This window comes from Cryobacterium arcticum, assembly GCF_001679725.1.
GTDB classification, from domain to species: domain Bacteria; phylum Actinomycetota; class Actinomycetes; order Actinomycetales; family Microbacteriaceae; genus Cryobacterium; species Cryobacterium arcticum_A.
In genome coordinates this window covers 1,093,128-1,323,813 of record NZ_CP016282.1, presented here as the reverse complement: position 1 = coordinate 1,323,813, position 230,686 = coordinate 1,093,128, and the positions used below count along the sequence as shown (strand labels likewise).

Annotated in this window: 197 protein-coding genes, 1 tRNA gene and 1 riboswitch (1 of these 199 running past the window's edge); of the genes, 78 read left to right on the top strand and 120 right to left on the bottom strand. The window is 69.8% G+C overall.

The features are described 5' to 3' along the window. Positions 1–74 precede the first annotated feature (74 nt). The 3 genes from metE to hflX form a co-directional block, all read right to left on the bottom strand. The gene (gene metE, locus PA27867_RS05860) at positions 75–2,396 is read right to left on the bottom strand and encodes a 5-methyltetrahydropteroyltriglutamate--homocysteine S-methyltransferase (protein ID WP_066594370.1); all 2,322 of its coding nucleotides are present in this window, start codon (positions 2,394–2,396) and stop codon (positions 75–77) included. Next, positions 2,396–3,457, bottom strand: a complete 1,062-nt coding sequence (locus PA27867_RS05855; RefSeq protein ID WP_084020751.1) for a methylenetetrahydrofolate reductase — start codon at positions 3,455–3,457, stop codon at positions 2,396–2,398. Before PA27867_RS05855 ends, metE begins: the two co-directional genes overlap by 1 nt. Before the next feature lie 289 nt (positions 3,458–3,746). Next, the gene (hflX, locus tag PA27867_RS05850) at positions 3,747–5,288 is read right to left on the bottom strand and encodes a GTPase HflX (protein WP_066594369.1); all 1,542 of its coding nucleotides are present in this window, start codon (positions 5,286–5,288) and stop codon (positions 3,747–3,749) included. Between the two features lie 41 nt (positions 5,289–5,329). Here hflX and PA27867_RS05845 point away from each other — a divergent pair, with 41 nt between their 5' ends. Beyond that, the gene (locus tag PA27867_RS05845) at positions 5,330–5,941 is read left to right on the top strand and encodes a class I SAM-dependent methyltransferase (RefSeq protein ID WP_066594367.1); all 612 of its coding nucleotides are present in this window, start codon (positions 5,330–5,332) and stop codon (positions 5,939–5,941) included. A 361-nt stretch (positions 5,942–6,302) separates the two neighbouring features. Here the strand turns inward: PA27867_RS05845 and dapF are convergent, their stop codons facing one another. The 15 genes from dapF to dapA form a co-directional block, all read right to left on the bottom strand. Beyond that, positions 6,303–7,184: a diaminopimelate epimerase gene (gene dapF, locus PA27867_RS05840; protein ID WP_066594364.1), complete on the bottom strand. Its 882-nt coding sequence runs from the start codon at positions 7,182–7,184 to the stop codon at positions 6,303–6,305. A 34-nt stretch (positions 7,185–7,218) separates the two neighbouring features. After that, a complete protein-coding gene (miaA, locus tag PA27867_RS05835; protein ID WP_066594362.1) occupies positions 7,219–8,142 on the bottom strand; it encodes a tRNA (adenosine(37)-N6)-dimethylallyltransferase MiaA in 924 nt (307 codons plus the stop codon). After that, positions 8,139–9,812, bottom strand: coding sequence for a tRNA (N6-isopentenyl adenosine(37)-C2)-methylthiotransferase MiaB (gene miaB, locus PA27867_RS05830; protein ID WP_084020749.1), 1,674 nt, complete (start codon positions 9,810–9,812; stop codon positions 8,139–8,141). Before miaB ends, miaA begins: the two co-directional genes overlap by 4 nt. A 37-nt stretch (positions 9,813–9,849) precedes the next feature. Continuing rightward, entirely contained in the window at positions 9,850–10,476 is a 627-nt protein-coding gene (locus tag PA27867_RS05825) for a regulatory protein RecX (protein ID WP_084020747.1), read from the bottom strand. A 5-nt stretch (positions 10,477–10,481) separates the two neighbouring features. Continuing rightward, positions 10,482–11,624, bottom strand: coding sequence for a recombinase RecA (gene recA / locus PA27867_RS05820; RefSeq protein WP_066594360.1), 1,143 nt, complete (start codon positions 11,622–11,624; stop codon positions 10,482–10,484). Positions 11,625–12,008: 384 nt separating this feature from the next. Beyond that, on the bottom strand, positions 12,009–12,230 hold the full coding sequence (locus tag PA27867_RS05815) for a DUF3046 domain-containing protein (RefSeq protein ID WP_066594358.1): 222 nt from the start codon (positions 12,228–12,230) through the stop codon (positions 12,009–12,011). Between the two features lie 59 nt (positions 12,231–12,289). Next, entirely contained in the window at positions 12,290–12,598 is a 309-nt protein-coding gene (locus tag PA27867_RS05810; protein WP_066594354.1) for a helix-turn-helix domain-containing protein, read from the bottom strand. A 166-nt stretch (positions 12,599–12,764) separates the two neighbouring features. Continuing rightward, positions 12,765–13,349, bottom strand: a complete 585-nt coding sequence (locus PA27867_RS05805; RefSeq protein WP_084020745.1) for a CinA family protein — start codon at positions 13,347–13,349, stop codon at positions 12,765–12,767. 6 nt (positions 13,350–13,355) lie between these two features. Then, complete coding sequence (gene pgsA, locus PA27867_RS05800) at positions 13,356–13,949, bottom strand: CDP-diacylglycerol--glycerol-3-phosphate 3-phosphatidyltransferase (RefSeq protein WP_066594353.1); 594 nt, start codon at positions 13,947–13,949, stop codon at positions 13,356–13,358. A gap of 2 nt (positions 13,950–13,951) precedes the next feature. After that, complete coding sequence (locus PA27867_RS05795; protein WP_066599216.1) at positions 13,952–16,855, bottom strand: FtsK/SpoIIIE family DNA translocase; 2,904 nt, start codon at positions 16,853–16,855, stop codon at positions 13,952–13,954. Between the two features lie 87 nt (positions 16,856–16,942). Then, entirely contained in the window at positions 16,943–18,169 is a 1,227-nt protein-coding gene (locus PA27867_RS05790; RefSeq protein WP_084020743.1) for an ABC transporter permease, read from the bottom strand. Beyond that, a complete protein-coding gene (locus tag PA27867_RS05785) occupies positions 18,166–18,915 on the bottom strand; it encodes an ABC transporter ATP-binding protein (RefSeq protein ID WP_066594352.1) in 750 nt (249 codons plus the stop codon). Before PA27867_RS05785 ends, PA27867_RS05790 begins: the two co-directional genes overlap by 4 nt. After that, entirely contained in the window at positions 18,912–19,985 is a 1,074-nt protein-coding gene (locus PA27867_RS05780; protein WP_157109136.1) for an efflux RND transporter periplasmic adaptor subunit, read from the bottom strand. Before PA27867_RS05780 ends, PA27867_RS05785 begins: the two co-directional genes overlap by 4 nt. 190 nt (positions 19,986–20,175) lie before the next feature. After that, on the bottom strand, positions 20,176–21,852 hold the full coding sequence (locus PA27867_RS05775; RefSeq protein WP_066594351.1) for a ribonuclease J: 1,677 nt from the start codon (positions 21,850–21,852) through the stop codon (positions 20,176–20,178). 58 nt (positions 21,853–21,910) lie between these two features. Then, positions 21,911–22,888 (bottom strand): 4-hydroxy-tetrahydrodipicolinate synthase, encoded by a 978-nt coding sequence (gene dapA, locus PA27867_RS05770; RefSeq protein ID WP_066594348.1) that lies wholly within the window; start codon positions 22,886–22,888, stop codon positions 21,911–21,913. Positions 22,889–23,069: 181 nt separating this feature from the next. Between dapA and PA27867_RS05765 the strand changes: the two genes are divergently transcribed. From PA27867_RS05765 to PA27867_RS05745, 5 genes are all read left to right on the top strand, one after another. Further along, a complete protein-coding gene (locus PA27867_RS05765) occupies positions 23,070–23,534 on the top strand; it encodes a TlpA family protein disulfide reductase (RefSeq protein WP_066594346.1) in 465 nt (154 codons plus the stop codon). 148 nt (positions 23,535–23,682) lie between these two features. Then, positions 23,683–24,183: a DUF4395 domain-containing protein gene (locus PA27867_RS05760; protein ID WP_066594343.1), complete on the top strand. Its 501-nt coding sequence runs from the start codon at positions 23,683–23,685 to the stop codon at positions 24,181–24,183. 129 nt (positions 24,184–24,312) lie between these two features. Beyond that, entirely contained in the window at positions 24,313–24,738 is a 426-nt protein-coding gene (locus PA27867_RS05755) for an OsmC family peroxiredoxin (RefSeq protein WP_066594342.1), read from the top strand. A gap of 19 nt (positions 24,739–24,757) precedes the next feature. Continuing rightward, positions 24,758–25,642 carry a TIGR01777 family oxidoreductase gene (locus tag PA27867_RS05750; protein ID WP_066594340.1) on the top strand — a complete coding sequence of 295 codons (885 nt, stop codon included), beginning with the start codon at positions 24,758–24,760 and terminating at the stop codon, positions 25,640–25,642. A gap of 562 nt (positions 25,643–26,204) precedes the next feature. Continuing rightward, a complete protein-coding gene (locus tag PA27867_RS05745; protein ID WP_066594339.1) occupies positions 26,205–27,185 on the top strand; it encodes a hypothetical protein in 981 nt (326 codons plus the stop codon). A gap of 228 nt (positions 27,186–27,413) precedes the next feature. Here the strand turns inward: PA27867_RS05745 and PA27867_RS05740 are convergent, their stop codons facing one another. Beyond that, on the bottom strand, positions 27,414–27,857 hold the full coding sequence (locus tag PA27867_RS05740; RefSeq protein WP_066594338.1) for a hypothetical protein: 444 nt from the start codon (positions 27,855–27,857) through the stop codon (positions 27,414–27,416). After that, positions 27,854–28,669: a 4-hydroxy-tetrahydrodipicolinate reductase gene (dapB, locus tag PA27867_RS05735; RefSeq protein WP_066594336.1), complete on the bottom strand. Its 816-nt coding sequence runs from the start codon at positions 28,667–28,669 to the stop codon at positions 27,854–27,856. The genes PA27867_RS05740 and dapB overlap by 4 nt, the downstream gene beginning before the upstream one ends. A gap of 59 nt (positions 28,670–28,728) precedes the next feature. Between dapB and PA27867_RS05730 the strand changes: the two genes are divergently transcribed. Both PA27867_RS05730 and PA27867_RS05725 read left to right on the top strand, forming a co-directional pair. Continuing rightward, positions 28,729–29,211 carry a GNAT family N-acetyltransferase gene (locus PA27867_RS05730; protein ID WP_066594334.1) on the top strand — a complete coding sequence of 161 codons (483 nt, stop codon included), beginning with the start codon at positions 28,729–28,731 and terminating at the stop codon, positions 29,209–29,211. Between the two features lie 262 nt (positions 29,212–29,473). Further along, entirely contained in the window at positions 29,474–29,770 is a 297-nt protein-coding gene (locus PA27867_RS05725) for a hypothetical protein (RefSeq protein ID WP_157109135.1), read from the top strand. Positions 29,771–29,782: 12 nt separating this feature from the next. On the opposite strand, the gene PA27867_RS05720 is transcribed toward PA27867_RS05725, so the two are convergent. The 3 genes from PA27867_RS05720 to PA27867_RS05710 form a co-directional block, all read right to left on the bottom strand. Next, positions 29,783–30,385: a histidine phosphatase family protein gene (locus PA27867_RS05720; RefSeq protein ID WP_066599206.1), complete on the bottom strand. Its 603-nt coding sequence runs from the start codon at positions 30,383–30,385 to the stop codon at positions 29,783–29,785. A gap of 79 nt (positions 30,386–30,464) precedes the next feature. After that, positions 30,465–31,832: a M16 family metallopeptidase gene (locus PA27867_RS05715; protein WP_066594330.1), complete on the bottom strand. Its 1,368-nt coding sequence runs from the start codon at positions 31,830–31,832 to the stop codon at positions 30,465–30,467. A 107-nt stretch (positions 31,833–31,939) separates the two neighbouring features. Continuing rightward, on the bottom strand, positions 31,940–33,013 hold the full coding sequence (locus tag PA27867_RS05710; RefSeq protein ID WP_066594329.1) for an aldo/keto reductase: 1,074 nt from the start codon (positions 33,011–33,013) through the stop codon (positions 31,940–31,942). A 223-nt stretch (positions 33,014–33,236) separates the two neighbouring features. Between PA27867_RS05710 and PA27867_RS05705 the strand changes: the two genes are divergently transcribed. Then, on the top strand, positions 33,237–33,740 hold the full coding sequence (locus PA27867_RS05705; protein WP_066594327.1) for a glutathione peroxidase: 504 nt from the start codon (positions 33,237–33,239) through the stop codon (positions 33,738–33,740). A 4-nt stretch (positions 33,741–33,744) separates the two neighbouring features. Here PA27867_RS05705 and PA27867_RS05700 read toward each other — a convergent pair whose 3' ends face one another. Next, positions 33,745–34,407 carry a VOC family protein gene (locus PA27867_RS05700; RefSeq protein WP_066594324.1) on the bottom strand — a complete coding sequence of 221 codons (663 nt, stop codon included), beginning with the start codon at positions 34,405–34,407 and terminating at the stop codon, positions 33,745–33,747. Between the two features lie 156 nt (positions 34,408–34,563). Between PA27867_RS05700 and PA27867_RS05695 the strand changes: the two genes are divergently transcribed. Then, positions 34,564–35,043 (top strand): Lrp/AsnC family transcriptional regulator, encoded by a 480-nt coding sequence (locus PA27867_RS05695; RefSeq protein ID WP_066594321.1) that lies wholly within the window; start codon positions 34,564–34,566, stop codon positions 35,041–35,043. Between the two features lie 131 nt (positions 35,044–35,174). On the opposite strand, the gene PA27867_RS05690 is transcribed toward PA27867_RS05695, so the two are convergent. The 6 genes from PA27867_RS05690 to PA27867_RS05665 form a co-directional block, all read right to left on the bottom strand. Next, complete coding sequence (locus PA27867_RS05690) at positions 35,175–37,463, bottom strand: polyribonucleotide nucleotidyltransferase (RefSeq protein ID WP_066594316.1); 2,289 nt, start codon at positions 37,461–37,463, stop codon at positions 35,175–35,177. Positions 37,464–37,739: 276 nt separating this feature from the next. Next, complete coding sequence (locus tag PA27867_RS05685) at positions 37,740–38,792, bottom strand: hypothetical protein (RefSeq protein ID WP_208857304.1); 1,053 nt, start codon at positions 38,790–38,792, stop codon at positions 37,740–37,742. Further along, positions 38,789–39,772: a dihydroorotate dehydrogenase gene (locus PA27867_RS05680; protein ID WP_066594314.1), complete on the bottom strand. Its 984-nt coding sequence runs from the start codon at positions 39,770–39,772 to the stop codon at positions 38,789–38,791. The genes PA27867_RS05685 and PA27867_RS05680 overlap by 4 nt, the downstream gene beginning before the upstream one ends. Positions 39,773–40,364: 592 nt before the next feature. After that, positions 40,365–41,006, bottom strand: coding sequence for an FMN reductase (locus PA27867_RS05675; protein WP_066594313.1), 642 nt, complete (start codon positions 41,004–41,006; stop codon positions 40,365–40,367). Between the two features lie 2 nt (positions 41,007–41,008). Continuing rightward, positions 41,009–42,211 carry an LLM class flavin-dependent oxidoreductase gene (locus tag PA27867_RS05670; RefSeq protein ID WP_084020741.1) on the bottom strand — a complete coding sequence of 401 codons (1,203 nt, stop codon included), beginning with the start codon at positions 42,209–42,211 and terminating at the stop codon, positions 41,009–41,011. A 61-nt stretch (positions 42,212–42,272) separates the two neighbouring features. Further along, on the bottom strand, positions 42,273–43,481 hold the full coding sequence (locus PA27867_RS05665; protein WP_066594312.1) for an ROK family protein: 1,209 nt from the start codon (positions 43,479–43,481) through the stop codon (positions 42,273–42,275). Positions 43,482–43,731: 250 nt separating this feature from the next. On the opposite strand from PA27867_RS05665, the gene PA27867_RS05660 reads away from it, so the two are divergent. Beyond that, a complete protein-coding gene (locus PA27867_RS05660; protein ID WP_084020739.1) occupies positions 43,732–45,492 on the top strand; it encodes a glycoside hydrolase family 13 protein in 1,761 nt (586 codons plus the stop codon). 99 nt (positions 45,493–45,591) lie between these two features. On the opposite strand, the gene PA27867_RS05655 is transcribed toward PA27867_RS05660, so the two are convergent. Then, on the bottom strand, positions 45,592–47,130 hold the full coding sequence (locus PA27867_RS05655) for an amino acid permease (RefSeq protein WP_066594311.1): 1,539 nt from the start codon (positions 47,128–47,130) through the stop codon (positions 45,592–45,594). Positions 47,131–47,319: 189 nt separating this feature from the next. Here PA27867_RS05655 and PA27867_RS05650 point away from each other — a divergent pair, with 189 nt between their 5' ends. Then, positions 47,320–48,081, top strand: a complete 762-nt coding sequence (locus PA27867_RS05650; RefSeq protein WP_066594309.1) for an SDR family NAD(P)-dependent oxidoreductase — start codon at positions 47,320–47,322, stop codon at positions 48,079–48,081. 187 nt (positions 48,082–48,268) lie between these two features. Then, complete coding sequence (locus PA27867_RS05645) at positions 48,269–48,823, top strand: type 1 glutamine amidotransferase domain-containing protein (RefSeq protein WP_066594308.1); 555 nt, start codon at positions 48,269–48,271, stop codon at positions 48,821–48,823. Positions 48,824–48,833: 10 nt separating this feature from the next. On the opposite strand, the gene PA27867_RS05640 is transcribed toward PA27867_RS05645, so the two are convergent. From PA27867_RS05640 to PA27867_RS05620, 5 genes are all read right to left on the bottom strand, one after another. Continuing rightward, positions 48,834–49,637 carry a fructosamine kinase family protein gene (locus PA27867_RS05640; RefSeq protein ID WP_066594307.1) on the bottom strand — a complete coding sequence of 268 codons (804 nt, stop codon included), beginning with the start codon at positions 49,635–49,637 and terminating at the stop codon, positions 48,834–48,836. A gap of 103 nt (positions 49,638–49,740) precedes the next feature. Beyond that, complete coding sequence (locus tag PA27867_RS05635) at positions 49,741–50,004, bottom strand: ferredoxin (RefSeq protein WP_236900846.1); 264 nt, start codon at positions 50,002–50,004, stop codon at positions 49,741–49,743. After that, positions 50,001–51,380, bottom strand: coding sequence for an NADH-ubiquinone oxidoreductase-F iron-sulfur binding region domain-containing protein (locus PA27867_RS05630; protein ID WP_066594306.1), 1,380 nt, complete (start codon positions 51,378–51,380; stop codon positions 50,001–50,003). The genes PA27867_RS05635 and PA27867_RS05630 overlap by 4 nt, the downstream gene beginning before the upstream one ends. After that, positions 51,377–52,054: a ferric reductase-like transmembrane domain-containing protein gene (locus PA27867_RS05625; RefSeq protein ID WP_066594304.1), complete on the bottom strand. Its 678-nt coding sequence runs from the start codon at positions 52,052–52,054 to the stop codon at positions 51,377–51,379. Before PA27867_RS05625 ends, PA27867_RS05630 begins: the two co-directional genes overlap by 4 nt. Beyond that, on the bottom strand, positions 52,054–53,160 hold the full coding sequence (locus PA27867_RS05620; protein ID WP_066594302.1) for an FAD:protein FMN transferase: 1,107 nt from the start codon (positions 53,158–53,160) through the stop codon (positions 52,054–52,056). Before PA27867_RS05620 ends, PA27867_RS05625 begins: the two co-directional genes overlap by 1 nt. Positions 53,161–53,198: 38 nt before the next feature. On the opposite strand from PA27867_RS05620, the gene PA27867_RS05615 reads away from it, so the two are divergent. The 3 genes from PA27867_RS05615 to PA27867_RS05605 all read left to right on the top strand — a co-directional run bounded on the left by PA27867_RS05615 (position 53,199) and on the right by PA27867_RS05605 (position 54,709). Beyond that, positions 53,199–53,687 (top strand): hypothetical protein, encoded by a 489-nt coding sequence (locus PA27867_RS05615; protein WP_157109134.1) that lies wholly within the window; start codon positions 53,199–53,201, stop codon positions 53,685–53,687. Positions 53,688–53,801: 114 nt separating this feature from the next. Then, on the top strand, positions 53,802–54,101 hold the full coding sequence (locus PA27867_RS05610) for a hypothetical protein (protein ID WP_066594296.1): 300 nt from the start codon (positions 53,802–53,804) through the stop codon (positions 54,099–54,101). Further along, the gene (locus PA27867_RS05605) at positions 54,098–54,709 is read left to right on the top strand and encodes a hypothetical protein (RefSeq protein WP_157109133.1); all 612 of its coding nucleotides are present in this window, start codon (positions 54,098–54,100) and stop codon (positions 54,707–54,709) included. The genes PA27867_RS05610 and PA27867_RS05605 overlap by 4 nt, the downstream gene beginning before the upstream one ends. 111 nt (positions 54,710–54,820) lie before the next feature. On the opposite strand, the gene rpsO is transcribed toward PA27867_RS05605, so the two are convergent. Then, positions 54,821–55,090 carry a 30S ribosomal protein S15 gene (gene rpsO, locus PA27867_RS05600; protein WP_066594293.1) on the bottom strand — a complete coding sequence of 90 codons (270 nt, stop codon included), beginning with the start codon at positions 55,088–55,090 and terminating at the stop codon, positions 54,821–54,823. Between the two features lie 211 nt (positions 55,091–55,301). On the opposite strand from rpsO, the gene PA27867_RS05595 reads away from it, so the two are divergent. After that, positions 55,302–60,818, top strand: a complete 5,517-nt coding sequence (locus PA27867_RS05595; protein ID WP_066594290.1) for a DUF4011 domain-containing protein — start codon at positions 55,302–55,304, stop codon at positions 60,816–60,818. Between the two features lie 119 nt (positions 60,819–60,937). On the opposite strand, the gene PA27867_RS05590 is transcribed toward PA27867_RS05595, so the two are convergent. From PA27867_RS05590 to PA27867_RS05570, 5 genes are all read right to left on the bottom strand, one after another. Beyond that, the gene (locus PA27867_RS05590) at positions 60,938–61,615 is read right to left on the bottom strand and encodes a maleylpyruvate isomerase N-terminal domain-containing protein (protein ID WP_066594288.1); all 678 of its coding nucleotides are present in this window, start codon (positions 61,613–61,615) and stop codon (positions 60,938–60,940) included. A 33-nt stretch (positions 61,616–61,648) separates the two neighbouring features. After that, entirely contained in the window at positions 61,649–62,644 is a 996-nt protein-coding gene (gene dhaK, locus PA27867_RS05585; protein WP_066594285.1) for a dihydroxyacetone kinase subunit DhaK, read from the bottom strand. Positions 62,645–62,798: 154 nt separating this feature from the next. Beyond that, positions 62,799–63,512, bottom strand: coding sequence for a dihydroxyacetone kinase subunit DhaL (gene dhaL / locus PA27867_RS05580; protein ID WP_066594283.1), 714 nt, complete (start codon positions 63,510–63,512; stop codon positions 62,799–62,801). Then, the gene (locus PA27867_RS05575) at positions 63,509–64,327 is read right to left on the bottom strand and encodes an HAD-IA family hydrolase (RefSeq protein WP_066594280.1); all 819 of its coding nucleotides are present in this window, start codon (positions 64,325–64,327) and stop codon (positions 63,509–63,511) included. Before PA27867_RS05575 ends, dhaL begins: the two co-directional genes overlap by 4 nt. 1 nt (position 64,328) lies before the next feature. Then, entirely contained in the window at positions 64,329–65,186 is an 858-nt protein-coding gene (locus PA27867_RS05570; protein ID WP_066594278.1) for a class II fructose-bisphosphate aldolase, read from the bottom strand. A gap of 121 nt (positions 65,187–65,307) precedes the next feature. Between PA27867_RS05570 and PA27867_RS05565 the strand changes: the two genes are divergently transcribed. Beyond that, entirely contained in the window at positions 65,308–66,888 is a 1,581-nt protein-coding gene (locus PA27867_RS05565; protein ID WP_236900845.1) for a Na+/H+ antiporter, read from the top strand. Between the two features lie 176 nt (positions 66,889–67,064). Here PA27867_RS05565 and PA27867_RS05560 read toward each other — a convergent pair whose 3' ends face one another. After that, entirely contained in the window at positions 67,065–68,189 is a 1,125-nt protein-coding gene (locus PA27867_RS05560) for an AI-2E family transporter (protein ID WP_066594276.1), read from the bottom strand. A 278-nt stretch (positions 68,190–68,467) separates the two neighbouring features. On the opposite strand from PA27867_RS05560, the gene fdhA reads away from it, so the two are divergent. The 3 genes from fdhA to PA27867_RS05545 all read left to right on the top strand — a co-directional run bounded on the left by fdhA (position 68,468) and on the right by PA27867_RS05545 (position 72,006). Beyond that, on the top strand, positions 68,468–69,685 hold the full coding sequence (fdhA, locus tag PA27867_RS05555) for a formaldehyde dehydrogenase, glutathione-independent (RefSeq protein WP_066594272.1): 1,218 nt from the start codon (positions 68,468–68,470) through the stop codon (positions 69,683–69,685). A 288-nt stretch (positions 69,686–69,973) separates the two neighbouring features. Then, positions 69,974–70,663, top strand: a complete 690-nt coding sequence (gene mobA / locus PA27867_RS05550) for a molybdenum cofactor guanylyltransferase (protein WP_066594271.1) — start codon at positions 69,974–69,976, stop codon at positions 70,661–70,663. Positions 70,664–70,815: 152 nt separating this feature from the next. Beyond that, positions 70,816–72,006, top strand: coding sequence for a molybdopterin molybdotransferase MoeA (locus tag PA27867_RS05545; protein ID WP_066594265.1), 1,191 nt, complete (start codon positions 70,816–70,818; stop codon positions 72,004–72,006). A gap of 67 nt (positions 72,007–72,073) precedes the next feature. On the opposite strand, the gene PA27867_RS05540 is transcribed toward PA27867_RS05545, so the two are convergent. Beyond that, positions 72,074–72,622 carry a 2'-5' RNA ligase family protein gene (locus PA27867_RS05540; protein WP_066599192.1) on the bottom strand — a complete coding sequence of 183 codons (549 nt, stop codon included), beginning with the start codon at positions 72,620–72,622 and terminating at the stop codon, positions 72,074–72,076. Positions 72,623–72,835: 213 nt separating this feature from the next. Between PA27867_RS05540 and PA27867_RS05535 the strand changes: the two genes are divergently transcribed. Continuing rightward, positions 72,836–73,150 carry a DUF6457 domain-containing protein gene (locus PA27867_RS05535; protein WP_066594262.1) on the top strand — a complete coding sequence of 105 codons (315 nt, stop codon included), beginning with the start codon at positions 72,836–72,838 and terminating at the stop codon, positions 73,148–73,150. A 41-nt stretch (positions 73,151–73,191) separates the two neighbouring features. Here PA27867_RS05535 and PA27867_RS05530 read toward each other — a convergent pair whose 3' ends face one another. From PA27867_RS05530 to nirD, 6 genes are all read right to left on the bottom strand, one after another. After that, positions 73,192–75,549, bottom strand: a complete 2,358-nt coding sequence (locus PA27867_RS05530) for an FdhF/YdeP family oxidoreductase (protein ID WP_066594258.1) — start codon at positions 75,547–75,549, stop codon at positions 73,192–73,194. 271 nt (positions 75,550–75,820) lie between these two features. Next, a complete protein-coding gene (locus PA27867_RS05525) occupies positions 75,821–77,587 on the bottom strand; it encodes an FAD-dependent oxidoreductase (RefSeq protein WP_084020733.1) in 1,767 nt (588 codons plus the stop codon). Next, positions 77,580–79,736 (bottom strand): molybdopterin oxidoreductase family protein, encoded by a 2,157-nt coding sequence (locus PA27867_RS05520; RefSeq protein WP_084020731.1) that lies wholly within the window; start codon positions 79,734–79,736, stop codon positions 77,580–77,582. The genes PA27867_RS05525 and PA27867_RS05520 overlap by 8 nt, the downstream gene beginning before the upstream one ends. Positions 79,737–79,860: 124 nt before the next feature. After that, positions 79,861–81,279, bottom strand: a complete 1,419-nt coding sequence (locus PA27867_RS05515) for an MFS transporter (protein WP_066594254.1) — start codon at positions 81,277–81,279, stop codon at positions 79,861–79,863. Between the two features lie 363 nt (positions 81,280–81,642). After that, complete coding sequence (locus PA27867_RS05510) at positions 81,643–82,491, bottom strand: sirohydrochlorin chelatase (RefSeq protein WP_335582782.1); 849 nt, start codon at positions 82,489–82,491, stop codon at positions 81,643–81,645. After that, the gene (nirD, locus tag PA27867_RS05505; RefSeq protein ID WP_066594253.1) at positions 82,488–82,910 is read right to left on the bottom strand and encodes a nitrite reductase small subunit NirD; all 423 of its coding nucleotides are present in this window, start codon (positions 82,908–82,910) and stop codon (positions 82,488–82,490) included. The genes PA27867_RS05510 and nirD overlap by 4 nt, the downstream gene beginning before the upstream one ends. A 246-nt stretch (positions 82,911–83,156) precedes the next feature. Between nirD and nirB the strand changes: the two genes are divergently transcribed. From nirB to PA27867_RS05490, 3 genes are read left to right on the top strand one after another with little or no spacing between them, the layout of a single operon-like run. Next, the gene (gene nirB, locus PA27867_RS05500) at positions 83,157–85,928 is read left to right on the top strand and encodes a nitrite reductase large subunit NirB (protein WP_066594250.1); all 2,772 of its coding nucleotides are present in this window, start codon (positions 83,157–83,159) and stop codon (positions 85,926–85,928) included. Between the two features lie 19 nt (positions 85,929–85,947). Then, positions 85,948–87,033, top strand: a complete 1,086-nt coding sequence (gene cobA / locus PA27867_RS05495) for a uroporphyrinogen-III C-methyltransferase (protein ID WP_066599183.1) — start codon at positions 85,948–85,950, stop codon at positions 87,031–87,033. A gap of 39 nt (positions 87,034–87,072) precedes the next feature. Continuing rightward, positions 87,073–88,197, top strand: coding sequence for a uroporphyrinogen-III synthase (locus PA27867_RS05490; protein ID WP_335582792.1), 1,125 nt, complete (start codon positions 87,073–87,075; stop codon positions 88,195–88,197). A gap of 40 nt (positions 88,198–88,237) precedes the next feature. Here PA27867_RS05490 and PA27867_RS05485 read toward each other — a convergent pair whose 3' ends face one another. After that, complete coding sequence (locus tag PA27867_RS05485; RefSeq protein ID WP_066594244.1) at positions 88,238–89,116, bottom strand: LLM class flavin-dependent oxidoreductase; 879 nt, start codon at positions 89,114–89,116, stop codon at positions 88,238–88,240. A 162-nt stretch (positions 89,117–89,278) separates the two neighbouring features. On the opposite strand from PA27867_RS05485, the gene PA27867_RS05480 reads away from it, so the two are divergent. The 5 genes from PA27867_RS05480 (at position 89,279) to PA27867_RS05460 (ending at position 93,371) form a co-directional block, all read left to right on the top strand. Then, the gene (locus tag PA27867_RS05480; RefSeq protein ID WP_066594243.1) at positions 89,279–90,040 is read left to right on the top strand and encodes an SDR family NAD(P)-dependent oxidoreductase; all 762 of its coding nucleotides are present in this window, start codon (positions 89,279–89,281) and stop codon (positions 90,038–90,040) included. A 55-nt stretch (positions 90,041–90,095) separates the two neighbouring features. Further along, positions 90,096–91,214: a M4 family metallopeptidase gene (locus PA27867_RS05475; protein WP_066594240.1), complete on the top strand. Its 1,119-nt coding sequence runs from the start codon at positions 90,096–90,098 to the stop codon at positions 91,212–91,214. Between the two features lie 99 nt (positions 91,215–91,313). After that, entirely contained in the window at positions 91,314–91,580 is a 267-nt protein-coding gene (locus PA27867_RS05470; RefSeq protein WP_066594237.1) for a protealysin inhibitor emfourin, read from the top strand. 197 nt (positions 91,581–91,777) lie between these two features. Next, positions 91,778–92,881 (top strand): hypothetical protein, encoded by a 1,104-nt coding sequence (locus PA27867_RS05465; RefSeq protein ID WP_066594236.1) that lies wholly within the window; start codon positions 91,778–91,780, stop codon positions 92,879–92,881. A 64-nt stretch (positions 92,882–92,945) separates the two neighbouring features. Beyond that, positions 92,946–93,371 carry a pyridoxamine 5'-phosphate oxidase family protein gene (locus PA27867_RS05460; protein ID WP_066594234.1) on the top strand — a complete coding sequence of 142 codons (426 nt, stop codon included), beginning with the start codon at positions 92,946–92,948 and terminating at the stop codon, positions 93,369–93,371. Between the two features lie 55 nt (positions 93,372–93,426). Here the strand turns inward: PA27867_RS05460 and PA27867_RS05455 are convergent, their stop codons facing one another. Beyond that, the gene (locus tag PA27867_RS05455) at positions 93,427–93,885 is read right to left on the bottom strand and encodes a hypothetical protein (RefSeq protein WP_066594233.1); all 459 of its coding nucleotides are present in this window, start codon (positions 93,883–93,885) and stop codon (positions 93,427–93,429) included. A gap of 88 nt (positions 93,886–93,973) precedes the next feature. Here PA27867_RS05455 and PA27867_RS05450 point away from each other — a divergent pair, with 88 nt between their 5' ends. Continuing rightward, complete coding sequence (locus PA27867_RS05450) at positions 93,974–94,222, top strand: DUF167 domain-containing protein (RefSeq protein WP_066594232.1); 249 nt, start codon at positions 93,974–93,976, stop codon at positions 94,220–94,222. Here the strand turns inward: PA27867_RS05450 and PA27867_RS05445 are convergent. Together PA27867_RS05445 and PA27867_RS05440 are read right to left on the bottom strand one after the other, a co-directional pair. After that, the gene (locus PA27867_RS05445; RefSeq protein WP_066594231.1) at positions 94,219–94,590 is read right to left on the bottom strand and encodes an FKBP-type peptidyl-prolyl cis-trans isomerase; all 372 of its coding nucleotides are present in this window, start codon (positions 94,588–94,590) and stop codon (positions 94,219–94,221) included. The genes PA27867_RS05450 and PA27867_RS05445 overlap by 4 nt on opposite strands. 173 nt (positions 94,591–94,763) lie before the next feature. Beyond that, positions 94,764–96,023 carry a PrsW family intramembrane metalloprotease gene (locus tag PA27867_RS05440; RefSeq protein WP_066594229.1) on the bottom strand — a complete coding sequence of 420 codons (1,260 nt, stop codon included), beginning with the start codon at positions 96,021–96,023 and terminating at the stop codon, positions 94,764–94,766. Between the two features lie 142 nt (positions 96,024–96,165). Between PA27867_RS05440 and PA27867_RS05435 the strand changes: the two genes are divergently transcribed. Genes PA27867_RS05435 through PA27867_RS05425 form a run of 3 tightly spaced genes read left to right on the top strand, consistent with a single transcriptional unit; the run spans position 96,166 to position 99,611 of the window. After that, a complete protein-coding gene (locus PA27867_RS05435) occupies positions 96,166–97,941 on the top strand; it encodes a DNA-3-methyladenine glycosylase 2 family protein (RefSeq protein ID WP_066594227.1) in 1,776 nt (591 codons plus the stop codon). A gap of 4 nt (positions 97,942–97,945) precedes the next feature. Beyond that, the gene (locus PA27867_RS05430) at positions 97,946–98,821 is read left to right on the top strand and encodes a fumarylacetoacetate hydrolase family protein (RefSeq protein ID WP_066594222.1); all 876 of its coding nucleotides are present in this window, start codon (positions 97,946–97,948) and stop codon (positions 98,819–98,821) included. After that, entirely contained in the window at positions 98,811–99,611 is an 801-nt protein-coding gene (locus PA27867_RS05425; protein ID WP_236900844.1) for a glycosyltransferase family 2 protein, read from the top strand. The genes PA27867_RS05430 and PA27867_RS05425 overlap by 11 nt, the downstream gene beginning before the upstream one ends. Here the strand turns inward: PA27867_RS05425 and PA27867_RS05420 are convergent. The 4 genes from PA27867_RS05420 to PA27867_RS05405 form a co-directional block, all read right to left on the bottom strand. After that, positions 99,593–100,507 (bottom strand): alpha/beta fold hydrolase, encoded by a 915-nt coding sequence (locus PA27867_RS05420; RefSeq protein ID WP_236900843.1) that lies wholly within the window; start codon positions 100,505–100,507, stop codon positions 99,593–99,595. The two genes, PA27867_RS05425 and PA27867_RS05420, sit on opposite strands and share 19 nt — an antisense overlap. Before the next feature lie 55 nt (positions 100,508–100,562). Further along, entirely contained in the window at positions 100,563–102,215 is a 1,653-nt protein-coding gene (locus PA27867_RS05415) for an aspartate ammonia-lyase (protein ID WP_084020727.1), read from the bottom strand. Positions 102,216–102,341: 126 nt separating this feature from the next. Then, positions 102,342–103,769, bottom strand: a complete 1,428-nt coding sequence (locus PA27867_RS05410; protein ID WP_167550821.1) for an NCS2 family permease — start codon at positions 103,767–103,769, stop codon at positions 102,342–102,344. Between the two features lie 241 nt (positions 103,770–104,010). Beyond that, positions 104,011–105,645, bottom strand: coding sequence for a carboxylesterase/lipase family protein (locus PA27867_RS05405; protein WP_066594221.1), 1,635 nt, complete (start codon positions 105,643–105,645; stop codon positions 104,011–104,013). Positions 105,646–105,767: 122 nt separating this feature from the next. Between PA27867_RS05405 and PA27867_RS05400 the strand changes: the two genes are divergently transcribed. Next, the gene (locus tag PA27867_RS05400) at positions 105,768–107,042 is read left to right on the top strand and encodes a uracil-xanthine permease family protein (RefSeq protein WP_066594219.1); all 1,275 of its coding nucleotides are present in this window, start codon (positions 105,768–105,770) and stop codon (positions 107,040–107,042) included. A 251-nt stretch (positions 107,043–107,293) separates the two neighbouring features. On the opposite strand, the gene PA27867_RS05395 is transcribed toward PA27867_RS05400, so the two are convergent. From PA27867_RS05395 to PA27867_RS05385, 3 genes are all read right to left on the bottom strand, one after another. Continuing rightward, on the bottom strand, positions 107,294–107,626 hold the full coding sequence (locus tag PA27867_RS05395; protein ID WP_066594217.1) for a peptidase: 333 nt from the start codon (positions 107,624–107,626) through the stop codon (positions 107,294–107,296). Further along, a complete protein-coding gene (locus PA27867_RS05390) occupies positions 107,623–108,813 on the bottom strand; it encodes an inorganic phosphate transporter (RefSeq protein WP_066594215.1) in 1,191 nt (396 codons plus the stop codon). Before PA27867_RS05390 ends, PA27867_RS05395 begins: the two co-directional genes overlap by 4 nt. Positions 108,814–108,979: 166 nt before the next feature. Beyond that, entirely contained in the window at positions 108,980–109,456 is a 477-nt protein-coding gene (locus PA27867_RS05385) for an 8-oxo-dGTP diphosphatase (protein WP_066594213.1), read from the bottom strand. A 75-nt stretch (positions 109,457–109,531) separates the two neighbouring features. Here PA27867_RS05385 and PA27867_RS05380 point away from each other — a divergent pair, with 75 nt between their 5' ends. Continuing rightward, on the top strand, positions 109,532–109,795 hold the full coding sequence (locus PA27867_RS05380; RefSeq protein WP_066594211.1) for a mycoredoxin: 264 nt from the start codon (positions 109,532–109,534) through the stop codon (positions 109,793–109,795). Between the two features lie 104 nt (positions 109,796–109,899). On the opposite strand, the gene PA27867_RS05375 is transcribed toward PA27867_RS05380, so the two are convergent. From PA27867_RS05375 to PA27867_RS05340, 7 genes are all read right to left on the bottom strand, one after another. Further along, on the bottom strand, positions 109,900–110,928 hold the full coding sequence (locus PA27867_RS05375) for a 6-phosphofructokinase (protein ID WP_066594209.1): 1,029 nt from the start codon (positions 110,926–110,928) through the stop codon (positions 109,900–109,902). Positions 110,929–111,058: 130 nt separating this feature from the next. Next, positions 111,059–113,233, bottom strand: coding sequence for a DEAD/DEAH box helicase (locus tag PA27867_RS05370; protein ID WP_066594207.1), 2,175 nt, complete (start codon positions 113,231–113,233; stop codon positions 111,059–111,061). A gap of 210 nt (positions 113,234–113,443) precedes the next feature. Further along, positions 113,444–113,782 carry a DUF6804 family protein gene (locus PA27867_RS05365; RefSeq protein WP_066594205.1) on the bottom strand — a complete coding sequence of 113 codons (339 nt, stop codon included), beginning with the start codon at positions 113,780–113,782 and terminating at the stop codon, positions 113,444–113,446. Continuing rightward, positions 113,782–115,719 (bottom strand): DUF2207 domain-containing protein, encoded by a 1,938-nt coding sequence (locus tag PA27867_RS05360; RefSeq protein ID WP_066594203.1) that lies wholly within the window; start codon positions 115,717–115,719, stop codon positions 113,782–113,784. The genes PA27867_RS05365 and PA27867_RS05360 overlap by 1 nt, the downstream gene beginning before the upstream one ends. Before the next feature lie 64 nt (positions 115,720–115,783). Beyond that, positions 115,784–116,341, bottom strand: coding sequence for a GDSL-type esterase/lipase family protein (locus PA27867_RS05355; RefSeq protein ID WP_066594200.1), 558 nt, complete (start codon positions 116,339–116,341; stop codon positions 115,784–115,786). Between the two features lie 1,136 nt (positions 116,342–117,477). After that, complete coding sequence (locus tag PA27867_RS05345; protein ID WP_066594196.1) at positions 117,478–119,532, bottom strand: DUF222 domain-containing protein; 2,055 nt, start codon at positions 119,530–119,532, stop codon at positions 117,478–117,480. A 296-nt stretch (positions 119,533–119,828) separates the two neighbouring features. After that, positions 119,829–121,415: an SDR family oxidoreductase gene (locus PA27867_RS05340; RefSeq protein WP_084020725.1), complete on the bottom strand. Its 1,587-nt coding sequence runs from the start codon at positions 121,413–121,415 to the stop codon at positions 119,829–119,831. A 175-nt stretch (positions 121,416–121,590) separates the two neighbouring features. Between PA27867_RS05340 and PA27867_RS20550 the strand changes: the two genes are divergently transcribed. Next, a complete protein-coding gene (locus tag PA27867_RS20550; RefSeq protein ID WP_157109131.1) occupies positions 121,591–122,637 on the top strand; it encodes a TOMM precursor leader peptide-binding protein in 1,047 nt (348 codons plus the stop codon). Here PA27867_RS20550 and PA27867_RS05335 read toward each other — a convergent pair. Both PA27867_RS05335 and nudC read right to left on the bottom strand, forming a co-directional pair. Then, entirely contained in the window at positions 122,528–124,249 is a 1,722-nt protein-coding gene (locus tag PA27867_RS05335) for an ATP-dependent helicase (protein ID WP_066594194.1), read from the bottom strand. The two genes, PA27867_RS20550 and PA27867_RS05335, sit on opposite strands and share 110 nt — an antisense overlap. Continuing rightward, positions 124,242–125,228 carry an NAD(+) diphosphatase gene (nudC, locus tag PA27867_RS05330; RefSeq protein ID WP_066594192.1) on the bottom strand — a complete coding sequence of 329 codons (987 nt, stop codon included), beginning with the start codon at positions 125,226–125,228 and terminating at the stop codon, positions 124,242–124,244. The genes PA27867_RS05335 and nudC overlap by 8 nt, the downstream gene beginning before the upstream one ends. A gap of 95 nt (positions 125,229–125,323) precedes the next feature. Between nudC and PA27867_RS05325 the strand changes: the two genes are divergently transcribed. After that, positions 125,324–126,541: a phosphotransferase gene (locus PA27867_RS05325; RefSeq protein WP_084020724.1), complete on the top strand. Its 1,218-nt coding sequence runs from the start codon at positions 125,324–125,326 to the stop codon at positions 126,539–126,541. Here PA27867_RS05325 and PA27867_RS05320 read toward each other — a convergent pair. Both PA27867_RS05320 and PA27867_RS05315 read right to left on the bottom strand, forming a co-directional pair. Then, on the bottom strand, positions 126,451–129,915 hold the full coding sequence (locus PA27867_RS05320; protein WP_236900842.1) for an ATP-dependent DNA helicase: 3,465 nt from the start codon (positions 129,913–129,915) through the stop codon (positions 126,451–126,453). The two genes, PA27867_RS05325 and PA27867_RS05320, sit on opposite strands and share 91 nt — an antisense overlap. After that, a complete protein-coding gene (locus tag PA27867_RS05315) occupies positions 129,912–133,316 on the bottom strand; it encodes an ATP-dependent helicase (protein WP_084021375.1) in 3,405 nt (1,134 codons plus the stop codon). The genes PA27867_RS05320 and PA27867_RS05315 overlap by 4 nt, the downstream gene beginning before the upstream one ends. Positions 133,317–133,415: 99 nt before the next feature. Between PA27867_RS05315 and PA27867_RS05310 the strand changes: the two genes are divergently transcribed. Continuing rightward, the gene (locus tag PA27867_RS05310) at positions 133,416–133,640 is read left to right on the top strand and encodes a DUF3107 domain-containing protein (RefSeq protein ID WP_066594181.1); all 225 of its coding nucleotides are present in this window, start codon (positions 133,416–133,418) and stop codon (positions 133,638–133,640) included. Between the two features lie 6 nt (positions 133,641–133,646). Then, positions 133,647–133,949 carry a hypothetical protein gene (locus PA27867_RS05305; RefSeq protein WP_066594179.1) on the top strand — a complete coding sequence of 101 codons (303 nt, stop codon included), beginning with the start codon at positions 133,647–133,649 and terminating at the stop codon, positions 133,947–133,949. A gap of 82 nt (positions 133,950–134,031) precedes the next feature. Here PA27867_RS05305 and PA27867_RS05300 read toward each other — a convergent pair whose 3' ends face one another. Then, the gene (locus PA27867_RS05300; RefSeq protein ID WP_066594177.1) at positions 134,032–134,733 is read right to left on the bottom strand and encodes a ferritin-like fold-containing protein; all 702 of its coding nucleotides are present in this window, start codon (positions 134,731–134,733) and stop codon (positions 134,032–134,034) included. A gap of 274 nt (positions 134,734–135,007) precedes the next feature. Between PA27867_RS05300 and PA27867_RS05295 the strand changes: the two genes are divergently transcribed. The 11 genes from PA27867_RS05295 to PA27867_RS05245 all read left to right on the top strand — a co-directional run bounded on the left by PA27867_RS05295 (position 135,008) and on the right by PA27867_RS05245 (position 148,388). Further along, on the top strand, positions 135,008–136,156 hold the full coding sequence (locus PA27867_RS05295) for a sugar ABC transporter substrate-binding protein (RefSeq protein WP_084020722.1): 1,149 nt from the start codon (positions 135,008–135,010) through the stop codon (positions 136,154–136,156). A 120-nt stretch (positions 136,157–136,276) separates the two neighbouring features. Next, a complete protein-coding gene (locus PA27867_RS05290) occupies positions 136,277–137,305 on the top strand; it encodes an ABC transporter permease (protein ID WP_066594174.1) in 1,029 nt (342 codons plus the stop codon). Further along, complete coding sequence (locus PA27867_RS05285; RefSeq protein ID WP_066594172.1) at positions 137,302–138,861, top strand: sugar ABC transporter ATP-binding protein; 1,560 nt, start codon at positions 137,302–137,304, stop codon at positions 138,859–138,861. The genes PA27867_RS05290 and PA27867_RS05285 overlap by 4 nt, the downstream gene beginning before the upstream one ends. Before the next feature lie 56 nt (positions 138,862–138,917). Next, positions 138,918–140,228: an NtaA/DmoA family FMN-dependent monooxygenase gene (locus tag PA27867_RS05280; RefSeq protein WP_066594169.1), complete on the top strand. Its 1,311-nt coding sequence runs from the start codon at positions 138,918–138,920 to the stop codon at positions 140,226–140,228. Continuing rightward, positions 140,228–141,103, top strand: a complete 876-nt coding sequence (locus PA27867_RS05275) for an alpha/beta fold hydrolase (RefSeq protein ID WP_066594167.1) — start codon at positions 140,228–140,230, stop codon at positions 141,101–141,103. Before PA27867_RS05280 ends, PA27867_RS05275 begins: the two co-directional genes overlap by 1 nt. Continuing rightward, complete coding sequence (locus PA27867_RS05270; RefSeq protein ID WP_066594164.1) at positions 141,090–142,088, top strand: LLM class flavin-dependent oxidoreductase; 999 nt, start codon at positions 141,090–141,092, stop codon at positions 142,086–142,088. Before PA27867_RS05275 ends, PA27867_RS05270 begins: the two co-directional genes overlap by 14 nt. Continuing rightward, positions 142,085–143,377 (top strand): LLM class flavin-dependent oxidoreductase, encoded by a 1,293-nt coding sequence (locus tag PA27867_RS05265; RefSeq protein ID WP_066594162.1) that lies wholly within the window; start codon positions 142,085–142,087, stop codon positions 143,375–143,377. Before PA27867_RS05270 ends, PA27867_RS05265 begins: the two co-directional genes overlap by 4 nt. 49 nt (positions 143,378–143,426) lie before the next feature. Continuing rightward, on the top strand, positions 143,427–144,761 hold the full coding sequence (locus PA27867_RS05260) for an NtaA/DmoA family FMN-dependent monooxygenase (RefSeq protein ID WP_066594160.1): 1,335 nt from the start codon (positions 143,427–143,429) through the stop codon (positions 144,759–144,761). Between the two features lies 1 nt (position 144,762). Further along, positions 144,763–145,869, top strand: a complete 1,107-nt coding sequence (locus PA27867_RS05255) for an LLM class flavin-dependent oxidoreductase (protein ID WP_066594158.1) — start codon at positions 144,763–144,765, stop codon at positions 145,867–145,869. A 119-nt stretch (positions 145,870–145,988) separates the two neighbouring features. Continuing rightward, a complete protein-coding gene (locus tag PA27867_RS05250) occupies positions 145,989–146,747 on the top strand; it encodes a GntR family transcriptional regulator (RefSeq protein WP_084020720.1) in 759 nt (252 codons plus the stop codon). A gap of 150 nt (positions 146,748–146,897) precedes the next feature. Then, the gene (locus PA27867_RS05245; RefSeq protein ID WP_066594156.1) at positions 146,898–148,388 is read left to right on the top strand and encodes a DEAD/DEAH box helicase; all 1,491 of its coding nucleotides are present in this window, start codon (positions 146,898–146,900) and stop codon (positions 148,386–148,388) included. 183 nt (positions 148,389–148,571) lie between these two features. On the opposite strand, the gene PA27867_RS05240 is transcribed toward PA27867_RS05245, so the two are convergent. Continuing rightward, a complete protein-coding gene (locus PA27867_RS05240) occupies positions 148,572–149,030 on the bottom strand; it encodes a GNAT family N-acetyltransferase (RefSeq protein ID WP_066594154.1) in 459 nt (152 codons plus the stop codon). Positions 149,031–149,204: 174 nt separating this feature from the next. Continuing rightward, on the bottom strand, positions 149,205–150,077 hold the full coding sequence (locus PA27867_RS05235) for a PHP domain-containing protein (RefSeq protein WP_066594152.1): 873 nt from the start codon (positions 150,075–150,077) through the stop codon (positions 149,205–149,207). Positions 150,078–150,132: 55 nt separating this feature from the next. Here PA27867_RS05235 and PA27867_RS05230 point away from each other — a divergent pair, with 55 nt between their 5' ends. Both PA27867_RS05230 and PA27867_RS05225 read left to right on the top strand, forming a co-directional pair. Beyond that, positions 150,133–151,221, top strand: coding sequence for an endonuclease/exonuclease/phosphatase family protein (locus tag PA27867_RS05230; protein ID WP_066594149.1), 1,089 nt, complete (start codon positions 150,133–150,135; stop codon positions 151,219–151,221). Between the two features lie 56 nt (positions 151,222–151,277). Further along, entirely contained in the window at positions 151,278–152,819 is a 1,542-nt protein-coding gene (locus PA27867_RS05225) for an aminopeptidase P family protein (protein WP_066594147.1), read from the top strand. A gap of 100 nt (positions 152,820–152,919) precedes the next feature. Here the strand turns inward: PA27867_RS05225 and PA27867_RS05220 are convergent, their stop codons facing one another. Beyond that, the gene (locus PA27867_RS05220) at positions 152,920–153,663 is read right to left on the bottom strand and encodes a general stress protein (protein ID WP_066594144.1); all 744 of its coding nucleotides are present in this window, start codon (positions 153,661–153,663) and stop codon (positions 152,920–152,922) included. 181 nt (positions 153,664–153,844) lie between these two features. Here PA27867_RS05220 and PA27867_RS05215 point away from each other — a divergent pair, with 181 nt between their 5' ends. The 4 genes from PA27867_RS05215 (at position 153,845) to PA27867_RS05200 (ending at position 158,562) form a co-directional block, all read left to right on the top strand. Beyond that, positions 153,845–155,176 (top strand): magnesium transporter MgtE N-terminal domain-containing protein, encoded by a 1,332-nt coding sequence (locus tag PA27867_RS05215; protein WP_066594140.1) that lies wholly within the window; start codon positions 153,845–153,847, stop codon positions 155,174–155,176. Continuing rightward, positions 155,163–155,798, top strand: coding sequence for a DUF1003 domain-containing protein (locus PA27867_RS05210; protein ID WP_084020718.1), 636 nt, complete (start codon positions 155,163–155,165; stop codon positions 155,796–155,798). Before PA27867_RS05215 ends, PA27867_RS05210 begins: the two co-directional genes overlap by 14 nt. Then, positions 155,791–156,945, top strand: coding sequence for a P-loop NTPase (locus PA27867_RS05205; protein WP_236900841.1), 1,155 nt, complete (start codon positions 155,791–155,793; stop codon positions 156,943–156,945). The genes PA27867_RS05210 and PA27867_RS05205 overlap by 8 nt, the downstream gene beginning before the upstream one ends. Before the next feature lie 66 nt (positions 156,946–157,011). Further along, positions 157,012–158,562, top strand: a complete 1,551-nt coding sequence (locus tag PA27867_RS05200; protein ID WP_084020716.1) for a succinic semialdehyde dehydrogenase — start codon at positions 157,012–157,014, stop codon at positions 158,560–158,562. 611 nt (positions 158,563–159,173) lie between these two features. Here PA27867_RS05200 and PA27867_RS05195 read toward each other — a convergent pair. Both PA27867_RS05195 and PA27867_RS05190 read right to left on the bottom strand, forming a co-directional pair. Continuing rightward, positions 159,174–159,785, bottom strand: coding sequence for a hypothetical protein (locus tag PA27867_RS05195; protein ID WP_066594132.1), 612 nt, complete (start codon positions 159,783–159,785; stop codon positions 159,174–159,176). Between the two features lie 131 nt (positions 159,786–159,916). Continuing rightward, positions 159,917–160,300 (bottom strand): sec-independent translocase, encoded by a 384-nt coding sequence (locus PA27867_RS05190; protein ID WP_066594130.1) that lies wholly within the window; start codon positions 160,298–160,300, stop codon positions 159,917–159,919. Between the two features lie 88 nt (positions 160,301–160,388). On the opposite strand from PA27867_RS05190, the gene PA27867_RS05185 reads away from it, so the two are divergent. After that, complete coding sequence (locus PA27867_RS05185) at positions 160,389–161,021, top strand: O-methyltransferase (RefSeq protein ID WP_066594128.1); 633 nt, start codon at positions 160,389–160,391, stop codon at positions 161,019–161,021. An 82-nt stretch (positions 161,022–161,103) separates the two neighbouring features. On the opposite strand, the gene PA27867_RS20180 is transcribed toward PA27867_RS05185, so the two are convergent. The 3 genes from PA27867_RS20180 to dapE all read right to left on the bottom strand — a co-directional run bounded on the left by PA27867_RS20180 (position 161,104) and on the right by dapE (position 163,701). Next, positions 161,104–161,280 carry a DUF3117 domain-containing protein gene (locus PA27867_RS20180; RefSeq protein WP_084021373.1) on the bottom strand — a complete coding sequence of 59 codons (177 nt, stop codon included), beginning with the start codon at positions 161,278–161,280 and terminating at the stop codon, positions 161,104–161,106. A 61-nt stretch (positions 161,281–161,341) separates the two neighbouring features. Further along, entirely contained in the window at positions 161,342–162,583 is a 1,242-nt protein-coding gene (locus PA27867_RS05175; RefSeq protein WP_066594126.1) for a hypothetical protein, read from the bottom strand. A gap of 2 nt (positions 162,584–162,585) precedes the next feature. Continuing rightward, positions 162,586–163,701 carry a succinyl-diaminopimelate desuccinylase gene (dapE, locus tag PA27867_RS05170; protein ID WP_066594125.1) on the bottom strand — a complete coding sequence of 372 codons (1,116 nt, stop codon included), beginning with the start codon at positions 163,699–163,701 and terminating at the stop codon, positions 162,586–162,588. A 17-nt stretch (positions 163,702–163,718) separates the two neighbouring features. Between dapE and dapD the strand changes: the two genes are divergently transcribed. After that, the gene (gene dapD, locus PA27867_RS05165; RefSeq protein WP_066594124.1) at positions 163,719–164,717 is read left to right on the top strand and encodes a 2,3,4,5-tetrahydropyridine-2,6-dicarboxylate N-succinyltransferase; all 999 of its coding nucleotides are present in this window, start codon (positions 163,719–163,721) and stop codon (positions 164,715–164,717) included. Positions 164,718–164,793: 76 nt separating this feature from the next. On the opposite strand, the gene PA27867_RS05160 is transcribed toward dapD, so the two are convergent. The 5 genes from PA27867_RS05160 to PA27867_RS20175 form a co-directional block, all read right to left on the bottom strand. Next, complete coding sequence (locus PA27867_RS05160; protein WP_084021372.1) at positions 164,794–166,062, bottom strand: citrate synthase; 1,269 nt, start codon at positions 166,060–166,062, stop codon at positions 164,794–164,796. A 363-nt stretch (positions 166,063–166,425) separates the two neighbouring features. Continuing rightward, the gene (locus PA27867_RS05155) at positions 166,426–166,800 is read right to left on the bottom strand and encodes a hypothetical protein (RefSeq protein WP_066594118.1); all 375 of its coding nucleotides are present in this window, start codon (positions 166,798–166,800) and stop codon (positions 166,426–166,428) included. A 115-nt stretch (positions 166,801–166,915) separates the two neighbouring features. Beyond that, entirely contained in the window at positions 166,916–168,025 is a 1,110-nt protein-coding gene (dapC, locus tag PA27867_RS05150; RefSeq protein ID WP_257784143.1) for a succinyldiaminopimelate transaminase, read from the bottom strand. 2 nt (positions 168,026–168,027) lie between these two features. Then, positions 168,028–168,351 carry a ferredoxin gene (gene fdxA, locus PA27867_RS21055; RefSeq protein WP_066594116.1) on the bottom strand — a complete coding sequence of 108 codons (324 nt, stop codon included), beginning with the start codon at positions 168,349–168,351 and terminating at the stop codon, positions 168,028–168,030. A gap of 36 nt (positions 168,352–168,387) precedes the next feature. Continuing rightward, positions 168,388–169,353 (bottom strand): DUF6113 family protein, encoded by a 966-nt coding sequence (locus PA27867_RS20175; protein WP_084020714.1) that lies wholly within the window; start codon positions 169,351–169,353, stop codon positions 168,388–168,390. Between the two features lie 190 nt (positions 169,354–169,543). On the opposite strand from PA27867_RS20175, the gene efeU reads away from it, so the two are divergent. Genes efeU through efeB form a run of 3 tightly spaced genes read left to right on the top strand, consistent with a single transcriptional unit; the run spans position 169,544 to position 172,933 of the window. After that, positions 169,544–170,401 (top strand): iron uptake transporter permease EfeU, encoded by an 858-nt coding sequence (gene efeU / locus PA27867_RS05135; RefSeq protein ID WP_066594115.1) that lies wholly within the window; start codon positions 169,544–169,546, stop codon positions 170,399–170,401. Between the two features lie 32 nt (positions 170,402–170,433). Next, the gene (gene efeO, locus PA27867_RS05130) at positions 170,434–171,603 is read left to right on the top strand and encodes an iron uptake system protein EfeO (protein ID WP_066594114.1); all 1,170 of its coding nucleotides are present in this window, start codon (positions 170,434–170,436) and stop codon (positions 171,601–171,603) included. Between the two features lie 13 nt (positions 171,604–171,616). Then, positions 171,617–172,933 (top strand): iron uptake transporter deferrochelatase/peroxidase subunit, encoded by a 1,317-nt coding sequence (efeB, locus tag PA27867_RS05125; protein ID WP_066594113.1) that lies wholly within the window; start codon positions 171,617–171,619, stop codon positions 172,931–172,933. A 7-nt stretch (positions 172,934–172,940) separates the two neighbouring features. Here efeB and PA27867_RS05120 read toward each other — a convergent pair whose 3' ends face one another. From PA27867_RS05120 to PA27867_RS05070, 11 genes are all read right to left on the bottom strand, one after another. Beyond that, complete coding sequence (locus PA27867_RS05120) at positions 172,941–173,399, bottom strand: hypothetical protein (protein ID WP_157109129.1); 459 nt, start codon at positions 173,397–173,399, stop codon at positions 172,941–172,943. A 115-nt stretch (positions 173,400–173,514) separates the two neighbouring features. Next, entirely contained in the window at positions 173,515–175,425 is a 1,911-nt protein-coding gene (gene typA / locus PA27867_RS05115; RefSeq protein WP_066594109.1) for a translational GTPase TypA, read from the bottom strand. 1,058 nt (positions 175,426–176,483) lie between these two features. Then, a complete protein-coding gene (locus PA27867_RS05110) occupies positions 176,484–178,178 on the bottom strand; it encodes an ABC transporter family substrate-binding protein (RefSeq protein WP_066594107.1) in 1,695 nt (564 codons plus the stop codon). Positions 178,179–178,267: 89 nt separating this feature from the next. Continuing rightward, a complete protein-coding gene (locus PA27867_RS05105) occupies positions 178,268–180,460 on the bottom strand; it encodes a dipeptide ABC transporter ATP-binding protein (protein ID WP_066599153.1) in 2,193 nt (730 codons plus the stop codon). 34 nt (positions 180,461–180,494) lie between these two features. Beyond that, a complete protein-coding gene (locus PA27867_RS05100) occupies positions 180,495–181,430 on the bottom strand; it encodes an ABC transporter permease (protein ID WP_066594105.1) in 936 nt (311 codons plus the stop codon). 1 nt (position 181,431) lies between these two features. Then, positions 181,432–182,415: an ABC transporter permease gene (locus PA27867_RS05095; RefSeq protein ID WP_066594103.1), complete on the bottom strand. Its 984-nt coding sequence runs from the start codon at positions 182,413–182,415 to the stop codon at positions 181,432–181,434. Positions 182,416–182,678: 263 nt separating this feature from the next. Beyond that, entirely contained in the window at positions 182,679–183,290 is a 612-nt protein-coding gene (locus PA27867_RS20545) for a PH domain-containing protein (RefSeq protein ID WP_157109128.1), read from the bottom strand. A 68-nt stretch (positions 183,291–183,358) separates the two neighbouring features. Next, complete coding sequence (locus tag PA27867_RS05085; protein WP_066594095.1) at positions 183,359–185,107, bottom strand: dipeptide ABC transporter ATP-binding protein; 1,749 nt, start codon at positions 185,105–185,107, stop codon at positions 183,359–183,361. Further along, complete coding sequence (locus tag PA27867_RS05080; protein WP_066594094.1) at positions 185,104–186,045, bottom strand: ABC transporter permease; 942 nt, start codon at positions 186,043–186,045, stop codon at positions 185,104–185,106. Before PA27867_RS05080 ends, PA27867_RS05085 begins: the two co-directional genes overlap by 4 nt. Continuing rightward, on the bottom strand, positions 186,035–186,964 hold the full coding sequence (locus PA27867_RS05075) for an ABC transporter permease (RefSeq protein ID WP_066594093.1): 930 nt from the start codon (positions 186,962–186,964) through the stop codon (positions 186,035–186,037). The genes PA27867_RS05080 and PA27867_RS05075 overlap by 11 nt, the downstream gene beginning before the upstream one ends. Before the next feature lie 115 nt (positions 186,965–187,079). Continuing rightward, complete coding sequence (locus PA27867_RS05070; RefSeq protein ID WP_084020708.1) at positions 187,080–188,699, bottom strand: peptide ABC transporter substrate-binding protein; 1,620 nt, start codon at positions 188,697–188,699, stop codon at positions 187,080–187,082. 310 nt (positions 188,700–189,009) lie between these two features. On the opposite strand from PA27867_RS05070, the gene PA27867_RS05065 reads away from it, so the two are divergent. Together PA27867_RS05065 and PA27867_RS05060 are read left to right on the top strand one after the other, a co-directional pair. Beyond that, positions 189,010–189,402, top strand: a complete 393-nt coding sequence (locus PA27867_RS05065) for a thiol-disulfide oxidoreductase DCC family protein (RefSeq protein ID WP_066594089.1) — start codon at positions 189,010–189,012, stop codon at positions 189,400–189,402. A gap of 26 nt (positions 189,403–189,428) precedes the next feature. After that, entirely contained in the window at positions 189,429–190,256 is an 828-nt protein-coding gene (locus tag PA27867_RS05060; protein ID WP_157109328.1) for a CPBP family intramembrane glutamic endopeptidase, read from the top strand. An 879-nt stretch (positions 190,257–191,135) separates the two neighbouring features. On the opposite strand, the gene gcvP is transcribed toward PA27867_RS05060, so the two are convergent. The 4 genes from gcvP to PA27867_RS05040 all read right to left on the bottom strand — a co-directional run bounded on the left by gcvP (position 191,136) and on the right by PA27867_RS05040 (position 196,758). Then, positions 191,136–194,033, bottom strand: coding sequence for an aminomethyl-transferring glycine dehydrogenase (gene gcvP, locus PA27867_RS05055; RefSeq protein ID WP_066594087.1), 2,898 nt, complete (start codon positions 194,031–194,033; stop codon positions 191,136–191,138). 73 nt (positions 194,034–194,106) lie between these two features. Then, positions 194,107–194,478, bottom strand: a complete 372-nt coding sequence (gene gcvH / locus PA27867_RS05050; protein ID WP_066594085.1) for a glycine cleavage system protein GcvH — start codon at positions 194,476–194,478, stop codon at positions 194,107–194,109. A 130-nt stretch (positions 194,479–194,608) separates the two neighbouring features. Beyond that, positions 194,609–195,787, bottom strand: coding sequence for a glycine cleavage system aminomethyltransferase GcvT (gene gcvT / locus PA27867_RS05045; protein WP_066594083.1), 1,179 nt, complete (start codon positions 195,785–195,787; stop codon positions 194,609–194,611). Between the two features lie 215 nt (positions 195,788–196,002). Beyond that, a riboswitch (glycine riboswitch) is annotated at positions 196,003–196,100 on the bottom strand. Between the two features lie 175 nt (positions 196,101–196,275). After that, on the bottom strand, positions 196,276–196,758 hold the full coding sequence (locus PA27867_RS05040; protein WP_066594081.1) for a GNAT family N-acetyltransferase: 483 nt from the start codon (positions 196,756–196,758) through the stop codon (positions 196,276–196,278). A gap of 116 nt (positions 196,759–196,874) precedes the next feature. On the opposite strand from PA27867_RS05040, the gene PA27867_RS05035 reads away from it, so the two are divergent. From PA27867_RS05035 to PA27867_RS05025, 3 genes are all read left to right on the top strand, one after another. Beyond that, the gene (locus PA27867_RS05035; RefSeq protein ID WP_066594074.1) at positions 196,875–197,345 is read left to right on the top strand and encodes a GNAT family N-acetyltransferase; all 471 of its coding nucleotides are present in this window, start codon (positions 196,875–196,877) and stop codon (positions 197,343–197,345) included. A 14-nt stretch (positions 197,346–197,359) separates the two neighbouring features. Continuing rightward, a complete protein-coding gene (locus tag PA27867_RS05030; protein WP_066594072.1) occupies positions 197,360–198,778 on the top strand; it encodes an amidase in 1,419 nt (472 codons plus the stop codon). Between the two features lie 90 nt (positions 198,779–198,868). Further along, positions 198,869–199,621: an LON peptidase substrate-binding domain-containing protein gene (locus PA27867_RS05025; RefSeq protein WP_066594070.1), complete on the top strand. Its 753-nt coding sequence runs from the start codon at positions 198,869–198,871 to the stop codon at positions 199,619–199,621. A 42-nt stretch (positions 199,622–199,663) separates the two neighbouring features. Here the strand turns inward: PA27867_RS05025 and PA27867_RS05020 are convergent, their stop codons facing one another. Beyond that, complete coding sequence (locus PA27867_RS05020; RefSeq protein WP_157109127.1) at positions 199,664–202,186, bottom strand: ABC transporter permease; 2,523 nt, start codon at positions 202,184–202,186, stop codon at positions 199,664–199,666. After that, entirely contained in the window at positions 202,183–202,983 is an 801-nt protein-coding gene (locus PA27867_RS05015; protein WP_066594065.1) for an ABC transporter ATP-binding protein, read from the bottom strand. The genes PA27867_RS05020 and PA27867_RS05015 overlap by 4 nt, the downstream gene beginning before the upstream one ends. A 364-nt stretch (positions 202,984–203,347) precedes the next feature. On the opposite strand from PA27867_RS05015, the gene PA27867_RS21050 reads away from it, so the two are divergent. Further along, positions 203,348–203,677: a toxin-antitoxin system YwqK family antitoxin gene (locus PA27867_RS21050; protein WP_208857303.1), complete on the top strand. Its 330-nt coding sequence runs from the start codon at positions 203,348–203,350 to the stop codon at positions 203,675–203,677. Positions 203,678–203,750: 73 nt separating this feature from the next. On the opposite strand, the gene PA27867_RS05005 is transcribed toward PA27867_RS21050, so the two are convergent. The 5 genes from PA27867_RS05005 to PA27867_RS04985 all read right to left on the bottom strand — a co-directional run bounded on the left by PA27867_RS05005 (position 203,751) and on the right by PA27867_RS04985 (position 207,340). After that, complete coding sequence (locus PA27867_RS05005) at positions 203,751–204,176, bottom strand: DUF1761 domain-containing protein (protein WP_066594063.1); 426 nt, start codon at positions 204,174–204,176, stop codon at positions 203,751–203,753. A 111-nt stretch (positions 204,177–204,287) separates the two neighbouring features. Next, positions 204,288–205,244 (bottom strand): hypothetical protein, encoded by a 957-nt coding sequence (locus PA27867_RS05000; protein WP_066594061.1) that lies wholly within the window; start codon positions 205,242–205,244, stop codon positions 204,288–204,290. Between the two features lie 174 nt (positions 205,245–205,418). Beyond that, positions 205,419–205,727 (bottom strand): hypothetical protein, encoded by a 309-nt coding sequence (locus PA27867_RS04995; RefSeq protein WP_157109126.1) that lies wholly within the window; start codon positions 205,725–205,727, stop codon positions 205,419–205,421. Between the two features lie 133 nt (positions 205,728–205,860). Next, positions 205,861–206,595 (bottom strand): DUF2461 domain-containing protein, encoded by a 735-nt coding sequence (locus PA27867_RS04990; RefSeq protein WP_208857302.1) that lies wholly within the window; start codon positions 206,593–206,595, stop codon positions 205,861–205,863. 151 nt (positions 206,596–206,746) lie between these two features. Continuing rightward, entirely contained in the window at positions 206,747–207,340 is a 594-nt protein-coding gene (locus PA27867_RS04985; RefSeq protein ID WP_066594055.1) for an HhH-GPD-type base excision DNA repair protein, read from the bottom strand. Between the two features lie 165 nt (positions 207,341–207,505). Between PA27867_RS04985 and PA27867_RS04980 the strand changes: the two genes are divergently transcribed. From PA27867_RS04980 to PA27867_RS04965, 4 genes are all read left to right on the top strand, one after another. Next, the gene (locus PA27867_RS04980; RefSeq protein WP_236900840.1) at positions 207,506–207,826 is read left to right on the top strand and encodes a hypothetical protein; all 321 of its coding nucleotides are present in this window, start codon (positions 207,506–207,508) and stop codon (positions 207,824–207,826) included. A gap of 50 nt (positions 207,827–207,876) precedes the next feature. Beyond that, positions 207,877–208,896, top strand: coding sequence for a PHP domain-containing protein (locus tag PA27867_RS04975; RefSeq protein ID WP_066594052.1), 1,020 nt, complete (start codon positions 207,877–207,879; stop codon positions 208,894–208,896). A gap of 107 nt (positions 208,897–209,003) precedes the next feature. Then, entirely contained in the window at positions 209,004–210,098 is a 1,095-nt protein-coding gene (locus PA27867_RS04970; RefSeq protein ID WP_066594050.1) for an S-(hydroxymethyl)mycothiol dehydrogenase, read from the top strand. Next, positions 210,098–210,727: an MBL fold metallo-hydrolase gene (locus tag PA27867_RS04965; RefSeq protein WP_066594048.1), complete on the top strand. Its 630-nt coding sequence runs from the start codon at positions 210,098–210,100 to the stop codon at positions 210,725–210,727. Before PA27867_RS04970 ends, PA27867_RS04965 begins: the two co-directional genes overlap by 1 nt. Before the next feature lie 103 nt (positions 210,728–210,830). Here PA27867_RS04965 and PA27867_RS04960 read toward each other — a convergent pair whose 3' ends face one another. The 8 genes from PA27867_RS04960 to PA27867_RS04925 form a co-directional block, all read right to left on the bottom strand. Next, positions 210,831–211,313: a DUF1801 domain-containing protein gene (locus tag PA27867_RS04960; RefSeq protein WP_066594043.1), complete on the bottom strand. Its 483-nt coding sequence runs from the start codon at positions 211,311–211,313 to the stop codon at positions 210,831–210,833. Positions 211,314–211,331: 18 nt separating this feature from the next. Continuing rightward, a complete protein-coding gene (locus tag PA27867_RS04955) occupies positions 211,332–211,796 on the bottom strand; it encodes a winged helix-turn-helix domain-containing protein (protein ID WP_066594037.1) in 465 nt (154 codons plus the stop codon). Positions 211,797–211,866: 70 nt separating this feature from the next. Continuing rightward, positions 211,867–213,279, bottom strand: a complete 1,413-nt coding sequence (locus PA27867_RS04950; protein ID WP_066594035.1) for an NtaA/DmoA family FMN-dependent monooxygenase — start codon at positions 213,277–213,279, stop codon at positions 211,867–211,869. Further along, positions 213,276–214,676 (bottom strand): NtaA/DmoA family FMN-dependent monooxygenase, encoded by a 1,401-nt coding sequence (locus PA27867_RS04945; RefSeq protein ID WP_066594033.1) that lies wholly within the window; start codon positions 214,674–214,676, stop codon positions 213,276–213,278. The genes PA27867_RS04950 and PA27867_RS04945 overlap by 4 nt, the downstream gene beginning before the upstream one ends. Further along, a complete protein-coding gene (locus PA27867_RS04940) occupies positions 214,673–216,391 on the bottom strand; it encodes a dipeptide ABC transporter ATP-binding protein (RefSeq protein WP_066594031.1) in 1,719 nt (572 codons plus the stop codon). The genes PA27867_RS04945 and PA27867_RS04940 overlap by 4 nt, the downstream gene beginning before the upstream one ends. Then, positions 216,388–217,260 carry an ABC transporter permease gene (locus tag PA27867_RS21045; RefSeq protein WP_066594028.1) on the bottom strand — a complete coding sequence of 291 codons (873 nt, stop codon included), beginning with the start codon at positions 217,258–217,260 and terminating at the stop codon, positions 216,388–216,390. The genes PA27867_RS04940 and PA27867_RS21045 overlap by 4 nt, the downstream gene beginning before the upstream one ends. Continuing rightward, positions 217,257–218,288 (bottom strand): ABC transporter permease, encoded by a 1,032-nt coding sequence (locus PA27867_RS04930; protein ID WP_066594026.1) that lies wholly within the window; start codon positions 218,286–218,288, stop codon positions 217,257–217,259. The genes PA27867_RS21045 and PA27867_RS04930 overlap by 4 nt, the downstream gene beginning before the upstream one ends. Then, entirely contained in the window at positions 218,266–219,900 is a 1,635-nt protein-coding gene (locus tag PA27867_RS04925; protein WP_066594024.1) for an ABC transporter substrate-binding protein, read from the bottom strand. Before PA27867_RS04925 ends, PA27867_RS04930 begins: the two co-directional genes overlap by 23 nt. A gap of 270 nt (positions 219,901–220,170) precedes the next feature. Here PA27867_RS04925 and PA27867_RS04920 point away from each other — a divergent pair. From PA27867_RS04920 to PA27867_RS04910, 3 genes are all read left to right on the top strand, one after another. After that, positions 220,171–220,241 (top strand) — tRNA-Cys (locus PA27867_RS04920). A 123-nt stretch (positions 220,242–220,364) separates the two neighbouring features. After that, a complete protein-coding gene (locus PA27867_RS04915) occupies positions 220,365–222,137 on the top strand; it encodes a CocE/NonD family hydrolase (RefSeq protein ID WP_066594022.1) in 1,773 nt (590 codons plus the stop codon). Between the two features lie 261 nt (positions 222,138–222,398). After that, a complete protein-coding gene (locus tag PA27867_RS04910) occupies positions 222,399–222,758 on the top strand; it encodes a VOC family protein (protein WP_066594020.1) in 360 nt (119 codons plus the stop codon). 289 nt (positions 222,759–223,047) lie between these two features. On the opposite strand, the gene budA is transcribed toward PA27867_RS04910, so the two are convergent. Then, entirely contained in the window at positions 223,048–223,794 is a 747-nt protein-coding gene (budA, locus tag PA27867_RS04905; RefSeq protein WP_066594017.1) for an acetolactate decarboxylase, read from the bottom strand. After that, a complete protein-coding gene (alsS, locus tag PA27867_RS04900; RefSeq protein ID WP_084020704.1) occupies positions 223,791–225,515 on the bottom strand; it encodes an acetolactate synthase AlsS in 1,725 nt (574 codons plus the stop codon). The genes budA and alsS overlap by 4 nt, the downstream gene beginning before the upstream one ends. A gap of 141 nt (positions 225,516–225,656) precedes the next feature. Here alsS and PA27867_RS04895 point away from each other — a divergent pair, with 141 nt between their 5' ends. The 3 genes from PA27867_RS04895 to PA27867_RS04885 all read left to right on the top strand — a co-directional run bounded on the left by PA27867_RS04895 (position 225,657) and on the right by PA27867_RS04885 (position 228,641). Then, on the top strand, positions 225,657–226,535 hold the full coding sequence (locus PA27867_RS04895; protein WP_066594015.1) for a LysR family transcriptional regulator: 879 nt from the start codon (positions 225,657–225,659) through the stop codon (positions 226,533–226,535). A gap of 169 nt (positions 226,536–226,704) precedes the next feature. Next, positions 226,705–227,310 carry a GNAT family N-acetyltransferase gene (locus tag PA27867_RS04890; RefSeq protein WP_066594013.1) on the top strand — a complete coding sequence of 202 codons (606 nt, stop codon included), beginning with the start codon at positions 226,705–226,707 and terminating at the stop codon, positions 227,308–227,310. 215 nt (positions 227,311–227,525) lie between these two features. Next, positions 227,526–228,641, top strand: a complete 1,116-nt coding sequence (locus PA27867_RS04885) for a hypothetical protein (protein WP_066594010.1) — start codon at positions 227,526–227,528, stop codon at positions 228,639–228,641. Between the two features lie 38 nt (positions 228,642–228,679). Here the strand turns inward: PA27867_RS04885 and PA27867_RS04880 are convergent, their stop codons facing one another. Together PA27867_RS04880 and PA27867_RS04875 are read right to left on the bottom strand one after the other, a co-directional pair. Then, positions 228,680–229,336, bottom strand: coding sequence for a hypothetical protein (locus PA27867_RS04880; protein ID WP_066594008.1), 657 nt, complete (start codon positions 229,334–229,336; stop codon positions 228,680–228,682). An 83-nt stretch (positions 229,337–229,419) separates the two neighbouring features. Continuing rightward, on the bottom strand, positions 229,420–230,686 hold the 3' portion of the coding sequence (locus PA27867_RS04875) for a cryptochrome/photolyase family protein (protein WP_066594004.1). It continues 296 nt past the right edge of the window; the window shows 1,267 of its 1,563 coding nt (coding positions 297–1,563); its start codon lies beyond the right edge, outside the window; its stop codon occupies positions 229,420–229,422.

The window sequence follows — 230,686 nt, the reverse complement described above, 5'->3', positions numbered from 1 at the left end:
TGGACGAAACAGGCCGGCTCCACCACGGGGAGCCGGGCCTTTTCGTGTTCGGTGCGCTGGGTGCGCTGCCGGGATCAGACCAGCGTCGCCCGCACGGCGCGGGTGGCGTCCACGATGTTGCGGAGCGACTCGACGGTCTCCGCGTACCCGCGGGTCTTCAACCCGCAGTCGGGGTTCACCCAGACCTGGCGGGCGGGGATCGATTCGAGGGCCCGCTCGAGCAGCTCGGTGATCTCGGCCACGCCGGGTACCCGCGGCGAGTGGATGTCGTAGACGCCCGGGCCGATGCCGTGGTCGAAGCCGCTGGTCTGGATGTCCGCCACGACCTCCATCTTCGATCGCGCCGCCTCGATGCTGGTCACGTCGGCATCCAGGTTGCGGATGGCATCGATGACGACGCCGAATTCGGAGTAGCAGAGGTGGGTGTGGATCTGCGTCGCGTCGGCCACACCGGCCGTGGCCAGCCGGAACGACCCCACCGACCAGTCCAGGTAGTCCGCGTGGTCCTTCTTCTTCAGCGGCAGCAGTTCCCGGAGGGCGGGCTCGTCGACCTGCACGACCTGGATGCCCGCGGCCTCCAGGTCGCCGATCTCGTCGCGCAACGCCAGCGCCACCTGGCGGGCGGTCTCCCCCAGCGGCTGGTCGTCACGCACGAACGACCAGGCCAGGATGGTGACCGGCCCGGTGAGCATCCCCTTCACGGGCTTCTCGGTGAGGCTCTGGGTGTAGCTGGACCACTCCACCGTGATCGGCGCCGGGCGGGACACGTCGCCCCAGAGGATCGACGGGCGGGTGCACCGGCTGCCATAGGACTGCACCCATCCGTTCTCGGTGACGGTGAAGCCGTCGAGGTTCTCGGCGAAATACTGCACCATGTCGTTGCGTTCGGGTTCTCCGTGCACGAGCACGTCCAGGCCGAGGTCCTCCTGCAGCTGCACGACCCGGCCGATCTCGGCGCGCATGAGCTCCTGGTAGTCGGCGGGGGCGAGTTCACCGGAGACCAGGCGGGCGCGGGCACGGCGGATCTCCCCGGTCTGCGGGAACGACCCGATCGTCGTGGTCGGCAGCGGTGGCAGGTCGAGCACGGCCTCCTGTGCGGCGACCCGGGTCTCGTAGTCGCCGCGGCTGAAGTCGGCCGGGGTGAGCGACTCGAGCCGGGCGCGCACGGCACCGTCGCGTACCCCCGGTGACACCCGGCGTGCGGCGAGAGAAGCCGTGGCCGCGTCGAGGTCGGCCTGGATGGCCGCCCGGCCCTCGGTGAGGCCGCGGGCGAGGGTGGCGACCTGGCCGATCTTCTGGTCGGCGAAGGCGAGCCAACCGGGAAGGTCCGCGCCGAGCTTGCTCTCGTCGGTCACGTCGTGCGGCAGGTGCAGCAGGGAGGTCGAGCTGGAGACGGCGATCTTGTCGCTCAGTGCGCTGAGCCGGCCGACGGTTTCGAAGGCCGCCGCGAGGTCGCCGCGCCAGATGTTGTGGCCGTCGATCACGCCGGCGACGAGGACGGTTTCGCCCAGCCCGGCCGCGCTGGTGGGAACCGTGCCGCGCACAAGATCGAGCCCGATGGCCTCGACCGCGGAGCCGGCCAGCACGGGCAGCGCGTCATCCAGGCTGCCGTACGGTGCCGCCACGAACAGGGCTGGCCGGTTTTGGACCGCGCCGAGCACCGCGTACGCCCGTGCGAGGGCCGCCAGGGCGGCGTCCCGCGGGATGTCGATGCTCTCGCTGACGAGTCCGGGTTCGTCCAGCTGCACCCACTCGGCGCCCGCAGCGGCGAGGCGTTCGATCAGGGTGGCGTAGACGGGCAGCAGGTCGTCCAGGCGGTCGAGTGGGTGGAACCCGGCCGGAGCGTCGCTCGACGGTTTGGCGAGGAGCAGGAAGGTGACCGGGCCGACGATGACCGGGCGGGTGAGGAATCCGGCGGCCACGGCTTCGTCGAACTCGCGCACGATGCGGTCGCTGGCGAGGGAGAAGGTGGTCTCCGGGCCGATCTCCGGCACCAGGTAGTGGTAGTTGGAGTCGAACCACTTGGTCATCTCCAGCGGCAGGTTCTCTCCGGCGCCGCGCGCGAGGGTGAAGTAGCCGGCCAGGTCGAGGTGGCCGGCGGCGTCGACGAGGTCAGCGAACCGGGCGGGGATGGCGCCGACGGTCACCGCCGCATCCAGCACCTGGTCGTAGTAGGAGAAGCTCTCCGGGATCGACGAGTCGGTGCGGCCCAGGCCCAGGCTCACGAGTCGTTCCCGGGTGGTGTTGCGGAGGGCCGCGGCGGCGGCCTCGAGCTCCTCGGCGTCGATCCGGCCGGCCCAGAACGCTTCGACGGCCTTTTTGAGTTCTCGGCGGCGCCCGATTCGCGGGTAGCCGAGGATCGTTCCGGTGGGGAAGGCGGAAGCGGTGGTGGTCATCAGGAGTCCTTCGTGGGGTGGGTACCGGCAGGGGTGCCGGCAGCGGGGCTGGTGGGGGCAATGGTCGGGGGCGGGAGCTGGGATGTGGCGAGCGGTGCGGCGGGCGCGAGCGCCCCCGCCCGGTCGAGTACGGCGAGCACGGTTTCGTGCTGGTTGAAGGCGTAGAGGTGCAGGCCGGGAGCGCCGCCCGCGATGAGCTTCTTGGCCAGCGCGGCGGCATGGCTGATGCCGATCTCCCGCTGGCCTTGGGCGGTGGGCTCCACCTCGAGCTGGATGGAGAGCTCGGCGGGCAGCTCCTCGCCGGAGAGCTCGAGGATGCGCCGCAGCCGGCCCGGGCTGGTGACCGGCATGATGCCGGGCAGGATCGGGAATTCGACGCCGGCCTCCCTGGCCCGCTGGATGAAGCTCAGGTAGTGGTCGGCGTGGAAGAACAGCTGGGTGATGGCCAGGTTCGCGCCGGCGGCCTGCTTGGCCAGCAGGGTGTCGATGTCCTGGGCCGTGGAGCGCGAGCGTGGGTGCCCGTTCGGGAACGCGGCGACGGCGATACGCACATGCTCGCGTTCGGTCTTGACCGCGCGGGCCTGAGGCAGGCCGGGGATCGGGGTCTCCTGGTAGGGCACCCGTTCGGCCTGCACCCGATGGATCAGCTGCACGAGCTCGCCGGCGCTGTGCAGGTCGCCGAGGAACGCGTCACCCTCGGTCGATCCCGCCGGCGGGTCCCCGCGCAGGGCGAGGAAGCTGCGCACGCCGGCGTCGAGGAACTCGCGGATCAGGCTGCTGGCCTGGGCATGTGACGACCCCACGCAGGTCAGGTGCGCCATCGGGTCCACCCGGGTTGCCGTGCGGATGTAGCGCAGTACGTCGAGGGACGAGGTGCGGGAGGAGCCGCTGGCGCCGTAGGTCACCGAGATGAACTCGGGGCCGGCCGCGGCCAGGGTGTCGATGGTGGAGTGCAGGGCCGTCGTGGCGGCATCCGTCTTGGGCGGGTACAACTCGAACGAGAACGGGGTGGAGGGCGGACAGGCAGGGTCTGCACCTGTGGACGCAACGGCTGCGCTCATGGTTCCTCATTCGGCATGGTCGGTACAACTCGAAGGGCCGGGCGGCCGCGGACCGCCGGCGTGACAAACAGGCGGTCGATCGCGGGCGGGTGCCGGGCTCGGCTGTCGCTCCATGCCGGGCGGATGGTGCTCCCGGCAACGAATGAGATGACTCTAACAACGGGTCTCAGCGGCGCGCATCCGCATAGCCGAATGTTACGTTCGCGGCCATAATGGGGCCATTAAACGCCGAGAGGCGGCCCTCGCGTCTCCGGGGAGACACGGGGCCGCCTGGCGGGCGGAACGGGTACTAGGCGGTGACGGCCGGTGCCACCACGAAGGGCGTGAACTGGGCCTCGATGCCGGGCGAGACGAGCGCCGTCACGAGCGTGCCGGTCTCGGCGTAGTCCAGCGCGAGCACCTTGCCCTGGCCGTGCAGGATCGGGATGAGGTCACCTCGGTCATAGGGAATGAGCAGGTCGAGCCGGATTTCCGGGCGGGGAAGCATGGTCTCGACGGCCGTGAGCACAGCGTCGATACCCTCGCCGGAGCGCGCCGAGACGAAGATCGCCTGTGGGGAGAGTCCGCGCAGCACGAGGCGGTCGTCGTCGCTGACCAGGTCGCTCTTGTTGAACACGACCAGCTCGGGGATGGCGCTGGCGCCGACCTCACCGATGACCTCGCGCACCGTGGCCAGCTGGCTGGCCGGGTCGGGGTGTGAAGCGTCGACGACGTGGATGATGACGTCGGAGTCCGCGACCTCCTCGAGGGTGGAGCGGAATGCCTCCACCAACTGGTGCGGCAGGTTGCGCACGAAACCGACGGTGTCGGTGAAGGTGTACAGCCGGCCGTCCGCGGTGCTGGACTTGCGCACCGTGGCGTCCAGGGTGGCGAACAAGGAGTTCTCGACGAGCACCCCGGCCTTGGTGATGCGGTTGAGCAGGCTGGACTTGCCGGCGTTGGTGTACCCGACGATGGCCACGGAGGGCACCGCGTTGCGCTTGCGGTTGGCCCGCTTGGCCTCGCGGGCGGGCTTCATCTCGATCATCTGCTTGCGCAGCCGGGACATCCTCGTGTGGATGCGGCGACGGTCGAGTTCGATCTTCGTCTCACCGGGTCCGCGCGAGCCCATGCCGGCTCCGGTGCCACCGACCTGGCCACCGGCCTGGCGGGACATCGAGTCGCCCCAACCGCGGAGGCGGGGAAGCAGGTAGGCGAGCTGGGCGAGTTCGACCTGCGCCTTGCCCTCCCGGCTCTTGGCGTGCTGGCTGAAGATGTCGAGGATCACGGCGGTGCGGTCGATGACCTTCACCTTGACCACGTCTTCGAGGGCACGCCGCTGGCTGGGCGCGAGTTCGGAGTCGGCGATCACGGTGTCGGCGCCGAGCGCGGCCACGATGGATGCCAGTTCGAGCGCCTTGCCCTTACCGAGATACGTGCTGGGGTCGGGGGTGGCACGGCGCTGCAACAGGCCGTCGAGCACGGTGGCGCCGGCGGTCTCGGCCAGGGCGGCGAGTTCGCGCATGGAATTCTCGGCGTCGAGCAGGCTGCGGGCGGAGTAGACGCCGATCAGCACCACGTTTTCGAGGCGCAGCTGGCGGTATTCGACCTCGGTGACATCCTGGAGTTCGGTGGAGAGCCCACCGACACGGCGCAGGGCGTTGCGGTCTTCACGCTCGGTCTGTTCGCCGTCGTGGTCGCCGCCGTCGAAGCCGCCGTCGGCCGGGCGGGCCTGCAGGGCCTGCGCCGATCCGCTGGCGAAGAGGGAGTAGCCGGACGAACGGCTCTCGGCGCTGGCCAGCACGCGCGCAACTACATCGTCATCGTCGTGTGGAGCGGTTGATTCAGTCATTGCTTTAACTCTAGTTCCTCTTCTTTCGATAAGTTCGTTGTATGGCTTCCGAACACTATTTCTCGTCGGCTCCGGGCAGCGACCTGAAATTGCGGCAGATCACCGTGAAGATCGCCGGTGCAATCCGCGAGGTCACGACCGCGAACGCGATCTTCTCCCCCGAACACATCGACACCGGCACCAAGGTGCTGATGCGTGAGGCTCCCGAACCTTCCGGCGGCGGCGACATCCTGGACCTCGGCTGCGGCTGGGGCCCGATCAGCCTGCACCTGGCCCTCGCCGATCCCTCGGCCACGGTCTGGGCCGTGGACGTCAACGAGCGAGCCCTCGAACTGGTGCGGTTGAACGCCACCAACTTGGGGCTCACCAACATCAACGCCGTGTTGCCCGCGGATGTTCCCGAGTCGGTGTCGTTCGCCGGCATCTGGTCGAATCCGCCCATCCGGGTGGGCAAGGCCGAGCTGCACGCCATGCTCAGCCACTGGCTGCCCCGCCTGACCCCGGGTACGGATGCCTGGCTCGTCGTGCAGCGCAACCTGGGCTCGGACTCGCTGCAGCGCTGGCTCGCCGACGAGTTCCCCGACACCCTCGAGGTCTCCCGCTACGCGATGGACAAGGGCTTCCGCATCCTGCGCACCCACAAGCCCGCGTGACTCCCCCGCGAGCCCGCCCCGCGAGGTCGAGCCCTCGTGACGTGCCTGCACGTCGCGCCCCCGTCGCCGGTCGAGCCTGTCGACTTGTGCTGAGCTTGTCGAAGTAAACCACTCGACGTGCCTCGAGATCCGCGCACCAGGTCTCGACAAGCTCGACCAACGCAATGGGTGCGTTCCGCAGGTCAGCCCGCCGAATCTCCTCAGGCAGTGCACTTCCGCCGACCACCCGAGCGCGAAGCGCCACCGGGTCTCGACAAGCTCGACCAACGTCCGACAAGCTCGACCAACGTCCGACAAGCTCGACCAACGTCCGACAAGCTCGACCGACGGAATGGGTGCGTTCCGCAAGCCGGGCCGCGGGTTAACCGAGGTGCAGGGTGCCGTCGAAGACGAGTTCGGCGGGGCCGGAGAGCGAGACGTGCTCGCCGTCCTCGGTGGGGAACATGCGCACGCCCAGCACACCGCCGGGGACCTCAACACGCCACTGGTTGGGGGCGCCGGCGCCGGCCCAGTGCCGGGTGGCCAGCGCGGCCGCGACGGCGCCGGTTCCGCAGGAGAGGGTTTCGCCGCTGCCGCGTTCGTGCACTCGCATCCGGATGCGGCCCACGCCGTCGACCACGAGCGGGTCGTGCGGCAGGACGAACTCCACATTGGCACCGTCGGCAGGCTCGGGGTCGAGCTGCGGAATGAAGGTGAGGTCGGCGCTCTCGAGCTCGTCGGCGTCGGCGAGAGCCACGACGACGTGCGGGTTGCCCACGTTGATGCCGAGGCCCGGCCGGGCCACCGCGAGGTTCTTGGCCCGCACGAGGGTCTCCCCCGGCTCCAGCCGCCAGCGGCCCAGGTCCACCTGGTAGCCCGTGGCGTTGCGCTGCAGGTCACGCACGCCGCTGCGCGTGCCGATGGGCAGGGTCTCCCCGGGTCCCAGCTCGACGAGGCCCTGCTCGAGCAGGAAGCGGGTGTAGACGCGGATGCCGTTGCCGCACATCTCCGAGACTGTGCCGTCGGCGTTCCAGTAGTCCATGAACCACTCGGCGGTGTCGTCCTCGGCCAGCGCCGCGGCGCCCGCCGCGAGGTTGGCCGAGCGCACGGCGCGGATGATGCCGTCGGCTCCCACGCCGAAGCGGCGGTCACAGATGCCCTGGATCTGTTCCGGCGTGAGGTCGAGGGTTCCGTCCGGATCCGCGATGAGCACGAAGTCGTTGCCGGTGCCGTGGCCCTTGGTGAAGTGGAGATCGATGCTCATCTGATCAGTTTAGGGACTCGGGCGGGCGGGGCCGTCAGAGCACGGGCAGGTGGCGCGCGGCCTGGTCGACCCGGTCGGCGTCGTCGGCGTCGATCCAGTGCGTGTGCGGGTCGCGCTTGAACCAGCTCACCTGGCGCCGGGCGTAGCGCCGGGTGAGCTGCTGGGTGGCTTCCACGGCCTCGGGTTGGCTGAGGGTGCCGCCCAGCTGGCCGAGGGCCTGGGCGTAGCCGATGGCTCGGCTGGCCGTTATGCCGGTTTCCAGCCCGGCGGGCAGCAAGCCGCGCACCTCGTCGACGAGGCCGGCGGCCCACATCCGCTCGACCCGGGCGTCCAGTCGGGGTGTGAGCACTTCCCGGGGCAGGCGGAGGCCGAGGGTGACGGCCGGCATCCAGTAGGCCGGGTCGCCGGGCAGCACGGCCGCCTGCGGTGCACCGGTGAGTTCGACGACCTCGAGGGCGCGCACCAGCCGGCGGCCATTGCTGGCGCCGATGCGGGCGGCCGAGCCGGGGTCCACGGCCTTCAATCGTTCGTACATCATGCCGGGGCCCTGGGCGGTGAGTTCTGCCTCCAGACGGGCACGCAGTGCGGCATCGGTGCCGGGGAACTGGAAGTCGTAGACCACCGAGGACACGTAGAGGCCGGAGCCACCGACGAGGATGGGTACGGCGCCGCGCTCGACGATGCCGGTGATCGCTGCCCGGGCCTCGACCTGATAGCGGGCCACGGTCGCCTCGTCCGACACCTCGAGCACGTCGAGCAGGTGGTGCGGCACCCCGCGCCGTTCGGCGACGGGAAGCTTGGCGGTGCCGATGTCCATGCCCCGGTAGAGCTGCATCGCGTCGGCGTTGACGATCTCGGCCGGTCGACCGGCGTTCTGCAGCCGTTCGGCAAGGTCGAGGGACAGGTCGGACTTGCCGGTACCCGTTGGGCCGACGATGACGACGAGCACGCGGCTCAGCGTTCCGCGTCGTCGACCGGGTAGATCGGGATGGTCGTGGCGCCGCCGTGCTGGTTGAGGTTGCTGAGGTTGAGGCCGGTGCCGGCCGGGCCGCCGACCCGCAGGGTGGGCAGGCCGAGGGACACGGCACCGCCCGTGGAGCCGGCCGGGGTGGGCACTCCGCAGGACTCGGCCTGCTCGCGGTCCCAGGCATCCCCGGCGATGGTGCGGCGGATGCGCAGCGGCGCGCCGTCGAGGGGGTCAGCGATGAGGTGGAACGGCGCGGCCTGCGTGACCGTGACGGTGACCATGTCGCCGGGGCGGGGCAGGTCGGAGCCGGCGGGCACATCGAAGTGCACCAGGCGGCTGTCGGGTGCGCGCCCGCTCAGCCGGTGGGTGTCGGAGTCCTTGCGGCCCTCACCGTTGGCGACGAGCAGTTCGACCTCACGGCCGACCACCTTGCTGTTCTCCTCCCAGGAGATGCGTTCCTGCAGGGCGATCAGCCGCTCGTAGCGGTCCTGCACCACGGCCTTGGGCACCTGGTCGGCCATGGTGGCGGCCGGCGTGCCCGGGCGGATCGAGTACTGGAAGGTGAAGGCTGTGGCGAACCGGGATTCTTCGACGACCCGCATGGTCTCGAGGAAGTCCTCCTCGGTTTCGCCGGGGAAGCCGACGATGATGTCGGTGCTGATCGCCGCGTCCGGCATCTGAGCGCGCACGCGCTCGAGGATGCCGAGGAACTTGGTGGAGCGGTAGGAGCGGCGCATGGCCTTGAGCACCCGGTCGGAGCCCGACTGCAGCGGCATGTGCAGCTGCGGCATCACGGCGGGGGTGTCGGCCATGGCGTCGATGACGTCGTCGGTGAACGCGGCAGGGTGCGGACTGGTGAAACGGATGCGCTCCAACCCCTGGATCTGGCCGGCCGCGCGCAGCAGCTTGCCGAAGGCCAGACGGTCGCCGAACTCGACGCCGTAGGAGTTCACGTTCTGGCCGAGCAGGGTCACCTCGATGGCGCCGTCGTCGACCAGTGCCTGGATTTCGGCGAGGATCTCGCCGGGGCGGCGGTCCTTCTCCTTGCCGCGGAGGGCCGGGACGATGCAGAAGGTGCAGGTGTTGTTGCAGCCGACCGAGATGGACACCCAGCCGCTGTAGCTGGAGTCGCGCTTGGTGGGCAGGGTAGACGGGAAGGTCTCCAGGGACTCGAGGATCTCGAGCTGCGCCTCGCCGTTGTGCCGGGCCCGTTCGAGCAGGCTGGGCAGCGACCCCATGTTGTGGGTTCCGAACACCACGTCGACCCAGGGGGCCTTGGCCAGGATGGTGGCCTTGTCTTTCTGGGCCAGGCAGCCACCGACGGCGATCTGCATGCCCGCGTGCTTGCGCTTGACCGAGGCGAGGTAGCCGAGGTTGCCGTAGAGCTTGTTGTCGGCGTTCTCCCGCACGGCGCAGGTGTTGATCACCACGATGTCGGCCTCGGCGCCGGCCGCGGACACGTACCCGGCGGCCTCGAGCGAGCCGCTCAGCCGTTCGGAGTCATGCACGTTCATCTGGCAGCCGAAGGTACGCACCTCGTAGGTGCGCGCCCGGCCGGCGTCGTCCCTCGCCGCCGACGACGGAGCGATGACTGTCGTCGTGTGCGGCGACGGGTCGAGGGACGACGGGGTGGCCAGGGATGGTGCGGTGACGCTGCTCATAGTTCCCTCAGCTTACGCTTGCGCGCGGCCGGCCGAATCAGCGGAAGCGCACCGTTGAGGCCCGGCCGGAACCACGCCGGGACGCCAGGGCGGCCTTGACGGCGTCGCGCACGACGGACGAGGCGTAGCCCTTGCGCATCAGGAAGCCGGTGAGCCTGCGATCGATGGTGGCGTCGTCGAAGCGGTCCAGCTGCGTCACGCGCTTGAGCGCGAGCTCAGTGGCACGTTCCGCCTCGTCATCGGGCATCTCCTCGAGCTTCTCGGCGATCAGCTCGGCGCCCAGCCCACGCTGGCGCATTTCGGCCGAGACGCCGCTGCGCCCCAGCCCCTTGCGCTCGTGGTGGCTGTGCATGATCTGGTCGGCGAGCTTCTCGTCATCGAGGTAGTGCAGTTCGGTGAACCGCTCCAGCATCTCCTGCACGGCCTCTTCGTCGATGTCGGTGGAGCGCAGCAGCTTCTCCGCCTCGACGACCGACAATGACCGTCCGCGCAGCCGCTGCAGGAGCAGCTTTTCGGCGTGGTCGCGCTCGTCGGCCGCATCGTCCGCGGCGGCATCCGCCTCATCGTTGGGGCTGGCGCCCGGCAGGTACGTCACCGGGGCCAGGCCGTCACGATCGGAGGCGCGACCCGCGGAGCGCTCAGGTGAGGCTTCGAAGTGCACCATGGTGGCTAGGCGCCCTTCCGCGCGCCGGCCTTGGGTGCGATCGAGGCGACCTTGGCACCGTCGGTGCCGGTGGCCAGGCCGCTGGCCGCGGCCTCGGCGGCCGCCGCGGCGGTGGCAGCGTCGTCGGTGGCCTTCTTGGCAGCCTTGCCCTCGGCGCCCACACCCAACTTGTTGAGGATCTTGGTCTCGATCTCGTTGGCCATGTCGGGGTTGCGCAGCAGGAAGTTGCGCGAGTTCTCCTTGCCCTGGCCGAGCTGGTCGCCGTCGTAGGTGTACCAGGCGCCGGACTTCTTGACGATGCCCTGGTCGACACCGAAGTCGATCAGGCTGCCCTCGCGGGAGATGCCGACGCCGTAGATGATGTCGAATTCGGCCTGCTTGAAGGGCGGTGCCATCTTGTTCTTGACGACCTTGACCCTCGTACGGTTACCGACGGCCTCTGTGCCGTCCTTGAGGGTCTCGATGCGACGGATGTCCAGACGCACGGACGCGTAGAACTTCAGCGCCTTTCCACCCGCGGTGGTCTCCGGGCTGCCGAACATCACGCCGATCTTCTCACGCAGCTGGTTGATGAAGATCATGGTGGTGTTGGTCTGGCTGAGGCCACCGGTGAGCTTGCGGAGGGCCTGCGACATCAGGCGGGCCTGGAGACCCACGTGGGAGTCGCCCATCTCGCCCTCGATCTCGGCGCGGGGCACCAGGGCGGCCACGGAGTCGATCACGATGAGGTCGATCGAGCCGCTTCGCACGAGCATGTCGGCGATTTCGAGCGCTTGCTCACCGGTGTCGGGCTGGGAGACGAGGAGGGCGTCGATGTCGACGCCGAGCTTCTTGGCGTATTCGGGGTCGAGGGCGTGCTCGGCGTCGATGAACGCGGCGATCCCGCCGTTCTTCTGCGCGTTGGCGATGGCGTGCAGGGTGAGGGTGGTCTTACCCGAGGACTCCGGGCCGTAGATCTCCACGATGCGGCCACGGGGCAGCCCGCCTATGCCGAGAGCGACGTCCAGTGCGATCGACCCGGTGGAGATGGTCTCGACGGGTGCGCGCTCGTCGCTGCCGAGGCGCATGACCGAGCCCTTGCCGAACTGGCGGTCAATCTGGGCGAGGGCGGTGTCGAGTGCCTTCTCGCGGTCTGCTGCTGATGCCATGGTGTGCTCCTTTGGGTCGTGCGCGTGGCGCCTATAGGCTGTCGTTTCGCTCACCGGGAGGAACCCGGCGACCGTCCTCGACAAGGCAGGTGCGCAGGTCGTTGACGAGCCCGACTGTACGCGGCGCCTCCGACACTGGCCGGGCTACACCGCGACGGTGGATAACCCGTCCTCGACTTCTACTGTGGAGGAGCCTACCAATAACCGAACACGTATTCGACGCTCGCGGGGCGTGTCGGATACCCGGTGTTCGAATCCCTGGTGTCCGCGCCTGGCCGCCCGCCGAAACGACGAACGGCCCGGGTGGAGGTCCGGGCCGTTCGAGATTCATGATGTCGCTGCCGTGGGTGGGTGCCGCTGCCGGAGGGCAGTGCGTCGCGCCGCTCAGCTACGGGCCGGCGGCAGACCGGCACCGTGGCGCCGGGCGGGCGGCACATCCGTCTCATCGCAGAGGGCCAACCAGACGTCCCGGGCGGGGACACCGCCCGCGAGAGCCTGGTCGGCCGTGCGGCCGAGCGGACCGAGCACCAGGTCCCTGGTGAGGACCCGGCCATAACTCTCGCCGAACTCGTCTTTCAGGGCTTGGCGGAATTCGCTCAATCGCATGGCGCGCTCTGCTGTTCTGGGTTAATACGCTCTAGATGGGTCAACCGATGGTGGCCGATTCAGCGCACCATCATGCTGGCGTCGAACTTGGCGACCAGCTCGTCGGGCACGGTGTCGGGGAACCTGTCGATTCCTTCGATCACGGCCAAACGGTCGCCGACTTCACGCATGATGACCGAGATCGGGGTCTCCAACGCCTCTGCAACGGAGGCCAGAATCTCAGATGAGGCTTCTTTCTGACCGCGCTCCACTTCGGACAGGTAGCCCAGGGCCACACTGGCTTTGCTCGCAACCTGACGCAGCGTGCGCCCCTTCTGCAGGCGGAAGTCCCTGAGCACATCGCCGATTTCCTGACGAACAAGAATCATCGGAACCTCCTTCTTCGTGCTGTCTGAACTGCTGGGGCCCACTCAACCGGTCAGTTTCGTGTGGCGGATGGCCAACAGTACCTTATCCATCCGACACCTCGAGATTACCGAGGATGACTGGACTTTTCTTGTGAATATGTGTTCTGTAACCCACCGGTAACACTAACTATTCCGTGAATTCCAGCTTTCCAGATTCCATCAGCTGACACACAGCTTCAAGTGCGCGATACACGGTCTGCGCGCGGATCTGACCCCGGTCCCCCGTGAGGTGGAGCGGTATGGCCCGCACCTTATCCCCGATCGCGATTCCCAGATAGACCGTGCCGACGGGGCGGCCATCCTGCTCGTCGGGGCCGGCGACCCCCGTGGTGGCCAGTCCGATGTCGGCCGCGCGGCCGTCGACCGCCAGGGCGTCTCTCACGCCGGTGGCCATCTGCCGGGCGACTTCGGGGTGCACAGCGCCCTCGCCGGCCAGCAGCTCGTCGTCGACTCCCAGCAGGGTGTGCTTGAGGGCGGTTTGGTAGGCGACCACTCCCCCGAGCACGACGGCGGATGCGCCCGGGATGCGCACAAGCTCGGCCACGAGCAGGCCGCCGGTGAGGGACTCCGCGACAGCGATGGTGAGGTGGCGGGAGGTCAGGAGGGCGACCAGGGCGGCCGCGGCGTCGGTCTGCACGGACTCAGCGGACTCGGCGACGTCGGCGTCACCGGCGGGCCGGGTGCGCGAGGACGACTCGGGCGAGGGCGACATGAGTGCTCAGGCCTGGGCGGAGGGCTTGGGCTGCCGGTTCTCCCGGCGGGCGGCGACCAGGTACTCGACGCCCGTGTAGACGGTGAGGACCACGGCGATGGTCATGGCGATTCCGTTGACCCAGTGGATCCAGTCGCCGAAGAGCAGCCACAGCGGCAGCAAGGCCAGTGATATGGCCACGGATTGCATGATGGTCTTGAGCTTGCCGCCCCGGGAGGCGGGGATGACGCGGTCGCTGAGCATGACGAATCGGAACACCGTGATCCCGATCTCACGCACGAGGATGATGATGGTGACCCACCAGGGCAGCTCGGCCAGGATCGAGAGGCCGATCAGGGCCGCGCCCGTGAGGATCTTGTCGGCGATCGGGTCGAGCAGCTTGCCCAGGTCGGTGACCAGGTTGTACCGGCGGGCGATCGCGCCGTCAACGCCGTCGGTGGCGATCGCCACAATGAAGAGCACGGCGGCCCACCAGCGGAGGGCGCCGTCCGCGCCGTTGTCGGCCAGCAGCATCCAGAAGAACACGGGTGCCAGCAGGATGCGCACGATGGTGATGAGGTTGGGCAGGTTCCAGTTGCTTCCACCGGTGGTGTTCGCCATGATCAGTCCCTGTCGGTGAGTTGCCAGGCGTCCTCGTCCGAGTGGCCTTCTTCCTCAGCGTACCCTTCACTCATCTTCGCCACCGGGTCGTCGGCGTAGCGAGGGTCGGGCTCGGGCTGCTCGTGCGCCTGCGCCCGCTGGGACTCCTCGAACTGGGTGCGTGCGGTGGCGGCGTGGTGCTCGGCATCCGAGCCGCGCAGCTTGGCCAGCACGGCCGGCAGCTGTTCTGCCGTGACGAGCACATCGCGGGCCTTGGAGCCCTCGGACGGGCCGACGATCTCCCGGGACTCGAGCAGGTCCATCAGGCGGCCGGCCTTGGCGAAGCCCACCCGGAGCTTCCGCTGCAGCATGGAGGTGGAGCCGAACTGGGTGGACACCACGAGTTCCGCGGCGGCGAGCAGAACCTCGAGGTCGTCGCCGATGTCGGAGTCGATCTCCTTGCGGGGCGCTTCGGCCGAGACGTCGGGCCGGTAGTCGGGCCGGGCCTGCTGGGTGACGTGCTTGACGACCTTCTCGATCTCGGCTTCGTTGACCCAGGCGCCCTGCACGCGCAGGGCCTTGGAGGCGCCCATGGGCAGGAAGAGCGCGTCGCCCTGGCCGATCAACTTGTCGGCGCCGGGCTGGTCGAGGATGACCCGGGAGTCGGTGACGCTCGTGACGGCGAACGCCAGCCGGGAGGGCACGTTGGCCTTGATCAGGCCCGTGACGACGTCGACGCTGGGGCGCTGGGTGGCCAGCACCAGGTGGATGCCGGACGCGCGGGCCAGCTGGGTGATGCGCACGATGGAGTCTTCGACGTCGCGCGGGGCCACCATCATGAGGTCGGCGAGCTCGTCGACCACCACCAGCAGGTACGGGTAGGGCTTGAGCTTGCGGGCGCTGCCGGCCGGCAGCACGATCTCGTTGTTGACCACGGCCTTGTTGAAGTCGTCGATGTGCCGGAAGCCGAAGCTGGCCAGGTCGTCGTAGCGCATGTCCATCTCCTTCACGACCCACTGCAGCGCTTCGGCGGCTTTCTTGGGGTTGGTGATGATGGGCGTGATCAAGTGCGGGACGCCGGCGTAGGCTGCCAGCTCGACGCGCTTGGGGTCGATGAGTACCATGCGCACGTCGCTGGGCTTGGCCCGCATGAGCAGGCTTGTGATCATCGAGTTGACGAAGCTGGACTTACCCGAGCCTGTGGAGCCGGCCACGAGCAGGTGGGGCATCTTGGCGAGGTTGGCGATGACGAACCCGCCGCCGACGTCCTTGCCCACGCCGATGGTCATCGGGTGGGTGCTGTTGGTGGCGGTCGTGGAGCGCAGCACGTCACCGAGGGTGACGATCTCGCGGTCGGTGTTGGGGATCTCGATGCCGATGGCGCTCTTGCCCGGGATGGGCGAGAGGATGCGCACCTCGTTGGAGGCGACGGCGTAGGACAGGTTCTTGCTCAGCGCCGTGACGCGTTCGACCTTGACGCCCGGGCCGAGTTCGATCTCGTACTGGGTGACCGTGGGTCCGCGGGAGAACCCGGTGACGCGGGCATCCACCGAGAACTGGCTGAGCACCTCGGTGATGGACTTGACGATCTCGTCGTTCGCGGCCGAGCGGGCCTTGGCAGGCGGGCCGGCGGTGAGCGTGGTGGCGGACGGCAGCACGTAGGGCAGCGCCGGCTGCTCGCCGAATTCGTACTCATCGACGCTGCGGTCCACGGCGGTGGCGGCCTGGTCGAGCTCGTCCAGGGCCGGGATCACCTCGGTGAGGCCCGCGGGGTCGTCCGAGGCCAGGCCGGTGGCGTGTGGGAGAGCGTCGACCTCCCCGGTGTAGCGCTTGATGGCTTCCTCGGCCTTGAGCAGGTCCTCCAGCACCTCGGTGCCGTAGTGGTCCTGCTGCACGGGTTCCCGCGGGGACTCGAGGGCGCTGTCGAAGCCGCCCTTCGCCGCATCCGCACCATGGTTGAGCAGGGTGCTGAGCGGGTCGGCGGCCGGCGGTGTGGGGTCGTCGGAGTCGGACGACATGGCGCTGGAGAAGTCGGGGTCTTCCTCCCGCTTGCTGGTGTTGCGCCGCCACCAGGGCAGCGCGGCCTCGTCGGTCTCGTCGTCGTTCTCGGCCTCGAGGCCGTCGAGTTCGATCTGCTTGGTCTTGAGGGCCTGGATGCGCTCGTGGCGCGCCTCCTTGGCGGCCGCACGTTCCTCGGGGGCCGGCAGCGGGGCGCCGAAGAGCCAGGCGTAGAGTTCCCGGCTGCGTTCGCCGATCTTGTTCGGCGGGGTCTTGGTGATGATGAAGAGACTGAGGATCAGCAACAGGATGACGACGATGGCCGCCCCGATCGTGGTGATCAGGAAGATCAGCGGCGCCGCGATCATCCAGCCGATGACACCGCCGGAGAGGGCGAGCACCTCCACGCCCTGACTGGGTGTCGGCTGGCCGCCGAAGATGTGGCACAGGCCTGACACCGTGACCAGCAGCAAAGACAGGCCGATGCCGATGCGACCGTTGTCATGCACCGAACTCGGGTTGCGGAACAGCCAGATCGAGAAGAGCATCAGGATCACCGGCAGGGCGAAGGCGACCCGGCCGAACAGGCCGCCGAAGGTCCAGGCGTCCAGGGTTTGTGCCACCGGGTCGTTGATCAGGAACCACTCGATCACCGCTCCGGCGATGGCGAGGAGAACGAGGAAGAAGGGCAGACCGTCGCGGCGCTCTTCCTTGGAGAGCTGCTCGGGGCCGAGAGCGCGTGCGGCGCCGCCGGCGACGTGGGCCAGGCCCATCCACATGCGAACGAAGACGCTCGGTTTGGTTTCCGTCGGGGCGAACTTGACGGTCTTCTGGGTCGCGGTGCTGCCGGCCTTGCCGCGCGGGGTCGTTCCGGTGCCGCGCGCAGGGGTGCTGCGGGCACGCCCGGTCGACTTAGTGCTCGTAGCCATGTGTTCCACGGTACCGCCGAGCGCCGACATCGGCGTGAGCCCACGCCCAATTACCTGGGCGTGAGCGCTCCCCGACCCCGCGAGCGATCAATAGCGGATCGCGTCGATCACCTTGACGCGCACCGCCACGAGGGCCGGCAGCAGGCCTGCCAGCGCACCGACGACCGTGGCACAGGCCAAGCCCAACAGGGCCGCCTCCACCGGGAAGGGCGGGAAGTCGGTGACCGAGCCCTGGGCGATGAAACCCTGAACAGCGGGGTTGGTGACGATGAGCACCGCACCGATCACGCCGACCACGCCGGCCACGAGGGTGGCCACGATGCTCTCCATCATCACCGAGAAGAACACCCGGCCGGCGGTGGCGCCGAAGCTGCGCCGCACACCGATCTCCCGGATGCGCTGCTTGAGCGTGACCAGGGCGATGTTCACCAGACCGAGGGCACCGAGCAGCAGCACCAGGACCGCCACTCCCCCGACCAGCAGCTTGATCGAGGCGAAGGGATCATCCCCGTACGCCCCGTAGTCCTGCCGGTTGACCGACACCTGAGTGCCGGCGCCGAGTGCCGCGGTCAGGTCCCGCTGAACGGCGGACATGATGTCGTCGCTGACCTCCGGTGGCACCCACAGCTCATAGTTCGGGTTGAGCGCGCCCGACGCGATCTCGTCCGGCGAGGACATCGCGGTGAGGGTGTCCGCCAGCAGGTACATGGCCGGTTCGGTCTCCCACGTCGCCACCGGGTACACGCCGGTGATGACCGCGGTGACAGGCGTGGCGCCGAGCAGGGTGGTCGTCGGATGCGTCGCCAGGTCGGGCCGTCCGATGCGGTCGTAGAAGATCTCACTGACGAGCACCGCCGGGGCGAGCCGCTCGGCGTCATCGGGCGCGAACCAGGCGCCCTCGGACATCTTCACCCGGTGCATGGTGCCGTACGGCTGGTCGATGCCGATGGCCTGCACGGGCACCGCGCCATCCGTGAACTGCACGTTCTTCGTGGAGTAGATCACCCGGCTGGCGTAGTCGATTCCGTAGCGCTGGAGTTCCGTGGTCCACAGTTCCTGCATGACGTCGGCGTCGATCGGCGTGCCGTCGGCGGCGGAGACGTACAGCGACAGGGTGGCGGAGCGGCCGCCGCTGCGTTCGTTCTGTTCCACGATGGACTGCTGCGCCACGGCACCGAGGCCGACCACAGTGGTGATCGCGCACACGGCCACGGCCACGCCGATGAGCGAGAGCATCACCCGGGTCTTGTGGATGCGCAGTTCCTGCCAGGCCTCGACGAAGGAGCCGACCACGTTGCTGATCATCCGGTTCATGCCGAGACCACCTCGAGGGCGTCGTCGTCGGATGCCGCGAGTGCGCGGGCCGCGGTCTCGCTCGTGCCGGCCGTGGTGAGGATGCCGTGGTCCAGGCGCAGGTGCCTGGTCGCCAGCGCGGCGATGGCGGGGTCGTGGGTGATGGTGATCAGGGCGGCGCCGGAGCCCGTGGCGACCTCGTCGAGCAGCGCCATGACGTCGGCGCCGGTTTCGAGGTCGAGCGCCCCGGTGGGTTCGTCGGCCAGGATCAGGCGCGGGCCGCGCACGAGCGAGCGGGCGATCGCCACCCGCTGCTGTTCACCGCCGGAGAGCTTGTCGGGCATGGCGCCCAGCCGGTGGCCGAGGCCCACCCGGTCGAGCATCTCGGTGGCGATGCGGGCGCGCTGCCAGAACTGCTTGCCCCGCGCGTAGAGCAGCGGGGTCATCACGTTCTCGAGCGCGGTGCGGCCCTGCAACAGGTTGAACTGCTGGAAGATGAAGCCCACGTCGCGCCCACGCACCCGGTCGCGTTCGGCGGAGGAGAACGAGCGCACCGGCCGGCCGTCGAACTCGAGCTCACCCGAGGTGGGGTTATCGAGCAGGCCGAGCAGGTTGAGCAGGGTGGACTTGCCGGAGCCGCTGCGACCGACGATGGAGACCCGGTCCCCCACCGCCACGTCCAGGTCCACGCCGGACAGGATCGTCAGCGGCGGAGCGTCGATGAGCTGGACGGTGCGCGTGACACCGGCCAGGTGCAGGAGAGTCAATGGGCTGTCATTCCCGTGCCGGCGCAGATCTCTCCGGGGTTCGAGCAGTCGGACGGCGCGACGGCCCCGGGCACGAACTGGTTGATCAGGTCGCCCTCGGCGAGCCCGGAGACGACCTCGACCGAGGTGCCGTCGTTCATGCCCAGGGTCACCGGGCGCTCCTCGGTGCTGCCGTCGGGCAGTGCGAACCAGACGACGCCGGTTTCGGCGGAGCCCTTCACGGCGGTCGTGGGCACGACGAGCACGTTCTCGGCCTTGCCGCCGGCGATGGTGATCTGGGCCGCCAGCCCCGGGAACACCGTGACCTCGGCGGGGATGGCGCAGCTCACGGTGGTGCCGGAGGCGCCGGTCGTGCCGGTGGAGGTGCCCGCACCTGGGGTGCCGCCGGTTCCGCCGGTGCCGCCGGCATCCGCCCCGGCGAGCGGGGTGCTGATGCGCAGGCCCGTGCAGGTGAACGGCGCCGGCCCGTTGGTGATGGCGATGGAGGCTTCGGTGGGCTGGGTGACCAGCCGGTACTGCTGCTCCGGGCTGAGCGAACCGCTCACGGAGTAGGTGGGCGGGGCCACCTGGCCGGTGATGTCGCCGATCGCGACGGCCTGGCCGTGGATGACGGTGAGCGCGCTGAGTACGCCGTCCGCGGGCGCGAAGACCTTCTCGTAGGTGATCGCGGGCTTGGGCTGGTTGATGGTGACGAGCCCGGTGGCGGCATCCGTCGTCTCGACCGGGTCGCGCACGGTTTCGACCTTGATGTCGTAGATCTTGTCGCCCGCGGTGACGGTCTGCCCGGCGGTGAAGAAGATCTCGTCGACGGTGCCGATGGCCACGGCCTTCACCGGAACGGCGGCGTCGGCCGCCACGGTGCCTGGCAGGGTCACATCATTGGTGATGGTGCCCAGGGCCACCGGAACCTGCGGTTCGACGATCTGGCCGGTCGGCTGGGCCGGGTCGAGAGCCTCGGCGGTGTCGGCGAAGAACGCCAGCTTCACCAGGGCCACGGCGATGGCCGCAATCACCAGGAGTCGGAGGATCGGAAAGACCCATTTGCGCATCACGTTCACTGATTCCCCCATACCTGGTCGCACCTCAACGGTGTCGGCTGGCTCGAGCCTAGGGGAATCGCATGCCCGGCCGACGGGCTTCCGGCCAATATCCTCCTGGAGGATGACACCCGTTTACTGGGGGTGTAGCCGGGCTGAAAACGCCGTCAACCCCCGGCGCCGAGGCGGCCGGGGGTTGACGGATGGTGCGCTGTGGCGGGTGTTACGCCTCGATGATCATCGGAACGATCATGGGGCGACGGCGGAACGACGCCTGCACCCAGCGGCCGACAGTGCGGCGCACGACCTGCGTGAGCGCGTAGGTGTCGTGGCTGCCGCTCTGGGCGGCTTCGGCCAGTGCGGCCTCGATCTTGGGCCGCACGGAGTCGAAGACCGAATCGTCTTCGGCGAAGCCCTTGGCGTGGATCTCCGGACCGGTGATGATCTTGCCGGTGGACTTGTCGACCACGACGATGATCGAGATGAAGCCCTCCTCGGCCAGGGTGCGGCGGTCGGTGAGGTCGGCTTCGGTGATCTCGCCCACGGTGGAACCGTCGACGTAGACGTAGCCGAGGTCGAGCTGGCCGACCTTCTTGACCACGCCGTTGCGGAGGTCGAGCACGGTGCCGTCTTCGGCGAGGATCGCGTTCTCGACGGGCACCCCGCTCTGCACGGCGAGCTTGGCGTTGGCCACCAGGTGGCGGTATTCGCCGTGCACGGGCAGCACGTTCTTGGGTCGCAGCACGTTGTACACGTAGAGCAGCTCGCCGGCGGCAGCGTGTCCGGAGACGTGCACCTTGGCGTTGCCCTTGTGCACGACGTTGGCGCCGAGCTTGGTGAGGCCGTCGATGATGCGGTAGACCGCGTTCTCGTTTCCGGGGATCAGGCTGGAGGCCAGGATGACGGTGTCGCCGGGGCCGACCTCGATCTGGTGCTCGTTGTTGACGATGCGGCTGAGCACGGCCATCGGCTCGCCCTGCGAACCGGTGGACATGTAGACGATCTTGTTGTCCGGGATGTTCCCGGCCTTCTTGAAGTCGATGAGCACACCGTCGGGCACCTTGAGGTAGCCGAGGTCGGCGGCGATGGTCATGTTGCGCACCATCGAGCGGCCGAGCAGCGCCACGCGGCGTCCGTTGGCGTGGGCGGCGTCGAGCACCTGCTGAACGCGGTGCACGTGGCTGGAGAAGCTGGCGATGACCACCCGGCGCGGGGCGCGGGCGATGACGTCTTCGAGCACCGGGCCGATGGCGCGCTCGCTGGGGGTGAACCCGGGAACGTCGGCGTTGGTGGAGTCGACGAGGAACAGGTCGATGCCTTCGACGCCGAGGCGGGCGAAGTCGCGCAGGTCGGTGATGCGGTTGTCCAGCGGCAGCTGGTCCATCTTGAAGTCACCGGTGTGCAGCACGCTGCCACCCTCGGTCTTGATGGCCACGGCGAGGGCGTCGGGGATGGAGTGGTTGACCGCGACGAACTCGAGGTTGAACGGGCCGAGACGCTCCTTCTGGCCCTCCTTCACCTGCAGGGTGTAGGGGGTGATGCGGTGTTCCTTGAGCTTGGCTTCGATGAACGCCAGCGTCAGGCCGGAGCCGATCAGCGGGATGTCCTGGCGCAGCTTGAGCAGGTAGGGAACGGCGCCGATGTGGTCTTCGTGGCCGTGCGTGAGCACGACACCGACGATGTCCTTGAGGCGGTCCTTGATAGGGGTGAAGTCCGGCAGGATCAGGTCGACACCGGGCTGGTGCTCTTCGGGGAACAGCACGCCGCAGTCGACGATCAGGATCTTGCCGTTGATCTCGAAGGTGGTCATGTTCCGGCCGATTTCGCCGAGTCCGCCGATGGGCGTGACGCGGAGAGTTCCCTTGGGGAGCGCGGGCGGTGCGTATACGTCGTTGGGCATAAGCCCTCCTATATGTGGAGTTGGTGGTGCTGGAGTTTGTGGTGCGTTGGTGTTTCTTTTAGCGTGTGGTTCCGGCGACCTTCGGCAGCGCGCCACCGGCGGCGGCGTTGCGGTCGGGACGGAAGTTGGTGAAGTCGACACCCGGGATGTTGCGGACCAGGTCGATCTCGTCTTCGATCATGGCGGCCTCGGATTCCTCCGGGCCGACGAGGGGCAGACGCACGCGGGGGCTGCCGATGCGGCCCAGCCCGTGCAGGATGTACTTGGCCGCGACGGTGCCGGGCACGTGGGTCATCACGGCGCGCACGAGCGGTTCGAGCTGCTGGTGCGCCAGAGTGGCGGCCTTGAGGTCGCCGGCGTTGACCGCATCCACCATCTGGCGGTACGGGGTGGTGGCGATGTTCGCGGTGACGCCGATCAGGCCGGTGGCGCCGATCGACAGGTGCGGCAGCACGTTGGGGTCGTCGCCGGAGAAGTAGAGCAGGTCGGTCTGGTTGAGCACCCGGCTGACCTGGGCGAGGTCGCCCTTGGCGTCTTTCACGGCGAGGATGTTGGGGTGCTTCGCGGCGCGCAGGATCGTCTCGTAGGTGATCGGGATGCCCGTGCGGCCGGGGATGTCGTACAGGATGACCGGCAGGTCGGTGGCATCCGCGATCATGCGGAAGTGCGTGAGTACGCCGGCCTGGGTGGGCTTGTTGTAGTACGGCGTGACGATCATGTTGCCGTCGGCGCCGGCCTTCTCGCTCTGCTTGGCGAGCTGCATGGCGTGCGCGGTCTCGTTCGAGCCGCCGCCGGTGATGATCTTGGCGCGGCCGGAGGCGACATCCTTGCCCACCTCGACGAGCCGGATCTTCTCCGGGTCGGTGAGGGTGGAGGTCTCCCCGGTGGTTCCGGTGACCACGATGCCGTCTGCTCCCGCGGTGATGACGTCGTCGATGTGCTTCTCGACGCCGGCCCAGTCGACCTCTCCGTCTGCGGTGAACGGAGTCACCAGGGCGACAAGGACCTGCCCGAAAGGGTTGAAAGGAGTAGACACGTTTTACAGGTTATCGTCTAGCGCGCCCTCTCGCGCCGCCGTGGGCCCTCTCGCGCGCGTTAAAGGGCTGGCCGATGGCGCCGGCCGACGCCGTCAGGCGCCTCGGAAGACCTGCGGAGCGCCGCCGTAATCTGCCGTCACACGAGCGACCGGGCGCGGGGCGCGGCGTAATCTCGCCTGCATGACCCCGGCCGCCGCTCTCCTCGTGTTGCTGCTACTGGTCGCGCTGTCGACCGGGTTGGGCCTGCTCTGGCGGCATCGGCAGGGCACCGTGTCGGTGGGCGGCACCGGCGCCGGGCGTTCCGGCGACGTCACCGTCACGGCCGCCGAGCTGGCCCTCACCCCGGCGGATGCCCCGGCGGAGTTCGGCCGGGACGCAACGCTGCTGCAGTTCTCCACCGAGTTCTGCTCCCGCTGCCCGGGCACGAGGGTGCTGCTCGCCCAGGTGGCGGCCGACCGCCCCGGTGTGACGCACGTCGACGTGGACCTGACCCACCGGGCCGACCTGGCCCGGCGGTTCAACATCCTGCAGACGCCCACCACCCTCGTGCTGGATGCGGCCGGCGCCGTGCGTGCCCGAGTGGGCGGGGTGCCCGATCGGGCCGCGCTGCACGCCCGGCTCGACGACCTCGTCCGCACCGGCTGAGGGCGCGCACCGGGGCCGGGCCCACTCCCCCACACCGTCAGCACTGCAGCACCGCCAGCACCGCCAACACCGCCAACACCGCCAACACCGCCAACACCGCCAACACTGTCAGTACTGCCGCCCAACCCTCAACGCCATGGAGTCCCAGATGCCCCCGTCCGATACCCCCACCTCCCCGCGGCCCGGTGCGCGACCGGGCATCGACCCGCGCGGCCCCCGGTTCGGCGCGGGAATCACGGCCGTCGTACTGCTTGTGGTGATCTTCCTGGCGCTGGTCGGCGCATCCGGCCCCGCCCTTGCCCTGCTCGGCCTGCAGACGGCCGTCTTCGCCTGGGGTGCCTTCGCCGGCGTGGCCCGGCACCCCTACGGGCTGATTTACAAGGCGCTGCTGCGCCCGCGGCTCGGCCCGCCGGCCGCCCTCGAAGACCCGGCACCGCCCACGTTCGCGCAGGGGGTGGGCCTGCTGGTCGCCGTCGTCGGCGTCGTTCTGGGCCTGGCCGGGGTTCCCGTGGGCGTTCCGATCGCCGCGGCTGCCGCGTTCGTCGCCGCGTTCCTCAACGCCGTGTTCGACTACTGCCTGGGCTGCCAGCTCTACCTCCTGCTGGTGCGCGCCCGTCTCCTTGGGCGGGGCCCGGCGACCACCTCCTGAGGCGGATGAGCCGTCGACGTTCCCGGTTGTGGGCAACCTGGGCGTTCTCTGGAGATTTCCCGCCCGATTCCCTGGGAACGGTCCAGGCGCCGTGAGTAGGCTGGTGATCCACTTCCAGGAGGTAACACCATGGCCCTGACCAGCGAAGCAACCACCGTATGGACCGGCGACCTGATGACCGGATCAGGCACCGTCACGCTCGACTCCTCCCACGCCGGATCATTCCCGGTGAACTGGAAGGCGCGCGCGGAGGGCACGGCGAACACGACCAACCCCGAGGAACTGCTCGGCGCCGCCCATGCGGCCTGCTTCTCGATGGCTCTGTCCAACATCCTCGCCACCGCCGGCCACCCGCCGACCAACATCCAGACCACCGCTGCGGTCACCTTCGTTCCGGGAACCGGCGTGACGGGCAGTCATCTGCTCGTGAGCGCGAATGTGCCCGGGGTCACCGAAGCCGAATTCGAAGCGTTCGCGCAGGATGCCAAGGTGAACTGCCCGATTTCGCAGGCGCTCGCGGGAATCGCGATCACCATCGAAGCCGAGCTGGCCTGATCGGGCCGGGGTAGACCTCATGCGCGTTCTCATCTCCGGGGCCTCCGGGCTCATCGGCACCGAACTCTCCCGCCAGCTGGAGGCCGCCGGTCACACCGTGCTGCGCCTGGTGCGCCGTCCCACCCGCAGCAGTTCGGAATTCCGCTGGGATCCGGCGACGCTGAGCCTGGACCCCACCGTGCTCGACGACGTCGACGCCGTGGTCAACCTGTCCGGCGCCTCGATCGGGCGCCTGCCCTGGACCCCGTCGTACAAGCGCGAGATCGTCGAATCCCGCGTGCAGGCCACCCGTACCCTCACCGACGCAATGCGCCGCAGCAGCACGCCGCCCGCGGTGCTCGTGAACGCATCCGCTGTGGGCATCTACGGCAACCGGCCCGGCGAGGAACTCACCGAGGACTCCCTGCCGGGAACCGATTTTCTCGCTGCCGTGGTGTCGACGTGGGAAGAGGAGGCCAATCTCGCGCCGGCGGTCACCCGCGTGGTGCTCGCCCGCACCGGGCTGGTGCTGGCCAAGGGCGGCGCCCTCAAGCCGCTCATGCCGATCGTGCGGCTGGGCCTGGGCGGGCCGTTGGGCCGCGGCACCCAGAACTGGCCGTGGGTGAGTCTGCACGACGAAGCCGCCGCCATCGTGCACCTGCTGGGCTCCGAGCTCAGCGGACCGGTCAACATCACCGGCCCCACGCCGGCCACAGCGAACGACATCATCCGGGCCGTGGCTACGGCGCTGCGCCGGCCGTTTTTCGTCCCCGTGCCCGAGAAGGTGCTCACCCTGGCGCTGCAGGATGCCGCCCGCCAGCTCCTGCTCGCCGACCAGCGGGTGAGTTCGGCCAAGCTGCAGGCCGACGGGTTCCGCTTCACCCACCAGACCGCGGCCGAGGCCGTGACCTGGATGCTGCGCTGACCCCGGCCACGGAGGGGCCCGGTAGGGCTCCGGCTCGAGCGGCCTGAGCAAGAGGGGCGCGCGGCCACGGCCGCCGCCCCTCCTTGCTCGCGCTCGCGCTCGTGCGAGTCGCGCGGGCCCCGCGCCACTTCGCACCCGGCACGCCACCCGCGGAGCGGCGCCTCCCCCGCGCACCCCCACACGCCGGCGAATCCCAGCCCGTCGCGCGGGCCGCACGCAGTTCTGCGGGCCCCGCGCCGCTCCGCGGGACCTCTCCACCACCCTTGAGCCACTCTTGAGCCCCGCGCGGGCCCCGCGCCACTTCGCCCCCGGCACGCCACCCGCGGAGCGGCGCCTCCCCCGCGCACCCCCACACGCCGGCGAATCCCAGCCCGTCGCGCGGGCCACACGCCGCTCCGCGGGAGCCACGCCGCTCCGCGGGACCCTGACGTCGCACTCGGGGCGCCCTGTCCTCGGTCCGGGCCTCCAACGGGCGCTCCTCCACAGGTTCCTCGAGATCGAATATGTCACCCAGTGCAGGCGACAGCAGGGACCCTGGGTCGGTCGGATGCATCCTCGACCTATGACGGAACCTCACGACGAACCAGCCATACCGCCCGAGATCTTGCTCGCCGCCGACTTCCGACGTGCCTTCGGCGCCGACCTCCGACTTCGTCGGAGCGCCGAACGTGGTCAACTGCACCGCATCGGCTGGGGTCGATACTGCCGCGCAGCAACATGGGCAGCCCTGAACCGCGACGAGCGGTACGCGCTCGTGGTGCGGGCGGCGGCCCTCGCCCGCGCAGAGCAACTGCCGCTGTCGCATCACTCGGCCGCCGTGCTCTGGCAACTCCCCTTGTTGGTGCCTTGGCCGACCGACGTGCACTTCCTGCAGGCCCGGGCCAGTGGAGGTCGATCGGATCCCGGCATCCGAAAACACGCCGTGGGCTTCGATGAGGCGGATGTGGTTGTGCGGGACGGAGTGCTCGTCACGTCGGTGGCGCGCACCGTGATCGACCTCGCCACGGTGGTCGACCTCAGGTCGGCGGTAGCCGCAGCCGACCGGGCCCTTGCATGGGACCGCTCTGGTCGTGTCCCGCCCCTGACCGACCGCCAGACCCTCCTGGACACGTGGCACCGAATGCTGCCGTTTCGCGGATCTGTCCGAGCACGCACCGTGATCGACTTCGCTACCCCGTTGTCCGGTTCGCCGGGCGAGTCGGGAAGCCGGGTGAGTATTGCGTTGGCGGGCTTTCCGGAGCCCGAGCTCCAGCATCCGTTCGTGATCAACGGCCGCACGGTCTTCAGCGACTTTTTCTTTCCGCGCGAGCAGGGTGTTGGCGAGAGCGACGGGCGGGTCAAGTATTTCGACCCCGTGATGCGTGATGGTCGCACGGCGGAACAGGTGGTGTACGACGAGAAGGTGCGAGAGGACATGATCCGCCTGCAAGTACGTGGCTTCGTTCGATGGGATCAGGCCACGGGGATGAGCGTGCCCCGGCTGGCCGATCGGCTGGCGAACCTGGGGTTGATCCCTGGGCATCCCCGTCTGTTCGACCGATGAGCCAGGAGCCCCCTCCGAAACGCTTCGCGGGTCAGGCGCCGGTACGCGGCGGGCGCGCCACCGGCGAAACGGCGCGTTGCCCGCGGAACGCCGCACCTAGCGCGGAGACGAGCCCGAGCGCGGGTCAGGCGCCGCTCCGCGGGGAACTCGCCCGGGCGGGACCGCACGCGCGGCGCGGCGCGGCGCTGCGCGGCGCGGGAAGGGGAATACGGCGGCCGGAGCAACCGGTCAGGCGGCGGACTTCTCCAGCGACATCGCGGTGCGGAGAGCTGCTCGGGCGCGGCGGCGGTCGCCGGAGGCGTCGTAGGCCAGACCGAGCCGGAACCAGGCACGCCAGTCCTTGGGCGCGGCATCCACTGCCTCACGGTACTGCGGGAACTGGGCGTCGGCGGCCTCGCGGTAGGGGCGGCCGCTCGGACGGCTGGGCAGGTCGTTGACCGGGAGTTCTCCCTCGGCCTCGAGCTGCTTGACCAGGCGTTCGCAGCGGGCTCCGAAGAGGATCTCGCGCACCAGGGCCCACGCGCCGATGATGGGCAGCACGATGAGGGCCACGCCGATGAGGATGCCGACGGGGTCGCCACTCTGGATGAACAGCACCGCACGCCAGCCGACCAGCACCAGGTAGAAGACCAGCAGCGCGGCCATCACGACAACGGCGATGCGTCCCTTCATTCGCCGGGCTCCATCTCGGCCTCTTCCGGCCCGGCCGGCGGGATTGCGGCAGCGGCGGGCTCGTCGGCCGCCGGGCCGGACAGACCCAGGTCGATGAGCTGGTCGAGTCCCACGGTCACGCCCACGCACTCGCGGGTGGCGGCCAGGGCCACCAGGATGCCGCGCTCGTAGGCTTCGGCGGAGAGCGTGTTGTGCGTGATGGTGAGGGACTCGCCCGACCCGCCGAAGATGACGTCCTGGCGGGCCAGCACGCCGGCCATGCGCAGGCTGTGCACGGGCACTGTGGCGATCTGCTGTCCCCGGGCACGCTGGTCGATGTGCGGCGCGGCGACGGGCACCAGGCCGGCGCGGGCGGCGGCCATCAGCTCCGCGGTGCGCACGGCGGTTCCCGACGGGGAGTCGACCTTGCTGGACTGGTGCGCCTCGACGATCTCGATGGAGTCGAAGAACCGCGCGGCGAGGGCCGACAGGGCCGTGCCCAGCACCGAGCCGAGGGAGAAATTGGGGATGATGACGACACCCACGGTGTCGCGACCCTTGATGCGGTGGCGCAGCGAGTCGATCCGGGACTGGGACCAACCTGACGTGCCCACCAGCACGCGGATGCCGTTGTCCAGCGCGTAATCGACGATGCCCTGGCTGACCGCCGGCACGGTGAGGTCGATCGCCACATCGGCGCCGAGCATCTCGGAGAGGGCGCTGGAGGAGTCGAGCCGGGCCACCAGCTCGTAGTCGGAATCGTTGTCGACCAGGTCGCAGACCAGGCGCCCCATCTTGCCCGTTGCGCCGATGACGGCCACCCGTGTTGTCATGCTGCCAATCTACCAAGCGCGGGCGTTGCCACCGGCGCGACGGCACGTAGCCTAGGGGCATGCCTGAATTCACCGAGGTCTCCGTCACGGATGCGGGATCCATCGCCCTGCTCACCCAGTACTTCAGTGACCGGGCGTCCACCTTTCCGCACGCCGGCGGCTACCGCACCACCTTCCCCACCCCGGAGCAGTTCGTGCCGCCCCGCGGGCAGTTCCTGCTCGTGAGCGAGCAGCCCGAGTCGCGCACCTTTGTGGGCTGTGGCGGCATTCGTCGCATCGACGATGGCGCGGATGGCGCGGTGCGGTACGAGGCGAAGCATCTGTGGCTGCAACCGCACGTGCGCGGACGCGGCTGGGGCGGCCTGCTGCTCGCGGAGCTCGAGAGGCGGGCCAGGGACTTCGGCGCCGCCGAGCTGGTGCTCGACACCAATGCCAGCCTGGAGGCCGCCGGCCGGCTCTACCAGCGCGCCGGGTACGCGGACGTGCCGCCCTACAACGACAACCCGAACGCCACGAACTGGTACCGCAAGGTCCTCGTCTGATCCCGCTCCCGCGCTGGGTGGATGAATCCGGCCCGGAGGCCCCGTTTCCCCGGTGAGCTGCTAGATTTCGGCCACGGACAACGGACGTGAAGCGGGGGCTCTCATGACAGGTCGACGAACACGGGGCACGGCATGGACCGCAGCGGCGGTGGTGGTGGCGGTGTGCTGTCTCGGACTGACAGGCTGTGCGGCGGACGCCACCTCGCGAGTGCGGGAGTTCCTGGCGAGCGAGCGTGAGCCGGATGATGCGTTGCCACCGTCGGTGAACTCGGAGGGGGGCATAGACGCTGACTCGAGCAGGCTCGCGGGCAGCCTCGGCGGCACTACTTACTACCTGGCCGATTTCGTGAATCCAGACACCGGCGTCCCCGGCATCTGCCTCATCCTCGTCGCGGCCGACACCGAGTTCTCCAACTCGGCCTGCGGGAACGCCCCTGGGCTCGCGACCGTCGGCAGTGAGACCGGAGGGGCCACCATCGTGGAAGCGTCCGATTCGGTCTCGGCCGACTGGACGCGGCTGACCGACTTCCTCATCGTCAACCCCGACGCCCGGCCCTGACTGGCGAGCCGTCTAGAACAGCAGGGGGTCGGGCAGGCCGGTGCGCAGTTCGACCGGCAGGTGGCCGAGGTCGTTGTGGGTGACCAGGGACCAGGGCCGGCCGGGCTTCTGCTGCAACACGGTGAGGCCGCAGTTGGCCTGGTTGATGCTGATCCAGCGCCAGTCCGGGGCGCCCAGCACCTCACGCACGAACCAGGCGATCACGAAGTTGTGGGTGATGAGCAGGTCGTGCCGGGGACCGCGGTGCGGGTGCAGGAACTCCGCGACGGCGTCCTCCATCTGTGCCCGGCCGGCCTCGATCTCCTCGTCGGAGATCGCGTTGAAGAACGGCGCATAGGAGCTGGGCATCTCGGGCGCTCGACCCGACGGAACACAGTCGAACAACAGCGGTGACGCCTCCGGGGTGAGCGAGGGCAACCGGTCGGCGATGATCGCGGCGGTCTCCGCGGCCCGCTGCAACGGTGAATGCCAGGCTCCCGTGAACGGCACCCCGCCCAGACGCTCGGCGATGAGGTGCGCCTGTCGCTTGCCTCGCGGTGACAGTGGCCCGTCCGGGAGGCCGTATTCGGCGTCCTGTTGCTCGCCGTGTCGCACGAGGTAGAGATATTGGGGCATCATCGCCCTTTCGGTTGAGCTGGTGCAGGCGTCCGGCCGGGTCTGCGGCCGAGGGTGGAGCGGCGGGTCCTTCAGGCAGTCAGTTCACGGGCATCGATACGGGGTCGTGCGGGAAGATCCCGTCGAAGGCGTCATCGGCGAGGGCGCCGACGGCGGAGATGGAGAACGGCCGGGAGACCATCTCCGCGGCCAGCTGCTGCACGTCGTCGGCCGTCACGAGGGCCAGGCGGCGCAGCGCCTCGTCGAGGTCGACGAACTCGCCCATGGTGATCTCGGACCGGCCGAGCCGGGACATCCGCGTGTCGGAGTCTTCGAGGGCCAGGGCGGATGCGCCGGAGAGCTGCCCGGAGGCCCGCTTCATCTCGTCGGCGGTGACGCCGTGGTCGGCGAGCCGGTGCAGCTCGGCCAACATGATCTCGGCGACCTGCCCCGCCTTGGCCGGAGTGCAGCCGGCGTACATGCCGAAGAGGCCGGCATCCGAGTAGCCGGGGGCGAAGGAGTACACGGAATAGGCCAGGCCGCGCTTCTCGCGCACCTCCTGGAACAGCCGGGAGGACATGCCGCCGCCGAAGATCGAGGTGAGCACGTTCATCGCCACCCGGCGGTCGTCGTTGGCGACGAGGCCCGGCACGCCGAGCAGCAGGTTGGCCTGTTCGAGCGGGCGGTGCACGACCGTGACGGGCCGGCCCTGCTCGATCACGGCGGCCGCGCCGGAGCGCCGGCCGACGGGCGCGGCGGGCACGCTGAGGTCCCAGCCGGCCTGCAGCAGCGCGCGGGTGACAGCGGCCACGAGAACGTCATGGTCGACGGCGCCGGCCACGGTGACCACGAGGTCCTGCGGGCGGTAGTTGGCGCGGTAGTGCTCCCACACCGCGTCGCGGGTGGCGGCACGGATCGTGTCCGGGCTGCCGCCGATCGGGCGGCCCAACGGGTGCCGGCCCATCACGGCTTCGAAGAACCGCTCGTTGGCGACGTCGGCCGGGTCGTCGTCGGCCATCGCGAGCTCTTCGAGGATCACGCCGCGCTCGGTCTCGAACTCGGCCGGGTCGAGCACCGAGGAGCTGATCATGTCGGTGAGCACCTCGACGGCCATGGCCAGGTCGCGGTCCTGCACCTTGGCGTAGTAGCAGGTGTATTCCTTCGCCGTCATGGCGTTGTGCTCGCCGCCCACGGCGTCGAACGCGATGGCGATGTCCAGGGCGGTGCGCTGCTTGGTGCCCTTGAAGAGCAGGTGCTCGAGGAAGTGTGTCGACCCGAAGTGGCCGGGCTGCTCGTCGCGGGATCCCACCGCCACCCAGTAGCCGATCGTGAGGCTGCGGCTGCCCGGCACTTGTTCGGAGACGATGCGCACACCGCTGGGGAGCACGGTCCTTCGCACCAGGGAATCACCGGCGGCCCGAAACGAGAGTTCGGTTAGGTCAAGGGGAAATTCAACGGCGCCGTTCATATCGCTTCAACCTTACGACACCCCTGCGCACGGGCCGGCCTGACGGCCGGGATCTCCTCCGGCCGCACACCGGATTCGCAGCGGGCCGACAACCGTGCTCAGACCGCTCAGGCGGACACCCGGTCGAGATCGACCATGTCGGCACGGCCCAGCCGCACCGAACCCGCCGCGACGAGCGCGTCCACCTGGTCGGGGCGGCTCGCGCTGGCCACCGGGGCCGCCACGCCTTCCCTGGCCAGCAGCCAGGCCAGGGCGATCGACGACGGTGCCACGCCGTGGTCCTCGGCGATGCGCTCGACGGTGCCCAGCACCTTGAGCCCCGTGCGGTTGAGGTACGCGGATGCGCGCCCGGCCCGGATGGTGTCGGTGAGGTCGGCCTTGGAGTGGTACTTGCCCGTGAGGAAACCGTGTGCCAGAGCGAAGTACGGCATGACCGCCAGGCCCTGCGCGCGGGTGACCAGCGCCAGGGAGGATTCGAAGGAGACCCGGTTCATCAGGTTGTACGGGGTCTCGACGGCGGCGAACCTGGGCAGCCCGTTCGCGGCGAGGACCCGGGCCTCCATCAATCGCTCCGCGGTGAAGTTCGATGCGGCGATGTACCGCACAGTGCCCGAGTTGATCAGGGTCTCCATGGCGCCAAGGCTCTCCTCGAGGGGAACGTCGAGGTCGTCGTAGTGGAAGTGCAGCAGGTCGATCCGGTCGGTGCCCAGACGCTCGAGCGACGCGTGCACAGCGCCGACGATGCTGCGCGGCGAGAGCCCGGGGTTGTCCCGGTTGCGGCCGATCTTGGTGGAGATGACAATATCGTCCCGCACCCCGCGGGTGCGCATCCAGGAGCCGATCAGCACTTCGCTGCGGCCGGCAGCGTAGCTGTCGGCCGTGTCGAGGAAGTTGCCGCCGAGTTCGAAGTGCCGGTCCAGGATCGCCATGGCGGTGTCGCCGTCGGTGGTCCAGCCGAATACGCTGCAGCCCAGCGCGAGCGGGTGCACCTGCAGATCCGTGTCGCCGATGGTGCGCCTCACGGCTGGAGCGGTGCCGGACGAGCGCGTGGGAAGGTGGACGGGGCCGGTGTGCTGCACCTGCACCGGACGGGTCTGCAGGATCAGGGCCTCCAGCGCGGCGGCCGTGCGACCGTCAGCATCGGCGGTCTCCGTGCGGGATTCACCGGCGCCGCGAGCCATCCGAACGCTGTCTGTCCCCGCGCTGCCACTCATACAATCACCACCCTCGAACGGGCGACGCACGTGGCGCGCCGACCCCTGTACAGCCGAGAATAACCCGATCCTGGATTTCCGCTGGGGGCGCGCGGCAAGCGTTACCGAAACGTTCGGGATTACCCCCCGATCGGCCGGAAATCGTCCCGGGCCGGGCTCGTTCCGAGGTGCCGGGAGTAATCTGTTGGCCATGTCCGACTCCCCGCTCTACGACATCCCGCTCACCCTCATCGACGGCACACCCACCACTTTCGGTCGCTTCGCCGGCAAGACGGTGCTCGTGGTCAACGTGGCCTCCAAATGCGGTTTCACACCCCAGTACGCGGGGTTGGAGGCGCTCTACAAGCGTTACGCCGACAGCGGCCTGGTGGTGCTCGGCCTCCCGTGCAACCAGTTCATGGGCGAGGAACCAGGCACCGAAGAGGACATCCAGCAGTTCTGCGAGCTCAACTTCGGCGTCACCTTCCCGCTCACCGCCAAGGTAGACGTGCGCGGCAAGCACCAGCACCCGCTCTACGCGGAGCTGACGAAGTTCAAGAAGGGCGTGTTGCCCGGCCTGATCAAGTGGAACTTCGAGAAGTTCCTGGTGAACTCCGACGGCGTGATCGTGGACAGGTTCGCGTCAACGGTGGAGCCGGAGTCCGCCCAGCTCGTCGCGGCGATCGAGCAGTCCCTGGCCCGCACCGCGGCCTGAGAGCTCAGGCGTCCCAGCTGCACACGCAGAGCTCGTTGCCCTCCGGGTCGGCCAGCACCCACCAATCCGGCGCGTGTTCGTCGGTGAGCAGCACTCCCCCGACGTCGATGATGTCCTGCACGCGCTCCTCGCAGTCGGCGACGGGCACGTAGACATCCAGGTGGATGCGGTTGCGTTCCACCCTGGGCAGCTCCATGTGCTGGAACCAGACCCTGGGGCCCAGGCCGCGCGGGTCGGTCAGTTCGGTCTCACCGGGCTCGCCCGACTCCACGTAGCCCAGCCCCACCCGCCAGAACGGGCGCACGGCATCCGCGTCGGCGCAGTCGATGGCAACATCGATGCGGGTCGGCAGCAGGTGGGTGGCGCGGGCCTCCTGCTCCCCGGCGAGTTCCTGGATGCGCAGCGCGAGCCGCAGGTCCCGCTCGGTGACCCCGGCCACGTCGTGGGAGCTGAGCTGGAACTCCACCGTTCCCCACGCCAGGGTGACGTCGGGGTGGTGGTTCAACGCCTCGGCGTCGGCGGCCACCGCGTCGACCAGGCGCACCGCGGCCGCGAAGTCCGCGGTGCGGTATGTCGCGTAGAGGGCGCCCTCCAGATGGATGAAGTCTCCCCCGGCGAGCACCGTGTGGGTTTGGGCGGGCGTCAGGGTCTCTCGGGTGTCAGCCATGCGCCCACTCTTCCGCGCCGGGCTGACCCGGTCAACCCGCAGTCGATGATCGCGAGCCCGGTGCGGCCCCGGCCGTGCGCGGCGCTCGGCTCGATTCGGTCACGGTGCGCAATGTGCCCTGTTCAGGGGGTAGGACGCATGCTACGGTCTGGCAGTATGCACCATCTGGACCGAGTCGACCTCGAGCTGCTCACAGCCCTCTGCGCGAACCCCGACAGCACCTATGTGGGCCTGGCCCATACGCTCGGGCTATCCCGCAATACAGTGCAGGCCCGGATGACCCGGCTCGAGGAGTCGAAGGTGTTCCTCGAATTCGACCGGCGGATCAGCGCCGCCGTGCTCGGCTATCCGCTGACGGCATTCATCGAGGTGTACATCGCGCAGAAGCGGGCCGCGGAGATCATCGCCGAGCTGGTCCTGATTCCCGAGATCGTGCAGGCGCACGGGATGAGCGGAGCGGCCGACCTGCTCGTGCGGGTGGCCTGCGCCGACGCCGAGGACCTGTTCCGGATCGACCGCACCATCCTCGCCTGTGATGGTGTCGAACGCACCGAGACGTCCCTGGCGATGGGCGAGCTCATTCCCTACCGGGTCACGCCGCTGCTCGAGCGCGGCACCCAGCCCAAACCAGCCTGACGACGGACGCCGCCGGCACACGCTGCCGGCGGACGCCGAGGACGGACGCGAAAAGGCCCGCCCTGCCGAAGCAGGACGGGCCTTCCGTCTGACCGGCACACCTGGCGAGAGGTGACCGGCAGAACTAGTGACTAACCTTCGGCCGGAGCTTCGGGTCCCTCGGATGCGGCGTCGCGACCTTGCGTGTCGGCCTCATCGGCGAGGACCGGGGCGAGCGAAAGCTTGCCACGGTCGTCAATCTTGGTGATCTCAACGAGGACCTTCTGGCCCACGCCGAGGACGTCTTCGACGTTCTCCACGCGCTTGCCGCCGGCGAGCTTGCGCACCTCAGAGATGTGCAGCAGGCCGTCCTTGCCCGGGAGGAGCGAGACGAAGGCGCCGAAAGCGGCGATCTTCACGACAGTTCCGAGGAACTGCTCGCCGACCTCGGGGTTGGTGGGGTTCGCGACGGAGTTGACCATGATGCGCGCGGCCTCGGCCGAGGGACCATCGACAGCGCCGATGTACACGGTGCCGTCTTCCTCGATCGAGATGTCGGCGCCGGTCTCGTCCTGGATCGAGTTGATCATCTTGCCCTTCGGGCCGATGAGCTCGCCGATCTTGTCGACGGGGATCTGCACGCTGATCACGCGGGGCGCGGTCGGTGCCATCTCGTCGGGCTTGTCGATGGCGGCGTTCAGCACAGCGAGGATCGTCGTGCGGGCATCCTTCGCCTGCGTCAGCGCGCCGGCCAGGACCGACGCGGGAATGCCGTCGAGCTTGGTGTCGAGCTGGATCGCGGTGACGAATTCGCTCGTGCCGGCAACCTTGAAGTCCATGTCGCCGAGGGCGTCTTCGGCACCGAGGATGTCGGTCAGGGCCGCATAGCGGGTCTGGCCGTCGACGGTGTCGGAGATGAGGCCCATCGCGATACCGGCGACGGGGGCGCGCAGCGGCACTCCGGCGTTCAGCATCGACAGGGTGGAGGCGCAGACGGAACCCATCGAGGTGGATCCGTTGGAGCTGAGCGCCTCGGAGACCTGACGGATGGCGTACGGGAATTCCTCACGCGTGGGCAGCACGGGAACCAGGGCACGCTCAGCGAGCGCTCCGTGGCCGATCTCGCGACGCTTCGGCGTTCCGACCCGACCGGTTTCACCGGTGGAGTAGGGCGGGAAGTTGTAGTTGTGCATGTAACGCTTCTTGGTGACCGGGCTCAGGGAGTCGATCGTCTGCTCGAGCTTGAGCATGTTCAGCGTGGTGACACCCAGGATCTGGGTCTCGCCGCGCTGGAAGATAGCGGAACCGTGCACGCGCGGGATGACCGCGACCTCGGCGTCGAGCGGGCGGATGTCGGCCAGGCCGCGTCCGTCCATACGAACACCCTCGTTGAGCACGCGCGAGCGCACGACGAGCTTGGTGACGGACTTGTACGCCGCGCCGACCTGGTTGTTGGCGGTTGCGGGCAGTTCGCCGGCTTCGACCTTGGCCGCGATGGCGGTCTTGACGGATGCCTTGAGCACGTCGTCGGCATCCTGACGCGCGATCTTGTCGGCGATGACGTAGACGTCCTTGAGGCCGTCGTACGCCAGGGCTGCGACAGCGTCGTAGACCTCGGTGGTGTACGGCGGGAACAGCGGGTAGTTGCCGGTGGGCTTGGATGCCGCGGAGGCAACCTGCTGCTGGGCGACGATGAGCTGCTTGATGAACGGCTTGGACGCCTCGATACCCTCGGCGATGACCTCTTCGTTCGGCTTGATGGCGCCGCCCTGGATCAAAGTCCAGGCGTTGTCGGTCGCTTCGGCCTCGATCATCATGATCGCGACGTCTTCGCTGCCATCGGCATCCGTCACAACGCGGCCGGCGACGACCATGCTGAACACGGCCTCTTCGACCTGCGAGTGCTTCGGGAAGGCGACCCACTGGCCGGAGCCGTTGGTGTCGGGGATGAGGGCGACGCGGACGCCACCGATCGGGCCGGAGAACGGCAGGCCGGCGATCTGGGTCGACATGGACGCGGCGTTGATGGCCAGCACGTCGTAGTACTCGTCGGGCGCGATGGCCAGAACGGTCACGACAACCTGGATCTCGTTGCGGAGTCCGTCGACGAACGACGGGCGCAGCGGCCGGTCGATCAGACGGCAGGTGAGGATCGCCTCGGTCGACGGGCGACCTTCGCGGCGGAAGAAGCTGCCCGGGATGCGGCCAGCGGCGTACATGCGCTCTTCGACATCGATGGTCAGCGGGAAGAAGTCGAAGTTGTCCTTCGGCTGCTTGCTGGCGCTCGTGGCGGAGAGAAGCATGGTCTCTTCGTCGATGTAGGCGGCGGCTGAGCCCTGCGCCTGCTGGGCGAGACGCCCGGTTTCGAAACGGATGGTGCGCTTGCCGTACTTGCCGTTGTCGATAACGGTCTCGGCGAACGTGATTTCTGGACCCTCCATATGGGGGTTCTCTCCTTTGTTTAGACTCGTTTGCCCGTGTGGCGCGCGAGTGGGACATCGGAGCAGGATCAGGCAGAACATGGCTGCCGAACATGTGTTGGGCGCCGACGTTGCTGGCCACCAGTAGAAATTCACCAACGTCGTGTGCCTGGCACTGTGTTTGGGAAACACTGTCGCGTTGGGAAACCACCACCGAGGACCAGCGTCCTGCCGGTCTGCTCCGGGTAAAGCGGGTAGATCCGAAGAACTACCTGACTAAGCCTAGCAGAACAGGGGTTAACCGATAGGGATGCGGGCGTCGAAGACCGGTCCGTCGGCGCAGACCAGCGGGCCCTCCACGCTCGGGTCGGTGCGCACCGGGGCGGCGCAGCCGTGGCAGTAGCCGAGCCCGCACGCCATGTGCGCCTCGAGTGAGGCCTGCACGGGCACGTTCCAGAGCGCCCCGAGCTCGGCGGCGAGCCGGGCGAGCACGCCGGCGCCGCAGACCATGACCACGTCGGGTGGGGTGGCCCCGGGTGTGGCTCCGTCGTATTCGGCGCGCAGCCGGTTTTTGAGAGTGGGGAGATCGCTCGAGCCGTCGTCATCGGTGGCCTCGATCACACGCACGTCCAGTTCGGCGCAGTCGCTGCGGCCGAGCAGCTGGTCGGGGCGTTGGCCGCTGAGCACCATGGTGGTGCGGATGCCCAGGGTCGCCGCGTCCTCCGCGGCGCCCATGACGCCGCAGATGCCCACCCCGCGGCCGATGAGCAGCGCCGACCGGCTGCCGGGAGGGAATTCGAAGCCGCGGCCGAGCGGACCGGTGAGCTGCAGGCTCGCGCCGACCGGAACGGTCGCCAGGGCGCGGGTGCCCCGACCGACGACGCCGTAGATCAGCTCCACGGTGCCGGGCATCGCCGCGGTCGCCGGATGGTCCGTGGTGGCGGGGCGCGCCGGCATCGCGGGACGGCGCCGGTGGATGGCCATCGGCCGGGGCAGCAGGATGGTGTCTCCGTCGCTGGGCGGCACCGTGATCATGAGGAACTGACCGGCCTGCGCGGTGGCGGCGATGGTGTCGCTGGCCAGGACCAAGCGCCGGTAGCGCTCCCCCACCGGCTCGTGCACGAGCACCTCGGCGTCGTCCCAGACCGGCTGCGGGCGTTGCACGGTCGAACGCGGCCGCACCGAGATGAGCCCGTCGAGGGCCGCCGCATCCGCGTCGGCAAACGCGCGCTGACGCGCTGCGGCCGCCCGCCGGGCGGCGTCAGCCTCCCTCCGCTGGTCGAGCCCCTCACGCTGGTCGAGCTTGTCGACCAACGACGGGTTGCGTTCCGAGAAAGGGTTCGGGTTCACAGTGCGGACTCCAGCTCGAGCAGCTCACGGATGCTGCCGACCTCGGCATCCACACACCGTTGCCGCAGCCCCCGGGCAATCTCCACCGCGGCGAACGGCCGGCCGAAGCTCGCGGTACCCACCTGCACGGCGCTGGCCCCTACCGCGAAGTAGTCGAGCGCGCCGTCGACGGAGCCGACTCCGCCGCAGGCGATCACCGGGATCTGCACGGCGCGCGAGGCGAGCCAGACCAGCCGCAGCACGATCGGTGTGATCGACGGTCCGGACAGGCCGCCGATGATGTTGCCGAGAATCGGCCGGCGGGTGCCGGCATCCAGCGGCATCGCGGGGATCGAATTGGCCACGCAGACGGCGTCGGCGCCGGCCTCCTCGGCGGCTCGCGCACAGTCGGCGATGGAGGCGACCAGCACCGGCAGCTTCACGATGACGGGTTTGTCGGTGACCCGCCGCACGGCTGCGACCACGGCGCGGATGGCCGCGGGGTCGGAGCCGATGTCGGTGCCGTCCCGGTCGAGGTTGGGGCAGGACACATTGAGTTCGAACGCGCTGCCGTGCTCGCGCAGCGCCTCGACAACGGGGGCGTATTCGCTCGGCCGGTGCCCGCCGACGCTGATGATCGTGGGCACGCCCAGGGCGGCGTAGCGCGGGTGCAGCTCGGCCAGGTAGCCGGCCGGGCCCCGGCTGGGGATGCCAACGCTGTTCACCATGCCCGCGGGGGTCTCGGTGAGCCGGTGCACCGGGTTGCCGCCGCGGGCGGAGCCGAACACGGTCTTGGTGACGGTCGCGCCGAGCTCGGTGACGGGGATCAGGGTGCCCAGTTCCGGGCCGAAACAGCCGGACGCCGGCATCACCGGGTTGTGCAGCGTGAGGGTGCCGATGCGCGTTGAGAGGTCAACCGCCAGATCGAGCGGGTCGGGGCCGGCGGCGAAGAACGCGGCGCGGGCATCCGAAAATACGGGTCCCTCGCGAAGGGCGACCATGAAAGACCTGTCTGTCTGCGCGGTTGTCACGGCTTCCGTCTCTGCGGAAGCACTCTCTCCAGCGCACCTTGTTCAGTCTGCCGCCCGGCCCGCGGGCCGGGCAGAGCCGAAGGTCCCGGCGCAAACGCGGGCTTCCGCGCGAGACGCGACAGTCCCGCTGGCCGAGCTTTTCGAGACCTAGTGAGACAACCCGCGTCACACACGGATGTCACGGGGTCTCGACAGGCTCGACCAGCGTGCGGGGGCACGACACACACGCAGGCCTCCGCGCGGAACGCGACAACCCCGTTGGTCGAGCTTGTCGAGACCTGGTGGGAGTCGCTCGCCAACGCGACCCACGATGGGCGCGACACACACGCACGTTGCGGGGTCTCGACAGGCTCGACCGACGGAATGGGCACTTCACGCACGCACGTCACGGGGTCTCGACACGCTCGACCAACGGACGGGGTGCGACACACACGCACGTTGCGGGATCTCGACCCGGTTGACCAGGGGATGGGGGCACCGGGTGAGGACGCGAAAGCGGCCGTGCGGTTGCCTCAGCGAGATGAGGCGACCAGACGACCGCTTTCGTGGAACTGGACCGGGGCTAGCGGGGCGGGAACAGGCCGGCGGGGTTGAAGCCGGCGGGGAGCTCGAAGGGGTCGCGGATGCGGGCGGACCGGTCGGACCGGGCGACAAGGGCCGCCAGCTCCCCTGCGGCACGCTCGATGCGTGCCGGCAGGGTCTGCACCCGGCTGTCGATCCGGCCGCCGTCGCCGGTGCCCCAGTCCTCCGACGCGGCGAACACCGACGTGGGCACCACCACGGCGTGCAGGTAGGTGAACATCGGCCGCAGCGCGTAGTCCAGGGCCAGTGAGTGCCGCGGCGTTCCCGCCGTCGCGCCGATCAGCACCGGCTGGTCGGTGAGACTGCGGTTGTCGATCACGTCGAAGAAGGTCTTGAACAGTCCGCTGTAGCTGGTGGTGAAGATCGGGGTGACGGCGATCAGGCCGTCGGCCGAGGTGACGGCCTCGATCATCTCTTCCAGCCGCGGGTTGGCGAACCCGGTGAGCATGTTGTTCATGATGTCCTGCGCGTAGTCGCGCAGTTCATACGTCACGACCGTGGTGGTGACACCCTCGTCGGCCAAGCGCGCCACGGTGGCCGTGGCGAGCTTGTCGGCGAGCAGCCGGGTTGACGAGGGCTGGCTGAGCCCGGCGGAGACGATCGCCAGGGTGCGCTCGGTCATCTCTAGGCTCCGGTCTTGCCGGCGCCGGCCAGGCCGAACGCGGCTCCCGACGCGCGGCGGTGCGGTGCGATCGCGGCGGCCGTGTCGAGGTCGTCACGGTGAGCGGATGCGACCGCGGTCGGCGCCTGCGCGGCCTCGGCGGCGATCACCAGGGACTCGTGGGTGGGCCCATCCGGCACGTCGGCCGGGCGGTTCTTCGCGAATTCCTTGCGGAGCACGGGTACGACCTCCTCGCCGAGGATGTCGAGCTGCTCGAGAACGGTCTTCAGCGGCAGTCCGGCGTGGTCCATCAGCCAGAGCTGACGCTGGTAGTCGCCCACGTAGTCACGGAAACCGAGAGTGCGGTCGATGACTTCCTGCGGGCTGCCGACGGTGAGCGGCGTCTGCGAGGTGAAGTCCTCCATGCTCGGGCCGTTGCCGTAGACCGGCGCGTTGTCGAAGTACGGCCGGAATTCGCTCTTGGCGTCCTGCGAGTTCTTGCGCATGAACACCTGGCCGCCGAGTCCGACGATCGCCTGAGCGGCGGTGCCGTGACCGTAGTGCTCGAAGCGGTTGCGGTAGTACTTGACCATCTTGGCGGTGTGCGAGGCGGGCCAGAAGATGTGGTTGGAGAAGAAGCCGTCGCCGTAGTACGCGGCCTGCTCGGCGATCTCGGGGCTGCGGATGCTGCCGTGCCAGACGAACGGCGGCACGCCGTCGAGCGGGCGCGGGGTGGACTGGAAGCCCTGCAGCGGGGTGCGGAACTGGCCTTCCCAGTCGACGAAGTCCTCGCGCCAGAGCCGGCGCAGCAGCGCGTAGTTCTCCAGGGCGAGCGGGATGCCCTGGCGGATGTCCTGGCCGAACCAGGGGTAGACGGGTCCGGTGTTGCCCCGGCCCAGGGTGAGGTCCACCCGGCCGTCGGCGATGTGCTGCAGCATGGCGAAGTCCTCGGCGATCTTGACCGGGTCGCTCGTGGTGATCAGCGTGGTCGCCGTCGAGAGGATGATCCGCTCGGTCTTGGCCGCGATGTAACCGAGCATGGTGGTCGGCGACGAGGGCACGAAGGGCGGGTTGTGGTGCTCGCCCGCGGCGAAGACGTCGAGGCCGACTTCCTCGGCCTTCTGGGCGATGGTGAGCATGGCTTTGATGCGCTCATGCTCGGTGGGGGTCTGCCCCGTGGTGGGATCGGTGGTGAGATCGCCGACAGTGAAGATTCCGAACTGCATTTTCAGCCTCCAAGACTCAATGCGTTTGCATGTACCAGTGTCAACGGCAGCGGGGTCGATCCTATTCCCGAACCATTATGGGCGCGGTAGCACTGGTTTCGCTGGGATGCTCCGGCACGGTGAGCCGGGCCAGGGTGTGCTGGATCGCGACAGCGGCCGCTCCCCGGGCCCAGGAGGAGACGCCGGTGTCGTCGATGCTGATCTGCAGCGGCGTGGCCTCGGGGTCGCGGCCCGCGCGGGCCGCACCGATGACCTCATCGGAGACGATCGCCCACAGCCCGATTCCCTCGCCGGCGAGCACCACGGTGTCGAGCATGGCGATGTTCGCGATGAGGGCCACCAGGCGCCCGAGTGCCCGCCCCGACGCCCGCAGCACCTCGAGGGCGGCGCTCTCGCCCGCCGCGGCGAGCGCGAGCACCTCGTCGTAGCCGACCTCCCGGCCGAGCAGCCGGCCCACCGACGCCCGGATGGACGATTCGGTGAGCATGGCGTCCGAGCATCCGCGGTGCCCGGCATCGCAGAGCGGCCCGTTCTCGTCGAGCGGAACGTGGCCACCGAGGCCGAGGCCGCTGTCGCTCGTGGTGATGACCTGGTCGTTGACCACGAGGCCGTAGCCCACCCCGGTGCCGATGGTGAGCACGGCGAAGGTCGACGTTCCGCGGCCGGCGCCGAACCACTGCTCGGCGGCGGCCAGCCCGGCCACGTCGTTCTCCACGAAGACCGGAACCCCCAGGACTTTCTCCAGCGCCGTCGCGAGGTACACGTCCCGCCAGCCGAGGAACGGTGCCCGGGTGACGACGCGGGAGCGCGCGACCTTGCCGCCCACCGAGACTCCGACGGCGGCCAGGGATGCGGCGGCCTCCTCGCCGCCGGCGAGCTCCCGCACGAGATCGACGAGGTGTGCCACGACCGTGCTCTCCTCGCGAGAGCTGAGCGACCGCTGACCCGCTTCGAGCTCCTTGGCCCGTAAGTCGGTCAGCACGCCGAAGGCATCGTCGGCGGTGAGCTTCACGCCGACGAACCGGCGGCCGTCGACCCGCACGTCGAGCGGACGGGTCGGGCGGCCGACGCCGCCGCTGTGGTCATCGTTGAGTTCCACAAAAAGACCGCGGTCGAAGAACGGCTTGCCCAACCGGGTCAGGCTCGCCGGCGACAGGCCGAGACGCCGGCCCAGTTCGGCCCGGGAGATCGGCCCGTGCATGAGTACGGCTCGCGCCAGGCTGAACGCCGACTCACCCAGTGGTGGCAGGGCGTCGTGGCTCCCGTGCATGGCGTGCGCCTTTCTGTCCCCCATAAACGGGTTGGCACTCATCTTGACATAGAGATAGGCGCGCGCGCGTCGCCGGCGGGCCGGGCCCCGCGACCCCTGGCCACGACAGGCGGGCACCCCACCCGACCAGCCCTCCCGCGCGTATCCACGGCGCCGAGGCTCGTCCCCCGGAGTGGTGCCACCGTGAGGGCGGACGCTACATTGGACGGACGATTTATTTCTATCGGTAAACCAATTCGTTCAGCACCGGATGCCCAGCGCCTGTCCGCTGGATCCCCGGCCAGGGAGGACCCCCGTGACCGCAGTCGAGCCCCGAACCCCAGCAGACCCCGCCACCACCACCGAGCTCGCGCCCGCCGCGGCCCCGTGGTGGACCACGGCCGTGGTCTACCAGGTCTATCCGCGCAGCTTCGCCGATTCCGACGGCGACGGCATCGGTGACCTCGGCGGGGTGCGCGCCAAGCTCGACCACCTCGCCGAACTGGGAGTCGACGCCATCTGGCTGTCGCCGGTCTACCCGTCCCCGCAGCACGACAACGGGTACGACATCCGCGACTACCAGGACATCGACCCCGTGTTCGGCAGCCTGGAGGAGTTCGACGCCCTGCTGGCGGAGGCCCACGAGCGCGGCATCAAGATCGTGATGGACCTGGTGGTGAACCACACGAGCGACGAGCATCCGTGGTTCGTCGAGTCGCGGTCGTCGACCGACAACCCCAAGCGCGACTGGTACTGGTGGCGTCAGCCCGGTGCGGCCGGCGCCGAACCGAACGGGTGGGGCAGCGCGTTCAGCGGCCCGGCCTGGACCCTGGACGAGACGACAGGCGAGTACTACCTGCACCTGTTCGCCAAGCAGCAGCCCGACCTCAACTGGGAGAACCCCGAGGTGCGCCAGGCCGTCTACTCGATGATGAACTGGTGGCTGGACCGCGGCGTCGACGGGTTCCGGATGGACGTGATCAACTTCATCGCCAAGCAGCTCGACCTGGTCAGCGGGCCGGCCGCTGCCTCCGACGAAGGCTCCCCGATGGGTGCGCAGATCCACGACTACCTGCAGGAGATGCATCGCGAGGTCTTCGCCGGGCGCACCGGCGCGCACCTCACCGTGGGCGAGATGCCGGGGGTGAGCATCGACGACGCCGTGCTCTTCACGGATGCCGCACGCGCGGAGGTCGACATGATCTTCCAGTTCGAGCACGTCTCGCTCGACCAGGGCGTGCACAAGTTCGATCCGCTGCCGCGCAACCTGGTCGCACTCAAGCGCAGCCTGGCGCGCTGGCAGGAGGGCCTGGCCGAGACGGGCTGGAACAGCCTGTACCTGAACAACCACGACCAGCCGCGCCTGGTGTCCCGGTTCGGCAACGACACCGAGTTCCGGTACGAGTCGGCCACGCTCTGGGCCCTGGTGCTGCACCTGCACCGCGGCACGCCCTACATCTACCAGGGCGAAGAGATCGGCATGACGAACGTGCGGTTCGAGGGCATCGAGGACTACCGCGACATCGAGTCGCTCAACCACTACCGCGAGGCCGTGGAGCAGTTCGACCAGTCCCCGGCGAGCGTGCTGGCCGGGGTGCACGCGATGGGCCGCGACAACGCGCGCACGCCCATGCAGTGGGATGCGTCCGCCCACGCCGGTTTCACGACCGGCACCCCCTGGATCGCCGCGAACCCGAACTTCCCCGAGATCAACGTGGCGGCCGACCGTGCGGCCGAGCGGAGCGTGTTCCGGTTCTACCAGCAGCTCATCGCGCTACGGCACGACGACCCGGTGGTGGCGCTGGGCGACTTCGAGCTGCTCGAACCCGAGCACGAGAAGTTGTACGCGTTCACCCGCACCCTCGACGACCGGGTGCTCCTGGTGCTCGCGAACGCGTCGGACACCCCGTTGACCCTGCAGGGCGAGTGGGTGCCCGACGACATCTCGGGCGCCGAGCTCCTGCTCGGCAACTACGCCGGCGACGGCGCCGCGGCACTCCGCCCGTGGGAGGCCCGGCTCTACCGGCTCTAGCCGCTCCAGCCGGCATCCGCCCGCGGCTTCTGTGCCCGAAACGGAGATCTGCGCCCGGCGTACCGGGCGCAGATCTCCGTGTCGGCAACGTTGGCGGGGTTACTCGCCGCGGACGGCGCGCTCTTCGCGTTCAATCTCCTCGCGCCGGGTGGCGTCGACGAGGAGCTTGGCGTTGATGCCCACAAGCGAGTGGCGACGGCCGTAGGCGAAGTACACGATGAAGCCGAGCACCAGCCACACCAGGAACCGCACCCAGGTGAGCGTGGTGAGGTTGAGCATCAGCCAGAGGCAGAGCGCGGCCGAGAGGATCGGCAGGTACGGCGACAGCGGCACCTTGAACGAGCGCTTGAGGTCGGGGCGCTTCTTGCGCAGCACCACGACGGCGATGCTCACGAGCACGAACGCCGAGAGCGTGCCGATGTTGATCATCTCTTCGAGCACACCCACGTCGGTGAGCCCCGCGATGAGCGCGACGGCGGCGCCGGTGATGATCTGGATGCGCACGGGCGTGCGGCGCTTCTCCGAGGTGACGCTGAGCCAGCGCGGCAGCAGGCCGTCGCGGCTCATGGCGAAGAGCACCCGGGAGAGCCCGAGCAGCAGCACCATGATCACCGTGGTGAGGCCGGCCAGGATGCCGATGGAGATCACCTGGGCGGCCCATCCGGCGCCGACGGCGATGAACGCCGTGGCCAGGGAGGCGTTGGGGTCGTCGGCGAGAACGGTGTACGGCACCATGCCGGTGAGCACCAGGCTCACACCCACGTAGAGCACCGTGACGATGGCGAGGCCCGCGAAGATGCCGCGCGGCAGAGTCTTCTGCGGGTTCTTGACCTCTTCGGCGCTCGTGGCCACCACGTCGAAGCCGATGAACGCGAAGAACACCAGTGAGGCACCGGCGAGCAGGCCGAAGATGCCGTACTGGGCGGGGGCGGCACCGGTCATGAAGGAGAACAGCGACTGGGTCCACACGTCGCTGCCGACACCATCCGTGGTGGGCACGGACTCGGGGATGAACGGCGAGTAGTTGGCCGGGTTGATGAAGAACGCGCCCACGACGATGACGAAGAGCACGATCGCCACCTTGACGATGGTGAACACGCTGGCGACCCGGGCGGAGAGCTGGGTGCCCAGCACCAGCAGAGTGGTGAAGATCGCGACGATCACGAACGCGCCCCAGCTCACCTGCAGGCCGAGCACGTCGATGGTGGACGGGATATCCCAGTTCCAGAGCGCGAACACGTTACTGAGGTAGATGCCCCAGTACTTGGCGATCACGGCGGCGGCGGTGAGCATCTCCAGGATCAGGTCCCACCCGATGATCCAGGCGAGCAGCTCACCCAGCGTGGCGTAGGTGAAGGTGTACGCGGAGCCGGCCACGGGTACCGCGGAGGCGAACTCGGCGTAACACATGATCGCCAGGGCGCAGGTGACGGCGGCGAGCACAAACGCGAGGGTGACCGACGGGCCGGCGTAACTGCCGGCGGCCTTGGCGCCCACGGAGAAGATGCCGGCGCCGACGGCGACGGCCACGCCCATGACCATCAGGTCCCACGTGCCGAGGGTGCGTTTGAGACTGTGCCCCTTCTCCAGGGAATCAGCCATCGACGATTCGATGCTCTTGGTGCGCCAGAGACTCATGGTGTATCCGATCGTGTAAAGCTCAAGTTTATGGGTGGCGAGCAGTCAGCGGCAGACCGAAGGTCCCTCCCGACATACCCGCCCTTCCTGTGAGGTGCGTGATAAACCCCCGAACAGGGAATTCGGTCCTCGAGGAACCGTGTTTGCTTTCGTGTATCCCCACCGGATCAGGACACAGAAAGCGTGCATATGAACTCCCGCAGATTCCAGGACCAGGTCGTCTTCATCACCGGAGGAGCCTCAGGGCTCGGGCTGGCCGCGGCTCGCCGGTTCGCCAGCGAGGGTGCCACCATCGCCATCGCCGACCTGAACACCGAGGCCGCCGAGACGGCCGCCGCCGAATTCCCCGGCGCGATCGCCATCACGGTCGACGTGTCCAAGCCCGAACAGGTCGAGGCCGCGTTCGAGACGGCCATGGACAAGCTCGGCAAGGTCAACGTGATCTTCAACAACGCCGGCATCGACGGCAAGCAGCAGCGCCTGCACGAGATGGACGTGAAGAACTGGGACCTCGTCTCCCGCATCAACGGTGACGGTGCCTTCTTCGTGCTCAAGTACGGCATCACCGCGCTCCTGGCCTCCGGCGGCGGCAACGTCGTGAGCACCGCCTCCACCGTCGGCCTCGCCGCGCAGGAGAACATCTCGCCGTATTCCTTCACCAAGGGCGGACTGGTGAACCTCACCCGCTCGGCCGCCGTGGAGTACGCCAAGGACAACATCCGCATCAACGCCGTCGCCCCCACCGCGGTGCGCACCCCGCTCGTGGAGCACTTCATCGACAGTGCCGACGACCCGACCGCCATGCGTGAGCTGATGGAGAACTTCAACCCGATCCCGGGCATGCCCACTCCCGACGATGTCGCCGATGCCGTGCTGTTCCTCGCCTCGTCGGAGGCCGCGTGGATCACCGGCCACACCCTGCCCGTCGACGGCGGCTATCTCGCCCGCTAGGCACGTCACCGCCCGGCTGATCACAACCTCAGCGTTTGGTGAGTATGGGCGCACTCGCGCCGCGGCGTGACTAGCGTGGAATCCGGGGAGGTCGGCTGTGTGGCGGCCTGCCCGGAGCCATCCGCTTCACCGTGCCTCTCGTCACGTGGACGAGACAATTCGACAGCACAAATGGACAAGGAGAACCATGACGACCACCGAACTTTCCGGCAAGCGCATCGCCTTCCTGCTCACCGACGGCTACGAAGACAGCGAGCTGAGCAGCCCGTGGCAGGCCGTGACCGAGGCCGGCGCCACCGCCGTGCTGGTGTCCCCCGCCACCGAGAGCATCACCGGCAAGAAGGGCCACTCGCAGTATGTCGACCTGGCCGTCGCCGACGCCCGCGCCGACGACTTCGACGCGCTGGTGCTGCCGGGCGGCGTCGTGAACGCCGACCACCTGCGGATGGACCAGGACGCGATCGCCTTCACCCGCGACTTCTTCAGCGCGCACAAGCCCGTGTCGGCCATCTGCCACGCCGCCTGGATCCTCATCGAGGCCGGCGTGATCGAGGGCCGCACCCTCACCTCCTACCCCAGCCTGAAGACCGACCTGCAGAACGCCGGAGCCACCTGGGTCGACGAGGAGGTCGTGGTGGACAACGGGCTCGTGTCCAGCCGCACCCCCGACGACCTGCCGGCGTTCAACGCCAAGGTCATCGAAGAGGTGGCCGAGGGCGCGCACGCCGGGCAGACCACCTGACCGGTCGCGGTTACCGGGTGCTGGGCAGCTCAAGCACGGCCTCAGCGGCCTGCTCGAGCGCCCGACCGTAGGCGGCACCGTGACCGGCCGCGTGCACGGCGAGCGGATGCAGCTGGTGCAGCGGCGTCCGCGCCCGCCAGCCCGCCCGTAGGGGCGACGCCGACTCGTAGCCGGCGGTGATCTCCTCCAGGTAGGGGCAGCCGAACAGGGCCAGCATCGCCAGGTCCGTCTCGCGGTGTCCGCCGTGCGCGGCCGGATCGATGAGCACCACCCCGTCGGCCGACCAGAGCACGTTGCCGGTCCAGAGGTCGCCGTGCAGCCGGGCGGGCGGCGCGCCGTCGTCGAAGTCGCCGGCCTCGATGCGGGCGCAGGCCGCGTGCACGGCCTCCGATTGGCGTGCGGTGATGCCGCCAACGTCAAGGGCGATGTCGAGGTAGGGCAGCACCCGGTACCGGGCGTAGAAGGCACCCCAGGTGTCTTCGTAGGCGGCGGGCAGGCTGCGGTTGCCGATGAACAGCGAGCCACTCCAGTTGTCGGGCGGTGCGCCGAACGCCGCCGCACCGGCCGAGTGCGTCACCGAGAGCTGGGCGCCGAACGCCCGGGCCGCAGCAGTGGTGGGCGGCACCTCGTCGATGGTCTCGAGCACGATATGGCCGGGCTCCAGGTCGATCACCTGCGCGGTGCGCACTCCCCCGGGCACCGCGAGCCAGACCAGCCCGGCCGCCTCGGCCTCGAAGAACCCGGACGGCGCGTCGTGCCGCCTCTTGTCGAACCCCCGAGGGTCGCCGCCGGGTGAATTGACGAAGTCGCTCATCCCTCCACTCTGACCGTTTGCGGGGCTGGGCGCTACGGGACGCGCGGCAACTCCCGCGACCGGTGAGAAAAGCACGCGTCCGGGCCCGAAAGTGGGGTGTGACTCACGGTTTGCGGGAGAGGGCGAGGGCTTGGCGGGGGCAGAGGGACACCGCGTCGGCGGCTGCGGCGAGCAGCTGGCCGGGCACCGGAACATCCGAGCCGTAGCCGAGCGCCAGCGGGTAGCCCCAGTCGTCGCGCTGCAACAGCTCCGGCAGCAGTTCGGTGCAGAGGCCCCGGCCGTCGCAGGCCGTCCAGTCGATGTGCAGCACCGCGCGGGCGTCGGCGGCTGCCGGCCGGCCGGTGGGGGCGAGCATCCGGGCGCTCATGCGTGCACCTTGACGCAGGTACCGTGCAGGTGGGCGTCGACGTCGGCCGCGAACACCGTGAGCGTGCTCAGCACAACCCGGGCGGTGCCGTCGGGATGGTGGCAGGAGCCGCGTCCGGTGACCAGGGCGGCCAGACGCGCCACCTCGGCGGGCAGACCCGGGTGGCGCTCCCCCGCGGCGAGGCGTCCGAGCACGGCGGCCATGGCTGGGAGGCCGTTGACACACGGCCCGCACTGGCGGGCGCTCTGACCGGCCAGGTAGTCGGCGATCGACGCGGCGAGCGTGAGCGGGCAGCGGCCGGTCTCCAGGGCCAGCAGGATGCCCGCGCCCGGGCCGGTGCCGAAGGGCGCCAGGCTCACCCGGTCCAGGCCGGTGTGCAGGGCTGAGGCCGGCAGCCAGGCGCCGTGATACCCGCCGACGAGCACGGCCTGCACCGCGGCCGGGTCGATCCCGCCGAAGCGCAGGAGTTCGTCGATACGGCTGCCGCCGATGACCTCGAGCACGGTCGCGGTGGCCCGGCCGGGCGCAGCACCTGACGCACCGGCAGGCACGCGGCCGGTGGCGCCGGCGGAGACCCCGGCTGAGACCCCGGCGGCCCAGAGGCCCCGGCTCACCGTCACGAGGCGGGTGCCCGGATCGGTCTCCGTGCCGAGCGAGCGGAACCAGTCCGCGCCGAACCGCACAATGAGGGCGATGTGCGCCAGGGTTTCGATGTTGTGCAGCAGGGTGGGCCGTCTGCCCAGCCCCGAGGTGGTGAGGCGGATGCTGCGGTCAGCGGGCAGCGCCGGACGCCCGGCCAGGGCGTTGACCACGGCGGAGGCCTCACCGGAGATGAAGCTCTCCGGTGAGGCTCGTACGGCCACGCCGCCGGCATCCCTGCGTTCGGCCAGGGCGTACGTCACGGTCGGCAGCAGCGCGGCCGGGGCGTAGAGGTAGACCTCGGCCGCGTTGACGGCGGCAGCCACCGTGAGGAGCCCGTCGATCACCAGATGCGGGGCCGTGCCGAGCAGGGTGGCGTCCTTGACCGACAGCGGTTCACCCTCGGCGGCGTTGCCGATCACGACGGGTCGGCGACGTCCGGGCCTGCCGGTCGCGGATCTCTCCGGGATCGCGGCGAGCTTGCGCCAGGCCGGGAAGCCGGCACCGCCGCGGCCCTCGAGGCCGGCGTCACGCAGGGTGGCCAGTAAGGCACCCGATGCGGGTGCGGACGGCAGGACCCCGAATTCGGTCAGGTGCCCGGCGTGGTCGGGCCCGGGCGCCCGGGTGAGCCTGGCGGTGCCGAGCGGGGCCGGAACGTGGGCCGCCGCACGAGGACGTCGGGCGGAGTAGGCCGGGTCGCCGACCGCCTGGGCGGCCGCGCTGCTGGCGGTGGTCATGGTCGTCTCCCAACCGGGGAACTCAGGTGGTGCGGGGAGCGGTGTGGGTCGAGCGCGATGGTCGGCCCCACGGGCCCCGGCTGGCCGCTGCGGGCGGCGAGGGCCGGCAGCTCGCCGACGAACCGCTCGGCGCGACGCACACCGCGGTATTCGACGAACCCGGCGGTGATGCGCCAGACCACCGCGGCGAGCACTGCGGCGGTGCAGGCCACCGCGAGCGTGAGGAACCAGCCCTCGCCCGCATCCGTGCCGGTGCCCAGGGAGTGTGCGAGGGCGATGGGCCACATCAGGTAGGTCGACCAGTGCACCAGGCGGAAGACCCGGTGGCCGACGTGCCGGCGGAGCAGGCTGGTGGCCACGACGGCGAGGAGCAGGTCGACCGCGAGGGTGCCCAGGCCCAGCCAGAACGGCCGGTAGGCGCCGAGGAACGGGAAAACGAGGTCCACCAGGTTGAGCTGGGCGTAGGAGTCGGCCAGCAGCGAGAGCATGTGGATGACGATGAACACCGTCGCCAACAGCGACACGTTGCGGTGGATGAGCGTGATGGAGAAGCGGGGCAGGGTGAACAGCGGCCGGCCGCTGCGGGTGAGGATGCCCAGCAGCACCGACAGCGTGAACAGGACGAGGGCCACGACGCCGGTGCCGCGCCCGAGCGCCCAGAATGCCTCGTCCATCAGGCCACGACCCGTCTGCGTTCGTGCCCGACGGGGGTGCCGTCCTGGTAGCGCGCCGGCCGGTCACTGGGCCGGCGCACCTCGAGGGTGTGGGCGGATGCCCGCTCGCTGCGGGCCGGCACCGGCTCCGGGTCGGCCGGCCAGCCGCCGAGCACCGTGACGGAGCCGTTGGCGTCGACGAGCCTGGCGGCCGCCCCGAGTTGGCGCAGCCACGGCAGCGCGGCCGTGCCGCGCACGATCGCGGCCGTGCTCAGGGTGTTGGCCCGGTGGCAGCTCGACGCCGCCACGGTGACGCTGCGCCAGACCGGCTCGGCGGAGCGCCCGGTGCGCGGGTTCAGGATGTGGTGCTGCGCCTGACCGGCCATGGTCCACCGCCGGTGTTGGGTACTCGAGGTGGCCAGGGCCATGCCCGGCACGAGGGTGACTGTCGCGGCCGGGTCGGCCGGAGCATCCTGCACCCGCACCTGCCAGCCGCCCGCAGGCGCCGGGCCGGCGGTGGCGATGTCGCCGCCGAGGCTGAGGAGAACGCCGCAGCCGAGCGCGGCGCTGATCACGGTGGCGGTCCAATCGGCCGCGACGGCCTTGGCGGTGGCGCCGAGGTCGAGCGCCAAGTGTGCCGGCACACGCAGCCGGTTGCCGACCAGCGACACGCTCTTCCAGCCCGGACGGCGGGACACGACGGCCCGCACAGGCACGCCGTGGTCTTCGACGAGGCGGATGTCGCGGTCGTAGCCGACGGCGTCGAGCGCGTACCCGAGGGTGGGGTCGACGTCACCATCGGTGAGCGCCGCCGAAGCGAGGGCCCGGCGCACGAGGTCGGCCAGGGTGTTGCTGACCTCGACGCCCGCGTGCAACCGGCCCGCGGCCAGCTGGAGTTCGGAATCGGCCCGGAACCGGCTCGCGGCGCGGTCGACGTCGGCAAGCAGGGCGTCGGCCAGGGTAGCGGCCAACCCGATCTGGTCGGGGTCGGTCACGACCAGGCGGGCGCTGGTGCTCCAGAGCGTCCATTCCCGCGACGCCGTGCGGGCCGCGGCGGTCGGCACCGGGACGGGAGTGAGCTCGGACACCGAGGTCAGTGGGGTGCCGGGGGTCGGTGTGTGCGTCATGTCAGGATCCGCTCGAGGTCGCGTCGGAGGTGGTGCCGGTGGCGGGGCTGACCGCCGAGCTGGAGCCGGTGCTCGACGAATCCGTGCTGGACGAATCCGTGCTGGACGAATCCGTGCCGGAAAAGCCGCTGCCCGTGCTGGACGAGTCAGTACTACCCGAATCGGTGCTGCTCGTGGCACTGTCCGAGGAATCTGTGTCGGACGAATCGGTGTTGGTCGAATCGGTGCCGGACGAATCCGAGGAGTCGGCGCCCTCGGCATCCGTCGTCGTGGTGGTTGTGCTCGAGGTGGTTCCCGACACGCTGGTGGCTTCGGTGTCCGCCCACTCGTGCAGGCCGAGCGCCGACGCGGCGATCACGGCCGCCAGGCCCACCGTGCTCGTGACGATGGTCGCCAGTCTCTTGCCTCGCTCGTGCAGGTTCATCTTCCGTGCCGCCTTCCGCAGGTCAGGGTGGGCGACGATCCGGGTGTCGGCCGCCGCTCTCGATGACTCCACTCTGCGACCGGAAACCATGCGCTTGCTATGAGCAGGCTGTGCGGGTACCGCCGGTATCGGGTGTGCAACCTGTAGACGACACGGGCGACATCGAAGCCGTCAAGATTTTCTTGACAACCGCTCACCGTCAAGACATCCTTGACACATGAACACCACAACGCGCAGCACCGCCGCTCCGACCCGACCCCGTTGGTACGCTCCAGCCATCGGGGCCGCTGTCCTGTGCATCGCCGCCCTGTCCGCGGCCGCCCTCGTCGTCGACGACGATGCCACGGACTCCGTTCTGGGTTTCTTCACGGGCGCCTTAGCCATGCTCCTGGTCGCCCTGGTGGCCTGGACCGAGGTCGTCCGACACATCGTGGCGAGAAAGCGCGATGCGGCGGCGCTCGACGATCTCGAACCATTGCGGGCCGCCACCGAATCCGACCGCGGCGACGAACGATGATGGCCGGCGCCGGTGATCGCCTGCGGGATGCCCTCACCCCTGCCGAAGCGAACGCCGTTCGGGATGGGGTGGCCGAGGCCGTGCTCGGCTCCCCGGACGGTCTGCGGGTCGACCTGGAGACCGACCCGGATGCCTACCTCCGACTGGTCAGCGCCAGCCGAACCGCCGCCGAGGAGACCAGCCGCCTGCTGCGCGATTCCATCAACGGAGCTCGAGCCGCCGGGCACAGCTGGGACACGCTCGGCCGGCTCCTCGGCGTGAGCCGGCAGGCCGCTCAACAGCGCTTCTCAGCGCCGGCTCAGGTGCCGGGCGCGGGAGCCGAGCCCGGGCATCCGCCCCGCAAGGTGATCAGCCCGGTCACCGCGTTCGATGAAATGGCCATTCTCGCCGACGAGGGCCGCCGAGGCTGGCATGTCGTGGACTACGGCACGCTGTCCCATGTGCTGGAGGCCTCCGACCGGCAGTGGGAACACCGCCGGATGCCGTGGACACCGGGGAACGCGGCCAGGCGCCACCTCGAGGCCGATGGCTGGCGACTGGTGCGCGAGACCACCTTCCCCTGGGGGTATTACACCCGGGAGCTCGATATCCCGGCCGACCCCGCCTGACCCCGGCCGCGGCGCCGCCCGGTATCCGGGTACACAAAACGGGCCGCCACCCAAGGGTGACGGCCCGTTTCGAAGAGGATCGCGTTATCAGCGAACCTTTTCGGCTACTACCTAGCGGCGCAGGCCGAGACGCTCGATGAGCGAGCGGTAACGGTTGATGTCCACGTCGGACAGGTAGCCGAGCAGACGGCGACGCTGACCAACCAGGAGGAGCAGGCCACGACGCGAGTGGTGGTCGTGCTTGTGCTCTTTGAGGTGCTCCGTGAGGTCGAGAATGCGCTGCGTGAGCATGGCAATCTGGACTTCGGGGGAACCCGTGTCGCCCGGGTGGGTAGCGTACTTTTCGATGATCGCCTTCTTAGCATTAGCTTCGAGTGCCATAGATGGGATCCCCTTTCTCTCACTGCGCGGTGCTCGGGGCAGAATGCCTGAGCTCTCTTTATCCGCGGCCGTTGAACGGCAACCTCAAGAGACTAGCAGAGTTCGCTCGCCCCTGGCGGGTCGAGAGGGTTCCTCTCGTCACCGATGATTGACTGGATGCCCCTCTGAGAGGGTCACGCACAGCAACATCAGGCACGACGAGGAGAATCACGTGGAATCGACCGAACAGGACTCGAGCATCCCCCAGCCCGTCGTCCGCACTGCCCACGACCTCACCATTGCCCTCTCCGTGACGCCCATACTCAGCTACGCCCTGGCCCACAACCGCATCAACGTCGTGGGCCGGGTCGAGGTCGACAACCGCGGCGCGGCCGTGCGCGAAGCCGTGCTGCGGCTCGAGGTGGTCAGCGCCGGCGACACCCTCGGCAGCGCGCGCGACCTGCTCGTCGACCTCGCCGCCGCCCGCACCGCGACCTTCACGGATGTCTCCCTCACCGTCGATCCCGCCGCGATGCTGCTCGTGGAGGAGCAGCGGCCCGCCACGATCCGGGCCAGCCTGCTGATCGACGGCGCCGTCGCCGCGCAGGCCGACGAGCCGATCCAGCTGCTGGCCGCCCAGCAGTGGGTCGCCCGGCCGGTGGATCTGGCCCTGGAGATGCTCTCGGCGCACGTGCTGCCCAACCACCCCGCCGTCGCGACCCTGCTCGGTGAAGCCGCCGTGCTGCTCGAGGACCGCACCGGATCTGCCTCGATGCCGGGCTACCAGGCCGGACCGGAGCGGGTCGACCAGGTGGTGGAAGCGGTCTTCGAGGCCATGCGCGCCCGCGGCATCCGCTACGCCACACCGCCGGCCAGCTGGGCCGACGACGGCCAGAAGGTGCGCACCCCCGGCGAGGTGCTCGGCTCCGGCGGGATCGGCGCCGAGGGCGCTGCCGGCGCGACCGGCTCGATCAGCGCGACGGGCGGGGTGGGCACCTGCCTGGACACCGTCGTGGTGATGGCCGCGGCCCTCGAACAGGCCGGCCTGCACCCGCTGCTCTGGATCGTCACCGGGCACGCGTTCCTGGGCTACTGGCGCGAGGAGGAAACCCTGGGGGCTCCGGCCCTCACCGATGTGGCCGAGGTGATCAACCTCATCGACCTCGACCTGATCCGGCTCGTGGAGACCACCCAGGTCACCGACCAGGGCGCCGGCCGCCCGGCCAGCTTCGCCGAGGCGCAGCGCTCCCCCTACCTGGAACGCCTCACCGACCTGAGCAGTGTGATCGGCGTCGTCGACGTTGTGCAGGCGCGGCGCACACACATCCTGCCGTTGCCCGCCCGCACCGTGGCCGGCGACGGTACGGTGCTCGTCACCGAGTACCGGCCGGGTTCGCCGGGGTCCGGGGTGCCTGCTGCAATCGTGACGGATGCGCCGTCCGCCGACGCGGCGGCCGCGGACTCGGGCGTCGTGGACTCGGGCGCACCCACCCGCCTCGCCCCGCCCCGCATCACGCAGTGGAAGAACGCCCTGCTCGACCTCAGCCTGCGCAACCGGCTGATCAATTTCACCGAGCGAGGCGCCCTGGCCCTCACGGTGCCCGACCGGCACCTCGCCGACCTTGAGGACCTCGTCACCGGCGGAACCGGGCTGACCCTGCTGCCGGCGGACCGGATGTCCTCGACCGACAAGGAGCGCGGCATCCGTTTCGGTCGCGACCTGCCCACCGACCAGCTTGCCGCCCTGCTGGCCGGCAAGAAGGCCGTCTACGCCGACGTCACCGACGCCGCCTACGCCACGAAGCTGCGCGCGCTGGCGTACAAGGCACGCACCGTGGTGCAGGAGACCGGCGCCAACAACCTCTACCTGGCCTTCGGGTCACTGGTCTGGACCGCGAACGACCGGGAGCTGCGGAGCCCCCTGGTGCTCGTGCCCGTGGTGCTCGAACCGGCCGGCCGGGGCGGCGACTACCGGGTGCGGCTCGACGAGGCCGGCGCCTCCACGCCCAACTACTGCCTGCTCGAGAAGCTGCGCCAGCTGCACGGGCTCAGCATCCCCGGGCTGGAGAACCCGCAGGACGACGCGGCCCGCACCGACACCTCCGGCATCGACCTGGCCGGTGCCTTCCGCGCCACCCGCGAGGCCCTCCTGGCGGCCGGGCTGCCGTTCCGGGTCGAGGAAACCCTGGACCTGTCGATCCTGCAGTTCGCGAAGTTCCGGCTGTGGAAGGACCTCGACGAGAACTGGGAGACCCTGGCGCAGAACTCGCTCGTGAACCATCTCGTGCACACGCCCACCCAGCCGTTCGTCGACCCGGTGCCGCTGCCGGAGCCGGCCGATCTGGACGCTCTCGGCGCCGAATGCCCGGTTCCGGGCGACTCGTCGCAGCTCGCCGCCGTGGCCGAGGCGATCGCCGAGCGCACATTCGTGCTCGAGGGTCCTCCCGGAACGGGGAAGTCGCAGACCATCACCAACCTGCTCACCCGTGCCGTGTACGAGGGCAAGAAGGTGCTCTTCGTGGCCGAGAAGCGCGCGGCCTTGCAGGTGGTGCAGGCCCGGCTGAACGAGGTGGGCATGGGGCCGTTCGCGCTCGACCTGCACGCCTTGGCCACCAAACCGGCCGCCGTGCGGGCGCAGATCCGGCAGGCCCTCGAGCACGCGGTGACCGTGGACGGGCAGGGGCTGAAGAACGACCTCGACGTGCTCGGCACCGCCCGGCGCAGCCTGGCCCGGTACACCGACCGGCTGCACGAGCAGAACAACGCGGGGCTGTCGTTCTACTCCGCCCGCACCGCGCAGCTCACCGCCGACGACGACGTTCGGGCCCTGCCGGTGCCGGCCGATCTGCCCGCGCGCATCACCGCCGACGAGCTGGACCAGCTGCGCCGGATGCTGCGCGACCTGCCCGACGTGACCGATCCGGTACGGCCGCGGCCGCAGCATCCGTGGGCGTTCGTGACCGCGCCGCCGTCCGCGCCGCTGGACCTGCCGGCCGTGGCCCGGGCCGCCGCCGCGCTCGACGAGGCGTTGGCGGCGCTGCCTGTCGCCGGGTCCACCGTTCCGGCCACGGCCGGGTCCACGGACGCTGCCGCCGACCTCGCCGTGGCCGGTCACCGGGCCGCCGCCGCCGTGTCCAGTGCGGCCAGCCCCACCGAGTTCGTCACCCTGAGCAGCCTCGCCGCCGCCGAGCGGGTGTCGCTGGCCACCCTCGACGGCACCCGCTCCCCCGCCTGGGTGGCCGCCGCCGCCGACGCCGAAGCGGCCACCGTCGCGTTCGCGCAGGCGACGCATCCGGCGCTGGCCGTTCTCAAGCCGGACGCCCTGCGGCTCGATGCCGCCGCCCTGCACCGTGACGCGCAAGCAGCGGATGCCTCGGGCTTCCTCGGCCGCCGCGGCCGGCGGAAGGCCGTGCTCGCGCGCCTGTCCGCGGAGCTCATCCCCGGCAACACCGTGCCCCTCAAGACCCTCTCCACCGTCACCGGCCAGCTGGCCGACAGCCAGGCGCAGCTGCAGGCCCTGCGCGCGCGGGTGCGCCTGCTGGACGGCGTCACCATCGCCGACGACTGGAATCCGCTGGTCGGCTCCGCCGGGCACACCGGCCGTGACGAGCTCAGCGCCCGACTGGCCTGGCTGCGCTGGGCCGGTGGTGCCGTCGCGCCGGGCCACCGGGAGCTCGGCGCCGACTTCGTGGCCGCCCTGCGCGACTACCTCGAGAGCACCCCGGCACCGGATGCCGACCTGGCCGCGGCGCTGAACCGGGCCCTGCAGGCCCTGCAGTCGGTGATGACGGCGACGGGCGCCGGCCCGGCCGCCGTCGCCGCCTGGGCCGCGGGCGGCGGACTCGTGGCCGTCTGGTCCCGCGGCGCCGAGGAGCGGGACGCGCAGGCCCCCGGGCTGCCCTCCCTCACCCGGTGGGTCGCCCTGCTCGAGCACCTCGAGCCGCTCCGCGCCCTGGGACTCACGGCGGCGCACGCGGCGGTCCTCCGCGGCGAGGTCGACGCCGACGACGCCGGGCTGGCGTTCGAGAAGGGGCTCGCCGCCGCATCCGTGACCGAACGCGGCCAGGCCACCACCCTGGACCAGTTCGACGCCGCCGCCCAGAACCGTTCGATCACCCGGTTCACCACCGCCTCCGGCGCCGTGCGCCGGCACCTGCCCACGTTCATCCCCTACAGCGTGCTGCGGCGGCGCAGCATCGGCGGGGCGGGCTCGCCCGCCGAGGCCGCCGACACGGCCGCGTCGGCGTCGGCCGCCGACTCCGCCGCGAGGCTGGGCCTGCTCAAGCGTCAGCTCGACCGCCAGCGCGGCGGCATGGGCGTGCGTGAGCTCATGCACGAGTTCGGCGACCTGATCACCGACATCCTGCCGTGCATGCTGATGAGCCCGGAGTCGGTGGCCCGGTTCTTCCCCGCTCAGGCCGGCCTCTTCGACATCGTCGTCTTCGACGAGGCCTCGCAGGTACGGGTGTCCGATGCGGTCGGCGCCATGGGCCGAGCGCGCTCGGTGGTGGTCGTGGGCGACAGCAAGCAGATGCCACCCACCTCGTTCGCCGAGTCCGCGATCGGCTCGGGCGATCAGGACAGCGAGACCCTGGAGTTCGTGCGCGACGAGGAGTCGATCCTCTCGGAGTGCGTGCAGGCCCAGGTGCCCGGCAAGTGGTTGTCCTGGCACTACCGCAGCCAGGACGAATCGCTCATCGCCTTCAGCAACCGGGCGTACTACCGCGACCGGTTGTCGTCGTTCCCGGCGCCGCACCACGGCGCGGGCCCGGTGGCCGCTGCCCCTGACACCGCAACCGAGCCGGTCCCCGGCGTGGCCGGCTACGGCGTGAGCCTCCGTCGGGTCGACGGAACCTTCCTCCGCAGCGGCAAGGGCAAGGACCTCCGCACCAACCCCGTGGAGGCGCAGGCCATCGTGGCCGAGATCCTGGCCCGGTTCGCCGCCGAGCCCGACAGCATCCCGTCGATCGGCGTGATCACGTTCAACGTTCAGCAGCGTGCGCTCATCGAGGGGAGCCTGCGCGACAGCGGCGACGACCGCATCGTGCACGCGCTCGAGAGCGAGACCGACGGCCTGTTCGTGAAGAACCTCGAGAATGTGCAGGGCGACGAACGCGACACCATCCTGTTCTCCACCGCATTCAGCGCGGATGCGTCCGGCCGGCTGCCGCTGAACTTCGGCCCGCTCAACCTGCCCGGTGGCGAGCGCCGGCTGAACGTGGCGATCACCCGGGCCCGCCGTCAGGTGATCGTGTTCAGCAGCTTCGACCCCCAGGACCTGCGCGCCGAGGAGACCATCTCGGCCGGGGTGAAGGACCTGCGCGCCTACCTCGACCTGGCCGCGGGCGGCTCCGACGGGCTCGCGAGCCCGCTGCGCCAGTCGGGCGTGCTGGACCGGCACCGGGAGCAGATCGCCGAGGCGCTGCGCGAGCGCGGCTTTGCCGTGCAGACGGATGTGGGCCTGTCCGACTTCCGGGTGGACCTCAGCGTGGCCACGGCCGGGGCGCCCGGGCATCCGGTGATGGCCGTGCTGCTCGACGGCCCCACCTGGGCCGCCCGCCGCACGGTCTCGGACCGCGACGGCCTGCCCGTCGAGGTGCTCTCCCGGCTGATGGGCTGGCCCGCGGTGGAACGGGTGTGGATGCCCGAATGGCTCGGCGAGCAGGGCGCGGTACTCGACCGCCTCGACGAGAAGCTGACCGCCCTTGATGCGGCCCGCCAGGCGCGGGAAGCTGCCGCCCTTCCCTGACCACGCACCCCCGCGCCGCTCCCCCAGACTGGCCCACTTTTGTTAGTCCGACGGCCCGCCCACTAGCAAAAGTGAGCCAGTCATGTCAGGCGGCGGAGAGTGGAAGCGGAGGACGCGGGTCAGAGCACGGTGAAGCCGGCGGGGAGCGGCGCGCGGCCGGTGGCGGCACGCAGCAGTGGCGCGGCGACACCCTTCTGGGCGGCGAGGTCGGCGAGCACGTGCAGGGTCGCTGCGGCGGCGGGCGCCGGCACGGTCTGCTCGGCCGCCGGCACCCCCTGGCTCTGCAGCAGGTCGCTGGTGTGCACTGTGAGCTCCACCGTGCGGGACGGCAGGTACTCGGCGATTCGGATGCGTCCGGCCGGGGTGTCGGCCGGCTCGGCTCCGGTGAGCGTGCCGACCCGCGCCAGCACCCGGGCGGCGAGCGCCGCCACCGCCTCCGCCGGCCGCGCGCCGAGGGTGGCGGCGGTCTCGCGGCCGCGCTGCGCGATCACCTCGGGGGTGCCGGCCGCGAGGGCGCGCTCGTAGTAGGCGGCCGGGGACGTGACCGTGATGCTTCCGGCCACGCCCGCGGCATCCTCTTCTGCGGCGATGTCGAGGTAGGTCTCGATGGTGGACAGCGCCCGGCTGGTGTGCCCGACGAGGTCGCGCACGCTCCACTCACCCAGGCCGACCTCCGCCCAGACCCCCTCCTCGCCGTCCGCGCGTTCGGCGATGCCGGCGGTCACCGCCACGAACCACCTTGTGGCGGCGTCGAAGGCGAAAAGCGTCTCTGACCAGTCCGTGCGTGTCTCACTCATGGCCACAGAGTAACGTCATGCCGGTGCCGGTGGTCAGAAAATACGGGCCGCGATCTCGGCGGGCGCCTCCAGCAGGGCCTCGATCTCGTCGTCGAGCCGCACCAGGGTGAGCGACGCACCGGCCATGTCCAGCGAGGTGCAGTACTCCCCCACATAGCTGCGCCCCACCGTGATACCCAGCTCGGTGAGCCGTTCGTGCGCGTGCCCGTACAGGATGTACAGCTCGCTGATGGGAGTGCCACCCAGTCCGTTGATCATCAGGGCCACCCGGTCGCCCGCCACGTACGGCAGGTCGTTGACCACCGCATCCAGCAGCTCGTCGGTCATCTCGTCGGCCGTGGTGAGCTTGGCGCGGCGCCGGCCGGGCTCGCCGTGGATGCCCACGCCCACCTCGATCTCGTCGTCGCCGATCTCGAACAGCGGTGAGCCCTTGGCGGGCGGGGTGCAGGAGGTGAGGGCGATGCCCATGGTGCGGGTGACGCTGTCGACCTTCTCGCCGATGCGCACGAGTTCGTCGAGGTCCGCGCCCTGCTCGGCGGCGGCGCCGACGGCCTTCATCACGAAGAAGTTGCCGGCCACCCCGCGCCGGCCCACGGTGTAGGTGGAGTCCTGCACGGCGACGTCGTCGTCGATGAACAGGGTCTTCACGTTCACGCCGTCGGCGGCGCTGAGTTCCTGGGCCATCTCGAAGGCCATCCGGTCGCCGGTGTAGTTGTTCACCAGCAGCAGCACGCCCTTGGGCGAGGCCAGCAGCTTGGTGGTCTCGTAGACGTAGTCCATCGGCGGGGCCGAGAACACGTCGCCGGGACACGCGGCGTCGAGCATGCCGCGGCCCACCGTCATCACGTGGGCCGGCTCGTGTCCTGAGCCTGAGCCCTGGATGATCGAGACCCGGTCCGGGCTGGGGCTGTCGGAGCGCATGATCAGGTTGTACGCGGGCACGTACTTCAGCGTGTCCGGGTTGGCCAGGGCGATGCCCTTGAGCATCTCCGGGACGTACTGCTTCGGGTCGTTGACGAATTTCTTCATGGCTCCCTCTCGTGACAGGCGGTGCTCGGTCGGATGCGGTGCTCGGTCTGTGGCGGTGCGAAGTCGGTCGGACAGCGAAACGGATGTGGTCGGTCGGTGTGGCTCGGTCGGTGCGGCTCAGTCGGTGCGGCTCCGCCGGCTCAGTCGGTGTGGCTCAGTCGGTGTGGCTGGACGGCCGGTCGGTGCCGGCTGGGGTGCTGCTCGATGCGCCCGTCGACGTGCCGGCACCCGGCTCCGCCCGGGCGTCCCACTCGGTGCTGAGCCGCTCCAGGATCACGGCGATGGCCACGGCCCCCGGGTCGGGCGAACCGATGCTGCGCTCCCCCGTGTAGCTGGCCCGGCCGCGCCGGGCCTGCATCATCGAGGTGGCATCCGAACTCTGCCGGGCGACGTCGGCCAGACGGTGCAGCGTGGCGGGCGCCGGGCTGCCGGTCCGCACCTCCTCCTCGAGCGCATCCGTCACCGGAACCAGCGCGTCGAGCAGGGTCTTGTCGCCCACATCCGAATTGCCGCGCGCCTTGATGCCGTCGATCGCCGACCGCAGCATCGTGACCACGTCATGACCGCTCACCTGGTCTGTGCCCTTGACGGCCATCGACGCCCGCAGGAACGCCGTGCCCCAGAGCGGCCCCGAGGTGCCGCCGATACGCCCGGAGATGACCATGCCGACCTTCTGCAGGAACGCGCTGGGACTGGAGCGGTCGAAGCTGTCCCAGTCCGCCAGCACGATCTCGAAGCCGCGGGCGAGTGAGTAGCCGAAGTCCCCGTCACCGACGACCGCGTCGAGGTCGCCGAACTCCTTCTCGTTGTCGACCGCGGTCTGCGCGATGCTGCGCACCACAAATTCGGTGTCGGCCAGGCTGGTCATGGCGTCTCGCTTTCTGTGTCGGCTGCGGCAGCGGATGCGCCCGGGGCCGCCTGCAGGATCGCGGCCAGGTGCTCGAGCCGCACGTACGGTTGGGGCCGGATGCCCGCCGGGTCGCTCAGCACCTCGGTGGCCGGGCCGCCCGGGTCGCCGAGCGATGAGACCACGAGCGCGGCCCCGGCGAAGTCCTCGTTCACCGTGTAACTGCTCACGGTGACCACGGTGGTCAGGCCGGCGGCGAGCGCGGCCTGCAGCCCGTTCGCGCTGTCTTCGATCACGAGGGCCTCGGCCGGGTTCACGCCCAGCTCGCGGAGGGCGTGCAGGTAGATGTCGGGGGCAGGCTTCTTGGCCGGCACGATGTCCCCGGCGAAGACCGCGAATCGGCCGGCCAGTTCCTCCCCCACGGCGTGCTCGAGGACCGCCCGCACCGACGCTTCAGCCGAGGTGGATGCCACGGCGAGGGTCCAGCCGGCGGCCACCGCCTCCTCGGTGATCCGGCGCACCCCCGGCCGGGCCGGCAGCACGCCGGCGGCCACCCGTTCGGTGTAGATGGCGGTCTTCCGCAGGTGCCAGGACTGCACGGTCTCGGCCCAGGCGGCGGGGTCGTCCGGCAGGCCGAGCCGGCGGGCGAGGTCGGGGGTGAGGATGCTCCGCATGCGTTCCTTACCGCCGCCGATCTTCACCTTCTCGGCGTAGTCGGCGTCGCTCCAGTGCACGGGCACACCGAACTCCTCGAAGGTCTGGTTGAACGCCGGCAGGTGGCCGTCCCGTTCGGTGTCGGCGAGCACCCCGTCGCAGTCGAAGATCAACGCCGGCATCTCAAGCCTTTCCCGCGCTGCCGAACTGCTCGGCCAGCCCGCGGGTGAGGTCCACGACGTCGGTGCGCACCTTGGCGAACAGCGACGGCGGGTCCCATTTGTCGCGCGCCTGCGCATCCGTGAGGTAGGACAGGCTCGACTTCATGAAGGTGATCTTGAGCGCCGTGGAGATGTTCACCTTGGCGCAGCCCCTGGCGATGAGGTCGGTGAACTGCGCATCCGTCATGCCGCTGCCGCCGTGCAGCGCGATGGGGATGGGGTGGGCGGCGACGAGGTCACTGACCCGTTGGAAATCGAGCACCGGCTCGCGCTTGTAGACCCCGTGGGCGTTGCCGATCGCGGGCGCGAACACGTCCACGCCGGTCTCCTCGAGAAACATCAGCGACACGGCGAGGCTCTGCCGTGCCGACTCGGTGTCGCTGCCCACGCCGTCTTCGACGCCGGTGATCGACTCGATCTCGCCCTCCACATGGGCGCCGAACGTGCGGGCTTCCGCGACCACCTCGATGGTCTGCCGTTGGTTCTCCTCCACCGGCAGGGTGGATGCGTCGAACAATACCGAGTTCCAGCCGCGGCGCAGGCACTCGGTGATCACGGCCCGGTCGGGGCAGTGGTCCAGGTGCAGGGCCACGGGCACCTCGATACCGGAGGTCATGGCCGACCACATGGCGAACAACACCTCGGAGCCGATCGACTTGACCGTCTTCACCGAGGTCTGCACGATCACGGGCGAGCGGGCCTCCACCGCACCGGCCAGGACCGCCTCCATCGTGAGGTCGTTCACGACGTTGATCGCCGGAACACCGTACCGTTCGGCGAAGGCGCGATCGACGATCTCCTTGAGAGTGCTCACGGCCATGTGATGCGCCTCGCTTCCTTGCGTGTTCCTGGGGCGTGTTGCTGGGGATGGTAGGCGCGAACGACGTAACCGGCAATGGCGGCATGCCAGGCGGCCGCCCACCATGCGCATAATTGTGGCTATGGATCCCGTGAGCACCATTGAGTGGATTGTCGCCTTCGTCGTGGTCACGGTCACCGTGACCGGCTTCTCCCGGCGCATCGGCTGGTCGGCGCCGTTCGTGCTCGTCGTCGTCGGCGCGCTGGCCTCCTTCCTGCCGTCGGTGCCCCGCATCGAGATCGACCCCGAGCTTGTGCTCTACGGGCTGTTGCCTCCGCTGCTGTTCGCGGCGGCCATTCGCACGTCGATCGTCGATGTGCGGGCCCGGCGTGACGGCATCCTGTTGCTCTCGGTGGGGCTGGTCGCCTTCACCGTGGTGGCAGTGGGGCTCACAGCCTGGCTGGTGGTGCCCGCGATCACGCTGGCGGCGGCCTTCGCGTTCGGGGCGGTCGTGGCGCCGACGGATGCGGTGGCCATCACCGCGATCTCCGGGCGGCTCGGCCTGCCGCGGCGGGTGGTGACCGTGCTCGAGGGCGAAAGCCTGTTGAACGACGCCACCGCCCTGGTCGCCCTCAACGCGGCGATCGCGGCGATTCTGAGCACCGTGAACCCGTGGTCGGTGACGGGCGACTTCATGGTCGCCGTGGTCGGCGGCGTGGGCGTGGGGTTGGCCGTCGGCTGGCTGCTGTCGGTGATCCGCAAGCAACTGCACGCGCCCGTTCTGGACACCAGCCTGTCGCTCATCACCCCGTACCTGGCGTTCATCCTGGGTGAGCTCGTGCACGGGTCCGGGGTGCTGGCCGTGGTCGTCGCCGGACTGTTCCTGGGTTACCGGGCCCCGGTGATCCAGTCGGCGGAGGCCAGGATCGCCGAGTCGATCAACTGGCGCACCATCCAGTTCCTGCTCGAGAACGCCGTGTTTCTCTTCATCGGGCTGAACCTGGAGGCGGTTCTCGAGGGCGCCATCACGAACGGACCCGGGTTCTGGGCCACCGTGGGAATCTCGCTGGCGATCCTGGCGTCACTGCTGGTCTCCCGCTTCGCGTGGATGGCGGTCACCACGTGGCTCTATCGGCACGGTCCGCGCCGGTTGCGGGAGCGCGGCTGGAGTTGGCGCACCGGGATCGCGGTCTCGTTCGCGGGGATGCGCGGGGTGGTGACCCTCGCGGCGGTTTTCCTGCTGCCGCCGGAGACCCCGCAGCGGGAGTTCCTGCAGCTCTTGGCGTTCATCGTGGTGGTCGGCACACTGCTGGAGGGCCTGGCGCTGCCGTGGATCATCCGCCGGTTGCGGCTGCCGCCACCCGACCGGTCGCAGGAGCGGATCGAGGCGCAGATGCTGCTGGCCGAGGCGCAGACCGCCGGCCTGGCCCGGCTCGATGCCGAGGTGACCGACGCCGACGAGGAGCGGGTGATCGGCCGGTTGCGCACCAATGCCCGGTTCCTCGCCGATGCGCTCGACAACCCGGCGCCCGACGACGCCGAGCCGCTCCCGTCCGCCTACACACGCCTGCGTCGAGCGATGATCGAGGCGGAACGGGAGGCCGTGCTGGCCGCCCGGGTGGAGGGGCGCTACCAGGAGCCGGCCATCCGCTCGGCGCTCGCGTTCATCGATGTGGAGGAGACCGCGCTCAAGGCAGGCTCCCCCAAGCGCCTCGAGGGCTGAGTCGGCTCGTCGCGCCGCCGACGTTCTCGGGCGGTCGCGACGCGTCCGGACTCGCGGCGCACCTTCGATGTCGCGGCGCAGGTTTGACCTCGCAGCGCAGGTTAGCGGACCCACTAACGTGCGCCACGAGGTTTTTCCTGCGCCACGACGCTATAAGCGCCGGCCCCGGCGGGCGGCTAGGCGAGCTGCGGGCGGGACTTGAGTTCGGGCGGTGCGTTCCAGGTCTTGACGATGGCCCAGCCCACGGCGGCGATCGGCACGGCGAGCACGGCGCCGATGATGCCGGCCACGATGGTTCCCGCCGTCAGGGCGACCAGGATGACCAGCGGGTGCAGCTTGAGCGACTGCGCCATCACCACCGGCTGCAGGAAGTTGCCCTCGAGCTGGTTGACCAGCACGACGATGCCCACCACGATCAGCGCGACCACCCAGCCGTTGGCCACGAGCGCGACCAGGGCGGCGAGGATGCCGGCAATCGTGGCCCCGATCAGCGGGATGAACGCCGTGAGGAAGATGATCACGGACAGGGGCAGCGCGAGGGGTACACCGAGGATGGTGAGGCCGATGCCGATCGCAGCCGCGTCGACGAAGGCGACGATGGCGGTTCCGCGCACGTACCCGCCGAGGACCCGCACCGTGGTGGTGCCGATGCGGCGGCCGCGCTGCAGGCGCTCGCCCTTGAACGGGCGCAGGAAGAATTTCCAGATGACATCGCCGTCCTTCAGGAAGAAGAACAGGATCACGACGACGAGCACGGCGCCGGTGATGATCTCGGTGGCCACGGAGACCCCGGCGAGCGCGCCGGAGCCGAACTGACTGCTCGTGAGGAAGTCCACCCCGGCGTTGCGGGCCGCTTCGATCTGCGCCGCGTCGATGCCCAGCGGGCCCTCGGTGAGGTAGGTGGAGAGTTCGTCGATGCCGTCGGAGGCGCTGGTTGCCAGGTCGTTCCACTGGTTCTCGACCGCCAGGACGATGAGGGTGATGATGCCGCCGAAGACCACGATGGCGGTCAGGAGGGTGACCCAGGTGGACAGGATGGCCGACAGGCCGCGGCGGCGCAGCCATCCGATCACGGGACTCAGCGCGGAGGCCAGGATCAGCGCGATCAGCACCGGGATCACGACCAGCTTCACCTGCACGAGGACCAGCACGATGACGGCCACAAGACCGAGCGCCAACAGGATCTGTGCGCTGCGCAGACCGAGCCAGCCCAGCTTGTCGGTGAGCAGGGTGCGCAACGTGGTGGGACCGTCGGGCTGGGCACCGGACAGGCGGGCACCGGAGTTGTCTGGGGTTCGCATGGATCAACCCTAGACAACCCGACACGATAGAGCTCGAAAACCCGCCGCCGGGCGGTCAAACGGGTGCCGGGATGAGTACGGACGGCGCACATACGATACACACCTTTTGGATTCCGTACACCCTTGAAATTCCCAGTCTCCTGTAGTGCCATGGAGGGTGTCACAGCCGCGCGTCGGCTGCGGCCGAACCACCGAGAAACACCACTGAGGATGCCGAGCGCCACAAGCGCGAACCGACCGGTTCAGGTGTCACAACAGGTATCAAGGAGGATACAAAAATGGCAGGAAACAGAGCAGTTGCCTACGAAGGTCCGGGCAAGGTCGAGGTCATCGACATTGACTACCCCACCTTCGAGCTGAAGGACGGACCAGGCGTCAACCCGGCCAACATCGGTCGGCAGGTCCAGCACGGCGTCATCCTGAGAACCATCACCACCAACATCTGTGGCTCGGATCAGCACATGGTGCGTGGACGTACGACAGCACCGGAGGGCCTGGTGCTCGGTCACGAGATCACCGGCGAGGTCGTCGAGGTGGGCCGTGATGTCGAGTTCATCAAGGTCGGCGACATCGTGTCGGTTCCGTTCAACATCTCCTGCGGTCGCTGTCGCAACTGTAAGGAGCGCAAGACCGGTGTGTGCCTGAACGTGAACCCGGACCGTCCGGGTAGCGCCTATGGCTACGTCGACATGGGTGGCTGGGTCGGCGGGCAGTCCCAGTACGTGCTGGTGCCCTACGCGGACTGGAACCTGCTGAAGTTCCCGGACCGGGAGCAGGCGCTGGAGAAGATCCTCGACCTGACCATGCTGTCGGACATCTTCCCGACGGGCTTCCACGGCGCGTTCACGGCAGGCATCGGCGTTGGCTCAACGGCCTACATCGCCGGCGCCGGACCCGTGGGCCTGGCGGCAGCCGTATCCGCCCAGCTGCTGGGCGCGGCCGTCGTGATCGTCGGCGACCTCAACCCCGAACGACTGGCGCAGGCTCGCAGCTTCGGCTGTGAGACCGTCGACCTCACCAAGGGCGAACCACAGGATCAGATCGAACAGATCCTCGGTGTGCCCGAAGTGGATGCGGCGGTGGACGCCGTCGGGTTCGAGGCGCACGGGCACGGCAAGGATGCCGGAACTGAGAAGCCGGCAACCGTGCTGAACTCCCTGATGAAGATCACCGCGGCCGGCGGAGCACTCGGCATCCCGGGGCTCTATGTCACGGGTGACCCCGGGGCGTCCACCGAGGAAGCCAAGGTGGGTTCCCTCTCGATCAGCCTGGGTACCGGCTGGGCCAAGTCGCTGTCATTCACCACGGGCCAGTGCCCGGTGATGAAGTACAACCGGCAGCTGATGATGGCGATCCTGCACGACAAGGTGCAGATCGCCAAGGCCGTGCACGCCCAGCCGATCAGCCTCGAGGATGCCCCGCGCGGCTACGCGGAGTTCGATGCGGGTGCGGCGACGAAGTACGTGCTCAACCCGAACGGCTACCTCAAGGACTGAGCCGGTCGGGTCGAGCGGTCTCAACCGAGACCGCTCGACCGCACACCACAATCGGGATCGGGCGGCGTCACGCGGCCCGGTCCCGGTTGCTGTCCCCGGCTTCCCCGCGACGCCATGACTCGCCCGATTTCGCTAGTGCAGCGACCGGTTCGACTAGCAGGATTGGGCCAGTCCCAGGCGGGCTTTCGGAGGGCGGCCCCGTGTCGGCAGCGGAAGCGGGCGGGTAGCCTGTGTTTGTCGCCGATTGACGGCGCCGCTCATCGTTCCGCACACTCCCGAGGACCCGCCATGCACACCGAAGCGCCGTGGGCCCCCGGCTGGAGCTGGGATGCCATCGTCGTGGCCGGTGGCCGGGCCAAACGGCTCGGCGGCATCGACAAGACAGCGCTGCTCTGGCACGGCCGCACCCTACTCGACGGCGTGCTGTCGGCAACCAGGGGTGCCCGGCGCGTCTGCGTCGTCGGATCCGATGCCCGTCTGCCGGCATCGGTGCTGCGAACCGTGGAACGACCACGCTGGGCAGGACCGGCCGCCGCCATCGTGGCCGGCCTCGACATGCTCACTGTCGACAGCGACGATTCGGGAGAGTATGCGAGCGACTGGATAGTGGTGCTCGCAGCCGACCTCGTTCGAGCGGACGCCGCCGTGGCCGTGCTTCTCACACAGCTCGAACACCTCTGCACAGATCGGGCCGCTCGGGACGGCCTGATCGCTGTCGACAGCGACGGTAGGCGGCAGCCACTGCTGGCCGTGTACCGGCGTGAGGCCCTGCACGCGGCCGTGGCCGCCTTCGGTCCGGCCGACAATCTCTCGGTGAGCGGCCTGATCGGCCCGCTCGACCTGGTGGAGACAAGTCTGCCCGACGAGATCGGCGCCGACGTCGATACCCCGGCCGATGCCGCCAGGCTCGGCATCGAGGTTCCGCACGACACAGCGGACGCTGACCTCGGCCCAGCGCACGACAGCGCCAAGCCCTAGCGGCCCGTCGACGACGCCCTCCCGTGCGACTGGCTAGCCTTGACCCAGACGGCACCGCCGTCGACGATTCCCGAGGAGCCCGCCATGTCCCGCAGCCACACCGGCCGTTCGTTCCCGGGCGGCGCGACCCGTCTTGTGGGCGGGTGCCGCTGATGGAGTGGCTGGAGGCCCGGTCGACGGTGCACACTCTCGGCGGCCAGGTGCCCCGCACCACCGAGGTGCTGCCGCTCGCGGACGCCGTGGGCCGCACTCTCGCCGCCGCGGTGCACTCCCTCACCGCGCTGCCGAGCTTCGCATCCTCGGCCATGGACGGCTGGGCGGTGAACGGCGACGGGCCGTGGGCGCTCGGCACCCCGATCCTGGCGGGAGACCCGCCGGCCGATACTCCCCTGGCCCCCGGAACCGCCCGCCCCATCGCCACCGGAGGCTGCGTGCCGGCCGGAACCCACGGCATCCTGCGCTCGGAGCACGGCCTCGTCGGCCCGTCGGTAGCCGGTGGGCCCGCCACCCTGACCCGATTGCCGCAGGCCGGCGCCGGCGAGCCGGCAGCCGGGGAGCACGTGCGCGCCCGCGGCGAGGAGTGCGGACTCGACGAACGGATGCTCGAGCCCGGCTGCCTGCTCACGGCGCCGCGCGTGGCGCTGGCGGCCGTGACCGGCCACGACACCCTCACCGTGACGGCGTTGCCTGACGTGGAGCTGCTGCTGCTCGGCACCGAGGTGATCGAATCCGGCATCCCCGGCCCCGGGCAGGTGCGCGACGCCTACTCCCCCGAGTTCCCGGCCCTGCTCACGGGGTTGGGCCTGCGGGTGCGGGCCCTGCGGCGATTGCCCGACGACCTCGGCCAGACGGTCGAAGCCATTCGGAGCAGCACGGCGGCGCTGGTGATCAGCACGGGCGGCAGCGCCCGCGGGCCGGCCGACCATGTGCGCGCCGCCCTCGCCGCCCTCGGCGCGACGGTGCTCATCGACGGCGTACGGATGCGCCCCGGCCACCCGGTGATGCTCGCCCGGCTCGTCGACGGTCGCCTGATGCTCTGCCTGCCCGGCAACCCGCTGGCCGCGATGCTCGTGCTGGTCAGCCTGGGCATGCCGCTGATCGATGGAATGCTCGGCCGCCCGCTGGCCGGCCTGGGCCGGGTGGCCCTGGCCCACGACATCGCCAACCTGAGCGGATCGACCCGGTTGGTGGCGTATCGGAACACCGACGAAGGAGCCGTGCCCACCGCACGCCAGGGCTCCGGCATGCTGCGCGGGCTCGCGGAGGCCGACGGCGTGGCCGTGGTTCCGCCCGGTGGCGCGTGTGCGCCGAACCAGGTCGCCACACTTCCGCTGCCCTGGTAGCCGTCAGACGGGGCGGCCGTCCTCAGCCTACCCTCCCGCGCCCATCGCACGGGTGCGCAGGTCAGTCTCAGAGCAGTGGCGTCAGGGTCTTGGTCTCGCCGTTCCAGAAACGTGCCTCGACACACGTTCCGGCCGGCGGCAGGTCCGTGAGGATCTCGAGTGCGCGGGCGATTTGATCGGCGCTGATGCGGCGGGCCAGCGTGACGTGCGGCGTCCACCGGTCAGGCTGGGTCAGTTCGGCAGCCTCGGGCGCCTGCTCGAGCACGCGGCGATGTAACTCCAGCAGCGCCCGTGTCATCACCACGGGCCGGGCGAGGACGAACCGGCCGGACCCGGCCCTGAAGAGCACCAGACCGGACACCCTGAGTTCGACCGGCAGCGGTGACGGCCGTTCGGCGAGCTGAGCATCCGGGTGGGGGGCCGGACGGACCTGGAACACGGCGCGGAGGGCGTCGGTCAGCTCGAGGGCCGGACCGGCGGCGAGGGTGAGGTGCGGGCGGTTGCTCGAGTCCAGGTGCCGGCCCAGATTGGGCAACCCAGCCTCCTGCAGGGCCGCCCACTCCGCCCGGAAGGCGGCCTCGGCGGCGGGATCGAAGGTCAACTCGATGCTGCGCATGCTCTCATCATGCCCCGGCAGCGCCGGCACCTCGCCGAGGCCGGGCGCTGCTCCTCGTGGGGAAGGCCGCAGGTGCTGTCGCCCCACCCCGAACGGGCGGGCCCAATGGTGGCAGATCCGCGATCGTGGGACCCGCGACCGATTGCCGGGCTGCCGTTGAGGTGCTATTCCTGAACCACGAGTTCATCGACGCACCCGTGCGCAAGGAGACCCATGAGCATCCCGGACAACGACCACCGAGCCCTCGACGACATCACCCGCCGCCTGACCCAGGCGCTCCAGATTCTCGATTTGGACGTGGACTACGCCCTGCTTCTCGGATTGGCAGCCCAGACGTCCCGCGCGGCCGGCACCGATGCCGGACCGATCAGCACATTCCTGGTGGGTTATGCGGCCGGCATGACGTCTACCTCGGGCAAGCAGGCCGCGGTCGAGGCCGTGGAACGCGCCGTCGGAGTGGCCAAACAGGCGACCGAGAAGACCGGCGACGGCGGCGTCGAGGACGGCTGGGCGCATACCGCGCAATAGGCATGCTCCTCGAGCAGGCCCGCGCTCCCGACCAGGTTCGCCTAGCCGACCAGCACCTCCTCAGCGGCACGGGCCGGCTCCAGCCGCACGATGACGCCCTTCGACACCGGGGTGTTGCTGCCCTCCGCCACGAGGTCGAGAGGCACCAGGACGTTCGCCTCCGGATAGTAGGCCGCCGCGCATCCCCTCGCGGTGGGATACGACACTGCACGGAATCCGCGCAGCACCCTCTCGACCCCGTCGTCGTGCACGCCGTGCACATCCACCAACTGTTCGTCGCTCAAACCCAGTTCGACGAGGTCGTTGGGGTTGACGAAAACGACGTGCCGCCCCTTCTTGATGCCGCGGTACCTGTCGTCGTGGCCGTAGATCGTGGTGTTGAACTGGTCGTGGGAACGCAGGGTCTGCAGGATCAGCGTGCCGGCGGGGCGGTCCAGGTGCTCGAGGTCGTTGACCGTGAGGATGGCTTTGCCCGTCGGCGTGGGGAACGTGCGGGAGTCCCGCGGTCCGTTCGGCAGCAGGAAGCCGCCGTCCTGGCGGATCTTGATGTTGTAGTCCTCGCAGCCGGCGACGACCCGGGAGATGTGCTCCCTGATCAGGTCGTAGTCCCGCTCGAAACCAGTCCAGTCCACGTTCACCTTGGTGCCCAGCGTCGCCCGGGCCAGCCGGCTCACGATCGCCACCTCCGACAAGAGGTCGGGTGACACCGGTGCCACCTTGCCCCACGACGGATGCACGGCGCAGACCGTGTCCTCCACCGATACGAACTGCACTCCGGTGGCCTGGCGGTCGATCTCGGTGCGCCCCATGGTCGGCAGTATCAGCGCTTCGTCGCCGACGACGGCGTGGGAACGGTTGAGCTTGGTGGAGACCTGCACCGTCATCTCGGCGCCGTGCATGGCGGCCTCCGCGGCCTGGCTGTCACTGATCGCCCCCACAAGGTTGCCGCCGACGGCCATGAAGAACTTGATCTTGCCGTCCCGCAGGCCCCGGATGGTGTCGACAGCGTCGACGCCGTGTTCTCGGGGCGGATCGAACCCGAACTCGGTCTCGATGGCGTCGAGGAACGCCGGGGGCATCTGCTCCCAGATGCCCATGGTGCGGTCGCCCTGCACGTTGCTGTGCCCGCGGATCGGCGACGCACCGGCACCGGGCTTGCCGATGTTGCCGCGAAGCAGCAGCAGGTTGATGATCTCCTTGATCGTCGCGACACCCTTCTTCTGCTGGGTGATGCCCATGGCCCAGGTGATGATCACCTTGTCCGCCCGCAGATACCGGGCGGTGAGTTCGTCGATGTCGGCGGTCCGCAGGCCACTGGCCTCCAGGACCGCAGCCTCGTCGAGCTGCGCGAGGTGCTCGGTCAGCTCCGCGAGCCCCTGGGTGTGCTCGCGCAGGAACTCGTGGTCGAGCACCGTGCCCGGGTTCGCGGCTTCTGCCGCGAGCACCCGCTTCGACACGGCCTGCAGCAGGGCCATGTCGCCGCCGAGACGCACCTGGAGGAACTGGTCGGCGATGCCCGTCCCGCGGCCGATGACGCCGCGCACCCGTTGCGGGTTCTTGTATCGTTTGAGGCCGGCCTCCGGCATGGGGTTGACGGCGACGATCTCGGCGCCATTGTCCTTGGCTTCTTCCAGCGCCGTCAGCATCCGCGGGTGGTTGGTCCCGGGGTTCTGGCCCATCACGATGATGAGGTCGGCCTTGCCGAAGTCGTCGTAGGTGATGGTGGCCTTGCCGATGCCGATGGTCTGGCCCATCGCCCAGCCAGACGATTCGTGGCACATGTTCGAACAGTCCGGCAGGTTGTTGGTGCCGAAGGCGCGCACGAACAGCTGATAGGCGAAGGCGGCCTCGTTGGACGTGCGGCCGCTGGTGTAGAAGGCGGCCTGGTCCGGCGAGTCCAGGCCGTTGAGCTTGCCGGCGATCACCCGGAAAGCCTCGTCCCAGCTCACCGGCCGGTAGTGGTCGTCACCGGCGGCTTTGTAGACGGGTTCGGTCAGACGCCCCTGCATGCCCAGCCAGTATTCCGTGCGCCCGAGCAGGTCGCTGACCGGATGCTCCGCCCAGAAGTCTGAGCCGATGGTCACCGGCGTGGCCTCCCACGTGACGGCCTTGGCGCCGTTCTCGCAGAACTCGAAGGTCTTCCGATGGGTGGGGTCCGGCCAGGCGCAGCTCATGCAGTCGAAGCCGTCCTTCTGGTTCATCGCCAGCAGCGTCTTGCCCGTGCGGGCCAGGCCCATCCGCTCGACCGCCGGGATGGTGGAGTGCAGCACCCCGGGTACGCCGGCCGCCCAGGACTTGGGCGACCCGATCTCGATCGTGGACTCTTCGCGCTCGTCGGTGTCGTCCAGGTGCGCCGAACTCTTCAGGTGTCCTGCCGCATTGGTGATCTTCTTCGTCATGGTGGGAATCCCTTCGCCGGCAGGGATCACGTCGTCATCGCACCCGGTCCCCGGAAAACACTGCGGTTACCCCTTCAGAGCTATCAGCATCACCGACCGAAGGCAAGCGTTCCCGGCGGCTCAGGGCACACTCAGGGTGGGGCGCAGGCTCTGACGCTGGGCGGCGTCGCCGACTTGCGCCGAACTCTCCCTCTCAGACGCCCGGCAACGGCAACTTGCGGCAACTCGCGAAGGGAGAAACCCGAGGGGCGGGGCTGGCCGTTGCCGGAACTCAGGCGAGGCTCTGGGCGGTGAAGCGCTCGAGGACCTCCCCGATGCGGCCCTTGCAGCCGCCGCAGCCGGTGCCCGCCCGGGTGGACGTTCCCACGCAGGCGACGGTGTCGTTGCCGGCCTCTGCCGTGGCGGTGATCGCCGCCACCGTCACCCCGTTGCACCAGCACACCGTCGGTTCCGGCGCGAAGGCGTCGCCCGCGCTCGCCGGGTCATAGTCGGGGCCGTCGAACCGCAGCAGCACCGACCGGTCGGCCGGCAGCTCACTGCCGCGCTCGAACAGCAGCGTGAGCTCCGCGCCGGTGCGGGGCATGCCCACACAGACGAAGCCGGTGAGGATGCCGCCGCGGGTGACCATCTTGACGTAGCGACCGTGCTCCGGGTCGGCCCACTGTGCCACGGCAAGACGTGCCACAGCCGGAGGTGCCGGGTCGGCGGAGGCGCACCCGTGCGAATGCGCCTCGGCATCGGCCAGAGCGGCGTCGAACGGGTCCGCCGTGGTGTCGCCCGCGGCGACCACGTCGATGCCCTCGGCCTTGAGCATCACGACGGATGCGCCGGGCTCCACCGCCACCGTCGCGGCGGCTGGCGCGGTGCTGCCCTGCGCGTCCGGATCCGGTGCGGCTGCGCGTGCGGTGATCTCGGCGGTGAACCGGGCCGCGAGGCGGTCGGCCTGGCGCCAGCCCGGGCCGATCAGGCCGGACGGTCCGCCGGCCGGGGCCACCCTGGCACCGTTCCATGCGGCGCCGAGGTCTGTGTCGGCGGGACGGCCGGCCACGTGGGCGCAGTCCCCGATGGCGTGGATGGACGCATCCGCCCAGCTCTGCAGCGACTCGTCGACCAGCACGCCCGTCGACACGGGCAGCCCGGCCAGGTGGGCGAGTTCGGTGCGGGCGCCCACACCGCAGGAGAGCAGCAGCAGGTCGCCGCTGATCTGCTTGCCGTCGGCGCAGATGAGGGCCTCGAAACGTTCGGCGCCGTGCTCGTCGTGGTGGAACAGCACGCTCTCGGCGCGGGCGTGGTTGACCATGGCGACACCGGCGAGACGGGCGGCGCGGGTGAGCACCGAGCCTCCACCACGGTCGAGGTTGCGGTTCATCGGGATCTCGCCGTGATAGACCACGCAGACCTGGGCGCCGGCCGCCGCCGCGGCGAGCGCGATCTCCATGCCCAGCACCCCGGCGCCGAGCACCACGATGCGCTGCCCGGCCCGCACCGCGGCCAGCACGGTGGCGGCGTCGGCGAGGTCGCGGAGCGCGCTGACCCCGCGGGGCAGCGGGGCGTCCAGGGTATCGAGAGTGGCGGCATCCGGGCCGGGCTTCATCAGGCCGCGTCGCACCCTTTTCACGCCGTCGAGGGTGGGCACATTGGCGCGCGCGCCGGTGGCGAGCACCAGCCGGTCGTAGGGCACGGTGCTGCCGTCGCCGAGCGACACCGTGCGGATGCTGCGGTTCACGGAGGTGACGCTGGTGCCGGTGAGGATGCGGGCTCCGGCGGCTCGGGCCCGGCCGCCGTCGGTGAGGTCGAGGGTGTCGCGGTCGGTTCGGCCCACGGCGAAGTCGGCCAGCAGTACCCGGTTGTAGGCGTGCTCCTGCTCGGCGCCGACCACGGTGAGTTCGGCCAGGCCGGCCTCGACCAGCGGCAGGATTTCGTCGACGAAACGGGCGCCGACCGGGCCGTAACCGACGACGACGATGCGCTCGGGGCCGCCGCGGCCCCCGGGGAGGCCTGCGGAACCGGGCAGGCCGGCAGAAGTGTGGTCAGGCATCCGCCATTACCCTCTCGGTGTCGGTGGCCGGCAGCTCGGGTGCCGCGATCGCGCGTACCCGCACGGCAGTGCGCTTGAACTCGGGCATGCCCGAGATGGGGTCGGTGGCGCCGGCGGTCAGCAGATTGGCGCGCTGGTCGGCGGGAAAGTGAAAGGGCAGGAACACGGTGTCCGGGCGGATGTCAGCGCTCAGCTGGGCACGGCAGCGCACGATGCCGCGTGCGTTGGCCAGCTCCACCCAGGCGCCGTCGACCACTCCCAGGCCCGCGGCCGTGGCCGGGTGCACCTGCATCCGGGCGTCCGGCTGGGCGTCGGCGAGCTCGGGCACCCGCCGGGTCTGGGCTCCGGACTGGTAGTGCTCGAGCAGCCGGCCGGTGATGAGCGTGAGCGCCCCCTGTGTCTGGGCGGGCGCGGACACGGCTCGGGCCGTGACGGCGACGATGCGCGCGCGGCCGTCATTGTGCGCGAACCTTTCGAGGAAGAGCCGGGGCGTTCCCGTGGAACCCACCGGGTAGGGCCAGTAGGCCGGCTCCCCCGCATCCAGCAGGGCGTAGTCGAGCCCGGAGTAGTCGGCGGCACCACCCGCCGAGGCGCGGCAGAGCTCGTCGAAGACCTCGCCGGGATCGGCGCTGTACACCCCGGGAGCGCCCAGGCGCCGGGCCAGCTCCTGGAAGATCCACAGTTCGCTGCGCACACCGGCGGGCGGATCGATCGCCCGCCGACGGCGCAGCACGCGGCCCTCGAGCGAGGTCATAGTGCCCTCTTCCTCGGCCCACTGGGTGACCGGCAACACCACATCGGCCAGGGCGGCCGTCTCGGAGAAGAAGAAATCGCAGACCACCAGGAAGTCGAGGTTGTTCAGTCCCTTCCGCACGCTGTCGGCATCGGGCGCGGAGACCACGACGTTGGCGCCGTGCACGAGCAGGGTGCGGATGCCGCCCGGCCGGCCCAGCGCGCCCAGCAGTTCGACGGCGGGGATGCCCGCGCCGGGAATGCTGCGCGGTTCGACACCCCAGACGCCGGCGACGTGCGCGCGGGCGACCGGATCGGTGATCTTGCGGTAGCCGGGCAGCTGATCGCACTTCTGGCCGTGCTCCCGGCCGCCCTGCCCGTTGCCCTGGCCGGTGAGGGTGCCGTAGCCGGAGTGGGTCGTGCCGACCAGTCCGAGCACGAGCGCGAGGTTGATGGCGGCGGTGGCGGTGTCGGTGCCGTCCACGTGCTGCTCCACGCCGCGCCCGGTGAGGATGTAGGTGCCCCGGCCGGCGGCCAGCCGCCGAGCCAGGTCGCGCAGCTGGCCGACCGGAACCCCGGTGTGTTCCTGCACTCGCTGGGGATACCAGCCGGCCACGCTGTAGCGCAGCTGGTCGAACCCGGTGGTGCGCCGGGCGAGATACTCGGTGTCGGCGAGGCGTTCGGCCAGGACCAGGTGGGTGAGGCCGAGCAGCAGCACCAGGTCGGTGCCCGGTGCCGGCTGCACGTGCATTCCCGCACCATCGTCGGTGAGCCGGGCGGTGGCCGTGCGGCGCGGGTCGACCACGATGAGTCCGCCGGCCTGCCGGGCGCCGTCGAGGTGGCCGATGAACGGCGGCATGGTCTGGGCCACGTTGGACCCGAGCATCAGGATGGTGCCGGCCGCATCGAGGTCTTCGACCCGGAACGGCAGGCCCCGGTCGAGGCCGAAGGCCCGGTTGCCGGCGGCCGCGGCGCTCGACATGCAGAACCGGCCGTTGTAGTCGATGCGGGACGAGCCGAGCGCCAGCCGGGTGAACTTGCCGAGCTGGTAGGCCTTCTCGTTGGTGAGCCCGCCGCCGCCGAAGACGCCCACGGAGTCGGCGCCGTGTTCGGCCCGGCCGGTGCGGAGTCTGTCGGCGATGAGGTCGAGCGCCGCGGTCCAGGAGATCGGGGCGAAGCTGCCGTCGCCCTGGCGTCGCATGGGTTCCCGGATGCGCTCGGCCGAGCCGAGCAGTTCGGCCGCGGTCCAGCCCTTCTTGCAGAGCCCGCCCCGGTTGGTGGGGAAGGTCCGGCCGCTGATGGTGACCGGGAGGCCGATCGCATCCGTGGGCCGGCCGGGTGTCGCGGCGGTGGCGGGCGTGAGCGTCATCGCGCACTGCAGAGCGCAGTACGGGCAGTGCGTGTCGACGGGATTCACGGTGGTGCCTTTCGTAGGAAGCTGTATTGCTGGGCGAGCATCCGTCGGTCGAGCTTGTCGAGACCCGGTGAGGGGTCTACTTCGACAAGCTCAGTACAAGTCGGCAAGCTCGACCAACGAAACGCTAGATGCGGTGGCCGGCCACCGAGGAGCCGCGGCGCAGGTAGACGAACGCGGTGACGGCCATCATCACCACATAGGCACCGGCGAAGGCGTAGATCGCGCTGGAGTAGTCGCCCGTGGAAGTCTTCGAGAAGCCGAGCACCTGCGGGATGATGAACCCGCCGTAGGCGCCGATCGCGGAGATGAGGCCGAGGGCCGCAGCGGTCTTCCGCTGCGTGTTGACGTCGCCGGAGTTCTTGTGGGCATCCGCGACCCCGCTCTTGGCCGCGAAGACGCTGGGGATCATGCGGTAGGTGGAGCCGTTGCCGACGCCGGTGGCCACGAAGATCAGCAGGAAGGTGACCAGGAACAGCCAGAAGTTGCCCAGCGGCAGCACCACGTTCACCAGAACGGCACCGACGGCCATCACCGCGAAGGCCGCCACCGTGACGAGGGCGCCGCCGAAGCGGTCGGCCAGGCGGCCGCCGAACGGCCGGGCCAGCGAGCCGGTGAGGGCGCCGAGGAAGGCGAGCGACAACGACGCCGAGACGACGTGGAAGGTGGAGAACTCGGGGAACTGGTCGGCGATGAGCTTGGGGAACACGCTGGCGAAACCGATGAACGAGCCGAAGGTGCCGATGTAGAGGAACGCGAGGATCCACAGGTGCGGTTCCTTGACAGCGGCGATCGAACCGGCGAAGTCGGCCTTGGCGCTGGAGAGGTTGTCCATGTACTTCCAGGCGCCGAACATGGCGAGCAGGATGAACGGCACCCAGAAGAACCCGGCCAACGGCAGGTTGAGGGTGCCGAGGGCGCCGAGAGTGATCACGATGGGAACAACCAGCTGGGCCACGGCGGCGCCGAGGTTGCCGCCTGCGGCGTTGAGGCCGAGCGCCCAGCCCTTCTGGCTCTGCGGGTAGAAGTAGGTGATGTTCGACATCGAACTGGCGAAGTTGCCGCCGCCGAGTCCGGCGAGCGCGGCGATGAGCAGCATCACCGGGAACGGCGTCTCGGGGTTGCCCACCGCGAAGCCCAGCGCGATCGACGGGATGAGCAACAGGCCCGCGGAGATGATGGTCCAGTTGCGGCCGCCGAACTTGGGCACCAGGAAGGTGTACGGGAAGCGCAGGGTGGCGCCGACCAGGCTGGGGATCGAGATGAGCCAGAAGATCTGGCCGGTGTCGAAGGTGAAGCCGGCGTTCGGCAGCTGCACCACCACGATGCTCCAGAGCTGCCAGATCACGAAGCCGAGGAACTCGGCGAAGATCGACCACTTCAGGTTGCGGGAGGCGATGGCCTTGCCGCCGCCCGCCCACTGCTGCGGGTCCTCGGCGTTCCAGTTGTCGATCCACCGGCCCGGGCGGTGCACCAGATCGGCGGATGCGGCGGACGGGCTGGTCGCGGAGACCGGGGCGGGTGGGGCGCTGGTCGTCGTTGTCATCAGGTTCTCCTCAAGAATGTGGTGCCGGGAGTCATGCGCTGGCTGCGTATTCACGACGCTACGCATCCGGTGTTTCGGCGGAACGCTGGGTCAGTTACCTTCTGGTCACCGTGTTCTCACCCCCGGCGAGCGCCGCTGATAGGCCGCTGTTACATGTCGGACACATGAGCGCGGATGGTCCTCCCGACGGGCCATCCGCTGGCGCAACCACACCGGCGGTCGAGCTTGAATCCGCTGGTCGAGCTTGTCGAGACCCCGCGACACCCACTCACGTCACGAGGTCTACTTCGACAGGCTCAGCACGGCGTCGACACGCTCGCCCAGCGAGTGGGCGCGACCCACAGACCGGGTCGCCGCGACTGGTCAGGGGCGGGGGCTGAACGACCAGGGCAGTCCGGCGAGCGCCTGCTCCAACCGGGCGGTGGACGCGTAGAGGTCCAGCACCACGTCGACGAGCTGCCGCGGCGGTTCCTCGCCGTCGACGAGCAGTGGGCGGCTCACGACATCCGCCCCGCAGCCGTCGGCGAGACCGGCGAAGTAGCCGGGCGCGAGCAGGTAGCTTGCGGCGACCACCCGGCCGGGCGCCCCGGCACGGGCTGCGAGAACCGCGTCGGCCAGCCGGGGTTCTGCGGCGGAGATGAACCCGACCGTGACGGGTCGACCCAGCACCGTGGCCAGCTGGCCGGCCGTGCTGTGGCAGTCGGCGACGGCGTTGGCGTCGGTGGAACCGGCCGCGGCGAGCACGACGGTGTCGTCCGGCCGCAGGCCGATCTCCTGCAGGCGGTCGGCGAGGATGCGGGCAAGTCGGGGGTCGGGGCCGAGCGCGCCGGTGACCCGCACCGGCTGGCTCGCCTCGGCGGCGGCCTCGGCCAGGTCCACGCGCACGTGGTAGCCGGCCGAGAGCAGCAACGGCACGATCACGACCGGCCGGCCGGCGGTCTCGGCGGTGATGCCGGTGAGGCAGGTCGGCACATCCGGGCTCTGCACATCGACGTACCCGCCCAGCACGGTGAGTTCCGGTGCCGCGGCGGCCACCGCGGCGACGAGGGCCAGCACGGCGCGCTGCCCGGCGGGATCGCTGGTGCCGTGCGACGTCGCCAGCAGCGCCGGCGCCGCGCCGGACGGGACGGCGCCGACCGGAGCAGTACCGATCGGGGCGGTGCCCATCGGGGCGGTGCCCATCGGGGCCGTGCGCACCGGGACGCCGATCACGCGGCCGCGAACTGGGCGTCGATGTTCTCGGCCTGCTGCCACGACCCGACCTGCTCGCGCACCAGGATCTGCACGGTGCCGTGGTCGACGCGCACCGGGAAGGTGCGCAGCGCGTATTCGGCCGCCGTGAAGCACTCGCCGGTCTCGAGGTCGTAGACCTGCTTGTGCAGCGGTGAGGCCAGGGTGGGGCGGGCTCCGCGGGAGCCCACGATGCCGCGGCTCATCACGAACGAGCCTGTCGCCGGGTCCTGGTTGGACACCGCGAAGAGGCTGCCGTCGGGCAGCAGCACCAGCGCCACCTGCACACCGTCGACGAGTGCGGCCTCGGCCCACAGCGGCTCGAGCCGTTCGAGGGCGCAGACGCTGGTCCACTCCGGCGTGCGGCCGGTGGAGTCGTGCGAGTCGGTCGGTGTGTGCACGGGATCCTCCAGTGGTCGAGCGAGAGCGGGTGGGCGGGAACGGGGTGGAATCGGTTCCTGGTGTCAACGGTAGGCAGCCCGCGTGTCGGTCATCGTGCGAGGCCGTGACGATCGCGTAACGAAGACCTCTCAGCGCTCCGGCAATGACGTGAGGCGCCCGTCACACTCCGTTACGTCGGGGACACGGTAGAGAAATCGCCGACTTTTAGGCTGACGAAACAGCTCACGACTCGGAAAGGCCATTCCATGGACAACGTCACTCCCGCCCCGGATTCCTCCGGCACGCCCCGACGCGTCCTGGTGATCGGCGGCGGCCCCGCCGCCCACCGGTTCACCGAGGCCATGGCCGCCCGCGCGGCCGCGGCCGGCACGATCGCACACACCGTGACGGTCTTCGGCGAGGAGCCGCACCTCCCCTACGACCGGGTGGCCCTGTCCCGCCGGCTGGTCGATTCCGAAGACCTCACCCTGGGCGACACCGCCCTGTGGGCCTCCGACACGATCAGCTACCGCGGCGGCAGCACGGTCGTCGGGCTCGACACCAGTGATAAGGCCATCACGCTGGCCGACGGCGAACGGGTGCCCTACGACGACCTGGTCTTCGCCACCGGGTCCGCCGCCACCGTGCCGCCCATCCCCGGCGCCGAGGCCGGTCACGTCTACCGCACCCTCGAAGACGTCGACTTCCTCGTGGCCGAGGTCGCCCGACTGCGGGAACGCCTGGGCCGCCCCGCCAACGTCGTCGTCGTCGGCGGCGGACTGCTCGGCCTGGAGGCCGCCGGCGGCCTCGCCCGGCTCGGCGCCGCATCGACCCTGGTGCACTCGGGCGCCTGGCTGATGAGCGCCCAGCTCGACGAGGGCGCGGGCCAGGCCCTCGGCCGGCTGATCGGCGCGCAGGGCATAACCCTGGCGCTCGGCACCCGGCCCACCGAGATCCTCCGCTCCCCCACCGGCCGGGTGCTCGGCGTCGCGCTCACCAACGGCTCCCAGCTGCACGCCGACCTCGTGGTCTTCTCCATCGGCATCACCCCGCGCGACGAACTCGCGCGGGCCGCCGGCCTCGAGCTGGGCCCGCGCGGCGGCATCATCATCGGCGACGACTGCCGTACCTCGGCCGCCGATGTCTGGGCGATCGGCGAGGTCGCCAGCATCGACGGTGTCTGCGTGGGCCTGGTCGCCCCGGCCAACGCCATGGCCGAGGTCGCCGCCGACCGGCTGCACGGCGGTGAGGCGCTCTTCCCCGGCATCGACGACGCCACCAAGCTCAAGCTTTCCGGCGTGGAGGTGGCCAGCTTCGGTGATGCCCTCGGCCGGACCGAACACTGCCTCGAGGTGGTCTACGCTGACCCCGCCCGCGGCCTATACCAGAAGATCGTGGTCACGGGGGATGCCAAGACCCTGCTCGGCGGCATCTTCGTCGGTGACGCGTCACCGTACACCTCGCTGCGTCCGTTGCTCGGCCGCGAGCTGCCCGCGGAGCCCGGCGCCTACCTCTCCGCCGCGGGCGCCGAACCGCCGGCCAACAGCGACCTGCCCGACGACGTGCAGCTCTGCTCGTGCAACAACGTGTCGGTCGGCGCCGTGCGTGAGGCCATCCGCGGCGACCACGGCGAGGCGTGCACCGAGCTCGGCCCGCTCAAGGCCTGCACCCGCGCCGGCACCCAGTGCGGCTCCTGCGTTCCGCTGGTCAAGAAGATCCTCGAGACCGAGCTGAAGAAGGCCGGCATCGAGGTTTCCAAGGCACTCTGCGAGCACATCGCGTTCAGCCGCAGCGAACTGTTCGAGAGTGTGCGCATCCTGCAGCTCACCTCGTTCGACGACATCATGGAACGTTTCGGCAGCGGCCTCGGCTGCGACATCTGCAAGCCGGTCATCGCGTCGATCCTGGCTTCGCAGACCAACGGCTACGTGCTGGATGCCGGCCGCGGCGGCCTGCAGGACACCAACGACCGAGCCCTGGCCAATATGCAGAAGGACGGCACCTACTCGGTCGTGCCGCGCATCCCGGGTGGCGAGATCACCCCGGCCAAGCTCAAGGTGATCGCCGAGGTCGCCGAGCAGTACAACCTGTATACGAAGATCACCGGCGGCCAGCGCATCGACATGTTCGGCGCCCGGCTCGAGCAGCTGCCCGAGATCTGGACGATCCTCGTCGACGCGGGTTTCGAGTCCGGGCAGGCCTACGGCAAGAGCCTGCGCACCGTGAAGAGCTGTGTCGGCAGCACCTGGTGCCGCTTCGGTGTGCAGGACGCCGTCTCCATGGCCATCCAGCTCGAACTGCGCTACCGGGGGCTGCGGTCGCCGCACAAGTTCAAGCTCGGTGTCTCCGGCTGCGCCCGCGAGTGCGCAGAGGCCCGGGGCAAGGACGTGGGAATCATCGCCACCGATCAGGGCTGGAACCTGTACGTGGGCGGCAACGGCGGTTTCCAGCCGGCACACGCGCAGCTGCTCGCCCAGGACCTCGACGACGACACCCTGATCGCCTACATCGACCGCTACCTGATGTACTACATCCGCACCGGCGACCGGCTGCAGCGCACCGCGCGCTGGCAGGAGGAACTGCCCGGCGGGCTCGACCACGTGCGTGATGTCGTGGTGAACGACAGCCTGGGCCTGGCCGCCGAACTCGAACTGGCCATGTCCGCGCACGTGGGCAGCTACGAGGACGAGTGGGCCGCCACGCTCAAGGACCCGGAGCGGCTGCGCCGGTTCCGTTCCTTCGTGAACGCACCGACCACCCCCGACCCGGCCATCGTGCAAGTGCTCGAGCGTGGCCAGCCACGGCCGGCCTGGCCGGCGGAACGCGAAGCCGCCGCGGCCCAGGTCGACGGTTCCGGTTCGCCCCGGAGCGCTGCCCGCCCGGCCGAGTACCTCGGCGTCAGCGTCAACGAACCGTCGGACGACGACACCCCCGCCACCGGGCCGGTCATGTTGTCTGGCCCGCGGATCCCGCTCCGCCCGTCGGGTGACGCCCCGCGTCACGCACATTCCGCCTCGGCGACAGAACAAGGAGAATAGGCCCATGCCGCACAGGTCCCTGGACATCAGCCTCGACGTGACGGGCCGCCGCGTGCTCGTCATCGGCGGCAGCCGGCCCGCACGTCGGGTGATCGCCCGCTACCGGGCCGCCGGCGCGGTGGTCTACCTCGCCGCCGACACCTACGAGGTGCCCAACCCGCTCGTGCGCGCAGTGGCCTGGCCGCAGTCGGCCGCCAACTGGCGCGACCTGGTGGCGGCCGTCGACCTCGTCGTCGCCGTCGATGTGCCCGCCCCGGCCGAACCGCTCCTCGCCGCCGCCTGCGCCGAGCGCCGGGTGTGGCTCACCCGGGAGGTTGCCGCGCCGGTGGCCCGCACCGGCCACGTCACCCTCGTCGGCGGCGGCCCCGGCGACGACGAACTGCTCACCGTCGCCGCCCGCCGGGCTCTCGCCGGCGCCGACATCGTCTACTACGATCGCCTCGGCCCGCACGAACTGCTCGACGACTGGGCGCCCGGCGCCGAACAGGTGAACGTGGGCAAGCACCCAGGCCACCACGCGGTGCCGCAGGCCGAGATCGAACGGATGCTCGTGGCAAGCGCCCGCTGCGGCCTCACCGTGGTGCGCCTCAAGGGCGGCGACCCGTTCGTGTTCGGCCGCGGCGGCGAGGAGATGGCCGCCTGCCGCGCCGCCGGCGTGCCCGTCACCGTGATTTCCGGGGTCACCAGCGCCATCGCCGTGCCGGCGCTCGCGGGCATCCCGGTCACCCACCGGGAGGTGTCCCGGCTGTTCACCGTGCTCAGCGGCCACGTGCCGCTCAGCGAAGAGGAACTTGCCCACCTGGTGGGCCTGGGCGGCACCATCGTGGTGCTCATGGGTGTGGGAACCCTGCCGCACCTGGCCAGCGGACTGGCCCGCCACGGCATGGCCGCCGACATGCCCGTCGCCATCATCGAGCGCGGTTTCTCGGACCGGCAACGCACCACGGTGGCCGACATCGACAGCGTCGTGCGGGTCGCCGGAGAAGTCGGCGCCCGCTCCCCCGCCGTCCTCGTGATCGGCGAGGTCGTGCGCCTGGCCGGCTGCGACGACGCCGCGGCCGTTGCGGTGCTCGCAAACGCCGCTACACTCTCAGGCCAGAGGTAACGCAAGCCCCCAGAACCATCGGAGACTCAAGTTAACGACATCGGAATAGAAGCGGGCCTGCCCGGCTTCCGCCCGGACCAGCTCGACGGGTTCCGCATCGGCGTCACCTCCGACCGCCGCAGCGAAGACCTGATCGCCGCGTTCGAGAGGCGCGGCGCCGACGTGCTGCATGCCCCCGCCATCCGCATCGCGGCCGCCGCCGACGATTCGCGCATCACCGCGGACACCGCGGCGATCATCGCCGGCCGCCCCGACATCCTGCTGGCGACCACGTCGTACGGGGTGCGGCGCTGGTTCGAGGCGGCGGATGCGGCCGGCCTCGGCCACGACCTCACCGAGACCCTCGAGCACAGCCGCATCTTCGTGCGCGGGCCCAAGGCGCGCGGGGCGATCCGGGCAGCCAACCTGGACGACTCGGGTATGAGCGCCGAGGAGACCACCCGGTCCCTGGTGGACAAGGTCCTCGCCGAGGGCGCGACCGGGCTCACCGTGGCGGTGCAGCTGCACGGGTTCACCGACGAGTCCCAGATCGAACGGCTGCGCGAGGCCGCCGCCACGGTGCTCACTGTGGCGCCGTACCGGTGGTTGCTGCCGGAGGATTCCAGCCGGGTGCAGAAGCTCATCGACGCTGTCTGCACGGGCTCACTGGATGCCGTGACCTTCACCAGCGCCCCCGCCGTCGAGGCCCTGTTCGGTGCCGCGGATGGCGCGGGCCGCCTCGAGGCGCTGCAGGAGGCCCTGCGCGGACCGGTGGTCGCCGCCGCTGTCGGGCACGTCACGGCGGCTCCCCTGGTGGCGGCCGGAATCACGCCGATCGTGCCGGAGCGGTTCCGGATGGGGGCGCTGATCAAGCTCGTCTGCGATTACCTCGAGGACGAACGCGTGCTGCGCCTGCAGAGCAGGCACGGCCTGGTCGAGCTCCGCGGCCGGCGGGTCTCCGTCGCCGGTGCATCCGCCCTGCTGGCGCCGACCTCGCTCACCCTGCTGCGCGCCTTGCTCGCCGCCGGCGGGTCGGTGCTCTCCCGGGCCGATCTCACGGCCGCCCTGCCGGAGATCCAAGACGACCATGCCGTCGATGTGGCCATCAGCCGCCTGCGCCAAGCCCTGCCGGTGCCCACCCTGGTCGCCACCGTGATCAAGCGCGGCTACCGCATCGACGTCTAGCTCCCCCGGAAGCCCGCCAGACCAGCGCGACTTGGCGCGACTAGGCGAGGCGGGCGGCGACCTCGTCGAGGACCGACTCCGAGCCGGCGTAGATGCCATCTGACCGGGGCCAGTGGCTGATCACGTCGGTGAAACCGAGCTCGGCGGCGCGGCCGACGGCATCGTCGAACGCGCCGACGCTCTGCAGCGAGTACGAGCCGCCGCTGTCCAGCGAGAGGTACCGGTCCACCGTCGCCGCGTCGCGCCCAGCCGAGGCGAGAGTGTCATCGAGCCGGTGCACCAGAGCGCCGACCGCGCTCCACCACTCCTCGCCGGTCGCACCGTCGGCGCCCGTGGTGACCCAGCCGGCGCCGTGCTCGGCCACGAGCCTGAGCCCCTTCGGCCCGTTCGCCGCGATCACGAACGGCAGCCGCGGGGTCTGCGCCGGGCGGCCCACCATGCGGGCATCGACCGCCGTGAACCACTCGCCGGTGAAGCTGATGCCGCCGGCGGCCGGCTCCTCGTGGCGCAGCAGCACATCGAGATCGGTCACGAACTCGGCGAAACGCTCGTGCCGCTGCCGTGGCGTGTACGCCTCCTGGCCGAGGACGAAGGCATCAAAACCGGTTCCGCCCGACCCCACGCCCAGGGTGAGCCGTCCGCCGGAGATCTCGTCGACGGTGGCGAGTTCCTTGGCGAACGGCACCGGGTGCCGAAAATTGGGCGAGGCCACGAAGGTGCCGAGGCGGATGCGTTCCGTCACGGCCGCCGCGGCCGTGAGGGTGGGGATCGTGGCGTGCCACGGCTGGTCGGCCAGGCTGCGCCAGGACAAGTGGTCGTAGGTCCAGGCGTGCTGGAACCCATACTCTTCGGCGCCCTGCCACCGGCGGCGGGCCTCCGGCCAGTCGTACTGGGGCAGGATCACGATTCCGTAGCGCATACCCGCAGTCTACAAAGGGGCCCCGACACCGGCACCGTCCGCGTCCGCCCACCCCGCGCCGTGCCGGGCGGACGGTGCTATGAATGGTGCGTTCGCGGCACGACCACGAACGCCCTATCTCGGCCGTCAGGCGGCCGATCCCGGATTGCAAAGGAGCACCCGATGGTTTCCACACTGACCCCGGACCGGTTCGCCGGCCAGACCGCCATCGTCACCGGAGCCGGCTCCGGGATCGGCAAGGCCACGGCCGTGCGCCTCGCGCAGGAGGGCGCCCGGGTGATCGCCGGTGACGTCGTTCCCGCACGGCTCCAGGAGCTCATCGACCAGTACCCCGACCTCGACATCGTCACGGTCGACGGCGATATCAGCCACGAGGACACGGCCACCCGCCTGGTCGCCGCGGCGAACGGGCGCATCGACGTCGTGGCGAACGTCGCGGGCATCATGGACGGCTTCCTGCCCGTCGGCGAAGTCGACGACGCCACCTGGGAACGCGTGTTCGGCATCAACGTCACCGGGATCATGCGGCTGATCCGGGCGGCCTTGCCCGTCATGGTCGCGGGCGGCGGCGGGTCGATCGTCAACGTCTCGTCGGAGGCCGGCCTGCGGGGAGGCGCCGCCGGAGCGGCCTACACGGCGTCCAAGCACGCCGTGATCGGCCTCACCCGCAACACCTCGGTGATGTACTCGGCCCAGGGCGTCCGGTGCAACGCAGTGGCGCCGGGCGGCGTGCAGACCAACATCGAGGCGCCGATGCTCTCGGCCCTGGCCGGCTCGGTGCTCGGACCGGTCTTCCAGCATGTGCTGCCGCCGGTGGCCACGGCTGAACAGCTGGCCGCGGCCATCACCTGGCTCGCGAGCACCGATTCGGCCAATGTGACCGGCATCGTGTTGACCTCTGACGGCGGCTGGGCGGCGATGTGACGTTTCCCTCGCACCGATTGATGCGGATGTCGGTCCGTGCTGGCAGACTCTCCGCATGACAGGCACAGACCACACTCAGAGCCCCGTCCCATTCATCCAACCGGTGCGCTGCGGCATCGTTCCGCCGTACATCCTCGCCCGGCTGGCCGAGGCCGAAGACCCGCGCTTCTCCGTCGCATCCGAAGCCGCAAAACGGTCGCTCGGGCTGGACGCCCCGCTCCGGGGCCTGCGCGCGACAGAACGCCGCACCACCGCCCTGCCCAGGCCTTCGGCCCGGGCCGTTCCCGGCGTCATCCACCGCACCATCAGCGATGCGCTGCACCTCCAGACGCTGCCCGGCCGGGTGGTGCGCACCGAGGGCCAGCCGCCCGTCGCCGATGTCGCGGTCAACGAGGCCTACGCCGGCCTCGGTGACACCCACGACCTGTTCTGGCGCCGGTACCAGCGTGATTCCATCGACGGCCGGGGCCTGCCGCTCGACGCCACCGTGCACTACGGACGCGAGTACGACAACGCGTTCTGGGATGGCGAGCGCATGGTGTTCGGTGACGGTGACGGTGAGGTCTTCAACCGGTTCACCATCTCCCTGAGCGTGATCGCGCACGAACTCACCCACGGTGTCACCCAGTTCAGCGCGAATCTGGCCTACCAGGGCCAGTCCGGCGCCCTCAACGAGTCGGTCTCCGACGTGTTCGGCGCGCTGGTCGAGCAGTTCGCCGCCGGTCAGGGTGCAGCGTCGGCGAGTTGGCTGATCGGCGCGGGCCTGTTCACGGAGCAGGTGCAGGGCCAGGCACTCCGCTCGATGAAGGCGCCGGGCACGGCGTACGACGACGATGTCCTGGGCGCCGACCCGCAGCCGGCGTCGATGTCGGGCTACGTGGAGACCGAGGAGGACTACGGCGGGGTGCACCTGAACTCCGGTATCCCCAACCGGGCCTTCTACCTGGTGGCCGAGGCGCTCGGCGGCAACGCCTGGGAGGCCCCGGGCCAGATCTGGTACGACACCCTCACCGGGTCCGGCCTGACCTCCACGATCGACTTCGCCGGGTTCGCCCGCGCCACGGCCACGGCGGCCTCCGCACGTTACGGCCACGGGTCGGTCGAACACGACGCCGTGCTGGCCGGATGGGACGGCGTGGGCGTCACCCTCGGTCCGCTGCGAGCGGCCTCCTGAGCCGGCATCGAGCGGCCACCGTCCGCAGCGCCGCTGGGAAGGCTCTCCCGATCGGCCCGATATCCCCTGCCGCGGCGTTCCCGGACGTACCATAGGGCCATGAAGGTCGTCGTCTCACGCAGTGGGGGCATCGCCGGGCTCCGGGTCACCTGGGACGTGCAGGTCGACGAACAGCCGGATGCGGCGGCCTGGATGCAGTTCCTCGACACCCTGCCCTGGGACGAAGCCGAGGGCACCGCCCCCGAGCCCGACCGCTACGTCTACCGCATCCGCTGCGCACCACACGAGGTCGTGCTGGCCGAACCCCAGGTGCAGGGCGCCTGGAAGGACCTGGTCGACCGGGTTCGAGCCGTCAGCGAACGCTGAGCGTCGCAGCGCCAACAACATCCCGGCAGGTCGGTCGCGGGCGCCGGGCCGGCCGGATCGAGCCCCAATGGGTCCGACGTCACGGCCCCGTAATATATCGCCACGTGACGCACTGGTACAGTCGCCTAAACGGGGGTGCTGACTTCCCGTGTTCCTAGGGGGCCCTCATGGCTGCGTCACCATCACCTCGTTCACCCATGTCTGAGATCGGCGCCAGCGTCTCCTCGGCACCGGCCCGCCAGGACCCCGGCCGACCGCGCACCTTCCTCCGCCGTGGCCTCACCATCGCCTTCGGCCTGGTGCTCGCCGCGACCGCGGTCCTCGGCACCACCCCGGCGCCCGCGTCCGCGGCCCCCGTGCCCGGGTCGGTCACCCAGTGCAACGGCATCCAGAACGTCGGCGGCGAGGGCATCGAGTGCGACGTCACCGTGACCAACACCCTGGACGTGTCAACCGGCGTTTCGAGTTCGACCATCGTCGTGCGCACCTGCACCGGCGCCGCGAACGACGCCGTGCTCTGCACGGTCCTCCCCACGAGCTTCCCCACCGCCACGACCGTGGTCGACCAGTGCAACGGCTCCGGCAACGGCGGCGGCGGCACCGTGGTCTGCCGGGTCACCGTGGTCAACAACATCATCGGCGACACGACGCTGGCGACCGCCACGGTCAACCAGTGCGGCGACAGCGCCGGCGACGGCGGTGGCGACCCGGCCCTCAACTGCGCCCCCGTGCAGCTGACCACCAGTGCCACCATCACCCAGTGCAACTCCTCCGGACGCGGCGGCGGAACGCCCGGCCGCGTGACGTGCACCGTGGCCCCGTCCACCGCCAGCACGGCTCTGCCGGTCTCGATCACCCAGTGCATCGGTTCGGCCAACGGCGGCGGTGCGTTCGTCACCTGCTCCGCCTCGCTGACCCACAACGTGTACCCCGCGGGTACGGCCGTTCCCCCGGTCGGCACCCCCACCCCGACGCCGACGTCCGGACCGACAACCCCGCCGGCCACGACGCCGCCGTCGACCACCCCGCCGGCCACGACGCCGCCCACCAGCTCGACGCCGACCCCTACCCCCACCCCGACCAGCCCGGTGAGCCCGCTGCTACCGGTTCCCCCGGGCGGCGGCACGGGTAACGGCGGCGAACTGGCCGCCACCGGCACGGATGCGCTGCCGGTCTTCCTGGTCGCCGGCGGAGCGTTGCTGATCGGTGGCATCCTCGTCGCGATCATGCTGCTGCGCCGTCGGTCAGACCGCTCCGACGCCCGCACCGCACCCGCACAGCGCCCCACGCCCCTCGGCTAGGGCAACACGCCGCGGTCCACTCGGCGGCACTCGCCGAGTGGACCGCAAAGTGGGACTATGAAGCATGGACAACAACGACCTTGATCCGGTTCAGGTTCTCAGCGACGACGAGTGCTGGGAGCTGCTGCTCTCCTCGAGCTTCGGCCGGCTCGCGGCGGCCGTCGCCGACGACATCGAGATCTTTCCGCTCAACTTCGTCGCGGCCGATCAGCGCCTACTATTCCGCACCGCGGAGGGCACCAAGCTGCTCGCCCTCACCGTGAACAACAAGGTGGTCCTGGAAACCGACGCCATCGGCCGCTCGGATGCCTGGAGCGTCGTGGTGAAGGGAATCGCCCGGGTGCTCGACACCCAGGCCGAGATCGACGCCGCGAACGCTCTGCCGCTGCGCCCCCTGGTGCCCACCCTCAAGTACATCTGGGTGGAGATCACGCCCACCGAGGTGACCGGACGCCGCTTCGCGCTGGAGCCCGAGCCCGAGCGCTACTGAGCTACTCTCCAGACCGGCCGGCGCTCCCGGCCGGCGGCGCCAGCTCTGCGCCGGCTCAGTCGCCCGAGTCGCCGGGCTCACCGGCCGCGGCCGGGGCGGCTCGTTCCGCGCCCGAGAGCCCGATGAGCATGAGCACCGCGTTGCCATACGCATCCGCCGCCGTTGGCGCCTCGAACACATCGTCGGCGCCACGCACGTGCACGCTGACCCGGTAGCTTTCGTCGTCGAGCCGGTGCAGGGAACGGAAGGTCCCACGCAGCAGGGAGCGGAGCTGGTCCTCGCGGGGCAGCCAGAGCGCATCCTCGAGAGCGAGGGAATCGAGCGCCCACTCGGTCGTGCCGTTGAAGCCCAGGATGGTTCCGGTGTCGAACTCGTGGGCCTCGATGGTCATCTCGCTGACCGTGAAGACCTCGGAATCGAAGCCGGGCCGCTCGATGCGGAAGGAGTCGCCGGATGCCGGGTGCCAGCGCAGCCCTGCCTGCTGGAGGGCCCGGGCGCAGTCGATTGTGATCATGCCCCATTATCGGCGCGCGGTACCGTGGAATGCGAGCGTCTGACCCGGTACTCACACCGGTCGGCCAGCTCCGGCAGAATGGCAGGTCATGACGGTATCGGCGAAGATCGTGCACGTGCACGTGAAGCCGGGCAGCAGGAAGGGCCCGCTGGTGGAAGCCGACCCCGCCGGCACCGGAGTGTTCACGGTCTACCTGCAGCAACGGGCGGTGGAGGGCGCCGCCAACGACGCCCTGGTGCGTCTGCTTGCGAAACATTTCGGGGTGCCCCGGAGCGCCGTCGGCATTCTCCGGGGCCACCACTCACGAATCAAGCAGGTGCGTGTGGAGAGGTCCTAGCTCACGCCGAGCAGGTCGATCACGAAGATCAGGGTCTTGCCGGAGAGGCGGTGACCGGAGCCGGCGGGGCCGTAGGCCAGGTGCGCGGGAACGGTGAGCTTGCGACGTCCGCCGACCTTCATGCCGGGGATCCCCTGCTGCCAGCCGGCGATGAGGGAGCCGAGCGGGAAGTTGATCGACTGGCCCCGGTTCCAGGAGGAGTCGAATTCTTCGCCGGTGTCGTACTCGACACCGAGGTAGTGCACGTCGACGGTCGCGCCGGGGGCGGCCTCGGCGCCGTCACCGACGACGATGTCGACGATGTCGAGCTGTTCGGGCGCGGGGCCCTCCGGGAAGTCGAGTTCGGGCTTGGAGTTCAGATCAGTCATGAGTCCATCCAATCGGATTCCGGGCCCAGACGCACACCGAGAAATTCCCCCTTGCGCGAACGCGACGCCGGGGCGCATGCTTATCCCATAGAAACTCGTCGCACCGGGAGAGTTGTCGGCAGTGCCACACCACCGGGCGGCGAGTTTTCTCGTTCCCGCCGTCGGCGGCTACGTCAGCCGATCACCTCGGCGCGGTCCCGCATCAACAGGCCGAGCAGTCGGGCTTCCTCGGCGGTGTCGGTGCCGGGTCCCTGGCGGGCCTCCGCGGCGGGCCGCCGAGGCGGATGCGTCTCGGCGCTCACCAGGCGCTGGCGCACCGAGGCCAGCCGGGCCGCATCCACGATGAAGCGGTTCATCGCGAGCCGGCGGGCCTGCGGCTGCGCGGCCGCCCAGGCGCGCGCCTGCCGGCGGCCCCGCGGGGTGGCCAGCATCTCCACCTCGGCCGCAGTGAACCACCCGACCGCGGCGTAGTCCCCGAGCCGCCGCAGGGTGAGCCGTTCCTCCTGGCGGCGCAGCATGGCCACCACCAGGATCGCGCCGATGAACAGCGGAACCTGCACCAGGAAGTAGTAGCCCACCAGGGAGGCATCGTCGGTGAGGAAGTAGAACGCGCCGTTCCAGATCGCGTGCAGCAGCACGGCCGCGGCGAGGCCGAGGAAGACCAGGGCCAGATAACGCGACCCGCTCGCCCGGCGGGCGGCGAACCCGATGGCCAATCCCGTGCACGCCGTGAAGAGCACATGCGCGAACGGGGAGATCACCCCGCGCAGCAGGAACGTGACGCCCAGGTCGGTCAGGCCGCCGTCGAGCATCGCCACACCGAAGTACTGGATGTTCTCGGAGAAGGCGAACCCGGCGGCGATCATGGCCGCGTAGACGACCCCGTCGATGGGCCCGTTGAACTGCCCCCGGATCACCCAGAACAGCAACAGGATGCCGAAGCCCTTCGCCGCTTCCTCCACGAGCGGGGCCTGGATGACGGCCGCAGCGAAGTCGCCTTCCGGCCGGGCTACCCCGCTGGTGGCGACGACGATCTGCACGCCGAGATCGAACACCAGCGCCGTGACGATCGACACACCGGCGCCCCAGAGGAACGCGAACCACAGCGCCGGGCGCGGCTCCGGCTCCCAGCGATCGATCCAGCGCACTGCCAGGATCACCAGGGTGAGCGGGACCAGAGCGAGCACCAGGCAGACCAGCAGGGCGCCGGGGCCCAGGAACGTGGAGAGGTAGACCAGCACCAGCATCAGGGCAAGCGCGGCCAGGACGATGCCGATGGTCGCCCACACGATCGTGCTGACGTTGGTGCGGCGCACCGGAGTGCTCCAGACCGCGCTCTGGATGGGCACGCTCTGGGCGGGCACTGGATTCTGGGCGGGCACGGGGCTCTGAGCGGGCACCGGGAAGGGCTGCCCGGCCGGGTCGAGGGTCATGCCGCCAGCTTACGATGACCCGTGCACTCCTGCCGGGGATCCGGCCGGCCTGCAGGCCGCGCTTCCGCCCGGGGCGCCGGACCGTTACGGCGGTGTCCGATTCCCGCTACCGTGCGCGCCGGGATGCTGCCAGTCTGGAGGGGTGACCGAACCCACCCTCACCCCCGCACAGCACGGCGACGACCCCGTCTTCGCCGAACGGTACCGCGCCATGTCGTCGCGGGATGCCCGCTTCGACGGCCAGTTCATCACCGGGGTGCACTCCACGGGCATCTACTGCCGGCCGAGCTGTCCGGCCATGACGCCCAAGCCGGGCAACGTCTCGTTCTACCTCACCGCCGCGGCCGCCCATGAGGCGGGACTACGCGCGTGCAAGCGCTGCCTGCCCGACGCCGTTCCCGGTTCCCCGGAGTGGAACATCCGCGACGACCTTGCCGCCCGGGCCATGCGGCTGATCGGCGACGGCACGGTGGAACGGGAGGGCGTGCCCGGACTGGCCGGCCGGCTCGGCTACACCCCACGCCACCTCACCCGGGTGCTCGTGGCCGAGGTGGGCGCGGGCCCGCTCGCCCTGGCCCGCGCCCACCGGGCCCAGACCGCCCGGGTGCTGCTCACGAGCACGCACCTGCCCATCACCGATGTGGCGTTCGCGGCGGGCTTCGGCAGCATCCGCCAGTTCAACGAGACCATCGCCGCCGTCTACGAACGCACCCCGTCGGCCCTGCGCGCCGGCGCGCGGCCGTCCGGCGGGCGGGCCGGCTCCGGTCCCAGCACGGCACTGGCCAACGCCCGCATCGGCGGCACGGCCACCGTCAGCGCCGACGAGCGGGTCGGCGAGAGCGCGGGCATGTCGACCGGACAGGCGGACGCCGCCGGCTCCCGGATTAGTCTGCTGCTGCCCGCCCGCGCCCCCTTCGACGGGCAGGGCCTGCTGGACTTCCTGGGCGTGCGCGCCGTGGCCGGGGTCGAGCGCCGCACGGCAGACGGGTACGAGCGCACCCTGCGCCTCCCGCACGGCTGGGCGACCCTGCAGCTGGCCCTGGCCGGCACCGTCGACTCCCCCGCCATCTCCTGCACGGCCCGGTTGAGCAGCCTCGCCGACCTGGCACCCCTGGTGAGCCGGGTGCGCCGGCTCTTCGACCTCGACGCGGATGCCCAGGCCATCGACCGCGCCCTGGCCACCGACCCGGCCCTGGCCGGGTCGGTGCGGCGGACGCCGGGCATCCGGGTGCCGGGCAGCCTCGACGCCGACGAGACGCTGTTCCGCGCCCTGCTCGGCCAGCAGGTCTCGGTGGCGTCGGCTCGCACGGCGCTCGGCCGTCTCACCGCTGCACTCGGAGACCCGCTGCCCGGCGGCGCCGAGCCGGCAGATCCCGCACCCGACGGCACCGCATCGGACGGCACCGCATCCGAGCGCGCAGCAGCCGACGGTGCGGCCCGCGAGCACCCGGCGCCTGTCGATCCCACCCGCGCTCCGACCCTGCTGTTCCCCACCGCAGCCCGCATCGCGGAGCACGGCCGCGAGGTCCTGCGCGGACCCGCCGCCCGGATCGACACGATCGTGCGCGTCGCCGAGGCGCTGGCCTCCGGCGAGCTCAGACTCGACGTGGGCGAGAGCCGCGACGCCCTCCAGGCCCGGCTCACGGCCCTGCCCGGCATCGGACCGTGGACGGCCGGATACGTGGCCATGCGGGTGCTCGGCAGCCCCGACATCCTGCTCACGAGCGATCTCGCGCTGCGGCAGGGCGCCGAGCGGCTCGGCCTGCCCGCCCGGGCCGGCGACCTGGCCGGCCACGGCGGTCGCTGGGCGCCGTGGCGCAGCTACGCGGGCATGCACCTGTGGCGTGCGGCAGGAGCGGCGCCGCGACCGGCCGGTTCCCCGGGTCCCAGCGAGATGGGCGCGGCCCCGTTACGCTGAGAAAGTGAAGTTTGCGCACCTCAGAGTCGAAGGCCAGTCCACCCCCCGTCTTGCCATCGTGGTGGAAGACGAGGCGCTCTTCCTCGACGAGGTGATCGACGACGCCCCGCGCGATCTGCAAGACCTGATCGAAAAGGGCGCACCCGAGTTCGACCGGGTGCGCGCCCTCACCACCCACGCGCTGCAGCACGGCGCCAGCCTCACCCCGGTCGACGACCTCCGGCACTCCTCCGCCGTGCTGCGCCCGCCGCAGATCATCGCGATCGGCGCCAACTACGCCGCGCACTCCTCCGAGCTCAAGCTGCGCAGCGAGACCGCGGCCACCGTGTTCTCACTCTGGCCGAACTCGCTCACCGGCCACGAGGCCGTCATCTCCTGGCCCGCCGACCTCACCAGCCAGGTCGACTACGAGGCCGAGCTGGGCGTCATCATCGGCCGCCCGGCCCGCAACGTCTCGGTGCGTGACGCGCTGGACTACGTCTTCGGGTACACGGTCGTCAACGACATCACGGCCCGCGACCTGCAGTTCTCCGAGGCGCAATGGTCCAGGTGCAAGTCCTTCGACGGCTTCACCCCCACCGGCCCGCTCGTCGTCACGGCCGACGAGATCGCCGACCCGCAGAACCTCTGGCTGACCACCCACGTCGACGGGCGCGTCCTGCAGGATGCGTCGAGCGGCGATATGGTGCGCACCGTGGCCGAGATCATCTCGTACCTGTCCCTCACGTCCACGCTGCTGCCCGGCACCCTCATCTCCACCGGCAGCCCCGGCGGCGCGGGCTACAGCCGCAAGCCGCAGGTATTCCTCAAGGACGGATCGACGGTCACCGTCTCCATCGACCGCATCGGCCTCTTGACGACTCATTGCCGTGAAATCTGACCCCGCGGCGCCCCGCACGCCGATCACCGTCTCGGTGGTCATTCCCGTGTACAACGACGCCGACTTCCTGCGCACCTGCCTGCGCGCGCTGGCCGAGCAACGCCGGCCCGCCGACGAGATCATCGTGGTCGACAACGCCTGCACGGATGAGTCCGCCGCCGTGGCCCGCGCCGCAGGGGTGCGCGTGGTCACCGAGCCGCACCGCGGTATCTGGCCCGCCGCGGCCGCCGGCTACGACGCGGCCGGCGGCGCCGTGATCGCCCGGCTCGATGCCGATTCCGTGCCGCCCGTCGACTGGGTCGAGCGCATCGCGGACCGCTTCCAGGCCAAGCCCGGCATCTCCGTGTACACCGGCCCGGGCGACTTCTACGGCTGCGGCCCGGTCACGGCCCTGCTCGGCCGCCGGCTGTACATCGGCGGCTACTTCCTCTGGATGGGGCTGTGGCTGGGCCATCCCCCGCTCTTCGGCTCCAACTTCGCCATGCGCCGGGAGGTCTGGGCGGCCACCAGGGACCGGGTGCGCCGGGACAGCGACACCGTGCACGACGACCTCGACTTCAGCATGCACCTCGGCACCGACCACCCCGTCACGCTCGACCGCACCCTGCGGGTCGGCATTTCCGCCCGACCGTTCGGTACACCACGAGGGCTGGGCCGCCGGGTGGCCTGGGCCGGTCGCACCCTGTTCGCCGACTGGCCGGAGTATGCGCCGTGGCGCATCCGCCGTAATGCGGTCAGTCGCCGACCCCGATCCGGTGCCGCCGGAAGGGTTCAGGGCCCCCGCGCGTAGAGGGCGAGCATGTCCTGGGCCAGCTGGTTCGGTGTGGTCTCGCAGGGGCTGTGCCCCGCCGGGTAGACGCGCAGCTCCGCGCCGATGCGCCGGGCGAAGCGGCGGTGCAGTCGCAATCTCCACAGGTCGCGGTTGCCGACGGCGATGAGCGTGGGCACCGCGCTGCCGGCCAGTTCCCGGCGCACATCCGGGGTGTGCTTCATCAGGCGGATGATCTCGTCCAGGCTCTCGCGGCTGGTGTAGCCGAACCGCATCCGGGCGAGGGTTAGGCGCCCCGGACGGGTGTGGTTGCGGTTGGTCACGATCCCCCAGACCATGAGGGAGGCGATGGTGTGCGGCGGCACCACTCGGCTCACCGGACCGAGCCATCGCACCCCGCGGAAGGTCTGGCCGGGGTCCGGCGGGGTGGTGAGCAGCACCAGCGAGGCGAACAGGTCGGGCCGGCGGGCCAGGGTGAGCTCGGCGACGAGCCCGGCGAAGGAATAGCCGAGCACGTGCACTGGAGTGCGGCCCGACTCCAGGACGGCGATGAGGTCGTCGACGAAGAGCCCGTAGTCGTAGGCTTCGCCGGGCATCGGGCCCGCCGCGGCCGACTCGTACTGGCCGGCCAGGTCGAAGCTCTCCACCCGGTACCCGGCGCCGGCCAGGATCGGGGCAAGCAGCGCGAAATCTTCCTTCGACCCCGTGGCACCCGGCACGAGGACCACCCGCGGGTCGCCCGGCCGGCCCAGCGCCGTTGAGGCCAGACGCCCGCTGGGTGCGGAGAAGTCGTACCGTTCGGTGCCCGGCGGCAGGACCGTCCAGTCCAGGTCCGGCAGGGCGGCGTCCAGCGCCGCGAGCCCATCGAGATGGATCGGCTCGTGCCGGCGGTTGTTCGGCCTCACACGCAGGGACACGGCACCAGAGTAACCCCGAGTGGCGCCCTGTGCCCCTGCGTGTCGGTACTGCCGCCTACTCGATGATGGGGATGGAGGACGTGCCGGTGTCGGGCTCCATGCCGGAGAGCCGGGCCGGTTCGAGTTCCCGCATCACGTCATCCCTGGTCATCAGGTTGGCCTCCACCACGAGGTCGGCGACGTTGCGCCCGGTCAGCAGCGCGGTCTGTGCGAGCGCCGCGGCCGCGGCGTAGCCGATGTGCGGGATGAGCGCGGTGATCACGCCCACGCTGGAACCGACCATGGCCGCCAGACGGTCCTCGTTGGCGGTGATGCCGTCGATGCAGTTCACCCGCAGGGTCCACATCGCCTGGGTCATCCAGGTGAGGCTCTGGAACAGGTAGTGCGCGATGACGGGTTCGAAGGCGTTCAGTTGCAGCTGCCCGCCCTCCGCGGCCATCGTCACCGTCACATCCGCCCCGGCGACGGCGAACGCCACCTGGTTGACGACCTCGGGGATCACCGGGTTGACCTTGCCGGGCATGATGCTCGACCCGGCCTGCCGCGGCGGCAGGTTGATCTCGCCGAAACCGGCCTGCGGGCCCGAGGAGAGCAGGCGCAGGTCGTTGCAGATCTTGGAGAGCTTGATGGCGCTGCGCTTGAGGTTGCCGCTGAACGACATGAAGCTGCCGGCGTCGCTGGTCGACTCGATGAGGTCCGGTGCGGCCTCGAGGTTGAGCCCGGTGATCACGTTGAGGTGCCGGATGGCGGCAGCGGCGTAGCCGGGATCGGCCGTGATGCCGGTGCCGATCGCGGTGGCGCCCAGGTTGATCTCGGCGAGCAGCCAGATGGTCTCGGTGAGCCTGTCGTAGTCCTCGCCGAGGGTGGTGGCGAAGCCGTGGAACTCCTGGCCGAGGGTCATCGGCACGGCGTCCTGCATCTGGGTGCGGCCCACCTTGAGGATCTGCGAGAACTCGTCGGCCTTGACCGAGAAGGAGCCCTGCAGGGCCTTGAGTTCACGCAGCAGGTGCTTGAGGAAGAAGGCCAGTGCGATCTTGATCGCGGTGGGGTAGGTGTCGTTCGTCGACTGGCTGCGGTTGACGTGGTCGATGGGGCTGAGGATGTCGTACCGGCCGCGGCCGTAGCCGGCGTTCTCGAGGGCCAGGTTGCAGATGACCTCGTTGGCGTTCATGTTGGTGGAGGTCCCGGCGCCACCCTGCATGACGCCCACGACGAACTGGTCGTGGTGCTTGCCCTCGATGATCTCCTGGCAGGCGGCGTCGATCCAGTCGGCCCGTTCCTGGCTGAGGGCGCCGACCTCCGCGTTGGCGCGGGCGCAGGCCTGCTTCACGGACGCGAGGGCCACCACGAAGTCCGGGTACACCGAGATCGGACGCTTGGCGATGGGGAAGTTCTCCAGCGCACGCTTGGTGTGCACTCCCCAGTACGCCTCGGCCGGCACCTCGACCCGGCCGAGCGAGTCACGCTCGATCCGGAAGCCGGGGGTGGCTTCGGCGCTGTCGGTCACGGCGGGGGCGGGGCTGTTCGAGTCGATGAGTGGGGTGCCTTCCGGTGCTGCGTCCTGCTCGGGGGCCGGCGGCGCTGCCGGGGAGGAGCGAGTGGGGTGGGTGGGTGTCGGGCTGAGTGTTGAATCGGTGATCGTGGACAGGTTGCTGGGGGTGGTGTGCACGCTGGCTCCATTGCCGTCGGGGACGAGCTCATGGCTCATAACCGATTCACTCTATCGCGGCGAAACCGCCCCACACCGGAGCCGCACATTTCGCCCGCCAGGCGCAGCGAAGCGCTGCTCCTGCCGGGCTCGTCGCAAGAAAACGCAGCACATCCAGAGGTCCGGCTAGACGCCGAAGAGCACCTCGATGGGGCCGCGCACGAAGAAGACCAGGAAGCCGACCGCGACGATCCAGAGCAGCGGGCTGATCTCGCGGGCCTTGCCCGAGAGCGACCGCACGATGACCCAGCTGATGAAACCGGCGCCGATGCCGTTGGCGATCGAGTAGCTCAGCGGCATCACGATGATGGTGAGGAACACCGGCAACACGATGGAGAACTCGGAGAAGTCGATGAACCGGATCTGCGAGACCATCATGGCGCCCACGATGACGAGGGCGGCGGCGGCGACCTCGAGCGGCACGATCTGGGTGAGTGGGGTGAAGAACATCGCCGCGAGGAACAGAAGCCCCGTGACGACGTTGGCGAAGCCCGTGCGGGCGCCCTCGCCGATGCCGGCACCGGATTCGATGAAGACAGTGTTGGACGAGGACGACGTGGCCCCGCCGACGACGGCGCCGACACCCTCGACGATCAGGGCGGACTTGAGGCGCGGGAAGTTGCCGTTCTTATCGGCCAGTCCGGCCTCGTTCGAGAGCCCGGTCATCGTGCCCATGGCGTCGAAGAAGTTGGTGAACACGAGCGTGAAGACGAGCATCACGGCCGCGAGCACGCCGATGCGCTCGAAGGCGCCGAAGCTCACCTCGCCGACGAGGGAGAGATCGGGCAGCGCGACGATGCTCGTCGGCAGGACGGGGGCGTTGAGGTTCCAGCCGGCGGGGTTGGTGCCGAGCGACGGGCCGACCTTGAAGATGGCCTCGAGGATGACCGCGAGAACGGTGGTGCCGACGATGCCGATCAGTAGGGCGCCCTTGACCTTGCGGGCCACGAGCACGCCGATGAGCAACAGCCCGATCACGAACACGGCGGTCGGCAGGCTGGCGACCGAGCCGGCCTCACCGAGCTGCACGGGCGGGGATGCGACGCCGCTTGCGCGCACGAAACCGGAGTCGACCAGGCCGATGAACGCGATGAACAGGCCGATGCCCACGGTGATGGCGATCTTGAGCTGGCGCGGCACGGCCGTGAAGATCATCTCGCGCAGGCCCGTGGAGGCCAGCAGCACGATGATGAGGCCGTTGATGACGACCAGGCCCATGGCCTCGGGCCAGGTGACCTGGCCCACGACGCTGACGGCGAGGAACGAGTTGATGCCGAGGCCCGCGGCGAAACCGAACGGCAGGCGCGCGATGATGCCGAACAGAATCGTCATGACGCCGGCGGTCAGGGCGGTGACCGCGGCGACCTGGCCGTTGGGCAGCCAGTTGCCGGCCACGTCCACCGCGGCCTGGTCGGCGCTGAAGCCGCCGAGGATGAGCGGGTTGAGGATGACGATGTACGCCATGGTGACGAAGGTCACCAGGCCGCCGCGCACTTCACGAGCCCAGGAGGATCCGCGCCGGGTGATTTCGAAGTACCGGTTGATCGCCGACATCGGCCCGGTGCCCGTGGGCTCGGTACCCGTCGGGCCTGTGCCTGTCGGGCCTGTGCCTGTCGGGCCTGTGCCCGAGGCGGCCGGGCCGATGGGCTCAGCGCCGGGTGTGGTGGATGCGGAGGCTGTGGGCTGGTGCTCTGATGCGGAAATGATGCTCTCCAGATAGACGGTCGGCGGCGCGCCAAACGACTCAGTCTACGACCAGGTTCGCCGCGGGTGGAAATCAACCCAACCGGCCTGGTCAAACGTGCGGTACGAAGGCTCCCCAGGCGACCCGCCGCTCGGCGTGCGGATCCGACACCACCCGGTCCCGGGTGTCGATGATGAGGGTCAACCGATCGGCTTCGGTGTACGCCGGCCAGGCTTCATCCGGTCTCCCCGTACGGGCGAAGCCGAGCCACCAGAGCTGCATGCGCGCACCGATGGCCTTGAATGCCCGCCGTCCACCGAGAACCGTCATGCCGCGGCCGAACCAGCCGTCGAGCCGGTCGAACAGGGGGAAGAGCTCCAGGCCGTGGGTGGCGTCAAGGCCCATCCGGCGCAGCAGCCTGGGTGCGGCGTCGAACCTGTAGAAGTGCACGGGCGCGTACCGGGAGTGTCGCTCGGCCACCTTGACGCTGGGGTACCAGAACGAGTAGTCGCCGCCGAAGTCGAGCGCGGCACGCGGAGCGGGCATGCCGGGGTACTGCGCCTTGAGCGCCTTCCTGGCCTTCTTCTTGGTGTTCGCGAAGACCGCCCGCATGCGCGGCGGCGTCGACGCCAGGATGTCGATACGACCGCTGAACAGGGAGCCCTCCCGCTCGTTCGTGCCGATGATGAGCGGGATGCGGTGAGCCCGGCCGTCCTTGAAAGCGTCGAGCGGCCGCTCCGGGAGGAAGTCGCCGTCGATGACCGGGCAGAGCGGGATCGTGCCCGGGTACAGATCGGGCGAGCGCACCGTGAGGGTGGTCGTGGCCCCGGCGAGGCGGGCGGGCTCGGCTTCGAGCAGCAGTCGTACGGCCTGGGCATCGGTGAGGCCGGAGAGGATGGGCGGTTCGCCCTGCGGCTCGTCGGCGGTGTGCGGTTCGTCCGGCTCCACGGTGGCGGCAGGCTTCGGCGCCCCCGACGTCTGGTCCGCGAGGATCCGCACGAAGCTCGCCGCCCACTCGGCGGTGAGCTCCGGCGGGTACACCGCGTTCGGCGGGGCGCTCTGCGCGATGGCCCGCTGGAACAGCCCGGCGGCCGCCGGAACGGTCATCAGGGTGGTCACCGCGTTGCCGCCGGCCGATTCGCCGAACAGGGTCACCGCATCCGGGTCGCCGCCGAAAAGGCGGATGTTGGCGCGCACCCAGGCGAGGGCTGCCACCTGGTCGCGCAGGCCCAGGTTGCTCTCGAACGGGCGCTCGGGGGTGGAGTAGCGGCTGAAGTCGAGGTAGCCCAACGCCCCCAGCCGGTAGTTGATGCCCACATAGACGATGCCGCCGCGGCGCACCAGGCCCTCGCCCTGGCGGGGATTCTCCCGCGAGGACCCCACGCTGTATGCGCCGCCGTGCACGAACACCATCACGGGGCGCAGCGCCTCCTCGTCGGTGGGTTCATCGGGGGCGATCACGTTGAGGTTCAGGCAGTCCTCGCTCTGCGGGATGCGCGGGTGCGCTCCGATGAACTGGCCCTTGTGGCTCTGGGTGGCAACCGGGCCGAACTCGGCCGCGTCACGCACTCCCGGCCACGGCTGTACCGGTGCCGGCGCCCGGAACCGCAGCGCTCCGACCGGAGCCGCCGCATAGGGGATGCCGCGCCAGGCCCGGATGCCACGTTCGCGCACGCCCCGCACCGTGCCGCCGGACACCGTGACCTCGAGGGGATCGTGGGCGCGGGTGCCGGCATGCGAAGTCATGGGGTGATCCTAATCCGGTCCGCTGACCCCCGGGCAAACTCGGTGACGGCTGCGGCGGAGCACTACGCTCAGCTAGGGCCGCCCGGATGCGGCCGACCGGCTTGAACAGAAACGAGACTCGAATGGCACTGCCCTGGACCCTGCACGGCGACGGTAAGACTGTCGGCGCGACCGACGTCGTGGCCCCGGGCGAACGTCTCAACTGGCCCATCACGATCGGCATCGGCGCCCAGCACGTCGTGGCGATGTTCGGTGCCACCTTCCTGGTGCCGCTGATCACGGGCTTCCCGCCGAGCACCACCATCCTGTTCTCCGGCATCGGCACGCTTCTGTTCCTGCTGATCACCCGCAACAAGCTGCCGTCCTACCTGGGGTCGTCGTTCGCATTCATCGCCCCGATCACGGCCGCCGTCGCCACGGCCGGCATGGGCAGCGCGCTGTTCGGCATCCTCGCGGTCGGTGTGCTGCTGGCCGTCGTCGGCGCCATCGTGCAGGTCGCCGGCGCCGGCTGGATCGACGCGCTGATGCCGCCCGTCGTCTCCGGCGCTATCGTCGCGTTGATCGGCTTCAACCTCGCGCCGGTCGCCAAGGCGAACTTCAGCGACGCACCGCTCACCGCCGTGATCACCCTCGCCGCCGTCATCCTCAGCACGGTCCTGTTCCGGGGCATCCTCGGCCGCCTGTCGATCTTCCTGGGCGTCATCGTGGGCTACGTGGCCGCGCTCATCCAGGGCGAGGTGGACTTCAGCAAGGTCGGCGACGCCGCCTGGGTGGGCCTGCCCCCGCTGACCCTGCCGACAAACCCGTTCGAGAACCCTGCAGTCTGGGCGATCCTGCCGGCCTTCCTGCCCGTGGTGCTGGTGCTCATCGCCGAGAACGTCGGCCACATCCGCGGCGTCGCGCAGATGACCGACAGTTCGGTCAACAAGCTCACCGGCCGGGCGCTGCTCGCCGACGGCCTGGCCACCGTGCTGGCAGGCTTCGGCGGCGGCTCGGGCACCACCACCTACGGTGAGAACATCGGCGTCATGGCCGCCACCCGCATCTACTCGACGGCCGCGTACTGGGTCGCCGGCATCACCGCGGTGCTGCTGGGCCTCTCCCCCAAGGTGGGCGCCGTCATCAGCACCATCCCGGCCGGCGTGCTCGGCGGCGTCACGACGGCCCTCTACGGCCTCATCGGCGTCATCGGCGTGAAGATCTGGCTCGACAACAAGGTGGACTTCAGCAAGCCGGTCAACCAGTTCACGGCCGCAACCGCGCTGATCATCGGCATCGCCGACTACACCTTCAGTGCCGGCACCCTCACGTTCAACGGCATCGCGCTGGGCACCCTGGCCGCCATCGTGATCTACCACCTGATGACCTGGATCACGCGGCTCCGCCGCACGGCCTAGAACCCCTCGCCCCTCCGCTTCCTCCCGCGAACGCCCACGGCGCACTCGGCCCCGGCTGGCTGCGCCAGCTGTCTGCGCCGGCAAGCGCAGGTACGCGGTCCCGCACCGGTGCGTGCACGCCCATGGCTCGCACGCACGCACGTGGACCCGCGCGATCGCGGGGCGTTGCGGGGCGACGGATGTTCGCGAACCGTGAGCTGAGCACGCCCGAGGGGGGGGCTCAGCTCACGGTTCGCGGAACGGCGACCAGGTCACTTGTGCAGGGCGGGCACGATCAGGTAGACGCCGTAGAGCACGATCAGGCCGCACACCGCGAAGCAGAGGTAGCCGGCGTACTGGGCGAGGCGCTTCTGGCCGTCCGTGAGCGGGTTCGCCTTGCGGGCCTTCTTGGCACGCTTGGCGTCCTTGGCGGCGCGGGCCGGGCTCAGCACGGTGATGGCACCGGTGAACTCGGCGGGCTCGACGGTGGGGATGCGGCCGGCCGTGGTGAGCATCCGCAGGCCCAGGGAGTAGAGCGAGACGACGATCGCCGACGAGACCAGCGAGGCCGCGGCGACAACGAGGAAAGCGGCCCAGTCGATCACAGTGCAACCTTCTGTCGGTCCTTGCGGGACGGCTTGCGGGGGGTCTTCTTGATCTTCACCACGTGGCCGGCATCATCGATGTCGTGCAGGTTGTCGTGCGATACCCGGTCGCGCTTGGACCAGCGGAACAGCACGTAGACCACGATCGTGCCGATCACGACGTCGAGCACGATGCCGATCGGGCCGAGCAACGCCAGCCCGGCCGCGAATGCGCCCATGATGGCGGAGGCCGGGAGGGTGAGCAGCCAGCCGAGGGCGATCTGCCCGGCCATGCCCCACCGCACGGTGGAGCCGCGTCGGCCGAGGCCGGACCCGATGACGGATCCCGACGCCACCTGGGTGGTCGAGAGGGCGAAGCCGAGGTGGCTGGAGGCGAGGATGGTCGCGGCGGTGCTGGTCTCGGCCGCGAAGCCCTGTGCGGGCTTGATCTCGGTGAGTCCGCGACCCATGGTGAGGATGATGCGCCAGCCGCCGGTGTAGGTGCCGATCGCGATGGCCAGGGCGCAGCAGGCGATGACCCAGAACTGCGGGCCGGAGCCCACGGCCTGGTAGCCGCCGGCGATGAGGGTGAGGGTGATCACTCCCATGGTCTTCTGTGCGTCGTTGGTGCCGTGCGAGAGGGCCACCAGCGAGGAGGAGAAGATCTGCGCGTAGCGGAAGCCGCCACGGCCGTCTGGCTTGCCCACGTCGCGGCGGGTGATGGCGTAGGCGAGGCGGGTGGCGATGAACGCGACGATGCCGACGGTGATCGGCGCGATGAGCGCGGGCAGGATGACCTTGGCCAGCACCACGTCGTAGGCCACGGCCTGCGCGCCGACGCCGATGATGGTGGCGCCGATCAGGCCGCCGAAGAGGGCGTGGCTGGAGCTGGACGGGAGCCCGCGCAGCCAGGTGATCAGGTTCCAGACGATGGCGCCGATGAGGCCCGCGAAGATCATCTCGGGGGTGATCTGGATGCCGCCGTCGCCCTCCTTGATGATGCCGCCGGAGACGGTCTTGGCCACCTCGGTGGAGAGGAAGGCACCGACGAGGTTGAGCACGGCGGCGACGCCGACGGCGACCTTGGGCTTCATGGCCCCGGTGGCGATCGGTGTGGCCATGGCGTTGGCCGTGTCATGGAACCCGTTGGTGAAGTCGAAGATGAGGGCCAGTGCGATGACCAGCGCGACGATAAGGGTGAGGTCCACCGGCGTCTTTCCTTGTGATTCGTCCCGAGCGCGGCTGGACCGAGGCCCGGGCACGCCAGGAGAACTGGCTGGCTCGAAACCGGGCCTCGTTGATCCTGACAGCCTGAGGCAGGCAGGTCAATTCAGGAGCCGTTCGGAAGCTGTTCAGAAACCGTACTTCTGCCGTTCAGCCGCGAGTGACGACGGTGGCGAGATCCTCACCGAACGTGAAGGTGGCCTCGACGGGCACTCCGGCCAGCACCCCGGGCAGCCAGTGCCTGGCGTCGTCCCACATCTCGTCGACGGGCAGGTCGGCGATGGTGAACCACACCGGGTTCAGCTCGTCCGACTCGCGCGGTGTGCCGCTGAATCGGTCGGTGACGAAGACGTTCGACCGCTGGCTCCAGGCGGGCTTGTGCGGGAACAGGTAGGTGAGCACGCCCATCGCGGTCAGCGCATCCGCCGACACGGTCAGCCCGGATTCCTCCTCGACCTCGCGCACGGCGGCTTCCAGGGCGGACTCCCCGGGTTCGAGCTTGCCGCCGAGACCCACGATGTTGCCCAGGCCCAGGCCCTTCTTCTTGCGGCCCAGCAGCACCTGCGGGGTGCCGGACTCGGACAGGCGGGTGAGGTAGCACACGCACACCTCGGGCAGGTCGGTCATGGCCTCAATCGTAGCGAGCGCCCCAGGGCTGACCGAGCCCCGCGGATTCCCGGAAACCTCGGTTACGCTGTACGCATGGATTTTGTGCCTCAGACCGGAACTATCACGATGTTCACCACTACCTGGTGCGGCTACTGCTCGCGGCTGAAGACCCAGCTCGACAAGGTCGGCATCGGCTACACCGAGGTGAACGTCGAAGAGGTCGACGGCACCTCCGAGCTCGTCATGAGCCTCAACGGGGGCAACCGCACGGTTCCCACGGTGCTGTTCCCGGATGGCTCGGCCGCGACGAACCCGTCGCTCGCGCAGGTGCAGGCCAAGCTCGCACCCGCGGCGTAACCGCCCCTCCGCACGCGCCTTCGCGAACCGGGCGCCCACGACTCGGACACACGACTGCCCGGACGGCCTGAGCCGTCCGGGCAGTTCTCTGTGCCTGCTCGGGTTTAGCCGAAGAGCACGGCTGCTTCGTCGTACCGCGCCTGGGTGACCCGGTTGAGGTCCATGGTGGCGTCGGCGATGCTGACGGTGTTGATGTCGGTTCCCTTGAGGGAGACCATCGAACCCCACTTGCCCTCGACGACGGCGTCAACGGCCGCCATGCCGAGACGCGTGGCGAGCACGCGGTCGTAGGCCGACGGGGCGCCACCGCGCTGGGTGTGGCCGAGGACCGTCGCGCGGGCCTCGATACCGGTGCGCTCTTCGACCATGGGGGCGATGAGCTCGCTGATGCCGCCGAGGCGGGGACGGTTGAACGCGTCCAGGCCCTTGTGCGAGTGGGCCTCGCCCATCTCGGCGAGCAGGAAGCCCTCGGACACGACGAGCACGGGTGCCCGGCCGCGGTCGCGGACGCTCTCGACCCAGGCGCAGATTTGCTCGATGGTCTGCGGCTGCTCGGGGATGAGGATGGCGTGTGCGCCGCCGGCCATGCCGGAGTGCAGGGCGATCCAACCCACGTGGCGGCCCATGACCTCGACGATCATGCAGCGGCCGTGCGAGTCGGCGGTGGTGCGCAGCCGGTCGATGGCCTCGGTGGCGATCTCGACGGCGGTGTTGAAGCCGAAGGAGTAGTCGGTGGCCGCGAGGTCGTTGTCGATGGTCTTCGGCACGCCGACGATCTTGATGCCGGCGTCGGTGAGACGGCGGGCGGCGGTGAGGGTGCCCTCGCCGCCGATGGCGATGATGGCGTCGATACCCTCGGCGTCCATGGTCTTCTGGATGTTCTCCGGGCCCGCGTTCTCGCCCTCGAACGGGTTGGTGCGGGAGCTGCCGAGGATGGTGCCACCCTGGCGGGAGAGGCCACGGACGCTGTGACGGTCGAGCTTCATGAACTCGCCCTGCACCAGCCCACGCCAGCCGTTGCGGATGCCCACGAACTCGGAGTCGTACGCGCGGCCTCCCTTGAGAACAGCACCCCGAATCACTGCGTTGAGGCCTGGGCAGTCTCCACCGCTGGTGAGGATACCGATCTTCATATCTGGCTACTCCTTAGTGCATGCATATTGTTGCGGCAGATTGCCCGTCCACCATCATGGTGGCGCGCTCTGGCCTGGATCAAGTCAACACCGGCGGCGCTGCTCGGGGGTAGGGACTTCCGGCCCGGTGTTACAGCTCTCCGTCGAGCGCCTGGGTGAGCACGTAGACCAGCGCGCTGGCCTGCACCGAATCCTCGGGCGACAGCTCCTCGTCGGCCCCGTCGAGCGCGCGGGCCGCGAGGCCCTGCTTGCTGCCGATGAGTTCGGCGATGCGCGCGTCGATGGTGTGCGCGGCGATGATCCGCCACGCGGTGACCGGTTCGGCCTGGCCGATCCGGTGCACCCGGTCGATGGCCTGGGTCTGCTCTGCCGCGGTCCAGCTGAGTTCGGCCAGCACCACGTTGGAGGCGGCCTGGAGGTTCACACCGACGCCGGCGGCGGTGAGCGAACACACCACAACGGCGACCTCGGGATCGGTGTTGAACGAGTCGATCGCCGCCTGGCGGGCCAGGGCGCTCTGGTCGCCGCGCAGCGACACCGTTCGCAGGCCGCGCTTGGCGAAGATCTCCTCCGCGGCATCCATCACGTCGATGTGCTTGGCGAAGAACACGACCTTGCCCACCGAGTGCGCGAGCTGGGCCGCGTAGTCGGCGGCGAGCCCGGCCTTGGCCTGGCCGATCTTGCGCACCATGGTGAACACGTTCTCGCCGGTCGTGGTGCCCTTGGACTCCTCGAGATCGGCGTGCGCGACGGCGCGGATGTACGCGGCGCGCTCGTCCTCGGTGAGCACGGGTGCCTTGACGCCGGGGTGACGCGCGGCGACGAGGGCTTTGAAGCGCTTGACCAGGCGGGCGCCCAGTTCGCGTTCGGCCTTCTGGATCGACCGGCCGAGTTCGCTGTCGAGCTCCACCGGGAGGTCGGCGATGCGCTTGGCGGGCAGGTCGGCGGCCACGTCGACCTTGCGGCGACGCACGATGCCCATGTCGATCACGGCGGCCCGGGCGGCGGTGTAGAAGCCGGCGTCGGCCGGCGTGAGGCCGGTCTCTTCCAGCCGCTGCATGAGCTTGGCGGTGGGCTTGTCGCCGTCGATCCAGCCGAGGAACTGCCAGATGGCACGGAAATCGTCGACGTCGTTGATCAGCGGGGTACCGGTGAGCGCCATCAGCAGCGGGTTGTTGCCCGGGGTGCGGCGGCGGATCTGCTCGGCGAGGCTGAGTACGTGCTTGGAACGCTGCGACTGCAGGTTCTTGATGAAGTGCGCCTCGTCGACGACCATGCCCTTGAAGCCGAGGGTGCCGAGCCAGGCGAGGTGGCGATCGAGAACGTCGTAGTTGACCACGACCACGTCGGCGAAGGCGTCGAGGGTGTCACCGTCGCCGTGGATGACGGTGGCGCGGCGGTGCGGCGTCCACAGCTCGACCTCGCGCACCCAGTTCATCTTCACGACGTTGGGCACGATCGCCAGCAGCGGGTAGGCGCCGGCGACGGATGCGGCCAGCAGGCTCTGCGCCGTCTTGCCGAGGCCGGGCTCGTCGGCGAGGAGGTAGCTGCGGTGGCCGAGGCGGGCGCTCTCGATGAAGCGGGCCTGGTGCCGCATGAGCTCCATGCCGCGCGGGGAGAACCTGTCGACGTTCGGGGCCTCGGGCAGGTCCATGCTGGCGGCCTGGCCGCCTGAGCCGTATTCGAACGCCTTGAACAGCGGGCCGAGCAGTTCCCAGTTGGCCAGGCGACGGGCCGAGGACACCGGCGCGGCCTGCACGGCACTGAAGTCGGGGGCGAGGAACGGGTTCGCCAGCTGGCGGGCCCGCACCGATTGCGGGATGACCTGGTTCTGCGGCACCTCGGGCTTGGCCTCGGGTTCGCGGGTGATGATGAGTTCGTCCGGGCTGAGTTCGGCTCCGGATTCCAGCAGCCAGTCGCGGCGGAAGCGTTGCGCGACGGTGGAGACACCCGCATCCGGTTCGAGCAGGGTGATCAGGCTGGTGTCGCGGGCGGCGGTCTTCGCGAGGATCTGGGCGATGCCGTCGAGGCGTTTGAGCAGCTCAGCGCGGTTGGCGTCGGTGAGCTCGCCGTCGGCCTTGACCCGAGCGCGTTCCTCGCGCATGAGCAGGGCGATGACCTGGTACTTGGTGCGATTGGTGGGGCCGAGCTTGGTACCGCTCTGGGCCTTCGCCTCGACCTCGCGCACCTTGCGGGCGAGGATCGGGATGATGGGGGCGTCGTCGTCACGCGAGCGTGGGCGCTGCCGGGTTCGACCGCTGCTGGCACCAGCACGGCCCGCTCCCTGAGGGCGGGTGTAAGCCATTTTTCTCCACTTCACACCAGCGCGGCACACAGTGCGCGCTCGTCGTGTTGAGCATCCGTGGATGCCTGTGCGATCGATACGCCGAACCCCGCAAAACGAGCAACGTGACCGGCATCGGGCAGCCTCGAAGGAGCTGATCGACGCAGGACAACGGTCGAGACACTAACCAGGTTCTCCAGACGCGTACTCAGTCTATGCCCGGACCTGTTCTCAGCGGTGCACCGCCGTCGGGACCTTAGTACGGATGCCGACGATTATGAAGACCAGAGCGGCGATGAACTGGGCGGACACCCAGCCCTGGCCGTGCAGCTCGATGATCACGATGGGGTTCCACAGCACCGCGATGGGCACCAGCCCGATGAGCCACCACCAGGACTTCGCCTGGATCACGAAGACGCAGATGATGAGCGCCAGGATGCTGACGACGTAGCGGATGATGACAAAACTGTCGACATCGAGCAGGGCGAGTCCGGCCAGGAGGGCGATGGCTCCGAGCAGCCCGGGCGCCAGGGCCGACCGGGTATAGGTAGGTTCTGCCGGAGTGCCCATCAGACGCCCCCTCCCCCGCCGCCGCCACCGCCGCCACCGACGGAACCGCCCCCGCCGGCACCGGAACTGGACGAACTCGAGGCGCTACCCGACCACGCCGACGACGTGGACGAGGCGAACGCGGCCACACCCGTCGCGAAGTAGGCGGCGTTGAACGGAGCCGTGCCGACGTACCAGTCCGGCTGTGCTCGCGTCCCGTCGTAGTAGTCGCCGAGAACCTTCGACCACTGCTTTTCCTCGCCCGTGAGCACCGCGTAGGGCAGCAGGCGTTCGTAGAGCTTGAGCACCTGCACGGGCTCGGTCGAGACGGTGCCGGCACCGTCCGGTCGGTATGGCGTGCGCAGCGCGCCCAGGGGGCTTTGCAGCACCCGGAGCCGGTCTGCTTCAGCCAGCGAGATATACACTGTGACGCCCTTCAGGTAGTCGCGGAGTTCCGCGCCGCTCGCGGTGAGCGGTCGCACGTCGCCGACTACGGCAAGCGTAACAATCGCGGCGGCCAGCCCACCGACCAGGAACAAGAGCGGCCACGCGCCGGCGACCTCGGTGGCGAAGGTGATGATGCTCGCCACGACGGCGACAACACCGGCGACGATCGCCAGGGCGATGAGCCAGCGGCGGACGGCCCCGCCCTTCTTCTCCCGGAGGCCGTCGGTGAGCATCCGTTTGCGTGCCGTTCGGCGCACCTTCTGCAGGGCGGTGCCCAACGTGGTGCTCTTCTTCTTCAGGTCGCGCACCGAACCGATGGGCCGGTTCGAGGGGAACAGGGCGTTGAGCACGGTGCTCTCGGTGGCGTCGAGACCCTCGCGGCTGCGCAACTCGAGCAGGTAGTGGTTCTTGCCGTCGCCCTCGAGCACCCGCAGGTTGCCGCGCACGGCGAACTGCAGGAACTGGGCGGTCATGGCCTTGCCTGAGGCGCGGGCGCCGAGGACGTCGCCGGACTGCAGCAGGTTCACGCCTGCCGGTGGCAGGTACTCGGCGATGATGGTGGGCCGGCCGGGCTGGTTGCGCCACCGGGTCGTGCGCAGGAGCACCGCGATCCCGGCGGTGATGAGCGCGGCCAGGGCGGCGAGGAGGGCGATCGTGGGGAAGGCGTTCGCCGTGAAGGAGTCGTCGCGGGGCACGAAGGTTCCCGCGTCGAACCCCACGGCGACAGTGAGTCCCTCGTGCGCAGCCAGGTCGCGCGCCTCGGCGTCGACGACCCAGCCGTCGCCCGCGGCGACGCTGTCGAGGGAATCGCACTCGGTGCCGGATGACGATCCGCCCTGGTAGCACGCCGTCTGGCCGGTGAGGTGCGGCACCAGGTCCGGCGCCACATGCACGGTGGCTGAGACCGCCCCGAACGGCTGGGCCCAGCCGGTGCCGTTGACCTCCCAGTAGAACTCCTGGTCGGCAGTGTCATCGGGCGAGAAGGTGACGTAGGTCTGGTGATAGTTGATCACGTAGGTCTGGTCGCCATGCACGAAGTCGTCGGCCGCGATGGTGACGCTGAGGTATTCGGCACCGGTGTCATCGGAGATGGTCTCCGTCTCGGTGTCGCGTTGCTGGCCGGTCTCGTCGGTGACGCTGTCGATGGTCAGTCCGGTGGGCTGGCCTTGGTAGTGGGTGGGGATCTCCCGCCGGATGCCGCGGTTCTGGTCGGTGTCGGGGAACCGGGCAACGAGAGTCTCGGTGGCGGCCAGGGTGGAGTGGCCGTCGGCGTCGCGACCGAGCTGGTAGTCGGCGTGCATGGAGACGAAGCTGAAGTCGTCGACGCTCGCCGGCCGCACCTGCCCGGCAGGCAGCACCGAAACCGAGCCAGCGACGCTCCGAGCCGCGGCAGCGCCGGACGAGTCAGCGACGGCGGCTGAGATGCCGGTGAGTCCGGCCAGCCCCACGGCTCCGGCGAGAGCGGCAGCGGCGAGGACAATGCTGAGAGGACGACGTGCAGGTCTGCGCATGCCTTCATGCTAGCCACCGGCCGACGTGACGTGCGCCGCCGACGCCGAGCAGGAGAAGTGCAGGTCAGGCGGGTTGTGTCCTAATGGGCAGGGTGGCCGGATGCTCGAGCATGTCGATGAGCGCCGGACGGAGCTCACCGAGCCACACGACGTATCCGGCTTCGGTGAGATGGAGGCTGTCCGTGGACCATTCGGCGCTCAGCGTGCCCTCGGCATCCGCCAGAGCCGGCCACAGGTCGAGGTAGCGGGCCTTCACGGTGGGAGCAAACTGGCGCAGATGCCGGTTGATCGATCGGATCACCGGAACGGCGTCACGCTCTCGCGGCGGCACGGACTGGATGAGCACCCTGGTGCCCGGAAGCTTCTTGCGGAGAGTGCACAGGATGGTTTCGATGTTGCGCACGACGTACTCGTCGGAGCGATGCCAGCCGACATCGTTCGTCCCCACCTGCAGCACCACGGCATCGGGGTCGATCTCGACGACGGCGTCGAGCCGTGCGATCACATCATCCGTCGTGTCGCCGCTCACTCCGAGGTTGTGGACCTCAAACTCGCCGAGGCGTTCTTCCCAGCGGGCGCCGGCGCTGAGACCATCGCCAACGAATACCACCACTCCGGACATGTCGCCTCCCCAACGCTTGCCTACCATGATGCGCCCCAGGCTGGCCCCTGGCTAGGGTCCAACCTGTCAACCTCCCGGCAGCCGCCCGGCCACCCCACCCCTTCCGCTGCGCCGTCCGCCCCTCTCGCCGGTCAACCCCATCGAGACCCCGCAACCCGGTCTGCGGTCCGCGCCCACCCCGTTGGTCGAGCCCGTCGAGACCCCGCAACCCTGTCCGCGGTCCGCACCCATCCCGCTGATCGAGCCCGTCGAGACCCCGCAACCTTGTCTACGGTCCGCACCCATCCCGCTGATCGAGCCCGTCGAGACCCCGCACCCCTGCCCGCGGTCCGCGCCCATCGCGCCGGTCGAGCCCGTCGAGACCCCGCACCCCTGCCCGCGGTCCGCGCCCATCGCGCCGGTCGAGCCCGTCGAGACCCCGCACCCCTGCCCGCGGTCCGCGCCCATCGCGCCGGTCGAGCCCGTCGAGACCCCGCACCCCTGCCCGCGGTCCGCGCCCATCGCGCCGGTCGAGCCCGTCGAGACCCCGCAACCCTGCCCGCGGTCCGCGTCCATCGCGTTGGTCGAGCCCGTCGAGACCCCGCAACCCTGCCCGCGGTCCGCGTCCATCGCGTTGGTCGAGCTTGTCGAGACCTCGCAACCTTGTCCGCGGTCCGCGCCCATCGCGCCGGTCGAGCCCGTCGAGGCTGGTGACCTTGTCTGCGGTCACGCCCATCTCGTTGGTCGAGCCCGTCGAGGCCTCGCACCCTTGTCCGCGGTCCGCGTCCATCGCGCCGGTCGAGCCCGTCGAGACCCCGCAACCCTGCCCGCGGTCCGCGCCCATCGCTTTGGTCGAGCTTGTCGAGGCCTCGCAACCTTGTCTGCGGTCCGCGTCCATCGCGCCGGTCGAGCTTCTCGAGACCTCGCAACCTTGTCTGCTGTCCCACCCATCGCGTTGGTCGAGCTTGTCGAGGCCTCGCAACCTTGTCTGCGGTTCGCGTCCATCGCGTTGGTCGAGCTTGTCGAGGCCTCGCAACCCTGTCTGCGGTCCGCGTCCATCGCGTTGGTCGAGCCCGTCGAGACCTGGTGACCTTGTCCGCGGTCCGCGCCCGTCGCGTTGGTCGAGCTTGTCGAGACCTCGTGACCGGCTGTCAGTGTCAGTGTTGGTGGGGTGTTTTGCTGGGCATTTCGATGAGGGTTTGTCCGGGGTCGATGGTGGCGGGTGGGCGGAGCCAGTAGTGGCCTTGGTTTTCGAAGATTTGCCAGCCTTGGTTGTGCAGGAGGCGGTGGTGGGGGTTGCAGAGCAGGATGCCGTGGCGGATGTCGGTGGTGCCGTGGTCGCGGAGCCAGTGGTCGATGTGGTGGGTTTCGGTGAAGGCGGGTGGTTTGTCGCAGTCGCCCCAGCGGCAGCCGCCGTCGCGGGCGGCGAGGGCGATGCGTTGGGCGGGGGTGAAGAGGCGCTCGTCTCGGCCGAGGTTGAGGGGTTGGTTGTCGGTGCTGAAGGTGATGGGCAGGCTGCCGCTGTCGCAGGTGAGCCGGTCGAGGGTGGGTTGGGACAGGGGTGCGGGGTTGCCCTCGAGGTAGCCGTGCGCGGTGAGGTCGGGCGGGGGTGCCAGGATCTCGTCCAGATCCCGCAGGAGGAGGAGTCCCGCCCCCGGCGGGACGACCGGGTCAGGCCGGGCCGGGCCGTCGACGTGGGACGTCGGGCCCGGCGGGATGAGTGGGTCGGGCCGCGCTGGGCCGTTGAGGTGGGGTGCCGGGGTCGGTGATGCTGCGGTGGAGAAGGTCCACGTGGGTATTGAGGTGCCGGTGGGGGTATCCGTCCCGGTGAAGGCTGAATTCCCCGCGGGGGCAGTGGTTTCGGTGTCGGAAGGGGTGCCGGTGCGGCCGGGGTGCTCGGTGGCGGCAGGATTCGCGGTCCTGGTGGGGTTCTCGGTGGTGGCAGGAGTGCGGGTGCAGGGGGTGGTCGGCGTCGGGGTGGGTGCCGTGCCGGGGGTGGTCGGCGTCGGGGTGGGTGCCGTGCCGGGGGTGGCCTGGTGGGTGATGATGCGGATGGAGGGCTGGCGGCCGCCGAGGATGCGGTTGGGGTTGATCTCGGTGCCGGCTTTGAGGAGGGCAAGGAAACCGTCCGCGGCGATCTGCTCCGTGCTGCGCGGGTCATCGCGCACGCTTTGCGCCCACTTCGCGCGGGCCGGGTCGACGAAGCGCACCCCACCGCGGCGGGGACTGGTGAGGCTGTCGTAGGCGGAGAGGACGAACGCTCCCTGCTCGGGCGGGAACACCCCGTGCAGGTGCACCTGGCCGGACGGGTTCGTCCACACGCGCAGGGAGCGGTCGTCCCACGCTTTTTGTTCCCGCACGATGATGCCGGCCGCGTCCAGGGAGTCCCGGGTACGGCGGGCCCGCTTGAGCAACTGGTCCACGTTCAGCGTTCGGGCATCCCGGAGCAACTCCTCGACGGCGGTCGCGAGGACCGGCCCCGTCACGACGGTGTCGATGTCACCGAGCCCGGTGCGGATCGCGTGGGCGGCCGCCACGGACAGGGCCCCGCAGGTCACGGCCTCGGAGATCTTGTGGTGCCACGGCAGCAACGCCGGATCAATGCCCGGAATGCCCACCCCGTCCAGCCCCTCCGGCCCGTTCAGGCCGTCGAGTTCGTTCTGGCCGTCGAGCCCCGTCGACTCCGGGTCCCCGCCAGCACCGTCGAGCTCGTCGAGGAGTCTGCGGGCGGCTTCGTCTTCGGCGGCGGCGGCGGCCTGCGCGGCGGCGGCCTCGTTGTCGGCGAGCATCCGGCCCACGTCCACGAGCCGGCGCGCGTCGGCCTTGGTCGACCCGGTGAGCTTTTGAATCAAACCGTCCGGGTTCAGATACCCCTGCTGCTGCGCCAGACCGGACTGGCCCAACTCCGGCCGGGACCGGTGCGCGATGGTCTTCGCCACCCACACCTGCCGGGTACCGACCGTCTCCGACAGCCGGGCGATATCGCGTTGGCACGCGAGAGCATCCGCGTCCGACAGGGCGTCGTAATCGGCGCTGCACGACCCCCAGCGGGCGACCGCCGCGACCGCCTCGGCCAACGAACCCGCCGGGCCCGCCGGGCGAACCTCGGCCAGAACCGGCACCGCAGCCAGCGCCGGCGGCACCGTCGCGGAGGCCGGACGGGCCGGCTCCGGGACGGTGTCGGGGGCGAAGATTGCTGCGAGGCTGGACATGCAGTGAGAGTAGCCCGATCTCGCACCTTTGTGTGCCCGAAAAACAAGGTTGTGGAGAACTTTTTTTGGCCAGAGCCTGCCCATTTAGCCCGAGATTGGAATCACGTGTTTCCGTGTGCGCGTGCTACGAAATTGTGCACCGGGACGCTGCTCACAATGCCAGGAATAGAGGGGCATGGCCCCCAACGCAGGGCGGGTCACCGGGTTCGACGAACCCGAGCAGAGAGATTGTGCACCGACAGGCTGACGACTGGAACCTCTCCTCGGCCGGACGGCTACCCCGATCTGATCGGCTGCTAGGTCAGGGCCGCGGCCTCGGCGGTCTCCGGGGTTTCCGGCGGGGTGCTTGCGGCGGAATCCGTGACGCCGGAGTCGGCCACGGCGGTCTCCGCGTGCACGGTTGCGGCCTCGGTCTCGGCTGCTTCCGTGATGCGGTTGGCCATGCCAGTGAAGATCACACCGTGGAAGGGCAGGATCGAGAACCAGTAGAGTCGGCCGCCCAATCCGCGCGGGAAGAACACAGCGCGCTGCCGGTAGATCGAGCCGCCATCAGCCGTGGGTTCTGCGCGCATCTCCAGCCAGGCACGTCCGGGAACAAGCATTTCCGCCCGCAGGCGCAGGAAGCTGCCCCGGTCGATGCGTTCCACGCGCCAGAAGTCGAGCACGTCACCGGTCTGCAAACGATCGGGGTGACGCCGGCCGCGTCGCAGCCCCACTCCCCCGACAAGCTTGTCCATCCAGCCGCGCACGGCCCAGGCCAGCGGGAAGGAATACCATCCGTTGTCGCCGCCGATGCTCTCGATGACGCGCCACAAGTCGGCCGGCTTGGCCGACGTCTTCTTCTCCTTGAGGTCGGTGTAGACGAGGTGGCCGGCCCAATCGGGGTCGCTGGGCAGCGGGTTGCTCGACGCGCCCTCGGTGGCCGCGTTCTGCCAACTGGTCTCCACGTCGCCGTCGCGCATACGGCCGAGCGCCAGGCGAACGGCCCGGCGATACGTGGTGAGACCGCCGGCGGGCGGCGGGATCACCGCGTCGATGTCGTGCTCGTGCATCACGCAGTCGTACTGAAGCGAGGCGATGATGGGAATGGCCAGGCTCCTGGGGATGGGGGTGACCAGGTTGACCCACTGCGAGGCCAGCCACGGCGTGAGCACCGGGAGCGCGGCGATGGGACGCTGGTGCAGGCCGGCCTCGAGGGCGTAGCCGTTCATCATCTGGCCGTAGCGCAGCACGTCGGGCCCACCGATGTCGAAGGTGCGGTTCACGTCGGCGGGCACGTCGGCCGCCGCGAGCAGGTAGTACAGCACATCGCGCACGGCGATGGGCTGGATGAAGTTGCGCACCCACTTGGGCGCGGGCATGTACGGGAGCACATCGGTGAGGTGCCGGATCATCTCGAAGGACGTGGAGCCGGACCCGATCACCACGCCCGCCTGGAAGGCCACGGTGGGCACGCCGGATGCCAGCAGGATACGGCCGACCTCCGCGCGGGACCGCAGGTGCGGTGACAGGGTGTCGGTGTCCGGGTGCAGTCCGCCGAGGTAGACGATGCGGGAGACCCCGGCCTCGGCCGCTGCCGTGGCGACGTTCCGGGCGGCCTCGCGCTCGGTCTGCTCGAAGTCGCCCTTGGCTCCCATCGAGTGCACGAGGTAGTAGAACACGTCGATGCCCGTGCTCGCCGCGGCCAGCGACTCCGGGTTGCCCAGGTCGCCCTCGACGATGTCGACGTCCTTGGCCCACGGCACATCGGTGAGCTTCTGCGGGGAGCGCACAAGGACCCGCACGTCATGCCCTGCCTCGAGGAGCCGGGGAACCAGCCGGCCACCGATGTATCCGGTGGCACCGGTAACGAGGACTCGCCGCGGAGAAGTTTGCTCTGTCATTGCGTCAGCCTAGGCGCAGAGTCTGGATTGCGCCTGCGGAAAGCGCCGTCATCGCGGCGATCACGGTTGAGTGTGCGCCGGCCGGTCGCGTGCGTGTCGGCCGGGGTGCGGGACTGCCTCCGGCGCCTGTGGATGAATCCCGCGCCCCCTGCCGCCCCCGGGAGACAATCGCCGGATGATTCTTCGACTCGACCCGCGGTATCCGCTCGTCTGGCGCACCCCGGACACCATCCAACTGGGCATCGACCGGCCGCTGGCGATCGTGCCCGGGGTCACGGCGCCGCTGGAGGGCGTCATCGCTGCGCTCCGCGGCGGCGTGCCCCGGTCCGGCGCGCTGATGCTCGGGCGGCAGGCCGGCGCAACGGATGAGGCGACCTCCGCCCTGCTGAGCGCCCTGGGTCCGGCCCTGGTGGGAGGTACGGCGGACGTCATGACCGGAGCGAACGACACAGCGGCGGATTCCGGCGCCGTGGCAGACGGTTCGACGGGCACGGGTGCTCCAGCGGGTGCCTCCCCGCCGGGCACCGCCCACCCCGGGCCCGACGACGCTGCCCGGTCCGACGCCCGACCCCGCACCGCTTCCGGCGGTACTACGGCCGACCGGGCCCTGGCCGGCCACCGCCCGGTCGTGTGCGTCGACGGCGCCGGCGCCACGGCCGATCGCATTCGCAGTCTGCTGGGCGAGCTGAGCATCACGGTGGTGACGACCGAGGTCCTCGCCGCGACCGGTGCGGCGTCGCCCCCGCCGCTGCCCGACCTGGCGGTGATCGTCGACCACTTCGTGTTGGCTCCCGAGCGGCACGTCCGCTGGCTGCGGCGGGACATTCCCCACCTGCCGGTGCTGTTCAGCGACGCCGAGGTGCGGGTCGGCCCGCTCGTGGAGCCGGGCGCCGGCCCCTGCCTGACCTGCCTGGAGCTGGACCGGGTCGATGAGGATCCGGCCTGGCCCGCCATCGCCTGCCAGCTGCTCTACCGCACGGCGTCCACCGAGACGCCGCGGCTCGGCATCGAGGCCGCCGCCACGGTGGCGGGCATCGTGCACGAGCGGCTGTTCGCCGCCTCGAACGAGTTCACCGCCGCGTCGTTGGCGATCGACGCGATCAGCCTGTCGGTCAGGCGCCGCGCGCACCGGCCGCACGTGCGGTGCGGATGCCGATTTCTGCCAGAAAACGTGATCGTTCTCGCGGGGAACGCTGCTGGCTTCCGGCCGCGGACCAACTGAGCGACAGCCGCTTGCGGGCCCGGGTGACGCCCACGTAGAGCAGGCGGCGTTCCTCATCGACCTGGTCGAACGTGCCGGCGTAGCTGATCGGCACGAGCCCTTCGCTCAGCCCGACGACGAAGACCGCGTCCCACTCCAGGCCCTTGGCGGAGTGCAGGGTGGCCAGGGTCACGGCCGCGACGGTGGGTTCGTGCTGGCCGACCTGGCGTTCCATGAGTTCGTCGGTGAACTGCCGGAACGAGGTGCCGGGGGCCGCCTGGTCGACGAGTCCCATGATGGCGTTGAGCGCCTCCCACCGGTCCCGCACGGCACCGCGGGTCTCCGGCGCCGTCTGGCTCCAGCCCAGGCCGCGCAGAACGTCGCTGACCGATTTGAACAGGGGTTCGCCCATGATCGAGACGGATGCCGCGCGCAGCGACATCACCGCCTGCTTCACCTCGGGCAGGTCGAAGAACCGCTTCGATCCGCGGATCTGGTAGCTCACGCCCACATCGCCCAGCGCCGTCTCGAGCAGCGCGGCCTGCACGTTGACCCGGTACAGCACGGCGATGTTCTCGGGCGCGGTGCCGGCGGCGACCAGTTCGGCGATGCTCTGCGCCACACCCCTGGCCTCGGCCATGTCGTTGGGATACTCCCGCACAGCGGGCTCAACCCCGGTCTCGGCGACGGCGGCGTGCAACGACAGCGCGCCGGGCCGGCCGCGCATGAGCTGGTTGGCGGTGGCGACGATGGCCGCGGTCGAGCGGTAGTTCTGCTCGAGGCGCACCACCGTGGCATCCTCGTAGTGCTTGGGGAAGTCGAGCAGGTAGTCGCTGCGGGCGCCCGCGAACGAGTAGATGGTCTGGCTGGCGTCGCCGACCACGCAGAGATCCCGCCGGTCGCCCAGCCAGAGTTTGAGCAGGTCGTACTGCAGCGGCGACACGTCCTGGAACTCGTCGACGACGAAGAACCGGTACTGCTCCCGCACCTGCAACGCCACCGACGGTTCGGCCTCGATCATGCCGGCCATGGCCAGCAGCACGTCCTCGAAGTCGATCTGCTTGCGGTCGTCCTTGAGCCGCTCGTAGCCAGCCTGCATGTCCAGGGCCTGATCGATGTCCAGCCGGCCCGGCAGCGCCCGGCCGGCCGTGGCGTACTGCTCCAGGCTCAGCCCGGAGGTCTTGCGCCACTCGATCTCGCCGGCCAGGTCACGCAGGGTGGCGGTGTCCAGCTTGAGCTTGAGCACCTCGGCCACGTGGCCGAGCAGCCGGCCCTTGCCCTCGAGGATGCGCGGCGCCTGCCCGCCCACGACGTGCGGCCAGAAGTAGTTGAGTTGCGAGAGCGCGGCCGCGTGGAAGGTTCGCGCGGCGACGCCGCCGGCGCCGAGCTGCCGCAGCCGGCCGCGCAGCTCTGCAGCGGAGCGGGCGGTGAAGGTGAGCGCCATCACCCGGGTGGGCGAATAGGCGCCGCTCATCACGCCGTAGGCGATGCGGTGCGTGATGGCGCGGGTCTTGCCCGTGCCGGCACCGGCGAGCATGCACACCGGGCCGATCAGGGCCTCCGCCGCGACGCGCTGCTGCTCGTCGAGCCCGGTCAGCAGGGACTCGGCGGTGGGGGTCAACGGATCAGACACCCGGGGACACCGTGGCCGGCCGGACCAGCCAGTCGTCGATCAGGGCGCGGGCGATCGACGACGCACCGGGCAGCATGATCCCGTTCTCGCTGTCGGAGAGCTCCGCCCGGCTGAACCAGCGCAGGTCGAGGATCTCGGTGCCGTCGGGCACGAGCCCCGAGGAGTGCTGGCCGTCGGCCAGCCGGGCCGTGAAGCCCACCATGATCGACGCCGGGAAGGGCCACGGCTGCGAGCCGTGGTAGACCGGGTCCGCTACGCGCAGGCCCGATTCCTCGAAGACCTCACGCACCACGGCGGACTCGAACGACTCGCCGGGTTCGACGAAGCCGGCCAGCAGCGAGTACCGGTTGGCCTCCCACATGGCGTTGGAGCCGAGCAGCACGCGGTCCTGGTCGTCGGTGATGAGGACGATCACGGCCGCGTCGGTGCGCGGGAACACCTGGCTGCCATCGACCGGGCAGTGCCGCACCCAGCCGCCGGTGGTGACCTCGGTGGCGGCGCCGCAGCGCGGGCAGTGCGGGTGCGACTCGTGCCAGTGCAGGATGCCGAGGGACTCGGTGAAGATGCCGGTGTCCCGGTCGGAGAGCAGGGTGGCGTAGTCGCGCAGGCCCACCCAGCGGCTCTCGTCGGGTTCGAGGGCCGCGGCCTGCTCGTCGTCGAGCGGCACGGCGATGATCGGGGTGCCCACCGGTTCGGCGGCGTCGGGGTCGAGCGAGCGGCCCAGATAGACCTGCAGACCGGATGCGCCGGGCCCGGCCGCCAGCTCGGCCGGCGCCAGCAGCAGCACACGCGGCGCCGCGTTCTCGAGCTCCGTGCTGAGAGGCTCGGCGAGCAGCGCTTTGCCGTGCCAGAGGGGCAGCAGGCGGGTGCCGGCATCCGCCCACAGGGTCTCGAACAGATCGGTGCGGGCGCGGGCATCGTTGTCGCGATCGACGGCGTGCCGGGAAAGCGGCAGCCTGGCCGTAAACCTGAACGACATTCAAGGCCCCTCAAAGCTCGGGCAACTCGTGCCGAAGTGGACTGCAGGCGTGGCGAATGGCGCCGCAGGGAGGAACTCGACCTAACCTAGAAGGCATGGCCAGATCCCATCTCACTCTAGCCGCGTTGGCCACCAATGCAGTTCCGGAGCTCGACGTCGCCCACGCCCGAAACCACAGTCTCGGCGCGAACGGATTGTTCGACTCCGCGCTGCTGATCACCCGCGACGGCACTGAGCTGATCATCCGGGTTCCCACGTCGCAAGCGGCGGAAACCGAGCAGTCGGCGGACCTCGTGGCGCTGCGCGCGCTCACGACCGGCAACCGTAGCCGGCTGCCCTTCGACGTGCCGGTCTTCGTGGGCCAGGCGCCCTTCGAGGGCACCAGGGCCGTGGTCTACGAACGACTGCCCGGCGCGTCCTACGACGCCGACGCGCTCACCGGGCACGAGGGGGTCTCCGGCTCGATCGGTCGCGCCATCGCGGCCATCCACGGTCTGCCCACGGCCTTCATCGGCGACGCCGGACTCGTGCAGCAGAGCGCGCTGGACTGCCGCACCGCCACGATCGACCTGATCGACCGCGCATCGAACACCGGAAAGCTGCCGGCGGCCCTGCTGCGCCGCTGGGAGCTCGCCACTGACGACGACTCGCTCTGGCAGTTCGCCCCGACCGTGATCCACGGCTCGCTCACCGCCGAGTCCTTCCTGATCAGCGACGACGCCGTGTGCGGCGTGCTCGGCTGGTCCGCGCTCTGTGTGGGCGACCCGGCCCGCGACCTCAACTGGCTACTCGCCGCCCGCGGCGACGCCGCCGAGACGGCCATCGCCACCTACACGGCCACCCGGCAGGGCAACGACCCGCTGATCGCCCAGCGGGCGATGCTGTACGCCGAGCTCGAGCTGGCCCGGTGGCTGCTGCACGGCGTCGACATCCACAACGACGCCATCATCGACGACGCCGTGTCGATGCTCGACGGCCTGGTCGACAACGTGCACAGCCACACCATGCAGTCGCTGTCGCCGGAGACCGGCCCGATCCTCAGCGTGTCCGATGTGGAGTCGATGCTCGAGGACATGCCGCGCACGCCGGCAACAGGGTCGGCCGGGCGCAACAGCGACGACAGCTCCGAGTACGGCACCAGCGACTTCGCCGAGACCGGGTCATTCTCCCGGGTCACCAGCTTCGACGGCACTGGCTTCGGCGCCGCCGGTTCGGACACCGACTACACCGACGACGCCACCGGCCCGATCTCCACGGCGGCGGATGCGCCGGCCACCGACGACCAGGCCCGCACGAGGTCTTCCTCGGAGTAGAGCCGCTCAGGGGCGACGACAGTGTCGTCGGCGACGAAGTAGAACACCGCGTCGACGATGGCCGGGTCGATACCCTTCCAGGTGGCGTAGGCCAGCCGGTACAGCGCCAGCTGGGTCTGCTTGAGCTCGAGGTCGGCGGCGTCCTTGGGCGCCTTGCCGGTCTTCCAGTCCACCACCTGGTAGCCGGTCTCGGTCTTGTACACCGCGTCGAGCTTGCAGATGAAGACCTGCTCCCCCAGCACGTGGTGGATCTCGATCTCCACCTCTTCCGGCGCCAGGTTGGCCCAGGGTGAGCGTTCGAAGGTGGCCTTGAACTGCTCCAGCTGGTCCAGTTCGACGGGCATGCCCGTCCCTGAATCGACGGCGGACTCCTCGTCGGCCTCGAGATCGAGGTCGAGCTCGTCCATGCTCGCATCGAGGAGATCCCCGGAGGACCCGCCGGCGGAGCGTTGTTCGACCCAGGAGTGGAACAGGGTGCCCAGCCGGGTGGCCCGGTAGGGCCGCTCGGGCATCGGGCGCCGGAGCCGGGCCAGAACGGCCGCCGGGTCGTCGACGTAGTCCTTGAACCGGGAGGCCGGGATGCGGGTGGGCACGTCGAGTGCGACGGGGCCGGCAAGGCGCAGCGCGCGCTCCTCGAGCAGCAGCGTCACTTCCCGCGACCAGGGCGTGTCCGGCTCGTCCGGGTCCCTGCCGTCCTCGCCGTCGCCGTCCCCGATGTCGCCGCCCTGGGCGCGCACGAGCGTGGCGGCGGCCTCCACGACCGGGCGCCGGGTGCCGAGCGGGTCGAACGGCCAGACCTCACTGGTGTCCTCGTCGGTCAGGGGCTTCTCGTCGTGCTCGCTGCCCTCCGGCAACTCGGGGATGAGCCCGGCCTCGGCCAGTTCGAGCAGGTACCGGCTGGGCTTTCGCACGGTGGTGCCGCCACCCCAGAACGCTCCGGTGAGCAGCAACTGCTGCTGGGACCGGGTGGTGGCCACGTAGATCAGCCGCCGCTCCTCGGCGTCGTGCCGGTCGGCGAGCTCGTGCTTGTACAGCTCGAAGTCGATGTCGAAGGAGAGCTGGGTCTCGTGGCCCAGCCGGCGCAGCTCCGGCAGCTCGGCCCGGTCTCCCCGGCAGGGATAGGGCAGCTCGCCGAACCGCAGCCAGCCCGACACCTCCCGGCTCGGCGCCGGCAGGTTCTTCTCGGTCATGCCCGGGATGGCCACGAAGTCCCACTCGAGCCCCTTGGACCCGTGGATGGTGAGCAGCTGCACGGTGCCGGGTTCGGCCGCCTCACCGCGCGGGCCGAGGTCGTCCTGGCGTTCGGCCCGGGCCAGCCAGCGCAGGAAGCTGGCCAGGGTGCCCTGCTCGTCGCTGTCGAGGAACGCCGACACGGCGTCGTGGAAGGCGTAGAGGTTGGCCAGGGCCCTGCCGTGGCTCTCGTTGGCGACCAGTTCGAGGTCGAGCAGGGTCTCCTGCTCGATCAGGCGCACGAAGTCGAGCAGGCCAAGTCCCGCGCGGCTGCGCAGCCAGGCCAACTGCCGGCCGGCCTGGCGGAGCCGTAGGCGTCCCTCGTCGCTGAACGCGGCCAGCTGGCCGTGGGTCTCCGGCACACCGGCGACGAAGTCGAGGGCGTCCACGAGCGAGCGGCTCTCTTCGGTGGCGACGGATGCGCGCAGCTTGGCCTTGAGCTCGTCCGACACGGCCTTCTGCGCCCAGTCGTGCGTGGCGAGCCAACCGGCCACGTCCGACAAGGCCTGCAGGTCGCGCACCCCGATGCGCCACCGGCCGCCCGTGAGCAGCCGGATCAGGTCGCTGCCGGCGGACGGGTCGTGCACCACCCGGAGCACGGCGAGCACATCGGCCACCTCCGGTGTGGAGAGCAGGCCGCCGAGGCCCAGCACGTGCGCGGGAACGCCGTGTTCCCGCAGCACCTCGGCGTAGAACTCCATGTCGCGGCGGGCGCGGAAAAGCATCGCCCCCGAGCGGGGCTCTGCGTCGGGGTCGGCGGGCGAGGTCTCGCTGCCCAGCCGCGCGGCGAACCAGCGCGCGATGGCGGCAGCCTCGTCGGCGATGGTCTCGTGCATCGCGGCCTCCACCCGGCCGGCTGCCTTGCCGGCGGGGACCTTGAGGGTCTCCACCTGGATGCCGTTGGGCCGGGCGCGCAGCTGAGCGCTGAGCGGCGCGACAAGGGCGTTGGCGGCGTCGAGTACAGTCACCGGGTTGCGCCAGGTGTAGGAGAGCGACATCGAGGGTGCCTCGGTGTTGGCCAGCTCGGCGAAGTCGGTGGAGAAGCCGAGCAGGTTGGCCGAACTGGCTCCGCGCCATCCGTAGATGGACTGGTGCGGGTCGCCGACGGCCATCACCGGGTGGTGCGCGAAGAGGGTGCGCAGCAGCTCGGTCTGCAGCACCGAGGTGTCCTGGTATTCGTCGAGCAGAACGATACGGTACTGCTCGCGGTAGCGGGCCACCACGGCCGGCACCTTGCGGCAGACCTGCAACGCCAACGCCACCTGGTCGGAGAATTCGATCAGTCCCTGGCGGCGTTTCTCGGCCCCGTAGGCATCCGCGAGCTCGGCCAGCACGGGCAGCGGAGCCACGGCGGCGATGGCCTCGAGCACCGAGTCGTACGGCTTCTTCTTGCGCGGGTTGCCGTAGGGCAGGTCGGCGAGGTAGCCGAAGCTGTTCGCCAGGCGGGCCAGGTCGTGCGGTTCGGGCTCCTCGCCGGGCACGTACGGCGGCGGATTCTCGGCCAGCGCCCGGCTGAGCGAGAGCACGGCATCCGTCACGGCGTCGACGCCCTTGCCGTATTTCACCAGGCGGCCGTCACCGTGGGCCACGACCACCCGGCGGGCGAGCAGCCAGGCGCTGGTCTCGCTGAGCAGCACCGACTCGGGTTCGCGGCCGAGCAGCAGCGCGTTGTCGGTGAACAGTCGGCTGGCGAAGGAGTTGTAGGTGGACACTGCCGGCGCGTTGAACAGGTCGGCGGAGTCGGGCCCTGCGGTGAGGCCGGTGACGGGGTCTGCCGTGCCGTCGCCGGCGGGCATCAGCCCGGCCTCACTGAGCTGCCGGATGCGGCCGTTGATGCGTTCGGCCAGCTCGCCGGCGGCCTTGCGGGTGAAGGTGAGGCCGAGGATCTGGTCGGGCCGGGCATGACCGTTGGCCAGCAGCCAGAGCACCCGGTTGGCCATGGTCTCGGTCTTGCCGCTTCCGGCGCCGGCCACCACGAGGGTGGGGCTGAGCGGCGCCTCGATCACGGCCTGCTGTTCGCTGGTGGGCGGGAACATGCCCAGCGCCTCGGCGATGGCCAGGGCGGAGACCGATCTGGTCTGAATTGTCGCGGTGAACGTGTCGTCGGCGTTCGCGCCGCCGGTGTTCATGTCTGGGGGGTTCATGAGCTGACCTGCTTGATGACGTGGATACGGCACGAGCCGTAGGAGCGGGGGTCGAGGCAGTGGTCGGCGATCTCGGCCACGAAGGTGGCGCCGCCCATTCCGGCGGCGTCGTCGGTAACCCGCGTGCTGAAGGCCGCGATTTCGTCGGGTGTGAAGGCCGGCTGGGTGGGGTTGCGGTAGTTCTGCTTCTGGGTTCCGGAGGACACGATCACCAGGCGTGCACCGGCGAGCTCCATACCCGGTTCCAGGCCGTCGATGACGCCGGCCGCAAAGGCCAGCTGGTAAGCGCCGAGCTGCGGGTGTTCGGCGACGCCGGTGTCGCTGGTCGGGTCGCCCTTGCCGGTCTTGAGGTCGACGATGACGGCGCGTCCGTCCGGGAGCCGTTCCACCCGGTCGATGGTGCCGGAGAGCACGGCACCGTCCAGGTCCAGTTGGAAGCGGCCCTCGGCGCTCAGCAGCCGGGTGCCGTCGCGGGCCCCGTCGCCGAGGTAGGCGGCGAGGCGGTCGGTGAGCTCGCGGGCCTGGGTCTTCTGCACCCTGGACTGCCAGTCGGCGTCGAAGACGAGCTCACCCCAGCGGGCCTCCACGCCGGCCCAGAGGGCGTCCGCGGTGATCAGGGCCGGATCGTCCGCGCCGGCCGGGTCGGTGGCGTCTTCCATGACCTTGTGGATGATGGTGCCGAGGTTGGCCGCGGTGCTCGAGTCGCCGCCGCCGATCTGGCCGATCAGCCAGTGCAACGGACAGGTCTCGAACGCCGACATGCGCGACGGTGAGACCCGCACCGGGCCGTCGCCGGCCTCCGGATCGTTGAGCGGGCGCACGGTGCTGGCCTCTCGCAGTCCGTACCATTCCTCGGGTGAGGCGCCGGGCACCTTCTCGCGGGCGAGGCGGGCGAGCGTGGCCGCGGCATCCGTGGCCCGGGCCGGCAGTACAGCGGGCAGCGCGCCGACCGGGTCGGCCGCCGGCGACAGCCGGGGTCGGAGGGTCTGGGTGAGGTCGCGGCGCAGGCGACCGACCAGGCCGCGCAGCGACAGCGGGTAGCGGGTGAGCGGTGCGGGGTCCGGTTCGGGCAGCAGCCTGAGGAACGCCGACGGCTGGTTCTCGTCGTTGTCGACGGCCGTCACGAGCAGTTCGGTGGTGCTGCGGGAGGCGGCCTGGGCGAACATGCGCAGCTCGTCGTGCAGCACGCTGGTGCGGGCACCGGCCGGGTCGGGCTGCTCCCCCGCGGCGAGCAGGGCGAGGTCGCCGGCGCCGAGCAGCGAGCCGCGGATGCGCAGGTCGGGCCAGACGTTCTCCTGCACCCCGGCGAGCACCACGACGTCGTAGTCCCGGCCGATGGTGCCGCTGGGGGTGGAGACGAGCACCGACTCCGCCGTCGCCCGCGGCGCGAGGGTGTCTTCGGGCACGTCGGTGTCGACGAGGTGCTCCACGAAGAGCACGGGCGGGGCGGCGGGGGTGCGCTCGACGAAGCGCTGGGCGGCGGAGAACAGGGCCACGACCGCGTCGAGGTTGTGATTGGCCTCGTCGGCGTCGATGCCGGTACCGGTGGACTGCTCCGCCCAGGCGGGGGCGAGTCCGCTGCGCTGCCAGAGCCCCCAGAGGAGCTCTTCGATGGTGGCGCCGGCCGCGAACGCCGTGCGGGTCTGCCGCAGGTTCTTGGCGCAGGAGGCGGCCCGCCGGGCGGTGCGGTTGTCGATGCTCTCCAGCAGCGCCGGGTTGGTGAAGACCTCCACCAGGAGTTCGTCGGCGGTGCGCGCGGGATGGGCAACGTGGGCCGGGTCGTGGGTCCCCTCGGGGTCGCCAGGCTCCGGCTCGCTCAGCTCCTGTTGGCGCAGCGCGGCGCGCAGCCGCCGCAGGGTGATCGGGTCGAGGCCCCCGAGCGGGCCGCGCAGCAGGTCGACGGCGGCATCGGCGTCGAGCGGGCGGCGCCCGAGGGTCACATCGAGGGCCAGGATGAACGCGCGCACGGCCGGTTCGTCGCGGAGCGCCGCCTGGGAGGCGGCCACCTGGGTGGGCACCTCGAGGGCGGCCAGCCCCTTGGACAGGGCGGGCACCAGTGCGCCGGTGCGCACGATCACGGCCATCCGCCCCCAGGGCACCCCATCGAGCACGTGCCGTTCGCGCAACCGGCGGGCGATCACGGCGAGCTGGTCGGCCGGGCTCGCGGTGACGACGGTCTGCACCATCCCGCCGGCGGCGTCGGTCCCCGCTGCCGTGGTGTCCGGCCCGGTGCCCTCGTCCGTCCCTGTGGCCTCGTCCGTCCCTGTGGCTGCGGCACCGACGACGGTTCCGGCGGCCCGCTGGGTTCCGGCGGCGGCGGCGCCGATCCGGCCGGTGAACTCGCGGATCACCGCGCGCAACTCGGGGCCGTGCCGGTGCACGGTGTCGAGGGTGAGCGTGGCCACGTCGGGCAGGCCCAGGTAGTGGGCGAGGCGGCCGAGGGCGTCCGGGTGGGCGCCGCGGAACGACCCGGTGCTGAGGTCGGGATCGCCGAACGCGACGACGGTGACGCCGCGGGCGGCGAACTGGGCCAGCAGCGCCAGCGTGGACTGGGTGGCCTCCTGGGCGTCGTCGAGCACGATCAGCCGGAGATCGCCGAGCGGACCGAGTGGGTTGCCGGCGCTCACAGCGGTGGCCGAGGCGGATCGCACTGCTCCGTTCCGCGGGAGGGTCCGCGGGGCGGCCTGCACGATCGCCGCGGCGAACTGCACGAGCTCGGTGGAGTCGAACTGGCCTGGGCGGCTCTGGTCCTTGACCTCCTGGTACCCCGTGATGAACTGGGCCGCAGCGGCCCACTCCGGTCGTTCGGTGTCGGCGGCCAGGCGACTCAGCCGTTCGGGCGTGACACCGTATTCCACGGCGCGCATCATCAGGTCGCGAAGCTCGGTGCGGAAACCGCGCAGGCCCCTGACCTCGGCGTCGAGCGGGCTCGGCCAGGCCGGCCCGGTGCCCTCCAGGATGTCGCCCTGCAGGATCTCGGCGATGATCTGGTCCTGCTCGCCACCGGTGAGCAATGTCGGGCTGGTGTGTCCGGCCGCCACCTCGGCGTCCCGCACGATCTGGAAGGCCACAGAGTTCGCGGTGCGGGCCAACGGACCGTTCGTGGGCACCCGCAGGCGCAGGGCCAACCGGTCCCGCAGCGCCGTGGCGCCGGTGCGGGTGGGCACGAGAACCAGCACCTCGCTGGGGCTGATGCCCAGGCGGAGCACGCGGTCTGCGACGAATTCCACGAGGGTGCGGGTCTTGCCAGAGCCGGGCGCGCCGATGACGGCGGCCGAACGGCCATCCGGCAGCTCGAGCACGGCCTGCTGGGAGGGATCCAGGTCTAGCGGCGGCCGGTCGGCGGCGTTGTCGCCCGCCCGCACCTGGGCGGCTGGCTCTACTTCGGTCACCGGGTTCATCACGGTCCAACGGTAACGGGTTGCGCCGACAGTGAACGTGGCGGGCCGACCGGCGGGCATGTCGTAATCTGAGCGGGTAGGCAACCGAAAGGCGCATCCGTGGACATCCGCATTGGTATCTTCAACTCCCCCCGGGAGATCAGTTTCGAGACGACTCAGCCGGCCAACGAGGTCGAAGAGACCGTCGCAGCCGCTCTCGCCGGGCAGACCGGCTACCTCAAGCTCAGCGACAAGAAGGGCCGCGTATACATCGTCCCGACCATCGGACTGGCCTATGTCGAGCTGGGCTCCGAGGAGTCCCGCCGCGTCGGCTTCGTGGCCTAACCTTCCATGGAACTCCTCTTCGTCGCCCTCGGCGGTGCGATCCTCGGCCTCGCCGCACGGTACGCGCTGCCCCGCCGCCACACTCACGGTTCAGTGCTTGTGCCGGCCGTGGGGACGGGCGTCGCCAGCCTGGCCTGGGTCGCACTGACCTGGCTCGGCTGGGCCTGGGACGGCGGCTGGATCTGGTGGGTGTCGTTCGCGGCCGCCGCCGTGGCATCCGTCGTGGTCGACGTGGTCATCGGTCGTCGCCGCGAGGCCGCCGACCTGGAGGTCCTGCACAGAATCAGCAAGACCGGGCTCCCGGCTTAGAGCGACAGGCAGCCAGACGAACAGGAAACGCCCCCATCGGCCCGATGGGGGCGTTTCTGTGTGTGCGGCGCCGGCCGGCACTTCAGGCGGTGAGGCCCAGGCCGTCCATGCGGCGGGTGTGCGCGGCGATCAGTTCGGTGAAGACCGGTTCGATGCGAGAATCCTGACTCACGGCCATGGCGGACCTGGCCACGAGCAGGGTGTCCCCCACCAGCCGCCGCCCCCACATGGCCAGGCGAGACTCCAGCGCGGGCTGCGCGGCGATGGCCGCGGACAGCTCGTGCACGAGAACGTCGGCGCCGCCGTGCTCACCGAGCAGGTGGGCGATCCGCGGCCCCACATCGCCGGGCAGGGCGTCGGAGAGTCGGATGAAGAAATCGTCGAGCAGACCACCGGTGAGGTAGCAGCTGAGCAGAAGCTCCGGCCAGTCCTCTCCGCCCGTGGCCGTGCGGAAGCGGTCGAGCGCGGGAACGAACGGGCCCATCACCGTGGCCGGTTCGCCGTCCCGGCGGCGGATCTCCTCGATCAGGCCGTGGTGCTTCGACAGCGCGCGACCGGCGGCCAGGCTGAGGCCTTCCTTCGCGGCGAGGGTGGGCGCGGTGATCACGGCCGTGGACAGGCTCTCGAACATGCCCAGCTCGAAATACGCGGCCTGGCCGAGATAGGTGAGCAGGTCGGGCACCAGTTCGGTGATGTCGACCTTCGTCGTTGCGCGGCGTTCAGCCCTGACCGACAGCCGGGGCGCCTCTGCCCGTTTGGGACGTTCACCTAACCACGAGATCACGCGCTCAGCTTACTCGGCGACCCGGCCGGGAGCACTGGAGGCCCGCCCCGCCAGCGGCCTCGTGGCGGCGTTATTCGGCCTGCCCGGGTGGCCGGCGCGCATACCGCGCCGTCGGGAGCGCCCTGATCAGCATTTTCTCTGGCTATGCGCGTGACGAAACAAATCGGTCGATGCGCAATAGAGCGTTAACTCTTCCGATATCGGGTGGAAACCGCTGGTGCGTCGAATTGACGTACCCCTCCAGCACCCCTCCCCCCGATCCTTGGAGCTCCGCATGAAGATCACCCAGACTGCCGCAGGCATAGCCCTCGCGTTGGGCGCCTCACTCGCCCTCGTCGGCTGCACATCGGCCACCGACGCCGCCAAGACGGCGGACGTCACCACCACGGCAGACCTCACCTCCGCCCAGCAGGAGTGCGTCACGGCGGTTCAGGCCGACGTCGACGCCGCCACCGCCGAGACGGCGCTGGTCGCCCCGACCGAACCGCTCGACCTCGCCGCCCTGTCCGGCGGCACGGTCTGGTTCATCACCGTCTCGATGAACCAGTTCTCCACCGACATGGCCACGGGCGTTCAGGCCGCAGCGGATGCCGCCGGCGTCAAGCTCGTGACCTACGACGGCCAGGGCCTGGCCAACCGGTTCAACGAGGGCATCTCGCAAGCCGTCGCCCAGGACGCGGCCGGAATCATCCTCGTCGGCATCGACCCCACTGTCGTCACCGGTTCCCTGGCCGAGGCCGCCGCCGCGGGCATCCCGGTGCAGAACACTCTCAACGGCGACCCGACCGACGAGGTGCCAGAAGGCATGTACACCAACCTCACCAGCGACTTCACCGGTGACGGCGAGACCGCGGCCAAGTGGGCCCTGATCGACTCCGGCTGCCAGGCCGACATGGTCTCGCTCTACTCCAGCTCGGTCGGGGTGTGGCAGAAGATGGCCGACGGCGCCGCATCCGTCTTCGACGAGTACTGCCCCGAGGACTGCAGCTTCAAGGCCCTCAACGTGGACATCGCCAACGTCAGCACCGACATCGGCAGCCAGCTGCAGACCGCGCTGCAGCAGGACCAGGGCGTGAACTACGTCTACCCGGTCTGGGACAGCGCCGTACCGTTCGTGTCACCGGTGATGAGCGCCGCCAACTCCACGGCCAAGGTGCTCTCCCGCGACGGCCTCGAAGCCAACCTCGCCATGATCGCCGACAACAGCGGCCAAGCCATGACCATCGCCATGCCCACCACGAGCTGGATCGGCTGGATCGCCTTCGACAGCGTCGCCCGCGCCGCCACGGGCGCCGAGGTGCCCGACTACGTCATCCCGACCCGCATCATCGACTCCACCACCATCGGTGACGGCTCGGCCGCGGCGCTCTTCCCCGAGTACGTCGACTACGAGACCGCCTTCACCGACGCCTGGACCGGCTGACCCGCAGCCTGAAATCCCCGGGCGGGCCGTGTGCGCACGGCCCGCCCGGCACCAGCCCCTCCAGTTTTTCCCTTCGAACCCCGCACGACCGCGCACCACCCAGGACTGACAGGTGACTCCATGACAACGGCAACCCCCACCCGCACCTCCGAACCGGACCTCGGGAAGCATGACTTCACCGCTCCGGCCCGCCAACCCTTCAACTGGGGCGGCTTCACCGAACGGTGGGCGCTCGTGGGCGGCCTGCTGGTTCTCGTGCTCATCTGCATGGCGGTCTTCCCCCAGTTCCGCACCATGTCCCTGTTCACCACCATGGTGAACGCGCAGTCGCTGGTGCTGCTGCTCGGCCTCACCGCCACGGTGGTGCTGAGGCTGGGCGACTTCGACCTGTCGGTCGCGCAGACCATGGTCGCCACCGGCGCCCTCGTCGCCCAGCTCACCAAGATGGGCGTGCCCTCCGGCCTGGCCGTGCTGGTCGGCCTCGGCCTCGGCGTGGCCGTGGGGCTGATCAACGCGCTCCTCGTGGTGCGGGTGGGCGTTGACTCGTTCGTCGCGACGCTCGGCTCGTTCACCGCGCTGTCGGGCTTCGCCTACCTGATCACCAACAGCCGCATCATCTCGGGCATCCCCGACGAGTTCGTCAACTTCTCCCGCTCCCAGCTACTCGGAATCCCGCTGATCAGCTGGTATGCCTGGGCCCTGGTCATCGTGCTCTGGTACGTCTACCAGCGCACCCCGCTGGGCCGGTACAGCCTCTTCATCGGCGGCAACCGCAACGCCGCCCGACTGTCCGGGGTGCCGGTCAACCGCATCCGCACCGGCGCCTACGTCGTGTCGGGCCTCCTCGCCTCCTTCATCGGCGTCTGCTTCATCGGCTACTTCGGCGCCGTGGACCCGAGCGTGGGCTCGCAGTACATGCTGCAGCCGTTCGCCGCCGCGTTCCTGGGCGCCACCGCCATCGCGGTCGGCCGGTTCAACGCCTTCGGCACCGTTGCCGCCCTCTACCTGCTCACGGTGGGCATCACCGCCCTGCAGCTGCTCGGCGCGCAGACCTGGGTCTCCAACGTCTTCTACGGCGTCGCCCTGATGGTGGCCGTCACCGCGGCCAAACTCGCCGGCAGCCGCCGCGGCGGCGGGCACACCCGATGACCGCCCGCACCGCCGGCCGGGCCGGTACGGATGCCCGCATCGCCCTGTCCGTGCGGAACCTCAGCAAGCACTACGGCGGCGCCATCGCGCTGGCGGACGTGTCGCTCACGGTGCGTGCCGGCGAGGTGCACGCCCTGCTCGGCCAGAACGGCTGCGGCAAGAGCACCCTGATCAAGAGCCTGACCGGGGTCGTCATCCCCGACGCCGGCGAGGTGGAGGTCTTCGGTTCCCCGCTGCACATGCCCACCACCGACCCGCATACCCGCGGCATCGCCGTGATCCACCAGGACATCGGCCTGGTCGACTCGATGACCGTGCTGGAGAACCTCGGCATCAACGCCCGCTACGGCGCCCGCCTGCTCAGCCCGGTCAACGTGAAGAAGGAACGTGCCATCTACACCGACCTGATGCACCGCCTGGGCGTCGAATTCGACCTCGACGCCGAGGTCTCCACCCTCAGCCCGGCCGAGCGGGCACTGCTCGCGGTGGCCCGCGCCATGCGCCTGATGGACGGTGACAGCACCGAGCAGCTCTTCATCCTCGACGAACCCACCGCCGCCCTGTCCAAGCCCGAAGCCGCGCGTCTGCTCGACCTGATGCGCCGGGTCGCCGACCTCGGCGCCGGGGTGGTCTTCGTCAGCCACCGGCTCTCCGAGGTGATGGAGGTCTGCGACCGTGCCACGGTCATGCGCGCCGGCCGGGACATCGTCGAGGTGAAGGTGAGCGAGACCAGCCGCGCCGAGCTCGTCGCGCACATGCTCGGCCGCCGGATGGACGACTTTTTTCCCACCCCGCCGGCCTTCACGGGCGGCCCCGCCCGCCTCATGGTCGACGGCCTCAGCGGCGAGCGGGTGTCGCAGGTGAGCTTCAGCGCACACGCCGGCGAGGTCGTCGGCGTCACCGGGCTGGCCGGGATGGGCCAGGAAGAGCTGCCGTTCCTGCTCTTCGGCGAAGACTCCCCCACCGCTGGGCGCATCGAGGTCGACGGCGCACCGGCCCGGTTCGCCTCCCCGACCGCGGCCATCCGTGCGGGCGTCGCCCTCGTGCCAGGCAACCGGCTGCGTGACGGCGTCTGGATCGCCGGCACCGCGGAGGAGAACGTGACCCTGCCCGTGATCGACCGGTTCTTCGGCCTGTTCGGCATCCGCACCAAGGCCGTGCAGCAACGCGCGTTCGAGCTGATGGGCCAGGTCGACGTGTCGCCCAACCGGCCCGACTACGCCATGGCCGGGTTCAGCGGCGGCAACCAACAGAAGGTGGTCTTCGCCAAGTGGCTCCAGCTGGAGCCCGGGGTGCTGCTGCTCGACGAACCCACCCAGGGCGTCGACCCCGGCGCGGCGAAGGCCCTGCTGAACGATGCCATGGTGGCCGCCGCCGCCGGCAGCGCCGTCGTCGTGTTCTCGGGTGAGCACGAGCTGCTCGCGGCCATCTGCCACCGGGTGATCGTGCTGCACCACGGCCAGGTGATTGCCGAACTGGGCCGTGACAGCCTCACCGAGCACGCCCTGCTCGAGGCCTGCGAGGCCGCACCGAGCGAGATCTCCGTCGCCGCCTGACCGGCCGGCGCCACACCTTTCCCCGTCTACCCGCACCATACGCAAGGAGAACACCCATGTCCGCAGACCCCTTCCGCCTCGGCTGGTTCGGCAACCTCACCGCCCCAGAATGGAAGACCCCGTACCGCGGTAACGACCCGCTCACCTGGTTCAACGGCGACTTCCACGTCGACATGGTGCAGAACCTCGAACGCGCCGGTTTCGACTTCATCATGCTCGAGGACTCGCTCATGGTGCCCGACATCTACCAGGGCACCGCGGAGATCGAACTCAAGCACGCCCGGTACGCCCCCAAGATGGACCCGGTGGTCGCTGCAGCCATGCTCGCCCGCGCCACCAAGCACATCGGCATCATCGCCACCGCATCGAGCACCTTCTCGCACCCGTACCAGCTGGCCCGCCAGTTCGCCACGATCAACAACCTCAGCGGCGGCCGGGTCGGCTGGAACGTCGTCACCTCCAGCGAAGACCGGGCCGCCCAGAACTTCGGCCTCGACAAGCTGCCGGAGCACGACCTGCGTTACGAGATGGCCGAAGAGTTCATGGCCGCGGTGAAGGCGCTCTGGGGCTCGTGGGGGGAAGGCGCCATCCTCGCCGACGCCGAGAGCGGCTACTACGCCGACTTCGAGAAGGTTCAGCCCGTGCACTACGAGGGCGAGTACTACAAGACCCGCGGCCCGCTCAACATCCCGGCCGGCCCGAACGGCCGCCCGGTGATCTGCCAGGCCGGCGGCTCGCCGCGCGGCCGGGACTTCGCCGCCAAACACGCCGATGTCATCCTTGCCATCCCCAACGGCGCCGCCGGCGCCAAGGAATACCGCGACGACATCCGCCGCCGCGCCGCGCTGATCGGCCGCGACCCCGACGAGATCAAGGTGTTCTCCGTGGTGTACCCGATCGTGGGCGAGACCGCCCGCGACGCCGAGGAGAAGAACGCTGCCTGGTACGCACGCAAGCAGCACAACTTCGAGGTGCAGATGACCCACTTCGCGGCCACCATGGAGATCGACTTCTCGCCGTACGACCCCGACCAGCCGATCCCCGACGACGTGTCCACGAACGGCCACCAGAGCACCCTGGAGATCTGGCGCAAGCAGCTGGCCGGCAAGACCATCCGTGAGGGCTTCAGCGGCATGCGGGTGCAGACCACCGAGATGGTCGGCACGCCCGACGGCATCGCGGCCCAGATGGACGAGTTCATGCAGGAGGTCGGCGGCGACGGATTCCTCATCTACGGCCAGCCGATCAGCCGGCAGTACGTGGCCGAGATGACGGATGGCGTGGCCCCGGCCCTGCAGCGCCGCGGCCTGCTGCGCACGAGCTACGCGCACGACACCCTGCTCGGCAACCTCAACTCGTTCAGCTGATGCGCCGCGGCTACCTCGACCTCGCCGACGGGCAGGTCCACCTGCGCGAGTGCGGCGCGGGCGAGACCCTGGTGCTCCTGCTGCACCAGACCGCCGCGTCCTCGGTCATGTTCGAGAAATTCGCCGGCGAACTCGCCACCGGAGAGCTGGGCCGCACCCACCGGTTCGTGGCACTCGACACCCCGGGCTTCGGCATGTCGTACCGGCCGGCCGGCCCGTACGACGTGGCCGACTGGGCCCGGGTCGTGCTCGAGGCGGCGGATGTGCTGGGCGCGGACTCGTTCCACCTGCTCGGGCACCACACCGGCGCGGCCATCGCCATCGCGGTGGCCGCGGCGGCGCCGGAGCGCGTGTCGAGCCTGGCGATGATCGGTCCGCTGGTGCTCTCCGCCGCGGAGCGCGCCGAGTGGGAGGCATCCGTCACCGGCCTGGTCGTCGACGAGGCCGGCAGCCACCTGGCCACGGTCTGGCGGCAGGTCGCCACCATCGACGGCGACCCGCTCGCGTACCCGCCCGACCTCGCTCTACGCCAGCGTGAAACCGTCGACAAGCTCGCTGCCGGCGAGCGCTGGCACGAGGCCTACCTCACGGTGTTCCGCACCGATCTCGGCGCCCAGCTGGCGTCGACCACCTGCCCGGCCGTGCTGTTCAGCGGCGTGGCCGACGTGCTGCACCCCTATGCCGCCGCGACGCTGGCCACGCGGAGCGACATCGAATTCCATGAACTCGCCGCGGGAGCGTACCTGCTTGATCAGCAGCCGGCTCTCGTCTCCGGTCCCTACGCTCGGTTCCTCCAGCGGGTCGCGTCGGTGCCGCGCAGGGTGGCCCCGGCCGACTCCCCGGCCCCCTTCGGAGGTTCCCATGCCGTCAGCTGAACCCACCACGCCCTCGCCCCTGGTGTTCTGGAGCGTCGCGGGCGGCGACCTGCGCCGCCGCCTCGACACGATCGCCCAGCTGGACGCCGCCGGCGTCGACGCCGTGCTGCTCGCCCACGAGTCGCTGGCCGCCGCCGACCCGATCCTGCTCGCCGGCGCCGCCAGCCGGCGTGCGCCGCGGATCGGCCTGATCGTCGCCCTGTCGCCGTGGCTGCAGCCGCCGTTCCACACGGCCCGGGCGCTGGGCACACTGGACGCGCTCACCCGCGGCCGGGCGGGCTGGCTGGTCGACGCGGGGCCGGCCCCCTTCTCCTCCACCGACGACACCGCCCGCTGGAACGCGTCGGGCGTCACCGACCCTGCTGAGCTCGACCGCGCCGCGGCCGACTACCTCACCGCCACCGCCGCCCTCTGGAATTCCTGGGAGCCCGGCGCCCTCATTGCCGACGTGGACGCCGGCCAGTACGTCGACCCGGCCCGCGTGCACGTGCCGCACCACCGCGGGGAGTTCTTTGCCGTGCGCGGGCCGCTCAACATGCCCCGCTCGCCGCAGGGCCGCCCGGTCATCGTGGCCCGCTGGCCGCAGGGCGCCACGGATCCGGACGCGGCGAGCGCCGCCGCCGACCTGCTGGTGGTGAACGTTGAAGCGGATGTCGCCGCGGCCAGGCTCCACGCCGCCACGGTGCTCCTCGAACTGACCGGTACCGCGGCGACCGCGCCGCCGCGGACGACGGCCGACGGGTACCTGTTCTCCGGCATCGACGACCCCGCGCTCTACGGCCAGGTCGTGCACACGGTGCTGCCGGGCCTGCTGCCGCACCGCGGCCGCGGCGGGCTGCTGCGCGAGCGCCTGGGCCTGCCCGCTCCGGACTTCGACTGGGCCGACCCCACTCAGACCCCGGCCACCACGGCCCGCGCACGCACAGCACCTGCACGCACAGCCCCTGCACGCACAGCTTCGGCCACGACGGAGGACCCCGCATGAACGCCGAGCCCACTCCCCCGACCACCAGCCACGACGAGCGTCGCCGGATGGTCCTGGGCTGGTTCATGAACTACATGCCCACGGCCTGGAACCGGCCGTGGGCCGGCAGCACCCCCACCGGCTGGACCGACGGCGAGTTCTACGTCGACATGGCCCGTGCCCTGGAGCGGGCCTCGATCGACCTGGTGATGCTGGAAGACTCCAGCGTGGTTCCGGAGAACTTCGGCAGCAGCATGACGGCCGAATTCAAAGCCACGACCAAGGCGCCCAAGCACGACCCGCTGCCCCTGGCCGCGGCCATCTCCCAGGCCACCGAGCGGCTCGGCATCGTCACCACGATGAGCACCAGCCTGTACCCGCCGCACCGCCTCGCCCAGCTGCAGGCCACCCTCGACCAGCTCAGCGACGGCCGGGCGGGTTGGAACATCGTGACCTCGTTCGAGAACCTGGCCGCGCAGAACGTCGGGCTCGACACCCTCTGGGAACACGACGAGCGGTACGCCCGTGCCGAGGAGTACGTGAGCCTGGTCGACGAGTTCTGGACCGGCGCCGACGGGGTCGCCTTCGACGGCGACTACTACGCGGCTGCGGCCCCGTCCGCCCTGCCGCCGGTGCAACGCCGCCCCGTGCTGTGCCAGGCCGGGGGCTCCTCCGCCGGGATGGACTTCGCAGCCCGCTGGGCCGACCTGATCGTGTCGGTGCCCACCGGCCTGCCGGCCATGAAGGCGTACCGCGACGGCATCCGCCAGCGACTCGAGCGCGCCGGCACCGACCCCGACTCCTGCCGGGTGCTCTACATGGTCACACCGATCCTGGGCGAGACCGTCGCCGAGGCGGAGGCCAAGGAGGCCCGGATGTACTCGGCCGACGGCGACAACTTCCTGCGCCGCCTGGTGCAGCTCTCCAACGTCTCGGAGATCGACTTCGCCCAGTACGACCTCGACCGGCCGATCCCCGAGGATGCCACCACCAACGGGGCGCAGAGCATCCTGGATGCCATGAAGGCCGCCACCCGCGGGTCGAGCCTGCGGCAGGCCATGGCCGGCAAGGGCGAGTCCACCTCGCTCCGCCTCGTCGGCACCCCGCAGACCGTGGCCGACCAGATGGAGGAGGCCATGGAATTCGTCGGCGGCGACGGCTTCCTGCTCTTCCACGGCGGCGGCGGACTGATCAGCCGGCACTACCTCGACGAGGTGCTCGACGGCCTCGTCCCCGAACTGCAACGCCGCGGCCTCGCCCAGACCGGGTACGGCCCCGGAACCTTCGGCGAGCGCCTCGCCGCCCGCTGACCTGCTGCACCCACCGCTCCCCCACGACATCCTTCAGAAAGAGGCACCCATGTTCCACCTCGGCTGGTTTCTCGGCAACGGTTTCGGCATTCAGCCCTGGAATGCCAAGGGCGGTGACGGCCCCTGGGTGGGCTCGAACGTCACCGACTGGATGAAGCCCGACATCTACGTCGACCTGGCCACCTCGATGGAGCGGGCCGGCTTCGACTACATCCTCATCGAGGACACGGCCATGGTCGAGGACAGCTACAAGGGCACGGCGGAGACCAGCCTGCGGCGCGGATTCATGGCCCCCAAGAACGACCCGATGCCGCTTGTACCGCTGATGACCCAGCGCACCAAGCACATCGGCATCATCCCCACCGCCTCGGTTATCCAGTACCCGCCCTACCTGGCCGCCCGGCTGTTCACCACCCTCGACCACCTCACCGAGGGCCGGGTGGGCATGAACGTCGTCACCAGCGTCACCGACCGGGTGGCGCAGAACTACGGTTTCGCGCAGCACTTCGACCACGACGAGCGTTACCTGATGGCGCAGGAATGGGTGGACGTGGTGCAGCAGCTGCAGGGCTCCTGGCAACCCGGCGCGGTTCTCGCCGACCTGGAGAGCGGCATCTACGCCGACCACACCAAGGTCGAACCGATCGACTTCGTGGGCAAGTACTTCTCCTCCCGCGGACCGTTGAACACCATCCCTGGTCCGCAGGGCCGCCCGCCGGTGGCGTCGGCCGGCGGCTCGGAGGCCGGCCGGGACATGGCCGCCCGCTACGACGACACCATGATGTCGATGTGCAAGACCGTCGAGGAGATGAAGGAGTACCGCGCCGACATGCGCCGCCGGGTCGCCTCGTACGGCCGGGATCCCGACAAGGTCAAGTTCCTGTTCCTGGTCACCCCGGTCATCGCCGCCACCGACCAGGAGGCCAGGGACCTGGCCGCGGCCTCTCTCGCGGGCCGCGCGAGTGACGCCGCGATCGAGTACAACCTCTGGAACATGTCGTACACCAGCGGCGGCCGTATCGACTTCGGCGCCATCGATCCCGACACCCTGGTGTCCGACATCGACTTCAGCCGGCAGAACGGCGAACACAGTTCAGTTGCGGCCATCTTCCAGGACAGCGCGGGCAAGACCCTGCGCGACGTCGTCGCCAGCTCCTTCCAGATCACCGACCTCGGCCTCGTCGGCAGCCCCGACACCGTCGCCGCCAAGATGGGCGAGATCATGGACGAGGTCGGCGGTGACGGCTTCCTGCTCTACCTGCCCACCACCCGCCGCAACATGGCCGAGGTCGCCGACGGCTTGGCGCCGGCGCTGCGGCGCCGCGGCCTGATCCGCGACGGCTACTCCGGCACGACGCTCCGCGATCACCTTGTGGAGTTCTGAGATGAAGTGCGGAGTGTTCCTGCCCACGGCCAACAACGGCTACATCTACTCGACCAACGCTCCGCAATATCAGCCGACCTACGCGCTGAACAAGCAGATCACGGTGGATGCCGAGAAGCACGGCTACGATTTCGCCCTCTCCATGGTGAAGTACCGCGGCTTCGGCGGGGAGACCGACTACTGGAACCACGCGGTGGAGTCGACGGTGCTCATGGCCGCGCTGGTCGAAGCGACCAGCACCATCAAACTCTGGGCATCCGTCGGGGTGCCCTCGGTGAACCCGGCCATGGTCGCCCGCCTCGGCGCCACCCTCGACGACGCCTCCGCGGGCCGGTTCGGCGTGAACATCGTCGCCGGGTGGAACCGCTACGAATACGAGCAAATGGGCATGTGGCCCTCCGAGGACTACTACACCGACCGGTACGCCTACAGCGCCGAGTTCATCAGCATCCTGCGCGGGCTCTGGGAGCACGGCCGGCTCACCCACCAGAGCGACTTCTTCGCCCTTGACGACTGCCTCGTGCAGCCCACGCCCGAACACGGCGTCACCGTGATCGTGCCGGGCCAGTCACCCGCGAGCCTGGATGTGGCGGCGGCCCACGCCGACGTCAACTTCATCCTCGGGCCCATCGACGAACTCGCCCAGGCCGCCGCCGGACTCGCCGAGCGCTGCGCACGGCTCGGCCGGCACTGTGAGAGCGCCGTGCTGCTGGGCATCATCATGGCCGAGACCGACGAGGAAGCCGTGGCCGAGGCACAGCACTACATGGCCGGCGTCGACCTGGGCGCCCAGGCCGGCATCGCCGCGGCCGCCCGCAACGACCGCACCGGAACCGCCGTGAACGTGGGCCTGAAACGACAGGAGGGTGGCGTGCCGCCGGTGGTCTTCGACCACCCGGACCGGGCCGCGTTCCTGCAGGGGTCCTGCTGGTACTCCCCGCACATCGTCGGCTCCTACCGGCGCATCGCCGCCTATCTCGACGCCCTCGATGAGGAGGCCGGGGTGGCCAGCGCCGTCCTCACCTTCGCCGACTACACAACCGATGTGGTGCGGTTCGCCGAGAAGGTCATGCCGTTGATGCACACCTACCAAGCCCCCGCCCGGTGAACTCACGGCCAGCCGTAGCGACATCGTCGACAAGTGGTCACATGGACGAAACGGTGGCTTGTTACGTTGGCGAGAGGCCCGGAAGCCGCCGGACCGCATCCGCCGAACAGGAACCTGCCATGCCAGACGACCAGCCTGCAACGGCCACGGGCACGTCGACGAACCAGACCCGCCGCGCCTACGACCTGCTCCGGGTGATGATCAGGTCCGGCGACGTGGTCGTCGACCAGAAGCTCGTGGAGGACACCCTGATCCGTTCCCTGGGCATCACCCGCACGGCCATCAGGGAGGCGCTGCAGCAGTTGAGCGAGGAGGGCATGGTCAGCCGGCAGCGGCGCAGCGGGACCCGGCTGAACCGGGCGGTGCTGCAGCTCCCCATCGACGACATCCTGCCGTGGAAGGCATCCACCCGCTTCTCGGTGATCCGCACCGACTACCGCACTGTGCAGACCACTCCCACCGTGGCCGCCAAGCTGCAGACCACCGAAGACTATGTGGGCCTGGTGGAACACTGCTTCTTCGACGACGCCGTCGCCGTCGGCGTGCGGATCGCGTACTTCCGCCGCAGCTACGCCCAACCGCCGGTGTGGCAGAGCTGCCCGAGCCTCGCGGATGCCTTCGAGGCCGTCTACGGGTCGCCGCTGGCGGAGATCCGGTCGGTGGTGGATGCCGGCGCCTGCGACCCGGCCACCGCACGGATGCTGGGCATCCCCACCGGCTCACCCGTGCTGGTGCGTGAACAGGTGCTCGTCGACCGGCGCGACATCGCCCAGGAGTACACCTTCTCCTATTACCCGGCCGGAACGGTGTCCTTCCCCATGACGACCGTCAAGGTGGCCGAGGAGACGCGGGCGCCACTGTCCGCACTCCGGGCCTGACCGTAAACAGCACCGGTTCGAGGGTGTCAGCGGCTTTTGCCCAGGCCGCACCTATAGTCTGGTGTCATTCACCGGCGTCGGATCGGTGGACTTGCGCCTGAAGCAGAAGACGGGCGCATCCCGCTTCTAGCAAGACAGGCAAACAAAAAAGTGACCTTCACCGAACTCAATATCGACCAGGACATCGTCGACGCCCTGGCCGCCAAGGGCATCCTCGAGCCCTTCCCGATCCAGACCCAGACGATCCCGCTCGCCCTCAGCGGCCAGGACATCATCGGCCAGGCCAAGACCGGAACCGGTAAGACCCTCGGCTTCGGGCTGCCGCTGATCCAGCGCCTCGGCCTGAACCCCGAGCCCGGTGTGCAGGCCCTCGTGGTCGTTCCCACCCGCGAACTGTGCGTGCAGGTCAGCGAAGACCTCGAGCTCGCAGCGAGCAACCGCGGCACCACCATCGTCTCCATCTACGGCGGCAAGGCCTACGAGGGTCAGATCGAGCAGCTCAAGGCCGGCGCGCAGATCGTCGTCGGCACCCCCGGTCGCCTGCTCGACCTCGCCAGCCAGCGCCTGCTCAGCCTTTCCAACGTGCGCGAGATGGTGCTCGACGAGGCCGACAAGATGCTCGACCTCGGCTTCCTCGCCGACATCGAGAAGCTCTTCTCGCAGACGCCGTCCACCCGTCACACCATGCTCTTCTCGGCCACCATGCCCGGCCCGATCGTGGCCCTGGCCCGCCGGTTCATGACCAAGCCCATCCACATCCGCGCGAGCGACCCCGACGAGGGCCTCATGCAGGCCAACATCGAGCACTTGGTCTACCGGGCGCACAACATGGACAAGGACGAGGTCATCGGCCGCATCCTGATGGCCGAGGGCCGCGGCAAGACCGTGATCTTCACCCGTACCAAGCGGGCCGCCGCCAAGCTCGTCGAGGAGCTCGGTGACCGTGGCTTCAACGCCACCGCCGTGCACGGCGACCTCAACCAGGAGCAGCGCGAGCGCGCCATGGCGGCGTTCAAGGCCGGCAAGAAAGACATCCTGATCGCCACGGATGTCGCCGCGCGCGGCATCGACGTCGACGACGTCACCCACGTGATCAACCACACCATTCCCGAGGATGAGAAGGCCTACCTGCACCGCGTGGGCCGCACCGGCCGCGCCGGCAAGACCGGCATCGCCGTCACCTTCGTGGACTGGGACGACATGCCCAAGTGGACCCTGATCAACAAGGCCCTCGACTTCGGCACCCCCGAGCCGCAGGAGACCTATTCCTCGTCGCCGCACCTCTACACCGACCTGAACATCCCGGCCGGCTCGAAGGGGCGTCTGCGTGCGACCCCGATCAAGGAGACCGTGCCCGGCGCCGCCTCCGGCCGTGACGCCAACCGCGGTGCCCGCAGCGACAGCCGCTCCGGCGGACGTACCGATGGCCGCTCGGACGGGCGCTCCGGTTCGGGCCGCTCGGGCGAGCAGACCAGCCGTCCGCGCACCCGCGTTGGCACGACCACCAACCCGGATGCCCCCGCCGCCACCCCGGCAGCCGGCACCCACGACGGCGGAGGCACCGAGCACCACGACGGCAACAGCGCTCCCCGCCGTCGCAGCCGCACCCGCCGCCGCTCCCCGCAGGCGCCCACGGCGTAACCTGCCCCTGACATGCCGCAAACGGCTCCTTCACCTCGTGTGAAGGGGCCGTTTGCCGCATCTCAACACACCCGACCGCGCCGAGTTGCGACACATTGCCCCCTCAGCGCCCGGGAAAGGGCGTCAGGCGGCAATTCGCGACCGGTCGGCATGACGCTCACATGATGGACGTCGCTTCGACGCTCAGCTGAGCAGCCGGCTCCAGGCCACCTCGCGGGCAAGCTGACCTGTTTCGGCGAAGTGCCGCACCTGATGCGTGCTCGCGAGCACCGCGGCGAGGTCCCCGGTGGACGCCAGAGCAAAGCCCATTCGCTGCCAGAACTCTCCGGAGCGGCGGCTGAACAGCCACGCGCGCTCCGCTCCAGCCTCTGCCGCGCGATCGAGAGCGAATCCGGCCAGCTCGAGGCCCGTGCCGTGCCCCCGGCGGGACGGATCAACGGCAACACTGCGAATGAGAACCTGGCTGCCATCGTCACTGCATTCGAAGCCCGTACTGGCGACGATGCAGCCGGTCGACGCATCACGCGCGATCCACAAGCGCACCGCCGGAGAGTCCAGTCCGCTCAGGGTCAGGTCAACGCCCCGCAGGAACTCGGTCAGCTCCCCGAGATCGCGAGAAGTCGTGGGGGCCAGCTGGAGCATGACTCAAGGTTATGGGGCCGAACGGAACCGGGGCCGTTCGCCGAGCCATCCCCCTCGGGAGCCAGGCCCGGTCCGACGACCGGCAGGCGCCGAGTTGCGTCGAATCGCCCTCTCAGGGCGCTCGAGGGGGCAGTTTGGCGCAACTCGAGGGGGATGGAGGCCTCAGGTGGCGGGTCAGGCGGGGGTGACCGGCGCCGAGCCGCGGCCCTCGGCCACGATGCGCTCGAGCACCTCGGGGGTGGTGGTGTTCTCGCCCAGCCGGTTCGGTTTGCCCTCGCCGTGGTAGTCGCTGGACCCGGTGATGGCCAGACCGTACTTCTCGGCGAGCATGGTGAGCCGCGCGGTGGCCTCCGGCTTGTTCTCCCGGTGCCGCAGCTCCAAGCCGAACAGACCGGCGGCCACGAGGGCGGCCAGCCGGCTCTCGGCCATCACGTCGGCGACGCCCCGGGTGGCCGGATGCGCGATCACGGGCACGCCCCCGGCCGCGCGCACGAGCGTCACGGCGCGCAGCGGGTCCGGCGCGTAGTGCGGCTGGTAGTAGCCCGCCTCCCAGTGCAGGATGCCCGCGAACGCCTCGCTGCGGGTGAGGGCGAGGCCGTTGGCCACGAGGGCGTCCGCGATGTGCGGCCGGCCCACGGTTCCGCCCGTTGTGGTCTGGGCGAGCACGTCGTCCCAGGTGATCTCGTAGTCGGCGCCGATCCGGGCCACCATCTGCTCTGCCCGCGTGAGCCTGGCCTTGCGGATATGCGCGGTCTCCGCGACGATCCCGGCATCCGACGGGTCGAAGAGGTACGCGAGTAGATGGATGCTGGCGTGCCCGACCCGGGTGCTGAACTCCATGCCTGGGATCAGGGTGATGCCCGCGGTCCGGGCCGCCACCGAGGCCTCCGACCAGCCCGCCGTGGAGTCGTGGTCGGTGAGGGCCACCGTGCCCAGTCCCGCTGCCGCGGCGGCGCGCACGAGCTGTGACGGAGTCTCGGTGCCGTCGGAGACGCTGGAGTGGGTGTGCAGGTCGATCGGACCCGTGAAACGCCGTTCGACTGCCATTCCCCCATGCTAGTTGGCCGCAGAATGCAGCTCGGTCGCTTACAGTGACTCATCTATGTTCTCCTTTCTCTTCCGCACCCTGCTCGTCGTGGCGGCGCTGGCGGTTCTCACCGTTCTGGCCTGGCCGCAGTTCCTCGGCCTGCAGAACACCTGGGTGGTGGCGCACGCTGTCTCGCTGCGCGGCCTCGCCGTGGTGGTGGCCGCCGCACTGCTGGTACTGCTCACGGTCCTGCTCATCCTCGTGCGGTCGTTCCGGGGCACGACCGCGCTCTTGATGGTGTTCCTGGCGCTGTTCGGCGCGGTCAACGTGGGCGTCCTGCTGCACCGGGGCACCGCATCCGCCCTGCCCGCTTCGGCGCGGGCGGCGGATGTCTCAGGGTCGGCTGATGAGTCGGCAGACGACGCGACGGCGTCGATCACCGTGCTGAGCTGGAACACCCTCGGCGACGAGCCGGGCGCCGACGCCATCGCCGCACTCGCCCTGGCCGAGGACGCCGATGTGCTCACCTTGCCCGAGACCACCGAGGAGACCGGGGTGCTGATCGCCGAGGCCATGCGCGCGGCCGGCCGGCCCATGTGGGTGCACACCGTGTCGTTCGACCTCATCTCCAAGGCCCGGTCGACCACGCTGCTGATCAGCCCGGACCTGGGCGACTACACGGTCACGTCCGCGGAGGGATCCGGACCGCCCGGCAATACGAACGTGCTGCCCACGGTGGTGGCGGAGCCCGTCGACGGCACCGGCCCCACGATCGTGGCCGTGCACGCCGTCGCTCCGATCCAGTGGGAGATGACCAACTGGCGCTCCGACCTGGACTGGCTGGCCGAGCAGTGCGATACCGCCGGCACTGGCACCGACGGCGTGATCATGGCCGGCGACTTCAACGCCACCCTCGACCACTTCGCCGGCCGGGCCGACACGGCCGGCGCCGCGCTCGGCTCCTGCCGGGATGCCGCCCTGGCCGCGGGCGCCGCCGGCGTGGGCACCTGGCCCACCTGGGCACCCACCCTGCTCGGCTCCCCCATCGACCATGTGCTGGCCACCGCCAACTGGCAGGTCGACGCCATGAGCGTCATCCAGGATGAAGACGCCGCGGGCAGCGACCACCGGCCCATCGTGGCGACCTTCTCACCCGCCGGCTGAGCCTGCCCGGCTGCTCGCTCGCGCATTCGGTGCAGTGCGGGTGGGAGAATGGGGGCATGGCTGATTCCACCGACACCGCACCTGCTCCCGCCGCCCGCTCGAACGAGAACCGGTCCACCACGCCCGGCTCGGAAGGGTTCAAGGAGTTCATCTCCAGCGGCTGGGCCGAGCGCACCGATGAGCTGCCGCCGGCCCGGGAGCAGGCGCCGTTCGCCGCCGCCCGGCGCGAGCGGGTCTCCAAGCTCTACCCGGGTCAGCGCCTGATCGTTCCGGCCGGCCGGCTCAAGCAGCGCGCCAACGACACCGACTACGCCTTCCGCGCGCACTCCGCCTTCGCCCACCTCACCGGATGGGGCAGCGACTCCGAGCCCGGCGCCGTGCTCGTCTTCGAGCCCACCGCCACCGGCCACGAGGCCACCGTGTACTTCCGGGAGCGCGCCGGCCGCGACTCCGACGAGTTCTACGCCAACTCCGAGATCGGCGAGTTCTGGATCGGCCCGCGGCCCTCCATCGCCCAGGTCGCCAGCGACCTCGCCGTCACGGTGCGCGGCATCGACGACTTCGCCGCGGTTCTCGGCCGGGTCGACAGCGAGACCCTGCTCGTGCGCGAGGCCGACCCGTTCCTCACCGGCAAGGTCGACGACGCCCGCCTCCGCAACTCCGCCGAGCGGATGCTCACGGCCAACGCGTCAGACGCCCCGTTCAGCATCGAGATCAACAGCGAACACGACGCCGATGCCATCCTCGCCCGCGACCTGTCCGAGCTGCGCCTGGTCAAGGACGCCTACGAGATCGGCCAGATGCGCCTCGCAGTGGCGGCCACCGCCCGCGGCTTCGAGGACGTCATCCGCGATCTGCCCCGCTCCAGCAGCCACGAGCGCGGTGAGCGCCTGGTGGAGGGCGTCTTCAACACCCGCGCCCGCGTGGACGGTAATACCGTCGGTTACGACACCATCGCCGCCTCCGGCCCGCACGCCTGCATCCTGCACTGGACCCGCAACGACGGACCCGTCGTGCCGGGCGACGTGATGCTGCTCGACGCCGGTGTCGAGGTGGACAGCTACTACACCGCCGACATCACCCGCACCCTGCCGGTCACCGGCACCTTCACGGATGTGCAGCGCCGCGTGTACGACGCCGTGCGCGAGGCCGCCGACGCGGCCTTCCTGGTCGCCAAGCCGGGCGCCGTCTTCCGGGAGGTGCACGCGGCCGCGATGGCCGTGATCGCCCGGCACACCGCCGACTGGGGCATGCTGCCCGTCACCGCCGAGGAGGCGCTGCTGCCGGAGAACGGCCAGCACCGTCGCTACATGGTGCACGGCACCAGTCACCACCTCGGCCTCGACGTGCACGACTGCGCCCAGGCCCGCCGTGACATGTACATCGACGGCGTGATCGAGCCCGGCATGGTCTTCACCATCGAGCCAGGACTGTACTTCCAGCTCGACGACCTCACGGTGCCCGCCGAGTACCGCGGCATCGGCGTGCGCATCGAAGACGACATCCTGATCACCGAGACCGGCGCCGAGAACCTCTCGGCCGGCATCCCGCGCGACTCGGCAGCGGTCGAGGCCTGGATGGCCGCCCTGCAGGCCTAACCACGCACAACTGTTCCCCGTGGGGACTTCTGCGCCCGGTACCCCGGACGCAGATGTCCGCTACGGGAACAGTTGGTGTACGGCGCGGGCGCGCGGCCTGTTAGCGGGCGGGGTCGACCGGACCGGAAACGGGGGGCTCGGCCACGGGCGGCGGTCCGGCGGCCGGCGGGGCCGACACGGGCGGGGCCGGCTGACCGTACGCGGGCGGCGCTGTCGGCTGCTCGGTCGGTCCGGTCTCACCGTACGCGGGCGGCTGGTTCGACGGCGGTGTCGGTCCGCCGGCAGCAGGCGGCTCCGGGGCCGAGCGCGGCGGGTCGGACGGGTGCGGAGCAGCGGCAGCGGCAGCGGCGGGCTCGGCCTGGCCGGCCAGCAGGTTGCGGGCCTTGTTGAGCAGTTCGACGTTCACGATCACCTGGTAGTTGCCGGCGATCACCTGCATGGTCGAGGTGAAGTCCTTGCGGCGGCGGTTGAGCGCGTAGCTCACCAGTCCGAACAGCATGCCGAAGCCGGCGCCCATGAGCACGGCCGCGAAAACGAACGGCAGGCCGGCGCCATCCGGCGAGAAGATGAAGAACAGCAACCCGAAGAACACCCCGAGCCAGGCACCGGATGCCGCCCCAGCCAACGCGACCCGGCTCCAGGTGAGTTTGCCGGTCACCCGTTCAACGGTCTTCAGGTCGTTGCCCACGATGGACAGCTGCTTGACGGGGAAGTCGGCCTTCGCGAGAACGTCCACGGCCAGCTGGGCCTCGTTGTAGGTCTCGTACGTCGCCACGACCTCGCCCTTGGGCAGGACCGGATACAGTGCGGCGGCGCGGCCGCCGAAGGGGCTCTGAGAGGACATGCCCCCATTCTTCCACGATCCACCCGCATACCAGCAGGGACCGCTGTGCATCCAGTGGGAGAATGCCCCGATGAGGGCTCCAACGCCGGCCGCAACCGCCGGTCCCGGCCGGCCTCAGAGTGCCCATGGCGCAGCGCGGTGTCACGGGTGCCGTCCGGCGCGCACAAGCTAAGTTAGAGGTGTGGCAAACACCAGAGTTTTCGTCGCCCGACTGGCCGGGTGCAACGTCTTCGACCCCGCGGGCGACCGCGTTGGCAAGGTTCGCGACGTGCTGGTGGTCTACCGAAAAGACGACCCGCCCCGTGTGGTCGGCCTGATCGTCGAAATCCCCGGCAAACGCCGGGTGTTCGTCTCGATCGGCCGGGTCACCAGCATCGGCAGCGGCCAGATCATCACCACGGGCCTGATCAACGTGCGCCGGTTCGAGCAGCGCGGCGGTGAGGTGCGGGTGATCGCCGAGATGCTCGGCCGCCGCGTCGCGTTCAACGACGGTTCGGGCGAAGCCACCATCGAAGACGTCGCGATCGAGGAGTCTGCCCAGGGCGACTGGGCGATCAGCCAGTTGTTCGTGCGCCGGCCCAAGGCCAGCTCGTCGCTGTTCGCCAAGGGCGCCACCGCCTTCGCCAACTGGGACGAGGTCTACGAGAAGGTCACCGCGGGCGAGTCTCAGTCGGCCGAGCAGCTCATTGCCACGTACTCGGACATGAAGCCCGCCGACCTCGCCAACACCCTGCTCGACCTGCCCAGGCAGCGCATGTTCGAGGTGGCCGAGGAACTGCCGGACGGTCGTCTGGCCGACGTGCTCGAGGAGATGCCCGAGAGCGAGCAGGTGGGCATCCTCACCCGGCTCGGCGACTCACGCGCCGCCGAGGTGCTCGACCACATGCAACCCGACGACGCCGCCGACCTCATCGCGCAGCTGCCGGAGGAGCGCGGCGAGCAGCTGCTCGACCTCATGGAGCCCGAGGAAGCCGACGACGTGCGGTTCCTGCTCTCCTACGCCCCGGACACCGCCGGCGGCCTGATGACCACCGAGCCGATCATCGTCTCGGCCGACGCGACCGTGGCCGAGGGCCTCGCGCTCATCCGCCGGCACGACCTGGCGCCTGCACTGGGCGCCGCGATCTGCGTCACCCTGCCGCCCTACGAACCGCCCACCGGCCGGTTCCTGGGCATGGTGCACTTCCAACGGATGCTGCGCTACCCGCCGCACGAACGCCTCGGCACCCTGCTCGACCTGGGTCTGGAGCCCGTCACCGCGGACACCTCGGCGGCCGAGGTCACCCGCATTCTCGCCAGCTACGACCTGGTCTCCGTTCCGGTCGTCGACGACAACCACCGACTCGTCGGGGTGGTGACGATTGATGACGTGCTCGACTACCTGCTGCCGGACGACTGGCGAAGTCACGACGGCAACGACGAGGTGCGTAAACGTGCCACGGCCAGAACCCAGCTGATGACAGGAAGTATCCCGCTACCGGGTGGACGGAGGCACGACAATGGCACGAGCTAACAAGTCGGAGCTCCGCCTCGACACGCCCAAAGGGCTGCGCACCACCAACCTGGTCGGGCGCAAGCGCAACGGACGCAGCAACGACAGGTTCGGCCGGCTCACCGAGGCGATCGCCCGCGGCATGGGCACCCCCTGGTTCCTGCTGGGCCTGACCCTCTTCACGGTCTTCTGGATCAGCTGGAACACCCTCTCCCCGATCAGCCTGCGCTTCGACTCGATCGAGCTCGGCTTCATCGCCCTCACCCTGGTGCTCTCGCTCCAGGCGTCCTACGCTGCTCCGCTGATCCTGCTCGCGCAGAACCGGCAGGACGACCGCGACCGGGTGCAGTTCGAGCAGGACCGGCAGCGCGCCGAACGCAACCTGGCCGACACCGAGTACCTCGCCCGTGAGGTCGTGGCGCTCCGCCTGGGCATGAAGGACCTCGCCTCAAAGGACTTCCTCCGCGCGGAACTGCGCGCCATGCTCGACAACCTCGACCAGCGCGACGAGCAGGCGCGCCGGGAGAGCGAGGCAGCCCGCGACCGCGAGAGCCGCGAGCTCGAGAGCCGGGAACGCGAGGGCAGCATCAGCCGCGCCGCCGCCGATCGCCGCAGCGCCCAGGAGGCGCACCCGATTGACTGAGAATCGGGTACGAGCCGCCCTCGCCCGAGTCATCGACCCGGAGATCCGCAAACCCATCACCGAGCTCGACATGGTGTCGGGTGTCACGATCGACGCCGACGGCGGCGCCACCGTGGACATCCGGCTCACCATCGCCGGCTGCCCGGCGGCGACCCGCATCGAGACGGATGTGCGTGAGGCGACCGAATCCGTCGTCGGGGAGGGCCTGGCCCGGGTCGTCGTCTCGGTGATGACCCCCGAGCAGCGCCGCGCCATGACCGAGAAGCTCCGCGGCGGGCAGGGCGCCCGCAGCCTGCAGTTCTCCCCCGACTCGCTCACCCGCATCTACGCGATCACCAGCGGCAAGGGCGGTGTGGGCAAGTCCACCGTCACCGCCAACCTGGCCGTCGCCCTCGCCGCACGGGGCCTCCGGGTAGGCATCGTCGACGCCGACGTCTACGGCTTCTCGATCCCCGGCCTGCTCGGCCTGGTCACCCCGCCGGCCACGCCCGGCGGCCAGTCCGGCATGGTCAAGCCCACCCAGGTGGGCGACATGATCCTGCCGCCGATCGGCTACGACGTGAAGGTCATCTCGATCGGCATGTTCGTCGACGACACCTCGGTGGCCGTCGCCTGGCGCGGCCCGATGCTGCACCGCACCATCACCCAGTTCCTCACCGAGGTCTACTTCGGCGACCTCGACATCCTGCTGCTCGACCTGCCGCCGGGCACCGGCGACATCGCCATCTCGGTGGGCCAGCTGCTGCCACACGCCGAGGTCATCGTGGTCACCACCCCGCAGCCGGCCGCCTCCGACATCTCCGAGCGCAGCGGCGCCGTGGCCCGGCACACCGGCCAGTCGATCTACGGCGTGATCGAGAACATGTCCGGGCTGATGCAGCCCGACGGCACCATGCTGGAGATCTTCGGCTCCGGAGGCGGCGCCGAGGTCGCCGCCCGCCTCTCCGCCGGTCAGGACACCCCGGTGCCGCTGCTCGGCCAGGTGCCGCTCTCCGTCGCCCTGCGCAGCGGCGGCGATACGGGCATCCCGGTGGTGCTCGGCGACCCGGCCGACCCCGCGGCGGCGGCCATCCAGGCCATCGCCGACCGGCTGGCCACCCGCGGACGCGGCCTGGCCGGGCTGAGCCTGGGCATCTCCCCGCGCTGACCCTGCGCCAGGTCCCACCCGGTCGGGCAGGAGTGCGCTCCGGCACACCTGTCTAGACTGACCCCCATGACTTCCGCCACGTTGGAACTCCCGTTCATCGCCGAACTCGCCCGCGACATCCGTTCCACGTCAGGTGACACGGCCACGGTCATCGCGCCGTTCACCGGGCAACCGCTGCACGCGCTGCCGCTGAGCAGCCCGCAGGACGTCGCGGATGCGTACGCCCGCGCCCGCCTCGCCCAGATCGGCTGGGCCCGGGCCGGATTCGCCCACCGCCGGGCCGTGCTGCTGAAGGCGCACGACCTGCTGCTGAGCCGACGCGAGAGCCTGCTCGACACCTTGCAGACCGAGACCGGTAAGACCCGCGGGCAGGCCTTCGAGGAGGTCTTCCAGGCCGCCGGCGTCACCCGGTACAACGCCCTCGCCGCCCGGCGGGTGCTCGGCGGCGAACGGCGCAGGTCCGGCCTTCCGGTGCTCGTGACCACCCGGGTGCGCTACCGGCCCAAGGGCGTCGCCGGGGTAATCACTCCGTGGAACTTCCCGCTCAGCCTGGCCGCGATGGACGTCGTCCCCGCACTGGCCGCCGGCTGCGGGGTAGTGCAGAAGGCCGACAACCAGGGGGCGCTGAGCATCCTGATGCTGCGCCGGGCCTTCATCGACGCCGGGGTGCCGGCCGACCTCTGGGCCGTCGTGACCGGCCCGGGCCCCGAGATCGGCAGCGCGGTCACGTCCGGCGCCGACTACGTGTGCTTCACCGGGTCGACGCCCACGGGCATCCGGGTGGGCGAGCAGGCGGCGAGCACCCTCACCGGCGCGTCACTGGAGCTGGGCGGCAAGAACCCGATGATCGTGCTCGACGACGTCGACCCGCACCGCGCCGCCGCGCAGGCCGCGTACGCCTGCTTCTCGTCGCTCGGGCAGCTCTGCGTGTCGATCGAGCGCATCTACGTGCAGCGGGCGGTCGCCGATCGGTTCCTGCAGGAATTCACCACCGTCACCCGGGCTCTCCTGCTCGGCTCCGGCCTGGACTACCGGGCGGATGTCGGCTCGCTCACCTCGCAGGATCAGCTGGACCGGGTCACCACCCATGTGCAGGATGCGGTGTCCCACGGCGCCCCTGTGCACGCGGGCGGCCGGGGCCGGCCCGACCTCGGCCCGTACTTCTTCGAGCCCACGATCCTCACCGGCGTCACCCCGGCTATGCTCTGCTTTGCCGACGAGACGTTCGGACCGGTCGTGTCGGTGTCGGTGGTCGACACCGAGCAGGAGGCCATCCTCGCCGCCAACGACAGCGCCTACGGGCTGAACGCCGCGGTGCTCAGCGGCTCCGCCCGGCGGGGCCTGCGCGTGGCCGGCGCACTGGAGGCCGGCAGCGTCAACGTGAACGAGGGCTACCGCGGCTCGTTCTCCGCCGTCGACGCCCCGATGGGCGGCATCAAGGGCTCAGGCCTCGGCCGTCGGAACGGCCCGGAGGGACTCAAGCGGTTCGTGGACCCGGTCACCATCTCCCTGGCCACCGGGGTGCTGCGGCTGCCCGGAACCGGAACGGAGTTCGCCCGGCTTGTGGGCCCCATGGCGCTGCTCGCCCGTACCCTCAAGGCGGCCCGCCGGCGCTAGCCACCAAGCCTGCCTCCGTCGGTCGAGCCCGTCGACCCGTGGGGGGGTGGGGGGCTTCGCGCCCGGGTGGTCGGGGGAAGTGCACTTCCTGAGGAGACTCGGCGGGCTGGTCTGCGGAACGCACCCATACGTTGGTCGAGCTTGTCGAGACCCGGTGAGCGGATCTCGAGGCACGTCACGAGGTCTCGACAGGCTCGACCAACGACGGGGCGCGACATCCACGCACGTCACGAGGTCTCGACAGGCTCGACCAACGACGGGGCGCGACATCCACGCACGTCGCGACCCACCGGGTTTCGACACGCTCAACCAGCGGATACGTCGCGCCCACTCGTCGGTCGAGCTTGTCGAGACCCCGCGACCGGCCCCTCTTTCCGAAGACTGACCAGGTTGACCGTCTGGCTAGGAGGTGCCGTCGTTGCCGGTCAGGTGCAACGCGTACCCCCAGCAGCCCGTGTCTTCCCAAGTACTCCGGCACCGGCGGCCACCGTGCTCGGGGCCCGGGCATCCCGGCCGGCCGAGTACGCCGCGGCGCCGACCGACAGCGCGGCGACCGCCACAACCGTGGTCAACAGGAGGACACGGCGTCGTCGTGTGGACATCCGCGACGCCTAGTTGTTTCCGTCGTTGCCGGTGACGTGCACCGCGTAGCCCCAGCAGCCGGCATCCGCCCAGTGGTAGTAGTCGCCGCCGCCGGTGTCGCCGTACATAGCGAGGGTGAAGCCGGCCTGTTGGTCGGGATCGACGTCTCCGGCGCGGGTCATGTCCACACCCGCGAAGGTGTCATCGGCGGACAGCCAGACGGCGTGCCACTCGAAGCCGGCCTCGGCCATGCACTGGGTGACCAGCCCGTAGAAGTACTCGTGCTGGGCGCGGGTCACGGGAATGGCGTCGGGGTTGGGCGTGCGCACCTCGACGACGTTCCCGTCGTCGGCGGATGCGCCCGCGTCGGTCTCGTCGGGCACGGCCACGTCGGGTGCGGCAGCCACGGGCGTCTCCGGCTGCGCGAGCTCGACGGGGGCCGGCGTCACAGTCGGCGTCACGGTCGGGGTCGGGGTGGGTGTTGGCGTCGGTGTGGCGGCGGACCCGACCGCGGAATTCTGGGCGGAGCTGACCTCGGCGGCGTGCAGACTCTCCGAGGCGTAGGCGGTGGCGCCAGCCGAGAGCAGGGCCGTCCCCGCGACGATGGCGACCAGTATCAGGCGACTGCGTGTGCTGCGCATGGTGCGACCTCTCCCCCGAGGATTGCGCACTCCGGCAGGGGCACGCTCGTCTCCCACGGTACGCCCGCACGCCTCCGGCTCACGCGTCGCGGTCGATCCGGCCGCACCCCAGTTCGGGGCGGCAGGAGCGGCTAGGTGGCCTCGGAGTCGAACGGCGCCGGGCCGGTCAGGGCGCCTTCCCTGGCGCGCTTGCGTTGCAGGTACGCGCTGTCCGGGTTGGGGCCGGTGCGGGAGATCACGGCCGATTGCGGTTTGACCGGTTCGTCTTCGGTGAGGGCTTCCCGGATGATCCGGCGCGGGTCATACTGGCGCGGGTCGAGCTTCTTCCAGTCGACGTCGTCGAACTCCGGGCCCATCTCGTCTTTCATGCGGTCTTTGGCGCCGTTGGCCATGTCGCGAAGCTGGCGCACCAGTCGGCCGAGCTGGGCGGCATAATGCGGCAGCTTCTCCGGACCGAGCAGGAAGACGGCGATGATCCCGATAAGCAGGAGTTTCTCGAACGTCAGACCAAACATGACCTCAGAATATCCCCCCGGCGAGGCATCCCCGCACCGAGGGTGAGGCGGCCGTAGTCTTGATCCATACATCTACTGGAGTTGCGGAATGTCTGACAAAGATCTGAATTGGAAATTCGCCGACGACTCGGTGGTGGAGAGCGACGCCCTGGCCCGCGCCCGGCAGCAGTCCCTCGAACTCGGCATCGACGCGATCGCCCCCTCGGTGGGCGCGCAGTCTGCCGTCATCGCCGCCGCGACCGGCGCCCGCAGCATCCTCGAGGTGGGCACAGGAGCCGGTGTGTCCGGCATCTGGCTGCTCACGGGTGCCCCGGGGGCCACCCTCACCTCGATCGACATCGAGGTCGACCACCTGCAGCACGCGAAGGCCAACTTCCACGAGGCGGGGATCCCCGGCAACCGGGTGCGCCTGATCACGGGCCGCGCGGCCGAGGTGCTGCCCCGCATGAACGAGAACTCCTACGACATCGTGTTCGTGGACGCCGACCCGCAGTCGGTCATCGAGTACGTCGAGCACGGCCTGCGCCTGGCCCGCCCGGGCGGCACCGTGCTCGTGGCGCACGCCCTGTGGCGTGGCCGGGTGGCCGACCCCGCCCAGCGCGACGAGGTCGCGACGGGCTTCCGCACCCTGCTCAACGAGATCGCCGGGTCGAAGGCCGTCATCAGCGCCCTCTCCCCCGTTGGCGACGGGCTGCTGCAGATCACCAAGCTGCGCGCCTGACCTACCTCTGAAGGCACGAAACGCTGAGGGCACGAAAAAATCGGCTGTGCGGAGAACCGCACAGCCGATCAGTTGAAACTTGTTATACGGCCGGGGTGACTACACCGGCGAGCGCATCGTGAAGCTCCTTAGCTTCAGCGTCGTTCACAGAGACGACGAGTCGACCTCCACCTTCGAGCGGTACACGCACGATGATAAGGCGCCCCTCCTTTACAGCCTCCATTGGCCCGTCTCCGGTCCGTGGCTTCATGGCCGCCATGAACTCCCCTTCCATTCGTAGTCGTAGTCCTATTATCGACCATTCGGCCGTCAGACAGTAATTAGGGCGGCGTCCAATCGGCCCCGTCGACGCCCCAGCAGAGCAGAAGCCAGCCCCACTGGCCGCAAATGAGCAGCAGTGTGACCACAACGCGGTACACGATGCTGCGCGGCCGGGCGAGGGCGCCGAGCAGCGGGAACATCGGCATCAGCAGCCTGAAGACACTCGACTGCGGGAAGAACACGGCGAGCAGGTAGAGCGCATAGGAGGCCACCCACAGCCGCAGGTCGACGCCCAGGCTCCGCACCGCGGGGGCGAACATCAGCAGCGTGAAGCCCAGGATCACGGCGACCACCACGAGGATGCCCAGCGGCTGACCGAGCCACCACACGCCGCTCTGGAACCAGGCCGCGAAGGGCACCAGCTCCTGATAGCCGATGTACGCGGAGCGCCAGGCCAGCTCGGTGTCGGTGTAGGCGGTCGGCGAGCCCGTGACAGCCCAGGCGATGGCCGGCCAGGCCAGGCCCATCAGCCCGCTGAACACCGCCACGGATGACGCCGTCACCGCTTCCCGCACCGGGAACGGATCCCTCACCCGGCTGTACCAGCGGAATCCCACGTGCAAGGCGAGGAACAGGGCGAACGCCAGGCCGCTCGGCCGGGTCAGTGCCATCAGCGCGATCACGGGCACGAGAACCAGGTAGCGGCGTTGCAGCACCAGGAGCAGGGCCAGGGTGAGCAGCAGCAACTGCATCGACTCGGCGTAACCGAACTGCAGCAGCGGCGACAGCGGGGCGGCGCAGAACAGCACCACGGCGAACAGGGCCGTCGACTCCGGCTGCACCCGGCGCATCAGGCGGTAGAACAGCAGCGCGGTGCCCAGGCTGCAGGCGACGGACACGACAACGGCCATGGACGCCCAGGGCGCGCCGGTGACGAGCATGAGCACCCGCACCACCGCCGGGTAGCCGGGCATGAACGCCCAGGCGTTCTCGCCCACGTGACCGTCCACCGTGACCGGCAGCACCGACGGGTAGCCGCCGACGGCGACGATGTTGTACCAGAGCGCATCCCACATGTTGGCGAACGCCGTGTAGCCGGGCTTCGCCGGCGTCCAGGGGTTCTGTCCCTGCACGCTCGCCAGCGCCAGCACCAGCGTGGTGGTCACCAGCCGGGAGAGCAGCCAGATCACGGAGACCCTCTGCCACCACGGCACCAGCCGGTAGCGGGCCCGTAAGCGCGCCGGCAGCGCCCGGTCGGCGTGGGCGCGCACCGGGGCCGGGGAGGCGCTGGTGGGCGTCATGGTCAGCCGATCGGCGCGGTCAGCCAGGCGCGCAGGGCGTCTTCACAGTCGGTGATCTGGGACAGCGCCACCCGTTCGTCGTCGGCGTGCGCCTTGAGCGGGTCGCCGGGCCCGTAGTTGACGGCCGGGATGCCCAGCGCCGAGAAGCGGGCCACATCGGTCCAGCCGTACTTGGGCCGGGGTTCGGCGCCGACGGCGTCGAGGAACTTGATCGCCAGCGGCGCGTCCAGGCCGGGCCGTGCGCCCTCGGCCAGGTCGACCACGGTGATGTCGAAGCCGGCGAACAGCTCTTCGAGGTGGGCGACGGCCTCAGCGGCCGTGCGGCTGGGCGCGAACCTGTAGTTCACGTGCACCATGCACTCGTCCGGGATGACGTTGCCGGCGATGCCGCCCGTGATGCCCACGGCGTTCAGGCCCTCGCGGTACACCAGGCCCTCGACCTCCACCTCGCGCGGGGTGTAGCCCGCGAGGATGTCGAGGATCGGCGCGGCCTTGTGGATCGCGTTCTCGCCCACCCAGGCCCTGGCGGAGTGCGCCCGCTTGCCGAAGGTGCGCACCTCGATGCGCACGTTGCCGTTGCAGCCGCCTTCGACCTGGCTGTTGCTCGGTTCGCCCAGGATGGCAAAATCGCCCTCGAACAGGTCGGGGCGGTTGGCCGCGAGCCGGCCCAGGCCGTTGAGGTCGGCGTTGACCTCCTCGTGGTCGTACCACATCCAGGTCACGTCGACGCGGGGGTCTGTCAGCTCGGCGGCGAGCTTGAGCTGCACGGCCACGCCGGCCTTCATGTCCACGGTGCCGCGGCCCCAGAGGTAGTCGACGCCGTCGATGGTCTCGAAGCGGGTGGGCAGGTTGTCGTTCAGCGGCACGGTGTCGATGTGCCCGGCGATCACCACGCGCTGGGCCCGGCCCAGGTTGGTGCGGGCCACGATGGTGTCGCCGTCGCGGATCACCTCGAGGTGCGCGGAGCCGGCCAGCGCGGCGGCGATGGCGTCGGCCAGCGGCGTCTCGTTGCCCGACACCGACTCCACATCGCAGATGGCGCGGGTCAGCTCGATCGACGACGAGGTGAGGTCGAGGGTGAGGGCGGTCTCGGCTGAATCGGTGAGGTCGTGGGGCACCCTACTAATCTAGAGCCATGGTCACCGCCCTTCCCCCCGAACACCTGTCAGATCCCTCCGCACCGACGGCGACGCACGCCTGGGGGTACGGCCTGGCCACGATCGCCGGTGACGGCACCGTGCTCGACACCTGGTTCCCGGCGCCCACGCTGGGCGCGCTGCCCCGGGACCGGGACCGCTGGATCGTGCCCACCGAACTCGAGGAGGCCGCGGGCCCCGACGCCCGACGCAATGTGCGCCTCGAGGCCGTCACGGTCGAGATCGACCTGCAGGCGCCTCCAGCGGGCACCTCGGATGCCTACCTGCGGCTGCACCTGCTCTCGCACCTCCTGGTCCGGCCCAACTCGCTCAACCTCGACGGCATCTTCGCTCACCTGCCCAATGTGGTCTGGACCAACGCGGGCCCGGTGCTGCCCGCCGATTTCGACAGGCTCCGACCGTCGCTGCAGCGGCACGGCATCAGCGCCACGGGCCTGGACAAGTTCCCGCCGCTGCTCAACTACGTCTCCCCCGAGCGGGTGCGCATCGCCGACGCGTCCCGGGTGCGCCTGGGCGCCTACCTGTCCCCCGGAACCACCGTCATGCACGAGGGCTTCGTCAACTTCAACGCCGGCACCCTGGGCGTCTCGATGGTCGAGGGCCGTGTCTCGCAGGGCGTGGTGGTCGGTGACGGCGCCGACGTCGGCGGCGGCGCATCCATCATGGGCACGCTGTCGGGCGGCGGCACCCAGCGGGTCACGATCGGGCAGCGGGCGCTGCTCGGCGCCAACTCGGGCATCGGCATCTCGATCGGCGACGACTCGGTCGTGGAGGCCGGACTGTACGTGACCGCCGGCACCAAGGTCGTGCTGCTGGACGGCACCCGCACCGCCGACGGCGCCCCGCGCACGGCCAAAGCCAAGGACCTCTCCGGCGTGCCCAACCTGCTCTTCCGCCGCAACTCGCTCACCGGAGCCGTCGAAGTGCTGCCCCGGGCCGGCACCGGCATCACCCTGAACGCGGCCCTGCACGCCTGATCCCCCTCCGCAGGCTGTGAGAAAAGCCCCAAGAATCCGAGATTCTTGGGGCTTTTCTCACCGCTCGCGAGGCTAGTTAGGCCTGCGGGTAGTCGCGGGCGACCGCGCCCGTGTAGAGCTGCTGGGGGCGACCGATCTTGGTGGTCGTATCCAGGTTCATCTCGCGCCAGTGCGCGATCCAGCCCGGCAGCCGGCCGATGGCGAACAGCACCGTGAACATCCGCGGCGGGAAGCCCATGGCCTTGTAGATCACGCCGGTGTAGAAGTCCACATTGGGGTAGAGCTTGCGCTCCTTGAAGTAGTCGTCGTTGAGCGCGATGAACTCGAGCTCCTTGGCGATGTCGAGCAGGTCGTCCTTCACACCGAGGGCCTCGAGCACGGCGTCGGCGCTCTCCTTGACGAGCTTGGCGCGCGGGTCATAGTTCTTGTAGACCCGGTGGCCGAAGCCCATCAGGCGAACGCCGGCTTCCTTGTTCTTCACGCGTTCGACGTACTTCTGCACGCCTTCGCCGGATGCCTTGATATCGCTGAGCATGGTGAGCACGGCCTCGTTGGCGCCGCCGTGCAGCGGGCCGGAGAGCGCATTGATGCCGCCGGAGACCGAGGCGAACAGGTTGGCCTCGGTGGACCCGACCAGGCGCACAGCCGAGGTGGAGGCGTTCTGCTCGTGGTCCTCGTGCAGCATGAGCAGGCGTTCGAGCGCCTTGCTCACGACGGGGTTCACCACGTACGGCTCGGCGAGGGTGCCGAAGTTGAGCTTGATGAAGTTGTCCACGAAGCTCAACGAGTTGTCCGGGTACAGGAAGGCGTGACCGATGCTCTTCTTGTGCGCGTACGCCGCCATCACCGGCAGCTTCGCCAGCAGGCGGATCATCGACAGTTCGACCTGCTCGGGGTCCTTGGGGTCCAGGGAGTCCTGGTAATACGTCGACAAGGCCGAGACGCCGGCGGAGAGCACCGACATGGGGTGCGCGTTGTGCGGCAGGGCGTCGTAGAAGCGGCGCAGGTCCTCGTGCAGCAGGGTGTGACGGCGGATGCGCGTGTCGAATGCGCTGAGTTCGCTCTCACTGGGCAGTTCGCCGTAGATGAGCAGCCACGCGGTCTCGAGGAAGCTCGAGTTCTGGGCAATCTGCTCGATCGGGTAGCCGCGGTAGCGGAGGATGCCGTGCTCGCCGTCGATGTACGTGATGGCTGACTTCGTCGCCGCCGTGTTCACGAACCCGGAGTCGAACGTCGTGTAACCGGTCTGCTTGGTCAGCGTCGCGATGTCGATGCTGGACGGCCCGTCGGTGCTACCCAGGATCGGGAACTGCGCCGTGCCCCCCGGGTAGGTCAGTGTGGCCATCTGATGGTCCGACACGGCCCGGTCGATGTACTTCGACTCGGTGGATGGTGTTCGCTGCGCGACGTCGCTCACGGCGCCTCCCTGGATTTCAAAGCCTTTCGGCTGTTGGTCTGTGGCGGTCCGCCGCAGCACGCTCGTGGTGCTTGGCAACGATAACCCGCCTACAGCCTATTCCGCCGAGGGGCATACTGTTGCATCCGCCAACATCGCACGGCTCCTGTTGGCACTCCGCTACAGCCGGTTCCACCCCGCGGACACCGGGTTTCCGGGCGCCGTGCCGGTTCGAAAGAGCGCTAGGGCCGAAGGGCCCGATCTTGCCCGTCGCCGTGCCCGTCGCGGCTCAGTCACGGCTTCCGCCGGAGCTCAGGACGCCGTGAGCGTGAGCGCGAAGCCGTGCGCCTCCTCGAGCGCCTCGCTCCATCGGCCCACCCCGGCCTCGGCCGGAAACCGCACCCATTCGCGCATGGTGCGGGTGCCCATCACGACGGCCGCCCCCGCGTTTCGGTCCACCAGTTGGCGCACCCTCGGTTCCGGGAGTTTGACGACGAGGTCACCGTTGCGGCCGATGAAGGCGAACATCCGGCCCCGCACCCGCAGGCCGTCGCCGTTGAACATCCGCCCCTGGGTCACGGCCGGCCGCTGCGGCAGCTCGGCGACGAGGTCGTGCAGGGCCGCGACGCCCGCTGCGTACCCGTCGACGGGTGCGCCGTCACTGCCCAGGTCGATGCTGCCAGCCATGCCCCCAGCCTAAACAGCCCGGCGGTGAGCACAACTCCTGCAGACTGCCGCCGGGGTGGGTCGCCGTGGCGGAATTCCGGCATCCGCCGGGTGCCCGCCCGGCAAATTGCAGGAGTTATGCAGCCCAGGCGCGGAGCCGGGCGGCGGCCGCGTTGATGCGCTCGTCGGTGGCTGTGAGGGAGAACCGCACGTGCTCGGGATAGAAGTCGCCGTAGAACGGGCCGGGGCCGGCCAGGATGCCCAGCTCGGCGAGCCGCCGGATCGAGTCCCAGGCGTCCACGCCGGCCGTCGCCCAGAGGTACAGGCCGGCTTCGCTGTTCTCGATCGTGAAGCCCGCGGCCGTCAGCGCCGGCAGCAGCACCTCGCGCCGGGCCCGGTACAGCCGGCGCTGCCGGCTCACGTGCTCGTCATCGCCCAGGGCCGCCACCATGGCGGCCTGCAGCGGGGCGGGCAGCATAAGACCGGCGTGCTTGCGCACGGTGAGCAGACGGCCGAGCACGGCGTCACAGCCGGCAGCGAAAGCGCCGCGGTAGCCGGCCATGTTGGACTGCTTGCTCAGCGAGTAGATGGCCACGATGTTGCGGGTGTCGCCGTCGGTCACGCGGGGGTCCAGGATGCTCGGGATCGCCTCGGCGTCCCACGGCGCGTCCCAGCCGAGTTCGGCGTAGCACTCGTCGTTGACGATCACGGCGCCCAGCTCCCGGGCGCGGGCCACCGCGGCACGGAGGAACTCGACGTTCAGCACCCGTCCGTCGGGGTTGCCCGGGCTGTTCAGCCAGACGAGCTTCGTCGTCGCCGGCCACTCCGCGGGGTCATCGGACGCCAACGCATTCGCCCCGGCCATGGCCGCGCCGATCGCATAGGTGGGGTAGGCGGCCCTGGGGTGCACGATGGTGTCGCCCTCACCCAGGCCCAGCATGAACGGGAGCAGCGCCACGAGCTCCTTGGAGCCGATGGTGGGCAGCACGTTCTGCTCGGTCAGACCGGTCACACCGCGGCGGCGGGCGTACCAGTCGATGATGGCGTGCTGCAGGGCCGGGGTGCCGGTGGTCTGCGGGTAGGCGTGCGCATCCGTCGCGTGGGCCAGGGCGGCCTGCACGACGGGCGGGGTCGCGTCGACGGGCGAGCCGATCGACAGGTCGACGATTCCGTCGGCGTGGGCCTTCGCCTGCTGCGCGAACGGCAGCATCTGGTCCCACGGGTAGTCGGGGAGCGGCTTGAGCACGTCTAGTGCTGGACCTGGGGCGGCAGTACCGAGATCACCGGGTGGTCCTTGGCGATCACACCAACCTTGGCGGCGCCGCCGGGCGAGCCGATGTCGTCGAAGAATTCGACGTTGGCCTTGTAGTAGTCGGCCCACTGCTCGGGCAGGTCGTCTTCGTAGTAGATGGCCTCGACGGGGCAGACGGGCTCGCAGGCACCACAGTCCACGCATTCGTCGGGGTGGATATAGAGGGAGCGTTCGCCCTCGTAGATGCAGTCGACGGGACATTCGTCGACGCAGGCACGGTCTTTAACGTCCACGCAGGGCAGGGCGATCACATACGTCACAGTGGCGGAATTCCCTTCACGAACTAAGTGGCCAGTCTACGCCGTCGGTGCTCTGGCGGGAATTCGGGGCCACGCGAGAACGAGCGCGGCGACGAGTGCGGGAACAATCGTCCACACCGAACCGAGGACGCCGGCCGGCACGAGTACCGAGCCGCCCGTGCTGCGCAGCGACAACAGGAAGACCGTGAGCAGCAGGCCGACGGCCGCCGCGCCCACCACGAGGCGGTCGCCGACGACCAGGCGGAGGCCGAGCAGCAGTGACCCAGCCGCCAGCAACGCCAGGACCAGCCCGATCGGCACCGTGACCGACCCGAGCGAGAACGTGGTCTGGTGCGCCACGGTGCCCAGCACCCCGAAGAGCACACCGGCGGCCAGCCCCATCAGGGTGGCGAGCAGCCGTGTGGCCCTGGTGGGCGGCTCAGGGTCGGCCGGATGCGGCACCGCAGGTCCCCGCAGGAACGTCTCGGTGCCCGTGACGAGAACTTCGCTGCCGTCGCCGGGGCGAACAAGACGACCGTCCACGCTCCACCGGTTCGGGTAGGCGGTCAGGGCATGCATCTTGCGGTCCACCTGGTCGCTCACGTCCACCGCGGTGAAGCGGTGCCCCGTCGACTGGGACACCCGACTGCTGACGAACACGGGCACCCCGTGATCCCCGGCGGCGTCGATGGCGGCCTGGCGGAGGTCACGGTCAGCGGCGGCGATGACCACGGCCGTGGCGTGCGCCTCTGTGAGGGCCGCGCCGAGAACATCCCGGGTGTCGACCTCCGGCCGAGCGGTGAGGACCCGCCACCGCGCGGGGTCGTCCTCGCCGAGCGCGGTGCGGGCGGCCGTGACGGCGGCGGCATCCGGCGCGAGCCCCGCCAGCACCGCCCCGAACAGAACCGTGACCTCGGCGTCGTCGTCCAGGAGCCGGGCGATCGTGCCGCCCGTGAGCAGGGCCTCGTCACCGGGGGCATCCACCACGAAGACCACCCGTTCGCCGCTTCCGGACATGACCATGGGTGACTCCTGTGCAGAAAACGGGCGCGGAACGCCGGCGGACGGGGACAACGTACGGTGCAGAACGCCGGCCGTGATTCTGTGAAAATCCTAGCTGGACACGCCCGTGCATCTTCCGTAGAGTGAATGGGTAAGGTTAGCCTTACCATCGTTCGACATTCCAACTCATCCTCGACGACCGGGAAGCACCGTGCTCGCAAACTACCTGATCGGCCTGCGTGAAGGCCTCGAAGCCGCGCTGATCGTGACGATCCTGATCGCCTACGTGGTCAAGATCGGCCGCCGCGACGTGCTCCCCCGTCTCTGGACCGGTGTCGGCCTGGCCGTTCTGCTGGCGCTCCTGCTGGGCGCCATCCTCACTTTCGGCACCTACGGGCTGAGCTTCGCCGCCCAGGAGACCATCGGTGGACTGCTCTCCATCATCGCGACCGGCTTGGTCACCTGGATGGTGTTCTGGATGCTGCGCACCGCCCGCGACCTCAAGGGCCACCTGCACGGCAGCATCGACAAGCACCTGGTGGGTACCGGCATGGGCCTGGTGCTCGTCGCCTTCCTCGCCGTCGGCCGCGAGGGCATCGAGACCGCCCTGTTCATCTGGGCGGCCGTGCAGGCCACCGGCGAGACGACCCTGCCGCTGATCGGCGCGAGCCTGGGCATCCTCACCGCCGTCGGCCTGGGCTGGCTCATCTACGCCGGCATGCTCAAGATCAACCTGAGCCGCTTCTTCACCTGGACCGGCGCCATTCTCATCGTGGTCGCCGCCGGGGTGCTCTCCTACGGCGTGCACGACCTGCAGGAGGCCGGCATCCTGCCCGGACTGAACGCCCTCGCGTTCAATGTCTCGGCCGCGATCCCGCCGGACAGCTGGTACGGCACCCTACTCAAGGGCACCCTCAACTTCTCGCCGGCCACCACCTGGCTCGAACTGGCCGCGTGGCTCGCCTACCTGGTGCCCACGCTCACGCTCTTCATCGTGAAGAGCCGCACCAAGACCCCGGCCCGCGCCGCGGCCCCTCGGCAGGCCGCTTCCGCGGTCGCCGCCCACTGACCCCTGCCCTGCCCTCCCTTCTAAGGACACCTATGCGCGCCCGCCTCCTCCCCCTCGTCGCCGCCTCCGCCGGCGCCCTGCTCGCCCTCACCGGCTGCGTGGCCAACGCCGGTTCCACCGGTGGCTCCGGCCAGGCCCTCACCGTCGACAGCAGCGCGGATGCCTGCACGGTGTCGGCCGCCGAAGCGCCCGCGGGCAACGTCAGCTTCACGGTCACCAACTCGGGCGACCAGGTCACCGAGTTCTACCTGCTCGCCGAAGACGGCCTGCGCATCGTGGGAGAGGCCGAGAACATCGGCCCCGGCCTCAGCCGCGACCTCGTCGTGCAGCTCGCCGCCGGCAGCTACATCACCAGCTGCAAGCCCGGCATGACCGGCGACGGCATCGACAAGACCGCGTTCACCGTCACCGACTCCGGCGACGATGTGGTGGTGGACGCCGACCTGGACGCCCAGGTACAGGTCGCCAACACCAACTACGCGGCCTACGTGCGCGACCAGGTCGCCCAGCTCCTCACCGGCACCCAGGCCTTCGCCGACGCGTACGTTGCCGCCGACGACGACACGGCGCGCGCCCTGTACGCGGCCACCCGCGCGCACTGGGAGCGCGTGGAGACCGTCGCCGAATCGTTCGGGGACCTCGACCCGCAGCTCGACCTGCGCGAGGCGGACCTCGAAGAGGGCCAGGACTGGACCGGCTGGCACGCCATCGAGAAGGACCTCTGGCCGGCAGAGGCCGAGGCGGGCTTCGCCGCGTACACACCCGAACAGCGCCAGAACCTGGCGGATCTGCTCGTGGCCGACACCACCACGCTGAACGAGAAGGTGCAGGACCTCAGCTTCACGCTGTCGCAGCAGACCAACGGCGCCATCGGGCTGCTCGACGAGGTCGCAACCGGCAAGGTCACCGGTGAGGAGGAGTTCTGGTCGCACACCGACCTGTGGGACTTCCAGGCCAACATCGACGGCGCCAAGGTGCTCTACGACGGCGTGCGCGACATCCTGGTCGAGGAAGACCCCGACCTGGCCACACGCCTCGACACCGAGTTCGCCGCTCTGCAGGCCCTGCTCGACGCCCAGCGCGTCGGCGACGGCTTCACCCTGTACACCGCGCTGAGCCCTGCCGAGATCAAGGCCTTCGCCGACCAGGTGAACGCCCTGGGCGAGCCGCTCAACCAGCTCACCGCTACGCTCGTCCTCTAACGAAGGCCAGCAGATGACCGACTCCCCTCAGTCGACACCGGATGCGCAGGCACCGGATGCGCCGGCGCCCCGCGGGCTGTCCCGCCGCGGCCTGCTCGGCCTCGCGGGGGCGGGCGTCGCCGGGCTCGGCCTGGGCTTCGCCGGCGACCGGGCCGTGTCCGCGGCCATGGCCTCGGCGGCCGAGACGGCGGCAACGGCTGTGTACCCGTTCTACGGAAAGCACCAGGCCGGCATCCTCACCCCGGCGCAGGACCGGCTGCACTTCGCCGCTTTCGACGTCACCGACGGCACCAGCCGGGCGGACCTCATCGAACTGCTGCAGGATTGGAGCGTCGCGGCCGCCGCGATGACCGCCGGCCGGGACATCGGCGACTACGGCGCGGTCAGCGGCCCCTACGACGCTCCGCCGGAGGACACCGGCGAGGCCGTCGGCCTCCCGGCTTCGGGCCTCACGATCACCTTCGGGTTCGGCCCCAGCCTGTTCCGCACCGCGGCCGGCGCCGACCGGTTCGGGCTGGCCGCCCGGCAGCCGGCCGAGCTGGTGGATCTCCCGCACTTCCCGGGCGACATGCTCGACGACGCCCGGAGCGGCGGCGACCTCTGCATCCAGGCCTGTGCCAACGATCCGCAGATCGCGGTGCACGCCATCCGCAACCTCTCCCGCATCGCGTTCGGCCGGGCCGCCCTGCGCTGGTCGCAACTCGGTTTCGGGCGCACCTCGTCCACAAGCACGAGCCAGGCCACCCCGCGCAACCTCTTCGGGTTCAAGGACGGCACCGCGAACATCAAGGCCGAAGAGCCCGCCGCAGCCACTGAGCACCTCTGGGTGGGCTCGACGGACGGCCCTGCCTGGCTGGCCGGCGGGTCCTACCTAGTGGCGCGGCGCATCCGGATGACCATCGAGACCTGGGACCGCAGCAGCCTGCGCGAGCAGGAACGGGTGATCGGCCGTACCAAGGGCGAGGGCGCGCCGCTGTCGGGAGGGACCGAGTTCACCGAGCCCGACTTCGAGATCGCGGGCCGGGGAGACCTCCCGCTGATCGACGAGGCCTCACATGTGCGGCTGGCGCACCCCACCCAGAACGACGGGATCCGGATCCTGCGCCGCGGGTACAACTTCGTGGACGGCAACGATTCGCTCGGCCGGTTGGACGCGGGCCTGTTCTTCATCAGCTTCCAACGCACGCCGCAGAGCTTCTCGACCGTGCAGCTCAACCTGGCCAGGCACGACGCCATGAACGAGTACCTCAAGCACGTCGGCTCGGCGCTCTTCGCGGTGCCGCCCGGCGCCGCCACGGGCAGCTACGTGGGAGCACCCCTCTTCGCCTGACCTCGAGTCAGGCGGGGGCCACCGTGTAGAGCACGCCATCGGGGGTGCCGGCGAGGGTCACCCGGAACGAGGCGTTCTTGAGGGACTCCACACCGACGTCACCCACGTTCGCCGACGTGCTGGTGTCGGCCTCGAACCCGGCGTCCACGAGCATCTGCTTCGCGTCGGCCAGCGGGTCCGCCGCGCTGGAGGCGATGGTGACGACCCAGCCCTGATCGCCGTTGGTGGTGTTGCCGGCACCGAACTTGATCTCGCCCTCGATCACGGGGATCTCGGCGGGCCAGCCGTCCGGCAGCGCGCCGCCCAGGCTCACGTCACCGTCGGTGGCACCCTGCACAGCCCCGTTCACGGCATCCTGGACCTGCGCGTCGGAGCAGCCGGCCAGCGCCGGGCCGACGGCCAGCAGCGCAGCTAAGGCCAGCGCCATCCGGAACGGCCGGGTCATGGTCGTGGATCCAGTGCTCATTCGTGTCCTCGTGTTCGTCGGTGCCCCTGATGGGTCGGTACGGCTGATGAAAAAACCGCAGGCACCCGCGCCGGAAAGCCGGAACTGGATGCCTGCGGTCAGGTGATGCTGTGAACTAGTTCGCGTCCTGCTTCTTCAGACGCGAGACGTTGCGCTGACGAGCGGATGCGGCGAGCTCGACCTTGCGGATACGAACGATCGCCGGGGTGACCTCGACGCACTCGTCTTCGCGGGCGAATTCGAGGCACTGCTCGAGCGTGAGCTGCTTGGACGGCGTCATCGACTCGAACGTGTCGGAGGTGGACTGACGCATGTTGGTCAGCTTCTTCTCCTTGGTGATGTTCACGTCCATGTCGTCACCGCGCGAGTTCTCGCCGATGACCATGCCCTCGTAGACCTCTTCGGTCGGGTTCACGAAGAACTGCATGCGCTCCTGCAGGGCGATGATCGCGAACGGCGTGACAACACCGGCGCGGTCGGCCACGATGGAGCCGTTGGTGCGGGTGTTGATGGTGCCGGCCCAGGCCTCGTAGCCGTGGAAGATCGCGTTGGCGATACCGGTACCGCGGGTGTCCGTGAGGAACTCGGTGCGGAAGCCGATCAGGCCGCGCGACGGAACGATGAATTCCATGCGGACCCAGCCGGTGCCGTGGTTCGCCATGTTCTCCATGCGCCCCTTGCGGGCGGCGAGGAGCTGCGTGATCGCGCCGAGGTACTCTTCGGGCGAGTCGATGGTGAGGTGCTCGTACGGCTCGTGGATCTTGCCGTCGACGCGCTTGACAACCACCTGCGGCTTGCCGACGGTGAGCTCGAAGCCCTCACGACGCATCTGCTCGACCAGGATGGCGAGAGCGAGCTCGCCACGGCCCTGGACTTCCCAGGCGTCCGGACGGCCGATGTCGAGGACACGGAGCGAGACGTTGCCGACGAGCTCCTTGTCGAGACGGTCCTTGACCATGCGGGCGGTGAGCTTGTGGCCCTTGACCTTGCCGATGAGCGGCGAGGTGTTGGTGCCGATGGTCATCGAGATGGCCGGGTCGTCGACCGTGATGGTCGGCAGCGGGCGCACGTCGTCGGGGTCGGCGAGGGTCTCACCGATGGTGATGTCGGGGAATCCGGCGACGGCGACGATGTCACCGGGGCCGGCGCTCTCGGCCGGGTAGCGGTCGAGGGCCTTGGTGATCATGAGCTCGGTCACGCGCACGTTGGAGACGGTGCCGTCGTGCTTGACCCAGGCCACGGTCTGGCCCTTCTTGATGGTGCCCTGGAAGATGCGCAGCAGTGCGAGGCGGCCGAGGAACGGCGAGGAGTCGAGGTTGGTGACCCAGGCCTGCAGCGGGTGCTCGTCGTCGTAGACGGGAGCGGGGATGTGCTGCAGGATCGCTTCGAAGAGCGGCTCGAGGTCGTCGTTATCGGGCAGCGAGCCGTTCTCCGGCTTGGTGAGGCTGGCGGCGCCGGCACGGCCGGACGCGTAGACGACCGGCACGTTCAGAACCAGGTCGAGGTCCAGGTCGGGCACGTCGTCGGCCATGTCGGAGGCGAGACCGAGGAGCAGGTCCTGGCTCTCTTCGACGACCTCATCGATACGAGCGTCGGGGCGGTCGGTCTTGTTGACCAGGAGGATCACCGGCAGGTGCGCCTCGAGCGCCTTGCGCAGCACGAAGCGGGTCTGCGGCAGCGGGCCCTCGGACGCGTCGACGAGGAGCACAACGCCGTCGACCATGGACAGGCCGCGCTCGACCTCGCCACCGAAGTCGGCGTGGCCGGGGGTGTCGATCACGTTGATGGTGATGGGGCCGTCGGTGGCGTGGATGCCCTTGTACGAGATCGCCGTGTTCTTGGCGAGGATCGTGATGCCCTTTTCGCGCTCGAGCTCGTTGGAGTCCATCGCGCGCTCTTCGGTGTGCGAGTGCTCGGCGAAGGAGTTCGTCTGCTGCAACATCGCGTCGACCAGGGTCGTCTTGCCGTGGTCAACGTGGGCAACGATTGCAACATTCCGGAGGTTATTGCGGGTAGCAATCGCCATAAAAATAGATCCTTACGAAGAATGGATGCCGCGGAAAATCGCATGCGGCGCAGAGTGGATGAGTGGGGTCACTATGGACCCAAGGGTCTATGCTACCGTACTCAGCCCTCTTCCCGTCGGGCGGGGCCCGATCATCCCTCTATACGGTGCGTTCCCTGCCGATGAACCGCCGGCAAACGGACACAGCCGGGTCACCAGGTCTCGACAAGCTCGACCGACGAACGGGAACGACCCGCAGATCGGGTCACCGGGTCTCGACAAGCTCGACCGACGACGTGGGCGCCTCCCCCAGGCGCTCGCGAGTCGATGCGACTCACGCAACCCCCTCGCTGGTCGAGCCCGTCGAGACCCCGCGAGCCGGGCTCCGGGACTCTGCCGCGGCATCCGCAGACCAACTCACCAGGTCTCGACAAGCTCGACCGACGACGTGGGCGCCTCCCCCAGGCGCTCGCGAGTCGATGCGACTCGCGCAACCCCCTCGCTGGTCGAGCCTGTCGAGACCCCGCGGGCCGGTCTCCGGGACTCTGCCGCGGCATCCGCAGACCAACTCACCGGGTCTCGACAAGCTCGACCGACGACGTGGGAGCCTCCTCCAGGCGCTCGCGAGTCGATGCGACTCACGCAACCCCCGCGCTGGTCGAGCCTGTCGAGACCCCGGGGGCCGGTCTCCGGGACTCTGCCGCGGCATCCACAGACCAACTCACCAGGTTCCGACCTGCTCAACTACCGAGAGGAAAACGACCCGCAGATCGGGTCACCGGGTCTCGACAAGCTCGACCGCCGACGTGGGAGCCTCCCCCAGGCGCTCGCGAGTCGATGCGACTCACGCAACCCCCTCGCTGGTCGAGCCTGTCGAGACCCCGCGGGCCGGTCTCCGGGACTCTGCCGCGGCATCCGCAGACGGGCGCACCAGGTCTCGGACGCTCGACCGACGACGTGGTGCGACCCGAAGACATCCGGTAGACGACGGATGGGACGCGGCCATCGGCCACGTCCCATCCGTTGTTCAGGTTTTCCTCCTCACAGACCGGCTGGCGCCGGCCGCGATACCTGCCTGGCTACTTGGCCCAGCCCACCATGGTCCAGTCGACCGACTGGAACTGCTTGGCGCCATAGTTGACCAGTCCGGACTTGACGGCGTAGACGTTCGGCAGCGGCGCGATCGGCACGATCGGCACGTAGGCGGCGAGCACCTTGTCGATCTTGTCGGCGATCTTCAGCCGCGCATCGGGGTCGAGCTCGGCGTTGGCCTGGTCGAACAGGTCGGCCAGCGAGTCGTCGGTGATGCCGGTGAAGTTCGACTCGGAGTCGACCGGGGAGAACAGCGCCTCGGTCGACGAGATCGGGAACGCCGTACCCTGCCAGGAGAAGCTCGTCATCTCGTAGTCGCCCGGGATGATGTAGTCCGAGAAGTACTTGGCGGCGGGAACCTCGTCGAGTTCGACGGTGACGCCCACATCCTTGAGGTCGGCCTGCACCTGCACGGCGCGCTGCTTGTTCGTCGGGGTCTCGGCGGGAACGGTGATCGACAGGGTCAGCGCCTTGCCGTCTTTCTCCCGCAGGCCCTTGTCGTTCAACTCGTAGCCGGCCTCGTCGAACAGCTTCGCGGCGGCGTCCACGTCGAAGCCGATGGCGGCGCCGACGTTGTCCTCGTAACCCTTCTGGCCGGGCATGAAGATGTAGCTGCCCTGCGTGGTGGCGGGCACGCCCACCGGGGTGTTGGCCGATTCGGAGATCAGCTCCCGGTTCACCGCGTGCCCGATGGCCTGGCGCACCTTCACGTCGGCGAGCGGGCCCTTGGACCCGTTCATGGTGACGTGCGTCCAGGTGAGACCGCCGGATGCCTGGATCTCGGCATCCGTGCGCTTCTTGGCGGTCTGGTACGCGTCGGCGTTGGAGGAGATGTAGAGCACATCGGTCTCGGAGTTGCCGAACGCCGTCGCCTGCGTGCCGCCGTCGATGACCTTCACGATGATGGTGTCCAGCTTGGGCGTCTCACCCCACCACTTGGGGTTCCGCACCAGCGTCACGACCTGGCCGGAGGTGTCGATGTTGGAGATCATGAATGGGCCCGACGAGGGCAGCGGCGCGCTGGTGTAGCCCTCGTTGAAGGCGGCGGGGGTCTCCGCCGCGGCGACGGGGAGAACGCCGGGCTCGCCCACGAGAATCGACTGCCAGTCGGCGGTGATCTTGTCGAACGTCATCGTGAAGTCGAAGTCGGTGTCGGTGCGCTCGATCGCGGTGATGTCCTCGAACACGGCCGAGGAGGCCGGGAGGTACTCCTCGTTGCTGCCGTTCATGGCCTTCCAGGTGGCCTCGTAGTCCTTGTAGGTGATGGGCGAGCCGTCCTCCCACACCGCGTCGGGGTTCAACTTGACCTCCACGACCTGCGGGTCGTCGCTGATGACCTCGGCCGAGACGGCGTAGTCGGGGTTCAGCTCGGTGCTGCCGTCCTCGGCGACCCGGATCGGCCCGCCGGTGGTGGGCAACACGGTGTTCAGGCTGTCCACCTCGTTGCCGTCCACCTCGTAGGTGTTCCAGTTCACCGGCATGGCGTTGATGGCCAGGTTGAGGGTGCCGCCGTCTGACACGTCAGCCGCGTCGGCGGCGGTCCAGGCCGTGCTGGGCAGTTCCTCGGTGGGGCCGGAACTGGAGGTGTCGGTGGCGGTATTGCCCGGGGCGCAGGCCGTGAGCAGCAAGGCAGACGCGCTCAGAACGGCGACTGCCGCGAATGCGGAATTTCGACGACGCATAGGGTTTCTCCTTCATATCTTGGTGGCGGGTCGTGACGACGGGCCGTGATGACGGGCTGTGTGCTGTGTCGGGTTGCTGGGGTGGAAATTCAGGGGGCGACGGCCAACGCCGAGTCGACGATGTGGTTGCGGTCGACGTGGTGGCAGGCGGTGTCGACGCCGTTGTGGTCGACCAGAGGCGGGTCGTCGGTGGCGCACCTCAACTGGGCGGCCGGGTCGAGCAGCCGGTACAGCGGGCACCGGGTGCGGAAGTTGCAGCCGGTGATCTCCTCGGTGGGGCTGGGCAGGTCGCCCTCGAGCAGCACCCGGGTGCGGCTGCGTTCGATCTCCGGGTCGGGGATGGGCGCCGCGGAGATGAGCGCCTGGGTGTACGGATGCCGCGGGTGCGCGAACACCTCGGCGACCGGCCCGTACTCGACGATGCGGCCCAGGTACATGACGGCCACGGTGTCGGCGATCTGCCGCACGATGGCCAGGTCGTGCGCCACGAACAGGTAGGACAGGCCCAACCGTTCCTTGAGGTCTTCGAGCAGGTTGATCACACCGGCCTGGATCGACACGTCCAGCGCCGACACGGGTTCGTCGAGCACCACGAGCCGCGGGTTGGTGGCCAGTGCCCGGGCGATGCCGATGCGCTGCCGCTGGCCGCCGGAGAACTCGTGCGGGTAACGGTCCGCCATCTGCGGGTCGAGCCCGACGAGGTCGAGGAGTTCCTGCACCCGCGCCCGGCGGTCGGCCCGGCCGACCCCGTGCACGGTGAGCGGCTCAGCGATAACCTCGCCGATCGGCAACCGGGGGTCGATGGCAGCCATCGGGTCCTGGAAGACGATCTGCACGTCCTTGCGCAGGCGCAGGCGTTCGGACCGGCTTGCGGTGCCGATGTCGGTGCCGTCGATGAGGATCTGACCGGCCTGGGGCTTGGTCATTTCCAGGATCTCGAGGATTGTGGTGGATTTTCCGCAACCCGATTCGCCGACCAGCCCGAGGGTCTGGCCGGGCTGGATCGAGAACGAGACGCCGTCGACGGCGCGCACCGTGCCGATCCGCCGCGAGAACACGCCCCCGTTGGTGAGCGGGAAGTGCCGTTTGAGGCCGGTGACCTCGAGCACGGGGACCTGCGCGGCCGGCCGCACGGCGTGCTCGACGTCCAGCGGGGCAGGGCGGGGGAAGACGTCGGGGCGGGTGAGGCGCCCCGAGGCGATTTCCCCAGCCCGATGGCAGGCGGCCGTGTGTGCGCCGTCCGACGGGTCCGTGACCGCCAGCCCGGGAGTCAAGGGGTCGAGCCGTGCGTCGGGCAGGTCGTCGGCGTCTGCGCAGTGCGGTGCGAGCAACGGCTCTACCTCGCGGCAGACGTCGAGCGCGATGGGGCAGCGGGCGGCGAACGGGCATCCGGGCGGCAACGCGGTGAGCGACGGCGGGCGGCCCTCGAGGGGGACGAGCCTCTGGGTGCCGGCGGTCTGCATATTGGGAACGGAGCGCAGCAGCCCGATCGAGTACGGCATGTGCGGTTCACGGAACACATCGGCCGTGGTGCCGTTTTCCACCAGCTTGCCGGCGTACATCACGGCGATGCGGTCGGCGTGGCCGGCGACGACGCCGAGGTCGTGGGTGATCAGCACCACGGCGGCTCCGGTGAGCTCCTTGGCCTTCTCGAGAACCTCGAGGATCTGCGCCTGGATGGTGACGTCCAGGGCGGTGGTGGGCTCGTCGGCCACGATGAGCTTGGGGTCGTTCGCGATCGACATGGCGATCATGGCGCGCTGGCGCATTCCGCCGGAGAATTCGTGCGGGAAGGCCCGGGCCCGGCGCTCCGGCGCGGGGATGCCGACCACGGTGAGCAGTTCGACGGCGCGGGCCCGTGCGGCCTGCTTGCTCAGCGCCGCATCGTGCAGCAGCAGGGCCTCGGCGATCTGGTCCCCCACCGTGTACACGGGGGTGAGCGCCGAGAGCGGGTCCTGGAAGATCATCGAGATATCACGGCCGCGGAGCCCGGAGAGCTGGCGGTCGTTCATGTCGAGCAGCCGGTGGCCGTCGAAGTCGATGGAGCCGGTGATCACCGCCGAACTGGGCAGCAGGCCCATCAGCGCAAGGGACGACACCGACTTGCCCGACCCGGACTCCCCCACGATGCCGAGGAATTCGCCCTCGTGCACGTCGTAGCTGATCCCGCGGACGGCGTTCACCGGCGGGCCGTTCCGCTGCGGGAAGGTGACGGAGAGGTTCCGCACCTGCAGCAGCGGGCTGCCGCGCCGGGCGCGCCCGGCGGAGGCGCCGGCCGGCACAGGAGCGGCGGCCGGTCCGGACGAGGTCACGGGTTCAGTCACGGTTCACTCCCGAGGTGGGGTCCACGGCGTCGCGCAGGGCGTCACCGATCAGGCTGACGGCGAAGAGGGTGATGATGAGCACTCCGGCGGGGAAGACGAACAGCCACGGCCGGGTCACGGCCGCGCCGGTGCCCTCCGACAGAAGCGTGCCCAGCGACACGTCGGGGGCACGGATGCCGAAGCCGAAGTAGCTGAGGCTGGTCTCGGCCATGATCATGGCCACCACGCCCAGGGTCGCGTCGATGATGAGCAGCGACGCCACGTTCGGGATGATGTGCCGCGCAAGGATGGTCGGCATCGGCACCCCCATGAACCGGGCCGCCTTGACGAAGTCACGGCCGCGCAGCGACCGGGTTTGGGAGCGCACCACCTGGGCCATGATCATCCAGCTGAATCCGGCCAGGAACACCGTGAGGAACACCCAGGAGAGGTCCTTGAACAGGGGGCTGAGGATGACCAGCAGGATGAACGACGGCAGCACCAGAAGCAGGTTGATCAGCCAGACGAGCACGCCGTCCACGATGCCGCCCACGTACCCGGCCACCGATCCGACCACCGCCGCGATGAGGGTGCCGAGAGGCCCGGCGATCAGGCCGATGACCAGCGATTTCTGCAGGCCGATGAGGGTCTGGGCGTAGATGTCCTGGCCGATGTTGTTGGTGCCGAACCAGTGCAGCTGGGTGGGCCCCATGCCCATGTTCAGCGGGTCGCGGCTGAACGCGTCGACCGGGTAGAGCAACGGCCCGAACACCGCCCACAGCACGATGGCCGCCATCGCGATCGCTCCGATCCAGAACCGGGGCGTGTGCGCCAACCGGTTCCAGATCAGCCGGCCCCGCGACAGCGGTTTGGGCGCCAGAGAGACGGCGGTCGGTTCGGGCTCCGGCCCGGCGGCGAGGGTGGCGCTGGCGCCTTCGACAATCGACATTTCAGTTCCTCACCCGGGGGTCGAGTGCTGCGTAGAGAATTTCGGACAGGGTCGAGGAGAACAGCACGAGCACCGCCAGGAACAGGGTGGAACCGGCGACGGCGTTGATGTCGCTCTGGGTGATGGCCTGCAGGGTGAACTCGCCCATGCCGTGGAAGGAGAAGACGATCTCGAGCATGATCGAGCCCGAGACCAGGGTGCCGAAGCTGTAGGCGAAGAACGTCGACATCGGGATGAGCGCCACGCGCACGCCGTGCCGCACGAGCGCCGAGTTGCGTGAGCGGCCCTTCGAGCGTGCGGTGCGGATGTAGTCGGATGCCAGCACGTCCAGCATCACGCTGCGCTGGTAGCGGGAGTAGCTGGCGGCTCCGGTGAGCACCAGGGCGATGGTGGGCAGCAGCAGGTGCACACCCCGGTCGACCAGCAGGTCCCACCAGGATCCGGTGAGCCCGGCCGAGTACGAGCCGGTGAACGTGATGAGTTGCTGGCCCACGGCGCCGTTCAGCACCGTGGCGCCGATCATGAGCAGCACGCCGATCACGAAGGTGGGGGTGGCGAAGACCAGGTACGACCCGTACGTCACGGCCTGGTCGCTCAGCGAGTACTGCTTGACCGCGCCCCACACGCCGAGCACCACGCCGAGGATCGCGCCGAGGATGGACCCGAGCAGGAGCAGCTGCAGGCTGACCCCGGAGCGGGTGACGATCTCGGCGACGACGGACCGGCCGCCGACGGTCTCACCGAGGGAGCCCTGGGTGACGAGCGTCACGATCCAGTGCCACAGTCGCTCGAGGACTGGCACGTCGGGGTTCACACCCAGACCGTTCAGGATGTTTTCGACGACCTGGGAGCTGGGCTGCGGATTGCGGCCGTAGTACTTAGCCGCCGGGTCGAGCGCGAGGCTGGCGATCACATAGGCGAGGCAGGTCGCGATGGCGGAGAGGATGAAGTAATTGACGAAACGACGCAGGGTGTAGAAAACCATGGAGGTGCGACGCTGGTGTCAGAAGCCGGACACGGAAAAAAGGCTGGTGCGAATCACAATGTTCCCCTCAGCTCCCCCCAGGAGAAGCACAGTGCAGACCAGAGCGCCGATGCTCCGCAGGTGTTGAAGAGAGCCTAGGCGTGCGTTCAGGGCGAATTCGCAGCAAACGCGGTTTTTGCACGAAATTGCCGCGTTTCGGTGGATTGAGCATGAAATCTTCGTGAACACAGACGGTATCCGCCGTGCCCACCGGCTGAGTACGGCTAACCGGCGAAGAGGACCTGGCGCAGGGCGGCGACGATCATCGCTGCACTGAGGCCCACCGTCATCCAGTGCGGCTTCCGGCTGAGGCGAGCCGCAACCCCGGAATCCGCAGCCGGGAGCGCCGCGTCGGCGTACTGGGCCCGGTGCGCCTCGATCACGCGGTGGGCCGCCGTGCCGCCCGGCTCCCGGCTCCCGCGCATTGCGGCCGGCCGGCCGCGCCGATCAGCCGTCGCGGCCGCGCCCTCCGGTCGCGCAGCGGTGGGTGCGCCCCAGCACCGGATGCGCCGCCCGTCCACGGTCTCCACGGCCACCAGGAAGCGAGTGGTCACGTCCGCGACCAACGCCCACGGAACCTCGTAGGTCACGAGCTGGTTGACCACCGTGATGCCGTCGGCGTGCAGGCGGATGCCCGGCCGGAGGAAGACCTCCACGGCCAGACACGTGACGAGCACCAGGGCGGGCAACGCGAGAACGGCCACGTCCCACCGGCCGCGCAGGAGCGCATCCGCCAGCAGCACGGCGACCAGGGCCAGGAGGGCGAAGCCCACCCCGACGGGCATCCGGGCGCGGAGGACGACCCCCTGGCGAGGCGTCGGCGCTCTGCGGTTCACGGTCGTTCCCCTCCCTCACGACGACTGCCCCCCGGCCGGAGCCGAGGGGCAGTGCTGACCAATCGGGCCTAGCGGCCGAACTGGAAGTTGCCGCCGGGGATGGCGGCGAGCAGTTCCTGCGTGTAGGCCTGCTGCGGGCTGTCGAAGACATCGTCGGTGGACGCTGCCTCCACGATGCGGCCCTTCTGCATGACACACACGTTGTCGGCTACCAGACGCACCACAGCGAGGTCGTGCGTGATGAACAGGTAGGTCAGGCCGAGTTCGGTCTGCAGTTCGGTGAGCAGGTTCAGCACCTGGCCCTGCACGAGCACGTCGAGAGCCGACACGGCCTCGTCGAGCACGAGCACGTCGGGCTTGAGCGCGAGGGCCCGCGCGATGGCGATGCGCTGGCGCTGGCCACCGGACAGCTCTCCCGGGTAGCGGAAGCGCGACGCCCACGGCAGCGACACCTGCTCCAGGAGCTCCTTGACGCGAGCCTGACGTTCCTTGCTCGTGCCCACCCCGTGTGCCAGAAGCGGCTCGGCGATGGTGTTGCCCACGTTGTACTGCGGGTCGAGGGAACCGTACGGGTCCTGGAAGACCGGCTGCACGCGGCGGCGGAACTTGAGCAGCTCCTTGCCCTTGAGGCCGGCGACATCCTGGCCGTCGAACTCGATCGCGCCGCTGGTGATGCTCTCCAGCTGCAGGATGAGCTTGGCCACGGTGGACTTGCCCGAGCCGGACTCGCCCACGAGAGCCGTGGTGGTGCCCTTCTGGATACCGAAGGAGACCCCGTCGACGGCACGGAGCTCGTCGGTGCGCAGGCCCTTCTTGCGGATCCGGTACACCTTGGAGATGTCCTTGACCGAGATGAGGTCCTTGACCGGGGCCGCGTGCTCCCGTTCGGCCGCACGGGCGACGAGGGCGTCGTCGAGCGAGCCGCCGCCGAAGATCTCGGCGTCGTCGGTACCGGCGTGCTTGGCCGACTGGATGCGGCGGGACGCCAGGCTCGGCGCCGCGGACACCAGTCGCTGCGTGTACGGGTGCTGCGGGTTGGCGAGGATCTCCTGGGACGGGCCGGACTCGACGACCTTGCCCTTGTACATCACCACGAGCTGCTCTGCGCGCTCGGCGGCGAGGCCGAGGTCGTGCGTGATGAACAGAACGCTGGTGCCGTAGTCGCGCGTGAGGGTGCCGAGGTGATCGAGGATCTGCCGCTGCACGGTCACGTCCAGAGCCGAGGTGGGCTCGTCGGCGATGAGCAGCTTCGGGCGGGCGGACAGGCCGATACCGATCAGGACTCGCTGGCGCATGCCGCCGGAGAACTGGTGCGGGTACTGCTTGAGACGATCCGCGGCGTCGCTGAGGCCGGCTTCCTGCAGCACCTGGATGGTGCGGGCGCGGGCCTCCTTGCCCTGGGCGAGGCCGTTGGCCTTGATGGCCTCCTCCACCTGGAAGCCGATGTTCCACACGGGGTTGAGGTTGGACATCGGGTCCTGGGGCACGTAGCCGATCAGGTTTCCGCGCACCGCCTGGATGTCCTTGGCGTTCAGCTTGGTGAGGTCGCGGCCCTCGAAGAGCACCTGGCCGCCGGTCACCTTTCCCGCTCCGGGGAGCAGGTCGATGATCGCCTGGGCGGTCGTGGTCTTGCCCGAACCGGACTCCCCCACGATGGCCAGGGTCTGGCCGGCGTACAGGGTCAGGTCGACGCCGCGGACGGCGGGGACGAGACCGCGCTGGGTCTGGAAGCCGACCTCGAGGTCACGGATCTGCAGCAGCGGCTGCTCGTCCTTGCCGACGTTCTCGGGGGTGGTGTCAAGAAGTGTCTGGCTCATCGAGTGGCCCTCGCCGTCGGGTCAAGCGCGTCGCGCAGGATGTCGCCGAGCATCAGGAACGCGAGAACCGTGATGGACAGGGCGGCCGCCGGGTACAGGAGCACCTGCGGGCTGGTGACAATGGAGGTCTGCGCGGTGCCGATGTCGTTACCCCACGACATGACACTCGGCGGCAGTCCGATACCCAGGAACGACAGCGTCGCCTCGGCGACGATGAACGTGCCCAGCGACACTGTGGCGATGACGATGACCGGGGCGATCGCGTTCGGGATGACGTGACGCAGCAGGATGCGGAACTTCGACACCCCGAGGGCAGTGGAGGCCATCACGTAGTCGGAGTTCGACGCCGACAGGACCGCACCGCGCATGATGCGGGCGATCTGGGGCCAGGCGAAGATCGACAGCACGAACGCCACAGTGACAGGGGTGGCTGCGGGAAGCACCGACATCAGGACGATTGCGCCGAGCACGGTGGGGATGGCGAAGAAGATGTCGCCGATGCGCGAGACGACGGCGTCGAGCCAGCCACCGTAGTAACCCGCGAGGGCGCCCACGATGATGCCGAAGAGCGTCACGATGCTGGCGGCGAGCAGGCCGACGGTGACCGAGGCCTGGGTTCCCCAGATGGTGCGCGAGTAGACGTCGCAGCCCTGGCGATTGAACCCGAACGGGTGACCGGCAGTCGGGTCGCCGTTGCTGTTGTTCAGATCGCAGGCGCGCGGGTCGACCTGGGTGAAGATCGTGGGGAACAGGGCGACGATCACGATCAGGAGGATCAGCACTGCTGAGATCCAGAAGGTGGGACGGCGACGCATCGACTCCCAGGCATCCGCCCAGGTGCTGCGTGCCTTCTCGTTCTCGTCGAGGCGGTCGACTGCGGCTACCGGGGTGTCTTCCAGTGCCGCGACGAAATGGGCCTGGCCAGGCTTATTTTGCATAACGAATCCTTGGGTCCAGAGCTGCGTACAGCAGGTCGACGAGCAGGTTGGCCACCACGAAGATGACAACCATGACCGCGATGAATGACACAACGGTCGTGCTCTCGCCGAGCTTGATGGCCTTGAAGACCGTGCCGCCGACTCCGTTGATGTTGAAGATTCCCTCGGTCACGATCGCGCCGACCATGAGCGAACCGAGGTCCACGCCCAGGAAGGTCACAACGGGAACGAGCGAGTTGCGCAGCACGTGCACGGTCACGACCCGGCGGCGGGACAAGCCCTTGGCCGTTGCGGTGCGAACAAAATCAGCATTGAGATTGTCGGCGACGCTGGCCCTGGTGAGGCGCACGATGTAGGCGAACGAGACGGATGCGAGCACGATGGCCGGCAGGACGAGCTCGCCCCACGGGGCGTCGCCGCTGACCGTGGTGCGGAACCAGCCGAGTTGCACGCCGAAGACCAGCCTGAACACGAAGCCGATCACGAAGGTCGGCACGCTGATCAGCAGCAGGCTCACGACGAGGGCGCTGGCGTCGAACAGCTTGCCCTTGCGGAGGCCCGCGATGAGGCCGACGAGGATTCCGAAGAACGCCTCGAACGCGAGGGCCAGCATGGCCAGGCGGAAGGTGATGGGGAAGGCCCGACCCATGACGTCCGCGACAGCGCGGCCGGAATACGTCGTGCCGAGGTCACCCTGGAAGAAGTTGCCGATGTACAGCAGGTACTGCACGATGAACGGCTTGTCCAGGTTGTATTGGGCCCGGATCTGCTCGATCACGCCCGGCGCAGGTGGCCGGTCGCCGTACAGTGCGGCGATGGGATCTCCAGGAAGAGAGAAGACCATGAAGTAGATCAGGAATGTTGCCCCGAAGAAGACGGGGATCATTTGGAGGATGCGCCTGCCTGTGTACCACAGCATCAGGTGAGCTCCGTAAATCTTTTATACATGAGGGTCGCAATCACTGAATGAGTCTAGTCAGTGCAATGTCCGGGGCTTGACGCCCCGGACATTGCACTGCGGTGTGAACTAGGAATTAACCCTTGGTGATCTGGTAGTACAGCGGAACGGAGTCCCAGCCGAAGACAACGTCATTGACGCTCTCGGACCAGACGCCCACGACGTTGGAGTACCACAGCGGGATGGTCGGGAGGTCCTTGAGCAGGACTTCCTGAGCTTCCTGGTACTTCTTCGTTGCGTCTTCGACGTTGGACGCCGCGGCACCCTCCTTGAGCAGGGCGTCGAACTCGGGGCTGCTGTAGTCCTCGTAGTTCGAGCCGGCACCGGTCTGGTACAGCGGGGCGAGGAAGTTGTACAGCGACGGGTAGTCGGCCTGCCATCCGGCGCGCGTGCCACCGGTCAGCTTGTCGTTCGAGCGGTCATCGAGCGCCGCGGCGAAGGTCGGGTACGGCTTGCCGACGGCGTTGATGCCGAGGGTGTTCTTGATGCTGTTGGTCACAGCGTCGACCCAGGCCTGGTGGCCACCGTCGGAGTTGTAGGCGATGTTGAACTCGGTGTCGCCGTAGGGAGCGATCGCGTCGGCTTCCTTCCACAGCTTCACGGCTTCGTCCGGGTTGTACTCGAGGACATCGGCACCCTTGAGGGCGTCGGAGTAGCCGTCGATGACGGGGGACGTGAAGTCAGTGGCCGGCGTGCGGGTGCCCTGGAAGATGACATCCGTGATCTGCGCGCGGTCGATCGACATCGAGATGGCTGCACGACGCAGCTTGCCCTCGTCGCCGCTCCAGTGCTCGAGGTAGTAAGGCATGTTGAAGCCCTGGAAGATGGCTGCCGGCTGGTTGACCGAACGGTCACCGAACTCGTCAGCGAAGGTCTCGAATGCGGAGTCGGGAACTGCGTCCAGCACGTCGAGGTTGCCGCCCTGCACGTCCGCGTACGCGGCGTCCTGGGTGGCGTAGAAGATGATGTCCAGGCCGCCGTTGACGGGCTTGCGAACACCCGCGTAGTCGGGGTTGGTGATCAGGCTGATCTTTTCCTCGTGGACCCATGCGCCTTCTTCGGCCAGCATGTACGGGCCGTTGCCGATCGGGTTCTCACCGAATGCGGCCATGTCGTCGAATGCGACGCTCGGCAGCGGCATGAAGGCCGTGTAGCCGAGGCGCAGCGGCCAGTCGGCCTCAGGGGAGGACAGTTCGACCGTGAAGGTGGTGTCGTCGACGACCTTGAGGCCGGTCAGTTCGGAGTCGGCCGTGGGGTTGTAGCCCGCGATGTCGTCGAAGAAGTAGGAGGCACCCTGGGCGTTGCTGGCGAGCGCGCCGTAGTTCCAGGCGTCCACGAAGGACGAGGAGGTGACTGCTTCACCGTTGGTGAAGGTCCAGCCGTCGTTGAGCGTGACGGTCCAGTTGGTGGCGTCGTCGGACTCGATCGACTTGGCGACCTCGTTCTCGGTCGAGCCGTCACCCTTGTAGGAGACCAGCCCGGCGAAGATCGACGTGGCGATCTTGCCGCCGCCGGTCTCGGTGGTGTTGGTCGGGATCAGCGGGTTCTGCGGCTCGCTGCCGTTCGTGCTGATGATCGCGGACGAGTCGCCGGTCGATGCGGCCGGTTCGTCGTTCGAGGTCGCGCAACCGGTGAGCGCCAGGGCGCTCACCGAAATCAGCGCGAGGGCGCTCAGGCCCATACGGGATCTCTTCAAAATTCCTCCTGTGCAAAGGTGGGCGCCACTGAAGGTTCGTGACCCTAGCGGCGCGTAGTTACCAAAACCCTAGGTTTGTCTGGGTCCCGGTGCAAAACGTGGCGGTAAACGTTACACAGGAGTAACCAAAGACGCACGATTCTTGCGCAGAGATCAAATTATGCGTCTTTTTCTGCGAATCCCACGAGGATCTCTCACGATGCTTGGGACCAAGGTCCCGCGGGCATGTGCAAGCGGTTTCAACCGGCCGACGGGCCCACGATTCCGGCCCGGTATCCGCCGCTGGGGATAAGAGGCGCAAAATAGAGGGATGCCGAGCATCCCGCGTGACCCACCCGCCACCCTGATCTTCGACGGTGACTGCGGCTTCTGCACCACCGCTGTGCTCTGGCTGCAGCGCACACTCCCCCGGGTCCCGGCGACGGCACCCTTCCAATGGACCGACCTGTCCCGATATGGATTGGACGAGGCTCAGGCTCGCTCCAGGGTCTGGTTCGTCACCGGCGGGCGCCGGTACGGCGGGGCCGCCGCGGTCGCAGCGATCCTGCGCGGGCAACCGATTCGTGCGTTGCGGGTGCTGGGCACGCTGGCCACTCTGCCGCCGTGGTCCTGGGCCGCCGAGGCGGGATATCGCGTCGTCGCCCGCTACCGGTACCGGCTCCCGGGCGGCACCCCGGCGTGCCGGCTGCCGAGCGCATCGTGAGCGCCACTCCGCCGGGCCCCGCCCCGCTGGACCCGGCGAGCTCGGGCGCCACTCCCCCGCAACCCGCGACCTCGAGCGCCGTCGCACCGCTGTCGCGGGTGCGGCTGCGGCTGCGCTGGGAGATCGTCATCGTGCTGGGGTTGTCGCTCGGCGCATCCGCCGTGTACTCGATCGTCTCGATCATCGCCAGGCTCACCGAGGAGGTGGCGCTGGGCGATCAGTCCGCCACCATCAACGGGTCCCAATCCACCCGGGAATGGCTCGACTTCACCTATCAGTTCCTCGGCATCGTCTTCGCCCTGTTCCCCGTGGCGCTGGTGCTCTACCTGCTCTGGCAGCCCGGACAGAGCGCATTCCGGCGGCTCGGGGTCGACTTCACCGAACCGCGCCGTGATCTCCTGCGCGGCGGCGGGCTGCTGCTGCTCATCGGCATCCCGGGGCTCGGCCTGTACCTGGCCGGCCGCGCGCTGGGCTTCACCGTGGCGGTGGTGCCGTCGTCGCTGGACACCTTCTGGTGGACCATCCCGATCCTGGTGTTCTCGGCGCTCCGCAGCGCGCTGAGCGAGGAACTCATCGTGGTGGGCTACCTGTTCACCCGGCTGCGCGAGCTGGGCTGGAACACCTGGACCATCATCGTCTCGGCGGCGCTGTTACGCGGCAGCTATCACCTCTACCAGGGCATCGGGCCGTTCGTGGGCAACGCCCTGATGGGTGTGGTCTTCGGCTGGTGCTATCTGCGCTGGGGGCGGGTGATGCCCCTGGTGATCGCGCACTGGGTGCTCGACATCCTCTCGTTCGTCGGCTACCCCCTCGCGGTGCTCTGGTGGCCCGCCCTGCTCACCCCCACGACGTAAGCCGCCCCGCTGGTCGACCTGGCGAAGGCCCCCACACGCGGGTCGACCTAGCGAACGCCCCCTCACGCTGGTCGAGCCTGTCGAGACCCCGCAAGCCAATTTCGTGACCGCCCCCACACGCTGGTCGAGCCTGTCGAGACCCCGCGAGCCAATCTCGAGACGACGGCAGCGCAGTAAAGTCCCGGTCACCAGGTCTCGACAAGCTCGACCGACGAAGCGGTCCAGCCCGAGGACAGCCGGCGGTCGACCGAGAACGACCGACGGCCGATCTCGGACACGCCCCCACACGCTGGTCGAGCCTGTCGAGACCCCGCGAGCCGATCCCGTGACCACGGCAGCGCAGTAAAGTCCCGGTCACCAGAACTCGACAAGCTCGACCGACGAAGCGGTCACGACCCCGCGCACGTCACCAGGTCTCGACAAGCTCGACCGCCGAGACGGTCCAACTCGAGGACAGCCGGCGGTCGACCGAGAACGACCGACGGCCTATCTCGGCCACGCCCCCACACGCTGGTCGAGCCTGTCGAGACCCCGCGAGCCGATCTCGAGACCGCGGCAGCGCAGTGAAGTCCCGGTCACCAGGTCTCGACAAGCTCGACCGACGAAGCGGTCCAACTCGAGGACAGCCAGCGGTCGACCGAGAACGACCGACGGCCGATCTCGGACACGCCCCCACACGCTGGTCGAGCCTGTCGAGACCCCGCAAGCCGATCTCGAGACGACAGCAGCGCAGTAAAGTCACGGTCACCAGGTCTCGACAAGCTCGACCGACGAAGCGGGCCCGACACAACCGCACGTCACCAGGTTTACTTCGACAGGCTCAGCGCGGCGACGACAAGCTCGACCAGCGATCGGGCGCGACCCGAAAGCTGGCGCCTTCTACTCGAAGGCCTCGGGCGGCGGGCAGGCGCAGACCAGGTTGCGGTCGCCGTAGGCGTTGTCGATGCGGCGCACCGGCGCCCAGTACTTGTTGCGGATGAGCGTGCGCACGGGGTACACGGCCGTCTCGCGGTCGTACGGGTGGGTCCACTCCCCCTCGATGACGCTCTGGGCGGTGTGCGGCGCATTGTGCAGCGGGTTGTCGTCGGCCGGCCAGGTGCCGGCGGCCACGGCATCCGCCTCGGCCTTGATGCCGATCATGGCTTCGATGAACCGGTCGATCTCGCCGAGGTCTTCGCTCTCGGTGGGTTCGACCATGAGGGTTCCCGCCACCGGGAAGCTCATGGTGGGCGCGTGGAAGCCATAGTCGACCAGGCGCTTGGCCACGTCGTCGACGGTGACCCCGGTGGCCGCGGTGAGCGGGCGGAGGTCGAGGATGCACTCGTGCGCGACGAGGCCGTTGTCGCCGGCGTAAAGCACCGGATAGTGGTCGCTGAGCTGTTTGGCCACGTAGTTGGCCGCGAGCACGGCCGCGCCGGTGGCCTGCTTGAGACCATCGGCGCCCATCATGCGAACGTACGCCCAGGAGATGGGCAGGATGCTCGGGCTGCCGTAGGGCGCGGCCGAGACCGGGCCACCGCCGTGCACGACGGTCTCGGCGCCGGTGGCGCCGAGCAGGTAGTGCTCGTCGTCCTGCGCGAGCGGGTGCCCGGGCAGGAACGGGGCGAGGTGCGCCTTGGCCGCGACCGGACCCACGCCGGGGCCGCCGCCGCCGTGCGGGATGCAGAAGGTCTTGTGCAGGTTGAGGTGCGACACGTCGCCGCCGAAGTCGCCGAACCGGGCGAAGCCGAGCAGCGCGTTGAGGTTGGCGCCGTCGACGTAGACCTGGCCGCCGGCGTCGTGCACGGCGGCGCAGATCGCGCCGACCTCGTGCTCGTACACCCCGTGGGTGGACGGGTAGGTGATCATCAGCGCGGCCAGGTTGCCGGCGTGCTCAGCGATCTTGGCGCGCAGGTCGTCGAGGTCGACGTTGCCGAGCTCGTCGCAGGCGACGACCACAACACGCATGCCGGCCAGCACCGCGGATGCCGCGTTGGTGCCGTGCGCGCTGGACGGGATCAGGCAAACCGTGCGGTCCACGTCGCCGTTGGCGAGGTGGAACCCGCGGATGGCCAGGAGCCCGGCGAGTTCGCCCTGGCTGCCGGCGTTGGGCTGCAGCGACACCGAGTCGTAGCCGGTGACATCCGTCAGCCAGGTTTCGAGCTGGCGGATGAGTTCGAGGTAGCCCTCGACGTCGGCTCGCGGTGCGAACGGGTGCAGCCCGCCGAACTCGGGCCAGGTGACAGCCTCCATCTCGGTGGCGGCGTTGAGCTTCATGGTGCAGGAGCCCAACGGGATCATTCCGCGGTCCAGCGCGTAGTCGTAGTCGGCGAGGCGCTTGAGGTAGCGCATCATGCTGGTCTCGGAGCGGTGCGTGTTGAAGACGGCGTGGGTGAGGTACTCGCTCGTGCGGGTCAGGTCGTCGGGCAGGCCGCGCTCGATCGCGTCGAGGTCGACGTGGCCGAAGGCGTCACGTCCGCCGAAGAAGCCGACGACGGCGGTGAGGTCGGCCGCGGTGGTGGTCTCGTCGACCGAGATGCCGATGGTCGTCACGTCCACCTGGTGCAGGTTGTACCCGGCGGCGGCGGCCTGGGCGACGATCTCGGCGGCACCGGCAGGCACGGACACCCGCACGGTGTCGAAGAAGGTGTCGTTGATCACGTCGACGTCGAGGGCGCGCAGGGCCGCGACGAGGGAGCCGGCGCGGTCGTGCACCTCGGTGGCGATCGCCTTGAGTCCATCGGGGCCGTGGTAGACCGCGTACATGCCGGCCATGACGGCCAGCAGCACCTGGGCCGTGCAGATGTTGGAGGTGGCCTTGTCGCGGCGGATGTGCTGCTCCCGCACCTGCAGCGACAGGCGGTAGGCGGGATGGCCGGCGGCGTCGACACTCACACCCACGAGGCGGCCGGGCATCTGGCGCTCCAGCCCCTTGCGCACGGCCAAGTAGCCGGCGTGCGGTCCACCGAAGCCCATCGGCACGCCGAAGCGCTGGCTGGTGCCCACGGCCACGTCGGCGCCGAGTTCGCCGGGCGAGGTGATCAGGGCGAGGGCGAGCAGGTCCGCGGCCACCACGGCCAGGGCCTTGTTCTCGTGCGCGAGCGCGATCACGGCGCCGGGGTTCCAGATGCGGCCGGATGCTCCGGGGTACTGCACGAAGATGCCGAAGTAGTCGCCGAGGTCCGCCGCGGTGGTGCTCTCGTCCAGGGGCAGCACGGCCAGTTCAATGCCGAGCGCGTGCGCGCGGTTGCCCAGCAGCGCGTGGGTCTGGGGCAGCGCATCCGCGTCGACGATGAAGCGGTTCGACGGTGACTTCGACGCCCGGCGGGCCAGCAGCATGCCCTCGACGACCGAGGTGGACTCGTCGAGCATCGACCCGTTGGCGGTGGCCATGCCCGTGAGGTCGGCGACCATGGTCTGGAAGTTGATGATCGCCTCGAGGCGGCCCTGGCTGATCTCCGGCTGGTACGGCGTGTACGCGGTGTACCAGCTCGGGTTCTCCAGCACGTTGCGCTTGATCACGGCGGGCGTGATCGTGTCGTAGTAGCCGAGCCCGATCATCGAGCGCTTGACCGTGTTCTTGTCGGCCAGCGCCCTTAGTTCCTGGATGGCCTCACGCTCGGTCGCGGCCGGTGGCAAGGTGCTGTCGCCCGCCTCGCGGAACTGTTCGACCTGGATTGTCGCGGGAACGGCGGCGTTCACGAGCGATTCGACGCTGGTGTGGCCGAGGACGGCCAGCATGTGGGACTGAGCGTCGGCATCCGTGCCGATGTGACGCTGGGTGAAGGGCTGCGACATGTGGGGGAAGGCTCTTTCCGGGGTCTGATTCGGTCGTGCGAGGTGAGGCGGGTGGCTGGGGACTGGCGGGCTGTTACTCGCCGATGATGGCGGAGTACTCGGCGTAGCTGAGCAGCGCAGGCAGGCTCTCGAAGGTGACCTTGATGAGCCAGCCCTCGCCGAGCGGGTCGCTGTTGACGAGTTCGGGGCTGGCGACCACGGCGTCGTTGACCTCGGCGACGGTGCCGTCGATGGGGGCGAAGAGCTCGCCGACCGACTTGGTCGACTCGATCTCACCGACGACGGTGCCGGAGGCGACGGAGCTGCCGACCTCGGGCAGCTCCACGAAGACCACGTCACCGAGCTTGTCGGCGGCGTAGGCGGTGATGCCGACGGTGGCGGTGTCGCCGTTGACGAGCACCCATTCGTGCTCTGCGGTGTACTGGAGTTCGGTCTTGTCGGCCATGGGGGTTCCTCTCAAAGGGTGATCACGGGGGTGGATCAGTGCTGTGTATCGGTGGTGCTGATCGGTTGTGGGGTGAAGCGCGGGACGCCGGGTGAACGGATGCCCGGGGCGGGCACGCCGCCGTTCTGCGCTACTTGGCGCGCTTGTAGAAGGGCAGCGCGATGACGGTGGCCGGGGCGCGGGTGCCGCGCACGTCGATGAACACCTCGGTGTCGAGGCGGGCCAGCGGCGGCGCGACGTACGCCATGGCGATCGGGTAGCCGAGGGTGGGCGAGAGTGCTCCGCTGGTGATGACGCCTTCGGGTTCGGTGGCGTCGATGCTGCGGAAGATCTCGTAGCCGGCGCGGCCGGCGCGCTTGCCGGCCGAGACCAGGCCGACGAGCACGTGCGCCTCGCCGGACGGGCCCTCTTCGCTGGCGGTGCGGCCGACGAAGTCGGTGGGCTTGGCCAGGTTGACCACGCGGCCGAGCCCGGCCTGGGCGGGGTAGGTGGAGGTGGTCAGCTCGTGGCCGTAGAGCGGCATCCCGGCTTCGAGCCGCAGGGTGTCGCGGCTGGCGAGCCCGGCCGGAACCAGCCCGTGCGGGGCGCCGGCGACAACGAGGGCGTCCCAGAGGGCGAGGGCATCCGCATTGGGCAGGTAGAGCTCGAAACCGTCTTCGCCCGTGTAGCCAGTGCGGGCCACGAGCACCGGAGCGCCATTGAAGCCGGCGGTGATCGCGCGGTAGTAGCGGAGCCCGGTGAGGTCTCCGTCGACGCTGAGCCCAGCGGTGGCCTGCACGATCGCGAGGGCGTTGGGGCCCTGCACGGCGATGAGCGCAGTGTCGCCGCTCTCGTCGGTGACGGTCACGTCGAACCGGGCGGACCGGGTGGTGAGGGCCTCGAGGGCCTGGTCGTGGTTGCCGGCGTTGGCGACGACGAGGAACTCGGTCTCCCCGGTGCGGTAGACGACGAGGTCGTCGATGATGCCGCCGCGGGAGTTCAGCAGCAGGCTGTACTTGGCCTGCATCAGGTCGATGACCGACAGTTGCCCGGCCAGCGCGTGGTCGAGGAACTCGCCGGCCTGCGGGCCGCTGACCCGGATCTCGGCCATGTGCGAGAGGTCGAAGAGGCCTGCCGCCTTGCGTACGGCGTGGTGTTCGGCGAGATCGCTGGAGTAGCGCACGGGCATCTGCCAGCCGGCGAAGTCGGTGAAGCTGGCGCCGGCGGCCACGTGGGCGGCGTGCAGCGGCGAGAACCGTTCGGTCGCGGCGGCGTCCGTGGCGGTGCTGGTCGAGTCGGTGCTGGTCTGGTCTGGGCTGGCCGAGGTCATGAGTTCTCCGGTTCATCGCCGGGCGCGTGCCCGGTGAGGTGCTCCGGGGCTCGTTCGAACCCCGGTGGGAACTCCCCCTCTGTCGTCAGGCCTGAGAGCTTCGCCGGGCGCGTGTGCGCTCCCGGCTTTCACCATGGGCGGGATGTGGCCCGTGCCGCCGGAGCCCGCAGAAGCGAGACCCGGACGCGCTGTGCACATCCGCTTTTCAGAGTGGCCCGTTCGATGCGGTACGAGTACCTGAGAGATTGTCGGGGAGGATTGCTCCTTCGGTGTTCGCTCGTCTTCTGACGTCGAACTCTCCCGCATCGATCGTGTGGCCCAGTATTCAGTTGGTTTCTACTGCTGTGCAGTCTAACCGACCACCCTCCCCATAGACCTATGGGTTCCCACGCCCCGCCCCAGAGTTAACGCCCCCGTAACCTCCCCCGCCCTCCGAACCCTCTCCCTCCGGCGAACTGTGACTCAAGCACCGAAAACTTCCGGGCGGGTTACAGGTGCAACTTGAAACCCAAGTGGGTAGGTGCGAAACCTAGGCGTTCGTAGAAGCGGTGTGCGTCGATGCGGGATTCGTCCGAAGTCAGTTGCACGAGTCGGCATCCGTGGGTACGGCCGAACTCGACGGCCCACTCAATCATCGCGCTGCCCAGGCCGTTGCCGCGCAGGCCGGAGCTCACCCGGACCGCCTCAACCTGCAGCCGGGTGGAGCCGGCCCGGGCGAGGCCGGGCAGCAGGGACAACTGCTGGGTAGCCACCACCCCGCCGGCCGGGTCGACCACGACCACGAGGTGGTGATCCGGCGAGGTGTCGATGGCCGTGAACGCCGCCAGGTAGGGCGCCAGATCCTCCGTGGACTCCTCGGCGGCTCGCAGGTGATCGTCGGCCAGCAGGCCGACGATGGCGGCCACGTCCCCGGCGAGCGCCGGTCGCAGGGTGAACGGGCCGCCGGGCAGGTGGAAGAGAGCGTCAGTCATCCCTCCAGCATGCCAGCGCGCGACGGCGTCTGGACGGCGGCCCGCGCTGGTGCGAGATCACCGACCGGTCGACCGACCGGATGCCCGCCGGCCCCTGAGCCGGGCACAATGGATCGATGCAGATCGCCGCCATCACCCCAGCCGACTTCGAGTCCGTCATCGCGCTCTGGGAGACCACCGGGCTCACCCGCCCATGGAATCCGCCGGCCGCCGACCTGCAACGAGCGCTCGGCACCGACTCCGCCACGGTTCTGGGCGTGTTCGCCGATACCGAGAACGCAGGCACCGAGAACGCAGGCACCGAGATCACGGCAATCGAGCGCCAGGGCAACACACTCCTCGGCACCGTGATGGTGGGCCACGACGGCCATCGCGGCTGGATCTACTACCTCGCCGTTGCCCCCTCCGAGCAGGGCACGGGCCTGGGCCGGATGCTGATGGACGCGGCCGAGGCCTGGCTCGTCGACCACGGCGCCGTGAAGGTTCAGCTCATGGTGCGGCAGACCAATGTGGCCGTCACCGGGTTCTACGACCGGCTCGGCTACGCGGACGCCGACGTGCGCGTGCTCGCCAAGCGGCTCGACTGAGCGGCCCCCACCCCGTGGACCTCGCCGAATACGCCTCGCACGATGCTGTCGGCCTCCGCGCCGCCATCCGCGCCGGTGCTGTGTCGGCGGCCGAGGTCGAGCGGCTTGCCCGCGATGCCGTGGACGCGGTCAACGCCGACCTGAACGCCCTGGCCCGCCCGCTGTTAGACCCGGCGCTGGCGGCCGAGGCGACCGGCCCGTTCGCGGGCGTTCCCTTCCTGATCAAGGACAGCGGCCCGTTTGCTCGCGGTGTGCAGTTCGCTCTGGGCAGTCGGAGCATCCAGGGCGTCGCGGCCGACGCCGACCATGAGTTGATGGTGCGTTTCCGCGCCGCCGGACTGGTGGCGATCGGGCAGACCACCGCGCCCGAATTCGGGTTGAACTTCGCCACCGAACCCCTGCGCACCGGCCCCACCCGCAATCCCTGGGCCCTTGAGCGTGGGGTCGGTGGCTCAAGCGGCGGCGCCGCGGCGCTCGTCGCCGCCGGTGCGGTTCCGCTGGCGCACGCCAACGACGCGGCCGGGTCGATCCGGGTGCCCGCGGCCTGCTGCGGCATCGTGGGCCTCAAACCCAGCCGCGGCCGCACCCCCAGCGGCCCGCTGGCCGGGGAGGCCGGGTTTGGGTTGATCGGCGAATTCGCGCTCACCCGCAGCATCCGGGACACCGCCCACCTGCTGGATGCCGTGGGCTCCCCCAGCATCGGCGAGAAGTACACCCTGCCCGCACCGATCAATCCATTCGCGAGGTCGCACCGGCAAGATCCGGGCCGTCTGAGCGTCGCCCTCGTGACGGAGGCCTGGTCGGGGGTGCCGGTGGACGCGCAGGTCGCCGCCGCGGCCACGGCCGTGGGCCGCACACTCGAGTGGATCGGGCACGCGGTCGCCGACGCCCGTCCCGAGATCGACCCGTTCGATATCGTCGAGGCCGAGATGCTCGCCGTACTGGCCAGCGGAGCCGCCCTGCTGCGTGCCCCGCGCCGCCCTGACCCGGCGCGACTCGAGGCCGTTTCCCGCGTGGTGCTCGAGGAGACGGCCCGGGCCAGCGCCCTCGATGTGGCCGCCGCGATCGACGCCCAGCACCGGGTGACCCGGGCGATCGGACTGTTCTTCACCCGGTACGACCTGCTGGTCACCCCGACCGTGGCCCAGCTGCCCCTGCCGCACGGCACCCTGGACTACAACACGGCCGACCACACGGCCCGGTCGTGGATCCGCCGCATTCTCGAGTTCGGGCCGTTCACCGCGCCGTTCAACATCTCCGGGCATCCCGCGATCAGCCTGCCGCTGGGGCAGAGCCGCGAGGGACTGCCGATCGGGGTTCAGCTCGTGGCAGCGTACGGCCGCGACGACCTCCTGCTGCAGGCCGCGGCACAGCTCGAGCAGGCGATGCCCTGGACCGACCGGCTGCCGCCGATCCACGCCGACCAGCTGTGAACGGGCGCCGGCCCCGGCGCCGGCGCGGCAGTTGCGGGCCGTCCCGTCGTAATGCTTGGAATTGGGGCGCGGGCGTGCTTCGCTGGGGATATGTCCAATCGAGGGAACACGCCCGACGAACCCGGTACACCGGACCGTTCGCCTGACACGCAGGAGCCGGCCGACCCCGGCGGCCTGCCGATGTTCCCACTCGGATCGGTGCTCTTTCCCTATATGCCCCTGCAGCTGAGGGTCTTCGAGGAGCGGTACCTGATGATGCTGGCGCGCATCCTGGAGTCGGAGCCGGCCGAGTTCGGCGTGGTACTCATCGAACGCGGCCAGGAGGTGGGCGGCGGCGAGCACGCCTTCAGCACCGGAACCGTGGCCCAGGTGATCGAGCTCGTGGCTCCGGAGGGCTTCGTCGGCCTTGTGGCCCAGGGCGATCGGCGCATCGAGGTCGTTGAGTGGAGCGACGGCGCTCCCTACCCGCAAGCCGTGGTGCGCGAGCTGCCGCCCCTGGTCTGGGATGACGCCCTCAAGCCCCTGCGGGTGCTGGCCGAGCAGACCGTGCGCCGCACCCTGTCGCTGGCCAGCGAGTTCACCGACGACGCCTGGTCGGCCGATGTGGCGCTCTCCGAGGACCCGGTTGAGGCCGCCTGGCAGCTGGCCGGCATCGCCCCGGTTGGGCCGCTCGACCAGGTCGACATGCTCCGGTCCACCACGATGGCGGGCCTGCTCCGGGCGATCTTCGACCACACCGAGGCGGCCGCCGACGCCTTCCGGCTGCCCGGCCCCGACGCCCTCGATGCGGACGATCTCGGCACCGACGACCTCGGCCCGGACGACCCGGGCCGGAACTCCTGACCGCCGGGCCAGATCGGGCAAGCCGATGCCGGCGAGCGGCCGCTACTCGTGCATGAGCCCCTCGACGGGTGACCGCCGTGCCGCGCCTGAGGCCGGCACGATGGTGGCAATCAGCCCCGCCACGAGCGCGCCGAGCAGCACCAGCCCGAGTTGCGACCAGGGCAGGTGCACCGTCAGCCCGAGCTTCTGCGCCTGCAGCGACACCGCGGACAGCCCCGCCCAGGCGTAGAGCACACCGAGCCCGATGCCGCACGCCGCGGCCACCACGGTGATCAACGTCGCCTCGATGCCGAGCATCCGCCGCAACTGGCCGCGGGTGAGGCCCAGGGCGCGCAGCAGGGCTGATTCGCGGCGCCGTTCGAAGACCGACAGGGCCATGGTGTTGGCGACGCCCACACAGGCGATGACGACCGCCATCGTGAGCAGGGCCAGCACGATGAGCAGCATCACATCGAGAAGTTGTTCGTAGTACGTCCGCTCCGGTGCCCCACCGCCCACGGTGAACTGATCGCTCACCGAGAGGATGTCGGTGCTCAGCTGCTGTACCTGGCTGCTGGTGATCTCATCGTCGAGGCGCAGCTGCATCTGCCGGATGACCGGAGTCGCGACCAGGCCGAGGAGGTCGGTCTTGGTGAGCGTGGCCTGTTTCCGCGGAGCGGTCTCCTCGAGCGCCACCGTCAGGTCGGCGCTGCCGGCATCCCCGGTCACGGTCACGTGGTCACCGTCGTGGAGCGCGCCCGCATCCGCCGGGTTGAGCAGCAGTTGCCCGTTCTGCGGCACGACCACGGTGGAGCGGGCGACGTCCTGTACCCGAGCCGGGTCGAGCCCGCGCGCGCCGAGGATCACCGGAGCCGCGGAACCCGCCGTGATCGTGACCCGGCCCGAATCCACCGACGTCGACCCGGCCACGTCGGTCATGTCGGTGATACCGGATTCCTGCTCCGGGCTGAATCCCGACGGGTCGCCCGACTGCACGGTGAGGTCCACCGGGCGCTTGAGGTCGATCCGCTCGCCGATCGACGCCCGCACCGAGGTCACCCCCACGACCATCATGGTCACCAGGGTCACCCCCACGAGCAGCGCGGCGGCCGTCGAGGCTGTGCGGGCCGGATTGCGGGTGGCGTTCAGCGCGGCGAGTCGGGCGGGTGCCGAGGTCCACCCGATGGTCGCGCCGGCAGCACGCACTATCCACGGGATGAACAGCGCGGACGCCAGCAAGATGCCGAGGAAGCTGACGACCCCGGAGACCACGGCCACGGCCAACCCCGACCGGGTCGCTCCGAGATAGAGCCCGGCGCCGCCGCCCGCAACCAGCACGATGGCGAGCACGAAGCCGATCAGGTTGCGGCGAACACCGGGGCCCGCGGACACCGACCGCAGCGCGGCGATGGGACGCACCCGGGTGGCCCGGTGCGCGGGCCCGAGCGCCGACACCAGGGTGAGCAGCACGCCGACACCGAACCCGATGGCCAACAGTGCCGGGTCGATCACGAGCTGCCCCAGGTGCAGGCCGGATGCGCTGTCCCGGCTGACCTCGGCCAGCACAGTTGCCCCGGCCAGGCCGATGCCCACCCCGAGCACCGACGCGCCCACGCCCAGCAGCAGCGCTTCCCCCAGCACCAACCGGCGCACCTGCCCCGCGCTGGCGCCCACGCAGCGCAGCAGCGCCAGTTCCCGGGTGCGCTGGCTGACCAGCACCTGGAAGGTGTTGGCGATCACGATGGCGGCAACGAACAGGGCGATCGTCGCGAACGCCAGCAGGATGCTGGTGAGCACGGTGGCGCTGCCGGACAGTTGGGCGGTCTGGTCGCCCACGGCGTCGGCTCGCGTCTGCACCACGACGCCCGACGCCCCGGCGACGGCCGTGCTCACGGCGGCGGCGAGCGCGTCGGCATCCGCGGCGGTGTCGGCCCCGGGCACGCCGGCCACGAGGATCGAGGTGGACAGGGCGAAGAGGGCGGGGTCGGCGAGGGCCTCGGCCGGCATCAGGAGGGTGGGGGCGCCGGTGTCGACGCCCGCGACCTGCGGCGCGGTGATGCCGACGACCGTCACGGTGCTGGCGCTCACGCCGGAGCCGACCGCGGCCATCGTGACGGTGTCGCCCTCGGTCAGCCCGATCGACTCTGCGGCGGGCTGGTCGAGGGTCGCTTCGGTGACGCTCTGCGGCCAGCGCCCGGAGGCCAGGGTCTGCCAGCGCACCGAATCGTTGAGCACCACGCCGAGCTGCGCCACGCTCCGGGTCTCACCGAACCTCAGATCCACATAGGCCAGCCGGTCCACATCGGCTCCGGCGACGCCCGGCGCGGCCTGCACGGCGGGCAGCAGGTCGAGGAGCACATCGGTGGAGTGCCGTGGGTCGGAGGTGGCCACCATCGCCGCTTCCGGTGTGACCGAGACCTCGGCCTTGGCCATGCTCGCCGCGAGGGAGTCGGCGGTGGTGCGGGTGAAGGTGGCCGACAGGGTGAGCGTCGCCACGACGAAACCCACGGACAACGCCACCGCCAATCCGGTGGCGAGCAATCGCGCCAGCGTGGCCCGTAGGCCGGAGAGGAGGACCCGAATCACGCCATCGACCGGTCGTGCGCCGGGCGGGCGCCGTGCAGCGCGGCGAGCACCGAGTCGACCGTTGGGTCCTGAAGTTCACCGGAGATATGGCCGTCCGCGAGGAGTACGACCCGGTCGGACCAGGAGGCCGCGACGGCGTCGTGAGTGACCATGATGACGGTCTGGCCCCACTGTTGAACACTGGTGCGCAGCAGCGCGAGCACCTCGGCGCCGGCGACCGAATCGAGGTTTCCCGTGGGTTCGTCGGCGAAGATCACGGCCGGCCGGCCGAGCAGGGCCCGCGCCACGGCCACACGTTGCTGCTGGCCGCCGGAGAGTTCGTGCGGGCGGTGCTTCAGCCGCCCGGTCAACCCGAGGGTCTGCACGACCTCGTCGAACCAGGCCCGGTCCACCCGGCGCCTGGCCAAGGCGAGGGGCAGCACGATGTTCTGCCGGGCGGTGAGGGTGGGAACGAGGTTGTAGGCCTGGAAGACGAACCCGATCTTGTCCCGGCGCAGCCGGGTGAGGCCCCGGTCCCGCAGCCCGGTGATCGGTGTGCCGTCGATCCAGACCGTGCCTCCGGTCACGGTGTCCAGTCCGGCCAGGCACTGCATCAGGGTGGACTTGCCCGACCCCGACGGCCCCATCACCGCGGCGAACTGTCCACGCGGGAAGACCACCGACACCCCGTCGAGGGCGGCGACGGCCGACTCGCCGCGGCCGTAGCTCTTGCGCAAGTCCTGTGCCACGACGGCGTGCTCCGCCGTGCCCGGTGCCTGGCCGTTCGCTCCCGTCGGTCCGCTGTGAGAGTCGGTCATGGCTGGTTCCCCCTGCGCGTGAAATCGATGCTCGGGCGAGTGCGTCCGGTGACACCGGATGCGCGGCCGCGTGTTCACCGGCACGCCATCAGGCCGGGAACGGTTTGTCAGCCGGTACTGCGCCTACAGGGCCGGATCGGCGGCATCACGCTGCCCCCAACCCAAACTGGCCCCCGTTTGGGTTACACCCTACGCCTTGCTTCCGGCCCGGAAGTATCACTGCCCGGCCCGGCCGGATGGCACGGCCGTCTCGCAGGGCCCCGCATCCCAGTGGTTCAGCCGTTCTGGAGGCCGACGGCGACCGATCGGGAAATCCTCGACACAGGCGCTAGAGCGGCGAGTCTGTCCGGGGCAGCATGGAGGCATGCCACCTTCGTCGCCCACCCCCACGCCCGAGTCGGCCGAACCGACGACGGGTCTGCCCGTCCCCCGGCACGACCGGTTCGCGAACGGCTCGCTCAAGGCCAGCGGGTTCGAACTGGACGGCAGACTGCACGGTCATTGGGAGTGGTTCCGGCTCGACGGCACCCTGATGCGCTCGGGAGACTTCCACCTCGGCGATCAGGTCGGCGTGTGGCGCACCTGGGACCGCGCCGGACGCATCGTGAAGGAGACGTCCTTCCGCGCGGCACCGTCGGGCGACGCCGTCCCGGCGCCCACCGACCCTCCTCACGGGACCATAGCTCACCCATAGTCGCGGAAGGGGCTGGCCAGAGAGCCGGCGCTTGGGACTGGGGATGCGGCCCGCTCCCGGCCGGGCGCGGGCTCTACCGCCAGCTGCCGAGGATCAGGCCCATGATGGTGAGGTTGACGACGTCGCTGCCGACCTCGATCGCCCAGACCCGGAATCCGTGCCCGGCGAAGAGCCGGTGCGACAACGAGGATGCGGCCGCAAGCCCGACGCCGAGAAGCAGCCCGGTGAGGCCGCCCTGCAGGGTGCCGAAGCCGGGGTCGGTCGCTGCCACGAAGTAGATGACGGAGGCGACGGCCGTCGCCTCCACGAGGGCTGCGACGAAGGTCGACCCGAACAGAACCACCATGTTGCCGGTGCCCGGTTCTTCTCCGGGCCCCTTGCCCATGAGCTTCCACCACAGCGGGAAGAAGGTCTTGGGGCCGAACCAGACGGCGCCGGCGACGAAAGCGGCCAGCGTGGCGACCACGATGGCCAGCCAGTTGAGTTCGGCAAGAAACATGGTCTCGTCCCCTTTGGACTGATCGGGGCACCGAGTTGCACCGGGACTCGACTCTAGCGACCAGACCCAGTCCCCGGCCAGAGGGTGATCGCAGGCCTCCGAGCGATGCGCTCAGCCGGCATTCAGCGCGGCTACCAGTGCGACGGCCGCTGGCTCGAGATCCGCCAGCTCTCCGGCACCGTAAATCTGAAGCCAGTTCGCGCCATCGAACACGTCGAGAACCTCGGGGACCCCCGTCACCGCCTCGTCCATCGGCACCCGCACGGCCAGGTCCACCCCGGCCAGCTCCACAACCGTGGCGCCCGGCAACGCAAGCACCTGGGTCTGCGCCCAACCTCCGCCAGGCAGGGTCGCACTGTTGAATCCGCTCAGTTCCCCGCTCGGGGTGTCCCCATTGTGGTACCAGCTGCACCCGAAGGACCCCGTTGCGGCGAGCGCGGCAGCATTTCCCGCTGGTCGTTCGGCACCGGACGAGTCCACGTCTCCCACGAGCAGTCCGGAACTGTCGAGCACCTCGGGCAGCCCGGCCCGAGCCGACAGATCCGCGCATCCGGCAGCCGTCCACACCTGTGCGGTCGAACCTGAGCCAACGGGTCGCGGGGCCGGCATCGCCCGGATGATGTCGTTCACCGCAGCCACCACGGCACGGGCGTCCTGCTCGTCGGCGCCGGCCGCCATGGCGGCGACACCGCTGAGCCAGACCGAACCCGAGCTGACGCTGAAGGAACACGTGCTGGCGAGTACGCCGCTCGCGTCGAACGACGTCTCGTAGCACTCGACTCCGTCAGGGGTCGTCTCGACGGCATCGGACCCGATCATCACCGTGGTGAGGGAGGCTCCGGTCGCGCCGGTCACTCCGGCGACTTCCGTCCAGCGGCATTCGATTCCGCCGACCGTGGTCACGGCGTTCCCGCTGGGTTCGTCCACGAATCCAGTCTGCGCGGACACCACCGCACCGAGCAGGGCGCTCACCACGTCATCAGTGGCCAGTGCAGAGCAGTCGCCGTCCAGCAGCTGGGCGGGGGCCGCTGGGGCCGCCGGTGTGAGATCGACAGTGGCCGGTGGCATCGCACTCTCGGACGCCGGCGGGGCCGGCGAGGCGGGTGCGCAGCCGGACAGGAGGAGGGCAGCGACGGTCAGGAGGCTGACAGCGAGGCCAGGATTGCCCGGTCGACGAGGTGTTCTCATGACGCGAACGCTAGCAGTGCACTGGTGCCGGCTGTGGCGCCAATCGGATAACGCTTAGAGCACCAGCGCGAGCACGATCTGCAGCACGACCACGACGAGGGTGGCGCCGGCCAGGGCCAAGGCGGCCAGTGTGAGGCGGCGGCCCCGAGCTCCTGCGGGGATGACGCGGTAGGCCTGCAGGGTGAAGAGCAGCCCCACGGCCCCGACCAGCAGAGCAGGAAGCGGGAAGACGAGGGACACGACCAGGCCGAGCAGCGCCACCCAGAAGCCCGGAACCCGGCCGGGCGCCTTGGTCCAGTCCGATTGCGGCGCACCCAGTGCGAGGAGGTTGTTGCCCTCCATCTTGGCTCGAGGGTCGGTCACTGTGCTGCTCCTTCGAGGGCCCGTTGGACCGGTTCGGCCGCGACCACTCTTCTGTCCCATTCTCGTGCATTCCCGGCCCGGGCCGTGGCTCCCCAGGGCACGGTCGGGTAACGGCGGGCGCCGCTGCGGCGGCCTACCGGCCGACCGTGACGTTCCGGCGACCAGCGGATGCCTCCCGCTCGAGCGGGGTGACCGTCGACAGCGGCACGTTGAGGAAGTCGACCAGCGGAGCCAGCGCCTGGAACCGTTCGGCCACGGCGTCGACGAAGTCGTCGCCGAGGGCTGCGTCCCCGGGGAGCCGGGAGATCAGCGCCCAGCTGCGCACCCGTAGCAGATCGGCCGCGGGGTGCTCGGCCGGGAACCCCTGGGGCGCCCGGAGGAGCGGGCGCCCGTCCAGCGGCTCGGCCAACCGGGTCACCGGCTCGGCGGCGAGCAGCTGCCGCAGTTCGTCGTGGTGATCGAGGAGATACTCGCGAATGGCCCGGAGCTGGGGCGAACCGGGCGACCAGGCGCCGGCGGCCACCATCACCCCGTGCACACCCACCTGCAGGAAGAACCCGGCTCCCCCGGTCTTCTCCAGGCCCTGCCGCGGCCAGTTCGCCGCGAGGTGGGTCTTGTACGGCGTCTTGTCGTTGGAGAACCGCACGTCGCGGTAGATCCGCAGCATGGCCTTGGGCGCGGGTCTGAGGTGCTCGGGCGCGAAAGTCTCCAACCGGACGTTGATCGCCTCGATGACTTCGAGCATCCGCGCCTTGAGTTCGAGTTCGTAGGTGGGTTTGTGCTCTTCGAACCACTCACGGTTGTTGCGGTGCTCAAGTTCTTCGAGGAAGTCGAAGGTCTGCTCGCTGAAATGGGGGCCCACCCGCACGCTCTCTTTCTGTCTCGCGCTCGTCGTCGCGTGCATCCATTGTCCCGCGGCTGCCCCGTGGTGGCACTCAGGCTCCTCCGCGCATCCTTGGGGCGAACGCGGCCATGCTAAACCCGACCCCGGGAGCCGGCTACGGGCACCGGGCGCACCGCTAGGTCGTGGCGGATTCCTTGGCCGCGGCCTTCGCTGCCCGCTTGCTCTCGCGCACCTTGGCCAGGGACTCCGGGTCGACGATGTCGGCCACCGACCGCAGGGACCCCTCCTCGCCGTAGGGGGCGGATGCCTCCCGCCACCCCGCGGCCTCGACCCCGAGTCGTTTGCCGAGCAGAGCCAGGAAGATCTTGGCCTTCTGCTCGCCGAAGCCCGGCAGCGCCTTCAGCCGGCGCAGCACCTCGGCTCCGTCCGGGGCCGTGCCATCGGCATCCGGGGCGGACCAGATCGCGGCGGCCTCGCCGTGCCAGTCCTCGGCGACCACCGCGGCCAGGGTCTGCACCCGGCCGGCCATCGAGCCGGGGAACCGGTGTACCGCGGGAGTCTGCTTGAAAACCTCGACGAACTCGGTGGGATCGTACTGGGCGATGACAGCCGGGTCGAGGGTGCCCAGCCGGTCGCGGATCTTCGCCGGGCCGGCGAAGGCGGTCTCCATGGGGATCTGCTGGTCGAGCAGCATGCCGACGAGGAGCGCGAACGGGTCGTCGCTGAGAAGGGAGTCTGCGGCGGTATCGCCGGTGAGGTGCAGCGTCATCGGCCCATTCTCGCACCGGCGGCCCTCCCCCGCAGGCTCGCCGGCGCGCTACTGTGCCCGCAACGGACATCTGCACCCGGCACACCGGGCGCAGAAGTCCGGAACGGGAACAGATAAGCGGTGGTAACCCGGCGACCGGGTGACCGGCGAGGGAGGAGGACCGTCATGTTCGATGTGCCTGCGGGCAGCGTGATGCGCAGCTGGACCGGCTGGATCCGGCCGGAGGACCGCGGCGCGTACACCGCGTACCTCGAACGCACCGGGCTGGCCGACTACCGGTCCACCCACGGCAACCTCGGTGCCGCGACGGTCTTCCGCGACCTGCCGGACGGCCGCTGCGAGGTGCGCACCATCTCGTTCTGGCGCACCCACGCCGACATCGTGTCTTTCGCCGGTGAGGACATCGAGATGGCAGTGTTCTACCCGGCCGACGACCAGTTCCTGATCGACCGGGAGCTCACCGCGGCGCACTTCGACGTGGCCTGACACGCCGCATCCCCCTCCCCTTTTCACCCGTCCAGGCCGATCATGGCGGTATGGATGCCGTCGATGCCCTCTCCGAGATCGCCTTCTGGCTGGAGCGCGACCTGGCCCCCACCTTCAAGGTGCAGGCCTTCCGACGGGCCGCCACGCTCATTGCGGGCCTGGACGCCGCCGAGCTGGCCGACCGGGTGCACGACGGCAGGCTGCGGGCCATGAAGGGCATTGGTGGCCGCACGGCCGAGGTGATCGGCCAGTCGCTGTACGGTCTGCCCGACTACCTCGACAATCTCCGGCAGCAGGGCCGGCAGCCGCTCGCGGCCGGCGGCCACGACCTGCTCGTGGCGTTGCGCGGCGACCTGCACAGTCACAGCGAATGGTCCGATGGCACGACTCCCATCGATCTCATGGTGTCGACGGCGCGGATGCTCGGCCGCGACTACCTGGCGCTGACCGACCACTCCCCCTCCCTCACCGTGGCGCAGGGGCTCAGCGCCGACCGGCTGCGGGAGCAGCTCGACGTGGTCGCCGGGGTGAACACTGCGGCCGACGACGACTTTCGGCTGCTGGCCGGCATCGAGGTCGACATCCTCGAGGACGGCCGGCTGGACCAGACCCCCGAACTGCTGGACCGGCTCGACGTCGTCGTCGCCAGCGTGCACTCCAAGCTGCGCGAGGACTCGATCGCCATGACCAGACGGATGCTGGCAGGCATCCGCGACCCGCACACGAACGTGCTCGGCCACTGCACCGGGCGCCTGGTCTCCGGATCCCGCGGCACCCGCCCGCCGTCGACATTCGACGCCGCACGGGTGTTCGCCGCCTGCGCCGAGAACGACGTCGCCGTGGAGATCAACTCCCGGCCGGAACGCCAGGACCCGCCCGACGACCTGATCAGGCAGGCTGTCGAGGCCGGCTGCCTGTTCAGCATCGACACCGACGCGCACGCCCCCGGCCACCTCGACTTCCTCTCCTATGGCGCCGAGCGGGCCGCCGCCGCGGGGGTGCCGCCCGACCGCATCGTGACCACCTGGCCCGTCGACAGGCTGCTGGACTGGTCGCACGCGGGTCTCTGAGCATCCGCCGCCACGCCCGGGCAGACCGGCCCCTGCACCCGGTCAGGATGCTTCGATAGGTTGGATTCCGGCCACATCGGCTGCCCCGGCAACTCACGAGGAGCTCCATGCCCATCACCGTCACAGGCGCGATCGCCCGCTCGAAGGGGGCTCCTGTGGAGCTCACCGACATCGTCATCCCCGACCCGGGGCCCGGAGAGGTTGTCGTCGACATCGAGACCTGCGGTGTCTGTCACACCGACTTCCACTACAAGGAAGGCGGAATCAACGATGACTTCCCGTTCCTGCTCGGCCACGAGGCCGCCGGCCGGGTCAGCGTGATCGGTCAGGGCGTCACCCATGTGGCCGTCGGCGACTTCGTCGTGCTCAACTGGCGGGCCGTCTGCGGCGAGTGCCGCGCCTGCACCCGCGCCGAGCCCTGGTACTGCTTCAACACCTTCAACGCGACTCAGAAGATGACCCTGGTCGACGGCACCGAGCTCAGCCCTGCGTTGGGTATCGGCGCGTTCGCCGAGAAGACCCTCGTGCACGAGCGCCAGTGCACGAAGGTGAACCCGGATGCCGATCCGGCCGCGGTCGGACTGCTCGGTTGCGGCATCATGGCCGGCATCGGCGCCGCCATGAACACCGGCAACGTCTCACCCGGCAACTCCGTGGCCGTGATCGGCTGCGGCGGTGTCGGCGACGCTGCGGTGGTCGGGTCGAAGCTGGCCGGGGCGTCCACGATCATCGCCATCGACCGGGATCCCAAGAAGCTGGCCAAGGCCACCGAGTTCGGCGCCACACACACCGTCGACTCCTCGAACCTCGACGAAGACGGCGTCGTCGCGGCCGTTCAGGCGCTCACCGGCGGCTTCGGCGCGGACGTCGTCATCGACGCGGTCGGCCGCCCCGAGACCTGGAGGCAGGCGTTCTACGCCCGCGACCTGGCCGGCACCGTGGTGCTCGTCGGCGTGCCGACGCCCGAGATGATGCTCGAGATCCCGCTGCTGGATGTCTTCGGCCGGGGAGGCTCGCTCAAGAGTTCCTGGTACGGCGACTGCCTGCCCGAACGGGACTTCCCGATGCTCACCGAGCTCTACCTGCAGGGCCGCTTGCCGCTGGCGGAGTTCGTGAGCGAACGCATCCGTATCGACGAGATCGAGGCGGCGTTCGCCAAGATGGCCTCGGGCGACGTGCTGCGCTCGGTGGTGGTGCTCTGATGAACGCGCGCATCGAACACCTCGTCACCGAGGGCACCTTCGACCTCGACGGCGGCAGCTGGGCGTTGGAGAACAACGTCTGGATCGTCGGCGACGACACGGAGTGCGTCGTCATCGACGCCGCCCACAACGCCGAGGCGATCCTCACGGCGGTCGGCGACCGCACGCTGCTCGGCATCCTCAGCACTCACGCGCACAACGACCACATCGGCGCTGCCGGCGCCGTTGCCGCCGCGACGGGTGCGCCGGTCTACCTGCACCCGGATGACCGGATGCTCTGGGAGGTCGTGTACCCCGACGCCGCGCCGGGCCGAGACCTCGCCGACGGGCAGCGCATCGCCGTGGCCGGGATCGAACTCCAGGTGATCCACACCCCGGGGCACTCCCCGGGCTCGGTCTGCCTGTACGCACCCACCTTCGGCACGCTGTTCAGTGGCGACACGCTGTTCCACGGCGGGCCGGGCGCCACCGGACGCTCGTACAGCGACTTCCCCACCATCATCGAGTCGATCACGGGCAAGCTGCTCACCCTGCCGGCCGACACGGTCGTGAACACCGGGCACGGCGAGTCCACCACGATCGGCGCCGAGGCACCCGACCTGCCGGACTGGCTCGCCCGCGGGCACTGACCTTGCACAGATAAGACACGCACCGACTTGCCCCCGTGCGGACGAGTCGCCCAACTACGGTGGGGCAACTCGTCCGCACAGGGGCAACTCGCGAAGGAACGGCCTACTCCGGCTCGCGCGGTTCCGGGCGGCCGCCCTCAGACTCTCGGGCGCGGTGCCCGTAGTAGTCGCCGGCGGTCACAGCCCGGTACGACGCCGACACCATCTGCTCGAGCACGGCGAGGTCCACCTTCGCGAGGTCGGCGATGTACAGGCAGCCCACACCGGTCTTGTGCGGGCCGAGCCGGGCGAGTTCGTCGGCATAGGCGCCCAGCCCGTCGGCGAAGTAGATCGACATCGACGCCTTGCGCGGCGAGAAGCCGGCCGCTGCGGCGTCGCCCTCGCGTCCGCTTTCGTACCTGTAGTGGTACCGGCCGAACCCGATGATCGACCCGGGCCACAGCCGCGCCGGCTCAGTGGTGATGCGCCCGAACATCCCCAGCAGTGTCTCCGCGTCCCGCCGCCGGGTCGCGCCGGTCACGGTGTCGAGATGGGCGCGTACCGCGTCATCCGCGGCCGGGTCAGCCCTGTCGTCGTCTGAGCTCATGCCCCCACGGTAACCCGCTCAGCGCCGGATGCGCACGTCAGCGTGCGCGTCGTATCGGTACCCCGTTCCGCGGTCGGTGCGCAGGATGTCGCCGTAGCCGCCGAGCTTCACGCGCAGGCGTTGGATGTGCACGTCGATGGTGCGCGGGCTGGTGACCCGTGACCAGGTGCGCTGGGCGTCGATCAGTTCGGCCCGACCCACCGTGACGCCCGGGCGCAGAACCAGGTAGCAGAGGAACCGGAACTCGCGGTAGCTGAGTTGCACGGGCAGTCCGTCGACGAGCAGCAGTTGGCGGCCGACGTCGATGACGATGCCTTTGTCTGCAGCCGGGACGCCACCGGTAGCCGCCTCGCCGTCGGCAGCCGCGCCGGTTCCGGGCTCCGGCTCGACGTGCACCTGGGCATCCGGGGCCAGCCGTGCCACGACGTCGGTCAGCGCCACGGCGAGCGCCTCCCGTGGAGCGGCGTCGCCGTCGAGGCGCACGAAGAAACCGAACCCCCTTACCTCGTCTCTGTCGTGACCCCCACCTGCCGCGCCCCCTGCCCAGTCCATGTCACACCCTGGACGTGGTCTCGAGCAGGGCGGATGCGTCGAGGTTCTGCCCGTTGCGATAGCGGGTCGCCACGTGCGGGGGCTGCAGCCGTGCCGGCCCGCCGAAGATACGCTCCCGCAGGGTCTCCCCGTCGACATACGCCTCCCGCAGCCGGCCGCGGCGGCGGAGCTCCGGCACCACCAATTCGATGAAATCCTGCGCCGTGCCGAAGGAGTGGTACTGGCGCAGGTTGATCCCGTCGATGCCGACGTCGTCCAGCCAACTCTCGATGGCGTCAGCGACGACGGCGGGCGTGCCCACCACGAAGAACTGCTCGTCCCACGACGTCGCGATGGCGTCGAGGAACTCGCCCACGCTCTGGTCCTGGGGCAGGTAGGCCGCTCCGGGGGCATCGGACTTGCCCTCGCGGGCCAGGGCCTCACGCACCGTGATGTCGCGCGGGTGGGCCGTGGGGTCGAAGGGCAGCGACGCGTGCGCGAGCCGGCCCTCCACGCTGGCCAGCTCCCGGTAGGCCCGCAGCTTCTCGGCCGCCTCCTCCTCGGTGCGCCCCACCACCACACCGGCCTGCACGATGAACTTGATGTCGCCGGCCGCGCGACCCTGCTCGACGGCCGAATCCCGCATCGCCTGGATACCCGCCAGCACACCGGCCGGTGTAGGGCCGCCCGTGAACACCACCTCGGCGTGCTTGCCGGCGAAGGCGGTGCCGGCCTTCGACGCCGTGGCTTGGAAGAGCACCGGGGTGCGCTGCAGCGACGGTTCGGAGAGATGCGGCCCGGCCACCGAGAAGTGCTCGCCGACATGGTTGATGTAGCGCACCTTCGCCGGGTCGGTGTAGACGAGGTTCTCGGCATCCGCCACCACGGCGTCGTCGTCCCAGGATCCCTCCCAGAGCTTGTAGAGCACGTCGAGGTACTCGTCGGCGATCTCGTAGCGGTGGTCGTGCGCGATCTGGTCGGCGTGCCCGAAGTTGCGCGCGGCGTTGGGCAGGTAGGAGGTGACGATGTTCCATCCCACCCGCCCCTTGGTGAGGTGGTCGAGGGTACTCATCCGGCGGGCGAACGCGAACGGCGGCTCATAGCTGGTGGAGAAGGTGACGCCGAAGCCGAGGTGCTTGGTGACCGCCGCCATCGCGGGGATCACCAGCAGCGGGTCGTTGCTCGGGATCTGCAGCCCCTCCCGCAGCGCCGTCTCCGGTCCGTCCCGGAACACGTCGTAGGCGCCGATGACGTCGGCGAGGAACACAGCGTCGAAACCGCCGGCCTCGAGCAGCTGCGCCAACTCGATCCAGTAGTCGATGTCGTTGAACCGCTGCCGGTTGTTGCCGGGCAGCCGCCACAGCCCGTGGGTGATGTGGCTGACGCAGTTCATCTCGAACAGGTTGAGGATGAGCCGCTTGGGCGCCGCGCTCATGCGGGCACCGGCGCATCCGCGAAGGCGCCGCGGTATCGGGCGGCCGGGTGGCGCTCGTTCAGCCGCGGCCGGCCGAAGAGTTTCTGCCGCAGCGGCCCGTCGGCGTACTCCCGCTGGGCCAGGCCCCGGTCGCGCAACACCGGCAGCACCTTGTCGGCGAACTCGGCGAACGATCCGGGGATCACCCAGTTGATCACGTTGATACCGTCAACCCCGGCGTCCTGCCAGCGCTCGATCTCGTCGGCGATCTGATCGGGGGTGCCCACGATGCGGGTGCTCCGGGACTGCAGCAGGGCCAGGTCACCCACCACCGGTTCCCGGTCGGTGATGTACTGCGAGATCCACTCCAGGAACCCCTTCATGGTGTTCGTCTCGACATCCCGCACGAGAGTCTCCGGCGGGTACACCCGCCCCTGCTTGTCGACGATAGCCGCGTGGGCGAGATAGCCGTCCACGCTCACGTAGGACTCGTACTCTGCGGCCTTCGCCTCGGCCTCCTCCTGGGTGTCGCCGATCACGAAGCTGAGCCCCTGGAAGAACTTGATGTCGTCGGGGTTGCGCCCGAACGACACGGCCAGGGCCCGGGTCTGCGCGATCTGCTCCGCGGCGACGGCGGGGCTCGGCGCGATGATGAAGGTGGCCTCGGCGTTCTTCGCCGCGAACGCCCGACCGGATGCCGACGACCCGGCCTGGTAGAGCACCGGGGTGCGCTGCGGTGACGGCGACGGCAGGTGCGGCCCCTCCACCGTGTAGCGCTTGCCCGCGTGGTGGATCTTGTGGATCTTGCCGGTGTCCGCGTAGACGCCGGCCGCCTTGTCCTGCAGCAGCGCGCCCTCGTCCCATGACCCCTCCCAGAGCTTGTAGGTGACGTCGACGTATTCCTCGGCCCATTCGTAGCGTTCGGCGTGGTCGGTCAGCTGCGGCAGGCCGAAGTTGCGGGCGCCGTTGTCCTGCACGCCGGTCACGATGTTCCAGGCGATCCGCCCGTTCGAGATGTGGTCGAGGGTGGAGATCTGCCGGGCGAAGTGGAACGGGTGGCTCTGCACGACGTTCGAGGTGAGCGCGAGGCCGATGTGCGAGGTGCTCACCGCCAGTGCGCTGAGCAGCACGGTGGGATCGTTGCTGGGGATCTGCAGGCCCTCCTTCACGTACACGTCGAAGTTGGCATCCGAGTCTCCGTAGAGGCCGCTGACATCGGCGAAGAACATGCCGTCGAACTTGGCCTCCTCGAGCAGGCGGGCCAGGTCGATCCACAGCTGCACGTCGTTGAAGTCGACCTGGCCGGCGTCGGGCCGGCGCCACTGGCCGTGGTGGATGTGCGAGGTGGTGTTCATCACGAAGGCGTTGAAATGCAGGACCTTGCGGGCCGGGTTCTGTGCGGCGGGGTTCTGGCTCATGGGGTTCTCCTGGGGTGATCGGGCAGCGAGCTGATGAGTTCGCGGGTGTACGGATGCGCCGGCCGGTTGAAGATGTCGTCCGGGGTGCCGCGTTCGACGACGACGCCGTCTTTCATCACGAGCACCTGGTCGCTGAGGTGGTTGATGACGCCGAGGTCGTGCGAGATGAAGAGGTAGCTCAGCCCGCGTTGTTTCTGCAGGTCGACGAGCAGGTCGAGGATCTGCGCCTGGATCGACACGTCGAGCGCCGACACGGCCTCGTCGAGCACGATCACCGACGGGTTCGGGGCGAGCGCCCTGGCGATGGCGATGCGCTGGCGTTGGCCGCCGGAGAGGTTGAGCGGAAAACGCTGCAGGATCTCCTGTGGCAGGCCCACCTGGCGGGCGAGCTCGGCGACCCGGGCCTTTTTCTCTGCTGTGGACAGACCGGCGGCCTCGGTGAGGCTGTCGAGGAGGATCCGCTCCGCGTTCCAGCGCGGGTCGAACGAGCTCAGCGGGTCCTGGTAGACCACCGAGATCTCCCGCCGCAGCGCCCGGCGGCGGGGCTCGGGCAGGCTCGACCAGTCCTGGCCGAGCAGGGTGACGGTGCCGGAGTCCAGCGACGACAGCGCCAGCGCGAGCCGGGCGGTGGTGCTCTTGCCCGAGCCGGACTCCCCCACGATGCCGAGGGTGGTGCCCCGCTCCAGGCTGAACGAGACGTGGTCGACGGCCGTGGTGACGGTGCCGTCCGGGGTGGTGAATCGCTTGACCAGGTCCACCGCCTGCAGCACCGGGCCGCTGTAACCGCGGGGCTCGAGAGCGGACGCGGCGGCAGGCACCGGTGCGTGCGTCTGCGGGCCGAGGCGCTTGCCACGGGTCGCCTCGCTGGGCACCGCGTTGATGAGGCTCCGGGTGTACTCGTGCCGCGGGTCGTTGAGCACCTGGTCGGCGCTGCCGCTTTCCACCACCCGGCCGCCCTTCATCACCAGGATGTGGTCGGCCAGGTGCGCCACCACCGAGAGGTCGTGGCTGATCAGGATCACCGATACCCCACGTTCCTTGGTCTCGGCGAGCAGCGCGAGCACCTGTGCCTGCACGGTCACGTCGAGGGCCGTGGTGGGCTCGTCGGCGATGATGATCTCCGGGTCAAGGGCGAGGGCGGAGGCGATCAGCGCGCGCTGGCGCAGGCCCCCGGAGAGTTCGTCCGGTCGTTGTCGGGCCCGGTTCTCCGGCGAGGGAACCCCCACGGCGCGCAGCAGGTCGACGACCTTCGCGGCCCGCTGCCGCCGGGTGCCCCAGCGGTGCAGCGCGAGGGCCTCGGCGATCTCCTTGCCCACCGGGCGCAACGGGTCGAGAGAGACGAGGGCGTCCTGCAGGATGAAGCCGATGCGCCGGCCGCGGATCTGCCGCCACTGCCGGTTGGTCGCGGCGCGCAGGTCATCGCCATCGAGCAGGATCGACTGGGCGTCGACGACCGAGTTCTTGCCGGTCAGCCCCACGATGCTCCGCGCGGTGACGCTCTTACCCGAGCCGGACTCGCCCACGATGGCCACGCACTGCCCCGGTTCGAGGCTGAAGCTCACGTCGTGCACCACCTGGTGCAGGATGCCGTTCCGCCGGAAACCGACGGAGAGGTTGGCGACGCTCAGACGCCCGCGTTTCGGCGCCGGGGCATCCGCCCTTGGCGTCGGGGTGCGCGCGGCCGGGGCCTGCACACTGTCGATCGTGGAGGTCATTTGTCGCCTTTCTCCAAGGTGTTCTGGATGTGCTTGCCGAGGGTGGTGGCCGCGAGCGCCAGGGCCACGATCACGAGTCCGGGGATGACGGTGAGCCACCAGGCCTGGGTGATGTAGACCCGGCCGGCGTCGAGCAGCGCGCCCCATTCCGGCGAGGGCGGGGCGACGCCGAGCCCGAGGAACGACAGACTGGACGCCCAGACGATCGACTGGCCGACCGACAGGGCGATGATCGCCACGAGCGGCCGAACGGCGTTGGGCACGATGTGCTGCCGCAGGATCCGGCCGTCGCTGTGGCCGAGGGCCACGGCCGCCTCGACGTAGCCGCTGTTCTTGGCCGAGAGGATCTGGCCCCGGATGATGCGGGCGTAGCCGGGCGCGCTGCCCACGCCCACCGCGAACACCTGCGACAGCGCCGACGGGCCCGTGATGGCCACCAGCAGCAGCGCGAACAGCAGGGTCGGGAAGGCCAGGAGCACCTCGATCACCCGGTTCACGGTTCCGGCGGTAAACCGGCCGCCGAGCGCTGCCAGCGCTCCGAGGACCAGCGCGAGGGTGAGGCTCACGGCCGTGGCCCCGAGCCCGATCACCAGGGATTCCCGGGTGCCGTAGACGACGCGGCTGTAGAGGTCGCGGCCGGCCTCGTCGGTGCCGAACCAGTACTCCGGCGACGGCGCGTGCAGCGCATCCGCCAGATTCAGCGCATACGGGTCGTGGGTGGCGAGCAGGCCCGGCGCGACCAGGGCGGTGGCGAAGAGCAGCAGGGCGCCGCTGGCAACGATCAGGCCCGCCGGCGGGGCGGCGCGTCTCTTGGCTCGCGGGGTCTGAACGGCTGCGGTGGGCGGGGTCTGGCGTTCGATGGTGCTCATGCGCTCTTCAATCTCGGGTCGACGAGGGTGTACGCCACGTCGACCAGCAGGTTGGCCATGACGTACAGGGCCGCGATGAGGATGACGATGCCGGTGACGACGGGCAGGTCCTGGGAGTTGACGGCGCCGACGAGCACCTTGCCGATGCCGGGCCGGGAGAACACGGTCTCCACGACCACGGCGCCGGAGATCGTGGCGCCCAGCGCCCAACCCGACAGGGTGATCGCCGGGAGCACGGAGTGCCGTAGCACGTGCCGCAGCCGTACGCCGGTGTCGCCCATGCCTCGCATCCGCGCCGAGATCACGAACGGCTGCTCCAGCGACCGCTCGAACTCGGTGCGGGTGGCCTGCCCCATGAACCCGGCCAGCGGGATCGCCAGGGTGAGGGCCGGCAGCACGATCCCGATAGCCGAGGGTCCGCTGATCACGGGGAACCACCCCAGGCCGAGCGAGAAGACGAGCAGCAGGATGATGCCCAGCCAGTAGTGCGGCAGCCCGGCCGCGGTGGTGTCGACCACGGCCCCCGCCCCGGCCAGCCGCCCGGTGCGGCCGGCCGTGAGGGTGACCCAGGTGATCATGATCAGCCAGGACAGCACGATCGCGGTGAGTGTGAGCGCCACGGTCGGGCCGATCTGCTGCAGGATCACCTCGCTGACCGGCTTGAACTGCTGATACGAAATACCGAGGTCACCGACGAGGAGTCCGCGGATGTAGTCGAGGTACTGCACGACCAGGGGGTTCTGCAGGCCGTACTGCTCATTGATCTGCGCCAGTTCCGCCGGGGTGCGCTCGATGGCCTGGCCGGCGCGAATGTTGAGGATCACCGTGGCCCGGTCCCCCGGCAGGGCGGCCTGGGCGGCGAACGCGGCCGTGGCCGCCCCGAAGAGCACCACCACGGCGCCGCCGATCTTCTCGACGATCCGGCGCAGCCGGGGCCCGGTGAGCGTGGGCGCCCGTCGCGGGGTGGGCGCGGCCGGGCCAGTGGCCGGAGCCGGGCGGGGCGGGCTACTCGACGAAGTACGCGTCATAGAAGATCGGTCCTCCCTGTGCGTTTTCCTGCCAGACGTCCTTGAGCGTCGGCGACACGGCCAGGGTGCTCAGCCGGTCGTAGACCCCGATCGCCAGGGCGTGCTCGGCGACGTACTCCTGGGCCTTCTCGTAGAGGGCGTTTTGCGCATCCGTGTCGAGGGTGGAGTTGGCCTCGAGGATGATGCTCTCGAGCTCGGGGTAGTTGGTGAAGGACGCGTTGTTGTAGTTCGGTGCCTCCGGGGTGCCCTGTTTCCAGTTGATGGCGAGGATGCCGCTGGTCACGGCGGTCCAGTAGCCCACCGAGATGTCTTTCTCGTCGGGCTGGGAGTACTCGCCCGCAAACAGGGCGCTCTGCGGCACCGGGATCAGTTCGACCTTGAAGCCGGTGGCCTTGGCCTGCTCCTGCAGGCCCTGCAGGATGGACGCGCCGTCGGCGTTCACGATCGAGCCGGCGCCGTAGGGCAGCACGACGTCGAGCGTCTCCCCGCCCTTCGTGCGGTAGCCGTCGGCGTCTCGACCGGTCCAGCCCGCGGCGTCCAGCAGGCTGTCGGCCGTGTCGGTGTCGAGGCTGTAGAGGTCCGCGGCCGTCTGGCTGTAACCGGGGGTGGCCTGGCTGACGCCGCCGTTGCCCTCGTAGGGGATCACGCCCTGCCCGATGGTCTCGACGAGCGACTTGCGGTCGAGGCTGTAGGCGAACGCCTGCCGCACCTTCTCGTCGACGAACGGTCCGGTCGAGGTGTTGAAGGTGAGCTGCTGCGGCCGGCCGGGGGTGACGTATTTCTCCAGCTGGAAGCCCGCGCTCTCCAGGGTCTTCCAGGCCACGGCGGGCACGTCGTAGATGACGTCGGTCTCGCCCGCGCTGAGCGAGGCGGCCCGGGTGGTGGGATCGGCCACGAACTTCCAGTCGATCTGATCGACATAGGCGGCGCCGGTGTGCTTGGCGTTGGCCGGCGGCGAGGTGTAGTCCTCGTTTCGCACCAGCACGATCTCCTCGCCCCGGTTCCAGTGGTCCACGACGAACGCGCCAGAGCCGATCGGCGCCTCGCAGTTCTCCTCATCGGTGCGGGTCTCGAGGGCCTGCTGCGACTGGATACCGAAGTAGCCCTGGGTGAGGTTGTCGGCCAGGCGCGGGTAGGGCGCGGAGAGGTTCACGGTGAGGGTGCGGTCGTCAACGGCTTGGGCGGAGGCGTAGTAGCCGGCCAGCCAGACGCTGGCGGTGCTGTTGCCGCCGGCGAGCCAGTAGTCGAAGTTGTACGCCACCACCGCGGCCGTGAGCGGGGTGCCGTCGGTGAAGGTGACGCCGTCCTTGAGCGTGAAGGTCCAGGTGAGCTGGTCGTCCGAGACGCTCCAGGAGTCGGCCAGCCACGGCACGACCTGATGGTTCTCGTCGAGCGAGACCAGGTTGTCGAGCACCTGGGACGACAGGTAGGCCTGCTCGATCCAGCCGCCGAAGACGCAGGCCGGTTCCTGCTGGTGGCCGTAGACGATGGTGCCGCCGTCGACGCGGGTGGCCGTGCTGGTGGGCGCGGCGGATGCGCAGGCCGACAGGCTGAGGGCGGACACCACGCCCAGCGTGATCAGGGCTGTTGTTGTGCTGCGGGTACGAGACATGAAAGACGGGACTCCTCGGTGACGGCTGCGCCTGTTCGGCACGGGGTGGGTCCGAATATAGGCACCCTCGGCCGGTGCCGAACATCACTCAGGTCATGCGGCGTCGCGAAGTGTTAGGAAGCGCAACAAAGCCGCCGGGCCCGTCTTTCGCCCTTGGCGTGGGCCACCGGGCGCGATCTCGTCTTCCTTCGTCACATACCCGTCGACCGGTCGACGGGTTGTCAGACTGGCTCTCAGCACGAGCCGATCGCCTCGTGTGAACCACCCCATCGCGGTGTGCCCGAGAGGCCAGGGAGCAGCCTGCAAAGCTGTGTACGCGGGTTCGATTCCCGCCATCGCGTCAGAGTCGCGTGCCCGACCTGCCGCCGGCAGCGCGACGCCCGGATCACCCACGAGCCAGCGCTCCCCAGGCGGCGCCCATCCGGCTAGCATGCCTAGCACCGACGCACTCGGGGAGGTCTTCTGTGGACAGGCGCGATCACCCGCACATCCCCCTGAAAGGCTCGACCTACGGCAGGCAGTACGCCGGATGGACGCCCACCGCCCGCGCGTTCGAGGGGCTCGGATCGCGCACCCTTCCCGACCAGTTCATCCCGGTCGCCGACGGCGTGCAACTGCACGCTGACGTGTACCTGCCGCGGGCCCCAGGCCGGTACCCGGCGGTGGTGTCCTTTGCGGGGTACAGCACCGAAGAACACACGGCCGGCATCCCGACCGGCTCCAATGAGATCGGCTCTCCGCCGGTCTTCACCGACCGCGGATACTGCCCCGTGATCGTCGAGCGACGCGGGATGGGCCGCTCCACCGGCGAACAAGTGGTGTTCTTCGACCCGCAAGACGTCACCGATCACGAGCGGGTCATCGCCTGGGCCGCCGAGCAACCATGGTGCAACGGGGACGTCGTACTCTTCGGCACGTCGTACTACGGGATGACCCAGCCACTCGTGGCGGCTCGCCGTCCGCCGGCGTTGCGGGGCTTCTTCGCGAACGAGATGTGCACCGACTTCTATCGTCACCTCGTGGCGTTCGGCGGGGTTCCCGCCCTGTTCTTCCTCAACCTCTGGATGGGGGCGAATTTCACCGAACGGCAGTACGACGAGCGGGTCTCCCCCGACCGGCGCGCCCTGATCAGCCACGTGACCAACAGTGCGCTGCACCCGCTGCTCGAAAAGGTGGTGCACCGCAACGTGACCCGCATGTTCGATTCGTTCATGGCCCAGACGCCGGTCGAGGCGGTGCGACGGATGTACACCAACTGGATCTTCGACGGCAAGACTCGGCAGACATCGACGATTCCGGAAGGTTCCACGGGGCTGCTCGGCGACATCGAGGTGCCGTTCGTGGTGGTGCAGAACCTCGGCTATTTCAACCTGCACCAATACGGCAGCTACGACCTATTCGAGAACGCGGGGACACCGGCGGAGGATCGCTGGCTGATTCTCGGTGCCCCGCAGTTCGACCTGCCCGTCTACTCCTGGCAGGAGGAGGCGCTCGCGTTCTTCGATTCGCTGCTGCACGGTCTGGACAACGGGTACCGACGGCAGCCCCGGGTGCGGTACTGGATCGACGGCGCCGAGCGTTTCGGCTCCGCCCCATCGTTTCCCCCGCCCGACGGCTCGGTGCTGCGGCTACACCTCGCCTCAAGCGGTGCAGACGACGCGACCCACCGGCTGAGTGCCGAACCTTCTGCGGCGGGATCCAATACCTGGGTGTCCGTGCCGCTCGGCCTGCCCACCCTCGGCGGTCTCGACGACGTCGCCGCACAGCGTCTGGGGTTCGAGTTCCCGATCGACCGGTCCCTGCTCCTGGCCGGGCCGGTCACCGCGCACCTGCGGTTCAGCTGTAACGAGATCGATTCCTACCTGATCGCCCGGCTCTCGCGGATCGCCGGGGACGGCACCCGGCATCAGCTCTCGATGGGCGCCATCCGCCCGGCGGCGCGCACCGAAGATCCGGAGCGCTCCACGCGGAACGAGATCGCCATCGATTCCGGCCGGCAGGCGCTCGTGCCCGGCGAACCGGTGACGCTGCGGTTCAGCCTCACGCCTGGCCCCACCCTGCTGGGCCCCGGCGAAACGCTGCGGCTGGACATCGCCAGCCGCAGCGACCTCTTGCGGATGAGCCCCGCCGACGGGTACGCCCAGTTCGACTTACCGGTTCCGCCGTACCTGTGCCGGAACACCGTGCACTTCGGCGGCGAGAGCTGGATCGAGGTCTACGCGGTGGACCAGGACTGACTTGCCGCAAACTGCCCCTTCACGCACCATGAAGGGGCGCTTTGCGTCAACTCACAACGAGACCCAACGCTGACTTGCCGCTGAACGCCTCTTCGACGCGTGCGAAGGGGCGCTTTGCGGCATCTCGCGCGGTGCGATATCCACCTACGGCGGGGAGAACCCGGCCGTCCCGGCGTGGGTGGCCAAGGCTTTCGCTGGCGGGGCTACCCTGATTGCAAGACCGGTGGATCAACCTCCACCCTTCGCGAGGGAATTGATGTCATGACCGAACCCGTGTATTTCGTAGAGCTCAACAGCCCCGACCATTCAGCATCGGCGGCGTTCTTCCGGGCGGTGTTCGGCTGGGATCCACAGCCGTTCGCCGCACCCGACTACCTCGTCTCAAGCCACGGGTCGGGCGCGGGCGTGGACACGGCCATCCTGCCCTCGCGCGACGGCGCACCCCGCACCGTCCCCATAATCCGGGTCGGGAACCTCGACGAGGCCCTGGCCGGGGTGCAGGCCAACGGGGGCCAGGTGGTCGTTGAACCGTTTGCACTGGGCACCATGGGAAGCGCCTGCTACATCACCGACCCGGCCGGCGTGCTCGTCGGCTTGCACTTCTACAACCCGGCGCCGTAGCCGCACCGAACCCCTCAGGCGTGCTGCCCGGTCTTGGTCAGCTGCCGGGCCAGGTCGTCCGGCGACAGGCATCGCGGAACGCATCCGTCGCACCCTGACTTGCCGCCAACTGCCCCTTCACGGACCGTGAAGGGGCGCTTTGCGTCAACTCACAACGAGACCCAACGCTGACTTGCCGCAAGACGCCCCTTCGACGCATTCGAAGGGGCACTTTGCGGCATCTCGCCCGTGCGAGTCGCCTGCGCCGGGGCCTCTGGAGCGACCCCGGCGAGCTCTTTCGCGCGACCAATCAGGCGTGTTGCTCCGTCTTCGCCAGCTGCCGCGCCAGGTCGTCCGGGGAGAGATTGGCGTCACGGAATGCATCCGTCAGCGGCAGCTGTAGGCGAAGGTCTGTGCCGAGGCAGAGCGCCGCGCTGCCCGACTTGAGCTTGAAGTCGAGCACGTGGCCGCCGCCGGTGCGGTCGTCGGTGATGAAGTGGGTGTGGCAGCCGGGCACGCCGATGCCCTGCTCGTACAGCGGGGTGCGGAAGCCCACCAAAGAACCGGAGACGTCGTGGAGCTCGACGATGGCGTCCTCGTCAGTGGCCTCCACCATCGGCCGGTACGGCTTCTGCTGCTTGACCACGGTGCGCATCCGGATCCACTCGAAGTCGCCGTCGATGCGCAGCGCATACATGTAGTTCTCGGAGGCCGTCATGTGGTCGATGAAGGCCGAGGCCTCGGAGCGCACCACGTTGTCGGGCAGCTGGCTCTCGATGTGCGGAACGAAGTTCGTCACGACGGCGTACGGCGTGTAGGCGCCGAGGTCGGCCTTGGTGACCCCGCCGTCGGCGCGGAGCTGGTAGCACTTGCCGTCGACGATGAGCATCTCGCCGTCGAGCCCGTTGAAGGTACCGATGCCGAAACTGCCGTGGCCGAGCAGGTCGCGCACCGTCATCTCGCCCTCGTAGACGCCGTCGAGCAGGGCGCTCATCAGGCTGGTCTGGAAGATCTCGTGCCGGGTCACCGTGAAGGCGGGTGCGGGAATGGCGTTCACAGGAGCACGTCGCTTTCCAGGTCGGCCATCAATTCGTCGCGGTTGTTGCGGTAGTCCACCCGCACGTCGATGATGCTCGGGCCGTCATCGTTCATGGCCTGCTCGAGCACCGCCGCGAAGTCGTCCAGGTGGGTGACCCGGTAGCCGTGCGCGCCAAACGATTCGGCGTACTGCACGGCGTCGTAGTCGCCCAGCTGCACACCGGAGGTACGGCCGTACTTGCCCTGCTGCTGGAACGCGACCATGTCGTAGGTGCCGTCGTTGAAGATGATGTGGGTGAACTTGGAGCCGAGCCGCACGGCGGTCTCCAGCTCCATCGCGGAGTAGAGGAACCCGCCGTCGCCGGACACCGAGACCACCGGGGTGCCGGGGCGCACCAGGGTTGCCGCGATCGCCCAGGGCAGGGCCACCCCGAGGGTCTGCTGGCCGTTGGAGAACAGCAGTGTGCGCGGGTGGTAAGTGCGGAAGTGCCGGGCCATGTAAATGTAATGCGAGCCCACATCGCAGAGCACGGTGGTGTCGTCGGGCAGCAGGGCGCGCATCGCCAGGGTCAGTTCGGCCGGGTGCACCCCCTCGGACTCGTCGTCGCGGTGAATCGGCTGGTCGGCCTCGGCCAGACGCGCACGCTCGGTGGCGACCACGGCCGACGCGGATGCCGACAGGGTGAGGCCGTCGATCTCGCGGGCGAGCGCATCCATCGTCTCGGCCACGTCGCCGCGCAGCTCGACGGTGGGGCGGTAGTAGTCGTCCAGGTCGGCCGACAGTTCGTCGAGGTGGATGATGCGGCGCAGGTGGTCCTTGTTCCACTTGGACGGCTCGTATTCGACGAAGTCGTAGCCGATGGCCAGGATCAGGTCGGCCTTGTGCAGCAGCACGTCGCCCGGCTGGTTGCGGAACAAGCCGACCCGGCCGAGGTAGTGCTCCTCGAGGTCGTGGGAGATGACACCCGCGGCCTGGAAGGTCTCGACCACGGGGAGCTTGGCGGCGCCGAGCAGCCGGTGCAGCGCCGCGACGGCCCGGTCCGAGCCGGACCGGGCGCCGGCGAGGATCACCGGGAACTGGGCGGTGCGGAGCAGGTCGGCGGCCTCGCGGATGCTCGCGGCCGGGGCGGCACCGAGCTGCGGCACCCAGTGCGGGGTGGTCATCGACACCGTGGTCGAGTCGGTGAGAACGTCGTAGGGCAGCACCACGGCGGCGGCGCCCTTGGGCTCCTGCACCGCCTGGCGGAAGGCGTTGGCGATGGCCTCCGGCACGTTGTCGGCGACGCTGACCTCGCCGGCGGACTTGGCGACGGCGGAGAGCATGCCGACGGCGTCCATCGACTGGTGGGTGCGCTTGAGCCGGTCGCCGCGCGAGACGGCACCGCAGATGGCGACCATCGGGTCGCCCTCGGTGGTGGCGGTGAGCAACCCGGTGGCGAGGTTGGCGGTGCCGGGCCCGCTGGTGACGAGCACCACGCCGGGTTCGCCGGTGAGGCGGCCGACTGCGGCGGCCATGAACGCGGCGTTCTGCTCGTGGCGCACCACGATCATCTGGGGGCCGCCGTCGAGCAGGGCGTCGTAGACGGGATCGATCTTGGCGCCGGGCACCCCGAAGATCCACTTGACGCCGTAGGCCTCGAGGCACTCGACGACCCGGTCGGCCGACCGGCGGGGCGAGCCCAGCGCGCCGGAGCCGAAGGCGCCGACCTTCTCATCCAGGACCGATGAATTCTGAGCCATGCCGTACCTCCAGGAATGCGTGTGCGCGCCGTGTGCCGAACCGGCGTCTGCTTCTAGCCTGCCCGCTCGACCGATACCGAACAACGCCGATACCGGATGCCAATCATCTGTTTCTGAGATGGGTAATGGGAGGATAGACGAATGGATCTCAGGCAGCTCGAATTCTTCAGCGCCGTCGCCGGCGAGCTCAACTTCACCCGGGCGGCTGAGCGGCTCACGATCGCGCAATCTGCGGTGTCGGCCGGGGTGCGCTCCCTCGAGAGCGAGCTCGGTGTCGAGCTGTTCGACCGCAGCCGTCGGCAGATCCGGCTCACCTCCACCGGTGAGTTGCTGCTGCCGAGGGTGCGCGAGGCCCTCGATGCCGTGAACGAGGTGCGGGATGTGGCGCAACAGTCCACCCAGGCCATCACGGGTTCCATCGTGATCGGCCTGATGACCTCGGTCACGCTCGTGAACGTGCCGCGGTTGCTCGGGCTCTACCGCAGCGGTCACCCCGGGGTGGGTGTGCGGCTGCGCGCGGCCCGGCGCGGATCGGCCGACCTCGTCGAGGAGCTCGCCAGCGGCGAGCTGGACCTGGCGTTCCTGGCGCTCAGCGGCCCCGTGCCCGCCACACTCTCGGCTGTGCCGATCGCCTCCTCGCCGATGGTGCTCGTGGTTCCGGCCGGGCATCCGCTGGCCGCCTCGCCCACCGTGGACCTCGCTGCCCTGGACGGGGAGGAGTTCATCGACCTGCCGCCGGGCTACGCGAGCCGGCAGATCGTGGACGACGCGTTCGCCGCCGCCGGGGTGGAACGCCGGGTGATGATCGAGGTGTCCGACATCGGCACCGCCGCCGAATACGTGACCAACGGGCTGGGAGTGGCGCTGCTGCCCGAGTTCGCGGCGCACGACGCCCTCAGTGTGCGCCGCATCCCCGTGGCTCATGTGCCCGACTTCACGGTGTACCTCGCCGCGTCACGCAAACGCCGGGCCTCCGCCGCCGTGCGCGCCTTCGTCAACCTGGCCCTCTCCGGCGAGTAGCCCGCGCACCCCGCTGCCCGCACCGGGTCCCAATCGCAGCGACTGTTCCCGGAACGGACTCATGGTCCCGGTGCGCCGGGCGCACTTATCCGATCGGGCACCAGTTGGCCTGCGGATGCCCTTGTGGCGGGTGGCGACAGCTGCCTATCCTTCAGCCACGGAGGTTCACATGGCACTCGAGGTGGTTCCGGCGCACGACTTCGACGACGTCGCCACGATGTTCGCGCCGAGGAACCCGGAGTCATCGGTGTGCTGGTGCCTGTCCTGGCGGCTGAGCTCCACCGAGAACCGGGCGTTGACGGGCACGCAGCGGGCCGAGGCGATGCGCGAGCTCTGTGCCCGCCCGCTCGCGCCGGGCGTTCTCGCCCACCTGGACGGGGAAGTGGCCGGCTGGGCCGGCATCGCCCCACGGGCCGAGCTGCATCCGTTCGCCACGTCCCGCAAGATCCCGCACATCGATGACCTGCCGGTCTGGTCGCTGTGGTGCCTGCGGGTACGCCCGGGCTTCCGCAAACGGGGCATCACCGCGGCGCTCATCGGCGGCGCGGTGGACTACGCGCGTGTCTCTGGGGCGCCGGCGGTGGAGAGCTATCCCGTGGACAACGCCGGGCAGCACGTGGACCTCACCATGGCCTTCGTGGGTACCCGCGCCATGTTCGAGCGGGCCGGATTCACCAAGGCGGCCGACACCACGTCCGTATCCGGCGGTTTTCCGCGCATCCTGATGCGACGGATGCTTGACCTCTCGTCACCCTCTGAAAAATCGGGAGCATAAGCACACCGGGCATCCCTCCCACCGTTCCTCCGAACGCGACAGGCCGCTGGCCGGCCGCGTACCCCCGGATTGGGAAGACCAGCTGGCCGGTTGACCGCCCGTCTTGCGCACCCCAGCGTTAGGCTCGGCGCAAGGGGGAACACTGAGCCTGCGGTAGACCGGAGTTCGCCCGGAGGCGCCACGCAGCGGGCGCCCGCCCGTGTCATACTTCGCCGGTGACGCTCTTCGAATCCGAGCACGGCGAACCGCGCCCGCCGCGCACCCGCGTTCTGGCGCGGCGCTCGGCCGTGACCTGGATCATCCTCTTGCCGACGCTGGCGGCCGCCGGGCTGCTCGCTCTGACGCTCCTGCCCGCCGGACCGCCGTGGGACCCGGCGGCAACGAGGTTGTCGGCAGAGATGGAGCAGGTGAGCGACCGGATCGGGCTCACCGACGAGGGTCAGGCCATCTTCACCGATACGCGGCCGGAGTTGCTGGACAGCGCCGATTTTCGCGAGGCTTGCGGCAGCACTTCCGAAACCTCCGAGGACGGTCGCTGGGCGGTGGTCGGCTGTTACTACGGGATGGGCGGCGAATCCGGCCGGGTGGCGATCTTCCGCCCCGGCGACGAACGCCTTGCCGATCAGGTCGTCGTCACGGCTGCCCACGAGTTTCTGCACGCCGCGTACGCCATGCTCGACACCGACGAGCGGGACCGGCTCGATCCGTTGCTGGAGGCACGCTGGTCGTCGATTCCCGCCGACGATCCGGTGCAGACCAGCCTGGCCTCGTCGGTCGGCACGGCCGGCGAGAACCGGTCGACCGAGCAGTTCGCCTATCTCGGCACAGAGATCGCGGATGCGGGCGACCCGGCGTTGGAGGCGTTCTACGCGCCGTACTTCACCGACCGGCAGGCTCTCGTGGCGATCGACGGCGCCCTGGACTCCCTGTGGACCGGGCTGTGGGCCGACTATCAGGCCCAGGCGGACACCCTCGTCGGGCACGAGCAGGCCAACGCCGATGCGGCCGCGCAGGCGCAGGCCGACCGGGCGCAGCTGGAGGCCGAGCTCACCCGGCACAACGATCAGGTGAGCGAGTACAACGCGTTGAGCGCAGAGGAACAGTCCCGGCTGGTCGTGGTGGATGCCGACGGCACACCGGGCGACGAAGCGTGGGGAGACTATCTCTTGCGCAGGACCAGCGAGATCACGGCGGCGGAGTCCGAGCTGGCCGGCCGGCAGGCGGAACTGGACGCATCCGTCAGCGCCGCGCAGGGCGAGCGGGCGGCTGTCGAAGCCCGGGGCGCCGAGCTGAGCGCGCTCGAGGCGGCCTCCGTGCCGGCCTCGGACTGACCCCCGCTCGATGTCGGGCGGATGCGCCGGGTCGCGATCTAGCCGCAGTACTCCTTGGCCACGACCGGGCTCGCCCGCACGACGATGTCCTTGACCACATCGTCGGACAGCACGAAGTTGATCCAGTTGCCGTTGTCGTCGGGGAGCGCGTAGTGCGCCGTGAACGGGTCGTCCTGGAAGGTGACCGCAGGGTAGGCCGTCAAGAGGTCGTCGAGCGTGGAGCCGATGCCGATGCCCGCGTCGGTGTGCGGCGAGGCTCCGGCCAGAGTCGTGAAGTCCGCGCCGCCCTGCAGCACCAGCTGTTCCACGACGCCGGTGCCGAGCCGGTCCGGGATCAAGACCGTGGGGAATCCGGTGCGGCCGTAGGCGACCACCGCGGGACAGCCGTCGTAGACGGTGCTGGTGAAGGCGGTCATCGACGCGGCGGCATCGTCGATGTTGTCGCCGACACTCAGCGGCCCGATGCCGGTGAACCCGATCACCCAGGTGGTCGGATCATCCAGGCTCAGCGCCGCCGGCGTGGGCGTGCGGGTCGGTGTGGGGGTGCTCGTGGCTGGCGTCGGGGTGGCGGTCGGGGTCGGGCTGGCGGTCGGTGTTTCCGCGGCCGTGCCGGCGCATCCGGTGAACAGGAGGAGGCCCGCCAGGGCGGCGACGGTTCCCAGAGTGCGGCGCCGTGCCACAACAGCCTTGCGCATGCGTTCTCCCCCAATGCGTCCCGACCGGACCCGGCTCCAGGGTAATCCCCGCCTCTGCGGCATCGAACGACGTGGACCGCGTGTCAGCGGGAGCGTCCGCCGGCGAGCAGCACCGCCGCCCGACGCCGGTGCGCGTCCAGGGTGCCGGGGTCCATGTTGTCCAGCAGGGAGGTGACCATCCTTGTGCGCGGGTTGGCCGAGAACACCGCCCGGTGGTCGTCGATGAACGTCCAGTACAGACCGTCCCAGTCCGCCGTCCACTCGCCGGCAGGCAGGTCCGACATCTTGCGCAGGTAGTTGCTGCCCGACACGTAGGGCTTGGTGGTGATCTCGTCTCCCGCCGCGAACTGGCTCATCGCGTAGACGTTGGGCACCATCACCCAGTCGTACGCGTCGATGAACATCTCCATGAACCACTCGTAGACCGCGTCCGGGTGGATCCGCAGCAGCGCCATCGCGTTGCCGAGAACCATCAGCCGTTCGATGTGATGCGCATACCCGGTGTCCAGGACGCGAGAGATGACCACGTCCACCGGCGCAAGTCCGGTGCTCGCGTCCCACCAGCCGTCGCCGAGTGCGCGCTGGTGGTCGAGCCGGTTGGCGGTGCGCATCCGCCGCCCACTGGTTCGGTAGGTGGCCCGCATGTACTCGCGCCAGCCGATCACCTGGCGCACGAACCCCTCAACGGAGGCCAGCGGGGTCTCCTGGCCGGCGCCGTCGAGCACCGCCTGCACGACCTCACGCGGGTCCAGCAGGCCGATGTTCAGCGCCGCGGTGAGCAGGCCGTGATTGATGAACGGATGCGTGCTCGAGATCGCATCCTCGTAGGGGCCGAAGTCGTGCAGGCGCTCCCGCACGAACTCCCGCAGGTGCGCCCGGGCCTCGGCGCCGCTCGTCGGCCAGGCGAACAGGTGCGGGTCGCCCGGAGCATCCGGGAACTCGGCGCTGACCCATTCGATCGCACGCTCGACATCGGGCGGCACCGGGGTCTGGTCGGTCTCGTCCATGAGCGCATCGAAGTCGAAGGTTCCCTCCCGCTGGACGGCGGGGTGGCCCGCGAACAGGCCGACCGCCGGGGGTGTGTACCCGCGCGGCAGCTTCTTGCGATTCTCCGTGTCGAACGACCACTTGCCGCCGACCGGCTTGCCGTCGTCGACGAGGATGTCCAGCCGGCGGCGTTGCCACGCGTAGAAGTCCTGCATGCGGGAGCCGTTGTGCGCGAACCAGTCATCGATCTGGGCCCGGTCGGTGAGAAAGTTCGGGGTCTCCAGCACGTCGTGCGGCCGCATCCGGTACCCGCCGTCGCCGAGCGCGGCGTGCAGGTCCCGCTCGAGCCAGTCGTCGACCACG

Bases quoted from the DNA above. Each gene is read 5' to 3' on its own strand.
- metE (WP_066594370.1), bottom strand. From the start codon at position 2,396: ATGACCACCACCGCTTCCGCCTTCCCCACCGGAACGATCCTCGGCTAC.
- PA27867_RS05855 (WP_084020751.1), bottom strand. From the start codon at position 3,457: ATGAGCGCAGCCGTTGCGTCCACAGGTGCAGACCCTGCCTGTCCGCCC.
- hflX (WP_066594369.1), bottom strand. From the start codon at position 5,288: ATGACTGAATCAACCGCTCCACACGACGATGACGATGTAGTTGCGCGC.
- PA27867_RS05845 (WP_066594367.1), top strand. From the start codon at position 5,330: ATGGCTTCCGAACACTATTTCTCGTCGGCTCCGGGCAGCGACCTGAAA.
- dapF (WP_066594364.1), bottom strand. From the start codon at position 7,184: ATGAGCATCGATCTCCACTTCACCAAGGGCCACGGCACCGGCAACGAC.
- miaB (WP_084020749.1), bottom strand. From the start codon at position 9,812: ATGAGCAGCGTCACCGCACCATCCCTGGCCACCCCGTCGTCCCTCGAC.
- PA27867_RS05825 (WP_084020747.1), bottom strand. From the start codon at position 10,476: ATGGTGCACTTCGAAGCCTCACCTGAGCGCTCCGCGGGTCGCGCCTCC.
- recA (WP_066594360.1), bottom strand. From the start codon at position 11,624: ATGGCATCAGCAGCAGACCGCGAGAAGGCACTCGACACCGCCCTCGCC.
- PA27867_RS05815 (WP_066594358.1), bottom strand. From the start codon at position 12,230: ATGCGATTGAGCGAATTCCGCCAAGCCCTGAAAGACGAGTTCGGCGAG.
- PA27867_RS05810 (WP_066594354.1), bottom strand. From the start codon at position 12,598: ATGATTCTTGTTCGTCAGGAAATCGGCGATGTGCTCAGGGACTTCCGC.
- PA27867_RS05805 (WP_084020745.1), bottom strand. From the start codon at position 13,349: ATGTCGCCCTCGCCCGAGTCGTCCTCGCGCACCCGGCCCGCCGGTGAC.
- pgsA (WP_066594353.1), bottom strand. From the start codon at position 13,949: ATGGCGAACACCACCGGTGGAAGCAACTGGAACCTGCCCAACCTCATC.
- PA27867_RS05795 (WP_066599216.1), bottom strand. From the start codon at position 16,855: ATGGCTACGAGCACTAAGTCGACCGGGCGTGCCCGCAGCACCCCTGCG.
- PA27867_RS05790 (WP_084020743.1), bottom strand. From the start codon at position 18,169: ATGAACCGGATGATCAGCAACGTGGTCGGCTCCTTCGTCGAGGCCTGG.
- PA27867_RS05780 (WP_157109136.1), bottom strand. From the start codon at position 19,985: ATGGGGGAATCAGTGAACGTGATGCGCAAATGGGTCTTTCCGATCCTC.
- PA27867_RS05775 (WP_066594351.1), bottom strand. From the start codon at position 21,852: ATGCCCAACGACGTATACGCACCGCCCGCGCTCCCCAAGGGAACTCTC.
- PA27867_RS05765 (WP_066594346.1), top strand. From the start codon at position 23,070: ATGACCCCGGCCGCCGCTCTCCTCGTGTTGCTGCTACTGGTCGCGCTG.
- PA27867_RS05760 (WP_066594343.1), top strand. From the start codon at position 23,683: ATGCCCCCGTCCGATACCCCCACCTCCCCGCGGCCCGGTGCGCGACCG.
- PA27867_RS05755 (WP_066594342.1), top strand. From the start codon at position 24,313: ATGGCCCTGACCAGCGAAGCAACCACCGTATGGACCGGCGACCTGATG.
- PA27867_RS05750 (WP_066594340.1), top strand. From the start codon at position 24,758: ATGCGCGTTCTCATCTCCGGGGCCTCCGGGCTCATCGGCACCGAACTC.
- PA27867_RS05745 (WP_066594339.1), top strand. From the start codon at position 26,205: ATGACGGAACCTCACGACGAACCAGCCATACCGCCCGAGATCTTGCTC.
- PA27867_RS05740 (WP_066594338.1), bottom strand. From the start codon at position 27,857: ATGAAGGGACGCATCGCCGTTGTCGTGATGGCCGCGCTGCTGGTCTTC.
- dapB (WP_066594336.1), bottom strand. From the start codon at position 28,669: ATGACAACACGGGTGGCCGTCATCGGCGCAACGGGCAAGATGGGGCGC.
- PA27867_RS05730 (WP_066594334.1), top strand. From the start codon at position 28,729: ATGCCTGAATTCACCGAGGTCTCCGTCACGGATGCGGGATCCATCGCC.
- PA27867_RS05720 (WP_066599206.1), bottom strand. From the start codon at position 30,385: ATGCCCCAATATCTCTACCTCGTGCGACACGGCGAGCAACAGGACGCC.
- PA27867_RS05715 (WP_066594330.1), bottom strand. From the start codon at position 31,832: ATGAACGGCGCCGTTGAATTTCCCCTTGACCTAACCGAACTCTCGTTT.
- PA27867_RS05710 (WP_066594329.1), bottom strand. From the start codon at position 33,013: ATGGCTCGCGGCGCCGGTGAATCCCGCACGGAGACCGCCGATGCTGAC.
- PA27867_RS05705 (WP_066594327.1), top strand. From the start codon at position 33,237: ATGTCCGACTCCCCGCTCTACGACATCCCGCTCACCCTCATCGACGGC.
- PA27867_RS05700 (WP_066594324.1), bottom strand. From the start codon at position 34,407: ATGGCTGACACCCGAGAGACCCTGACGCCCGCCCAAACCCACACGGTG.
- PA27867_RS05695 (WP_066594321.1), top strand. From the start codon at position 34,564: ATGCACCATCTGGACCGAGTCGACCTCGAGCTGCTCACAGCCCTCTGC.
- PA27867_RS05690 (WP_066594316.1), bottom strand. From the start codon at position 37,463: ATGGAGGGTCCAGAAATCACGTTCGCCGAGACCGTTATCGACAACGGC.
- PA27867_RS05680 (WP_066594314.1), bottom strand. From the start codon at position 39,772: ATGGTCGCCCTTCGCGAGGGACCCGTATTTTCGGATGCCCGCGCCGCG.
- PA27867_RS05675 (WP_066594313.1), bottom strand. From the start codon at position 41,006: ATGACCGAGCGCACCCTGGCGATCGTCTCCGCCGGGCTCAGCCAGCCC.
- PA27867_RS05670 (WP_084020741.1), bottom strand. From the start codon at position 42,211: ATGCAGTTCGGAATCTTCACTGTCGGCGATCTCACCACCGATCCCACC.
- PA27867_RS05665 (WP_066594312.1), bottom strand. From the start codon at position 43,481: ATGCACGGGAGCCACGACGCCCTGCCACCACTGGGTGAGTCGGCGTTC.
- PA27867_RS05660 (WP_084020739.1), top strand. From the start codon at position 43,732: ATGCCCAGCGCCTGTCCGCTGGATCCCCGGCCAGGGAGGACCCCCGTG.
- PA27867_RS05655 (WP_066594311.1), bottom strand. From the start codon at position 47,130: ATGAGTCTCTGGCGCACCAAGAGCATCGAATCGTCGATGGCTGATTCC.
- PA27867_RS05650 (WP_066594309.1), top strand. From the start codon at position 47,320: ATGAACTCCCGCAGATTCCAGGACCAGGTCGTCTTCATCACCGGAGGA.
- PA27867_RS05645 (WP_066594308.1), top strand. From the start codon at position 48,269: ATGACGACCACCGAACTTTCCGGCAAGCGCATCGCCTTCCTGCTCACC.
- PA27867_RS05640 (WP_066594307.1), bottom strand. From the start codon at position 49,637: ATGAGCGACTTCGTCAATTCACCCGGCGGCGACCCTCGGGGGTTCGAC.
- PA27867_RS05635 (WP_236900846.1), bottom strand. From the start codon at position 50,004: ATGAGCGCCCGGATGCTCGCCCCCACCGGCCGGCCGGCAGCCGCCGAC.
- PA27867_RS05630 (WP_066594306.1), bottom strand. From the start codon at position 51,380: ATGACCACCGCCAGCAGCGCGGCCGCCCAGGCGGTCGGCGACCCGGCC.
- PA27867_RS05625 (WP_066594304.1), bottom strand. From the start codon at position 52,054: ATGGACGAGGCATTCTGGGCGCTCGGGCGCGGCACCGGCGTCGTGGCC.
- PA27867_RS05620 (WP_066594302.1), bottom strand. From the start codon at position 53,160: ATGACGCACACACCGACCCCCGGCACCCCACTGACCTCGGTGTCCGAG.
- PA27867_RS05610 (WP_066594296.1), top strand. From the start codon at position 53,802: ATGAACACCACAACGCGCAGCACCGCCGCTCCGACCCGACCCCGTTGG.
- PA27867_RS05605 (WP_157109133.1), top strand. From the start codon at position 54,098: ATGATGGCCGGCGCCGGTGATCGCCTGCGGGATGCCCTCACCCCTGCC.
- rpsO (WP_066594293.1), bottom strand. From the start codon at position 55,090: ATGGCACTCGAAGCTAATGCTAAGAAGGCGATCATCGAAAAGTACGCT.
- PA27867_RS05590 (WP_066594288.1), bottom strand. From the start codon at position 61,615: ATGAGTGAGACACGCACGGACTGGTCAGAGACGCTTTTCGCCTTCGAC.
- dhaK (WP_066594285.1), bottom strand. From the start codon at position 62,644: ATGAAGAAATTCGTCAACGACCCGAAGCAGTACGTCCCGGAGATGCTC.
- dhaL (WP_066594283.1), bottom strand. From the start codon at position 63,512: ATGACCAGCCTGGCCGACACCGAATTTGTGGTGCGCAGCATCGCGCAG.
- PA27867_RS05575 (WP_066594280.1), bottom strand. From the start codon at position 64,327: ATGCCGGCGTTGATCTTCGACTGCGACGGGGTGCTCGCCGACACCGAA.
- PA27867_RS05570 (WP_066594278.1), bottom strand. From the start codon at position 65,186: ATGGCCGTGAGCACTCTCAAGGAGATCGTCGATCGCGCCTTCGCCGAA.
- PA27867_RS05565 (WP_236900845.1), top strand. From the start codon at position 65,308: ATGGATCCCGTGAGCACCATTGAGTGGATTGTCGCCTTCGTCGTGGTC.
- PA27867_RS05560 (WP_066594276.1), bottom strand. From the start codon at position 68,189: ATGCGAACCCCAGACAACTCCGGTGCCCGCCTGTCCGGTGCCCAGCCC.
- fdhA (WP_066594272.1), top strand. From the start codon at position 68,468: ATGGCAGGAAACAGAGCAGTTGCCTACGAAGGTCCGGGCAAGGTCGAG.
- mobA (WP_066594271.1), top strand. From the start codon at position 69,974: ATGCACACCGAAGCGCCGTGGGCCCCCGGCTGGAGCTGGGATGCCATC.
- PA27867_RS05545 (WP_066594265.1), top strand. From the start codon at position 70,816: ATGGAGTGGCTGGAGGCCCGGTCGACGGTGCACACTCTCGGCGGCCAG.
- PA27867_RS05540 (WP_066599192.1), bottom strand. From the start codon at position 72,622: ATGCGCAGCATCGAGTTGACCTTCGATCCCGCCGCCGAGGCCGCCTTC.
- PA27867_RS05535 (WP_066594262.1), top strand. From the start codon at position 72,836: ATGAGCATCCCGGACAACGACCACCGAGCCCTCGACGACATCACCCGC.
- PA27867_RS05530 (WP_066594258.1), bottom strand. From the start codon at position 75,549: ATGACGAAGAAGATCACCAATGCGGCAGGACACCTGAAGAGTTCGGCG.
- PA27867_RS05525 (WP_084020733.1), bottom strand. From the start codon at position 77,587: ATGCCTGACCACACTTCTGCCGGCCTGCCCGGTTCCGCAGGCCTCCCC.
- PA27867_RS05515 (WP_066594254.1), bottom strand. From the start codon at position 81,279: ATGACAACGACGACCAGCGCCCCACCCGCCCCGGTCTCCGCGACCAGC.
- nirB (WP_066594250.1), top strand. From the start codon at position 83,157: ATGGACAACGTCACTCCCGCCCCGGATTCCTCCGGCACGCCCCGACGC.
- PA27867_RS05485 (WP_066594244.1), bottom strand. From the start codon at position 89,116: ATGCGCTACGGAATCGTGATCCTGCCCCAGTACGACTGGCCGGAGGCC.
- PA27867_RS05480 (WP_066594243.1), top strand. From the start codon at position 89,279: ATGGTTTCCACACTGACCCCGGACCGGTTCGCCGGCCAGACCGCCATC.
- PA27867_RS05475 (WP_066594240.1), top strand. From the start codon at position 90,096: ATGACAGGCACAGACCACACTCAGAGCCCCGTCCCATTCATCCAACCG.
- PA27867_RS05470 (WP_066594237.1), top strand. From the start codon at position 91,314: ATGAAGGTCGTCGTCTCACGCAGTGGGGGCATCGCCGGGCTCCGGGTC.
- PA27867_RS05465 (WP_066594236.1), top strand. From the start codon at position 91,778: ATGTCTGAGATCGGCGCCAGCGTCTCCTCGGCACCGGCCCGCCAGGAC.
- PA27867_RS05460 (WP_066594234.1), top strand. From the start codon at position 92,946: ATGGACAACAACGACCTTGATCCGGTTCAGGTTCTCAGCGACGACGAG.
- PA27867_RS05455 (WP_066594233.1), bottom strand. From the start codon at position 93,885: ATGATCACAATCGACTGCGCCCGGGCCCTCCAGCAGGCAGGGCTGCGC.
- PA27867_RS05450 (WP_066594232.1), top strand. From the start codon at position 93,974: ATGACGGTATCGGCGAAGATCGTGCACGTGCACGTGAAGCCGGGCAGC.
- PA27867_RS05445 (WP_066594231.1), bottom strand. From the start codon at position 94,590: ATGACTGATCTGAACTCCAAGCCCGAACTCGACTTCCCGGAGGGCCCC.
- PA27867_RS05440 (WP_066594229.1), bottom strand. From the start codon at position 96,023: ATGACCCTCGACCCGGCCGGGCAGCCCTTCCCGGTGCCCGCTCAGAGC.
- PA27867_RS05415 (WP_084020727.1), bottom strand. From the start codon at position 102,215: ATGAGCCATGAGCTCGTCCCCGACGGCAATGGAGCCAGCGTGCACACC.
- PA27867_RS05410 (WP_167550821.1), bottom strand. From the start codon at position 103,769: ATGTCGGCGATCAACCGGTACTTCGAAATCACCCGGCGCGGATCCTCC.
- PA27867_RS05405 (WP_066594221.1), bottom strand. From the start codon at position 105,645: ATGACTTCGCATGCCGGCACCCGCGCCCACGATCCCCTCGAGGTCACG.
- PA27867_RS05400 (WP_066594219.1), top strand. From the start codon at position 105,768: ATGGCACTGCCCTGGACCCTGCACGGCGACGGTAAGACTGTCGGCGCG.
- PA27867_RS05385 (WP_066594213.1), bottom strand. From the start codon at position 109,456: ATGACCGACCTGCCCGAGGTGTGCGTGTGCTACCTCACCCGCCTGTCC.
- PA27867_RS05380 (WP_066594211.1), top strand. From the start codon at position 109,532: ATGGATTTTGTGCCTCAGACCGGAACTATCACGATGTTCACCACTACC.
- PA27867_RS05375 (WP_066594209.1), bottom strand. From the start codon at position 110,928: ATGAAGATCGGTATCCTCACCAGCGGTGGAGACTGCCCAGGCCTCAAC.
- PA27867_RS05370 (WP_066594207.1), bottom strand. From the start codon at position 113,233: ATGGCTTACACCCGCCCTCAGGGAGCGGGCCGTGCTGGTGCCAGCAGC.
- PA27867_RS05365 (WP_066594205.1), bottom strand. From the start codon at position 113,782: ATGGGCACTCCGGCAGAACCTACCTATACCCGGTCGGCCCTGGCGCCC.
- PA27867_RS05360 (WP_066594203.1), bottom strand. From the start codon at position 115,719: ATGCGCAGACCTGCACGTCGTCCTCTCAGCATTGTCCTCGCCGCTGCC.
- PA27867_RS05355 (WP_066594200.1), bottom strand. From the start codon at position 116,341: ATGTCCGGAGTGGTGGTATTCGTTGGCGATGGTCTCAGCGCCGGCGCC.
- PA27867_RS05345 (WP_066594196.1), bottom strand. From the start codon at position 119,532: ATGTCCAGCCTCGCAGCAATCTTCGCCCCCGACACCGTCCCGGAGCCG.
- PA27867_RS05340 (WP_084020725.1), bottom strand. From the start codon at position 121,415: ATGACAGAGCAAACTTCTCCGCGGCGAGTCCTCGTTACCGGTGCCACC.
- PA27867_RS20550 (WP_157109131.1), top strand. From the start codon at position 121,591: ATGATTCTTCGACTCGACCCGCGGTATCCGCTCGTCTGGCGCACCCCG.
- nudC (WP_066594192.1), bottom strand. From the start codon at position 125,228: ATGTCGTTCAGGTTTACGGCCAGGCTGCCGCTTTCCCGGCACGCCGTC.
- PA27867_RS05325 (WP_084020724.1), top strand. From the start codon at position 125,324: ATGGCCAGATCCCATCTCACTCTAGCCGCGTTGGCCACCAATGCAGTT.
- PA27867_RS05320 (WP_236900842.1), bottom strand. From the start codon at position 129,915: ATGAACCCCCCAGACATGAACACCGGCGGCGCGAACGCCGACGACACG.
- PA27867_RS05315 (WP_084021375.1), bottom strand. From the start codon at position 133,316: ATGAACCCGGTGACCGAAGTAGAGCCAGCCGCCCAGGTGCGGGCGGGC.
- PA27867_RS05305 (WP_066594179.1), top strand. From the start codon at position 133,647: ATGGAACTCCTCTTCGTCGCCCTCGGCGGTGCGATCCTCGGCCTCGCC.
- PA27867_RS05295 (WP_084020722.1), top strand. From the start codon at position 135,008: ATGAAGATCACCCAGACTGCCGCAGGCATAGCCCTCGCGTTGGGCGCC.
- PA27867_RS05290 (WP_066594174.1), top strand. From the start codon at position 136,277: ATGACAACGGCAACCCCCACCCGCACCTCCGAACCGGACCTCGGGAAG.
- PA27867_RS05285 (WP_066594172.1), top strand. From the start codon at position 137,302: ATGACCGCCCGCACCGCCGGCCGGGCCGGTACGGATGCCCGCATCGCC.
- PA27867_RS05280 (WP_066594169.1), top strand. From the start codon at position 138,918: ATGTCCGCAGACCCCTTCCGCCTCGGCTGGTTCGGCAACCTCACCGCC.
- PA27867_RS05275 (WP_066594167.1), top strand. From the start codon at position 140,228: ATGCGCCGCGGCTACCTCGACCTCGCCGACGGGCAGGTCCACCTGCGC.
- PA27867_RS05270 (WP_066594164.1), top strand. From the start codon at position 141,090: ATGCCGTCAGCTGAACCCACCACGCCCTCGCCCCTGGTGTTCTGGAGC.
- PA27867_RS05265 (WP_066594162.1), top strand. From the start codon at position 142,085: ATGAACGCCGAGCCCACTCCCCCGACCACCAGCCACGACGAGCGTCGC.
- PA27867_RS05260 (WP_066594160.1), top strand. From the start codon at position 143,427: ATGTTCCACCTCGGCTGGTTTCTCGGCAACGGTTTCGGCATTCAGCCC.
- PA27867_RS05255 (WP_066594158.1), top strand. From the start codon at position 144,763: ATGAAGTGCGGAGTGTTCCTGCCCACGGCCAACAACGGCTACATCTAC.
- PA27867_RS05250 (WP_084020720.1), top strand. From the start codon at position 145,989: ATGCCAGACGACCAGCCTGCAACGGCCACGGGCACGTCGACGAACCAG.
- PA27867_RS05240 (WP_066594154.1), bottom strand. From the start codon at position 149,030: ATGCTCCAGCTGGCCCCCACGACTTCTCGCGATCTCGGGGAGCTGACC.
- PA27867_RS05235 (WP_066594152.1), bottom strand. From the start codon at position 150,077: ATGGCAGTCGAACGGCGTTTCACGGGTCCGATCGACCTGCACACCCAC.
- PA27867_RS05230 (WP_066594149.1), top strand. From the start codon at position 150,133: ATGTTCTCCTTTCTCTTCCGCACCCTGCTCGTCGTGGCGGCGCTGGCG.
- PA27867_RS05225 (WP_066594147.1), top strand. From the start codon at position 151,278: ATGGCTGATTCCACCGACACCGCACCTGCTCCCGCCGCCCGCTCGAAC.
- PA27867_RS05220 (WP_066594144.1), bottom strand. From the start codon at position 153,663: ATGTCCTCTCAGAGCCCCTTCGGCGGCCGCGCCGCCGCACTGTATCCG.
- PA27867_RS05210 (WP_084020718.1), top strand. From the start codon at position 155,163: ATGGCACGAGCTAACAAGTCGGAGCTCCGCCTCGACACGCCCAAAGGG.
- PA27867_RS05200 (WP_084020716.1), top strand. From the start codon at position 157,012: ATGACTTCCGCCACGTTGGAACTCCCGTTCATCGCCGAACTCGCCCGC.
- PA27867_RS05195 (WP_066594132.1), bottom strand. From the start codon at position 159,785: ATGCGCAGCACACGCAGTCGCCTGATACTGGTCGCCATCGTCGCGGGG.
- PA27867_RS05190 (WP_066594130.1), bottom strand. From the start codon at position 160,300: ATGTTTGGTCTGACGTTCGAGAAACTCCTGCTTATCGGGATCATCGCC.
- PA27867_RS05185 (WP_066594128.1), top strand. From the start codon at position 160,389: ATGTCTGACAAAGATCTGAATTGGAAATTCGCCGACGACTCGGTGGTG.
- PA27867_RS20180 (WP_084021373.1), bottom strand. From the start codon at position 161,280: ATGGCGGCCATGAAGCCACGGACCGGAGACGGGCCAATGGAGGCTGTA.
- PA27867_RS05175 (WP_066594126.1), bottom strand. From the start codon at position 162,583: ATGACGCCCACCAGCGCCTCCCCGGCCCCGGTGCGCGCCCACGCCGAC.
- dapD (WP_066594124.1), top strand. From the start codon at position 163,719: ATGGTCACCGCCCTTCCCCCCGAACACCTGTCAGATCCCTCCGCACCG.
- PA27867_RS05160 (WP_084021372.1), bottom strand. From the start codon at position 166,062: ATGGCCACACTGACCTACCCGGGGGGCACGGCGCAGTTCCCGATCCTG.
- PA27867_RS05155 (WP_066594118.1), bottom strand. From the start codon at position 166,800: ATGGCTGGCAGCATCGACCTGGGCAGTGACGGCGCACCCGTCGACGGG.
- PA27867_RS20175 (WP_084020714.1), bottom strand. From the start codon at position 169,353: ATGGTCATGTCCGGAAGCGGCGAACGGGTGGTCTTCGTGGTGGATGCC.
- efeO (WP_066594114.1), top strand. From the start codon at position 170,434: ATGCGCGCCCGCCTCCTCCCCCTCGTCGCCGCCTCCGCCGGCGCCCTG.
- efeB (WP_066594113.1), top strand. From the start codon at position 171,617: ATGACCGACTCCCCTCAGTCGACACCGGATGCGCAGGCACCGGATGCG.
- PA27867_RS05120 (WP_157109129.1), bottom strand. From the start codon at position 173,399: ATGAGCACTGGATCCACGACCATGACCCGGCCGTTCCGGATGGCGCTG.
- typA (WP_066594109.1), bottom strand. From the start codon at position 175,425: ATGGCGATTGCTACCCGCAATAACCTCCGGAATGTTGCAATCGTTGCC.
- PA27867_RS05110 (WP_066594107.1), bottom strand. From the start codon at position 178,178: ATGCGTCGTCGAAATTCCGCATTCGCGGCAGTCGCCGTTCTGAGCGCG.
- PA27867_RS05100 (WP_066594105.1), bottom strand. From the start codon at position 181,430: ATGTCGATTGTCGAAGGCGCCAGCGCCACCCTCGCCGCCGGGCCGGAG.
- PA27867_RS05095 (WP_066594103.1), bottom strand. From the start codon at position 182,415: ATGGTTTTCTACACCCTGCGTCGTTTCGTCAATTACTTCATCCTCTCC.
- PA27867_RS05085 (WP_066594095.1), bottom strand. From the start codon at position 185,107: ATGAGCCAGACACTTCTTGACACCACCCCCGAGAACGTCGGCAAGGAC.
- PA27867_RS05080 (WP_066594094.1), bottom strand. From the start codon at position 186,045: ATGCAAAATAAGCCTGGCCAGGCCCATTTCGTCGCGGCACTGGAAGAC.
- PA27867_RS05075 (WP_066594093.1), bottom strand. From the start codon at position 186,964: ATGCTGTGGTACACAGGCAGGCGCATCCTCCAAATGATCCCCGTCTTC.
- PA27867_RS05065 (WP_066594089.1), top strand. From the start codon at position 189,010: ATGCCGAGCATCCCGCGTGACCCACCCGCCACCCTGATCTTCGACGGT.
- gcvP (WP_066594087.1), bottom strand. From the start codon at position 194,033: ATGTCGCAGCCCTTCACCCAGCGTCACATCGGCACGGATGCCGACGCT.
- gcvH (WP_066594085.1), bottom strand. From the start codon at position 194,478: ATGGCCGACAAGACCGAACTCCAGTACACCGCAGAGCACGAATGGGTG.
- gcvT (WP_066594083.1), bottom strand. From the start codon at position 195,787: ATGACCTCGGCCAGCCCAGACCAGACCAGCACCGACTCGACCAGCACC.
- PA27867_RS05040 (WP_066594081.1), bottom strand. From the start codon at position 196,758: ATGACTGACGCTCTCTTCCACCTGCCCGGCGGCCCGTTCACCCTGCGA.
- PA27867_RS05035 (WP_066594074.1), top strand. From the start codon at position 196,875: ATGCAGATCGCCGCCATCACCCCAGCCGACTTCGAGTCCGTCATCGCG.
- PA27867_RS05025 (WP_066594070.1), top strand. From the start codon at position 198,869: ATGTCCAATCGAGGGAACACGCCCGACGAACCCGGTACACCGGACCGT.
- PA27867_RS05015 (WP_066594065.1), bottom strand. From the start codon at position 202,983: ATGACCGACTCTCACAGCGGACCGACGGGAGCGAACGGCCAGGCACCG.
- PA27867_RS21050 (WP_208857303.1), top strand. From the start codon at position 203,348: ATGCCACCTTCGTCGCCCACCCCCACGCCCGAGTCGGCCGAACCGACG.
- PA27867_RS05005 (WP_066594063.1), bottom strand. From the start codon at position 204,176: ATGTTTCTTGCCGAACTCAACTGGCTGGCCATCGTGGTCGCCACGCTG.
- PA27867_RS05000 (WP_066594061.1), bottom strand. From the start codon at position 205,244: ATGCCACCGGCCACTGTCGATCTCACACCGGCGGCCCCAGCGGCCCCC.
- PA27867_RS04985 (WP_066594055.1), bottom strand. From the start codon at position 207,340: ATGACGCTGCACCTCACCGGCGATACCGCCGCAGACTCCCTTCTCAGC.
- PA27867_RS04980 (WP_236900840.1), top strand. From the start codon at position 207,506: ATGTTCGATGTGCCTGCGGGCAGCGTGATGCGCAGCTGGACCGGCTGG.
- PA27867_RS04975 (WP_066594052.1), top strand. From the start codon at position 207,877: ATGGATGCCGTCGATGCCCTCTCCGAGATCGCCTTCTGGCTGGAGCGC.
- PA27867_RS04970 (WP_066594050.1), top strand. From the start codon at position 209,004: ATGCCCATCACCGTCACAGGCGCGATCGCCCGCTCGAAGGGGGCTCCT.
- PA27867_RS04965 (WP_066594048.1), top strand. From the start codon at position 210,098: ATGAACGCGCGCATCGAACACCTCGTCACCGAGGGCACCTTCGACCTC.
- PA27867_RS04960 (WP_066594043.1), bottom strand. From the start codon at position 211,313: ATGAGCTCAGACGACGACAGGGCTGACCCGGCCGCGGATGACGCGGTA.
- PA27867_RS04950 (WP_066594035.1), bottom strand. From the start codon at position 213,279: ATGAGCGCGGCGCCCAAGCGGCTCATCCTCAACCTGTTCGAGATGAAC.
- PA27867_RS04945 (WP_066594033.1), bottom strand. From the start codon at position 214,676: ATGAGCCAGAACCCCGCCGCACAGAACCCGGCCCGCAAGGTCCTGCAT.
- PA27867_RS04940 (WP_066594031.1), bottom strand. From the start codon at position 216,391: ATGACCTCCACGATCGACAGTGTGCAGGCCCCGGCCGCGCGCACCCCG.
- PA27867_RS21045 (WP_066594028.1), bottom strand. From the start codon at position 217,260: ATGAGCACCATCGAACGCCAGACCCCGCCCACCGCAGCCGTTCAGACC.
- PA27867_RS04930 (WP_066594026.1), bottom strand. From the start codon at position 218,288: ATGACGCGTACTTCGTCGAGTAGCCCGCCCCGCCCGGCTCCGGCCACT.
- PA27867_RS04925 (WP_066594024.1), bottom strand. From the start codon at position 219,900: ATGTCTCGTACCCGCAGCACAACAACAGCCCTGATCACGCTGGGCGTG.
- PA27867_RS04910 (WP_066594020.1), top strand. From the start codon at position 222,399: ATGACCGAACCCGTGTATTTCGTAGAGCTCAACAGCCCCGACCATTCA.
- alsS (WP_084020704.1), bottom strand. From the start codon at position 225,515: ATGGCTCAGAATTCATCGGTCCTGGATGAGAAGGTCGGCGCCTTCGGC.
- PA27867_RS04895 (WP_066594015.1), top strand. From the start codon at position 225,657: ATGGATCTCAGGCAGCTCGAATTCTTCAGCGCCGTCGCCGGCGAGCTC.
- PA27867_RS04890 (WP_066594013.1), top strand. From the start codon at position 226,705: ATGGCACTCGAGGTGGTTCCGGCGCACGACTTCGACGACGTCGCCACG.
- PA27867_RS04880 (WP_066594008.1), bottom strand. From the start codon at position 229,336: ATGCGCAAGGCTGTTGTGGCACGGCGCCGCACTCTGGGAACCGTCGCC.